This is a genomic window from Emticicia fluvialis, assembly GCF_024793945.1.
GTDB classification, from domain to species: Bacteria; Bacteroidota; Bacteroidia; order Cytophagales; family Spirosomataceae; genus Emticicia; species Emticicia fluvialis.
Map to the genome: position 1 here is coordinate 57672 of NZ_JANUSD010000006.1, position 220758 is coordinate 278429.

At 41.7% G+C, this 220758-nt stretch carries 177 protein-coding genes, 2 pseudogenes and 1 CRISPR repeat array (1 of these 180 cut by a window edge); of the genes and pseudogenes, 100 read left to right on the top strand and 79 right to left on the bottom strand.

Translation table 11 applies throughout. The features are described 5' to 3' along the window. From NZ848_RS08555 to NZ848_RS08565, 3 genes are all read right to left on the bottom strand, one after another. On the bottom strand, positions 1-244 hold the start of the coding sequence (locus tag NZ848_RS08555; RefSeq protein ID WP_259015144.1) for an MBL fold metallo-hydrolase. The gene continues 1178 nt to the left of window position 1, outside the view; 244 of the gene's 1422 nt are visible here — the first part of the coding sequence; its start codon is at positions 242-244; the stop codon falls past the left edge of the window. 226 nt (positions 245-470) lie between these two features. Then, entirely contained in the window at positions 471-1106 is a 636-nt protein-coding gene (locus NZ848_RS08560) for a Crp/Fnr family transcriptional regulator (protein ID WP_253529855.1), read from the bottom strand. Positions 1107-1431: 325 nt separating this feature from the next. Next, complete coding sequence (locus NZ848_RS08565) at positions 1432-2775, bottom strand: flavin monoamine oxidase family protein (protein WP_259015145.1); 1344 nt, start codon at positions 2773-2775, stop codon at positions 1432-1434. 117 nt (positions 2776-2892) lie between these two features. On the opposite strand from NZ848_RS08565, the gene NZ848_RS08570 reads away from it, so the two are divergent. Continuing rightward, a complete protein-coding gene (locus NZ848_RS08570; protein ID WP_259015146.1) occupies positions 2893-3999 on the top strand; it encodes a carboxypeptidase-like regulatory domain-containing protein in 1107 nt (368 codons plus the stop codon). A 423-nt stretch (positions 4000-4422) separates the two neighbouring features. Further along, on the top strand, positions 4423-6513 hold the full coding sequence (gene fusA / locus NZ848_RS08575) for an elongation factor G (RefSeq protein ID WP_253529874.1): 2091 nt from the start codon (positions 4423-4425) through the stop codon (positions 6511-6513). A gap of 139 nt (positions 6514-6652) precedes the next feature. On the opposite strand, the gene NZ848_RS08580 is transcribed toward fusA, so the two are convergent. Then, a complete protein-coding gene (locus NZ848_RS08580; RefSeq protein WP_253529876.1) occupies positions 6653-6958 on the bottom strand; it encodes a DUF1330 domain-containing protein in 306 nt (101 codons plus the stop codon). A gap of 210 nt (positions 6959-7168) precedes the next feature. On the opposite strand from NZ848_RS08580, the gene NZ848_RS08585 reads away from it, so the two are divergent. The 4 genes from NZ848_RS08585 to NZ848_RS08600 all read left to right on the top strand — a co-directional run bounded on the left by NZ848_RS08585 (position 7169) and on the right by NZ848_RS08600 (position 12232). Continuing rightward, a complete protein-coding gene (locus tag NZ848_RS08585; protein WP_259015147.1) occupies positions 7169-7810 on the top strand; it encodes a hypothetical protein in 642 nt (213 codons plus the stop codon). Between the two features lie 370 nt (positions 7811-8180). Next, positions 8181-10754: a TonB-dependent receptor domain-containing protein gene (locus NZ848_RS08590; RefSeq protein ID WP_259015148.1), complete on the top strand. Its 2574-nt coding sequence runs from the start codon at positions 8181-8183 to the stop codon at positions 10752-10754. 90 nt (positions 10755-10844) lie between these two features. After that, complete coding sequence (locus NZ848_RS08595) at positions 10845-11549, top strand: outer membrane lipoprotein-sorting protein (RefSeq protein ID WP_259015149.1); 705 nt, start codon at positions 10845-10847, stop codon at positions 11547-11549. 167 nt (positions 11550-11716) lie between these two features. Next, positions 11717-12232 carry a hypothetical protein gene (locus tag NZ848_RS08600; protein ID WP_259015150.1) on the top strand — a complete coding sequence of 172 codons (516 nt, stop codon included), beginning with the start codon at positions 11717-11719 and terminating at the stop codon, positions 12230-12232. A 32-nt stretch (positions 12233-12264) separates the two neighbouring features. On the opposite strand, the gene NZ848_RS08605 is transcribed toward NZ848_RS08600, so the two are convergent. After that, entirely contained in the window at positions 12265-13329 is a 1065-nt protein-coding gene (locus tag NZ848_RS08605; RefSeq protein WP_259015151.1) for a DUF1080 domain-containing protein, read from the bottom strand. Between the two features lie 126 nt (positions 13330-13455). Between NZ848_RS08605 and NZ848_RS08610 the strand changes: the two genes are divergently transcribed. Further along, a complete protein-coding gene (locus tag NZ848_RS08610; RefSeq protein ID WP_259015152.1) occupies positions 13456-14724 on the top strand; it encodes a hypothetical protein in 1269 nt (422 codons plus the stop codon). Positions 14725-14763: 39 nt separating this feature from the next. Next, positions 14764-15642: a DNA-3-methyladenine glycosylase family protein gene (locus NZ848_RS08615; protein ID WP_259015153.1), complete on the top strand. Its 879-nt coding sequence runs from the start codon at positions 14764-14766 to the stop codon at positions 15640-15642. Positions 15643-15694: 52 nt separating this feature from the next. Here the strand turns inward: NZ848_RS08615 and lon are convergent, their stop codons facing one another. Then, positions 15695-18181, bottom strand: a complete 2487-nt coding sequence (lon, locus tag NZ848_RS08620) for an endopeptidase La (RefSeq protein ID WP_259015154.1) — start codon at positions 18179-18181, stop codon at positions 15695-15697. A 333-nt stretch (positions 18182-18514) separates the two neighbouring features. Between lon and NZ848_RS08625 the strand changes: the two genes are divergently transcribed. The 17 genes and pseudogenes from NZ848_RS08625 (at position 18515) to NZ848_RS08705 (ending at position 40077) form a co-directional block, all read left to right on the top strand. Then, a complete protein-coding gene (locus NZ848_RS08625; RefSeq protein WP_253529915.1) occupies positions 18515-21718 on the top strand; it encodes a glycoside hydrolase family 3 N-terminal domain-containing protein in 3204 nt (1067 codons plus the stop codon). A 38-nt stretch (positions 21719-21756) separates the two neighbouring features. Further along, positions 21757-22569, top strand: coding sequence for an MBL fold metallo-hydrolase (locus NZ848_RS08630; protein WP_259015155.1), 813 nt, complete (start codon positions 21757-21759; stop codon positions 22567-22569). A 65-nt stretch (positions 22570-22634) separates the two neighbouring features. Then, positions 22635-23534 carry an MBL fold metallo-hydrolase gene (locus NZ848_RS08635; protein ID WP_259015156.1) on the top strand — a complete coding sequence of 300 codons (900 nt, stop codon included), beginning with the start codon at positions 22635-22637 and terminating at the stop codon, positions 23532-23534. Positions 23535-23859: 325 nt separating this feature from the next. Next, a complete protein-coding gene (ilvD, locus tag NZ848_RS08640) occupies positions 23860-25539 on the top strand; it encodes a dihydroxy-acid dehydratase (protein ID WP_259015157.1) in 1680 nt (559 codons plus the stop codon). A 105-nt stretch (positions 25540-25644) separates the two neighbouring features. Beyond that, a complete protein-coding gene (gene ilvB, locus NZ848_RS08645) occupies positions 25645-27405 on the top strand; it encodes a biosynthetic-type acetolactate synthase large subunit (protein WP_253529924.1) in 1761 nt (586 codons plus the stop codon). 90 nt (positions 27406-27495) lie between these two features. After that, positions 27496-28035 carry an acetolactate synthase small subunit gene (gene ilvN, locus NZ848_RS08650; RefSeq protein WP_101724340.1) on the top strand — a complete coding sequence of 180 codons (540 nt, stop codon included), beginning with the start codon at positions 27496-27498 and terminating at the stop codon, positions 28033-28035. A 45-nt stretch (positions 28036-28080) separates the two neighbouring features. Then, a complete protein-coding gene (gene ilvC / locus NZ848_RS08655) occupies positions 28081-29124 on the top strand; it encodes a ketol-acid reductoisomerase (RefSeq protein WP_101724341.1) in 1044 nt (347 codons plus the stop codon). A gap of 154 nt (positions 29125-29278) precedes the next feature. Next, on the top strand, positions 29279-30565 hold the full coding sequence (gene ilvA, locus NZ848_RS08660) for a threonine ammonia-lyase (RefSeq protein WP_253529926.1): 1287 nt from the start codon (positions 29279-29281) through the stop codon (positions 30563-30565). Positions 30566-30624: 59 nt separating this feature from the next. Next, positions 30625-32664, top strand: coding sequence for a hypothetical protein (locus tag NZ848_RS08665; RefSeq protein WP_259015158.1), 2040 nt, complete (start codon positions 30625-30627; stop codon positions 32662-32664). Next, positions 32661-33359 carry a WbqC family protein gene (locus NZ848_RS08670; protein WP_259015159.1) on the top strand — a complete coding sequence of 233 codons (699 nt, stop codon included), beginning with the start codon at positions 32661-32663 and terminating at the stop codon, positions 33357-33359. The genes NZ848_RS08665 and NZ848_RS08670 overlap by 4 nt, the downstream gene beginning before the upstream one ends. A gap of 15 nt (positions 33360-33374) precedes the next feature. Continuing rightward, positions 33375-34040, top strand: a complete 666-nt coding sequence (locus NZ848_RS08675) for an acetyltransferase (protein WP_259015160.1) — start codon at positions 33375-33377, stop codon at positions 34038-34040. A gap of 141 nt (positions 34041-34181) precedes the next feature. Further along, on the top strand, positions 34182-35075 hold the full coding sequence (locus NZ848_RS08680) for a class I SAM-dependent methyltransferase (RefSeq protein ID WP_259015161.1): 894 nt from the start codon (positions 34182-34184) through the stop codon (positions 35073-35075). Positions 35076-35125: 50 nt separating this feature from the next. Then, positions 35126-35458 (top strand): annotated as a pseudogene (locus NZ848_RS08685) (endonuclease domain-containing protein); the annotation flags it as partial. A 54-nt stretch (positions 35459-35512) separates the two neighbouring features. Next, complete coding sequence (locus NZ848_RS08690) at positions 35513-36445, top strand: sialidase family protein (RefSeq protein WP_259015287.1); 933 nt, start codon at positions 35513-35515, stop codon at positions 36443-36445. Between the two features lie 91 nt (positions 36446-36536). After that, entirely contained in the window at positions 36537-37343 is an 807-nt protein-coding gene (locus NZ848_RS08695; protein ID WP_259015162.1) for a phytanoyl-CoA dioxygenase family protein, read from the top strand. Between the two features lie 231 nt (positions 37344-37574). Next, positions 37575-37955: an FtsL-like putative cell division protein gene (locus NZ848_RS08700; protein ID WP_143705979.1), complete on the top strand. Its 381-nt coding sequence runs from the start codon at positions 37575-37577 to the stop codon at positions 37953-37955. Positions 37956-37983: 28 nt separating this feature from the next. Continuing rightward, a complete protein-coding gene (locus tag NZ848_RS08705; protein WP_259015163.1) occupies positions 37984-40077 on the top strand; it encodes a penicillin-binding transpeptidase domain-containing protein in 2094 nt (697 codons plus the stop codon). Positions 40078-40097: 20 nt separating this feature from the next. Here NZ848_RS08705 and NZ848_RS08710 read toward each other — a convergent pair whose 3' ends face one another. Next, entirely contained in the window at positions 40098-41081 is a 984-nt protein-coding gene (locus NZ848_RS08710; RefSeq protein ID WP_259015165.1) for a YpdA family putative bacillithiol disulfide reductase, read from the bottom strand. A 241-nt stretch (positions 41082-41322) separates the two neighbouring features. Between NZ848_RS08710 and rseP the strand changes: the two genes are divergently transcribed. Genes rseP through NZ848_RS08725 form a run of 3 tightly spaced genes read left to right on the top strand, consistent with a single transcriptional unit; the run spans position 41323 to position 44191 of the window. Beyond that, entirely contained in the window at positions 41323-42657 is a 1335-nt protein-coding gene (gene rseP / locus NZ848_RS08715) for an RIP metalloprotease RseP (protein ID WP_253529941.1), read from the top strand. Between the two features lie 53 nt (positions 42658-42710). After that, on the top strand, positions 42711-43235 hold the full coding sequence (locus NZ848_RS08720; RefSeq protein WP_253529944.1) for a DUF6702 family protein: 525 nt from the start codon (positions 42711-42713) through the stop codon (positions 43233-43235). Between the two features lie 56 nt (positions 43236-43291). Beyond that, on the top strand, positions 43292-44191 hold the full coding sequence (locus NZ848_RS08725; RefSeq protein WP_253529948.1) for a 3-keto-disaccharide hydrolase: 900 nt from the start codon (positions 43292-43294) through the stop codon (positions 44189-44191). 89 nt (positions 44192-44280) lie between these two features. Here NZ848_RS08725 and NZ848_RS08730 read toward each other — a convergent pair whose 3' ends face one another. Beyond that, positions 44281-44961: a hypothetical protein gene (locus NZ848_RS08730; protein WP_259015166.1), complete on the bottom strand. Its 681-nt coding sequence runs from the start codon at positions 44959-44961 to the stop codon at positions 44281-44283. 565 nt (positions 44962-45526) lie between these two features. Between NZ848_RS08730 and NZ848_RS08735 the strand changes: the two genes are divergently transcribed. Together NZ848_RS08735 and NZ848_RS08740 are read left to right on the top strand one after the other, a co-directional pair. Then, positions 45527-45853, top strand: coding sequence for a hypothetical protein (locus NZ848_RS08735; RefSeq protein WP_259015168.1), 327 nt, complete (start codon positions 45527-45529; stop codon positions 45851-45853). 245 nt (positions 45854-46098) lie between these two features. Next, the gene (locus NZ848_RS08740; RefSeq protein WP_259015169.1) at positions 46099-47343 is read left to right on the top strand and encodes a hypothetical protein; all 1245 of its coding nucleotides are present in this window, start codon (positions 46099-46101) and stop codon (positions 47341-47343) included. A gap of 11 nt (positions 47344-47354) precedes the next feature. On the opposite strand, the gene NZ848_RS08745 is transcribed toward NZ848_RS08740, so the two are convergent. Beyond that, positions 47355-47954 carry a hypothetical protein gene (locus NZ848_RS08745; RefSeq protein ID WP_259015170.1) on the bottom strand — a complete coding sequence of 200 codons (600 nt, stop codon included), beginning with the start codon at positions 47952-47954 and terminating at the stop codon, positions 47355-47357. A gap of 508 nt (positions 47955-48462) precedes the next feature. Between NZ848_RS08745 and NZ848_RS08750 the strand changes: the two genes are divergently transcribed. Next, complete coding sequence (locus NZ848_RS08750; RefSeq protein WP_259015171.1) at positions 48463-49131, top strand: ATP-binding cassette domain-containing protein; 669 nt, start codon at positions 48463-48465, stop codon at positions 49129-49131. Here the strand turns inward: NZ848_RS08750 and NZ848_RS08755 are convergent. Together NZ848_RS08755 and NZ848_RS08760 are read right to left on the bottom strand one after the other, a co-directional pair. Beyond that, on the bottom strand, positions 49128-49817 hold the full coding sequence (locus NZ848_RS08755; protein ID WP_259015172.1) for an SAM-dependent methyltransferase: 690 nt from the start codon (positions 49815-49817) through the stop codon (positions 49128-49130). The genes NZ848_RS08750 and NZ848_RS08755 overlap by 4 nt on opposite strands. Positions 49818-49876: 59 nt before the next feature. Further along, positions 49877-51181, bottom strand: coding sequence for a DUF5690 family protein (locus NZ848_RS08760; RefSeq protein WP_259015173.1), 1305 nt, complete (start codon positions 51179-51181; stop codon positions 49877-49879). Positions 51182-51335: 154 nt separating this feature from the next. Here NZ848_RS08760 and NZ848_RS08765 point away from each other — a divergent pair, with 154 nt between their 5' ends. Beyond that, positions 51336-52319, top strand: a complete 984-nt coding sequence (locus tag NZ848_RS08765) for a pyruvate dehydrogenase complex E1 component subunit beta (RefSeq protein ID WP_253529973.1) — start codon at positions 51336-51338, stop codon at positions 52317-52319. 59 nt (positions 52320-52378) lie between these two features. Here NZ848_RS08765 and NZ848_RS08770 read toward each other — a convergent pair whose 3' ends face one another. The 11 genes from NZ848_RS08770 to NZ848_RS08820 all read right to left on the bottom strand — a co-directional run bounded on the left by NZ848_RS08770 (position 52379) and on the right by NZ848_RS08820 (position 66006). Then, positions 52379-53464, bottom strand: coding sequence for a hypothetical protein (locus NZ848_RS08770; protein ID WP_259015174.1), 1086 nt, complete (start codon positions 53462-53464; stop codon positions 52379-52381). Between the two features lie 85 nt (positions 53465-53549). Further along, on the bottom strand, positions 53550-54353 hold the full coding sequence (locus NZ848_RS08775) for a hypothetical protein (RefSeq protein ID WP_259015175.1): 804 nt from the start codon (positions 54351-54353) through the stop codon (positions 53550-53552). After that, entirely contained in the window at positions 54331-54885 is a 555-nt protein-coding gene (locus NZ848_RS08780; RefSeq protein WP_101724364.1) for an RNA polymerase sigma factor, read from the bottom strand. The genes NZ848_RS08775 and NZ848_RS08780 overlap by 23 nt, the downstream gene beginning before the upstream one ends. A 242-nt stretch (positions 54886-55127) precedes the next feature. Then, complete coding sequence (locus tag NZ848_RS08785) at positions 55128-56087, bottom strand: glycosyl hydrolase family 18 protein (RefSeq protein WP_253529984.1); 960 nt, start codon at positions 56085-56087, stop codon at positions 55128-55130. Between the two features lie 24 nt (positions 56088-56111). Further along, a complete protein-coding gene (locus NZ848_RS08790) occupies positions 56112-58295 on the bottom strand; it encodes an alpha-galactosidase (protein WP_259015176.1) in 2184 nt (727 codons plus the stop codon). Further along, entirely contained in the window at positions 58282-59658 is a 1377-nt protein-coding gene (locus NZ848_RS08795; protein WP_259015177.1) for an alpha-L-fucosidase, read from the bottom strand. Before NZ848_RS08795 ends, NZ848_RS08790 begins: the two co-directional genes overlap by 14 nt. Before the next feature lie 84 nt (positions 59659-59742). Next, positions 59743-60786, bottom strand: coding sequence for an isoaspartyl peptidase/L-asparaginase family protein (locus NZ848_RS08800; RefSeq protein ID WP_259015178.1), 1044 nt, complete (start codon positions 60784-60786; stop codon positions 59743-59745). A 32-nt stretch (positions 60787-60818) separates the two neighbouring features. Then, positions 60819-61736 (bottom strand): metallophosphoesterase, encoded by a 918-nt coding sequence (locus NZ848_RS08805; RefSeq protein WP_259015179.1) that lies wholly within the window; start codon positions 61734-61736, stop codon positions 60819-60821. Between the two features lie 6 nt (positions 61737-61742). After that, positions 61743-63176 (bottom strand): alpha-L-fucosidase, encoded by a 1434-nt coding sequence (locus tag NZ848_RS08810; protein ID WP_259015180.1) that lies wholly within the window; start codon positions 63174-63176, stop codon positions 61743-61745. Positions 63177-63315: 139 nt separating this feature from the next. Beyond that, positions 63316-64734 (bottom strand): glycoside hydrolase family 125 protein, encoded by a 1419-nt coding sequence (locus NZ848_RS08815; protein WP_259015181.1) that lies wholly within the window; start codon positions 64732-64734, stop codon positions 63316-63318. Between the two features lie 36 nt (positions 64735-64770). Then, entirely contained in the window at positions 64771-66006 is a 1236-nt protein-coding gene (locus NZ848_RS08820) for an ROK family protein (RefSeq protein WP_259015182.1), read from the bottom strand. 678 nt (positions 66007-66684) lie between these two features. On the opposite strand from NZ848_RS08820, the gene NZ848_RS08825 reads away from it, so the two are divergent. From NZ848_RS08825 to NZ848_RS08835, 3 genes are all read left to right on the top strand, one after another. Further along, the gene (locus NZ848_RS08825) at positions 66685-70074 is read left to right on the top strand and encodes a SusC/RagA family TonB-linked outer membrane protein (RefSeq protein WP_253530068.1); all 3390 of its coding nucleotides are present in this window, start codon (positions 66685-66687) and stop codon (positions 70072-70074) included. An 18-nt stretch (positions 70075-70092) separates the two neighbouring features. Beyond that, positions 70093-71688, top strand: a complete 1596-nt coding sequence (locus tag NZ848_RS08830) for a SusD/RagB family nutrient-binding outer membrane lipoprotein (protein ID WP_259015183.1) — start codon at positions 70093-70095, stop codon at positions 71686-71688. Positions 71689-71944: 256 nt separating this feature from the next. After that, positions 71945-72757, top strand: a complete 813-nt coding sequence (locus tag NZ848_RS08835; protein ID WP_259015184.1) for a hypothetical protein — start codon at positions 71945-71947, stop codon at positions 72755-72757. Positions 72758-72819: 62 nt separating this feature from the next. Here NZ848_RS08835 and NZ848_RS08840 read toward each other — a convergent pair whose 3' ends face one another. Further along, on the bottom strand, positions 72820-73377 hold the full coding sequence (locus tag NZ848_RS08840) for a CvpA family protein (protein ID WP_259015185.1): 558 nt from the start codon (positions 73375-73377) through the stop codon (positions 72820-72822). A gap of 389 nt (positions 73378-73766) precedes the next feature. On the opposite strand from NZ848_RS08840, the gene NZ848_RS08845 reads away from it, so the two are divergent. Then, a complete protein-coding gene (locus NZ848_RS08845; protein ID WP_253535610.1) occupies positions 73767-74753 on the top strand; it encodes a ribonucleotide-diphosphate reductase subunit beta in 987 nt (328 codons plus the stop codon). 74 nt (positions 74754-74827) lie between these two features. On the opposite strand, the gene NZ848_RS08850 is transcribed toward NZ848_RS08845, so the two are convergent. Then, positions 74828-75952: a glycosyltransferase family 4 protein gene (locus tag NZ848_RS08850; RefSeq protein WP_259015186.1), complete on the bottom strand. Its 1125-nt coding sequence runs from the start codon at positions 75950-75952 to the stop codon at positions 74828-74830. A gap of 98 nt (positions 75953-76050) precedes the next feature. On the opposite strand from NZ848_RS08850, the gene NZ848_RS08855 reads away from it, so the two are divergent. Beyond that, on the top strand, positions 76051-77280 hold the full coding sequence (locus NZ848_RS08855) for a M16 family metallopeptidase (protein ID WP_253530085.1): 1230 nt from the start codon (positions 76051-76053) through the stop codon (positions 77278-77280). A 102-nt stretch (positions 77281-77382) separates the two neighbouring features. Continuing rightward, on the top strand, positions 77383-78465 hold the full coding sequence (locus tag NZ848_RS08860) for an aminotransferase class V-fold PLP-dependent enzyme (protein WP_259015187.1): 1083 nt from the start codon (positions 77383-77385) through the stop codon (positions 78463-78465). Positions 78466-78552: 87 nt separating this feature from the next. Here NZ848_RS08860 and NZ848_RS08865 read toward each other — a convergent pair whose 3' ends face one another. Beyond that, the gene (locus NZ848_RS08865; RefSeq protein ID WP_259015188.1) at positions 78553-78795 is read right to left on the bottom strand and encodes a hypothetical protein; all 243 of its coding nucleotides are present in this window, start codon (positions 78793-78795) and stop codon (positions 78553-78555) included. 64 nt (positions 78796-78859) lie between these two features. Continuing rightward, the gene (locus NZ848_RS08870; protein ID WP_259015189.1) at positions 78860-79612 is read right to left on the bottom strand and encodes a hypothetical protein; all 753 of its coding nucleotides are present in this window, start codon (positions 79610-79612) and stop codon (positions 78860-78862) included. 82 nt (positions 79613-79694) lie between these two features. Here NZ848_RS08870 and NZ848_RS08875 point away from each other — a divergent pair, with 82 nt between their 5' ends. After that, on the top strand, positions 79695-80090 hold the full coding sequence (locus tag NZ848_RS08875; RefSeq protein ID WP_259015190.1) for an iron chaperone: 396 nt from the start codon (positions 79695-79697) through the stop codon (positions 80088-80090). Here the strand turns inward: NZ848_RS08875 and NZ848_RS08880 are convergent. Beyond that, positions 80083-80721, bottom strand: coding sequence for an MBL fold metallo-hydrolase (locus tag NZ848_RS08880; protein WP_259015191.1), 639 nt, complete (start codon positions 80719-80721; stop codon positions 80083-80085). The two genes, NZ848_RS08875 and NZ848_RS08880, sit on opposite strands and share 8 nt — an antisense overlap. Positions 80722-80796: 75 nt before the next feature. After that, entirely contained in the window at positions 80797-82713 is a 1917-nt protein-coding gene (locus NZ848_RS08885) for a YgiQ family radical SAM protein (protein ID WP_259015192.1), read from the bottom strand. 623 nt (positions 82714-83336) lie between these two features. Between NZ848_RS08885 and NZ848_RS08890 the strand changes: the two genes are divergently transcribed. From NZ848_RS08890 to NZ848_RS08990, 21 genes are all read left to right on the top strand, one after another. Continuing rightward, positions 83337-84743 (top strand): Gfo/Idh/MocA family protein, encoded by a 1407-nt coding sequence (locus tag NZ848_RS08890; RefSeq protein WP_259015193.1) that lies wholly within the window; start codon positions 83337-83339, stop codon positions 84741-84743. Between the two features lie 15 nt (positions 84744-84758). Further along, positions 84759-86132, top strand: a complete 1374-nt coding sequence (locus NZ848_RS08895) for a putative oxidoreductase C-terminal domain-containing protein (RefSeq protein ID WP_390890872.1) — start codon at positions 84759-84761, stop codon at positions 86130-86132. An 18-nt stretch (positions 86133-86150) separates the two neighbouring features. Then, positions 86151-87311: a Gfo/Idh/MocA family protein gene (locus tag NZ848_RS08900; protein ID WP_259015194.1), complete on the top strand. Its 1161-nt coding sequence runs from the start codon at positions 86151-86153 to the stop codon at positions 87309-87311. 283 nt (positions 87312-87594) lie between these two features. After that, positions 87595-87948 (top strand): hypothetical protein, encoded by a 354-nt coding sequence (locus tag NZ848_RS08905; protein WP_259015195.1) that lies wholly within the window; start codon positions 87595-87597, stop codon positions 87946-87948. A gap of 258 nt (positions 87949-88206) precedes the next feature. Beyond that, entirely contained in the window at positions 88207-88518 is a 312-nt protein-coding gene (locus tag NZ848_RS08910; RefSeq protein WP_259015289.1) for a sugar-transfer associated ATP-grasp domain-containing protein, read from the top strand. A 95-nt stretch (positions 88519-88613) separates the two neighbouring features. Beyond that, a complete protein-coding gene (locus tag NZ848_RS08915; protein ID WP_259015196.1) occupies positions 88614-89630 on the top strand; it encodes a sugar-transfer associated ATP-grasp domain-containing protein in 1017 nt (338 codons plus the stop codon). A gap of 162 nt (positions 89631-89792) precedes the next feature. After that, a complete protein-coding gene (locus NZ848_RS08920; protein ID WP_259015197.1) occupies positions 89793-90398 on the top strand; it encodes a sugar transferase in 606 nt (201 codons plus the stop codon). A gap of 184 nt (positions 90399-90582) precedes the next feature. Continuing rightward, positions 90583-91224 (top strand): acetyltransferase, encoded by a 642-nt coding sequence (locus tag NZ848_RS08925; RefSeq protein WP_259015198.1) that lies wholly within the window; start codon positions 90583-90585, stop codon positions 91222-91224. A gap of 56 nt (positions 91225-91280) precedes the next feature. Next, positions 91281-92090, top strand: coding sequence for a CRISPR-associated endoribonuclease Cas6 (gene cas6 / locus NZ848_RS08930; protein WP_259015199.1), 810 nt, complete (start codon positions 91281-91283; stop codon positions 92088-92090). Positions 92091-92102: 12 nt separating this feature from the next. Next, the gene (locus NZ848_RS08935; RefSeq protein WP_259015200.1) at positions 92103-93026 is read left to right on the top strand and encodes a helix-turn-helix transcriptional regulator; all 924 of its coding nucleotides are present in this window, start codon (positions 92103-92105) and stop codon (positions 93024-93026) included. Positions 93027-93103: 77 nt separating this feature from the next. Beyond that, complete coding sequence (locus tag NZ848_RS08940; protein ID WP_259015201.1) at positions 93104-95074, top strand: hypothetical protein; 1971 nt, start codon at positions 93104-93106, stop codon at positions 95072-95074. A gap of 24 nt (positions 95075-95098) precedes the next feature. Beyond that, a complete protein-coding gene (locus tag NZ848_RS08945) occupies positions 95099-96010 on the top strand; it encodes a type I CRISPR-associated protein Cas7 (RefSeq protein ID WP_259015202.1) in 912 nt (303 codons plus the stop codon). Between the two features lie 12 nt (positions 96011-96022). Then, positions 96023-96793 (top strand): CRISPR-associated protein Cas5, encoded by a 771-nt coding sequence (gene cas5 / locus NZ848_RS08950; RefSeq protein ID WP_259015203.1) that lies wholly within the window; start codon positions 96023-96025, stop codon positions 96791-96793. Then, entirely contained in the window at positions 96777-99656 is a 2880-nt protein-coding gene (gene cas3 / locus NZ848_RS08955; RefSeq protein WP_259015204.1) for a CRISPR-associated helicase Cas3', read from the top strand. The genes cas5 and cas3 overlap by 17 nt, the downstream gene beginning before the upstream one ends. 8 nt (positions 99657-99664) lie before the next feature. Next, a complete protein-coding gene (gene cas4, locus NZ848_RS08960) occupies positions 99665-100210 on the top strand; it encodes a CRISPR-associated protein Cas4 (protein ID WP_259015205.1) in 546 nt (181 codons plus the stop codon). A 9-nt stretch (positions 100211-100219) separates the two neighbouring features. After that, the gene (cas1b, locus tag NZ848_RS08965) at positions 100220-101224 is read left to right on the top strand and encodes a type I-B CRISPR-associated endonuclease Cas1b (RefSeq protein ID WP_259015206.1); all 1005 of its coding nucleotides are present in this window, start codon (positions 100220-100222) and stop codon (positions 101222-101224) included. 28 nt (positions 101225-101252) lie between these two features. After that, positions 101253-101516 carry a CRISPR-associated endonuclease Cas2 gene (gene cas2 / locus NZ848_RS08970; RefSeq protein WP_101724395.1) on the top strand — a complete coding sequence of 88 codons (264 nt, stop codon included), beginning with the start codon at positions 101253-101255 and terminating at the stop codon, positions 101514-101516. A 192-nt stretch (positions 101517-101708) separates the two neighbouring features. Further along, positions 101709-108089: a CRISPR direct-repeat array (repeat unit 30 nt; unit sequence CCACCAATCGCACCATATAGGAATTGAAAC). A 242-nt stretch (positions 108090-108331) separates the two neighbouring features. Then, the gene (locus NZ848_RS08975; RefSeq protein ID WP_259015207.1) at positions 108332-108850 is read left to right on the top strand and encodes an RNA polymerase sigma factor; all 519 of its coding nucleotides are present in this window, start codon (positions 108332-108334) and stop codon (positions 108848-108850) included. After that, complete coding sequence (locus NZ848_RS08980) at positions 108834-109583, top strand: HEAT repeat domain-containing protein (protein ID WP_259015208.1); 750 nt, start codon at positions 108834-108836, stop codon at positions 109581-109583. The genes NZ848_RS08975 and NZ848_RS08980 overlap by 17 nt, the downstream gene beginning before the upstream one ends. 97 nt (positions 109584-109680) lie before the next feature. Further along, positions 109681-110457 carry a DUF4097 domain-containing protein gene (locus NZ848_RS08985; RefSeq protein ID WP_259015209.1) on the top strand — a complete coding sequence of 259 codons (777 nt, stop codon included), beginning with the start codon at positions 109681-109683 and terminating at the stop codon, positions 110455-110457. 24 nt (positions 110458-110481) lie between these two features. Further along, a complete protein-coding gene (locus NZ848_RS08990; protein ID WP_253530146.1) occupies positions 110482-111186 on the top strand; it encodes a hypothetical protein in 705 nt (234 codons plus the stop codon). A 157-nt stretch (positions 111187-111343) separates the two neighbouring features. On the opposite strand, the gene NZ848_RS08995 is transcribed toward NZ848_RS08990, so the two are convergent. Further along, positions 111344-111712 (bottom strand): T9SS type A sorting domain-containing protein, encoded by a 369-nt coding sequence (locus tag NZ848_RS08995; protein ID WP_253530149.1) that lies wholly within the window; start codon positions 111710-111712, stop codon positions 111344-111346. A gap of 390 nt (positions 111713-112102) precedes the next feature. After that, on the bottom strand, positions 112103-113176 hold the full coding sequence (locus tag NZ848_RS09000; RefSeq protein WP_259015211.1) for an alkaline phosphatase: 1074 nt from the start codon (positions 113174-113176) through the stop codon (positions 112103-112105). Positions 113177-113638: 462 nt separating this feature from the next. On the opposite strand from NZ848_RS09000, the gene NZ848_RS09005 reads away from it, so the two are divergent. Genes NZ848_RS09005 through NZ848_RS09015 form a run of 3 tightly spaced genes read left to right on the top strand, consistent with a single transcriptional unit; the run spans position 113639 to position 116963 of the window. Further along, complete coding sequence (locus tag NZ848_RS09005) at positions 113639-114079, top strand: response regulator (RefSeq protein ID WP_253530154.1); 441 nt, start codon at positions 113639-113641, stop codon at positions 114077-114079. A 37-nt stretch (positions 114080-114116) separates the two neighbouring features. Beyond that, positions 114117-114701, top strand: coding sequence for a biliverdin-producing heme oxygenase (locus tag NZ848_RS09010; protein ID WP_259015212.1), 585 nt, complete (start codon positions 114117-114119; stop codon positions 114699-114701). Between the two features lie 3 nt (positions 114702-114704). Continuing rightward, positions 114705-116963 carry an ATP-binding protein gene (locus NZ848_RS09015; protein ID WP_259015213.1) on the top strand — a complete coding sequence of 753 codons (2259 nt, stop codon included), beginning with the start codon at positions 114705-114707 and terminating at the stop codon, positions 116961-116963. 65 nt (positions 116964-117028) lie between these two features. On the opposite strand, the gene NZ848_RS09020 is transcribed toward NZ848_RS09015, so the two are convergent. Further along, entirely contained in the window at positions 117029-119491 is a 2463-nt protein-coding gene (locus NZ848_RS09020) for an outer membrane beta-barrel family protein (protein WP_259015214.1), read from the bottom strand. 44 nt (positions 119492-119535) lie between these two features. Next, positions 119536-120390, bottom strand: coding sequence for an SMP-30/gluconolactonase/LRE family protein (locus NZ848_RS09025; RefSeq protein WP_101724406.1), 855 nt, complete (start codon positions 120388-120390; stop codon positions 119536-119538). A 371-nt stretch (positions 120391-120761) separates the two neighbouring features. On the opposite strand from NZ848_RS09025, the gene NZ848_RS09030 reads away from it, so the two are divergent. Together NZ848_RS09030 and NZ848_RS09035 are read left to right on the top strand one after the other, a co-directional pair. Beyond that, the gene (locus NZ848_RS09030; protein WP_253530171.1) at positions 120762-121340 is read left to right on the top strand and encodes a hypothetical protein; all 579 of its coding nucleotides are present in this window, start codon (positions 120762-120764) and stop codon (positions 121338-121340) included. A gap of 94 nt (positions 121341-121434) precedes the next feature. Further along, positions 121435-122139: a hypothetical protein gene (locus NZ848_RS09035; protein ID WP_259015215.1), complete on the top strand. Its 705-nt coding sequence runs from the start codon at positions 121435-121437 to the stop codon at positions 122137-122139. Positions 122140-122142: 3 nt separating this feature from the next. Here the strand turns inward: NZ848_RS09035 and NZ848_RS09040 are convergent, their stop codons facing one another. The 8 genes and pseudogenes from NZ848_RS09040 to NZ848_RS09070 form a co-directional block, all read right to left on the bottom strand. Then, the gene (locus NZ848_RS09040; RefSeq protein WP_259015216.1) at positions 122143-123804 is read right to left on the bottom strand and encodes a L,D-transpeptidase family protein; all 1662 of its coding nucleotides are present in this window, start codon (positions 123802-123804) and stop codon (positions 122143-122145) included. Then, complete coding sequence (locus tag NZ848_RS09045; RefSeq protein ID WP_259015217.1) at positions 123791-124474, bottom strand: murein L,D-transpeptidase catalytic domain family protein; 684 nt, start codon at positions 124472-124474, stop codon at positions 123791-123793. The genes NZ848_RS09040 and NZ848_RS09045 overlap by 14 nt, the downstream gene beginning before the upstream one ends. Positions 124475-124829: 355 nt before the next feature. Beyond that, positions 124830-129530, bottom strand: coding sequence for a T9SS type A sorting domain-containing protein (locus NZ848_RS09050; RefSeq protein WP_259015218.1), 4701 nt, complete (start codon positions 129528-129530; stop codon positions 124830-124832). Positions 129531-129545: 15 nt separating this feature from the next. Then, positions 129546-130352: pseudogene (locus tag NZ848_RS21570) on the bottom strand (M43 family zinc metalloprotease); the annotation flags it as partial. A gap of 261 nt (positions 130353-130613) precedes the next feature. Continuing rightward, a complete protein-coding gene (locus tag NZ848_RS09055) occupies positions 130614-131264 on the bottom strand; it encodes a hypothetical protein (protein WP_259015219.1) in 651 nt (216 codons plus the stop codon). 90 nt (positions 131265-131354) lie between these two features. Beyond that, positions 131355-132797: a RagB/SusD family nutrient uptake outer membrane protein gene (locus NZ848_RS09060; RefSeq protein ID WP_259015220.1), complete on the bottom strand. Its 1443-nt coding sequence runs from the start codon at positions 132795-132797 to the stop codon at positions 131355-131357. Between the two features lie 21 nt (positions 132798-132818). Beyond that, complete coding sequence (locus NZ848_RS09065) at positions 132819-135977, bottom strand: SusC/RagA family TonB-linked outer membrane protein (RefSeq protein ID WP_259015221.1); 3159 nt, start codon at positions 135975-135977, stop codon at positions 132819-132821. A 241-nt stretch (positions 135978-136218) separates the two neighbouring features. Next, positions 136219-136509, bottom strand: coding sequence for a YciI family protein (locus NZ848_RS09070; RefSeq protein ID WP_259015222.1), 291 nt, complete (start codon positions 136507-136509; stop codon positions 136219-136221). Between the two features lie 509 nt (positions 136510-137018). Between NZ848_RS09070 and NZ848_RS09075 the strand changes: the two genes are divergently transcribed. Continuing rightward, positions 137019-137450 (top strand): sensor histidine kinase, encoded by a 432-nt coding sequence (locus tag NZ848_RS09075; RefSeq protein WP_259015223.1) that lies wholly within the window; start codon positions 137019-137021, stop codon positions 137448-137450. Positions 137451-137635: 185 nt separating this feature from the next. Here the strand turns inward: NZ848_RS09075 and NZ848_RS09080 are convergent, their stop codons facing one another. Next, the gene (locus tag NZ848_RS09080) at positions 137636-138034 is read right to left on the bottom strand and encodes a hypothetical protein (protein WP_259015224.1); all 399 of its coding nucleotides are present in this window, start codon (positions 138032-138034) and stop codon (positions 137636-137638) included. Between the two features lie 302 nt (positions 138035-138336). Here NZ848_RS09080 and NZ848_RS09085 point away from each other — a divergent pair, with 302 nt between their 5' ends. Both NZ848_RS09085 and NZ848_RS09090 read left to right on the top strand, forming a co-directional pair. Continuing rightward, positions 138337-139068 (top strand): DUF72 domain-containing protein, encoded by a 732-nt coding sequence (locus tag NZ848_RS09085; RefSeq protein ID WP_253530231.1) that lies wholly within the window; start codon positions 138337-138339, stop codon positions 139066-139068. Positions 139069-139224: 156 nt separating this feature from the next. Continuing rightward, positions 139225-139620, top strand: a complete 396-nt coding sequence (locus tag NZ848_RS09090; protein ID WP_259015225.1) for a hypothetical protein — start codon at positions 139225-139227, stop codon at positions 139618-139620. Between the two features lie 36 nt (positions 139621-139656). Here NZ848_RS09090 and NZ848_RS09095 read toward each other — a convergent pair whose 3' ends face one another. Next, the gene (locus tag NZ848_RS09095) at positions 139657-140496 is read right to left on the bottom strand and encodes an oxygenase MpaB family protein (RefSeq protein ID WP_259015226.1); all 840 of its coding nucleotides are present in this window, start codon (positions 140494-140496) and stop codon (positions 139657-139659) included. A 12-nt stretch (positions 140497-140508) separates the two neighbouring features. Beyond that, on the bottom strand, positions 140509-140907 hold the full coding sequence (locus NZ848_RS09100) for a ribosomal maturation YjgA family protein (RefSeq protein ID WP_259015227.1): 399 nt from the start codon (positions 140905-140907) through the stop codon (positions 140509-140511). A gap of 533 nt (positions 140908-141440) precedes the next feature. Here NZ848_RS09100 and NZ848_RS09105 point away from each other — a divergent pair. Next, a complete protein-coding gene (locus NZ848_RS09105; RefSeq protein ID WP_259015228.1) occupies positions 141441-142952 on the top strand; it encodes a reverse transcriptase domain-containing protein in 1512 nt (503 codons plus the stop codon). A gap of 21 nt (positions 142953-142973) precedes the next feature. Here the strand turns inward: NZ848_RS09105 and NZ848_RS09110 are convergent, their stop codons facing one another. Next, positions 142974-143825 (bottom strand): hypothetical protein, encoded by an 852-nt coding sequence (locus NZ848_RS09110; protein WP_259015229.1) that lies wholly within the window; start codon positions 143823-143825, stop codon positions 142974-142976. A 205-nt stretch (positions 143826-144030) separates the two neighbouring features. Here NZ848_RS09110 and NZ848_RS09115 point away from each other — a divergent pair, with 205 nt between their 5' ends. Next, the gene (locus NZ848_RS09115) at positions 144031-147522 is read left to right on the top strand and encodes an amidohydrolase family protein (RefSeq protein WP_259015230.1); all 3492 of its coding nucleotides are present in this window, start codon (positions 144031-144033) and stop codon (positions 147520-147522) included. A gap of 87 nt (positions 147523-147609) precedes the next feature. On the opposite strand, the gene NZ848_RS09120 is transcribed toward NZ848_RS09115, so the two are convergent. Next, positions 147610-148053 (bottom strand): hypothetical protein, encoded by a 444-nt coding sequence (locus NZ848_RS09120; RefSeq protein ID WP_259015231.1) that lies wholly within the window; start codon positions 148051-148053, stop codon positions 147610-147612. A 244-nt stretch (positions 148054-148297) separates the two neighbouring features. Here NZ848_RS09120 and NZ848_RS09125 point away from each other — a divergent pair, with 244 nt between their 5' ends. Then, on the top strand, positions 148298-149206 hold the full coding sequence (locus NZ848_RS09125; protein WP_259015232.1) for an NAD(P)/FAD-dependent oxidoreductase: 909 nt from the start codon (positions 148298-148300) through the stop codon (positions 149204-149206). 151 nt (positions 149207-149357) lie between these two features. Here NZ848_RS09125 and NZ848_RS09130 read toward each other — a convergent pair whose 3' ends face one another. Together NZ848_RS09130 and NZ848_RS09135 are read right to left on the bottom strand one after the other, a co-directional pair. Continuing rightward, entirely contained in the window at positions 149358-149846 is a 489-nt protein-coding gene (locus tag NZ848_RS09130; protein ID WP_259015233.1) for a GNAT family N-acetyltransferase, read from the bottom strand. Between the two features lie 24 nt (positions 149847-149870). Continuing rightward, positions 149871-150788, bottom strand: a complete 918-nt coding sequence (locus tag NZ848_RS09135) for a lytic transglycosylase domain-containing protein (protein WP_259015234.1) — start codon at positions 150786-150788, stop codon at positions 149871-149873. Positions 150789-151064: 276 nt separating this feature from the next. Between NZ848_RS09135 and NZ848_RS09140 the strand changes: the two genes are divergently transcribed. The 3 genes from NZ848_RS09140 to NZ848_RS09150 all read left to right on the top strand — a co-directional run bounded on the left by NZ848_RS09140 (position 151065) and on the right by NZ848_RS09150 (position 153653). Next, a complete protein-coding gene (locus NZ848_RS09140; RefSeq protein WP_259015235.1) occupies positions 151065-151673 on the top strand; it encodes a hypothetical protein in 609 nt (202 codons plus the stop codon). 292 nt (positions 151674-151965) lie between these two features. Then, entirely contained in the window at positions 151966-153147 is a 1182-nt protein-coding gene (locus tag NZ848_RS09145) for a BamA/TamA family outer membrane protein (protein WP_259015236.1), read from the top strand. 110 nt (positions 153148-153257) lie between these two features. Continuing rightward, positions 153258-153653 carry a DUF3592 domain-containing protein gene (locus NZ848_RS09150; RefSeq protein ID WP_101724427.1) on the top strand — a complete coding sequence of 132 codons (396 nt, stop codon included), beginning with the start codon at positions 153258-153260 and terminating at the stop codon, positions 153651-153653. A gap of 29 nt (positions 153654-153682) precedes the next feature. On the opposite strand, the gene NZ848_RS09155 is transcribed toward NZ848_RS09150, so the two are convergent. Beyond that, positions 153683-154138, bottom strand: a complete 456-nt coding sequence (locus NZ848_RS09155; RefSeq protein WP_259015237.1) for a hypothetical protein — start codon at positions 154136-154138, stop codon at positions 153683-153685. A gap of 185 nt (positions 154139-154323) precedes the next feature. On the opposite strand from NZ848_RS09155, the gene NZ848_RS09160 reads away from it, so the two are divergent. Beyond that, entirely contained in the window at positions 154324-154980 is a 657-nt protein-coding gene (locus tag NZ848_RS09160; protein ID WP_259015239.1) for a hypothetical protein, read from the top strand. Between the two features lie 24 nt (positions 154981-155004). Here the strand turns inward: NZ848_RS09160 and NZ848_RS09165 are convergent, their stop codons facing one another. Continuing rightward, a complete protein-coding gene (locus tag NZ848_RS09165; protein WP_259015240.1) occupies positions 155005-155475 on the bottom strand; it encodes a lipocalin family protein in 471 nt (156 codons plus the stop codon). 182 nt (positions 155476-155657) lie between these two features. Here NZ848_RS09165 and NZ848_RS09170 point away from each other — a divergent pair, with 182 nt between their 5' ends. From NZ848_RS09170 to NZ848_RS09185, 4 genes are all read left to right on the top strand, one after another. Then, positions 155658-156179, top strand: coding sequence for an STM3941 family protein (locus tag NZ848_RS09170; RefSeq protein WP_259015241.1), 522 nt, complete (start codon positions 155658-155660; stop codon positions 156177-156179). Positions 156180-156342: 163 nt separating this feature from the next. Next, positions 156343-156825: a GyrI-like domain-containing protein gene (locus NZ848_RS09175; protein WP_259015242.1), complete on the top strand. Its 483-nt coding sequence runs from the start codon at positions 156343-156345 to the stop codon at positions 156823-156825. A 226-nt stretch (positions 156826-157051) separates the two neighbouring features. After that, on the top strand, positions 157052-157447 hold the full coding sequence (locus NZ848_RS09180; RefSeq protein WP_259015243.1) for a hypothetical protein: 396 nt from the start codon (positions 157052-157054) through the stop codon (positions 157445-157447). A gap of 161 nt (positions 157448-157608) precedes the next feature. Beyond that, entirely contained in the window at positions 157609-158532 is a 924-nt protein-coding gene (locus NZ848_RS09185; RefSeq protein WP_259015244.1) for an RDD family protein, read from the top strand. Here NZ848_RS09185 and NZ848_RS09190 read toward each other — a convergent pair. Further along, positions 158529-160592 carry a helix-hairpin-helix domain-containing protein gene (locus NZ848_RS09190; protein ID WP_259015290.1) on the bottom strand — a complete coding sequence of 688 codons (2064 nt, stop codon included), beginning with the start codon at positions 160590-160592 and terminating at the stop codon, positions 158529-158531. The two genes, NZ848_RS09185 and NZ848_RS09190, sit on opposite strands and share 4 nt — an antisense overlap. Positions 160593-160774: 182 nt before the next feature. On the opposite strand from NZ848_RS09190, the gene NZ848_RS09195 reads away from it, so the two are divergent. Continuing rightward, entirely contained in the window at positions 160775-162577 is a 1803-nt protein-coding gene (locus tag NZ848_RS09195) for an alpha-amylase family glycosyl hydrolase (RefSeq protein ID WP_259015245.1), read from the top strand. Positions 162578-162644: 67 nt separating this feature from the next. Then, positions 162645-164342 carry a hypothetical protein gene (locus NZ848_RS09200; RefSeq protein WP_259015246.1) on the top strand — a complete coding sequence of 566 codons (1698 nt, stop codon included), beginning with the start codon at positions 162645-162647 and terminating at the stop codon, positions 164340-164342. 29 nt (positions 164343-164371) lie between these two features. Here the strand turns inward: NZ848_RS09200 and NZ848_RS09205 are convergent, their stop codons facing one another. The 4 genes from NZ848_RS09205 to NZ848_RS09220 form a co-directional block, all read right to left on the bottom strand. Then, positions 164372-165634 carry a hypothetical protein gene (locus tag NZ848_RS09205; protein WP_259015247.1) on the bottom strand — a complete coding sequence of 421 codons (1263 nt, stop codon included), beginning with the start codon at positions 165632-165634 and terminating at the stop codon, positions 164372-164374. A gap of 112 nt (positions 165635-165746) precedes the next feature. After that, positions 165747-166988: a hypothetical protein gene (locus NZ848_RS09210; RefSeq protein WP_259015248.1), complete on the bottom strand. Its 1242-nt coding sequence runs from the start codon at positions 166986-166988 to the stop codon at positions 165747-165749. A 272-nt stretch (positions 166989-167260) separates the two neighbouring features. Next, the gene (locus tag NZ848_RS09215) at positions 167261-169732 is read right to left on the bottom strand and encodes a ribonucleoside-diphosphate reductase subunit alpha (protein WP_253530308.1); all 2472 of its coding nucleotides are present in this window, start codon (positions 169730-169732) and stop codon (positions 167261-167263) included. A 528-nt stretch (positions 169733-170260) separates the two neighbouring features. Next, positions 170261-170932, bottom strand: coding sequence for a thiamine diphosphokinase (locus NZ848_RS09220; protein WP_259015249.1), 672 nt, complete (start codon positions 170930-170932; stop codon positions 170261-170263). A gap of 287 nt (positions 170933-171219) precedes the next feature. Between NZ848_RS09220 and ispE the strand changes: the two genes are divergently transcribed. From ispE to NZ848_RS09240, 4 genes are all read left to right on the top strand, one after another. Then, positions 171220-172038 carry a 4-(cytidine 5'-diphospho)-2-C-methyl-D-erythritol kinase gene (gene ispE / locus NZ848_RS09225; protein ID WP_259015251.1) on the top strand — a complete coding sequence of 273 codons (819 nt, stop codon included), beginning with the start codon at positions 171220-171222 and terminating at the stop codon, positions 172036-172038. Between the two features lie 23 nt (positions 172039-172061). Beyond that, entirely contained in the window at positions 172062-172670 is a 609-nt protein-coding gene (locus NZ848_RS09230) for a cytochrome c oxidase subunit 3 (RefSeq protein ID WP_259015252.1), read from the top strand. Beyond that, positions 172639-173328, top strand: coding sequence for a DNA repair protein RecO (recO, locus tag NZ848_RS09235; RefSeq protein WP_259015254.1), 690 nt, complete (start codon positions 172639-172641; stop codon positions 173326-173328). The genes NZ848_RS09230 and recO overlap by 32 nt, the downstream gene beginning before the upstream one ends. Before the next feature lie 152 nt (positions 173329-173480). Next, on the top strand, positions 173481-173726 hold the full coding sequence (locus tag NZ848_RS09240; RefSeq protein ID WP_101724443.1) for a type B 50S ribosomal protein L31: 246 nt from the start codon (positions 173481-173483) through the stop codon (positions 173724-173726). A 63-nt stretch (positions 173727-173789) separates the two neighbouring features. Here NZ848_RS09240 and NZ848_RS09245 read toward each other — a convergent pair whose 3' ends face one another. Continuing rightward, the gene (locus NZ848_RS09245; RefSeq protein ID WP_259015255.1) at positions 173790-174674 is read right to left on the bottom strand and encodes a DMT family transporter; all 885 of its coding nucleotides are present in this window, start codon (positions 174672-174674) and stop codon (positions 173790-173792) included. A 135-nt stretch (positions 174675-174809) separates the two neighbouring features. Here NZ848_RS09245 and NZ848_RS09250 point away from each other — a divergent pair, with 135 nt between their 5' ends. From NZ848_RS09250 to NZ848_RS09260, 3 genes are all read left to right on the top strand, one after another. Beyond that, on the top strand, positions 174810-175712 hold the full coding sequence (locus NZ848_RS09250) for a TIGR01777 family oxidoreductase (protein WP_259015256.1): 903 nt from the start codon (positions 174810-174812) through the stop codon (positions 175710-175712). 86 nt (positions 175713-175798) lie between these two features. Beyond that, positions 175799-176188 carry an HIT family protein gene (locus tag NZ848_RS09255; RefSeq protein ID WP_259015257.1) on the top strand — a complete coding sequence of 130 codons (390 nt, stop codon included), beginning with the start codon at positions 175799-175801 and terminating at the stop codon, positions 176186-176188. A gap of 4 nt (positions 176189-176192) precedes the next feature. Further along, positions 176193-176477: a hypothetical protein gene (locus NZ848_RS09260; protein ID WP_101724447.1), complete on the top strand. Its 285-nt coding sequence runs from the start codon at positions 176193-176195 to the stop codon at positions 176475-176477. A 34-nt stretch (positions 176478-176511) separates the two neighbouring features. On the opposite strand, the gene NZ848_RS09265 is transcribed toward NZ848_RS09260, so the two are convergent. From NZ848_RS09265 to NZ848_RS09280, 4 genes are all read right to left on the bottom strand, one after another. Continuing rightward, positions 176512-177147: a carbonic anhydrase gene (locus tag NZ848_RS09265; RefSeq protein WP_259015258.1), complete on the bottom strand. Its 636-nt coding sequence runs from the start codon at positions 177145-177147 to the stop codon at positions 176512-176514. Positions 177148-177194: 47 nt separating this feature from the next. Beyond that, positions 177195-178181 (bottom strand): NAD(P)H-dependent glycerol-3-phosphate dehydrogenase, encoded by a 987-nt coding sequence (locus NZ848_RS09270; RefSeq protein WP_259015259.1) that lies wholly within the window; start codon positions 178179-178181, stop codon positions 177195-177197. A 167-nt stretch (positions 178182-178348) separates the two neighbouring features. Continuing rightward, a complete protein-coding gene (locus NZ848_RS09275) occupies positions 178349-179743 on the bottom strand; it encodes an efflux RND transporter periplasmic adaptor subunit (RefSeq protein WP_259015260.1) in 1395 nt (464 codons plus the stop codon). A gap of 63 nt (positions 179744-179806) precedes the next feature. Continuing rightward, positions 179807-181279, bottom strand: a complete 1473-nt coding sequence (locus NZ848_RS09280) for a TolC family protein (protein WP_259015261.1) — start codon at positions 181277-181279, stop codon at positions 179807-179809. Between the two features lie 224 nt (positions 181280-181503). On the opposite strand from NZ848_RS09280, the gene NZ848_RS09285 reads away from it, so the two are divergent. The 3 genes from NZ848_RS09285 to NZ848_RS09295 are packed head-to-tail and all read left to right on the top strand — an operon-like array spanning position 181504 to position 184989. Further along, positions 181504-182277, top strand: a complete 774-nt coding sequence (locus tag NZ848_RS09285; protein WP_259015262.1) for a hypothetical protein — start codon at positions 181504-181506, stop codon at positions 182275-182277. A gap of 26 nt (positions 182278-182303) precedes the next feature. Then, a complete protein-coding gene (gatB, locus tag NZ848_RS09290; RefSeq protein WP_259015263.1) occupies positions 182304-183749 on the top strand; it encodes an Asp-tRNA(Asn)/Glu-tRNA(Gln) amidotransferase subunit GatB in 1446 nt (481 codons plus the stop codon). Between the two features lie 43 nt (positions 183750-183792). Then, positions 183793-184989: a TlpA disulfide reductase family protein gene (locus NZ848_RS09295; protein WP_253530358.1), complete on the top strand. Its 1197-nt coding sequence runs from the start codon at positions 183793-183795 to the stop codon at positions 184987-184989. Positions 184990-185051: 62 nt separating this feature from the next. Here the strand turns inward: NZ848_RS09295 and NZ848_RS09300 are convergent, their stop codons facing one another. After that, positions 185052-186917 (bottom strand): glycogen/starch synthase, encoded by a 1866-nt coding sequence (locus NZ848_RS09300; protein ID WP_259015264.1) that lies wholly within the window; start codon positions 186915-186917, stop codon positions 185052-185054. A 177-nt stretch (positions 186918-187094) separates the two neighbouring features. Here NZ848_RS09300 and NZ848_RS09305 point away from each other — a divergent pair, with 177 nt between their 5' ends. The 3 genes from NZ848_RS09305 to NZ848_RS09315 all read left to right on the top strand — a co-directional run bounded on the left by NZ848_RS09305 (position 187095) and on the right by NZ848_RS09315 (position 189867). Beyond that, the gene (locus tag NZ848_RS09305; RefSeq protein ID WP_259015265.1) at positions 187095-188000 is read left to right on the top strand and encodes a DMT family transporter; all 906 of its coding nucleotides are present in this window, start codon (positions 187095-187097) and stop codon (positions 187998-188000) included. An 88-nt stretch (positions 188001-188088) separates the two neighbouring features. Beyond that, positions 188089-189006, top strand: coding sequence for a hypothetical protein (locus NZ848_RS09310; protein ID WP_259015266.1), 918 nt, complete (start codon positions 188089-188091; stop codon positions 189004-189006). 75 nt (positions 189007-189081) lie between these two features. Beyond that, the gene (locus NZ848_RS09315; protein WP_259015267.1) at positions 189082-189867 is read left to right on the top strand and encodes a hypothetical protein; all 786 of its coding nucleotides are present in this window, start codon (positions 189082-189084) and stop codon (positions 189865-189867) included. Between the two features lie 162 nt (positions 189868-190029). Here NZ848_RS09315 and atpG read toward each other — a convergent pair whose 3' ends face one another. The 3 genes from atpG to NZ848_RS09330 form a co-directional block, all read right to left on the bottom strand. Further along, positions 190030-190914: an ATP synthase F1 subunit gamma gene (gene atpG / locus NZ848_RS09320; RefSeq protein WP_253530372.1), complete on the bottom strand. Its 885-nt coding sequence runs from the start codon at positions 190912-190914 to the stop codon at positions 190030-190032. A 57-nt stretch (positions 190915-190971) separates the two neighbouring features. Continuing rightward, complete coding sequence (gene atpA / locus NZ848_RS09325) at positions 190972-192546, bottom strand: F0F1 ATP synthase subunit alpha (protein WP_253530376.1); 1575 nt, start codon at positions 192544-192546, stop codon at positions 190972-190974. A gap of 337 nt (positions 192547-192883) precedes the next feature. Continuing rightward, entirely contained in the window at positions 192884-194137 is a 1254-nt protein-coding gene (locus NZ848_RS09330) for a PQQ-dependent sugar dehydrogenase (protein WP_390890874.1), read from the bottom strand. A gap of 226 nt (positions 194138-194363) precedes the next feature. On the opposite strand from NZ848_RS09330, the gene NZ848_RS09335 reads away from it, so the two are divergent. Continuing rightward, on the top strand, positions 194364-195365 hold the full coding sequence (locus NZ848_RS09335; RefSeq protein WP_259015269.1) for an SMP-30/gluconolactonase/LRE family protein: 1002 nt from the start codon (positions 194364-194366) through the stop codon (positions 195363-195365). Positions 195366-195403: 38 nt separating this feature from the next. Here NZ848_RS09335 and NZ848_RS09340 read toward each other — a convergent pair whose 3' ends face one another. From NZ848_RS09340 to NZ848_RS09380, 9 genes are all read right to left on the bottom strand, one after another. Continuing rightward, a complete protein-coding gene (locus NZ848_RS09340) occupies positions 195404-196687 on the bottom strand; it encodes a M16 family metallopeptidase (RefSeq protein ID WP_259015270.1) in 1284 nt (427 codons plus the stop codon). A 121-nt stretch (positions 196688-196808) separates the two neighbouring features. Further along, a complete protein-coding gene (gene ftsZ, locus NZ848_RS09345) occupies positions 196809-198101 on the bottom strand; it encodes a cell division protein FtsZ (RefSeq protein WP_259015271.1) in 1293 nt (430 codons plus the stop codon). Positions 198102-198300: 199 nt separating this feature from the next. Continuing rightward, positions 198301-199722 carry a cell division protein FtsA gene (gene ftsA, locus NZ848_RS09350; RefSeq protein ID WP_259015272.1) on the bottom strand — a complete coding sequence of 474 codons (1422 nt, stop codon included), beginning with the start codon at positions 199720-199722 and terminating at the stop codon, positions 198301-198303. 71 nt (positions 199723-199793) lie between these two features. Then, positions 199794-200561 (bottom strand): cell division protein FtsQ/DivIB, encoded by a 768-nt coding sequence (locus NZ848_RS09355; RefSeq protein ID WP_259015273.1) that lies wholly within the window; start codon positions 200559-200561, stop codon positions 199794-199796. 66 nt (positions 200562-200627) lie between these two features. Further along, on the bottom strand, positions 200628-201404 hold the full coding sequence (locus NZ848_RS09360) for a GNAT family N-acetyltransferase (protein WP_259015274.1): 777 nt from the start codon (positions 201402-201404) through the stop codon (positions 200628-200630). Between the two features lie 24 nt (positions 201405-201428). Further along, positions 201429-202529, bottom strand: a complete 1101-nt coding sequence (murG, locus tag NZ848_RS09365) for an undecaprenyldiphospho-muramoylpentapeptide beta-N-acetylglucosaminyltransferase (protein WP_259015275.1) — start codon at positions 202527-202529, stop codon at positions 201429-201431. A gap of 39 nt (positions 202530-202568) precedes the next feature. Continuing rightward, on the bottom strand, positions 202569-203747 hold the full coding sequence (locus tag NZ848_RS09370) for an FtsW/RodA/SpoVE family cell cycle protein (protein WP_101724469.1): 1179 nt from the start codon (positions 203745-203747) through the stop codon (positions 202569-202571). 307 nt (positions 203748-204054) lie between these two features. Beyond that, entirely contained in the window at positions 204055-204384 is a 330-nt protein-coding gene (gene mscL, locus NZ848_RS09375) for a large conductance mechanosensitive channel protein MscL (RefSeq protein ID WP_259015276.1), read from the bottom strand. A gap of 29 nt (positions 204385-204413) precedes the next feature. Then, positions 204414-205412: a DUF3078 domain-containing protein gene (locus tag NZ848_RS09380; RefSeq protein ID WP_253530428.1), complete on the bottom strand. Its 999-nt coding sequence runs from the start codon at positions 205410-205412 to the stop codon at positions 204414-204416. Positions 205413-205764: 352 nt separating this feature from the next. Between NZ848_RS09380 and NZ848_RS09385 the strand changes: the two genes are divergently transcribed. Continuing rightward, positions 205765-206073: an SCP2 sterol-binding domain-containing protein gene (locus NZ848_RS09385; protein ID WP_259015277.1), complete on the top strand. Its 309-nt coding sequence runs from the start codon at positions 205765-205767 to the stop codon at positions 206071-206073. A 52-nt stretch (positions 206074-206125) separates the two neighbouring features. Further along, positions 206126-207916, top strand: a complete 1791-nt coding sequence (locus tag NZ848_RS09390) for an acyl-CoA dehydrogenase (RefSeq protein WP_259015278.1) — start codon at positions 206126-206128, stop codon at positions 207914-207916. A 48-nt stretch (positions 207917-207964) separates the two neighbouring features. Here NZ848_RS09390 and NZ848_RS09395 read toward each other — a convergent pair whose 3' ends face one another. The 5 genes from NZ848_RS09395 to NZ848_RS09415 form a co-directional block, all read right to left on the bottom strand. Further along, positions 207965-208648: a head GIN domain-containing protein gene (locus tag NZ848_RS09395; RefSeq protein ID WP_259015279.1), complete on the bottom strand. Its 684-nt coding sequence runs from the start codon at positions 208646-208648 to the stop codon at positions 207965-207967. 162 nt (positions 208649-208810) lie between these two features. Then, positions 208811-209875, bottom strand: a complete 1065-nt coding sequence (locus NZ848_RS09400) for a hypothetical protein (RefSeq protein WP_259015280.1) — start codon at positions 209873-209875, stop codon at positions 208811-208813. 122 nt (positions 209876-209997) lie between these two features. Next, complete coding sequence (locus NZ848_RS09405; protein ID WP_259015281.1) at positions 209998-211155, bottom strand: MFS transporter; 1158 nt, start codon at positions 211153-211155, stop codon at positions 209998-210000. Positions 211156-211234: 79 nt separating this feature from the next. After that, the gene (locus NZ848_RS09410; protein ID WP_259015282.1) at positions 211235-211624 is read right to left on the bottom strand and encodes a VOC family protein; all 390 of its coding nucleotides are present in this window, start codon (positions 211622-211624) and stop codon (positions 211235-211237) included. Continuing rightward, entirely contained in the window at positions 211621-212283 is a 663-nt protein-coding gene (locus NZ848_RS09415; RefSeq protein ID WP_259015283.1) for an HAD family hydrolase, read from the bottom strand. Before NZ848_RS09415 ends, NZ848_RS09410 begins: the two co-directional genes overlap by 4 nt. Positions 212284-212596: 313 nt before the next feature. Here NZ848_RS09415 and uvrA point away from each other — a divergent pair, with 313 nt between their 5' ends. Beyond that, positions 212597-215485 (top strand): excinuclease ABC subunit UvrA, encoded by a 2889-nt coding sequence (gene uvrA / locus NZ848_RS09420; RefSeq protein ID WP_259015284.1) that lies wholly within the window; start codon positions 212597-212599, stop codon positions 215483-215485. 20 nt (positions 215486-215505) lie between these two features. On the opposite strand, the gene NZ848_RS09425 is transcribed toward uvrA, so the two are convergent. Continuing rightward, complete coding sequence (locus NZ848_RS09425) at positions 215506-215973, bottom strand: MarR family winged helix-turn-helix transcriptional regulator (protein WP_101724478.1); 468 nt, start codon at positions 215971-215973, stop codon at positions 215506-215508. Positions 215974-216221: 248 nt separating this feature from the next. Then, on the bottom strand, positions 216222-217292 hold the full coding sequence (locus NZ848_RS09430; RefSeq protein ID WP_101724479.1) for a branched-chain amino acid aminotransferase: 1071 nt from the start codon (positions 217290-217292) through the stop codon (positions 216222-216224). A 488-nt stretch (positions 217293-217780) separates the two neighbouring features. Between NZ848_RS09430 and NZ848_RS09435 the strand changes: the two genes are divergently transcribed. Both NZ848_RS09435 and NZ848_RS09440 read left to right on the top strand, forming a co-directional pair. After that, entirely contained in the window at positions 217781-218515 is a 735-nt protein-coding gene (locus tag NZ848_RS09435; protein ID WP_259015285.1) for a metallophosphoesterase family protein, read from the top strand. 248 nt (positions 218516-218763) lie between these two features. Continuing rightward, on the top strand, positions 218764-220563 hold the full coding sequence (locus NZ848_RS09440; RefSeq protein WP_259015286.1) for an acyl-CoA dehydrogenase family protein: 1800 nt from the start codon (positions 218764-218766) through the stop codon (positions 220561-220563). Positions 220564-220758 lie beyond the last annotated feature (195 nt).

The window sequence follows — 220758 nt, forward strand, 5'->3', positions numbered from 1 at the left end:
GCTTTGCCGTAGACCCGAATACAATGGTGGCTCCGGTTTTATTGGCCAGTTCAAGATGACCTGATACAAAATCGGCGTGAAAGTGGGTTTCAAAAACATATTTTATCTGGGCATTGTCTTTCATGGCCTTGCTCACATACGTATTACTGTCTCGAAGTGGGTCAATCACTGCGGCCTCACCCGCCGACTCTATGTAATAGGCTGCCTCTGCCAGGCAACCGGTGTACATCTGTTCTATTTTCATTGTTATTGTGTTTAAGTTTAAAATTTTAAGCTGCTACAAATGTATTTGCCCGCCAATTGCTTGTCAGTAACATTTCTCACACTTGTAATACCTTATCTTAAAGCACCTAAAATTATGAAGCTTAAACACTACAATTAATGACGGATGTCATAACGGCACAAAACAAAAAGAACGGAAACCGCCAGAGGCAATTTCCGTTCAGAAAACTTATTCTTTAAACGGTATGTCAGAGTAATTCAATCCTGTTTCTGGACAGCTTTACTTTTCCGAGTTTTTCTAATTGTTTCAGCAGTCTGGACACCACCTCTCTTGACGTGGCCAGTTCATTGGCCAGCTCTTCATGGGTTATCACAAAAACCTTACAATTACAGGCTTTGGCTTTCCGTTTCAGCAGCATCAGCAGGCGGTCGTCCAGCTTATGAAAAGCTATCTGGTCAATGGTGTTCAGCAAATCTTCAAAGCGTCGCTGATAAGTCATAAAAACAAATTGCCTCCAGGAGTTATACCGGGTCATCCATTCTTCTACCTTCTCAACCGGAATGCTGATAAGGGTGGTTTCTTCATCAGTTACGGCAAGTATTTCGCTTTGCCGGTGCCCCAGACAACAGGTAAGAGACATGGCGCATGAGTCCATACCACCCAGGTAGTATAGCAAGGCCTCGCGCCCTTCTTTATCTGGCCTGAGTATTTTTACCGACCCCTTTAATATAATAGGTACAAACCTGATATAGCCGCCGGGCTGCATCAAAACATGCCCTTCTTCCAGTACAACGTAATTTCCAACCAGTGCTAATTCCTGCAACAATTCGTATTCAAATATGCCTGTAAAATTTTCCTGAAGCAATGAGATGCCGGGCTTCATAATAAAAGCTTTTGTTTAAACATCAAAAATAGGTATATGCCTTAAATGCTTATGTAACAAATGTTACATTGTTTTAGTGGCATGCTGAAACCGGAAATTTACTTTTTAAAAATGGATATATTCATAACACACACTTCAGGAGAGAAAAACGAACTAAATTTTACCTTGAAGGTATTGAGTAATCTGACGAAACAAGTGAGCCTGTGATAGATATGGTAGCCATAAATTTATATTTTCAGACAACCACTGTAGGTGCCTCTGACAATTTCCATAAAAACGTTTAAGAAATAAATTTATTCAGGGCATATTATTTAAAAAAAGCACTTTAAAAAGCCAGAATTTCACGTGCAACCCGCTCGCCTGAACGGATGGCGCCGTCAATGTACCCATTCCAGACATCAGCCGTTTCAGTACCAGCCCAATGAATATGGCCTACGGGTTCTCTTAAAGCTTTGCCGACGGAGGTCCAGGCACCGGTAGGCATTAATCCGGCATAACAGCCGCGGGTAAACTCTTCTTCTGCCCAGCTATGATCAAGGTACTGAACAGGTTGCCGGGCCTTCTGCCCGTAAAACCGGGCAAAGGTATTCAGCACAGATGCTTTTCTTTCTTCGGGCGATAGTCTTGCAAAAGCTTTGGCCTGATTCCCCAGCACAAAACCCATCATAATTCCTTTACTGGCATCTTTGGGCGAGTTATCGAAAGTTACTGTCACGTAGCCATCATTAGTAGCCGCCAAACCGTTCAGTCCATCTTCCCGCCAGAAGGGTTTGTCATATATGGCATACGTTTTCCAGACATTGCCCATTGGCATACGCTGGGTAAGCTGCTCTCTGTTAACAGGCATAAGCGGGGCGTACTGTATCCTGCCCGCAAGCATGGGTGGCAATGCCACTATAACTTTTGAAGCCGTCAGCTCAAAGCCATCGCCTTTTACGGTTACCAGTGTGCCATCCTGGCTGATGCTTCTGACGATGCTGTTTAAACGGATGTGTTCCTTAAAAGTATCTGCAAGCCGTAATGCCGGTTGCGCGGCCCCTCCTACCAGTCGTTCTTCCTGCGCCCCGTTCTTTACATTCATCAGCATATCCAAGTCCCCACCTGACCTGGTATAAAACAGCGCGTGCAGCATTGATATTTCGTTGGGGTCAGCCGCCCAGATGGCCTCTGCCGCCAGCTTAAACATAACTTTTGCCGTTTTGAACGACATCTGTTTGTCCATCCAGGCTGCCAGAGTCAGCGAGTCATAATAGTCAGCATTGGGCGTATTCCAGGGGTTTTGCAGGTCTACTGTTTTAGACAGCTTATTCATACGCTTAATGGCCATATCCAGACTTAGAAGCGCGCCTATGGGCAAGGGCGGAATTATCCCTTTATAATATTTCAGTTTATTGTTAAAGTAAAGGGTGCTTTTCCCTTCGTCAAAAGTCGGAAAAGTCTGCACGCCAAACTCCTTTGCCAGGGCATAGATTTTGTCTTGAGTGGGCCCTACCCATGCAGCGCCCAGGTCTACGTAGCTGCCGTCTTCAAAATATTGGGTATGCACCCTGCCGCCTACGCGGTCGCGGGCTTCCAGTAAAATTACTTTTTTTCCGGCTCTGAGCAGTTCGCGGGTAGCGGTTAGCCCGGCATATCCGGCACCGACAACAATGGCATCGTAGGTTTGCATAAGAAGGTTAAAGATTAGGGAATCCTAATTTGAATATTTTTTTGTAAAAAACCAACATCTTTTATGAAAAAACTACTTTGCCTGCATCTACACTACAAAACTTAAAAAACTGAAAGTATGATGCCATCTTTCCAACTCAATGTAGATAATCCATGCCACGAGCGATGGGAATCATTTTTGCCCACCTCCACAGGTGGTTTTTGTGCTTCATGCGCTAAAAATGTAATTGATTTCAGCCAGATGTCTGAAAGCCAGGTGGTGGCTTTTTTCAGAGACCGACAAGCATCATCAGATAACGTCTGCGGGCGTTTTAGAGATGACCAGTTGAAAAAGAATTATAGAATTGAAGATTGGTTTCCTGAATGGAGCGAAGGAGGCAATCAGGTCTTATATGAGATTCCTGTAGCGAATTTACGATCTCATGCGCAAAATCAATTGATTAAATTACCACCCATGCGGTCGGTTAAGGTGGTTCGGAACATAGCCGCCACAATCTTAACTTTCTTAATGATTGAAGACGGAATAGCCCAGAATAAGATTATTTCGGGCAGGGTTATTGATAATGAATCAGGTGAGGCTTTACCTTATGTAAACATCAGAGTAAAAGGAACCGAACAAGGAATTATGACAGACAGCAGCGGCAGTTATCAAATATCAGCTAATGAAAAAGATACACTTATTTTCAGTTTTTTAGGTTACGAAAGTGTGATGAAGCGAGCTAATGAGAATAATAAAAATGACATAACTGCCATGAGTGCCGCAGTAATGGGTTTAGCCGAAGTTAATATTATAAGCTATAGTTCTATGGTGAAAAGAGTGATGGGTGCTGGAATCGTTCGTATCTATTGCAGTTCTGAAATAGCAGCTCCTCTCCCAAAATTTGCCTCAGAAGCAACCGTATGGGGCAATGCTGTTCAAAATGGAGAACTTACATTGGTACCGCAACTGTCAGCATCGCCCGATTCTGCAGGAACATCTTATGAGAGGTCGGTACATGAACAATGGTTACAGCAAAACGGGTTTCAGGAAGTACAAAGCGTTCAAATATATGATAATTCGGGCCGGGTATTTACAGAGAGTTTCTCAAAAGTATCTGACGGCATGGTTCGGGTAGATGTAAGACATGTTCCCCGAGGCTCCTATATTGTCAGAATAGTTTACCGTAACGAAAGGAGTATTGCAGAACATGAGGTTTCAACAGTACGGATTATTATTGAGAGATAAGCCAGGGCCAAATTTATGTGGCACGCCCTAAGATGCAGGCAGGCTTATGGTAGCAAATGACACGGTTAACATGGTAGTATCTTTACCCCCAGATGCAAACCAGAACAACCAATTGCTCTTCAGTTGTGGTTGGCAAGGGTAAACTTTATAAGATTTACTGTCAGGTATCAGAAACTATTTGCCTTTCTTTCCTTGAACCTGAGATTTCAGAATTTGAGTACGCATTTCCTGGCCTAATGTTGTAACCTACTGCCTACAAGCAAGAAATATTCATAAAAAACAAAACCTTTTTGATTTTCTCAAAAAGTATTCATAATTTTGCACCCCGAAATACAATTCTAATATTAGCTTGGAATAAAAGTTTCTCAACAATATTGTCTGATAACCAGACTCTTAAAAACATTTTTTCAAAAATCTAAAAAAATGGCACGCGATTTAAAATTTACAAGAAACATCGGTATTGCTGCCCACATTGACGCAGGTAAAACAACTACCACTGAGCGTATCCTTTATTATGCCGGCGTGAGCCACAAAATCGGTGAGGTACACGATGGAGCTGCTACGATGGACTGGATGGAGCAAGAGCAGGAAAGAGGTATTACCATCACATCAGCTGCAACCACCGTTGGTTGGAATTACAGAGACCAAAAATATCATATCAATATAATTGATACTCCAGGTCACGTTGACTTTACTGTAGAAGTAAACCGTTCACTACGTGTATTAGACGGCTTGGTGTTCTTATTTAGTGCGGTTGACGGTGTTGAGCCTCAATCTGAAACTAACTGGCGTTTGGCCAACAACTACAACGTAGCTCGTTTGGGTTTCGTTAACAAAATGGACCGCTCAGGTGCCGACTTCCTTAACGTGTGTAAGCAAGTAAAAGAGATGTTGGGCAGCAACGCAGTGCCACTTCAATTGCCAATCGGCGCTGAAGATAACTTTAAAGGTGTTGTTGACCTTGTGAACTTCCGCGGTATCGTTTGGAACGAGCATGACAAAGGGATGACTTTCACTGAAGTACCGATTCCTGACGACATGATGGAAGAGGCTACTGAATACCGTGAGAAATTGTTGGAAGCTGTAGCTGAATTTGATGATACTTTGATGGAGAAATACTTCGAAGACCCGAATTCAATTACAGAAGACGAAATTCTTGCAGCGCTTCGCCAGGCAGTTATTGCCATGAAGATTGTTCCGATGCTTTGTGGTTCTTCATTCAAAAACAAGGGTGTACAAACCATGCTTGACTACGTGATGGCCCTGTTGCCTTCACCATTGGATAAAGAAGCCATTAAAGGAACTAACCCTGATACAGGTGCAGAGATTTTCCGTAAACCAACTGAAAGCGATCCTTTCGCGGCTCTTGCCTTCAAAATTGCTACTGACCCTTACGTTGGCCGTCTTTGTTTCATCCGTGCTTATTCGGGTGGTTTAGATGCCGGTTCTTATGTATTGAACAACCGTTCAGGCAATAAAGAGCGTATCTCTCGTATCTTCCAGATGCACGCCAACAAACAAAACTCAATTGAGCGTTTGGGTGCCGGTGACATCGGTGCGGTAGTAGGTTTCAAAGATATTAAAACCGGTGATACACTTTCTGACGAGAAAAACCCAATCGTTCTTGAATCAATGGTATTCCCTGATCCGGTTATCGGGTATGCTATCGAGCCTAAGAAAACAGCCGATCAGGATAACTTCTCTAAAGCAATCACTAAACTGATTGAAGAAGACCCAACTCTACAGGTTGAATCAAACGAAGAAACAGGTCAGACCATCATCCGTGGTATGGGTGAGCTTCACCTTGAAATCATCATCGACCGTATGCGTCGTGAGTTTAAAGTAGAAGTAAACCAGGGTGCACCACAGGTGGCGTACAAAGAAACCATCACCAAGTCTATCGAACACCGTGAGGTTTACAAGAAACAATCGGGTGGTCGTGGTAAATTTGCCGATATCGTATTCGAAATCGGACCACGTACAGACGAGAAAACAGGTCTTGAGTTCGTAAACAACATTGTGGGTGGTATCATTCCAAAAGAGTTTATCCCTGCTATCCAGAAAGGTTTCGAATCAGCTATGTCAAATGGTCCGTTAGCAGGTTTCCCTGTTGACTCAATGAAAGTGCGTTTGTTCCACGGTTCATTCCACGACGTTGACTCTGACTCATTGTCTTTCGAGCTAGCTGCTCGTATGGGCTTCAAAGAAGCTGCTCGTCAGGCTGGCCCTAAATTGCTTGAACCAATCATGGCAGTAGAGGTAGTAACTCCTGACGAATACACAGGTCCTATCACAGGTGACTTGAACCGTCGTCGTGGTGTGATGAGAGGTATGGATACTAAAGCTGGTTCGCAAGTAATCAAAGCTGATGTACCTCTTTCAGAATTGTTCGGTTACGTAACAGACCTTCGTACGATGTCCTCTGGTCGTGCTACAGCTAACTTGACGTTCTCACATTACGAAATCGTTCCGCAAAACATTGCAGATGGCGTAATTGCAAAATCAAAAGCTTAATAATAGCTTTAAGTATATAAAAAACACCTGCTTCGGTTTCGAGGCAGGTGTTTTTGTTTGGTACTCACGGTCATAATCTTTTCAACATCACTCGCCTGTATTTTTACAATTATTTGTTGCGCCTTCTCTTAATTACTCCTTACCCCATTTTAGCCCCCTTAATCATCAGAATGGTTTTAACCGACTCTTCTTTTAAGGGCAAAAATTTCATACGGCCGTCGTCTTTCATAAAGCCCAGTAAGTCGCTTTCATGCTCAAAAGAAACAATATGAATTTCATAGGGTTTCTCTTCTTCACCAGCTATATAGGCGGCTGCATCAGGCCGTATCCGGTACAATAACTTGCCGTTATATTTCTCCATCAAGGGTATGGCAAAATTCTCAAACTCATGAAAAACTTCTTCTTTGCCCTCTTTAATAAAAATAAGCTGAGTAATGTAAATCATACTAAATATTGATTCAGGTTCTATTATCTGATTTTGTTTTAGCCGCAATCGGTAGTCTTGCCAGAAGTAATTTTAATGATGCACCAGACTTGAACCAGATTTGGTATCGGTTTGAACAGGTAACACCTTTTCTTTTCTACAAATTTGCCAAAAAACAATCATGCCATTGGCAAAACTCCATTTTTTATTGTTAATAAAACCAGCCTATTTATGAAAAAGCTACTGACTGTCTTCTTCTTCCTTATGTCTCAAATTGCGTACCCGCAAGGCAATCCACCGAGAGCAGACTTTAAAAATCCATCGCTCTGGCTTATTTACAACAAGCCCACACCGATATGGAAAGATACTTTACAGCTAGACAAAACAGATAACGACGGCATGATGGTGCTTAAAGATTTTGAAATGACCAACGGCACGATTGAATTTGACGTAAAAGGGGCAAACCTCTTACAACAAAGCTTTGTAGGTGTAGCCTTTAATGTGCAGGATAGCCAGACCTATGAACACGTTTATTTCAGACCATTTAATTTCATGAACGCCGACACGGCCCGCCGGAGCAGAGCCGTGCAATATGCCTCACTGCCTGATGCCCCCTGGTTTAAACTGCGAGATGATTTCCCCGGGAAATACGAAAACAAAGTAAAGCCTGTACCAGACCCGGACGACTGGTTTCATGCCAGAGTTGTTGTAGGCCGGCCGTTTATCAGGGTGTATGTCAATAATCATCCTGCTCCCTGCCTTGAAGTGAAGAGTCTGGCCCCTGCAAGGCCGGGCAAAATTGCTATCTGGGCCGGGCCGGCTACACGCGCTGAATTTACAAATCTGGTGGTAACACCAACCGTTAATCATTAATACTAATTCCTATTGGCAAGGATACCAATCAGGGCTTGTTTTCTATACCAACACCAGGTTGGTATTTTCAAAAAATGCCACAGGCGTATAAATACTAACCATACCCGGGGCAATCTTCTACTGCTGCACAAATTCTTACTAGCCCCGTGTATTACTATTTTTAGATATTTTATTACTAATCCGGCATACGTTTTTATACCATTCAGCAGCCTGGCCAACCGCTTGTAAACCTCACAGCAACCACCTGTAATTCAATTAAGACACTCATCGGTTAATATCAAGTATTCATCATCCTAAATGATACACTTATCCATTTTTGGTTTCAGTATTAGCTTTTCTGAACCAACTTTGTAACGTTAAAAACTAAATCATGAAAAAAAGTAATTTACTAATCATTCTAATCGCATCTGTTTTCACCTCATTTACGGCAGCTCAGGCTCAGTTCCCGATGGGCGGGGCACCAGCCACCAAAGCATTGCCGGGTACAGCAGGAGACCAGACACCCAAAGGTAATAGCAAAATTTCGGGTATTGTGGTAGACTCAACTACCAATAAAACTGTTGAATTTGCCAGTGTTGCCCTTCTTGATAAAACCACCGGCAAGCCTGTAGATGGCACCATGGCCGACGAAAAAGGGAAATTTACCCTAAGCAAAGTGGCTGCCGGTTCGTTTAAATTACAAATTACATTTATTGGTTATACTACCAAAGATATCAATGTAACCCTAAGCAAAGGACAAGAACTTGACCTGGGCAACATTCTGATAGCCAGCAGTGCCAAATTGCTGAATGAAGTTACCGTAACCGGCCAGTCTGCCCTGATTGAAGAAAAAGTTGACCGCCTGGTTTATAATGCAGAAAAAGACATTGCAGCCAAAGGCGGCGATGCCTCAGACGTATTGCGTAAAGTACCTTTATTGACAGTAGACCTTGACGGCAACGTTTCGTTGAGAGGTAGCCAGAACATCAGGGTTTTAATTAACAATAAACCCAGCACCATAGTTGCCAGCAGCGTAGCCGATGCCTTGAAGCAAATACCGGCCGACCAGATTAAAACCGTTGAGGTTATCACCAGTCCATCTGCTAAATATGATGCTGAAGGTTCTGGTGGTATTATTAACATCATTACTAAAAAGAACAGCCTGCAAGGTTTAAGCCTGAATATAGATGGCGGCGTTGGTAACAGAGGCTCATTACTTAGCCTGAACGGCAACTACAGAAAAGGTAAAGGCGGCGTAACGCTAGGTGGTTTTGGCCGTGGGATGTATAACACCATTACCAAAACTTCTCTCGACCAGACAAGTATCGTAAACGGAGTTTCTACGCTTACCAAACAAACGGGTGATGGTTCAAGTCACGGGTTGTTTGGCCAGTATAACCTGGGATTCGATTACGACCTGGCCAAAAACCAAAGCCTGACAGCTGGTGTACGTTATGGCGTTCGTAACTTCAGCACGCAACAAGACCTTGTAACCAGGTTATTCCGTAATGGCAGCCTTGACGCCGACGCCAGCTCAAGAAGAGACGTTGACGCAGACAACCTGTCAGGAACAGTTGACATGAACATTGATTACCTGCACACTTATAAAAAACCTCAACAGGAATGGAGTATTTCTACACTTTATAGCCGTAATGACCTTAAAAATAACTTTGACGCCAACCTGATGACCCAAGGCGGAGAGTTATTGAACCGTCAGCGTAATATTAACTCAAATCTGAATCAGGAATTTACCCTGCAAAGTGATTACCAGACCCCAATCAGAAAAAACCAGATGCTTGAATTTGGCGGAAAGGGTATCTTCCGTGAAGTAACCAGCGATTACAAGTTTCTGATTGCAGGGCCAACCGGCAATTTCTCAACTGAAATCAATCAGCCGCAGGGTGCACTTACCTACCACCAGAATATAGCAGCAGCTTATAGCTCATATACTTATACTACCAAAAAACGTTATACCTTTAAAGGTGGTTTGCGCTACGAACACACATTTATAGATGCCAGCACAACAGAAGGCGGGCAGATTGGTGTAGCAGATTACGGAGTATTGGTGCCAAGTGTAAATGCCTCAAAAACCATTAAAGGTACTACCTTTAAGCTGGCTTACAATAAGCGTATTCAACGCCCGGGTTTGCAACAGTTAAACCCGAACTTTAACTCGGCTAACCCTCAGAATATCACTGTGGGTGACCCTACTCTGAAACCAGAGATAACTGACAACTTTGAATTAACATTGAGCAAAAACATTAAGAAAACCTTTGTGAATGCTTCGTTTTTTGGTAGAGTAACCAATAATGCCATATCGCAGGTTCGTATTCCGTCAGATACCCTGCCCGGTGCAATTGTTACTACTTACAAAAATATCGGGCGCCAACATGCGTATGGTTCCAACATTTTTGCTAACGTTGCAGCAACATCGAAAATTAACGTCGGTTTGTTTGCCAATATCATCTACAATACGCTTGAAGGACAAGTATTAGGCATGAACAATGTGTCTGAAACCATAACTAACTCAGGCTGGAATATCAGTGGTGGTGTGTTCTCGCAGGCTACCTTTAAAAACGGATGGGGTGCACAGGCCTTCGGGTTTCTGCAAGGAAACCAGGTTCAATTACAGGGTAACCAGGGTGGATTCGGCTTCTATACCATTGGTATCAAAAAAGACTTTAAAAACAAAAAAGGAAGCCTTGGCCTTGCCGGCGAAAACTTCCTGAACAAAAGTTTCAATATCCGTAGTGAGTTGAAATCGGCGCAGTTCAATCAGGTAAACAATATTTATATGTATAACAGAGGTGTGCGCCTTACATTCAGCTACAAAATTGGTAAAATGACAGTAGATGCACCTAAGAAAAAAGCCCGCTCAGTAAACAACGACGACGTAAAAAGCGATGGCCAAAGCGGCGGACAAACCACAGGTGGCACTACAGGCGGCGGGCAACCAAGACAATAACCAGCCCCTCCGGCTTTAAATCCGGAGGGATTTACAGATAAGCCCCTTAATAAACTAACGAATAAACTTAATTCAAATCGAACAATGAAAATGAACAAACTTTTTGCAACAGCATTTGCAGCTTTGGTTTCAATAAGCAGCTTTGCCCAGACTGTCGATGAAATAGTAGACAAGCACATTTCGGCCCTTGGCGGAGCAGATAAATTGAAATCGGTAAATACCCTTTACATTGAGCGCTCGTTGTCTGTACAAGGCATGGAAATACCAAGCACCAGCACAATGGTAGTAAACAAAGCAGTACGCTCTGAGTCAACCGTGATGGGTAACTCAATGGTTCAGGCTTATGATGGTACTTCAGCCTGGATGGTTCGCCCGACAATGATGGGTGGCACAGGCGAGCCGGAAGATATGCCTGCTGAACAGGCAAAACAATTAAAAGGCCAGCTAGACCCTTTCGGTCCGCTTTTCAATTATAAAGAAAAAGGCAATAAAGTTGAGCTGGTGGGCAAAGAAAAAGTAGACAAAAAAGACAGCTACCATCTGAAAGTAACTTCGGCAACAGGTGATGTGATTGATCAGTATATAGACGCCACCACCTACATGTTGACCAAAACAAAGGCTTCAGCCAATGGTGTGGAAGTGGAAATCAGTTTCTCTGATTACAAAGATGTAGACGGCATTAAGTTTGCCTATTCTATGGACATGGTAAATCAGATGGGTAATCTGGCATTTATAACCAATAAAATCAAGATTAACCCTCCGGTTGATGCAGCGGTTTTCAAAAAACCTAAATGATAGTCATTAGCATTTAATTGAACAAAGAGGCGCGCCTGCAGGCACGCCTCTTCTGTTTTACAGGTACCGGTAAATAATTTTTTTTTGCTACATCAAAAAAAAAAATAAAATTGCAGCACGACTGCTACTATGTATTCAATAAACTAAACCAAGCTGTGACTCACCGAATGAAAAAGACAATCGCTTTTGCCTTATCTGCTATATGCCTGGGCCTGGTTGTTGCTTACTTTATCGGTCTATATCCATTTTTTATTTTCGATAAAAACACCACCTCTCAAGCCTCTATTGTAGCAATCAAAGACGAAAACAAGCCTTTTCAGCAATTTAATTTTCAGGAGGGCAACTACACCGCCTATGTAATTATAAGTGTTACCGACCTCATGAACTCCTGGGCCGGTATACCACGCAACAGGGTATTAAAATCGTCTGACAAACAAATACTAAGCCAGCTGAAAAACTGCGAGTTTATCAGAAATGGCAGCGACTCACTTAAAATTGAAAGCCGTATATATCTGCTAAAAAACGACTCGCTTATTTACCAGAGTGGGCTGGTGCTTGATCAGGACTTTGAGGGAATCCATAATAATGATTCAGGCTGGGCAGAAAGCAAACAAAAAGGGCAGTTACTGCGTATTCTGCGGCAGTTTGAAGCCGAAACAAAGCCGGTAGTATTTTTACAGTAAAAGACCGGGCATGCCAGCCATGCCTTAAACCATTATCTGGCCATATCGGCCAAGCCAGCTACAAAGCCCCAATTCTGATGCTGTTTTCTTCCCATAGCATTAAAACCTTCACCAAAAAAAGAGGCGTCACCCTCAATAATAAATACCAGCTCATTATCACCTTTCTTCAGTTCCAGGGCTGTGCAGTTCTGATAAAGTTCCAGCCTTTCCAACTTAAATCTGGCGTAATTATAAACCTCTTTTCCGTTCAGAAAAACTTTTAGCTTACCGGTAAAATCAAAGTACATCAACTTGGGTTTATCAGCTTCAGAAACTATGTTACATCTGGCAAAAACCGTTCCGTTAGGGTATTCATAATATCTTTTCAGATTCACCATTTCGTCTCTTCTATCATTAATTTTAGTCCAGTTCTTAACTTTCTTTATGTCTGTGTATTCGTAAGTTTTGTCTCTTACCAACTGCTCTGATACAGACCATTCGTAAAGTATTTTTGGTAACTCCTCAATATACACATTGGCAAAGTAGGATTCTCCGAACATACTTCTCAATAAAATACTTCCATTGTCAGTATCAGTATCCAGCAGGCTCACAATCAAATCTGGTTCTTTTTTATAGTTCACAAACACTTTCATAATTCTGCCGCGCACCTCTATAGTGGCATGAAACCACTCCAGCTGAGCAATGGCTGCTTTGGCCTCATAAATCGGATAATGGTACATTACCCAACTTAAGCCCCCATTATAAATAGGCACATACTGAATTGCCTCCTGCGTGCCACCGTAGCCGGGCCTGAAATACAGAAACTGGTAGTTCTGTTCGTTCTTTACATGGAAGCCGATTCCGCCCATTACACGGCTGGCGATATCGAGGTCTATTCTGAAATTTTCATATTTTTTATCCTTTTTAATAATGATAGCCTCATTTTTACCATCTAATTTTATGCAGCTTTTATCTTTATAGGTTTGCTCGGTTAAAATGGCTGGCGTGTTGTTTTCAGAGAACCCCTGCCAGTCTTTAAAAGCGTTCTGTGCCGAAAGACTAAAAGAAAGGCCAATAAAAAAAGTAACAATTAATGATTTGATTCTGAGCATTTTCATGATAATTTGTTTTAAATTTTGAGTAATGATTTGAGGCTGCAATATGCCAGACACCCGGATAATTATCGTTTGCAAGATTGAACTGTTTTACAACTGTTTTGCGATTGTTTTTTAACCCATCTGATTATGAACGACATCAACCCTATCGATAAAGAACTTCTGGATAGGCTAAAGCAACAAATTGAGGAAATGGCAGGGCTCAGCCTGCACGAAAGCCGGGGGCAGAAAGATTATGAGTTTCTTACATTTTTTATTGAAGAGAAATCGGGTGTAAAAATCAGCCTTACCACTATTAAAAGAATCTGGCGCAATGAGTTCAACCGTTTACCGCATTTGTCAACACTTGATGCCCTCAGCAAAATTGCTTACCATAAAGACTGGCTCACACTCAAACTTGACCTGGCCCAAATACTTACAGGCAAAACCGTACCGCCAACTGAAACTTTTATACCCCACCCCGATAAGCCCTTTGAAAAAATCAGACCTCGTTCTACCCATACAAGGCTGTTCGCCATTACTGGCATTATTCTGGTTCTGGCCTTACTGGTGTTTAAAAACAACCTTTTCAAAAATGGTATCCGTGCAGGAGACGTTCAGTTTTCTGCCAAAACCTCTGTTTCTAATACCGTACCTAACACAGTTGTTTTTACTTACAATATCGATTCTGTTAATGCCAGGAAGTTTTATATTCAGCAATCGTGGGATAAAAAACGAAGAGTAGAAATTACCAAAGGCAATTACCAGCAAACGGATATTTATTACCTGCCCGGCTACTACATGGCCAAAATCATTGCAGACGACTCTATCATCAGAGAGATTCCGGTACATATCAAGACCGACAACTGGGTAATAGCGGCACACCAGCCACCGATAGAGAATAAAATACTGCCGGAGGCCGATTGGGTATCAAAAGACATCATCGGCGTAAAGCCCGATGTTTTGGTCAGTAACAAACTAGATACCAAAGAACCCTTTATGCTCACTTTTCATAATAGCCGCGATTTTAATATTGATGGGAACAGATTTGTTTTCAGAACTGATTTCAGAATGGATTCAACAGGCGTAGTTTGCCCGGCAGTGGCCGTGCTGCTTAAAGGAGAATATGAATATATGTATGTTAACCTGGCCCATAAAGGCTGTGAAAGTAACATAAACCTAAGTATCAGTAACCGGAGGTTTGACGGCAAAAAAACAGATTTAACCGCTTTTGGTGCTCAAATGTACCGGTGGCAGCATGTGAGCATAATCAACAGAAACAAATTTGTGAGTATTGCATTAAACAATCAAACGATTTTTGAAACACCCTATAAAAAGCATCTGGGTAAACTCAAAGAAATTGGCTTTATTTTCAGGGGGAATGGCATCATAAAAAATACACAGATTACCAGACTTTAAGCTCGGTCGCTATTTTTAACATTTTCGACAACCTAAATAATGATACATATTACCACGCCCGAAGCATTCAGTTATCAGGAGTTGCTGAGGTTTTTATCGCGTAATGAAAAAGAGTGCCTGCATACCATAAAGGGAGATACTATCTACAAGGTTTTAGACATGGGCAATGAGCTGGTGCTGTTTTCTATTGCATATCACAACGGCCTTGCCGTTCATATCCATACCGAAAAAGCCACGCCAGAAGTGCAGCAGCGCATAAAAAACTATATTGAAAACTGGTTTGACCTGACCGCCGACCTGAACGTTTTTTATAATGCCATACAGGCCGACCCTATAATGCAACAGCTTTGCCAGAAATACTATGGCCTGCGCATGGTAGGTATGCCCGATTTATTCGAGTCGCTGGTTTGGTCGGTTATCGGGCAACAGATCAATCTTAATTTTGCTTACGCGCTTAAGCAAAGGCTGGTACACAACTTTGGTAAAAGTGTAACTTTTGATGGTGACACATTTTATGCACTACCCACACCACAAACACTGGCGGCACTTAAGGTGGAAGACTTCCAGCCATTTCAGTTCAGCAGAAGTAAGGCACAATATATAATAAATATTTCGCAGGCATTTGCAGAGGGTATTCTGGCGCAGGAGAAACTATCCCGGCTAGGGTATGAAGAAATCAAGCAGCAATTAACTGCCATTAAAGGAGTAGGAAACTGGACAGCCAACTACTCCATGATGAAAAGCCTCAGAAGCTACGATGCGTTTCCGGTTGAAGACGTAGGCCTTCATCATGCGGTAAAAAACCAATATAAATTAATGGCCAAACCCACCATTGCCGAATTGCACCAGATGGCTTCCCTGTGGCCGGGCTGGCGTGGTTATGCTACATTTTATTTCTGGCACTCATTGCTGGAATAAAAAATAGCAGCTGCTTCAGGCAACTGCTATTTTTTGTAGTCAATAGTTAGCACTATAAAAGTTCTACCGGCCCAACCTCTTTTTTTTCTTCCGGCAGAATAAACTTCATGGCATTGGCAACTTTGCCGGGCAATAATGCTATTTCCAGCACTTCCTGCACGTAGTCTACGTAATGGAAAGTGAGGCCTTCAGTATATGCGGCACCTACTTCCTCTACATCCTTGCGGTTTTTGTAGCACATTACAATCTCTTTTATACCCGCACGCTTGGCAGCCAGAATTTTCTCTTTTATACCGCCCACAGGCAGTACTTTTCCGCGCAGGGTAATCTCGCCTGTCATCGCCAGATTCGGCTTCAGTTGTCTTTGGGTATAGATAGATGCCATTGAGGTAACCATTGTAATACCTGCAGACGGGCCATCTTTTGGCACAGCCCCCTGTGGCACGTGTACGTGCAAATCGTAATTCTGAAAAATGCGGTAATCAATACCTATTTCATCGGCATGCGATTTAAGGTAAGAAAGCGCCGTAACGGCCGACTCTTTCATCACGTCTCCCAATTGGCCAGACAACGTCAGCTGGCCTTTACCCCTGCTCAGGCTAGACTCTATGAAAAGTATATCTCCACCTACCGATGTCCAGGCCAATCCGGTTACCACACCTGGCAACTCATTGCCTTCATATAAATCCTGGTCAAAAACTGCACCACCCAGTAATTTCTCAACGTGTTCAACTTTTATCAGTTTCGGATACTCCTCCTGCATGGCAATAGATTTGGCAACTTTTCTTATCAAAGTTCCAATCTGCTGTTCAAGACGACGAACCCCAGATTCTCTGGTGTAGCCTTCAATTACCCGTTGAATAGCCTTGTCTTCTATTTTCAGGTCTTTTACCTTTATACCGTGTTGCTCTAACTGCTTAGGCACCAGGTGTTTTTTAGCGATTTCTATTTTCTCCTCAACCGTATAGCCTGAAATCTCAATTATCTCCATGCGGTCTCTTAATGGCGCCTGAATAGTATCTAAAGAATTGGCAGTGGCAATGAACAGCACCTTAGATAAATCATAGTCAACCTCCAGGTAATTGTCTTTGAAGGACGAGTTTTGTTCGGGGTCCAGAACTTCCAGCAGTGCCGAGGAAGGGTCACCTCTGAAATCGCGGGAAACCTTATCTATTTCGTCTAAAACAAATACCGGGTTTGACGATCTGGCTTTTTGCAGATTCTGAATCACCTTGCCCGGCATGGCGCCGATATACGTTTTTCTGTGGCCGCGTATTTCGGCCTCATCATGCAAACCACCCAGCGCCATCCGTATGTAATTACGGCCCAGCGACTTGGCAATTGAGCGCCCCAATGATGTTTTACCAACACCCGGAGGCCCATAAAGGCACAGAATAGGCGCTTTCATATCGCTCCGTAATTTTAATACGGCCAGATACTCAATGATACGCTCTTTTACTTTCTCAAGACCCGAGTGATCGGCATCTAATATTTTTTTAGCCCTTTTCAGGTCAAAATTATCTTTTGTGTATTCTGCCCAGGGCAGCTCAATCATGGTTTCGGCATAGGTTAATGAAACCCCGTATTCCGGCGCCATTGAGTTCATGCGCAGAATCTTGTTCAGTTCTTTATGAAAATGCTCATTGGCCTCTTTAGACCATTTCTTTTTGGCACCTTTGGCACGCAGTTTTTCTACTTCCTGATCAGGCGTTTCCATGCCCAGTTCTTCCTGCAATACCTTTATCTGCTGGCGCAGGTAATATTCCCTTTGTTGCTGGTCAATATCAAGGCTGGCTTTGCTTTGTATATCTCTTTTGATTTCAAGCACCTGAATCTCCTTCATCATGTGTTCCAGCAGTTTGTGCGCCTGCTCGCTACCGTCGTAAGTCTCCAGAAGCAATTGTTTCTCGCTAATCTCTATATTCAGGTTAGAAGACAAAAAGTGCGTCAGGAAACTAGGGCTGTCAATATTACTGATGGCCATCTGCGCATCTTTCGGTATTTCCGGATTCAGGCTCAGAATTTTATAAGCCGCCTCTTTCAGGCTCTGTATCAGGGCTTTTACCTCTTTTTTGCGTACACTCGGAAAATTATCAGCTATATACTTAACCGTAGCGCTTAGGTGTGGTTCGGTCTGGATATAGTTAATAACCTCAAAACGGCGGCGTCCCTGAATAATAACCGTCACATTTCCATCAGGCAGCACAATCATTTTAAGAATGGTTGCAATCGTACCTATTTTATATAAATCTTCGGGTGTAGGTTCGTTGGGCGTATGGCGTATTTGTGCAACTACACCAATGGTTTTATCGGTGCGATAAGCCTTTTTTACCATTTTAATAAATTTGGCCCTTGTAACAGTAACAGGTATAACAATACCCGGAAACAGAACGGTATTTCTAAGCGGAAGAAGCGCTAGTTCGGTTGGAAGATTATTTTCATTCTCCATCACTTCATCCGGTGAAGCGATTTCAATCATTTCCACATTTTCTACGTCTTGGCGTCCCATCATAAGGCTGGAGATTAGTTCACGATTCATGTACCACAAATTTAGGTTCTTCTATAAGGCTTTTTCTTAAAAAAACCCGTTTTATTTAACAGCAAACATTAGTTAATTATCTGGTAAAAACCTGCTGAACACCCTTCTAAAAAACCATTAATGACTCGTATTTATCTGCCAGAATGTCAGAGTGAATGTACAAAACGTTTTGTATAATTAAAATATTTCTGTGCTTTTTTTATTGCTCAAACCAAGTGCCAATTCTATATACATGGCATAGTGGCAGTAAAATCATTAAATATGCTCTGGTTTTTGAAACCATACAGATTTATTGTCTATTTTTGATTTCTGTTCCGACAAAATCTTAAACTCATGAAAAAAGTATTCCTGCTCTGTTTTCTGTTTTTCAGTCTGCTATCTTCCTTTGCTCAAAAAAGCCCCGATTTCCTCAATAACTATAACCAACGCTGGGTAGATTCTGTTTTCGCAACCCTGTCGTTAGACGAAAAAATCGGTCAGTTATTGATGCCGCGGGGAAATACTTCAGGCCAGGGATATAACGTTGAAAAGCTCAGAAAATGGGTACAGGATTACAAAGTGGGCGGTCTGGTTTTCTTTGCTGGCCAGCCAACCACACAGGCTCGCATTGTAAATGAGCTGCAGGGGATGTCTAAAGTACCCATGCTGATAGGAATGGATTTAGAATGGGGACTGGCCATGAGACTGGATAGTACCGTTCGGTTCCCTTATCAGATGACGCTAGGCGCCATCAGAGGTAAAGAAGCAGATATACGCGAGATGGGCGCTGAAATAGCCCGTCAATGCCGCAGAATGGGCGTGCACATCAATTATGCCCCTGTAGTAGATGTCAATAATAACCCCAACAACCCGGTTATCAATTTCCGCTCGTTCGGTGAAAACAAATATGACGTGGCCTCTAAGGCCATTGCCTATATGCAGGGCATGAACAGCGAGCGCATTCTGACGTCGGCCAAGCACTTTCCGGGGCATGGTGATACAGGCGTAGACTCTCACTATGATTTACCCCTGATAAGCCACGACAAAAAACGGCTGGATAATATTGAGCTTTACCCTTACCGTATGCTCATGAACAGCGGCCTCAGCGGTGTCATGACAGCCCACCTGAGTATTCCGGCTTTAGACAGCGCTAAAAATCTGGCGTCTACGCTCTCAAAAAATATTGTTACTGATTTGCTCCGTAATGATTTAAAATTTAAAGGTCTTGTATTTACTGATGCCATGGATATGCAGGGAGCGGTAAAATACTTCCCTAACGGGCAAGCCAATGTAAAAGCCATTCTGGCAGGTAATGATATCCTTGAAACCTTCGAAGATGTGCCGGCAGCCATAGCAGCCATTAAAGCAGCCGTTGCCAATAAGGAAATAACCCAGGAAGAAATTGATTTCAGGGTTAAGAAAATCCTGATGGCTAAATCATGGGTAGGTTTAGATAAATATAAACCAATAGAAATTAATAATCTGATACAAGACCTGAACACCACGAAGTCAGACGTGCTGAACCGTCAGTTTGCCGAAGCAGCCCTTACACTCATAAAAAATGAAGAAAGTGTTTTGCCCGTTAAAGACCTGACAGCCAAAATTGCAGTGGTTTCTGTTGATGCTGTTCAGCCAACGGCTTTTCAGAAAATGGCGGCTAACTATACTACGGTTGATAATTTCAATTTACCGGCCAATGCCACCGATGCCGACATCAGCAAAATGCTGGAGCAAGTCTCAGGATATGACCTCATACTGGTGGGTGTACACCTGAATAATATTCGTCCGGCTGCTAAATATGGTGTTACTGATGCCAATAAAAAGGCTGTAAAAGCCCTGGTAAATACCGGCAAAGCCGTAGTAACGCTCTTTGGCAACCCTTATTCGTTGGATAAATTTGAAGACCTTGACAAGGCTAAAGCCGTTGTAATGGCGTATCAGCTAACCCCCTACATGGAAGAGGCCTCGGCACAAGCCATTTTCGGGGCTATTCCGTTTATTGGTAAGCTGCCTGTAACTGTTAATGAAAATTATCGCCTGGAATCTGGCAAACAAACCCAGTCAATCGGTCGGTTGGCTTATGGTGTACCCGAAATGGTTGGGCTTGACAGTAAGGTTTTCAATGCCCGGATGGACTCGGTAGTAAATCTGGGTCTGAAAGAAAAAGCATACCCCGGTGCGGTACTTGAGGTAGCCAAAGACGGAAGGGTTATTTACCACAAAGCATTTGGATACCATACTTACGAAGCCGCCAAAGCAGGCCTGAATACAGCTAATGAAATGGTTTTAAGCGCCGGTAATAAAAATGATGTGATGGACGAAAAAGTAAAAAGCGCTGCTTCTATACAGGCAGGGGCGGCACAAACCAATGCGGTATCAAACGGCAAGGTAAAATTAACCGACCTGTATGACCTGGCCTCGGTTACCAAAGTAAGTACATCATTACTGGCTGTAATGCAGTTAATGAGCGAAAACAAGTTTGACCTCGACAAAACCTTTAAGGACTACTACACAGAATTTGACAACTCAAATAAGGCAAATCTGCGGTTCAGAGACATGCTTACCCATAAATCAGGCCTGAAAGCCTGGATTCCGTTCTGGATGGACTGCATAGACTCGGTAAAGACCGTAATGAACAGCCCCATATTTAAAGCTAAGTATGCACAGAAATACAAAAGGAAATTTTTAATGAGCAAAAAGAAATACTATGCCATGCTCATGAAAGCCATTAAAGAAGATAAAAATCTGTGGAAAGAAACGCTGTCGCCTGTTACATTGGTTTGGAAAAAGAATACGATTGCTAACGAGCCGTCGGATGATTACACGGTTCAACTGACAGACAGCCTGTGGCTGCACAAAGATTACAGAGAGAAAATTTTCAATGCCATTAAAGATTCGCCTGTTAAACCCGAGCAGGGCTATGTGTATAGCGATTTACATTACTACGCCTACCCGACTTTTATGCCGCGCATAACAGGCATGCCCTGGGAAGACTACCTGAAAAAAACTTACAAACAACTAGGGGCAAACAGCCTTACCTATAATCCGCTGCGCTTTTATCCTAAATCTCAGATTGTACCCAGTGAGCGCGATACTTTATTCAGGCATACACTCATACACGGGCGTGTGCATGATGAAGGCGCCGGTATGCTCAATGGCGTTTCGGGGCACGCAGGTTTGTTTGGCAATGCCAACGACTTAATGAAACTGATGCAGCTTTATCTGCAAAAAGGAACTTACGGCGGCAAGCAGTTTATTAAGCCCGAGGTGGTTGATGAGTGCACCCGTTACCAGTTTCCTGAACTAAAAAACAGAAGAGCAATTGCATTTGACAAAATAGACTTTAACCCTAAGGTGGCCAACGGGCCAACACTGGCAACACCTGAAAGCTATGGTCATTCAGGCTTTACAGGTACTTTCGTTTGGGTAGACCCTAAATATAATTTTGCCTACGTTTTCTTATCAAACCGTGTTTACCCAACCCGTGATAACACGAAGATAAGTACGCTGAACATCAGAACAGCTATTGGCGATGAGATTTACAAAACCGTAAAATAATACAGGTGGAGTAAATTAATGTTTTACTTCTTAGAAAAATGCAATATCTGAAACATAGAAAGTTTGCCGATGTTGAGCTTTTCCGTTTTGGTTATGCTCCTATCGGCAAACCCTGGTTTAATGTGTACTGTTTTGTTTTTGACCACGTATTAATTGATACCGCCCAGGCGCACTGCCGAGAAAAAGTAAAAGCCACATTTAAGGACAAAAGAATTGAAAAAATTTTGCTGACGCATTTTCATGAAGACCACTCAGGTAATGTAGCTGCGCTGGCCATTGAGCATCAGGCTGAGGTATTTGCCCACGCAACAACCCAAGAAAAAATAAAAAAAGGCTTCGGTCTGCATCCTTATGAGAAAGTGCTTTTCGGGCATATTACACCTTATGAAAGCCATATACACCACTTCCCTGCCATTATTGAAACGCCAAACCACCAATTAGTACCTATTTATACACCGGGGCATTCAGACGACCACACGGTTTTTCTTGAACCCAACAAAGGCTGGCTGTTTTCAGGCGACTTGTTTGTGGGTATCCGGATCAGGGTTTTCAGAAAAGGCGAGAAATTCTGGCAGCAGGTAGCGTCTATGAAAAATATACTTCAATACAATTTTGATGTACTTTTTTGTGGGCACCACCCCCGGTTAAAAGATGGTAAACAGCAATTACAGGCCAAATTACAGTATTTTGAAGACTTTGGCGGGCATGCACGCAGCCTGCACCAAAAGGGTTTGCCGGTTAAAGACATCATGCGAACCATGAAACTGCGTGAAAATCATCTGATGCGGCTTTTGCTATCCAACGACGTATCCGTCAGATACATGGTAGAAGCTGCTTTGAAAGACGAATAAGCAGATCAAGCATAACAACCTGTTTAGTAACACATTAGCATACAGAACCTCTAATCTTTAGACCTATGAACCGCAGAAATTTTGTACAAACCACAGGCCTTACTCTTGGGGCATTTGCTCTTTCTGGCAAAGAATTACTGGCCAATATTCTGGCGCAGAATCCGTATAAACTGAAAGATTTACGCGGTGGCGTAGGTGTTTTTACTGAACGCGGTGGCACTATAGCTTATCTGGTTACGCCTAAAGGCCTGGCCGTGGTAGACTCTCAATTCCCTGAGCAGTCGAATCACCTGATTGGTGAGCTGAAAAAAATATCAGAGAAACCAATACAACTGCTTATCAATACCCATCATCATGGCGACCATTCGGGCGGCAACATTGCTTTCAAAGGCATTGCTGAACATGTAGTTGCCCATAGTAATTCACTAAAAAATCAGAAATTAGCCGCAGAAAAGGCCAAAACTGAAGACAAACAGTTATATCCTGACATAACCTTTACCGACACCTGGAAACAAAAAGTTGGTAAAGAGACCATTAAAGCCCATTATTTTGGACCCGGACATACCAATGGCGACAGCATTATACATTTTGAGCAAGCCAATGTGGCTCACATGGGCGATTTGCTTTTTAACCGCCGATACCCTTTTGTAGACCGTGCTGCCGGGGCATCTGTTAAAAGCTGGCTTACCGTGCTTGACAAAACGCTGTCAACTTTTGATAACCAAACGCTTTTTGTTTTCGGCCATGCGTTCGACCCTGAAAAAATAACCGGTAATAAAGAAGACATCAAGGTGTTTCAGGACTACCTGGCAAAGCTATGGAGTTTTGTAGAAGGCGAAGTAAAAGCCGGTAAAACGAAAGAAGAAGTTTTAAAGACCACGGCTATTCCGGGCGTAACCCAAATGCAGGGCGATGGCATCCAGAGAAGCATTCAGGCCACCTACGAAGAGATTGCAGGGGTATAAAAAATCTTTGAATTAGCCTAAAGCTAACTTAGAAAAGTGCAAAAAAATGGAAATTCTGAAATTTTATTTTAAAAAATTTGGAATTAAAAAATCCTTTCGCCTACATTTGTATAGAATACGATTCGCACTTAGCGAATTTTCGCAAATAGAGAAGTTTATTCATGAGCCAACATAGAGTCATTATCGTTCTAATTATTCACCTGCTCGCCTAGCGAGTGTGAAGGAGGACGCATGACCATAGCCTGACGACCTTCTTCACACAGTGAAGAAGGTTTTTTTATGAACAAAATATTATTTAAGACTTAAATCACCCCATTCAATTTCAATGACCACTCTCAATAAATACAGTCGAACGCTAACACAGGAAGTAACAAACCCTGCCGCACAAGCCATGCTATATGCCATTGGCCTTACAGAAGAAGACATGGAAAAACCCCAGATTGGTATAGCCAGTACCGGTTATGAGGGCAACCCCTGTAACATTCACCTGAACGGGCTTTCGGTGCATGTAAAAAAAGGCGTGCAGGAAAACGGAATGGTTGGGCTGATTTTTAATACGATTGGTGTTTCAGACGGAATGACCAACGGAAACGACGGCATGAGTTACTCATTACCCAGCCGCGATATCATTGCCGATTCAATTGAAGACGTGGTGTCGGCTCAATGGTATGATGGTGTAATTGCCGTTGTAGGTTGCGATAAAAACATGCCGGGCGCCATGATGGCCATGGCACGCCTAAACCGCCCTGCCATATTGGTTTATGGCGGCACCGTGAAGTCAGGTTATTACCACGGACAGAAGCTGGACATCGTTTCGGCTTTTGAGGCATTGGGTAAAAAGTTTGCCAATAATATATCTGACGAAGATTATAAAGGCGTTATCCAGAACTCAATTCCGGGCCAGGGTGCCTGTGGTGGTATGTACACAGCCAACACGATGGCGTCATCTATTGAGGCAATGGGCATGAGCTTACCAAACAGCTCATCATACCCGGCCACACACGAAGGCAAAAAGGCAGAATGCCTTGCCATTGGTGCCGCCATGAAAGTGCTTCTTGAAAAACAGATACTACCGCGTGACATCATGACACGCAAGGCATTTGAAAATGCACTTACAGTAGTAATGGCATTAGGTGGTTCTACCAACGCGGTGTTACACTACCTCGCCATTGCCTCTTCGGCAGGTGTAGAATTTACATTAGATGACATTCAGGCCATTTCAGACCGCACACCTTTATTGGGCGACCTGAAACCTTCAGGTAAATATTATATGGAAGACATGCACCCCATTGGTGGTGTGCCGGCAGTAATGAAGTATCTATTACAAAACGGTTTGTTGCACGGCGACTGCATCACCATAACGGGCAAAACCGTTGCCGAAAACCTGCAGGATGTACCAGACCTTGATTTCAGCACACAAAGTATAATTCGCCCGGTTACCAGTCCGCTTAAAGCCACTGGCCACTTACAGATTTTGTACGGAAACCTGGCCGAAAAAGGTGCGGTAGCAAAAATAACCGGAAAAGAAGGCGAAAAATTTGAAGGTATCGCCAAAGTATGTGAGCGTGAAGAAGAAGTAATTGAGTACTTGAGCAAAGGCGAAATAAAAGCAGGGCATGTAGTGGTAATCCGCAATGAAGGCCCGAAAGGCGGGCCGGGTATGCCAGAAATGCTTAAGCCAACCTCAGCAGTAATGGGTGCCGGACTCGGCGATTCAGTAGCCATGATTACCGATGGCCGTTTCTCGGGTGGTACACACGGTTTTGTAGTAGGCCACGTAACACCGGAGGCATTTGATGGCGGCACAATTGCCTTGGTAAAAGATGGCGACAAAATTACTATTGATGCCATTGACAACAAGCTGATTCTGCACGTGTCAGACGAAGAACTGGCCGAACGCAGGGCAGCCTGGCAACCGAAAGAATCAACATTTAAAAGAGGAGTACTTAGAAAATACATCAAAAATGTAAGTTCGGCTAGCGAAGGTTGCGTAACTGACCTGTAACTGACAAAGCCGGTAAACCGGAACAGCGGCTTCAGCAATATTTGCAAAAGATAACCGGCGAAAAGACTTACAACAATATAAGGATACATTAAAAACCACTCTGACATGGGAAATTTATTAGAAGTAGAAGCCAAGCAGGAGGTATTAACTTTACCCCTTGAAGAGCCCCAAAAGAGAGAATATCTTACAGGTGCACAAGCCATGATGGAGTGCCTGCTGGCCGAAGGCGTAGAAACCATTTTCGGATACCCCGGTGGCGCTATTATGCCTACTTATGATGCCCTCTATGACTATATAGACCGTCTTAACCATATACTTGTCCGTCATGAGCAGGGTGCCGGCCATGCCGCGCAGGGTTATGCGCGTGTCAGTGGTCGCCCCGGTATTTGTCTGGTAACATCTGGCCCGGGTGGCACAAACCTGATAACACCCATAGCAGACGCCATTATTGACTGCACCCCATTGGTTTGTATTGTAGGCCAGGTTAAATCTACTTTATTGGGTACAGATGCATTTCAGGAAACTGACATGATTGGCGTAACCACGCCAGTTTGCAAGTGGAATTACCAGATCACCAGCCCTGATGAAGTACCAGAGGTAATGGCCAAAGCATTTTACATTGCCCAGGCTGGCAAGCCCGGCCCGGTTGTGATAGATTTCACCCGCGACGCACAGGCAGGTAAAATGACAGACAAGTTCAGTTACCAAAAGGTAAATAAACTGGTAACGTATCGCCCTCGCATTGTGCCTAAGCAAGAGCAGATTGAAAAAGCCGCCGAGCTGATTAACAAGGCTAAACGCCCCTATATATTGTTTGGCCACGGTGTATTAATTGCTGATGCCGTACAAGAGCTGCTTGAGTTTATTGAAAAAACAGATATGCCTTGCGCCAGCACCTTATTAGGTTTGTCTGCCGTACCGATTGACCACCCCAATTATATGGGCTGGCTGGGTATGCATGGCATGTATGCACCTAATGTAATGACAGACCAGTGCGATGTGTTGATTGCCATCGGGATGCGCTTTGATGACCGCGTAACCGGCGATGCAACAAGGTTTGCCAAACAGGCGCGAATCATTCATATAGAAATAGACCCTTCTGAAATAGAGAAAATAAAGAAAACCGAGGCGCCTGTAGTTGGCGATGCCAAAGAAGCATTGAAAATGCTGATGCCGCTGGTTAAGAGAGGAGAATTTACTGCCTGGAAAAACGAATTCAGGAAACTGGATGCCAGAGAACACCAGAAAGTAACGCTTCGCGATTTGAAAGGTGAAGGTAAGATAAAAATGGCAGAAGTGGTTGCCATGTTGTCTGACAAAACCAAAGGTGAAGCCTGTATTGTGGTAGACGTTGGCCAGCACCAGATGGTAACGGCACGGTATTACCAGTTCCGGAAGCCTAATTCTTATATTGCATCCGGCGGATTAGGTACTATGGGATTTGCTATTCCGGCTTCATTCGGCGCCAAAATGGGAGCGCCTGAACGCGAAGTGGTAGGCATTATTGGCGATGGCTGTTTTCAGATGACCATCCAGGAGCTGGGAACCATTGCGCAAAGCGGGCTGGCAGTTAAAATGATTATCCTGAACAACAATTATCTGGGTATGGTACGCCAATGGCAGCAATTGTTCTTCGACAACCGTTACTCATTCGTTGAATTAAAGAATCCAGATTTCATTACCATAGCCAAAGGATTTGGCATTGAAGGCCATACCTGTGCTGAAAGAGAAAACCTCAGCGAGTCGCTTGACAGGCTACTGCAGTCAGACAAAGCCTATCTGCTGGAGGTATTGGTAGAAAAAGAGGAAAACGTATTCCCGATGGTTCCGGCAGGCACAAGCGTGTCTGAAATACGACTGGAGTAATAGTGAATGGCTAATGACGAATGAGCGAATCAAACCGTTTGTCATTCAAATTATTCGCTAATCCGCTAATTCACTAATTCCTGATTATTAATGACAACATACACTATTTGCGTATTTACCGAAAATAGCATCGGATTACTCAACAAAATCACAATAATTTTTACCAGAAGAAGAATCAACATTGAATCTTTGACTGTTTCTGAAACCGAACGAAAGGGTATCTCACGCTTTACGATTGTCATCAAACATGACAAACGTGAAGAGGTAGAAAAGCTGGTACGCCAGATTCGTAAGGTTGTAGAAGTTTTAGCTGTTTTCGGTTATCTGAATGAAGACATCGTTTACAATGAAATCGCCCTCTTTAAGATTTCAACCCCTATTGATGGCAAGGTAATAGATGTTGAAAACATCAATAAGGTTTATAAGGCCTGGGTAGTTTACTGGGGGCTTGATTACGTTGTGATTGAAAAAACCGGTACAGAAAGAGAAATATTTGATTTCTTCCGGTATATCAAACCACATGGTATTATAGAGTTCGTTCGCTCAGGAAGAGTAGCGGTAGGCAAAACCCCGCAGGGGCTGATTGAATACCTGCCCGAAGAAATTACAGAATGGGAGTATTATTTATAGTAGTATCATATTTTTATCGCATAAACACAAAACAAAAACAATAAAATGGCAAAGTTAAATTTTGGCGGTGTTGAAGAAGAAGTAGTAACCCGCGAAGAGTACCCTCTTGAAAAAGCAAGAGAGTTTTTGAAAAACCAAACCATCGCAGTAATTGGCTACGGAGTGCAGGGGCCTGGTCAGGCAATGAATATGCGTGACAATGGCTTCAACGTAATTGTTGGACAACGCCCCGGCAAAACATACGACAAAGCAGTTGCAGATGGTTGGGTACCGGGCAAAACACTTTTCAACATTGAAGATGCATTGAAAAAAGGTACTGTTATCTGTTTCCTTTTGTCTGATGCAGCTCAAATTCAATTATGGCCAACCGTTAAACAACACCTTAAAAAAGGTAAAACTTTGTACTTCTCTCACGGTTTCGGCATCACTTACAGCAAAAAAACGGGCATCAAACCTCCGAAGAGTGTTGACGTCGTATTGGTTGCCCCTAAAGGCTCTGGTACTTCGCTTCGTCGCCTGTTTGTAGAAGGTAAAGGTTTGAACTCAAGCTTTGCCGTGTATCAGGATGCCTCAGGCCATGCCCGCGAAACAGCCATTGCCATGGGTATCGGTGTAGGTTCAGGATACCTGTTTGAAACTGACTTCTACCGCGAAGTAACTTCTGACCTTACAGGTGAAAGAGGTACTTTGATGGGCGCTATTCAGGGTATCTTTGCGGCTCAGTACGAAGTACTACGTGAAAACGGCCACTCGCCTTCTGAAGCTTTCAACGAAACTGTAGAAGAGTTAACACAATCATTGATGCCATTGGTAGCAGAAAACGGTATGGACTGGATGTACGCCAACTGTTCAACAACTGCTCAACGCGGTGCGCTTGACTGGTGGAAGCCTTTCCGCGATGCCAGCAAACCGGTGTTCAAAAAACTATATAACAGTGTAAAAACACAAAAAGAAGCCGCTCAGTCTATTGAACGTAACTCTCAGCCAGACTACCGTGAAAAACTGGAAGTTGAATTGGCCGAACTACGTGATTCAGAAATGTGGCAGGCAGGCGCTACTGTACGTAGCCTGAGACCTGAAAGAAACTAATTCTTGCATTAAATAGAATTAAATCATTCAATGAGTAGGTATTTTGCCTACTCATTTTATTTTTTATTACATTTGGCAAAAAATTCTTTCGGGTATTTATCTACCGCCCGAATGGGTTCTTATAATTATTTCAGGTTAAAAACAGATTTAACCAATGACCAGCATCAACAAAACAGTGCCAGAAAAACAACTGACTCTTCCGGATATTGACAATATGTATGTAGCAGCCGAAAGGCTGGAAGACGTAGCTACGCACACACCTTTAATGCATAATCTGAATCTGTCTGAACGTTACGGAGCCAATGTGTATCTGAAACGTGAAGATTTACAGGTAGTGCGTTCTTATAAAATCAGGGGCGCTTACAACAAAATGGCCAGCCTGCCAAAAGAGCAACTAGATAAGGGTGTGGTATGCGCCAGCGCGGGTAATCATGCCCAGGGCCTGGCATACGCCTGCCGTAAACTGGGTGTAAAAGGCACCATTTTTATGCCTACCACTACCCCTGCTCAGAAAATAAAGCAGGTAGGTATGTTTGGCAAAGAGTTTGTAAAAATAGAGCTGGTGGGTGATACCTACGACGACGCCTACTTTGCTGCCAAAAACTTTTGTGAAGAGCAGAAAGCCACGTTCATCCATCCGTTTGATGACCTGCAGGTAATTGAAGGACAGGGAACCGTAGGCCTTGAAATATTTAAAGATGCCAATTTCAAGATAGACTACCTCATTTTTGCCATTGGTGGTGGCGGACTGGCCTCAGGGGTTTCTACGGTTTTTAAACAACTGTCGCCACGAACAAAGCTGATAGCGGTTGAACCGGAGGGCTCTCCTACCATGAAAAAATCGTTGGAAGCAGGCCACGTTGTAACACTGGAAGAAATCAATAAATTTGTTGACGGCGCCGCCGTAAAAAGAGCAGGAGACCTGACCTTTGAGGTGTGCAAACAAAACCTTAATCATGAAATTATCCTGATTCCGGAAGGGAAAGTGTGTTCAACCATTCTGGAACTGTATAATGAAGAAGCCATAGTTGCCGAACCCGCAGGTGCTTTGTCGGTTTCAGCCCTTGATTTTCTGAAAGATGAAATCAAAGGCAAAAACGTCGTGTGCATTATAGGAGGTGGTAATAATGATATTACCCGTACTGAAGAAATCAAAGAACGGTCGCTGCTATATGAAGGGCTTAAACATTATTTCATTATCCGTTTTCCTCAGCGCGCCGGTGCGTTTAAAGAATTTCTGAACGATGTACTGGGCCCTACAGACGACATCGTATATTTTGAATACTCGAAGAAAACTTCTCGCGAGCGCGGCCCAGCACTGGTGGGTATAGAGTTGAAACAGAAATCAGACTACCAGCCTTTGATTCAGCGTTTGGAAGAACACAATATACCATTTGAATACATCAATAAAAAGCCTGATTTGTTTGAGTTTTTGATATGACCGTAGGACAAACTGACATAACGTCTTACCTTTGCACCCAACGAAACCACCATTTTTGAATGTATTGGATATTTCTGTTCCTCTTTTTGGGTTTTATATGGCAAATCCATCGAAATTCAGTTTATATCTCTGAAAGCCTGAGTGATTACTCCCTGAAACTGTTTCTTGGGCTGGTGTCGTGCATTATTCCTACTGGCTTTATCTTATCTGAGTTCAATCTTATTAACCAGCCCTGGGCCTGGGGGGTGTCTGTCAATTTGATTGCCCTGTTGTTTTATGTTGTTTTCAGGCAGGTTAGTAATCCGCAGAACTTTACTCTGGCTAAAGGATTCAGCCAGTTAAACAACAAAGCAAAAACTGCGTGGGCAGGTCTTTCGTTTGCAAATAAGATTTCATTTGGCGTACTTTCATTTGCAGCGGTGGCTACGGCAGTTCTTAATCTTGTTATTTTCTTTGTTACCTACCCCAATGAATGGGATAGCATGACAGGCCATCTGGTAAAATGCGCACTTTACCTGCAAAACGGCAACATGAACAGGTTGCAAGGCACCACCTGGACCATCGATTTTTATCCTAATTCTCTGCCAACTTTGCAGATGTTTTTCTTCCATTTGCTAGGCGAAAAAGGATTTAAAGTAATACACTATCTGTCATACTGGATATTTGGCTTGTCAGCTTATGCCCTGGCGTTTAAAATCTCTAAAAACTTTGTTGCTTCTGTTTTTACCGGGTTGGTAACACTTTTATTACCAACGGCATTGATACAGGCCACCACTACCGAATCGGACATCGTACTTACAGCTTATCTGGGTATTCTGGCTTATTGCTTATTTGCATTCAGGCAAAAACCAACACCGCTTAACATACTATTGATCAGCCTGATAGCCGGTGTCTGGATAGGCCATAAAGTTACCTTTCTTTTAATAGCACCTGCTGCCTTTGCAGTGGCAGTTTACACGGTATTAATCAAAAAAGAATTCTATAAGAATATCAATCTGTTTCTGATTAGCTTTATGCTTAGTGTAGGTATATATGCGCTCCCGACAGGATACATCGGCAACATAAAAGAAGTTGGCCGGTTTAGCCTGGGCAGCCTCTCTGCCCCGCCGATAGTGATGAAATGGCATGGGATAGAAGATTACAGCACAAAAGATAAAGTAAAAAACATGGCTCTGAATGCCGGGCGTTACTCTTCTGATTTCCTGAATTTAGATGGCTTGCGCAGCACGCCTGCTGGCAAACGGGTCAATGATGTATTCAGAGTAATACCAGACAAAATGCTTGGCCGGCTGCATCTTGAAGGAGAAAGATTTACTGTAGTATCTTATTTTTCTTTCGACCACCCCATCCGATTCTATATCGAACGCCCTTACTGGGGAATCATCAGTTTTGGTATGGTGCTTCCTGCATTGGTTATTTTACTGTTTAGATTTATAGGCCGTTACCGCGCCATCACCCCGCTTGAGAAAGGCTTAGGAATTTTAGCAATTGCTGCCCTGTTGCATTTTTTATCATTATGTTACTCAGCACCCTACGACCCCATCAAGGCGCGTTATTTTCTAAACATGGCTGTGTGGTGTATGCCCTTACTTGTTGTGTTCTATTTATTTAGCATAAAACGCAAGCTATGGCAGTACTGGCAAGTGGTATGTTGTATTTTAATAGCGGTTTCGGCCATTTGCACCATATTGTATACAAGGATTCATCCGGTATTCGGAGAGAAAAACATCTTCAATATGAGCAGGATGGAACAGCTGACGGTTGCCCGACCAGACATTTATGAAGCCTACCAGAAGTTTGATGAAATAGTACCCAAAGATGCCGTGGTTGCCTTAGGTACGCAGCAGGAGCATGAAGATTTTGAGTATCCGCTATGGGGAAAAGACTTTAAACGCAGGTTAATACCTATACACCCTTTCCGCAGCAGACTGAAACCGATTCCGGCCGAGGCTGAATATCTGTTCTACTCGGAAGGAGTATTGCCATTTGAGGAAGGAGACATTGAATTGAGTAAAAAAGATGAGCACAATGATACACCTGTTAAAGAAAGTTCGTTTTTTCTTAGAAAATTAAAAACTAAAGCCACTGACAAGCCATGACAATCGGAATCATGCAACCTTATATTTTTCCATACATTGGTTATTTTCAGTTAATCAATGCGGTTGATAAATTTATTGTGTATGACGACGTGGCCTATATCAATAAGGGTTGGATTAACCGCAACAATATATTAGTGGCGGGCAAGGCATCACTCTTTACACTGCCCTTGGTTAATGCCAGCCAGAATCGACTCATCAGAGATATAGCAGTTGATAACCTGCAGGCATGGTCAAAGAAATTTCTAAGAACCATCGAGCAATCATACAAAAAAGCGCCTTTTTATAACGAAACATTTGCGATTCTGGCAGAAGTTTTTCAGTCAGAACCGGCAAATATTGCCGAGTTATGCACCAAAAGTCTGAAAACAACCAGCAGTTATTTAGGCATTAAAACCGAATTTGTAGAAAGTTCGGTTGTTTATAACAATCAGCATCTGAAAGCACAGGAGCGGATTCTTGATATCTGCAAGCAGGAAAACGCCGGCCATTACATTAACCCGATTGGAGGAATGGCCATCTACGACAAGCAATTATTTGCTGATAATAAAATCTTACTTAATTTTATCAAGGCAAAGCCGATTCAGTACAATCAGTTTAAAAATGAATTTGTGCCCTGGCTTTCTATGATTGATACCCTGATGTTTTGCCCGGCAGATGCAATTCAGCAATATTTAAAAGAATTTGAGTTGGTTTAAAATAAAAACACCAAAATGGCAAAAGTAGTAGTTTTCGGTACAGAATTAGTGGCAGAACTGGCCCATTATTATCTCACGCATGACTCAGAACATGAGATAGTAGCCTTCACAAAAAACAGAGATTACATAAAAGAAGGTGAAACTACTTTCTGTGGTATTCAGCTGGTAGCATTTGAAGATGTGCCTGCTTTGTTCCCGCCTACAGAATACAAGTTCTTTGCCCCCTTGAGCGAACGTAAAATGAATCAGATCCGGGCTAAAATCTACGGAGAAATAAAAGCACTGGGCTATGATTGTATCTCTTACATCAGCTCTAAAGCCACAGTTCTAACCGACCAGATTGGAGAAAACTGCTTTATACTGGAAGATAACACCATTCAGCCTTTTGTAAAAATAGGCAATAATGTAGTGCTTTGGAGCGGTAACCACATCGGTCATCATGGCGAAATCAGAGACCACGTCTATTTCACTTCCCACGTGGTGTTATCGGGTAGATGTCTGGTCGGAGAATACTCATTCTTTGGTGTCAACGCTACCATCCGCGACGGCTGCACCATAGGCGAAGGAACACTGATAGCCATGGGTGCCAACCTAACCAAAACCAAAACTGAACCTTGGAGTATCTGGAAAGGGAATCCGGCCGTAAAAGCTGAGGTTTCCAGTAAGGATATAAATTTGTAAATACTATTTAGTGCCATTTACTTGTTGGCCTAACTAACAGGTTTTTACAGATAAACCGCCCAATAGAATAAACCGGATAAACATGGTTTTTTCATTAAAAATCTTGAACTTTGACGCTTTAAATCAGAATATACATCGATAATGACTCAATTTTTTGACCAGCTTATTTGCCCGAAAACCAGAACCAGACTTGTTGTATCGGCCGACGGCAAAACCCTTCATAATACCTCTCAGGAAGAACCTATCTCTTATGATATAAACAACATTGTTGATCTGGTTTATCCGAAAGAACTCTTCGAACAAGACCGCAAAGAACAGGTAGCCTATAACGATGCACATTTGCGTTACGACCGTGGGGTTTCCTGGGTTTTTCAATCTTTACATGCCAATGAAGCCGCAACTCGAAAACTGATGATTGGCTTGTTGAAGTTGAAACCCGGCATGAAAGTTCTGGAAGTAGGCGCTGGTACAGGAAAAGATTCAGCCTTTATTATTGATAAAATCACTCCGGGTGGTCATGCCGTTTTATCTGACCTTTCTCCTGCCATGCTTGGTCATGCCAAAGAAAAGTTTGCTGATAAAAAAGATGTTAAAATTGACTATTTCATCGGTAACGGTTCTTATCTACCGTTTGAAGATAACTTCTTTGATGCCGTTTTTCATTTTGGTGGCATCAATACCTTTGCCGAAAGAGCCAAGGCATTTGAAGAGTTTAACCGTGTAGTTAAAATTGGTGGCAGAGTGGTTGTAGGTGACGAAAGCGTAGGTGCCTGGCTGAGAGACCAGAAAACCTATCAGATTCTGATGGATGCTAACCCCATGTTTGCCGACCAGGTGCCATTGCAGGATCTACCTAAAAATGTAAAAGATGTAAAACTGCAATGGATTTTTGGTAATGGGTATTACGTTTTGGAGTTCAAAAAAACCAAAAAAGCCCCAACCGTAAACGTAAACCTACAGATACCGGGTAAAGATATTAAAGATAACTGGAGAATAAGGGCTGAGAGGAATAGGAAGAACACCCCCCGCCCCTAAAGGGGAGTTAAAACAAAAAGCCATCGATATCATTGCACATGAAAGAGAATATGTTTTATGGGGCAGGCAGCATTATCTTTGAAAGGGCAGCAAAGTTAAGAGCGAATTCCACACCAATGGAGGAGCATCTGTGGCATTATCTGTCAAAAAGCCAATTAGGTTTGCGTTTCAAAAGACAGCACCCAATTGGCAATTACATAGCCGATTTTTATTGCCATTCTGTCAAGTTGGTTATTGAAATTGATGGTAGTATTCATAAAACTACTGAACAGAAGTTAATAGATAAAGAAAAGGACGAATTCTATCAATCGGTTGGGATTACCGTGCTAAGAGTTACCAATAAAGTTTTAAGTAATTCCACCGAAGAAATATTAAATAAAATCAAAGGAATGCTAAATACTAAATATTCGAGCACCCCTTTAGGGGCGGGGGGGCATATCTGGCAAAAAAAAGGAGTAATATACAAACCTGACGGAACATTGGCTCATAGCCGTTCGCATGCGCAGGTGCCGTATGCTTATAAACATAATGACTTTTTAAGAGTTTACTTTTCATCAAGAGATGATCACGGCCAATCACGCCCGACATTTATTGATGTAGATTATGATGACCCTACAAAGATTCTCTATGTGCACGACACTTTCGTTCTTGATTTAGGCGGGCCGGGCGAATATGACGAAACCGGAGCCATGCCTTCATGGTTTGTGCCGCAATCCAATGGTGATATCTGGTTATATTATACCGGCTGGAACCGTACCCATAATTCATACCGGCTGTCAATGGGTTTGTCGGTTAGTACTGATGGTGGCATAACGTTCAAGAAAATGTTCCGCGGGCCTATTATGGACCGCTCTATACATAACCCTATCTGGGCAGCACAGCCATCGGTAATGTATGTAAATGGCCGCTGGATGATGTGGTACATTTCTGGTCAGAAGTGCGAGTATATTCACGGGTATCCCGAACCCTATTACGACTGCCGCGTGGCAGTTTCAGATGATGGCATTAAATGGGAACCAACCGGCGATGTGGCCTTGCCTTTTGATGATTTTCTGCATGCCGTTGGCCGCCCGAGTGTATTTTTTGAAGATGGTATTTTTAAAATGTACTACTCTTATCGCCACACCCGCGATTATCGCACAGACCGTAACCAAGGCTATCGCTTAGGCTATGCTGAGTCAAAAGACGGCTTTCAATGGGAACGCAAAGATAATCTGGTAGGTATTCATAAATCTGAAAACCCTGCTGATTTTGACTACCAGATGATAGATTACGCATATTGCTACGAACACAATAACAAAAAATATCTGTTATATAATGGCAATGGTTTCGGGGCTGCAGGTTTTGGCTATGCCGTTCGGGAAAAATAATTATTTACTGATGAGCATCATTTTTGGAGCTTACCCCAGCATCTAATTTTGCCCTGTTGTTTTATTTTTGATGTTTAAAGCGAAGGTTACCATGAAAGAACAATTCAATAAAGAAGGTTATATAATAATCAAGAATTTCTTTAATAAAGAAGAAATAGCACTTATATATACCGAAGCCCGTAAACTCTTTGCCATACAAATAGAAAGAGTATTGGGTAAAAAAGTAGATATCAATAACAAAGATGAGTTTGAGCAGGCCATGTTTGATTTTTTTGAGGCCGATTTCACCACTTTTGTTAATACGGGTAAGCAGGTGCAACATCTGATTTCTCTTCACCGGCTGGGTACTGACCCCAAAATTGTTGATTTGTTAAAGTCAATCGGTTACGACTTCCCAATTATCGGTGTTCGCCCGGCCATGCAGTTCAACAGCCGTTATTTGTCAAAAGGTGGCAGCCACTGGAAACTGGGTGCGCATCAGGACTGGCGCACAGGCCAGGGTTCTCTTGACAGCATAGTGATGTGGTTCCCTTTGGTAGACTGTGGAGAAGCCCTTGGTTCATTGCAAATTTTGCCTGCCAGCCATAAAGATGGTTTGCTGAAAGCAGATACCTCCGGCTATCTGGGTAGTATACAGGAAGACCTGCCCGAAGAACAATATGTACAAACTGAATTTGAAGTAGGCGACCTGCTGGTTTTCTCTGCTTTTCTGGTCCACCGCTCGGGCGAAAACGTTACAAAAAATATTCGCTGGTCGGTTCAGTTGCGTTATAATAACATTGCAGAGGGTACATTCCAGGAGAGAGGCTTCCCGATGCCGTATATCTATAAGCCGGAAGCTGATTTGGTTACGCCGAATTTTCCGGAAAAGCAACATCTGGAAACAGTTTTCGCTTAAAGGCATACAACCGGCGGTAAGATTAATACCGTTTAATCATTTTCAGTGTTATTTTTGAAGAATAACCGCTAAAAATCGTTCTTGAAAAGGAGCGATTTTTTTTATTAATGTCTCCTTTATTCTGATATTAAATTTCATAAAAACCGTTTGCCTATTTCTGAAAATTATCAGATATTTCATACATTTGTTTTACAATCGTGCTTTTATAATAAAACCATAAATTCTACCGGAATGGCAACTAATACTTTTCGCCACCGTCCTGCTCCGTCTGTGCCCAAGGCTGCGCCTAAGGCCGGGCTGTTCGATAATATCAATTCATGGCTTAAAAATCGGCTGCATTTAGGAGACGCGCTTCCTACCGAAACGCTCAAACGTATTGTATGGCTGGGTGCATTGGGTATTTTTTATATCTATATTCAGCATAGCTATGAAGGTTTTATAAAAAAAATTGAGAAGACCCGCCTGGATATGGAAGAAAGACGCGCCGAGTATATATCGCAGAAATCGCGTTACATGTATGCCAGCAAGCAGTCAGAAATTGCCAGGAAACTATCAGACAAAGGTTTGGAAGACAACATAACGCCGCCAAACAAAATAGTAGTAAAAGAATAACAGGCCGATTACAACCATCAATAAAGTCATGTCAGCTAAGCCCTCTATCCGTGAAGAAATTCAATGGCGAGCCAAACTTACGTTTGGTTTGGTATTTGTAATTGGTACATTGATAGCCGCTCAGATATTTGTGGTACAGAATTTCCAGAAAAAAAAATGGATGGATAAAGTTGCCAAAGTGCAACGCAAACCCATGAAAATAAAAGCTACCCGCGGCAATATTTATGCTGCAGATGGCAGTAGCCTTCTGGCCACCTCTGTTCCCCGATACAGGGTAGGTATAGATGTAACCCGCGCCAAGCCCAAATACCTGAACGCCCAGCTTGATTCTCTTACCCATTTAATGGCCGGTTTTTTTCAGGACCGCACCTCAAGGCAGTATCGTGAACTAATAATGAATGCCCGCAAAGGGGGCAAAGTACACTTTGTTGTTTTGGGTGACCGACTGGTAGATTTTACGGAAATGGAAAAAATAAAAAAATTTCCGTTTTTTCGTGAAGGGCCTATGAAAGGCGGTGGCAAGTTTGAGCAACTCAACCGGCGGGTAATGCCTTTTGATGACATGGCCCTGAGGTCTATTGGTAAACTAGACCGCGATACCCAAACCAAAGGAGATTTCGGTATCGAGTTCAGCTTTAATAATTATCTGGCCGGACGAGACGGCGTAGGCCTTTTTCAGCGTTTGGCAGGGGGCGTATGGAAACCGGTTGAAGACTCTCCGGATGTACGTCCGGAATCAGGCCAGGACGTAGTAACTACCATAGACATTAATTTTCAGGACATTGTAGAGAGTTCATTACGCAATCAGGTGATGAGTACCAATGCCAAGTATGGTTCAGCCATTGTAATGGAAGTAGCCACAGGGCAAATCAAGGCCATTACCAACCTATCGCGCAGAAATAAAAACGACCAGACTTATTACACAGAAGACTTTAATTATGCCGTTAAAGGAGGTACCGACCCGGGTTCTACATTTAAACTGGCAACTATGGTGGCCATTCTTGAAAAAAGTCATTTAAACCCCAATGATTTTGGTGCAACCTGCGATGGGTCTGTCAGACATAACAATATTGAACTAACCTGCGACGCCAAACATGGCAGCCAGACGGTGCAACAGATTTTTGAAAATTCTTGTAATGTAGGCATTTATAATCTTGTAAAGCAGCATTTTGGGTTTTCAAGAGCTAATAATTTTGTTGCCTACCTGAGCAGGCTGAAGCTGGATAAACCGGTAGGGTTTCAGTTAAGAGGCGAAACCGACCCGATTATTAAAGACAGTAAAAGCTCAACTTTCAGCTCTACAACAATACCCTGGATGGCCATAGGCTATGAAAGCCGCCTTACCCCCCTGCAAATGCTTACATTTTATAATGCCATTGCTAACGGAGGCAAATGGGTACAACCCTATATAGTAAAAGAAATACGAGAAGCAGACAGAGTTCTTGAACGGTTTGAGGGAAAAAAAGACGGACAGATTTGCTCTGACCGCACGATTAAAATAGTGCACCAGATGATGAAAGGCGTGGTTGAAAACGGAACAGCCCAAAACATTAACACGGGTTTTTGTAAAGTGGCAGGTAAAACAGGTACTTCTCAAAAAAGAGAAAACGGATACGTTAAAGGGCAGTATTATACCGCTTTCATAGGCTTTTTCCCGGCAGACAACCCCAGATACAGCTGTGCTGTGATTATTGACGAGCCACAGGGTATTAACGTTCATGCCCGTGACGTGGCTGCTCCGGTGTTTCGTACTATTGCCGACAAAATTTTCGCCTATGACGTTGCCATGCACCCTCCTAAAAACAAAAATGCGAACGTACAGAAGATAACATCGCACGAGCAAAGCGGATACGCCGAGGATTTCAGAGCAGTAAGCGAGACCCTTGGGCTTGAAAATGTGCCTGCCAGCGCCGGATGGACAAAGGCCGTAAAAAATGGCAGCAACATTACCTGGCGCAAAATCAATGAAAATGAGGACATCCCCAATGTATCGGGCATGACCCTGCGAGACGCCATTTATCTTTTAGAAAACAAAGGCTTTAAAGTACAATATACAGGGTTGGGCAAAGTAGCCGACTATGCCATTATCCAACCAAAGGTGGTGTCATTAATACTTCAGTAATCTATATTAAAAACCCCGGCTTACAAGGCAGGGGTTTTTAATATCTTCTGGATAATTTTCTCAGCATGTATTCTTGAGTTTTCAATGAAAAGGCTGTGGGTGTCCATCCCTCCGCATATTACCCCGGCCAGATACACATTTTTCATATTGGTTTCCATTGTGTCATCATTATACTCAGGTTTCATGATTTCATCTGCCGAAAGGTTAATACCTATTTTTTTCAGAAACGGCAGGTTAGGCTGGTAACCAGTCATAGAAATCACCCAGTCATTCTCAATGGTTACAATTCCATCAGGAGTTCTGATATCTACCTCATACTCACGTATTTCTGCTACCTCTGCATTAAAAAACGCCTTTACTGACCCCTCCTTAATTCTGTTTTCAATATCCGGCTTTGCCCAATACTTTACTCTTTTACCTATCTCATCCTTCCTGATAACCATTGTTACCTCCGCTCCCTTCCTCCAGGTTTCCAAAGCGGCATCAACGGCCGAATTATTAGCACCAATTACCAGCACTTTCTGAAATGCATAAAAATGCGGGTCTTTATAATAATGCGTTACCTTTGGTAACTCTTCGCCTTTTACCCCCAGCTTTTGCGGAATATCGTAAAAACCGGACGCAATAATAATATGCTCGGTTTCATAAGTATTTTTTTTACTGATTACCATGTAAGTGCTTCTGCCTGCACCGGGTACTACCTCCTGCACCTCTTCAAAAAGTTTTATATTCAGCTTTTTATGCGCAGCCACCCGTCTGTAATATTCCAGCGCTTCGCTACGGGTAGGTTTGGCATTGTTTGATACAAATGGCACCTCTCCTATCTCGAGCCGCTCAGAGGTGCTGAAAAAAGTCATGTTTGCCGGATAATTATATAAAGAATTAACCAGACAGCCTTTTTCCAGAATCAGGTACTTCAAACCTGCCTTTTGCGCCTCTAATCCACAAGCCAGCCCAATAGGGCCACCACCAATAATTATTAAATCGTACTGTAAAGGGTTCATGTATGGTAAGCTAAATTTGTATGTACTGTGTATTCTTAACAAAGTTTTAATTAAAAAACGTTCTTTTCAATAATAAGTATGCTATTTTTGAACTTACTTTCGTTAGTACAGGCGGAGCTAATCTGGTCTTTTGGTGTAGCTGGCGATTATGGAACCTATCAACCCGAAATTTACGTTTGCAAAAAAGGATATTTTAAGACCGAATAACCTATATTATCTATAAAAATTATTAAATTTTCTAATGGCAGTTTTAACAATGATCGGGCAACTTTTGCTTGCCTTAACTATTCTGGTCGGATTACATGAATTTGGACACTTCATCTTCGCTCGTATTTTTGGTATTAGAGTAAATAAGTTCTATATATTTTTCGACTTCCTTTTCCCGCTTCCGAATGTGCTCAATTTTGCTTTATGGAAAAAGAAAAAAGGTGACACCGAGTATGGGCTGGGCTGGTTTCCGCTGGGTGGCTATGTAGATATAGCAGGTATGATTGACGAAACCAAAGATGCATCGCAGCTATCGGCTGTACCAGAGCCTTATGAGTTTCGTTCAAAACCGGCATGGCAACGTTTATTTGTTATGTTGGGTGGTATTATTGTTAATATTATTCTGGGTATTCTTATTTTCTGGGGGGTAAAGTACGTTTGGGGAGATGAATACTATTCAAAAGCTGAAGTTAACAAACTGGGTATTTATGCCCACCCGCTTGCACAGGAGATAGGCCTTAAAACCGGCGACAGAATTATTAAAATAAACAATCAGGACTTTACCGATTTCAGCGAGGCACGTGCCGCTTTAATGCAGGAGAACACCTACTTTACAGTTGACAGAGGCGGGGTAATTAAAGAGATTCCGGTTCCGAATGAGCTGATAGATAAAGTTGCCAGTAAGGTGCCTTTTATTGAGCCTATTATGCCGTTTACGGTTGGGCAAATTATGAAAGACTCGCCCGCTGAAAAAGCAGGATTGAAAGAAGGAGACAGAATTGTAAAGCTGGACAGCACCCCTATTACTTTCTTTCAGCAGCTACAGAACGAACTGAAAAAAGTACCCGGCAAAAAAGTGGAGCTAACAGTTGAAAGAAACAAACAACTGGTTAAACTGACCCCAACGGTTTCTAAAGAATCTACGCTTGGGTTCGGAGCCATTTCAGACCTTACAGCCAGCACCCAGAAATACAATTTCGGAGAGGCATTTGGCGAAGGAGCCAGAGAAGCGTTATCGGTTATACCTAATCAGGTAAAAGGCTTTGGCCGTATATTTAAAGGGCATATTTCTGCAGGTAATGCGGTAAGCGGCCCGGTTGGTCTTGCACGTTACTTTGGTGGCTATTGGGACTGGCAAAGATTCTGGGGCCTTACAGGCCTGCTTTCTATGGGGCTGGCATTTATGAACGCCCTACCCATACCTGCTCTTGACGGTGGGCATGTAATTGTATTGTTATACGAAATGATTACCCGCCGTAAGCCGTCTGAAAAGTTTATGGAACGCACGCAACAGGTTGGTACATTCATTCTGCTAACCCTGATGGTGCTTGTACTCTTCAACGATACTTTCAAGGCATTGTTTAAATAAAATCATTCAGCCCGGGCAGGTAAAACTATCCGGGTTTTCTTTCATTTATTCACATGCAGTTTTTAATACACTTCATACTTACACTATCTGTACTGCTGGTTCCTTCAGAACTTCAAAAAAACCGGAAGGCTACTACCCTGCATGCTTTTCATACCTCATTAACCGAAATACAGTACAATGCCAGAGAGAAATCGCTTGAGGTAACTATCCGTATGTTTACCGACGACCTCGAAAGCGCGCTAACCAAACTTAACAATGGCCAAAAAGTTATGATTGGGGGTAAAAACGACAATAGCGATGCCCTGCTGAGCAAATATGTGCAACAACATTTTGCCATTATTAGCCCACAGAAACAGAAAAAAGCCATGCAGTATCTGGGCAAAGAACCCGAAGGCGATGCCACCTGGGTGTATATTGAAATACCCGAAGGGCAAACGCTTAAAGACCACACCATCTATAATGACCTGATGCAGGAGTTATTTGACGACCAGACCAACCTGATTAACTTATTCTACGGCAGCAATAAAAAAACCTTTCTCTTCAACTCAAAAATCAAGAGTGCGGCCATTGAGTTTTGATTTTTAGCATAGACTTTAATACCTTTAAGGAATCAACCTTATCTGTAATAATATCTATGAAAAATCCACTACTACTATTGGTTTTTGCCACCATTTGTCTGGCTGCTACCGCGCAAAAAAATAACCCCAAAAAAGAAGAATGGGAGCAAATGTTTAATGGCAAAGACCTGAACGGTTGGGACATTAAAATTGCAGGCCAACCACTAAACGATAATTACAAGAATACTTTTAGAGTAAAAGAGGGTATTCTTCAGATAGCGTATGACGAATACGAAGCATTTAACGGAAAATACGGCCATCTATACTACAATAAGCCCTATTCTTATTACAAACTTCGTTTTCAGTACCGTTTTGTAGGTAACCAGACCAAAGGCGGTGCCTCATGGAATGTCCGTAACAGCGGTGTAATGTTGCACTCGCAATCAGCAGCCAGTTTGTCTTTCGGACAAGACTTCCCCGTTTCTCTTGAACTACAAATGCTGGGAGGCTTAGGCAAAGGCGTGCGTCATACGGCCAATCTTTGTACGCCAGGCACGCAGGTTTATATAAAAGGCAAACTGAATACCCAACATTGCATTGACTCGTGGTCTAAAACTTATGACGGCGACCAATGGGTTACCATAGAAGCACTGGTACTGGGTGACTCGCTGATACAACACCTGATTGATAATAAAGTTGTTTTTGAATATGAAAGGCCTCAGATTGGCGGAGGCTTTGTAAGCAACGATTATAGCTGGAAAGACGCCCACGTGGATGAGGCCGCGGCTCAGGAATGGATTAAGAAAGATGGAACACCTTTAACCGAAGGGTATATAGCCTTGCAGGCAGAAAGCCACCCTATTGAGTTTAAAAAAGTTGAAATACTAAACCTGAAAGGCTGCATGGACCCAAAGGCCGTCAATTTCAAATCATATTATATCAAAGCTGATAACACTTTGTGTGAGTATAAGAGATAGCAGCTTTAAATTGATATATTGATTAGGGTTTTCTGAAGAGAATTTTCTTTAGAAAACCCACTGAATTTACGCCACTCCAATTGAAACATCTATTTGCCGGTTCCTACAAGGCTTGATTTTTTATCATCTCCTGATGCTTTTCTTAGCTTTCCGTAGTATGTGCTTGTTCTTTCGCTGATTTTATCATTATCAAACCAGATTCGGCCTGTATTGATAGGAATCAAGACTCCATCATCATTACCTTCATCTTTTTCCTTCATATAAAGACTTTCCTGGAAATTTTTAATTTCTTTGTTTACAGTTAACTCCCCTGAGAGAATTTTTAACATGACATAGTCAACACCAGAGGCTGTTCCATAAGTTTCCGAAAAAATAGTAAATTTCTTACCATTACCCGATATGAAGGACCCCAATCCAGAACCATTATCGCTATCTAAATTACTATAATCAATAAATACTGTTTTCCCATCTGAACTTTGGTCATAAAAACTGTAATAATACGCATTAATTATTTTTCCTTTTTTCCACGAGTCTTTAGAGCCATAAGGGCTTAATAATTCCAAAGGCTCCACAACATAATTCCCTTCAATATTTGGAGGAATCCTCCCTTCATTAATAATCATTCCTTTAGAGCGCGCATCATCAATTATTCTCTTAGGCACTATTTTTTGCACTTCCTCCGAAAAACCCACAGTAGGGTCATCTTTTTCTTTGCACGAAATGACAATAATTATGGACAGAGCCATTACAAAAAAAGTAGTTTGTTTCATGTTTAATTTAAGTTTAGTAATCCTACATTATATCTTAATTATAATCTGTAACTGTTGTTGTTTTCTACTCCGAAAAAAGTGTAGAAGTGAGAAACCGTGGCTAACATTATTAAATACCAATAAACAAAGAAAAGTTACATCGACTTATATTACTTTTCTTTGTTTATTCTCAAACATCTCTTGCAGAAAATTAACATTTTTGATTTTGGAAATGGACAAAAAGCTTTAGCTGAATCAACCATAAAGTGCTAGCTGACAAGGATTACATTATTTGGGACAGATCTCAATTTTGTTATCTTTGAGATTACAATAAGTTACCTGTTCAGAATAAAATCATTTTCCTTAATTGCCTTTTTAATATCGGTTAGTACGCAGATTTGTTTAGCTCAAAAGAACTTTACAGAGTTTAAATTAATTACCGTCAGCAGTGATACGCCGACTGCTTATATTGACAACTATGAATGGATTATAAACCCTGGTCAGATTTTGTTCAAGGAAAACCCGGAATAAGCTTGTGTTGTCTATACCCCAGACCAGATTTCCTGATTAATGTCTGATGTAAACAATGAAGATTATCATTCAATCGTTTTTTTGGCTGAGAAACCCATTAGAATCAAAAACAGGATTTTGTACTTCAATCTGCAATAGAATAGAACGAGTGGGAAAAAATTTAAGCCTGTTATCACATTTGAGGAAACTCTTTCTGATGGCAATGTATACTTTCGATAATGGAGAGAACCCTAATTTATTATCAAAAAAGATGGTGAACTCACAGTGCCCATCTTCCATGTTGTTGAAACCAATAATTTTTTACTTGCTGGATTTAGGCATGGTATTAGTTCAGCAACCTACAGAACTGGAATGGCTTACTGCTAAAAAGGAATTAATGTAAATCTTTTGATTAGTTTTATTTATGACATTGGGTACCTTGAAACATTTATAATTTTAATTGTCATATACTAATGCCACTTACGGCGGGTTTATTACGTATAATCAAAAATACCTAAGTATATAATAATCAGGTGTTTAGTTGTTGAAATGTAAAATTTTACGTTTATTCGCTCTATAATATTTCAAGTTATATACTGAAATATTTAAAAATTGCTCAATATCATTGAATACTGGGACGCCAGGGTTATGAAAACTAAACTATTACTAACACTTCAGTTTGTTATTATTGCCGGGATTAGCCTTGCCCAGAGGAATTTTGTTAGGGGTAGGCTGATAACCGCCAAGAACGATACCCTGAGCGGATATATTGATTATAAAGAATGGATTAAGAGCCCCCTTGAGATATTTTTCAAGCGAGAACTGAACCAACCCAGTTTTGTTTACGGCAGCGCAGAACTGAACGGATTTATCATAGATTTTAATCAGGAAACTTACGCTTCATTAAGTTTTTCTATCGAAAAATTCCCCCGTAACGGTAGCAAAGAGGTGTTTCCAAGCCTGGCAGCCTACGCCAACCGCAATAAAAAACTAACGCAAAGAAATGCTTTTGTAAGAGTGCTGGCTTCTGGGAGGGCTACGCTTTATTACTTTGTAGATAAAGACTCTGAAGAACATTTTCTGGTAAAAGTTCATAACAGACTTGAGCCTTTGGTGTACCACATCATAGAAACCGGAAACCAGACAGCCAAATTAAAACAGTATCAGATTCAGCTGGAAGAAATGCTGGCAGACGCCTGCAAAAAGTTGCCCATTATGAATACTGATTACTATGCAAAAGACCTCAAGAACCTGATAGATAGTTATAATGATTGCTTCAGGATTGTTACACAGCCAGAAATGGGTCTCAACAACCATGGAAAATGGGAATATGGCCCAGTAGTGGGTGCCGGATATTCGCAGATTATGCATATTGTTTCAACCTCTGTGCCGCCTAATTATGTTTACGTAAAGGGTAATGGCAATTTAACGCCAGCCGGAGGAGTTTTTCTAAACTACGTTTTCGGGCGTGGCCGTGGCAAATTTGCAATTGTTAATGAGTTACATACATACGCCCTCAAAAGCACAGCTTCCGATGCCGAAAGTCGGTTCCACTATGATATTAGGTATCTGGGGCTTCAGAATCTGTTCAGATATACATTTTATATCGGCAAACCTTCGGTTTATGCACTGGCGGGAATCTCGAACGCAATGATTATTGCCGACAGAAGTGTGATTGAAGATAAAGACAGAGGTCGTACAGACCTCAACAACGCCTTTGACCGCAAAACCGAACAGGGCATAATTGCCGGTATAGGTGTAAGCAATAAGAGGTTGATACTTGAAGGACGTGGCTGCTGGGGTAACGGCTTCTCTGCGCAGGTGCTTAGTTCGGCGCCAACCAATAGATATGAGTTACTGGCCAAATGGAATTTTGGTCATGTACGCCGCTAACTGTCCATTTGTTATACCAGCAAACCGTCGGTCAGGCTCTTCCATTGTAATTTACTGGCGCCTAAAATGCCACCAAAAGCAACAAAGGTATTTCTGATTTTATCTATTAGCCCCACGCCTTCAATATTGGGTTTCTCGTTACGGCCATGCACTTCTGCTTTTAGCTTCATTTCTTTACGTTTCACAATAAAAGTATTGGTGGCGGCGTCATCAAAAAAATGGGCGGTTTCTTCTTTCCCGGCTTTTTTCTGCGGATTAGCCGAAGGCCTTATGGTTATGGAAATAAATTCCTCATGCACGCGCTCATCTTCCACGATATCTTCAATTATTACCCAATCGTACCCCTCGCCAGAAGTGTTCGTAGGGCCGGGTATTTCTATTTTTATATAATCACCAACCATGGGTAAACGGTCTACCGGTTCAGCGCGGGCGTCAATGAGTTTAAACTGCAGATTATCGCTTCCTATCACTTCATGCCAATGGTTCACAGCCAAAAGTCTTTGTTTTGAAATCTGAAATTGTGCCTTTGCCTGCTTTTCAGTTGAAAAACTCTCTTCTGATACGGTATCGTAAGATGTCCCTTCTCTTTGTGTAGGAATGGTGGGTTTCATAAGATGTCTATTTTATGTCTCTGTTTCGGGGTTTGAAATAACTTACCATAGTTACGATAAAAACCTGTGCCAGTGCAGCCTGCGCATTGTTCAGTATCGCCATTTCACTTAAATAATGTTAAATAGTTGCTGATGCCACTGTGTTGACTTTGAGATGGAACCAATATATCCGACTTTAGCAAATGAAACCTAATTTATAAACAAACACCATGCGCAAAGCACAATTACATGCCATCTGGATTTACTATAAGGGTACAAGCCCCTTTACTTTAATGGTTAGCCTGGGGCTTTTATACACTTATTATCAGTTTAAGGATGGCGCTTCACTGTTTGTCTTTTCAAAAATCATTACGCTTGTTTTAACGGCAATTCTACTGAAATTTTATTATAAAACTGATGCGTTTCTGTTTTATGAGAACCTGGGTATTAGACAGAACCAACTTATACTTTTTACCTTGATTTTGGATTGGCTTTTATTTTTGACCTGCCTGTATTTAACTGCATTGATATGACGAAAAATCTACTTGAAGCTGACAGTATTTATCTTGAATTTGGGGCACGCAGCATTCTCTCAGATGTATATGTAAGAGCCGAAACCGGTAAGGTGACTGGTTTTCTGGGCCGTAACGGCTGCGGCAAAAGCAGCCTGATGAGAATTATATTCGGCTCGCTTCGGGGCAATTTTCAATCGGTTCGTATAAACGGCCAGTATAAACGCACACTGTTAACTTCGCCGGGGGCTATCCGGTATCTGCCGCAAAAAGCATTTATACCCAAACATTTAAAAATTGAGCAGGTATGTAATTTGTATGAAGTGAATCTGAAAGATATTATAGAAGATTTTCCAATATTTGATAAATATAGCAAGCAGAAACTGGGGGCTCTTTCCGGTGGAGAAATAAGGCTCTTTGAGACAATGGTTATTCTGAAGTCAGCAGTAGCATTTGTTATGCTTGATGAACCCTTCTCTCATCTAATGCCTCTTCATGTTGAAAAACTGAAAGAAATAATAGCAAAAGAAAAACTTAAAAAAGGGATTATCATTACTGACCATCTATACAGGCATATTATGGATATGAGCGATGATTTATATTTAATAAGAGAAGGAAAAACCTTTCAAATAAATTCACAAGATGACCTGATTCGCCACGGGTATATGCTTGAAAAGGATAGCTAAAGTATCAGAAATATCGTAGGTTTTTTATGCAAATCAGGCTTTTGCTTTTTCCATTCTTTTACCGGCAAAGTTCTAATCAGTTCGTCTTCAGCTGTAATGTTGGCAGCAATGCACAGCAATGTTTCCGCACCCATATTTTGCAGCACGTCATCCAGCATCTGGTTGTTACGGTATGGGGTCTCCATAAATATCTGTGTCTGGCGCTTATTCTTTGCTGTTTGTTCCAGACTTTTAAGGGCTTTCACTTTGGCAGCTTTTTCAATAGGCAGGTATCCATGAAAAGTAAAGCTTTGCCCGTTAAAGCCTGATGCCATCAATGCCAGTAAAATGGAGCTCGGCCCCACTAAAGGCCTGACTTTATAACCCAGCTGATGGGCAAAGCCAACAGCAACAGCGCCGGGGTCGGCAATACCGGGGCAACCGGCCTCGCTTATGATGCCTGCATCAGCTTTTAGTTTTTTCAGTTGAGCCAATGTCTGGTCTTGTGGTGTGTCTTTGTTTAGCTCATGAAACGTAAGCTCCTCTATCACCTTCCCAACCTTCAGGCTACTGATAAACCGCCTGGCAGTACGTATATCCTCAGCAAAGAAAATATCAACCTTTGTAATTACCTCAACTATCTGGGGTGCCAACACACTGGTCTGTGTGTCGGGGGCCAATATGGTCGGAATCAGAAAAATATTCATCTTATGTAACAGGTAATAAAAACTAAAGGCATATCATATATGTATAGACAGGGCAGCCTTTATGGCTTAATTATTTCAGTTTCATCCGGTTTATCAAGAGTCAGAGCCTGATGATATTGATTGAGCCTCCACATAGATAAACCTATTAAAACCACATAAATAACCGAAACGGCATAAGCCAAATAAATAAAGAACTCGTGATAATTGATACTTTTCTGAAAGAAGTTCTTGTAAAAGAGTACCATAATGCTGCCCAGATATGCGTAATAATCGGCAAAGGTAATCATAAAACCCACAGTACCCGAACGTTTGAAGGCCGCAATCATCCGCTCAAAATAAAGACTATTACACATGGCATAGGCCATATACAAGCCAAGCCCCAACAACGTGAGCCAGACAACTGGCGATATTACCCCTTGCTGATAAAGCAAGGTACTTAGCCCGATCAGCGCTCCACCCACAAGCATGAGGCATTGAATAATAACAAAAGCCTTGTAGTTGTTCTGCACCCATCGCATGGCGGCCATCATCAATAACACAGCAATAGCAATGGGTATTTCTGTCTGGGTAAAAATGGCTGAATTATTTCCATAGCCCAAGGTTTTCCATATTTCGGGAGCAAAGTTATCACGAAACTCGCGGAAGGTTGTAAGCAAAATATAAGAAACCACAAAAATGGTAAGGGTCAGTGTAAACTCATTAATAAATGCTTGCCTGTCTGACCTCTGCATTGGCTTTCGTTCCGACCTACTAGCCTTATCTTTCTCGCTGGGCGGTGGTATCTGTCCCATTAGCCATACGCAACAACCAAAAGGCAGCATCATAATGGCGCAAGCCACAAATGGCATCCAGAACTCGCTTACTTCCAGCGTGGCCATAACCCATTTACCAATGCTTTTGGCAAAGCCGGAACCCATAATAAAAGACGCCGTTAGCACGGCCACAAGCAGGTCGGTTACACGCCTGCCTTCCAGAAAACCAAGCATAATACCATACACCATACCTAAAGGCAGGCTGGCCAGAAAAATAAAAAACAGATTGTAAGGCGCCGGAACCCAGGCAAAAAACAGATAACAAACCCACGACAGCAAAATAATGAACATCAGATTACGGGCTCTGCTGGCAGGCGCCATTTCAGACACATATTTGATACCCAAACCTTTAGATACTGCAAAGCCCAAGACCTGAGCCGTAATGATTAGTATTTTATAATGAATGCCAAAGAAATAAAGGTCATCATAAGTAGCGGCAGTGTAGGCGCGCCTGAACGGATAAAAGCACAGATAAGTAAAAAAGGCAGCTATGGAGGTAAATACAGCAAATGCTGTTGAATTAACTGCCAAATATGCTTTAAGTTTGTTCATTTGGTATGAAGTGTAGGGTAAATAAGGAAGCCTTGCTGCCGGTGGCAGAAAAGATTAATTAAATTTTCATAGATGTATGTTCATGCAAATTTGAGAATTCCGAATGAATTACCTAATTTTACATCAAAAAAATAAGCTTTTATTCTAAGCCACAATGAGAGAGATACAATTTAGAGAAGCCCTGCGCGAAGCCCTTTCAGAAGAAATGAGACGTGACGAGAACGTTTTTCTGATGGGTGAAGAAGTAGCCGAATACAACGGTGCATATAAAGTAAGCCAAGGAATGCTGGACGAATTTGGCCCTAAACGTGTGATTGACACTCCTATTGCCGAGCTTGGTTTTGCCGGTATTGGTGTAGGAGCAGCAGCCAACGGTTTACGTCCGGTTATTGAGTTCATGACGTTTAACTTTTCTTTGGTGGCTATTGACCAGATTATTAACTCAGCAGCTAAAATAATGGCCATGTCAGCCGGGCAATATACCTGTCCGATTGTATTTCGTGGGCCAACCGGTAATGCCGGGCAGCTGGGTGCGCAACACTCACAAAACTTTGAAAACTGGTTTGCCAATACGCCCGGTTTAAAAGTGGTTGTACCGCATAGCCCTTATGATGCCAAAGGTTTGTTGAAATCATCTATCAGAGACAACGACCCGGTTATTTTCATGGAGTCGGAGGTGATGTACGGTGATAAAGGTGAAGTACCACAGGAAGAATACCTGATTCCGCTTGGCAAAGCTAATGTGATTCGCGAAGGTTCTGATGTTACCATCGTTTCTTTCGGAAAAATGATTCCGCGTGTGGTTTTACCTGCCATTGCTGAATTGGATAAAGAAGGTATTAAGGCTGAATTGATTGACCTGCGTACAGTAAGACCTATCGATTACGCTACTGTAATTAACTCTGTGAAGAAAACCAACCGTTGCGTGGTAGTAGAAGAAGCATGGCCATTGGCGGCTATTTCGTCAGAAATCACTTATCACTTACAACGTTACGCTTTCGATTACCTGGATGCGCCCGTTATTCGTGTTAATAACATGGATATTCCTTTGCACTATGCACCAACTTTAATTGAAGCTACATTGCCAAACGTAAAACGTACAATTGATGCTGTGAAAAGCGTATTGTACAAAAAATAAGCGTTTGTAAAATATATTATAAAGCAAAAATCTCCGGAGGGGTCTCCGGAGATTTTTCATTACCGGCCTATTCTGATGCCGAAGGTTGTCAGATTCTGAGACCAGTTCATATCAACAGTTTCATAAGGCGGAAACTTACTCCGCGTATTGCGGCTCTGGAAGAAATTATTGACATCTCCCTCGAGAAAAAAAGTAAACGCCTTGTAGCCCAGGTTCAGAATTAAGCCGTAACGATAAGGGTTATCTTTGCTTTTTATAGGGATTTTTACATCCTGCTGGTTAATTGATTTTATCTCAGGGTAAATCTGGCTACCGCCTATTAATCTTCCTATATAAGCTCCGAAACCGAAATGAAAGGTTTTCTGGTTTGAATTACCATAGAAATTAACAGTGGGTATTATCTTGAAATTGATATAAAACAAAGATTGATTGTAAGCCGATTCGGCTTTGGGGCCAGCAGTACCCACCAGGTTATCTATGGTATAATAGTTACCAGCAGGCGACGGCCTGTAAACGGCCACGGTATCAAACCCGGCAACATTGGTATTGCTGGCCCGCAGCAGGTATGAAACCCTGTTATTGATGTCGCGATTCAGGTAATACCAGCTGATATCAAATCCATAATGTAGTAATAGTTCTTTTCTGCCTGTTTGTATAAAACTTTCCTGACGCATGAGCCCAATACTTAAATTTGGCGATGCGAACGTCTTTTGCCTGAATAAATCTGATGTATTTTTGTAGGGATTATACACTGAATTTCCTCTTTGCAGATACCTGGCCGAACTAAAACCAAATGACAGATTCAGATAGGTGTTTCTGGTAAGCCTTTGCCACGGAGTAAGCCCCTCTAACTCTTGCTGGCGGGTGGTTTCTTTGGTATAGGTATTGCCTTCGTAGTCTTGCCTGATACTGCGTCTGACATTAGAGGGCATCTCTTCCAGATCCTGATTCATTTGTCTTACAATGCGGTTCAGGTCATATTTTTCCAGCGCCTTCAGGTCTTCCTGTGTTGCGCCCCACAATACAATCTTTTTTCGCTTGCCTATATTTACCACTATTGAGTCTATAGTTGCACTGTTTATCATTGCAAAGCCATAGGTATCAGTACCTACAACCAACAACAGCAGCAAAAAGAACTTCTTCATGGCAGGTAATACATTAAAGATAAGAAGTAACAGGTGTGTTTATGCAAGCCAGATTCAAAACCCGGTTATTGTCAGTAACAGGCCATTATTTAATGGTGGAATCGGCAGGTATGGATTCATTTTTGAAACTCTGCTTCACAAATGCCCATATCTTATTAGGCTTGTTAGGGTCTGCGGCCTCAGGGGTTTTATCAACCTGCCTGGCAAGGCGTGCCTGGCGGCTTTTTTTCTTCTCTTTTGGCGCAATTACATAATCGTCTTCATCTTCAGGAATCTCCAGTATAGCTATCCTTTCCCGCTTAGTAGGGGCAACTGCCGCAGCAACTTTATCAACAGGCTTATTGGGTCTGAATATAATGGGGGCGTCAAAAATAACAGGGCGTACATAAGCCGGCTCGTTTCTTGATGTTACATTGTTGTAGCTAAACTCCTGCTCGCCGTCTTCAGTAGTTACCAGATTATCAAACGCTTCATTGGTGTTTTCGTTTGGCTCCTGCACAAATGGTTTCACTTCGTTTAAAGACCGGCCATTCTTTTTATGCGCTTTCCGGCCCGTATTCTGCTCTTGTGGCTTATCTTTCAGCGCTACCAAAGCAGATTCATTAAACCGGGCTTTTACTGAAGGCGGTTGTGAAGATTTAGCAGATGGTGTATGACGAGGCTCCATTTTATTGGCCATTATGCTACTTTTGTCTGCAAGCACCCCATAAACTCCGGCAAGGCCAAGCATCACTATTCCTGCTGCAGCGGCTTTCCACCATCCGAAACGCTTCTTAACCTCTTGTTTTTGTTCAATGTGCTGCCACACCCTGCTTTTATCCCAATCGGGGCTAAAGTCAGAATTCTCAAGATTTTCTCTGATTTTACTATAAAAGTTCTCTGTTTGCATGACTTTTATTAGCTATTTGTAATTTCTTTTGCAATAATTTGCGTGCATGGTTCAACTGCGACTTTGAGGTTCCCTCGCTTATCTGCAGTTGCTCTGCAATTTCTTTATGTGTGTAACCTTCAATGGCATACAGGTTAAAAACCGTACGGTACCCATCGGGTAATTCGGCAATCAGCCTGTAAATCTCCTCTGTCGAAATTCTGTCGAGTATATGATCATCAACTGGTACATCCACCGCTTCACTTTCAGGCATCAGATGAAAACTTGCCTGCCGGCGCAGTAGCATTAATGCCTCATTCACCACAATTTTTTTCATCCAGGCCTCAAACGAACGCAGGTTATCGAATCTGAAATGGATAATGCCATCAAAAATCTTCAGAAACGAATCTACCATTAAATCTTCGGCCAGCATTCGCTCACGTACGTAACGGTACGCAATCCGATACAAAAAGCTGCCATAATGCTCAAAAATTTCTTTCTGGGCAGCAGCGTCTTTTTGTCGCAGACGTTCGATTGTAGAGGTTAGAATCAAAGTTTAAACGTGGCTTTTAGTGTTAATGCGTAAAAGTGCCAAAAAGTTGTATCAGCCAATAAAAAAACCTGAAATTAAACAAAAAATAAACCTTATGCAGGAGAAGAGCCGGGTATAAAACCCATCATTGAGTGATTCTGAAAAAAGCAGCAACGGCTTTCGCCGCCTAGAGGAAGAGAATGTAGAAGGTATTACCCTTACCCCTCTCTGATACCGGAGAGAGGGGCATTAAGGGTTATTTTTTATTTACTACGTTGAATCGCTTTCAGCAAAGACGTGTCATCGGTAGTATCAAGCGCTATTTCCCATATCATTACACCTCCACAGCCACGTTTTTTGGCCAGTCTGGTTTTGTTTTCAATGGTGATTGTTCCGTTGTAGAAAGCGCCTTTCCAGTAATCATCGTACGCGCTGGCGCCGTCTTTGATTAAATCGCTATAACCCGGACCATAGTTACCCATACCTTTTTTTGAATAGAAGGGTAGGCCCAACACGGCTTTGTGCGCTGGCAGACCGCGTTCTTTAATCCAGTAGTCAAGACTTTTTACAGCTAATGAGTACGGCGAGTGTGCAATAACATAACTCGGGCCGTAATCAGCGTCATACGCCATCAGATTCAGCCAGTCCATCTTATCAAATGCTGCTTTTTTGATTCCTCCACCCGTTTTGCCATAAGAAATAACGGCTGCGGTAAGTTTCTTGCCTTTTTTATGCAGGGAATCTGCCAGCTCTGAAACCAGACTTACATAATGGTCGGCTGACGGGCTGTCTTCATCCGGATACTCCCAGTCTAAATCTACTCCATCAACACCATAAGTTCTTACAAACTGCAAAACGTTTCTTACAAACGTATGGCGCCCATCGGCGCGCTCGGCCATTTTATGAAAACGGGTGTCGTCTCCGCCCCCATCGCCAATACCCCAGCCCCCAATAGAAATAAACACCGATTTTTTATGCTGATGTGCCACTTTTACCAGGCTTTTCAGCGACTCAGGATTACCCAGTGGCAACAGGGTATCTCCGGTTTTAGCCGGAATGGCAAACGAATAATTGATATGCGTAAGCAGGTGCATGGGCAATTTTTCAGCCGGGATGGAAGGCGTGTAATAACCTACCACCTTAAATTCTTTGTTTTGTGCAGATGCAGCATGTGCCACTACTGAAAGCATCAGTAACGATAATAACCACGATTTAACTTTCATTTTTCTTTGGATTTGGTTTTGCATTTATTCAATTACCAGCCAGGTGTAACCCTCAGCCGGTAGCTGAACTGTTATTTCAATAGAATAATCACGGTTTAATAGATAAGCAGTTGTTTTGCCGTTTTGTTCTCTTACTTTAGCTACTCTGGTTAAGCCCGAAAAATAGAGCGGCAGCTTAATTCTACGGCTGATGTTTTCTTTTAGAGGATTATACAGCATAACCAGGCCTTTGGTTGCCAAAGCAGGATTCACGTGCATGATACCGTCCCAGTCGCGGCCGTCCGGGCGCCGCAGATGTATGATGTCAGAATTAAGGATATCTCTGTATTTTTTATACCATTTAATGGTTTCAGTTACCACTTTTTTTGTTTCCGGGGTATCATATAACCGAGGGCCACGATAGCACGCCTGTATGCCTGCTCCGTAATACTGCATCATGAGTTGTTTGTAGTCTTTCAGATGCTCGCTCAGAGGCTCCAATACTGCTTCGGCTCCGCCACCCTGGTATTTGGTGAGCGGCACAAAACCCCAGCCCATTGAAGGAGTTTTATCCCAGGTGCCATCAAAAATATTCTGGCGGTTCAGTATTTTCTGTTGCTCTCTTGACAGCGAAAAGTTAACCTCTCTGTAACCCAGCGCAATTTTGTGTGAGCCATCCATAAAATACCAGTCGGGCGCGTTAATATAAACACCACGGGCATTGAGCCATTGATAAAACTCTTTTTGCATTTGCATCTGTACCCATTGCGAATCATCTAAACCTTTGTGGCCGGGGTGGCTGGTAGAAGCGCACACATCGCCCGGATACGGGCCGTCATGTTCCAGCAGGTCAAATCCGGTTTCGCTGATAAACTTTTTCAGGCTTTTGATATAATTGATTCCCCACTCACTGGCCAGACAAGGCGCATGGCCAAAGAAAGCGCCTTTATCAGGCAAACCCGTTACGGGGTCTATTACGTCGTTCGCATCATCAATCCGCCTGCTGCTGAATAATGAATAGCCACCGAGTTTAATTCCTTTACTGTGCGCGTAGTCGGCCAGTTCTTTAAACTTCCGGATGTTCGCATCTGATGCGTCTTCCATATTCAGGCCGCTGCCAAAGCTCAGTATCACCATTTCGTAGCCGGTTTCGGCACATTGGTCAATTACACCTTTCACGGTGGCAGGGTCTGTGCTGATGAGGTGCATAAAGATGGGGTTCTGGGTTGTCCAGGGTGCAATGGCTCTATACATTTTCCGGCGGGCCAAACCGTTTCTTTCCCTGTCGTAGCTGTCAAGAAGCAGTTCATACGTGCGGATGGATTTATAGCTTGCTCCGGATGCCAGGTCTATACCTACGCCTAAAGTCGGATACACCTCTACCACACAAGGGGTTTCGAAATTGTAATTCACCTGCGATGTATAGGTACTGTCTATCTTCCAATGTGTGGCCTGGTCTGAAAGCTCATAGCGCATGGCATTGTTGTAAGCATAGTTGTTTTCTATGTATAGCTTTTGCGGTTTTTTCATCTTCTCAGGCTTACCTACTACCGCCGATTCTTCTTCTGGTGTGGCCAGAACCTCATTTACAACCTGTGCCAGCCTGAATGCCCCCTTCGATTGATTACTGATAGTAACCCATTTACTAAGCAGCGGGATACCGTCAAAAACTTCATAATGCACTGCTACCTCGATACCTTTCAACTCTGGCAAACCAGACTGAAAGAACAGCATAAGGCTCTTACCTTTGGGTTGCTTTGGGTTGGCTGTCCATGTAGTGGGTTTCCAGTCAAAATGAGGTTTTACGTCTCCTGTTTCATAACGCACAAATTTGAAGTCGTCCGGCCCGGCTGTTAACCCTGGTATCCACTCTTCCAACAGATATGCGTGTTCTTTTTGCCCGTATAGTCCACCTACATTAAAGGTCTTGCCATTGATAACCACCCGTGCCTCGGGTCTCACCGAACGCACAAATTGTTCGTTGGTTGAAAGGTTTTTGAAACTGACGGTGGCTGCGTTTGGGCTAATTTTTATCCGGCGGCTAATCAATCCGTTCGTAATTTCAAGCATCTGTCCGTTCTGCAAAACATTCACTTCACTTTTTTGCATAAAAGGACGCACCAGCCAATCTTGATTGGGGGTCTGGGCGAATGTCTGGCTGACAGCCAACAGACCAATAAAAAGCAGATTGTTGAGGGTCTTACGGTGGCGCATATTATTTATGGGCATTAGTTAGTTCATAAGTCCAGGCATACTGGCACGGAATAGTATTAGGGTTTAACTGCGGAGCAACTATGGTAAGCACTTTGTTTTTGTATGTAAACTTAATATCGCCGTTAAAACCCAGCAATTTTACTTTGCTTGGTTTTTCTATATTTTCAATTATGATGTTATCCTGCCATTTGCTGCTAATGGCATAGATATTAGCAGCTTTTTGGGTGAAATGCATCTTTGAATCTTTTGCATAGGCGGGGGCTTTGTCCCATTTGCGCGAGCCATAAATGGCTTCTCCGTTTACCTTCATCCAGTCGCCTATTTCTTTTAATCGTTGCTGCATAATAACCGGAATCCTGCCGTCGGCTGTCGGCCCTATGTTAAGCAGAAAATTTCCTCCGCGCGCAACAATATCTACCAGTTGGTGCACCAGTTGCTCGCCTGTCTGGTAAACTTCCAGGTTTTCATTGCGGTTATAGCCGAAAGATTCTCCAATACCACGGCATTCTTCCCAGGGTCTGGCAAATCCATTGGTCGGCAAATTGTCAGTGCCGCCATGACCGTACTCAGACGTATAAAAACTGCCATGTTTACTCTTTGTATCATTACCCCAGCGGTCGTTAACAACCACACTGCTTTTTACGGGCGAATCATTATAAAGCCAGGCCAGAAACTCTTCGCTTTGCCAGGTTTTGGCAGGGTGGTCCCATTCTCCGTCTGTCCAAAGAATATCGGGCTGATATCTGGTTACGAGGTCTTTCATTTGTGGAATCATCCGTTCGTTTACATACTTGTTTACATCGCTTTTATAAACCGGATTAAACCATTCGTATAAAGAATAATAATAGCCCATGTGCAGATTTCTGGCCTTTACTGCCTTAGATAAATCTCCGGCCAGGTCCCGGTGCGGGCCCACATCAACGGCATTCCAGTTCCAAGACTGGGCACTGGGCCAGAGCGTAAAACCCTCGTGGTGCTTTGAGGTAAGGACTACATATCTGGCACCGGCCTGCTCAAATATCCTGGCCCAATCTTCAGGTTTAAACATTTCTGCTTTAAACTGCTGCACGAAGTCCTGGTACGAAGCCTTGCCGTAGTTTTTTTCATGAAACGCTACAAACTCTTTATGAATTTTAAGATTAGGCGCGAAGAGGCGCTGCCAATACCATTCGGCGTAGCCACTGCCAAAACCGTCGGCATTAGAATTGGTTGCCCAGGCAGGAACAGAGTAGATTCCCCAGTGAATAAAGATTCCGAACTTGGCATCCTGAAACCATTCTGGCGTGGGGCGCTGGTCGAGGCTATTCCAGTTGGGCTGATACTGGGCGTATGTTTGCAGACCTACCAGTGTTGTTAGTATTAGAAGGTATTTTTTCATGTTTATAGGTTGAATAAAGGCGTGCCGCGGTTTGATGCCGCAACACGCCTGAGTACCTGAATTAACAGGTTATTATTTTATTCATTACTTAGGAAAATGGCTCTTTGCCATAAATACCTTGCCGCCGTCGTCGGCCAGCGTAACGGAATAACTGAAACCATGCTGAATAGAATAGGCACCGTATTCGCCCTGTTTATTAATGGCAATAAAACCTACCTGAAAGCCTTTGGCTTTTTCAGGGTTGATTTTTACAATACGCTCTACGGCTATTTTGCAGGCCTCTTCAGGCGTTTTGCCCAGGCGCATCATTTCAACCACGAGGTGGGTACCGGCAACTCTGATTACCTCTTCTCCCTGGCCAGATGAAGTGGCAGCACCGACTTCGTTATCCACAAACAAACCGGCACCAATAATGGGGGAGTCTCCTACCCTTCCGTGCAGTTTAAATGCCATACCGCTGGTTGTACAGGCACCTGAAAGGTTACCTGAGGCATCCATGGCAATGGTACCCATGGTATCGTGGTTGGCGGTACCGTCTTCAAAATAACTTGGGGCAAACGGGCCGCTACCATTTTTACGGGCTTTAATCTGCTGTTGTTCTATATTGATAACAGGTTTGTATTCAGACTTCTTCAACCATTCCTTGTAGGTCTTTTCAGCATCCGGCGATAACTTATCAGGCTCTTTTTTGAAACCATTTTCTAAGGCAAACTGTAAGGCGCCGTCGCCTACCAACATTACATGCGGGGTAGTTTCCATCAGTTTGCGGGCTACCGAAATAGGGTGTTTGATGTGCTGCAAAAATGCTACTGAACCGCAGTTGGCTTTTTCGTCCATAATACAGGCATCAAGTGTTATTTTCCCGTCACGGTCAGGATTCCCCCCCAGCCCTACACAACAATTAATGGTATCTTCGATTGAATTGGCTGCTACCTCTACGGCATCAAGCGCGCGGCCGTTCTTTTTCAACACTTTCCAGGCCTCGGCGTTTACGGCCAGGCCGCTGTCCCAGGTGGAAACCACAATGGGTTTGCCGGCTATGGTTTTTGTGTTAGAAAATGCCCTGCTTGCCGACAGGAATGGTAAGCTAAAAGCCGACCAGCGTATAAATTTTCTTCTCGATTGCATTATTTTGTTAGTATTAGGTTATTGAGCTTCTTTTAATATTTCACAAATGTACGATCAACGGTGCCGTTATCATAAAAATCAAGTACGGCATAGGCAGGCTCGAAGTCTCTGAAAGAACCTTTCCACCAATTACCTGAAACCGCCCCGTTATTATAATGCGATACCCCCTGATAGCTAAGCGCCTCCTGCATGTGCAAATGCCCGCTTAAACAAACCTTTACGTTTGGATAATTTCTGAACAGGTTCACTAATGCATGCGCATCGGTATGAATTAAATAGTGCGGTTGCTGCAGGTCGCCGTTTTCGGGCACTTTATCAAAAAACAAACTGGCTGCCGCTGATAAAATGGGTATATGAGAGGCCACACAAATATGCTGCTGTGCCGGGGTAGTGTCGAGCTCTGCCTTTAGCCATTCCAGCTGCTCAGGGTCAATCTGACCCATAAAGCCGCCCTGTGGATAAAGCTGGGTAGAGTCTAGCATAATGAATTTCCAGCCTTTTTTTGTAAATGTGTAATACCGTTTGGGCATCCGGAACTCTTCTACAACCCATTGTTTACCATAGAGGTTGTCGCCTTTTAAATCTGCTGTTTTATTAAACCATCCCCATATATCATGATTACCGATGAGATGTTTAACTTCCAACCTGTTGTTTTCTTTCAATAACTTGCTGAAAAGGTTGAACTGTTGGCGGGTACCTTGTTTGGTGTTTTCAAGTGCGTCTAATATGGCATCACCGCCATTGATTATAAAATCCGGCCTGGGAGTCAGCATATTCGCACTTTGATAAGCTCTGGCCATGCCGGCTTCTGCCTCGCGAATGGGTGAAACATGCACATCTGACAGGTAGGCTACCCTGAATGCCTTTTTACGGGCAGATGCTGCGTTTGGTTCAACTCCGATCATGGTTCCTGCAATTGCACTATTTTTCAGAAATCGGCGGCGGTTCATATCCTGTTATCTGTTAATTTTCAACGCCCATGCATAGCTGTTACCTGCGGATTTTCTGGCTTTTTCCGGAATCTCAACTACTATTTTACCATCCTTTGCCATCCATTTTATTTTCTCCTTGCTGCCCAATAAACTTACGGTTGCCGTTTTGGCCAATGTAAGTTTACTGATTTCAATACTGGCAGGAAGCGTTTCGCCTTCATCAGCCCTATAAATGGCATAAGTAGTATTGCCATTATGCGTAAACACCAGTTTGTTTTGTTTACCCAGTTCGTTGTCACCTCTTGTATTATAAATGGCTTCCCCATTTACCTGCATCCACTTACCAATTTCTTCCAGACGCTGATACGCCTCTGCATGGAAATCTCCCTCAGGGCCCGGCGCAATATTTAAAAGCAAGTTACCATTTTTTGATACTACGTCGGTCAGAATATGAATTAATTTTCTGGCCGGTTTAAAGTTCTCTTTTGGTATATAACTCCATGAATCGCCCATGGTCATACAGGTCTCCCAGGGTATTGGCATGTAATGGTCCGGAATCTGCTGCTCAGGCGTTACGTAGTTTTCAAATTCGCCACTTACGGTTCTGTCTACTACCAGCAAACCCGGCTGATGGCTTCTTGCCATTCCGGCAATGCGCGGCATATCGATGTCCTGGTCGAAAGGAATGGTTCTCTGCCATGAAACTGTGGAATCGATAGTACTGAACGGACGTACCCAACCCCCATCAAGCCAGAGGATATCCATCTTGCCGTAATCGGTCATCAATTCTTCAATCTGGTTGTAGGTAAATTGCTTGAAAGCCTTCCATTTTTCAGGATATCTGGCCGGATGGTACGACGGATTACGGTCTTTCGGTGGGAAATATGACCACCAGTAATCGTTAGAGTGCCAGTCTGGCTTAGAGAAATAGGCACCAATCATGAAGTCGTCTTTACGGAAAGCCGCAAAAACCTCTTTGGCAATGTTGCTCTTCGGGTTAGAGGCAAAAGGTGTATTAGTAATTTTATAATCGCTTTGTTTGGTGTCAAACATCGCAAAACCATCGTGATGTTTGGTGGTAAAAACCAAGTATTTCATACCTGCATTTTTAGCTGCGGCAGCCCATTTGTCAGGATTAAACTGAATGGGATTGAAAGACTTCGGCAGGTCTTCGTATGCTTTTTTGTACTCATACCAGTTGTCTTTGAAAGGGCCTTTGCGTTCGCACCAGCCTTCGTCTTCAGGGCAAAGACTCCAGCTTTCTACAATACCCCATTTGCTATAAGTGCCCCAGTGCATCATTAAGCCAAACTTTACATTCTGCCACTGGTTTAGTTTTTCTTTTACTTTGGGGTCGGTGGGTACAACATATTTATCATGATTCTGCTCTGAGTGTTGCTGAGCAGAAAGTGTGTGCGCCAAAACGGCAATGATAAGTGTGACTAGCGTTTTTTTCATTTTACTTATAGTGAGAAAAGAAAGTTTAGAGCTGCAAAGGAATTGGCACTTTCTGAGTCTTGTTTTCTTATTCTCTTGTTTATCAATAATAATTACTGGTTATGGTTTATACAGCCCCAACGAACGAAACACCGTTTCGTTATACGTTTAATAAATGTGGCCGTTCGCGTTCAATTTTCAGAATCAGCTCTCCAAAAAGCGTGTTGGCCCATGCAAACCATTTACGTGTAAACTGAGAGGCATTGTCTTTATCGAAAGACTCATGCATAAAACCTGTGCCTGCATGGGTGGTTTTCAGGTAATACAACTGGGACTTTATCTCCTGCTCGCTGGTGGATGTCATGGCACGCATAATGATGCTCATGGGCCAAATCTGATTAACCAATGTATGCGGGCTTCCGATTCCCTCGGCAGCTTTGCCCTTAAAGAAATACGGGTTGCTGTCGCTCAGCACGAAACGTCTGGTGTTCTGGTACACCGGGTCGGTAGCTTTTACAGCCCCCAGATACGGCAGGCTCAACAGGTTGGGCACGTTGGCATCGTCTTGTAACAGGCAGTTACCAAAACCGTCTACCTCCATGGCATATACTGGCCCGTAGATTGGATGTTTGATGACAGCATATTTTTTAATAGCTGTTTCAACCTGATTGGCAAGCGCCTTACATTCTGTTGCAAAGGCGGTATTATTCAGTACTTTCTCTGATATTTCGGCCAGCTGACGGAAAGAAACAACCGCGAACAGATTGGACGGAATCAGGAACGGATACTGGGTGGCATCGTCGGAAGGACGGAAAATACTGTGAATCAGCCCGTTTGGTTTGGTATTATTACCATAGCCATTACCAGGTACAGTATCTGTAGACCAGGAGGTGGTACGACCAAAACGGTAAGGCCCCCTGTCGGTAAAGCGTTGTTGCACTTTGCAGGTGGCAATAATCAGTCTGGCTGCCTGAAGCCATCTGGCATCAAAAATACTGGTATCGCCAGAGGTTTTCCAGTAATGATAGGCCAGCCGAACAGTGTAGCACAGAGAGTCCAGCTCCCATTTCCGTTCATGCAACTCAGGTTTCATGTCTGTGTGGTCGGAGTACCACTCCGACTTACCCGGCCCGTCGTTAAACGCATTGGCATAAGGGTCAATGAGTATACACTCGGTCTGGCGGTTAATTACCCCCGCTATCAGGTCTTTCAGGCGGGCATCCTGCTTGATTAAAGGCAGGTAAGGCCATACCTGCGCCGAGCTGTCGCGCAGCCACATGGCATGAATGTCACCCGTAATTACAAACGTATCGGGTCTGCCGTTTTTGGTTTTGAAAATAACCGTAGTATCAAGCGTATTGGGGAAACAGTTTTCAAACAACCAGGCCAGTTCAGGGTCTTTTACAGACTTTTTTATGCGCTCAATAGTGGCCTCAATGGCCGGGCTGGTAAAGTTTCTTTTGTTGGGCGCGACCCTCACAGTAGGGAAACCAGCGGCAAAGGCATTGGTACCTGCCAGCAGGCCTATGCCAGCCAAAGAGGTAGTTTTAATAAAATCTCTTCTATTCTGATGCTGCATTTAACAAATAGGTTAAAAATTAAATTAGGGCTGGCCTTAAGCGGTTTTCAGCAGGTTTTCAACCACGTAGGTATGCACCCCATATATTTTGGCGTTTTCGCCCAGTTGAGAAATCTCAATTCTTAAATCTTCCTTGAAGTCGGTTAAGCAATACTTATTAATGGCGTGTTCTATCGGGTTTACTATGAGTTTCTGCGCTTTAGACAGCACGCCGTCAATAATAATAATCTGAGGATTAAACAAATGCACGGCTATAGACAAACCCTTGCCCAGTTCTAAGCCTATGTTGTGTATAATGTCAATAGCAAAGGCGTCGCCCTGTTGGGCAGCCTCAATTACCATTTCAAGATTAATGTCTTCAATTTTGTCTTTATATTCACCCAATTTAGACACTTTACCTTGTCTTAGGCCGTCTTTGATGTTTTTAAGCAATGACGAGGCCGAGGTTATGGTATCAAGACAGCCAACTTTTCCACAGGTGCAAAGCACACCATCAGGATTCACCTGAATATGCCCCAACTCTCCGGCAAAACCAGAGGCGCCGTCAAATATTTCACCGTTTACTACTACGCCCAGGCCTATGCCCCAGTCAACATTGATAGACAACACATGATGCTTGCCTTTGGCCAGCCCGAATCGATACTCGCCAAATGCATTGGCTTTAGAATCGTTCAATACGTAGGCTGGTAACCTGAAATGCTCCTCAATTGATTTGGCCAGCGATTTATTCTCGCTGTTAAGGCTTTTATAGGTGTAGTTGATACCCGTATTTTTATTGACCAGCCCCGGGATAGAAACCCCGATAGCAATCAGTTTTTTACCTTTGGTAATTTTCTGCTCTATTACGTTGTCTACCAACGAAAAAAGTGTCTCCAGAAAGATGGGATTGTTTTTTAGCTGTAAATCAAAAACCTGTGTAAAAATGACCTGATTACGGAGGTTAAGCAGAAAAACCTTGGTGTCGTGCGTGTTGATGTCTAGCACCAGAACAAACTTCTCTTTGGGATTTATGCCGTATATAGCCGGCCGGCGGCCCTGCTTTGACATCCCAAATCCTGTTTCAATAATCCACTTTTCTTCAACCAGTTCTTCAATAAGTGCAGTAATTGACGGAATACTGATGTGTAATGAGTGAGAAAGCTCTGCTATGGTATTGGTTTCGTTGAGATACAGCTCAGAGATGATGCCCTTTTTCTGTCTGTTTTTTTTGATATCGATGACCGATTCTCTACTGGTCACTTCAAGATCGTTATCGAGAGATACTTCTGACATTGTTTATAATAATTTAATGAGGTTAGGCTCATAACAAACAGGCAGGCGCTTTAAAGAGGGCTCCGGTTATGATTTTATATTTTCGTATAGGGTGAATTTTAAAAAACAGTAAGCAATTTATTAAAAAAATAGCAAGACTTTTTCTTGAATCAGGCTTTTTTGCAAATCAGGCCTAAATATCATATAAAATTTAATAAGACTTCATATATTTTTAAAAAAATTTAATAATTAGTTTTTATTAATCAATTTTTATTTATGTTTGTAACCACATTTAAGATTTTTTTAAAAATCTGTTCGCATCAAAAAGTATCACTATATCAATTTTATATTGATTTTTTTGAACCGCATTCTTAATCCACCATATACGTTTTGCTTTTTATCTCCTGTTTTCGCTACCCGTAAAACGGAGTATTTTAAGACCATTACTATAAGAATGTTTAACCTTAAATCGTCAGAGTATAGCTAAAAATTAACTAAATCTAGCCTATCTATGGAAGCAAAGTATATAGTAGGACACCCTCATAAAAACGTTTGCTTGTTTTGCCACCCGGCAAATTAACAGCACGTTGCCTGAGTGGTCATTTTCCTGTTATGCTTCAATGCCGATTCTGAAAATGCACCATTCAGCTGATTTTACCGATTTTCAAAGCAATCATTTTTAACCCAAGTCAAATTTATATGAGAAATTTTTTACCAAAGTTGGTGGTAATACTTTTGATGGGCTTCAGCCTGCCGGTATTAGCCCAGACCATTACAGGTAAGGTAACAACAAACGGAGAGCCGCTGCCCGGCGTTTCTGTAGCCGTTAAGGGCGCCCCTAACGGAACTATTACTGACACAGAAGGTAAATACACCCTTACTGTGCCTAATCTGAAAAGCACTATTGTTGCTTCTTTTATTGGTTTTACAACGCAGAACATTGACATTAACGGACGCTCAATTATTGACATTGAGATGGTTGAAGATGCCAAACAACTTAACGAGGTAGTTGTAACGGCATTGGGTATTAAGAGAGAATCAAAATCTATTGGTTACTCGGCCCAGAAGGTGGCATCGAAAGACCTGGTACAGGCTGCCCCGCCAGATATCGCATCTGGTTTGATGGGTAAAGCTGCCGGTCTGAACATCTCTCAACCAAACGGTGTGCAGGGTAGCTCTCAGAGAATCGTTATCCGTGGTAATAACAGTATCCTGGGCAGCAACCAGCCTTTGATCGTTATTGACGGTATACAGGTACAAAACGACCCCGTTGGCGGTACGCAAGGTAAAAGTGGTGACGTAACCAGCCCTAAAGACTGGGGTTCGTTCCTGAACTTTGTAAACTCTGACGAGGTAGAAGATATCACCGTCCTGAAAGGCGCCAACGCAGCTGCACTATACGGTGCACGTGGCGCTAACGGGGTTATTATGATAACCAGCAAAAAAGGTGGTAAAAGAGAAGGTTTTGGTTTAGACTATAATTTCTCGTCGCTATCAACAACGGCTTACCGTTTTCAGGATGTACAAAACGAGTACGGTTATGGTGGGGCATCTGCCCTTTGGTCGGCAACGCAACCATTCCCAACAACCTCAAAAGGCGAATTGCGCTACCCTGGTAACTACCCTTGGGATGCACAGGACGTAAACAATAACTACCGCAGTGGTGGCCCTATTCCGGGTGGGTATTCATCTTGGGATATTTTCAGCTGGTATGGCCCGGCTTCATCATGGGGACATAAACTGGATGGCACTGAGCTTATCTGGTGGGACGGCGCTAAACGCAAATGGGCTCCACAACCAGACAACCGAAAAGCTTACTTTAACACCGGTAACACTACTACGCATAACTTGTCGTTCAGCGGTGGCGGAGACTACGGAACTTTGAGAGTGGGTTTGACCAGATTAGACAACAAAGCTATTGTGCCGAACAGCAACTATGACCAGACCAATGTAAACCTGGGTTCGTCATTAAACATTTCGAAAAAAGTTAAAGCTGAAATCACTACCAGCTACACGAACTATAACCGTCTGAACACGCCTGAGTCTGCCAACGATAACGGTTGGTCAAACTTTATGATTCACGGTATGTCACGCGATTACATCCCGTTAGAGTTTGACACTTACAAACTACCAAACGGAAGCAAAAACATTTTTGACCAGACTTCTCCATTCAAATATTATCCTTACAACAACAATGCGTTTAAGGATATGTTCTGGAAATTCTACGAAAACAACCAGAGATTATCACGTAATCAGTTGTTAGGTTCAATCCGTTTATCGGCAGACATCACGCCTTGGTTGAACATCGCCGGTCGTACGTCGTTAAACAACTCAACTACCAGCATCGAAAGCAAAAATACGCCTGTTGATGTTGCGGGTATTCAGGGAGCTTATGGCATGGAAAACATCAACAATACCGACCTGAACTTTGAGGCATTCACAACCTTACATAAAGACGGTTTGTTTGGCTCTAAATTTAACGGTAGCTTGTTAATTGGTAACTCGGCTCTTCGTAGCAGAAGCCACGGTGTAAATACCTGGAACGCCGGTAACTTTGACGTACCGTTTAAATATTACCTGAACAACAACCTTGATAAAACCAAAATCACAACCGGTGAAACCCGTTATGATTTAAACCTGAACTCGTTGTTTGGTATTGCAGACCTTTCTTACAACAACTACCTGTTCTTGCAATTAACAGGCCGTAACGACTGGTCGTCTACCCTTCCGATTGCTACTTCGTCATACTTCTTCCCATCAGGAAGCTTGAGCTTTGTGTTTACTGAAGCAATTGACGCCTTTAAAAATCAGAACTTACTAAGCTACGGTAAACTGAAAGTATCATTGGCCGAGAGTGCTAACGGTACTAATCCTTACCTGACACAGTACACTTATAATACCTCTACCATTACCAACACTATTAATGGTACAGCCGCAACTTCTTTTGGCGGTCTTCCGGTTCGTAGTTTGCAAACTACGTTGCCTCCGGCTGGCTTATTGCAACCACAAAGAAACAAATCATTTGAAATTGGTACTGAGTTAGGCTTCCTGGGCGGTAAATTAAGCATGGAACTGACTTACTACCAGACAAGAGCAACCAGCCAGATTCTGAGCTCATCGCTGGCAACTTCTTCAGGTGCTACTGCAGTAACATTTAATACAGGAGAATTGGCTAATAAAGGTTTCGAGTTTATTGTAAGAGCTACACCTGTTAACTCTGGTTCATTCAGATGGGATCTTGCTTTGAACGGTGCACATAACCAGAACAAGGTTATTTCATTGGCTGACGGTATTGAGCGTTATCCGATTGCTGACCTTTGGGGAACTAACGGCGCCCTGATGTATGTAAAAGCAGGTGAAAACTATGGCACAATTTACGGATATGACTATACGTACCTGAATGGCCAGAAAGTGGTTAAACCAGTGGTTGACAAAACAACCGGTAAAGTAGTTGGTACCCAATATGTAACCACTGCCGACCCAGTTGCTATTGGTAACACCACTCCGAAACTGACAGGTGGTTTAACTAACAACTTCCGTTATAAAAACTTCAGCTTGTATATCCTGACCGACTTCAAACTGGGTGGTGATATTTACTCGGCAGACTACGGTGCTTCAGTTGGTCATGGTTTGTCGCCAAGCACATTAACAGAAAGAAACGGTGGTGGTTTACCATATACCTATCCTGATGGTAGCACAGCTAACCACGGTGTAATTCTTGAAGGCGTATTTGCCGACGGAACCAAAAATACAGACGTGGTACATTATATGTATAAATATGCAGGACAATACATGGGGTGGTCTAACGTAAAAATGCCAAGAAGCAACCTGGTTTTCGAAAACTCATGGGCCAAACTTCGTGAGGTAAACCTTACTTACTCTATCCCGTCAGCCATTGTAAAACGTACTAAATTCCTTCAGGGGCTTGATGTATCGTTTGTTGGCCGTAACCTGTTCTATTTATTCACAACCTTGCCTGACAGAATGAATCCTGAGGCTATTAACGGTATTGGCAACGCCCAAGGTTTCCAATGGTCGCAATTCCCGGGCACTCGTGATTTAGGTATCTCATTAAAAGCAAGGTTATAATCCATTAAACACAGAATCATGAAATATCTATCAAAAATATTTATAGTAACCTTACTGATTACGGCAGTATCATGTAAGAATGATTTTGAGGAAATAAACGCTCCGTGGGACAAACCCAACAGCGCCTCAACGCCAGAGATGTTCAATGCGGTAATCAGTTCACTGCCATTGACAGCCGGAGAACAATCGGTTATGAATGCCTGGTTGTACCCTATTACACAGCAGGCCGCCATTACTTCTGGTTCTTACCCATACGACAACGCCAAAAATGATGTTTGGCAGAACTACTACTATACCCTTGGTAACGTAAGAGTAATTGAAGACAGAATTGCTAAAAGTGCAGACCCTGCCTCAATGAACAACGTGTCGGCCATGCTTAAAACCATTATGGCTTACAAGTCGTTTAAACTGACAAACTACTACGGTGCAGTACCTTACAAAGAGGCCGGATATGCTGCTTTGGCAGCCGATAAAGGCGTGGGTGTGTATAAAACAAAATACAATACCCAACAGGAGATATACACAGATATTCTGACAAACCTGAAATGGGCAGTTGATAACCTGAAAACCGATGCCTCTCAGTATTCGTTGGGTAGCTATGAAACACTTTTCAAAGGAGACATCAGTAAATGGATCCGGTTTGCCAATAGCCTGCGCTTGTATATAGCTGCTACTATTTACAACAAAGATCAGGCTTTAGCAACTGCTCATATTACAGACGCGCTAACCAAACCTTTGCTTGGCGACACTGAAAACGTAGGAATCTGGCCAGCTGACCTGAACCTTTCTCTACAATGGCGTGAGTGGTCTTTTTCTGCTAACTGCTACTTAAGAATGGGTTCAACTATGTGGAGCCTGATGTCTGCTAATGATAATAAAGACGGTAGTGGTATATTTGACCCACGTGCCCGTATATTTTATGAACCAAACAACGCAGGCGAGTGGGCTGCATACCCGCAAAACCCGGTTTCAGGCGTAACAGCTACAGAAGGTGGTACTCCTTATGACAAAAAACGTTACACAGCCTGGAGCGATAAAGGCGCCAGCAACCTGTATTCGCCGGTTAATTTGTATTTCGAGCAGGATTTAACCACAATCCCTGAACTTATTCTTACAGCAGCGCAGGTGCGTTTTATCAAAGCCGAAATTTACAACAGAGGTATGGGTGTTGCAGCCAACGCTGCCACTGCCAAAGCAGAATATGAGGCGGGTATAAAGGCATCGGTAAATATGTGGAAAGGCATTGCGTTTAAATCGCCGGTTTGGACAGTAGCAAAACCTTCATCTGCTACAGCTACCGATGCAGAAATCAGCACTTTGCTGTCGAGCCCGGTAGTGGCTTACGCTGCAGACCAGGCTACTGCCTTGAAACAGATATATGCCCAGCTATGGATTGACCAGTTCAGACAACCATTTGATGCCTGGACATTGAAAAGAAGAACAGGAGATAAAACGCCGGTTTCAACTTCAAATACACAGTATTACACTGGTAACTTCGGTACTTACCAACGTTTTGTGTATCCGGACGACGAAATCACCTACAATGCAGACAACTTTAAAGCAGCTGCAGGCGGAACAAACCTGAACAGCACAAAATTGTGGATAACACAATAATTTGCACAAATATTTTATTATATTTGAACGAATAATTCAAAAATATTAAGTAGAATTGTTTCATCATAGTTTTTACAGAAAAGGCCCTCAATCGAGGGCTTTTTTCTTTTCAGGAGGTTTTTATCTTGAAAATTAAGAATCAGCAAAGCTTCTTGAAAACTTCACATAGAATCATAACACTTAGCTATGGCGGGTTGATTTTTTATTTTATTTTCGCGCATTGTTTTTTGTGACTAAACCAACCAATCACTATTATATGAAATCCTTCCTTTTTAAGACTATTGTCTTTTTGAAAAAGCCAAGTATCATCTATCGTTTTCTAGCTATTCCTGTTGCATTTTATGCCATTTTTTCAATCGCCATTCCGGACATCCAATTCAATATGGCAAGCGGCAAGACGGTAGAAATGTCATTTGACCAGCTAATCAAAACGCCAAAATCAGAATTGCCCCGCTATTTAAAAATTAAAGATGCCGTTGTACCATCAGGGACTTACGTTTATGAAAGAAGCAAAAAGAGAGGCACTCTCAGAGGCATTTATTATCCGGTTTATCCAGAGCAGAAACAGAGTATTAAAATCAGTGGCGCAAAAGTGGATAGCCTTCTCAAAGCAGCAAATGTTAAATCTTCATCACTTCAAAATGAGGCCGACAGCAGTGTTTCTATTCCATTAATGCATGATTACAGCAGCACAGAGGCCAAACTTGTGATTCATGATACGCATGTACAGGAAAGTGATATAGATGATAGCACAGGCCATTATTTTGATTCTCCGACTTTTTCTATCGAAGGCCGCAATAGTGGAGATGCCATACCTGATGATATAAAAAGTTTATTTACCGAAGATGGTATCAAGATTAGTAATGATGCCATATTGTTGAAAAAAGGTGAAACAGTTATGAAAACGTCATCGGCAATAATTCTAAGCGTTGTTGCCTTGATTATTGGCGTATTGGGTATCCTTACCTTTTTCCCTACAAATGTGCTTGCCAATTGGGCTGGGGTAAGTATTGTTTCAGAACCTGCCAAAAATGAAGGTGAGGCATCATCTCCTGAAAACAAAGCTTAATTATTTACCTGGCATTTTACAAAAAAAGCACCCGCGCAGGTGCTTTTTTTGTAAAACAGACTTCACTTTGCCTCTCCCTCATCTTCCACAATATCCTTATGCTCCTCCGCCAGTTGTTTGATAAGATTCCCTCCGGCCGGAATCCAGTCTGAAACTTTTGAAATAACCGATGGCGCCACTTTAGTGATGACCGGAAAAGTAACCGATTCCTGCGTAAGATGTGGAGGCAGTTTTATGTCAATAGCATTGAGCAACCACAAGAAAACACTGATACCAAATACCCAGGTAAATATGCCGACTATTGCCCCGGCGAAGCCATCAATGGTACCCAGAATAGTAAACCGGAGCGCCCGGCTGAGCATCCAACCCAGCTTATTGATTAAGAATATGGTAGGAAAGAAAATAATAGCAAAACTCAGATAAGGCAAAAATCGGTTAGCCGTGTTTTCGCCAATGGCGGGGGCCAGCCAGTTCATGCCTATACCCAGAAACTTAAAGCCCAACACAAGGGCTGCAATAAAAGCCAGAACACCAATAATTTCTATAAACAGGCCCTTTACATAGCCCTTATAGGCACCAAACAGAATGGGTACTATGAAAATCAGGTCAAGCACGTTCATGTTCTAAAACAGGGTTATCAGGAATAATACGTAAAACTCCTGAAAAAATTTCTTTCCAGTTCCGGAGTTATACAAAGGTAAAATTTTTAAGCACAAAAAAGCGCTTATCAGACATAGAAAACCGCCTCAAAAAAGTCGATTGGCAGATTCAGAAAACTACTCTAATTATCATAAAAAGACAGGTATAACACAAAAAATCAGGAATAATTCCCTTAAATACACCAAATTTCAGCCTCTAAAATTTATCCTGATATTTTTCTCTTGATTATCAATATCTTAAAAACTATTTAGATAAATTCTAAAAACAATTATTGCAAACTGTGGTATTAATCTGTAAGTTTGACTACACTTTCATGAAAACAATTGGAGTAACCTTAAATTATACTAAGATGACTGACGAGCAATTATTAGAAGTAGAACCCCTGCTCATTGAGGATAAAACAAGATTTGTCCTTTTCCCGATAAAGCATAACGATATATGGGAGTTTTATAAAAAACATGAGGCATCTTTCTGGACAGCAGAAGAAATAGACCTTTCGCCAGACCAGAAAGACTGGGAAAATCTCAATGATGGGGAGCGTCATTTTATATCACACGTACTGGCTTTCTTTGCCGCATCAGACGGTATAGTTAATGAAAACCTGGCGGTTAACTTTATATCACGCGTTCAGTTTGCCGAGGCCAAATGTTTTTACGGTTTCCAGATTATGATGGAAAACATCCACTCTGAAACCTACTCGCTTCTGATTGACACCTACATAAAAGACCCCGTAGAGCGTGATAAAATGCTCAATGCCATAGACCATATACCTTGTGTAAAGAAAAAAGCCGACTGGGCTTTGCGCTGGATAGACAACGGCAATTTTATTGAACGCCTGCTGGCCTTTGCAGTGGTTGAAGGCATCTTCTTCTCTGGCTCGTTCTGTTCTATTTTCTGGTTAAAAAAACGCGGTTTAATGCCCGGCCTTACTTTCTCTAACGAGTTAATATCGCGTGATGAAGGTCTGCACCGTGATTTCGCCTGTCTGCTTTATACCCGTTATATTAAAAACCAGTTGCCTGCCGAAACCGTTTATTCACTGATTAAAGACGCGGTGGCAATTGAGAAAGAATTTGTAACCGATGCCCTGCCGGTTTCGCTAATTGGTATGAATGCCGAGTTAATGTGCCAGTATATTGAATTTGTGGCCGACCACCTGTTGGTGTCGTTGGGTCTGGAGAAAATATACAACACAGGCAATCCTTTCGACTTCATGGATATGATTTCGTTGCAAGGAAAAACCAATTTCTTCGAAAAACGTGTGGGCGAATATCAGAAAGCCGGCGTTATGTCGCAGAAAGAGCAGATGTCGTTCTCGCTTGACGAAGAGTTTTAATCAAGAAAAACATTTTGTTACATAGTTTGGTAATCTATAGGGGCAAAAGATGTTTTGCTCCTATTTTTTTAAAATTAAAGACGCTGGTAAAGCTCAGCGAGCCGGGCAGCTATAGGCTTGCCTGCAAATTGCTTAATGTGCTCCTCTCCTGCTTCAACCAGTTTGTGCTGCAAGGTTTTATTGCTTAGCACTTCCTGCATTTTTTTTGCTATGTCGGCTGCATCAAGCGGGTTAGCATAAAGTGCTCCCGCTCCCCCGGCTTCTTCAAGGCAAGAGCCTATTGCTGCCACCACCGGCACCCCGCTGCTCAGGGCTTCAATGATGGGGATACCAAAGCCCTCAAACAATGAAGGGTACACAAACAGACTACAACCCTGATACAAAGCGGGCAAATCGTCCATCGGCACTCCACTCAGAAACCTGACAGACTGAATACGGTTTTGCTGTACGTATTTCTTCAGTTCGTCCAGATATGCCGATACTCCCCCTACCAGCACCAATTCATACGCTTCGGTATTAAAGGCTTCAAATGCCTGTATAAGCCTTAGCTGGTTTTTCCGTTCGGTAAAAGATGCCACACATAGTATGTAATCCTTCGTAATACCATACTTTTTTTTAACCTGCGCCAGCGTAGCCTTGTCTGTTATTGGCTGGCCAAACTGAGGTTGAAACCCCTGGTATATAACGGTTATCTTATCGGCCGGGGTGCCATAAAACTCTATGATATCACGTTTGGTTTGCTCACTTACAGCCACAATGGCATCGGCGTTCTGGCAGGCATATCTGAATTTCCGCTGATAAAAAAACCTATCAACGGCGGGGTATTGCTCAGGATACCGCAGGAATATCAGATCATGGATAGTCACTACTGATTTTATACCGGCTTTGCCCAGACCATACGGAATCTCATTACTCAGGCCATGAAAAACCTCAATTTTATCAGTCTGTAAATCTTTAGTAATAAATCTGCTCCGCCACAAGGCGCTGGGCAGGTAGGCGTACGCCGCAGGAAGCTTAATACTTAATTGATTTTTGAATGGCATCCGGGCATCAGGCCAGGTTGCTTTCTGCTTGGGTGTGTAAGCATAGTAGGCGTGTTGGGGGGCGTGTTCCAGCAAAGACTCCATAATAAACCTGCTGTAATTGCCTAAACCCGTGTAGTTATTAAAAGCCCGCTTGGCATCAAAACCTATTCTCATTGAACTATCTTTGCATTAAATTTGTAAGTGAATATTAGGTCATACTTTTAAGAGACCTCCTTTTTACACCATTCAATATTTTTTTCCCTTAGGGGTTTATGGAATATCAAATCTATACTTTACCCAATGGTATTCGTATTGCACATCGTCAGGTACCACACACACAGATTGTGCACTGCGGCCTGATGCTCGACATGGGTAGCCGTGATGAAAAACCCAATCAGGTGGGTCTGGCCCACTTCTGGGAACACATGGCGTTCAAAGGTACAAAAAAGCGCAAATCTTATCATATAATTAATCGCCTGGAATCGGTAGGAGGCGAACTGAATGCCTACACCACCAAAGAGAAAATCTGTTTCTACGCGTCGGTGCTGGATAATCACTTCGAAAAATCGGTTGAATTACTGGCCGATATAACTTTTCATTCTACGTTCCCTGAAAACCAGATTGAAAAAGAACGCGGGGTGATACTGGAAGAGATGTCGATGTATCAGGATTCCCCCGAAGATGCCATCCAGGACGATTTCGATGGGATTGTATTTGCCAATCACCAGTTGGGCGCTAATATTCTGGGCACGCAAGACAGTGTAAAATCGTTTACACGCAAAAGCCTGCAGCAGTTTATAACAGAGAACATGGATACCGACCGGATAGTTTTTTCGGTTGTTGGCAATATATCGTTCAAAAAGGTGGTTCAGATTACCGAAAAGTATCTGAAAGAAATACCTGCCCGCAAGAGTGAAATCAGACGCGAGCCTCCGGAGTCTTATCTGCCGCAACAGGTAACACTTACCAAAAGCATAACGCAGGCACACTGCGCCATTGGCCGCCCCGCCTATGCGTTGAAAGACGAGCGCCGGCTACCATTTTTTATGCTGGTGAATCTCTTTGGCGGCCCTGGTATGAACTCACGCCTGAACATGACATTGCGTGAGAAATATGGATTGGTATATGGCATTGAAGCTAATTATTCGCCCTTTATAGATACCGGTTTTCTGGGAATATACTTTGCAACCGACAAGGCTAATCTGGAGAAGGCGAAGTCGCTCATCAGAAAAGAAATGCAATTGCTGAAAGACAAACCGTTGGGCAAGTTGCAACTACACACAGCCAAAGAACAACTGATGGGCCAGATGGCAATGGCCGAAGAAAGCAACCAGAGTTATATGTTAATGATGGCCAAGAGTATTCTGGACCTCGGCAGGGTAGAATCGTTAGAAAGCATATTCAATGCCATAAAGAAAATTGAAGCCCATGACCTGCAAAGTGTTACGCAGGAAATGTTTGATGAAAACCAGCTGAGTTACCTTACGTTTCTGCCTGAATAAAAACATAGCAAGAAAGAATTATACTTTTCGAAGCATTTTGAGAAGGCCGGACGAGCCTTTAACCGACTTTTTTTACTTTTGATAAATGAAAATTCTGGTGCGATGAAAAATATATATTTTACTGCCGGCCCGGCCGAATTATATCCCCGATTTGAGGAGTTTCTAAAACAAGCGGTTGAAGAGCAAATCGGCTCTATTTCGCATAGAAGTGGCCAATTCAGGAAAATATATCAGCATTGCGTCGAGAATCTCCGGGTTTTAATGAATATCCCCGAAACATCAGGCATCTTCTTTACAGGGTCTGCCTCTGAGGTATGGGAACGTATCCTGCTCAACATGGTAGAACACGAAAGTTTCCATCTGGTGAACGGTTCATTCTCTGATAAGTTCTACAAATATGCCGGAAGCCTGAATAAATTTGCACACAAACAGGAAAAACCCATTGGTGAGGGCTTTAGCTATGCCGAAGTAGAAGTACCGGAATATGCCGAACTGATTTGCACCACCCAGAACGAAACCAGCACAGGCGTGCAAATGCGTGAGGCTGATATTCATAAACTGAAACGCAGCCACCAGAAGAAATTCATAGCGGTTGACATGGTGTCGTCTGCCCCGATTCCTGAACTGGATTTGTCTTTAATTGATACTGCCTTCTTTTCTGTACAAAAGGCCTTTGGTCTGCCTGCGGGCTTGGGCGTGTGGATTGCCAACGAGAAATGCCTTGAAAAGTCTAAAAAACTGGCAAAACTGGAAGGCCTGCACATTGGTGCGCACCATACCCTGCCAGCGCTGTGGAAAAACTACGAGACTTTTGAAACCCCTGCCACACCCAATGTACTGGGTATTTATCTGCTCGGCAAAGTAGCGGAAGATATGAACAGGATCGGGATTGATAACATCAGAAAAGAAACTGACGAAAAAGCCCGTAAAATATATAAGTATCTGGAAACCAGCAGCCTTTGCAGCATAGCTGTTCAGAACCCCGAACATCGCTCAAGAACCGTGATAGTAGCCAATACCACCAAGCCGTCGAAAGTGATTATGGATGCCTTGAAAGCAAAAGACATGATTATCGGAAGCGGATATGGCCCTAATAAAGATACCCAGATAAGAATCTCAAACTTCCCTTCAAACACACCTGAACAGGTAGATAATCTATTGAAAGAGTTGAAGAATCTGGAGTAGGGGTATATCTATTGAGTGATTTAGTGAATGAGCGATTTAGTGATTGTTTCGTTTAAATCTGATTAAATTCACTCAATTACTCCGATTCTATCCCCCTTTCAAAACTTGTTCATCAGAAATGCCTGCAATCAGGATGATGATGGTTATTGCACCTTCCCATATCACGTATTTCTCAAACAACAAACAACCCGCTGCCACCACGGGTGAGATTTTAATTGCCCAGGCAAGCGGTAAACCCAGCCCACCAAATCCCTGTTGATTGAGGTACAGGTTCCCGAAATCATTCACCCCGCCATTAAATATAGACGGAATACTATGCATCAGCAGCATAATGGCTACAGTTGTGCGGAGTAAGAATGTGTGTTGAGTTTCATTTTAACAAGGGCTATAGAAGTTATGGAAAATGTTCTATATGTGCTTTAATAAAGTTATAAAGAGTCTCAATTAATTGCTTCTCGTTCTCAAAGTAATATTTTTCATTTGCCTTAAATACAGAATCCTCTTTCACTTTGTTGCAAGCCAAAATAAACCCATCTTCTCGGTTCTTGTATTTCTCATAAAAATACTGCTTTCTCTTTTTACACATCCTTATGGAATTGGCAATTTCAGTAAGTAAAAGCGTCTTCTCTATTTGCTCTATTATAGTATCCGTATGAAATTCTATTGCGTAATCAAAGCCTTCATAACTTTTATATGAAAGCCATTCGGCTATTGCCCCAAAGCAAAACTGATAAGGATTGAGAAACTTTAGTAATTCAAAGTTAAACCATCCATGCACCGTTAGTTCTTGGTCTTTATCATTACTTAATTCTATTTCTCTTTTTATTATATCAAGCACTAAACTGATGGTATCTTCTTTGTCTTTGTTGGGAATCCTCAGAATCAATTCAGTGTTACTATATACTTTTCGCTCTATTTCAATACGTGCGTTCTCAATATCAAATTCGTTTACAGACAGACTCTCCAAAGCCACTTCTCTTGATACGCCTGTTTTCTCCGCTAGAATCGCAGTATATTCTTCTTTTATCAGATGCTCTGCTATTTCAATATTCCAATTTACTTTTTCAAGGACTTCCAGTGCATAAGCTATCCCAACCTGGATTCTCTCTCTTAAGGCTTTAATACTATCTGAATTACTAATATTCATTTCTTTTAAAGATATGCTTATACAATCTTACCAAAAAATCTTTATTTTTGGCTTATACCATAAACCTATTAATTTCACGACCATGATAAACCAGGAAGCCAAAAACATCGACGAATTCATTAGCTGGTTCCCGCCTGAAGTACAGAAAATATTGCAGAATATACGGAATCTGGTGCATGAGCTTGCACCTGAGGCCACCGAGGCCATTAAATATGCCATGCCTACATTTGTGCTCAATGGTAATCTGGTGCACTTTGCGGCTTTCAAAAATCATATCGGCTTCTACCCTGCACCTACGGGTACAGCGGCTTTTAAAGAAGACCTGGCACCCTATAAAACAGGCAAGGGTTCAATCCAATTTCAGTTGAATGAACCCATACCTTATGATTTAATACGTAAAATCGTGTTGTTCAGAGTAGAAGAAAACCGGAAGAAGGCCAAACCGGCCAAAAAGAAAACAAGCGCACCTGCTAGTTAAGAAACGGATTAGAACGGCGCTCCTGCCCTATGGTGGTAGAAGCGTTATGCCCGGGATATACCGTGTAATCGTCGCCCAGTGTCAGGAATTTATTTCTGATGCTATTCATGAGGTCGGAGTAGCTGGACATCGGGAAATCATATCGCCCGATACTACCCTTGAAAAGCACATCACCGCCAATTACAAACTTTTGGGTATGGTTTACAAAAGCCAGATGCCCCGGTGCATGGCCCGGCACAAATAATATCTCCAGCGTTGAGTTACCGAATTTTATCACATCTCCCTCATCAATAAACCCATCTTCCTGCACGGGTTCATAGCCGGGTATGCCCCATACTTTACAACGGTTTTCTACATCGCGCAGCACCGGCACTTCATTTTTATGCATGAGCATTTTTACGCCAAATTTACGTTTCACAAAAGCACTGCCAAACACGTGGTCAAGGTGAGTATGGGTCTGCAACAGGTGTTTTACCGTCAGTTGGTTATCAGCAATAAAATCGGCCAGTTCTTCTTTCTCATATTGCGCCAGACAACCCGGGTCAATAATAACGGCCTCTTTGGTTTCATCCCACAGAACATAGGTATTCTCTGCCAGAGGCGAAAAAGTAAAATAATGAATATGAATCATCGGTTTTTGTAAATTTAGGGCTAAAGTTTGGAAGAAAATGAATGATTAATAAGGCTTTTACCTACCAGGCTTTAACTATCTGAATTTCTTGAAACTTTTCTTTTTTTCTTTGGCAGGTGGCTGCGCGTTATTGCTTTGTACCTTTTTCTTCGGGTTTGAAAGTAGGCGCTCGGCTAAATCAGGGCGATTGAGCTTGAAGAGACGGCTACGGATCCAGTTCTTAAACTCCGGTTTATACCAGAAAAAGAAGCGGTTTTGTGCCAGTTTTTCTTCTTTGGTTTTGGCTGTTTTAATGGGTTGCAGGGTATACGGGTGCACTCCGGAATAATAGATAACCTCGGCCACTGTCATAGGTGTAGGCGTAAAGTCTTGTACCTGCTCCAGCTGAAAACCCAGATCTTTGGTTTCAGCAGCCAGATTTGCCATATCGGCTTCTTCACAACCGGGGTGCGACGAAATAAAGTACGGTATCAGCGGTTGTTTCAGTCCGTGTTTATCCTGTATGTTATCGTATTTCTGCTTGAATTTCCTGAAATATTTAAAAGACGGCTTCCGCATTACACGCAGCGTATCATCAGAAGTATGCTCCGGCGCTACTTTCAGTCGACCCGAAACGTGGCGGGTTACCAGTTGCTCCATGTAAGCATCATGGTTGCCATCCTGATTATTCTTGTTAAAATCATCTACCAGTAAATCATAGCGGATACCCGAACCCACAAAGGCCTTCTTTACGTCCGGGTGCGCATCAACTTTCTGGTAAATCTGAGTCAACGGTTTGTGCGAAGTATCCAGATTAGAGCAGATAACCGGATGAATACAGCTTGGCGCCTGGCAACGGGCACAGATAGATTCATCTTTGCCCTTCATGCGGTACATATTGGCCGATGGCCCGCCTAAGTCGGAAATGTATCCTTTAAACTCAGGATGCTGAACAATCTGGTCTACCTCTTTCATGATTGACTCCTCGCTTCTGGAAGCGATAAACTTACCCTGATGTGCTGAAATGGTGCAGAAGCTACAACCCCCGAAACAGCCCCGGTGCATGTTTATCGAGAACTTAATCATCTCATAGGCCGGAATCGGCCCGCGCTTTTTGTATTTAGGGTGAGGCAACCGAGTATAAGGCAAATCAAACGACTGGTCAATTTCCTTTTCGTCCATTATTTTGAACGGCGGGTTAATAACCAATGTTTGCGCACCAACCTTTTGAATAATGCGGTTGGCCTGCCATTTGTTCGACTCCACCTCCACAATCTTGAAATTGGCAGCGTATTTCAGCTTATCGGCCAGGCACACCTCGTGGCTTGCCAGTTCAACGGTGTTCCAGCCTCTGTCGTCAGGTAGGGCCTCAGCAGTATCCTGCATATAAGCCACCTGATTAATATTTTTGATGGTGTTCAAAGGAACACCCTTTTTAACCAGTTTCAGTATTTCGCGCAGGGGTTGCTCTCCCATGCCATACACCAGTAAATCTGCCCCTGAATCGGCCAGAATAGTAGGCATCAGTTTGTCTTGCCAGTAATCGTAATGGGTAACCCGCCGCAGTGAAGCCTCAATCCCCCCAATCAGCACAGGTACATCCGGATACAGCTCTTTCAGTATTTTAGTATAAACCGTAGTGGCATAATCAGGGCGATACCCTGCCTCACCCCCCGGTGTATAAGAATCGTTTGACCGCAAACGTTTATTGGCTGTATAGTGATTCACCATCGAGTCCATACAACCGGCCGTTACACCAAAGAAATATTTAGGTCTGCCGTATTTTTTAAAATCACGTAAATCGTCTTTCCAGTTCGGCTGAGCAATAATGGCCGTTCTGAAACCCTCGCTCTCAATAATACGCCCGATAACAGCCGTACCAAAGGCAGGGTGGTCTACATAGGCATCGCCCGAAACGAGTATTACATCTACCTCGTCCCAGCCTCTTTTCTCCACTTCTTTCAAGGTAAGCGGCAGCCAATCTGTTATGGGTCTTTCTGGTCTTATTATCATACTACAAAATTAGGGCTTTTTACGAGAAACACGGCATTTTATTGTTATATCGGCCACAAACGCATAAAAAACCAACAAAAAGCGAATACTTAACAACAATACCAGGCCTTAGGTTTCAAAGAAGAAAAATTATACTTTTTCAATAAAGTGCCTGGTGGTATTTCCGGTTGGCAATTACGGGTATTTTTTTACGGAATGGAGACAAACAAAAACCGGATGATTTTTTTGCGCATTTAAACACGTACCGGAAACGTTCCCGAAAACGAAACCGATATATTTTATTAAAATTGTTTCAGAATGTCTTTGTTTAATACAAATTTTACATTAATATTCTACTGATTATTATCTGGCTGAAGTATTTTTGATGAAGCAACCCCAACACCTAAAAGCCGCTTCTTTTGTACTTTTTATAGAATTACCTAAACCCTAAATACACCAGCTCCGGTACTTATTCCACAAATAAACTTACGGCACTATCGTGAAACAATTAACTATGGAAGGGGAATTTTAAAGTGTGCGGCTGTGAGCCTGGCAATGCCCTTTCGGGGCTATAGCTGGCAAAACAGCCGCAACCATCCCTGTTTCTTTTGATACCTCTATTCAACATAAACATACAGCGTGAAATGAACAACGATTCAAAAAATGATATTTCAAGAAGAAAGTTCCTCGAGCTCGGCAGTAAGGGCCTAATGGCAACAGGGGCAATGGCTTTTGGCGTACCAACCATTGTACCGGCCTCGGTTTTTGGTAAAAACGCACCCAGCAACCGCATTAATGTGGGTGCCATTGGTGTGGGCCGGATATCGCACGGGCACGACATGCCGGGTGTTTGGAAACATGAAAACGCACAGATTATGGCCGTTTGCGACCTTGACAGCAACCGGGTTGATGCGGCACAGAAACTGGTAAATGGCTATTATACCAAAAAGACCGGAAAAGACTTTAACGGGGTGAAAGGCTATGGCGATTATAGAGAATTACTGGGTAACAAAGATATTGATGCCGTTATTGTAAGTACGCCCGACCACTGGCATGCGCCTATTGTTATACATGCGGTAGAAGCCGGCAAAGATGTGTACTGCCAGAAACCGGCGTCACTTACCATAGCTGAAGGACGAATGATGGCCGATGCCGTAAAAAGAACAGGCCGCATTGTGCAGATTGGCAGCCAGCAACGGTCTACTTCTCAATTCAGATATGCGGTAGAGTTGGTAAGAAACGGAAGAATAGGTACATTGCAAAGAGTTTTTGTGGGTTTACCGGGAGACCCTTCGGGCAATGAAGAGCCTGAGATGCCGATACCTAAAAACCTAAACTACGATATGTGGCTGGGTACCACGCCGGAAGTGTACTATACTGAAAAGCGGGTACACCCGCAGGTAGGTTTCGACCGCCCGGGCTGGTTGCGTTGCGAGCAGTTTGGCGCCGGAATGATAACCGGTTGGGGCGCGCACCATATTGATATAGCTCATTGGGGTATGAATACCGAACTTTCGGGCCCTATTGAAATATGGGGCAAGGCCGATTTCCCAACCAGCGGTTTATGGAATGTACATGGCATTTTTACGACCCATGCCATGTATGAAAACGGAGTGGAGATGATTATCAGCAATGAGATTCCGAACGGCATACGTTTTGAAGGAACAGACGGCTGGATTTTTGTATCACGCGGAGACGGGGCGGTAACCTCAAGCGACCCGATAGCCAAACAAAATGCTACCAAGAAACTGGATGCCAGCGACCCTAAAATAATAACGTCTGAAATAGGGGCAAACGAGATACACATGACCATAAGCCCCGACCACCACGGCAACTGGCTGGAAAGCATTGCCAGCCGGAAAGACCCGATTGCTCCGGCCGAAATAGGGCATCGTTCATGCACCGCATGTTTATTGCACCATGCAGCCATGAAACTGAAAAGGAAGCTATATTGGGATCCCAAAACAGAACGTTTTAAAAACGATAAAGAGGCAAACGCATTACTTGCTCGCCCGCAAAGAAGTGCTTATGCCATTAAAGTCCGTAAATAACCCTAAGAATATCTGATGAGAAAAAAACACTTGATAACAGGATTTGCTTTAGCGCTTGGTATGTTATTCATTAAAGAAGCATCTGCCCAGTCTTCAAAAGAAATTAAACTGATAACCCTGGACCCCGGCCATTTTCACGCTGCATTGGTTCAGAAAAATATGTATCCGGAAGTAAGCCCCGAAGTACATGTTTATGCCCCTGCCGGAACTGACCTTGATTTCCACCTGCAACGCATACAGGGCTACAATACACGTAAGGATAACCCGACTCAATGGCAGGAGAAAGTATATACCGGCAATGATTACCTTGAGAAAATGCTGGCCGATAAGGCCGGAAACGTAGTAGTAATAGCTGGCAATAACCGTATCAAGGCCGATTACCTTCAGAAGTCAGTCAATGCAGGTTTCAATGTACTGGCCGATAAGCCGATGATTATCAACGGTGGTGATTTCGAGCAATTGAAACAAACATTTGCCGCTGCTGCCCAAAAGAACGTTTTGTTGTATGATATCATGACCGAGCGTTACGAGATTTCAACCATGCTTCAGCGTGAGTTCTCTATGTTACCAGGGGCATTTGGCAAGCTGGAAAAAGGAACCCCCGATAACCCTGCCGTAACCAAAGAGAGTGTGCATCATTTTTATAAGTATGTATCCGGCAGTGTGCTTACCCGTCCGGCCTGGTTTATGGATATTGCCCAGCAGGGAGAAGGCATTGTTGACGTAAATACGCACCTGGTAGACCTTATCCAGTGGGAATGCTTCCCGAATCAGGTTATTGATTATAAAAAAGACATCAGAATTAACGATGCCCGCCACTGGACAACCGATATGACTCTGAGCCAGTTTAAGGCCATTACCAAGTTATCAGGTTTCCCTGACTACCTGAAAAAAGATGTGGTAAAAGACACCCTGCTGAAAGTATTCTGTAACGGTGAAATCAACTATCAGCTGAAAGGAGTACATGCCAAAGCATCGGTTATATGGGCGTATCAGGCGCCGGAGGGTGGCGGAGACACCCATTATTCTATCATGCGTGGCACGAAGGCCAATCTGATAATCAGACAGGGAGCAGAGCAAAACTACAAGCCAACACTGTACATTGAGCCGGTAACAAAGGCAGCCAATTACGAAACTGAATTAATGAAAGCTTTAGCGGTGGTTCAGAAACAGTTTCCGGGTGTTAGCCTCAAGAAAATCGCCAAAGGCTGGGAGGTTGAAATACCAGAGAGATACAAAGAAGGTCACGAAGCGCATTTTGGTCGTGTAACCGAAAAATACCTTGAGTTTCTGAAACAAGGCAAGCTGCCTGCCTGGGAAGTACCCAACATGCTTGCCAAATATTACACCACTACGCAAGCCCTGAAAGTGGCAACCAAAACCCGATAAAACTAACCTGATTAAACTATGGAGAACAACCCCAATAACCGACGTAAATTTTTAAAGGATAGTCTGGCAAGTACAGCAGGTCTTGTGCTTTCGTCGAGCCTTGTGAACGAAATTGCTGCAAAGTCTGCCACAGTTGAAGCACCTTATATACACCGAAATCTTGAACCCAGCATTCGTTTTTCGGTAATCGGCCTTAACCATGGCCATATTTATGGCATGACAGAGGCCATTATTCGTGGAGGCGGGCAGCTTGTCTCTGTTTACGCAAAAGAACCTGATTTACTGGCGGCTTATGTAAAAAGATACCCGGACGTAAAACAAGCTGGCAGTGAGAAGGAAGTTTTGGAAGATAAATCAACACAGTTGATATTGAGCGCTGCCATAGCCAGCGAACGGGCACCGATAGGCATCAAAGCCATGCAACATGGTAAAGATTTTATGGCTGATAAACCCGGTATAACCAGCCTTGAGCAATTGGCCCTGGTAAGAAAAGTGCAAAAAGAAACCAGACGCATCTATTCTATTATGTTTAGTGAGCGTTTCGAAAACCGTGCAACGGTTAAAGCAGGCGAACTGATAAAAACCGGCGCCATTGGCAAGGTTGTGCAAACCATTGGGCTTGGGCCACATAGAATGAATACTAAAACCCGCCCTGAGTGGTTTTTCGACAAGAATAAATTCGGGGGCATCATTACCGATATTGCCTCTCATCAGTTTGATCAGTTTTTGTTTTTCACAGGTTCTACCAAAGGCGAGATTGTGAGCTCTCAGACAGGTAATCTGAACCACCCTGAATTTCCGTTATTCGAAGATTTCGGCGATGCCATGGTAAAAGGTAACGGAGGCACAGGATACATTAGAGTAGACTGGTTTACGCCTGACGGACTAAAAACATGGGGCGATGGCCGATTGACGATTCTTGGGACGGAAGGGTATATTGAAATACGTAAGAATATAGATATTGCCATTAAAGACAAAGGCAATAACCTGTATCTGGTAAACAATCAGAAAACCGAGTACATCGATTGCAGCAATGACCCCCTGCCATTTGGCAGCCAGCTGGTAAACGATATTGTAAACAGAACCGAAACCGCTATGACCCAGGACCATTGTTTTTTAGCGACGGAGTTGTCATTGAAAGCGCAGAAGTTTGCTAAGAGGTTGACATTTGCGAAATAAGCAGCCTGAAAATTGCTATTAAATTACTTCGGGTAAGCATTTATAAACTTTAGTCATTGTTACTCAGACTTTATTGATGGGTAGCAATGGCTAATTTTAGTTATAACAGGTATGAAAATAAGGAAGGCCGCTCAAAGTACAATTTCCTTTTAAATTCTGGTAAATAAGAAAAAACTTGTGGCACAATAATTTAGTATTCGGGAAATTTGCTGATATTGAATAACCTTATTCAATACCTGAATATTAAAGATTAAAAAAGTTATAAACCTAAACCCGTTGACCTATGTTTACCCGGAAAACCCTAAAAATTGCAGCTATTGTTGCCATTATTGTTTGTATTCTAGGCATTTTGTTAAGCTTGCTGGTAGCCTTAACTGTTGACAAAATGGCTTTTCTTCAAGTACTGTCCTGGCTGATTCTAGCCTATGCAAGTTATTGCGCAATGAAACTAACAGGCTACGATATTTACGAAGAAGATTTAATAAAAATCGGGTGGAGTATTTATGCACTATTTGTAATTTTTGTTTTGTTTCTTTTTATCGGCTTATCTCTGGGGCCAATTATTGCATTAGTAATAACTGCCCGTTTACATTTCCAGAAAACAAGTATTGAATCATGGATAAAGGATAATTCTTAATATCTAAACCTTCCTTTAATTATAAAATACCTTCTGATAAACCCGGAAACGTGCGTCTGTACCGGGTTTATTAACTATTTAGTGGTTCTTGCCTTACTCTTCTACAATTGTTTTTATGAAAATTGTCCGCTTGCCAAAACACAAACTATTGACGGCGTAGATACCCGCATTTACCCTAAATCGCTCTACGGTAAAGGTTACAACCTTTTTTGAATCATTGATAGAGCAGAAATAAACCCTGGCAAGGGTTAAAGACCCATTTCAAACAAAAACTTACCACAGGCACCCTGTACAAATGCACCTATAAGCGGCAGTAAAATACTTTTCTGGCATGAAACCCTGACAATGGCAAAAAAAGCTGCGCTCAAAATTCCATCGGTACGAACCATAGGTTGGGACATCGTCTTAACCCCAAACGACCCTACAATTATTGAGGGCAACGACAACTGGGGCAAAACCACTGTAGAGCTAGTAACAGGAGAAGAACTGCAAAAAAAACCAGTCCGCAAGTGGCAAAAAAAACCTTTACCCAACGCTAGTGGACTTACCCTAAATCCAAAAAGTGCTTAAAATACTTTTCTAATTTATAGAATTTTGTAATTTTAATTTTAAAAGTACTATTTGTAGGACTTTTAGATAATTATTCGAAAAATAAGCCATAGCTAATGCATATTAAATACTTAGCCTATAATATAATTAAAACTGATTTTAGAGAACTTCATAACCTTGTAAAAAAACTAAGCGCAGAGAGGGGTCTTTCAATAACCGATATTTATAAGGATATAGCCGTATGCCTTTTTAAATACAACACCAAGCTCCTGGATTATTTTTATCTGGGTTTGTTTAATGAAGATACAAGACGCCCGGACTTCACCGATGTTTGGCACCTGCACCAGTTTCATCAAAAGTTTAATACAAAAGACTGCTCTGTTTTTCAAGACAAAGTAAAGTTCAGAGCGCGATTCAAAAACTATTTTACTTACCCTTATCGGGTTGTAACGTCAGAAAAAAATATTGACGACTTACTGCTATGGGCAGGCAAGAACCAATTCTACAAGATTGTAACCAAAATACCATTAGGTAACTCAGGTAAGCAGGTTAAAGTTTTAGATTTAACTTTTGCTGGCAATGAAGTAACCGTTGACGGTATAGATGCCCACAAGGCACTTCTTAAACTTTATAAGGAAGGATATATTCTTTTTGAATCATTCGTAGACCAGCACCCTGTTCTGAAAAACATTAACCCCATATCTGTCAACACAATCCGGATTGTAACATTTGTTAACGACCAGGCATTTGTTGAAGTATGGGTTGCTATTATACGCTTTGGCTGGAACACCCCCATAGATAATTTCAGCAATGGCGGGCTTAGCTCTAATATAAATCTTGAAACGGGTGAGATTGATAACCTGGCCAAAGTAAGAGACCCTTTTACAAAAGAAAGGTATGCAAATCATCCGGTTACAGGCAACGCTATTACAGGAGTGAAAGTCCCTTTCTGGAAAGAAACCATTGAGATGGTAAAAAAAGCCGCCCTTGAAGTACCAGGCGTTAGAACCGTAGGCTGGGACATTGCCATGACCCCAACCGGCCCTACACTTATTGAAGGCAATGACAACTGGGGAATTTATGAGGCCATATCAGAAGAGCCCGTCGGTAACAGGATTCGAGGCTTGCTTTGAAATGATACCTCTGCCAGGTCAGTTCTGCATTTAAACCATATAGCCATACTTTCATTGTTTATCCAATATCAGTCTGATACCTGAAGTTGTATTCCATTCTTCTGAGTGATTCAAAAAACAAAATCTTTTTATTCAACTGAAATCAACATTTAGTTTTAATAGATGTACAGGTTTTTTATTAAACACTTTCTGGACCTCCTTATTTCTGCGCTTGGCATTATCGTTTTAAGCCCTGTGCTAATAGTGGTAACGATAGGCCTGTTTATAGCCAATCAGGGAAACCCATTTTTTTTACAGCCCCGCCCCGGCAAAAATGGCAAGGTATTCAGTATTATTAAATTCAGGTCTATGAACAATAAAAAAGATATACACGGCAACTTGCTTTCTGATGCCGAGCGACTGACAAAAATGGGCGCTTTTATACGAAAAAATTCAATAGACGAAATCCCCCAGCTAATCAATGTATTAAAAGGAGATATGAGCTTAATTGGCCCGAGACCCCTCCGAACCTATTATATGCCCTTATATAATGATACCCAGAAGCGCCGCCATGATGTACGCCCGGGTATTACGGGTTGGGCACAGGTAAATGGCAGAAATGACATCTCATGGACTGCCAAGTTTGAAATGGATGTTTATTATGTTGACCACCTGAGCCTTGCGCTGGATGCCAGAATTGCATACCTGACATTAAAGAAGGTACTCTTAAAAGAAGGCGTTAGTAAGCAGGGATACGCCACCACGGTTCCGTTTAATGGGCATAATTAAAAAATTACAATAAGTGTATTAAAGAAATTGAATATAGCTTTCACTAATCGATGGCTTAGTAAAAAGGAAACCAGATTAGGCAGCTGTCTGGAAATTGAAGAAACACAGTATTGAGATAATCCACCATTATTATAAATGCCATAAACAGGCAAGCAAAAACGAATAAATACTTTACTAAAGGATAATGAATTATAAAGCTTTAATTATTGGCGCCGGAACCTACGGACAGGTTTATTGTGAGTATCTAAAAGAAGAATATGAAGTAATTGGGTTTGTTGACGATAATACAGAGCTCATCGGGAAGAATTTCTGTGGGGTGCCAGTAATCGGTGATTTTGATTATATAACCAGCAACATTGACAATTCAGTTCATATTTTCGTTCCGATTGGGCATAATCAAACCAGAGTAGCCCTGATAAAAAAACTGGAAGCCGCCGGCTATAGTCTGCCGTCATTCATTCATAAAAGTTCACAGATTCATGAATCTGTCGCAATCGGAAAAACAGTATATGCCCTACCAGATTGCAACATTATGCCGTTTTCTACCATTGAAGACTACGTAATGATCAGCATGGGTGTAAACATAGCACATCATACTATTTTAGGCCAGGGTAGTTTTTATTCGCAGGGAACAAACATTGGGGCGGGCATAACCGTGAGTCAAAACACGTTCTGCGGGCAGGGGTGTACTTTGTCTACCGGTGTTCATTCTGTGGGCCAGAACGTTCTTATAGGCTCAGGAGCTGTAATCATAAAAGACGTGCCGGATAACGCCGTGGTAGTGGGTAACCCGGGGCGAATAATCAGATACAATAATCCGGATTAAGGATTGGTCAATTCGCATTTTTTTGTTATCATTGCTCCGCAGAACAACAAATTGCTATGAGATTTAAACTTACCTTAAAGCCCACTAACCCGGGGCAAAAGCTTACACTTAATTATAACCATCCTTTTTCAAGCTGGATATACACCCGCATCAAAGAATCTGATGCCTCCTATGCCGCCTTTCTGCATCAGAAAGGCTATCGCACTCAGGATTCTACCAAAACCTTTAAACATTTTACGTTTTCAAAGTTTGTTGTACCTCACAAAGCCAAAGCAATTGAGAAGGGCGACGACTTTATGCTGTTATCTGACCAACCCATTTATATTACCGTTTCTTTCTTCATTGATAAAGCCGCCGAAGACTTCATTATTGGCCTCTTTAACAATCAGCAAATCAGCATTTATAACAAAAAATACCAGGCCGATTTCATCATATCTTCAGTTGAATCGTTACCTGCGCCAGCTTTTGCCAATGTACCCCTGCGCTTTAAAGCCGCCTCGCCAATGGTGATAGCCGAAAAACGCGCCGACGGTACCGACGAATACCTACCCCCTACTGACCCCCGGTTTGCCAGATACTTAGTACAGAACCTGTTCGATAAATATGAGTCGGTACACGGCAAAAGTATAGACGTAGATACCGCCACGCTTGATATGCTAATCAGAATTAAGCTCATTGATACCGAAAAGATGCGTTCTAAGCTCATCTGGATTAAGCAAGACCGCAACGACGAAACTAAAATTAAAGGCTACGAAAATTTTAGTTTTGATTTAACCGCCCCTGCCGGAATAATAGAAGCAGGATTTTACGGTGGCATAGGTAAATACACCTCGGCGGCAGGCATGGGGTTTCTGGAAATTGTATAAAACAACAAGCTGATGAATGTCTTCCACGACAATAGCCCTAAAAACCGGCTATTAGGGATCCTGAAAAATCTTTTGGAGCAACCGTGCCATTATACCATTAAAATGCTGGCCGCCCGGTATAATGTGAGCCAATCTATCATCAAAAAAGATTTTGATGAGCTAAAAAACGCATGGTTTACATTAAAGTATGACAAACAATACCGATACTACCTGGTCTCGGACAAATCGCTGGAACACCTTGAAGACGTGCTGTTTTTTACCGGACCAGAGAAAGAGTTTCTGCTTGAAGCACTCACCAAAGCCAACGCTACCGACAAACGGCTTGAGAAAATAAGGTATAAGCTGGAGCGCATTTATGACGTATCAAAACTGGGCAGCAGTTTGTTTTCAAGAACTTTTCTTGATAAGGCCAATCTGCTTGAACAAGCCCGAAAACAAAAACGCGTAACGACACTACTTAACTACCGCTCGACCATGAGCAGCCAGGTAAGCAACCGTGTGGTTGAGCCATTTCATATAAGCACCAAAGAAGACATACTGCATGCCTATGACCTGGAAAGGAAAGAGATACGCCATTTCAGGATTTCGAGAATTGAGCGAGTAGAACTGCAAACTGAAAACTGGCAACACGAGACCTTGCACCATGTAGCGGCAACAGACCCCTTCAGAATAGTCAGCGACCAGCAGGTATATATACACTTAAAACTAAAGACCGGCGCAGTGAACGAACTGATAGATAAATTTCCGGTTTCGCAGGCGTATATACAGCCAAGCAGCACAGAGAAAGACATCTACCATTTTGAGTGCAAAGTAAATGCAGAGTTTAAGGGAATCAGCAACTTCATTTTGGGTCACTCAGAATACATAGTTGAGATTGTTGAGCCTGAATCACTCATTGAACATATTAATAAGAAGGTGCAGGGGATAAAGTTTTAGGGGTAGGGTGGATAATGACCTAGGTAGGAGTTTAAGTTTGAAACGTAAAAACATGAAATAGTCAAATACAAAAATATATGATAAAAGAACTAATCAACTTCACAAATAACATAAATGAAGATTTTCTAAAACTGGGTGTTACACCCAGAGAGGGCTTACATATATTATTAACGCTCAATTTTACAGACAATACAGGACATATCGACCTGCAGCATTACGAATACTCAATTTATTCAAAAAAGATGCGAGAAGAAACTGAATTACTTTCAAGATGTAAGTTTCTGTCACAGAGTGCCTGGTGCATTGACACCAATAAATGCTTTGATTTACCAACCAAAGCCATTCATTCATGTTCACCTTATTTAGTGGCATTTAAACGAGAGCACTTGGAAGGGGGAGAAAAGCACAAAAACAATCAGACCTTAAAAAAGAAACAGATTTATGAACGTTGGGGTGATTATTTTGCTAAGGCAGAATTGCTTTTCAAAGATGAAGAAAGCAAGCAGGAGAACAGGATTTTTCAATATTTTTTTAAAAATGGAGATTATAAAATCCTACTCGACGAAATAACGAAAAAAAACTCAATCGAATATGAACGGTTGACAAATATGCGTTCAGAATTGGAAAAACAATTAAAGGACTTAAAAGATAATTTACAAAAGGAAGAAATAAAAAGTAAGATAAAAGATATCGATAATCAATTACTCAGTGTAAAACCATTGGAGGATAGTGATTATATTTTGTTTTACATTGATAAGCCTCTTGAAGAATACAAAAAAGCCCATCAAAAGTATTTGGCTGACAAATTATTCAACACAGACAAGTACAATACTCCGCCTGATGAAGAAGGAAGAATTTTCGGAACAAGCAATTTCATGAATGGCTATAACAGCAGTATGCCATTTCTTACACATCAGACAGCAAGTTTTGAAATTACCGGCCGAATTTCAGACATCGAAGCAAAACTACTGTATGATTTTGAACAAATTCTACCAAGAAAAACACTTCCCAATCCTTTACCACTCTTTATTTATGAAGACGAATTACAAAAAAGGGTAATTAGCTTCTTCAAAGAAACCGGCTTCAAATTAAGTTATAAAGAACTAGTTGAGCAATTGTGGGAAAACCATAAAAATGACTTTGCTAATTACTACCTGCTTACTTGGCAAAACACTAAAGATGGGATTGTTTTTCAAGATTTCGACTTCGTAAGCCAATTCGAATATGAGTTTGATGCACAAATTGAAAATTTGTTTGAAATACAGGAAAAGGGAGGTAAATCTTACATGCATTATCCTGCCATAAAAACCATTTTTCAATTAGAGTATATGGTATTTAAGCCTCTTCTGCAAAGCAAATATTTAAAATTGGATTATTTCAACGATTTAAAGAAAGAAGATTATGAAGGCTTGGAGAACACATTTCAGACTTATGTTAAATATCGCAAAGCTGTTTATGATTTCATTTATAAATCAAAGCGAAAGGGCATTAATCATCATATTTTTTCTGATATGGTTTTTAGCCATATCAAAGATGACATAAAACAAAATAACGGGTACAGTATTAAAGAAAAACTTAATATTTGGTTCAGCTTGTTTGAAATTTTTAAATATAATAATAATCAAAATGCAACAACAATGGCAAGTAAATTAAAACACTATCAAGAATTTGTTGCTCAACTTTCTTTGGGACAAGCAAATACTTCTACAGCAACCGATGCAGATTTCGCATTTGCCGCAGGGCAAGTAATAGACTATGTATTGAATAAGAGTAAATCCGACGATAAGAGCTATCAATTATTAGAGCCGTATTTGCAGCAGGCCAAATGTCAGGAGTTTAAGCGTGCGATAGCAAACGACATAGCTCGATACAAACATGCTATCTCCGACAATGAGCAAAGATTTAAGGCAGTTTGTGACTTTGTGCTTACTTATGAAACAAATGCAAATATGAAAGAATTTACTCCTGAAATACTTGCAGGCGTATTCTCCAAATGTCAATTTTTTACCAAAAAGGAATCAATTGAACCAATAATAGAAAATAACTAATAAACTTATAATAACTTAAGCAATATGGGCAATTCATTTAAAAACCGTGTATTTGGCTGTGCCATTATTAAATCTATTAATTCTAATTACAACGCTGATTTTTCACACCAGCCAAGAACACTTCCTAACGGAATTGTTTATGCAACTGATAAAGTGCTTAAATATTCCATTAGGAATTACTGGAAGAAAGTACAAAATGAACCAGTATTTTATTCTAAGTCTCTGACTGAAGACATGTCTCCACGCACTCTTGACGAAACATTAGAGTTACACTTTGGCAAGATAGAAGACAAAGGAAATGCTCTAAGATTAAAGGTTTTGAAAAACCTTCTGTCTTGTATTGATGTACGCGTTTTTGGTGGGACTTATGCAGGAAAAACCAACCTCTCTATTCATGGCGCATGCCAGATAACACATGGAGTAAATCGATTTGCAGAAAATGTTATTTACTCTGAACAAATTATGTCGCCATTTAGAAACCCAAGCGAAAAAAACAATGAAAGCACCATGACTACCCTCGGCACACAATCAAAACTGCAAGAAGGCCATTATGTGCATCATTTTTCTGTAAACCCTAAAAACATTGAAGAGGATGTGAATAGAGCTGGGATTGACGGCTTATCTGAATCTGATATAAATAAGTTGAAAGAGGCTCTTCGAAATGGTGTCACTTATTATGATTCAGCTGCAAAAGCGGGCACAGAAAACGAACTATTGTTATGGGTTCAATTAAAATCAGATTCAAAAATCGTATTACCCTCATTTGTAGAGCTAGTTGAAGTAAAAGATGACAGAACCATTGATTTGAGTTTGATTTCAGAGCTTTTGGCTAAGGATTATATCCATTCTGAAATTGAGAAAATAGAACTCTATTACAATAAAGGTATAACCAAATTAGCTAATGTACCGATTGGTGCTATTGAAATGGATTTATAATAACCTACTTCTATGGAAAGATTGATTTCTATTGACTTAAAAAGTGAATTCGGGTTTTTCAGAAAACCCGATGCCAATAATACTGTAAATCTATCTTACAATATTGTACACAAACCAGCGATACTCGGCATTTTCGGAGCTATTATTGGTTTGGATGGTTACAAAGAGAAAGGTAAGATGCCTCAGTATTATGAATTGCTAAAAGATATAAAATTGGGTATAGAACCACTTTCACATGAAAAAGGAAGTTATCAGAAAACCGTAATTAAGTATTCTAATACTGTTGGCTATGCAAATAATGGTTCAACATACCTAACCGAGGAAGCAACTCTTATCAAACCTGCCTACAGGGTCTATGCGCTGCTGAACCTGACTAATACACATCATAAGTATTTATTTGAATGTCTTAAGGATGGTATCGCTGAATACATCCCCTATTTTGGTAAAAATGAGTTTTCAGCATGGTGGGAGAAAGAGAGTTTCAAAGATTATTCCTTCCAGAAAATTGAAGAACAAACAGAAGATATTAAAATCAAAACTATGTTTCTGAAGAAGGATGTAATCAAAGACCATAAGTCTACTCCTATTTTTGATTTTAGTTCATTCTTTGAGAACGAAACACCATTTATGTACTTTGAAAGATTACCGTACGACTTTGACACCACCTTATTTCAATATCTATTAGGAGATTTTGTTTTTTCAACATTTCATTTAAGAAAATCATTCGTAATTGAACATCTGTTTTACCTTAATCAAATGCAATGTTATGTACAACTCTTATGAAACAGTTGCTTCAATTATAAAGACAATACCTCCAATTGAAACCTTTTTAATTGATGCTGAACTATATTATGCTCATGTGTCGCCCAAAAACTATGTAAAGCAAAGAACACCCGAAACTTTAAAAGAGCATATAGAGCTTGTTCAACAAAAGTTTGAATTATTGGTTGAAAAACATCATTTAGACGGCATAATTGATAATCTAATAAATGAATTTCTAAAAGATCAAAAAATTACAGACACAAACGAAATTGGGCTATTTATAAAAAGGTTATTCGTTAATGTAATTATCTTTCACGACTTCGGAAAGATAAACGAAAACTTTCAGGCGAATCCAGACAAAATGAATAACCCCTATTTTAAGGGAAAAGAGAAACTCAATAGCCCAATTTCTACACATCATTCAAGCCTTGGTGCATATTTATTTATAGTAAAGCAAATTACCGACGCACAAGTATCTGTTGACAGGCAATATCATTCAACAATTATGTTAGCTATTCTTATGTTTTCCTATTGTATTTTTAAGCATCATGGAAAATATTTGAATGATGAATATAAGGATAAAATTTCTTTCTCTGTTGATGAGGTTAATTGTATGAAACAATATGTGTCTCACTATCAATTTGATATTCCTTTAAAAAATTATGAGATTCTTCCCTTACATCTGACCAAGGCATTCAATGAGCTAGAATCCTATAATTTTTTCAATTCATTTGCACTCTATTCTCTAATCAGGCTTAATTTCTCATTATTGACAGCCTCTGATTATTTAGCTTCCAGCCAATACATGACAGGAATTGAAATATCCGATATGGGTGTATTAAGTTCCAATAGGATCAACCAGTTATTTGACTTTGTAAGCTCTAGCGATGTTTTAAAAAGTGATCAAGAGAAAAAAAATTACAATAAAGAAACTTATAAAAAGATAAATACCGGATATATCTCGCCAAACCCAACTGAACAAAGCAACAAAAACCTTAATGCTTTAAGGCAAGCTATGGCAATAGAGGTTATTGAAAACATAAGAGCTAACAGTTTAAAGAATTTGTTTTATATAGAAGCCCCCACAGGCGGTGGCAAGACCAATTTATCAATACTCGCCACAATTGAACTTCTTCACAATAGTAAAGGCAGGATAAATAAAGTATTTTATGTTTTCCCATTTACCACACTTATAACACAAACATATAGTTCAATAAAAGAAACGCTGGGTTTAAATGAAAATGAGATTGTTCAATTACATTCAAAGGCAGGTTACAAGCAAAAAGAACATGTAAAATTTGGTATTCCTGCGCCAGAACAACATATAGATACCAAACAGCTAGAAGAAGAGAAAGATGGTATTTATAGCAACGAAAAAGAAAATTATATTGATAATCTATTTGTTAACTATCCGTTTTGTTTACTGTCTCATGTTAAGTTTTTCGACCTGCTTAAAACTAATGAAAAAGAAGGCAATTATTTGCTCCACCGCTTGGCAAATTCAGTTGTAGTCATTGATGAATTACAATCTTATGACCCCACTCACTGGGACAAAATCATTTATTTTGTTCACACCTATGCAAAATTGTATAATATTAAATTCATATTAATGTCAGCAACCCTACCCAAATTGGGCAACCTCGAGTTAATAAAGAAAGATTTTCCTGATGAGTTTGTTTACCTATTACCAACAGCAAAGCAAGATTACTTTTTGAATCCAAATTTCAGCGAAAGAATTAAGTTTAATTTCGATTTACTAGAACGCACTGAAATATCACTTGATGAAATAGCACAAATACTCCACACAAAGTCAAAAGAATACTCCCAACTAGACTTTGGAGAAGCAAAGCCGTTCAACAGTGTTTATTGCATAATAGAATTTATATTCAAAAAATCAGCCACAAACTTCTATCAAATTATTACAGAACTAAATCAACATGAATCTCTCTTTGACGAAATATTGGTATTATCAGGAACAATTCTTGAACATAGAAGAAAAGAGATTATTAATTTTCTTAAGAATCCTGCCAATCGTAAGAAAAGAATACTTCTAATTACTACTCAGGTTGTTGAAGCCGGAGTGGATATTGACATGGACCTAGGCTTTAAGGACAAGTCTATGATTGACAGTGAAGAACAACTAGCAGGTAGAATTAACAGAAATGTGAACAAAAAGGAATGTACACTTCATCTTTTTAATTTCAACCAAGAACGGATTATTTACGGGCAGGATAAAAGATATCAAGAGATGAAGAAATTAAAAATTGATGATTATAAGCGAATCCTGCGAGAAAAAGATTTCGATTTCTTGTATAATACCATTTTCACCAGAATTGACATAACTCATAATTCCGATAAATTAAGTATAGACAATCATCAAAATCAACTTAAACATTATCAGCCTAAAATAAAAAACCTGAAATTTCAATCAGTACACAATGATTTCAAATTAATTGAGCAGGAAAATATCTCGTGCTTTGTTCCAGTATCAATTCCAATCTATGTTCAAGGTGTAACTCCAAGTGCAAATGACAGCGTTTTCTCTAAAGGTGAATTAGAATTTCTGGAAGAAAACTCAGTTATACCTACTGCAAATATGGAAATTGATGGTGAAGAAGTTTTTGATTTATATCTTTCAATTATTAAAAACAAAAAGGAATTTATTCAACAGAAAATTGCAGAAAAGACTTTACAAGGTATTATGTCAAAATTCATTTTTTCTTTATTTGCAAGTAAAAATATTGAAAACCAGATTGTGCATTATTCCGACGAAGTTAAGAGTGAATATGGGTATAAGTATCTTGTATTTTGGCGCGAATTTTATGATATAAAATTTGGATTGGATACAAAGCGATTTTCAAGTAGCGAAACTCAATTTTTATAAAGAACATTGTGACTATCACCGCCACTTTAGTAAATATACTTAACATTTGCCACAGAGAACTCTGGCTACACGCCAACGGCATCCGGATGGAACATACCTCTGAGATAGTTGCTGAGGGTAGGCTCATAGGGCAGGAAAGCTACCCCCAACGTGCCGAACGATACACCGAAATTGAGGTGTCGGCGCAATTCCCCCACCCTGCTCACCAGTTAATATCGCTGGCAGCAAAAATAGATTTCTTTGACCCCTCAACGGGTGTGGTGCATGAAATAAAAAAATCAAACGCAAAAGAGCACGCCCACGTAGCGCAGGTGCAGTTTTATTTATATGTGTTGCGGCTTAACGGTATCCGGGCTGACTACGGGCTGCTTGAGTACCCAAAACTTCGTATAACTGAAAAAGTAAGCCTTTCGGCATCTGACCAACAACAACTGGAAGCGCTCATTATAAAAACCCATGAAATTGCTACCCTGAGCCATTGCCCCGACAGGCTGCCTGTCAGTAAATGTAAGTCTTGCAGTTTCTTTGAATTTTGCTGGGTTGGAGAAGAATAAACCTGTATCATGAAAAAAACATACTATTTGTTTAATCCGGGCAGGATGTCGCGCCGCGACAATACGCTTAGTTTTACCCCCATCGACAAAAATAACGTGGAAGGGCAAACGCGTTACATTCCCATCGAAACCGTAGATAACATCTATTGTTTTGGTAGCCTCGATGCCAACTCTGCTTTGTATAATTTCCTGGGCAAAAACCATGTATCTGTTCATTTTTTCGATTATTATGAGCATTACACAGGCTCCTTTATGTCGAAAGATTATCTGCTTGCCGGCAAAATGCAGATAGACCAGACGAAGCACTACAGTTCTGACAAAAAACGACTTATAATTGCCCGTAAAATTATTGACGGTGCGGCGTTTAATATGCTCAAAAATCTGAATTATTATGCCAACCGGGGCCGGAATCTGGCAGAGGCCATTAACCGTATCAACAGCTATACCGTACTTATACCCAGTGCCACAAAAATTGATGAACTGATGGGCATTGAAGGGAATATCAGGCAGGCATATTACTCGGGCTTTGATGAGATAATCAACGATTTTGAAATGGGGAACCGCACAAAACAGCCACCAACCAACGAGATTAACACCTTGATTTCGTTCGGCAACATGCTATGCTATACGGCTTGCCTGAGCCAGATCTATCATACACAACTAAACCCCACTATCAGTTTTTTGCATGAACCCGGCTACCGGAGGTATTCTTTGGCATTAGACCTGGCCGAGATTTTTAAACCTATATTGATTGACAGGCTCATATTTACGGTTCTGAACAAACATCAGATAAAAGCTGGCGATTTCAGAAAAGAGCTAAATGCCTGTGTTATGAAAGACTCGGCGCGGAAAACATTTGTGCAAGCCTTTGAAGAAAAACTAAAAGAGACTTTCAGGCACCGGAAACTGAGCCGCAATGTATCATACAAGCAGTTAATAAAGCTAGAGTGCTACAAGCTACAAAAACATATTTTGGGTATAGAAGAATATAAACCATTCAGGATGCTGTGGTGACCCATTAACGGAAAAATAATAAACTGCTATGTATGTGATTCTTGTTTATGACATAGGCGAAAAGCGGGTCGGCAAAATGCTTAAGTTTTGCCGGAAGTACCTGAACTGGATTCAGAATTCGGTGTTTGAAGGGGAAATAACTGAAGTAAAGCTGAAGGAAATGCTGATAGGCGCAAAGAAGATAATGAATGAAGAAACCGACAGTATTATTATTTTTAAGAGCCGGGAAGAAAGGTGGCTCGACAAAGAAATTATAGGTATTGAAAGGATGACAACCGATAACTTTCTGTAGGGGGGTGTCGTCGGTGCCTATAAAAACAGTTCATTGACATACTGAAAAATTAACACTCAGCGGGCAACTTGCTGATTATCAATGGTCGTCGATGTACAGGCAAAATCCTATCATTATACATCGACGACTTTTTCATTGATTTTTCCATCCAAAAACCCTATTTTTACATCATCTGAGCCGTTTTTTCAACGGCCACCAATCGCACCATATAGGAATTGAAACCGTCAACCAGCGAAACCGTTTGCTTTTCTTTCGGGCCACCAATCGCACCATATAGGAATTGAAACTCCTATTGTTTTAAATCGAAGACCCTTTTTAGAACAACCACCAATCGCACCATATAGGAATTGAAACGATACTTTCCCTTTCTGCCTTAAATCAGACCCTTTACCACCAATCGCACCATATAGGAATTGAAACGAACTTTAGAAATATCCAGCTCTTCATACATCAGCTTCCACCAATCGCACCATATAGGAATTGAAACCCAACAGTCTTACATTAATAAGCAGCTCAAAACACTCCACCAATCGCACCATATAGGAATTGAAACTAGCCAAGCGGGTTGTCGGTTGTCATCTCACCCTTCACCACCAATCGCACCATATAGGAATTGAAACATGCTTTTGATGCTAAAACGCTGACTACTGACCTCCACCAATCGCACCATATAGGAATTGAAACTTAATTATTTCAATCGGTGCTGGCTGCTTGGCAAAGAACCACCAATCGCACCATATAGGAATTGAAACATTGAATAATCATCCGCAGTCCACATCTCCTTTACCGCCACCAATCGCACCATATAGGAATTGAAACTTAAAAAATCGTAATGATGTTTTTCCACAGTAGCAGACCACCAATCGCACCATATAGGAATTGAAACATGACGGATATTATCCAGGCACCAAAAGTTGTACCCCACCAATCGCACCATATAGGAATTGAAACATGGCCAAATCAAAAATGCTCTGGTATTCAGTAATTCCACCAATCGCACCATATAGGAATTGAAACTGACCATACTCCTCCTTGAAAATTTGGCTGTATCTCCACCAATCGCACCATATAGGAATTGAAACAAACGCGGCAGCCAACATTCCAAATCCTCTCCAGACACCACCAATCGCACCATATAGGAATTGAAACATTTCTCTGATGTACGGCTTTTTAATTTCTTTATCAGCCACCAATCGCACCATATAGGAATTGAAACGTAGATGACGAAATAAAATACAGAAAATTAATTCAGGCCACCAATCGCACCATATAGGAATTGAAACTTTACACCAAGCTGATAAAAAATAAAATCAACCTGCTCCACCAATCGCACCATATAGGAATTGAAACCCGGCTTCGTCGTAGAACTCCTTAATCTGGCGCCAGGCCACCAATCGCACCATATAGGAATTGAAACTCGGCCAGGCTATTAGCACACTGGCATTGTTCTGTTCCACCAATCGCACCATATAGGAATTGAAACTTAATAGGTTGTACCATGCCGTATGTAAAGACTCACCACCAATCGCACTATATAGGAATTGAAACAGCAAAGTTTCTGCATTCCATTCATCTTCACCGGTGCCACCAATCGCACCATATAGGAATTGAAACTTAATGGCCTGGTGCCGGTTCTTATCGGCAGCGGCCACCACCAATCGCACCATATAGGAATTGAAACAAGCAAATTCTTCCGGATAATTATTCGCTCCTATATCCACCAATCGCACCATATAGGAATTGAAACTCTGGAGGCTACTGCGTATGATAACTTGAAGTTCTTCCACCAATCGCACCATATAGGAATTGAAACACACAATTGGACGTCGCTCACTTTTCTTGATGTAAAGTCCACCAATCGCACCATATAGGAATTGAAACACACAATTGGACGTCGCTCACTTTTCTTGATGTAAAGTCCACCAATCGCACCATATAGGAATTGAAACCAAAGATGACAAACCTGTTTTTTATAAAGCCTACTTTCCACCAATCGCACCATATAGGAATTGAAACAAATTTGGCGTTAGTTTTATCCCCTGTTCAGCATACCACCAATCGCACCATATAGGAATTGAAACATTGCGTATTTTATTGCTCTGTCAATTTTTTGCTCTCCACCAATCGCACCATATAGGAATTGAAACTTTGCAGGGAAGAAGATTATCCGTTATTTGATTTAATCCACCAATCGCACCATATAGGAATTGAAACTTAAAAAGCTGTTTGCCCCCTTTCCATTCTACATTCCACCAATCGCACCATATAGGAATTGAAACGCTAAATACTTCTTTTGGATAGCGAAATCTATTGATCCACCAATCGCACCATATAGGAATTGAAACCTTATAAAATGCAGGTGGCCAAGCTCAACGAGCTCCCACCAATCGCACCATATAGGAATTGAAACAAACAACACTTTGAGGCGTTTATAAATCAAAAATACACCACCAATCGCACCATATAGGAATTGAAACAACGGCAAAGAGCGGGTTACTATTATCTTTTCTACCCACCAATCGCACCATATAGGAATTGAAACCATTTAAAATAAGATGCTCTCAGTTATATAAGATTACCACCAATCGCACCATATAGGAATTGAAACTTTGGATTAACAAGAATCTTTTTTTTCAAACTTGAGTCCACCAATCGCACCATATAGGAATTGAAACTCGGTAATGCAGGGGTGAATATTATCGGGTTGCTTGCCCACCAATCGCACCATATAGGAATTGAAACTCGGGAACATTAAGCGTTGGCACAACTGCCCCATCTGCCACCAATCGCACCATATAGGAATTGAAACCGGTAAGGATGGAATGCTTTTGAGTTGTGGCAGGCTCCACCAATCGCACCATATAGGAATTGAAACTTAGTTTTAGTTTTTTTATCTTAACAACAATCAATCCACCAATCGCACCATATAGGAATTGAAACTTTGGATTAACAAGAATCTTTTTTTTCAAACTTGAGTCCACCAATCGCACCATATAGGAATTGAAACTAGCCATGTTTTGCCGAAACTTGTCTTCTTTCATCCCACCAATCGCACCATATAGGAATTGAAACTCGACAAACAGAGAATAAACAGAATCCGCAATGTCCCACCAATCGCACCATATAGGAATTGAAACTGACTTTTTCTTGTCTGTACCCAATCACCTATTTTCCACCAATCGCACCATATAGGAATTGAAACTCACATAACCGACCTCATAGAGATAATCCATTTGTACCACCAATCGCACCATATAGGAATTGAAACTGAATTAAAGGAAATGGAAAAGATTCATGGTAAAATCCACCAATCGCACCATATAGGAATTGAAACCCGAGAATCCTGTTTAATTTTAATGCGCCTGTGTGACCACCAATCGCACCATATAGGAATTGAAACTCTAAAATGATGCTTTTTAATGTAGTATGGCCAGTATCCACCAATCGCACCATATAGGAATTGAAACAACAAAAGATTAATTTTTACCCACGTTGAACCGTTCCCACCAATCGCACCATATAGGAATTGAAACATTAAATTCGGCAATGATACTTGCTGCAAACTCCGTCCACCAATCGCACCATATAGGAATTGAAACATACTTATTTTATAGCTAATAAGCAATTTTTAGGCACCACCAATCGCACCATATAGGAATTGAAACTTATTTAATCGAAATGTGGAGAGCAGTATTATTAGGCCCACCAATCGCACCATATAGGAATTGAAACGTTTAGGCTAGATGGTAGTTTGCTGACCGAAAAGGAGCCACCAATCGCACCATATAGGAATTGAAACTAGCTTGCCGACCAAATATCTGAAACACTCGGTGGTCCACCAATCGCACCATATAGGAATTGAAACTTTTTAGTTTTTTCCTGTGGAATGACAATAAATGCCCCACCAATCGCACCATATAGGAATTGAAACGCCAGAAACGCAAGCATATCAACCCCGGAGTGCTTACCACCAATCGCACCATATAGGAATTGAAACAGTTTTAGCAGAAGTTAATAAGCCTGGGGCTGTTTTTCCACCAATCGCACCATATAGGAATTGAAACAACATCGCCCTTTTTGGCAATTAGCGGCTGTAAACGCCACCAATCGCACCATATAGGAATTGAAACCCGTCTGAATGTACAGTAACGGACTGGTCGTACACATCCACCAATCGCACCATATAGGAATTGAAACGCGGCAGTTCTGCTAGTTCTAAATCCGGCTGAGTACCACCAATCGCACCATATAGGAATTGAAACATATTGGCTCCGAATATGCCAATGCAGCTACTGGGCCACCAATCGCACCATATAGGAATTGAAACAAAGAAAAATATCAGGAAATTGAAAACCGAATTAAGCCCACCAATCGCACCATATAGGAATTGAAACTTGGTCGACCTAGGATTTTGTAAATCATTAATCATTCCCACCAATCGCACCATATAGGAATTGAAACTTAATTAATCTCAATTGAGATGAAAGAGACTATTAGTCCACCAATCGCACCATATAGGAATTGAAACGCAGGGAGTTAGTTTTCTATTCAATCCCAACCTATTTCCACCAATCGCACCATATAGGAATTGAAACTCGTTTTGCATAATCCTATTATACTTTAATTCGCCCCACCAATCGCACCATATAGGAATTGAAACTCGCTATACTCCTTAATCTGCGTTCTGGTAGATGCCCACCAATCGCACCATATAGGAATTGAAACACGCCAAACGAATGGGGTATGTCAGATAATGGTTTGCCACCAATCGCACCATATAGGAATTGAAACTCAAGGTTGCTCAAACTGCCCTCGCCCAGCTGTGGCCACCAATCGCACCATATAGGAATTGAAACTTTTATTTTGGTTTTAGATTAAGCTACGTTTGATCCACCAATCGCACCATATAGGAATTGAAACTCTGCCGCAACTTTCACAACCGTAGTAACAGTAACACCACCAATCGCACCATATAGGAATTGAAACTTGTTGTATTTAGTTGAAAAACCTTAGAGCTCAGGGAACCACCAATCGCACCATATAGGAATTGAAACAACCATTTTGAGGTGCTGCCACCATAGGCTTTACACCACCAATCGCACCATATAGGAATTGAAACAAAACAGGCGAAGTACTATCTGCACGCATTGAGTACCACCAATCGCACCATATAGGAATTGAAACATACCAAAGCACATTTCGCATGAATGTATTATGACACCACCAATCGCACCATATAGGAATTGAAACAAAACAGGCGAAGTACTATCTGCACGCATTGAGTACCACCAATCGCACCATATAGGAATTGAAACATACCAAAGCACATTTCGCATGAATGTATTATGACACCACCAATCGCACCATATAGGAATTGAAACCCTGTCAATTGTTTTGTTTTATGTTAATTAACTATACCACCAATCGCACCATATAGGAATTGAAACTGGGTTGAGGCGTGTAGCAACAATCCTGAAATTCTGCCCCACCAATCGCACCATATAGGAATTGAAACTTCTCAGATGGAATGCCTTTGAATTTTACAAAAAACCACCAATCGCACCATATAGGAATTGAAACTCATTATAAAAAGGGTCCTTAACCTGATTAGCTAAGCCACCAATCGCACCATATAGGAATTGAAACATTTCCTGCCCTATGTGTCCCCGCGCTCCGTTGCCCCACCAATCGCACCATATAGGAATTGAAACTCGCGTTTGGGCGCAAGCCTTTGCACTGTTTCAGCCACCAATCGCACCATATAGGAATTGAAACTGGAAAAAACATTGAGCAAATAGCAAACAAAAAAGGCCCACCAATCGCACCATATAGGAATTGAAACTTCCTCTGTGTCTCTTTTTGTTCAATTAGAATTGTCCACCAATCGCACCATATAGGAATTGAAACAGAAATTGTAACAGATAAAGAAGTTGGACCTTGAGTACCACCAATCGCACCATATAGGAATTGAAACAGCATTTGATTGGGGCGAAGACGGAACGGTAGAAATCTACCAATCGCACCATATAGGAATTGAAACCCAGTAACCCTACTTTTGCGGGGTTAACTATCACACCACCAATCGCACCATATAGGAATTGAAACCCGGATTTTAGATTCTCCTGTGTTTCTTCCTCTATTACCACCAATCGCACCATATAGGAATTGAAACTATTAAACAAAACTTTTAAAATGAAAACAATAAAAAACCACCAATTGCACCATATAGGAATTGAAACTGCACTCCATTAATAGGATTTTCAATTCCGTTTCTTACCACCAATCGCACCATATAGGAATTGAAATAGATGTATCCGTCGATGGTTAAGAGCGCAAAAAGGGTCCACCAATCGCACCATATAGGAATTGAAATATTAAATACCCGCTCGCAAAGCAGGTTTATTTAGGAGCCACCAATCGCACCATATAGGAATTGAAATTTTGGAACCTTCACAGGTAAAAGCATCGAATGGAATGCCACCAATCGCACCATATAGGAATTGAAACATTCCGCCTGCGACATCTGCGCCCTCACAGCATTTTCCACCAATCGCACCATATAGGAATTGAAATACGAGAATCAAAAATAGAATTTCTGGAATGACTTTACCTTTGCTGCATTTGTGTCCATAAAATAAATCATTATCATTAAACTATAATTTATATATCCTTAGCCACTATTTTTCCTGCTTTCTTTCTATTCATTCACTAAATTGCTTTCTGTATTCTTCAGTTTTATAGCTTACGCTGATATCAATCAAAAAAAATTAAATATTCTGTAATGTTTCGTTAGGTGGGTCGTCTATGTTATTGAAATGGATTTAAAAGTATTTACACAATCGGTTCTTCAACACCAGGCACGCTTATACAGAGTGGCCAAACTCTACCTCAAGAACGCTGAGGAAGCCGAAGACACCGTGCAGGAAGTATTTTTGAAACTGTGGGACAAACGACAACAGCTTGAGACGTACCAGAGTGTGGAAGCGCTGGCAGTACAGATGACCAAGAACCTTTGCCTTGACAAACTGAAGTCGTATGCCTACAACCACACGCAAACTGGTTTAGAGACCATTGATATGGGCGAAATTGCCTACACACCTTATGAACAGGTGGAGTTAACCGATAGTAATGAATTATTAAAGAAGATTATTGACGCCTTGCCTGAAATTCAGAAAACGGTTTTGCATCTGCGCGATGTGGAAGAGTTTTCATTTGAAGACATTGAGCAGGTTACAGGCCTGACCGTCAACAATATCAGAGTTATTTTATCAAGAGCCCGGAAGAGTGTCAGAGACAGTTATTTAAAAGTGAACAATTATGCATCAGGAAATTGAAAAATTATTGGAGAAGTACTACGAGGGAGAAACGTCGCTACAGGAAGAAAAGTATATCAAAGATTTTTTCAGTAAAAGCGATGTGCCACCCCATTTGCAACACCATGTGGCCGAATTTGGGTATTACCAAAAGGCAGCGGAAGAGCAACCCTCTGTGCAAATAAAAACTCAGGTATTAAACACCATACAAAAGCGCGGAAGGGTGGTGCAGTTTGGCACCGTCAGCAGAAGAATAGCCGCCGGCATTGCCTTGTTAATTGGCGGGTTTACCGCCGGATACTATTTCAATAACAGTCGCCCGGATATACTGATTGTTGAAAGCACACCGGAATCAAACCTGAAAAAAACCTTACAGTTTGAACAGGTGAAACTGACGTCGGCCAGTGACAGGATTGATGCCGTACACCAAAGCCTTGAGCTGAAAGAGCTTGACCAGGAGCTGATACAGTTGTTAATCAATACCCTGAATTTCGACGACAACGTAAACGTACGTTTAGCTGCCTGCCAGGCACTGGCTCGCTTTGGAGATGAACCCATGGTGCGAGAAGGGCTCATTCAGTCGCTCAAAATACAAACCGACCCAAATATTCAGATTACACTTATTGAGCTGCTGGTAATAATGAAAGAGAAACGCGCATCAACTACCCTTGAGCAAATCTCTAAAGACAAAGCAGCATTGGATATTGTACGTCTGAAAGCACAGGAAGGCGCAGCCAGATTAATAACCTTATAAACAATTAACGACAAACGGATTTTCGAAGAAATGTAAGGCCTTATTCAGAGATTATCCCATTTTTAATCAATTCAGAATTATCTAAAAGCAAATTACAATGAAAAAACACATGTTCATATTCGCCTGTCTTTTTCTGACAGCCATTTATACCCAGGCGCAGGAATACAAACACAAACTTGCCAATAACGGCAGCAGCAAAATAGCCATAGAGCTGGATGCCGACAACCTGAAGATTGAAGGCCATGCCGGTGATGAGGTGATTATCAGAGGCGGAAGTACTGAAATACTACCCGAACAAGCCAAGGGTTTAAAAGCCTTGTATAATACAAACGTTGATAATACCGGTATCGGCCTTTCTGTTACGTCAGAAGGCGGAATATTAAAGATTGAAAAAGCATCGAGAAAGTCGGCTAAATACACAATTCTAATCCCGAATAAGGCCAGCCTGATTTACACACAGATTAACTGGCAAGGCTCTTGGATAGCCATCAACAATGTAGAAGGAGACCTGGAAATGAAAACCAACAATGCCGATATGAAACTGAATAACGTTACAGGGCCTATTGTAGCCAGCAGTATCAGTGGCAATTTCACGGCTGTTTTCAAAAACGTGAACCAATCAAAACCATGTGCTATTTCTCTGGTGAGCGGCGAGATTGACCTTACGCTGCCCTCTACCACAAAAGCTTCGGTATTGGTAAAATCGGTAACAGGTGAGGTTTACAGCGACCTTGACATGAACCTGAAACCGGGTAAAGATGGTTTGCCAAAAGTGAGTGGCGGCCACAATATTGCAGGCACCCTGAATGGCGGCGGTGTGAACCTGAATCTGAATTCGGTAAGCGGCAATATTTACCTACGCAAGCAAAAATAACAACCTTTGTCCTATATAAAAATTATGAAAAAGCTATTAATATTACTTATGCTGGCATTTAGCCAGTACAGCGGCTACGCACAAAAAATAAAACTAATTGAAAAGCACCTGCCTTTTTCTGCCGCTCAATCGGTTAATCTTAATCTCAGATTTGCCGATGACATTCAGGTAAAATACTGGGATAAAGCCGAGGTTTACGTAAAAATTGCTGTAGAAATAAACTCAGGTAAGCTGAATGATGCGTTGACGGTAAGCAGCAACAGTACAACAAACGAGATAAGTCTGAAAACCGACTTTAACAATGCGCTGCTTGAGGACGGGAATGTAGAAGACTGCCCCGATAGCAAAGCCCACCAATCATCATGGAACCGCAACGGCAAAAACTATTATGTGTGCAGTAAAATAAACTATGAGGTTTATCTGCCTAAGCAAGCCGAACTAGAGCTGGAAACGATAAGCGGAAACATCTGGATTAACTCTGTTTACAGCTCCATAAAAGCCAAGAGCATCAGCGGGTTTGTTGATGTAAGCTGGCCGAAAGGCAAAGGTGGAACCCTTGGCATGAAAACCGTTACCGGCGAAGTTTACTCTGACCTGAAAATTGATTTCACCAGCAAAAGACAAAAGAACCCTTTAGTTGGGTATCCGCTTGAAGGCACCGTAAATGGTGGCGGCCCCAAAGTAACGTTAGAGTCTATCAGTAATAATTTATATGTAAGAAGTAAATAATAAGTTGTTGGTCCGGTGGTTTAACCTGCTCATCACAGGATTTGAATCACCGGATTTTTTTATCCAATAACCAGCCACCCCAACACAATGGCTTATATTGAACCATGCCCGACAATCCTGTAAGGGGCTTATCAGGCATGGTTTTAACCACTATTCTTCAATTCTTCAGAACTGCCACGCGTGACACCTGGCTTTCAATGTTAAAATCGTAGATTAATTTCTCATTTCCGGCAGACACCGCCAGGGTATAAGCGCCGTCGTCAAGATGCTCTACATTCAGCACCAATGGTTTATTAGTCTGGCTAAGCTCCTGATAAAACACTTCACCCTTAGCGTTATAAATTTCAATGCTTGCGGTATTTTTTGTTACATCATCAAAAAGTACTTTCAGACGAAGATTGCTCATATCTAAAACACTGATTTTTGATTCGGTTTTTGTGTCTTTGGCAACCGGAGTTTCTGCTTTTGCATAGCTAAAGCTGCTGATAACTAAACCCAGGGCAAGAATAAAAAATGACTTTCTCATGATACATAAAATTTAAAATGTTGAACCGTTTTTTTCTTTGATGAGTCAAATATACAGGTCATTTTTATAGCAGAAATGCAGAATAGATAAACCCGGAACCTAAGATGATGAAAGCTGAGAAGGACTTGATATAGGCACATATCGACAAAAAACTGGCAATTTTGGGCTTACAAGGGCATACATCGTCATAATTCAGGTTTTTATCTACCTGCATCACCATTTGTTCCACATCATAAAAGAGGCATTAAACCTTTAAGATTACCGGGGGAGAGTTCAGCACAATCAGAAATGGCTGCCCATGCTGTTTAAATCAGGTAGGTTATGTAAGCAGCGGTGTAAAACTTAAAAACAAGCCCCATAAAAAATATTATTCTATGGGGCCCTTACCAGTTATTTGAAATTGAATGCTTTTTTCAACTTAACAAAAATATCGTTGTTCTTATAAAACCCTGCAAACATTTCAGCGCCTTTGCCGTAAGCAAAAACCGGAATCATCACAGCTGTATGCCCACCGGTAGTAAACTTGCCCTCCACTTTACCGTCTTTAGAAAGGCCGTTCAAAGAAAAGCCACCAGTTTCGTGGTCGGCCGTAATTATTACCAGGGTATTACCGTCTTTATCCGCAAAATCAAAGGCCTCGCCAATGGCTTTGTCAAAATCAAGCATTTCGTTCACAATATACTGGGTGTCATTTGCGTGGCCGCCCCAATCTATCTGAGACCCCTCTACCATCAGGAAAAAACCCTTTTTGTTTTGTTTCAGAATATTCAGTGCCGTTTGGGTAGACACCAGCAACTGGTCTCCCCTGCCCTCCGATATCTTCACCGGGTCGCCTTCTGCAATCAGCCCGGCCAGTTTACCGCTTTTTACTTTGGCCACCTCATCAATTGACTGCGCAACCTGATAATTTTTGCTTTTCAGTTCATCAAGCAGGTTTCTTCCGTCTTTTCTCTGATTAAAATACTTGCGACCACCCCCAATAAACAGGTCAATATCTGTTTTAAGGAAATCAGCCGCTATTTCTTCCGACATCTTTCTTGAAGGCTGATGCGCAATAAATGAAGACGGCGTAGCATCTACAATGGCACATGTAGCCACCAGGCCGGTAGCCAGCCCTTTCTGCTCGGCAATTTCAAGAATGGTAGGCAACGGATTCTTATCTGCATCTACCCCAATTGCGCCGTTATAGGTCTTCTGCCCGGTAGAAAACGCAGTGGCACCAGCGGCTGAATCGGTAATAAAATTATCGGCCGAATGGTTCTTATGAAAACCAATTACCTTACTGCGCTCAATGTTAAGCGGGCCTTTAGCCGAAACAATGCCCGAGTAAATCTGGGCGGTACCCATGCCGTCACCAATCAGAAAAATAATGTTTTTTGGATACTGATTTTTCTGTGCTTCAACTGTAAACGACCCTATTGTTGCCAAAACAGCAAACACGCTCAACCACAATGTTTTTTTCATTAAAATGCTTTTTTTTATTAATACCCCGGCCTGCCCTTAAAAGACCATTGTGCACCTGATGCTACACCCAAAGACAGGGTATTAAAATGTGAATAATTATAAAACGAGGGCACAAAAAACGGAAAGAACCACTAAATAACAGACCAACATTTGTTATGATTTTATTAAGAAAAATACAATCCACACAAGAACAAGCCTGTTTTTGGCGTTTATAGAGATAAAAACGTATATATATCCACCAAAATTTTTATCTACTAAATGTGCCATTTGCGTGGCATATTAGCCGTCCACCTCTCCATTTTTGATTAAATCTCCTAAATAATTATGTTTTTTGTTTACATTTTAGGAAATTTGAACAGCTGCATACGATGAGACACAAAGTATTTACTAACCGAATTTTATTATATCCTGAGGCTTATCTGAAGAGTTAAATTTACTCTGATGTCTCTTAAATGCGAACACATGAAAACTAAGAATTATAGGATTTTCTACACTGATGACGACCTTGACGATAAAGAAATTTTTAAAGAAATAATCAACGAAATACATCCCGATTTTTTGATTGAGTTTCAGAGTGACGGGATAGAGTTGCTATCGATGCTGAAAGAAACCCAGGCCAAGCCGGACATACTTTTTCTTGACCTGAATATGCCTTATGCCGATGGCTTTGAGGTATTGAGTGAAATACGACAAGACTCATCGCATAAAAATCTTCCTGTGGTGATACTCTCTACATCAAACGATACCAGTTCTATTGCCAAAGCAAAAGAATCTGGGGCTACTCTGTATGTTTGCAAGCCTGATTCTTATACCAAACTCAAGAATATTCTTGCCGAGCTATTGAGTTTAAACTGGAACAGCTATTTAGAATCGCAGCCTGTGAAAGAATTTGTTTATTGCTGAACAAATATCTTTTCTCTGACAATTGCCTGAGGAATACATGACCCACTACGATAGCATTTTAAGCAAACTCAGGTCTGAGACCGGGGTTCTGCATACTGAATTAGAAAAAACTGCTCTTTCAAAAGCCCTGCTTGAAGAAAACGTTTCAATGGAAAACTACCTGCTCTATCTTCAAAAAATGAGGAGTGTGGTTGATTTTTACGAAAATTGCGTTTTCCCGGTTTTGATTGATACACTTGCTGATTTGCCACGCAGACGAAGACTTGAAATGATTGACCATGATTTGAACCGGTTATCGGCAAAGCCAATAGAACAGGATGTTTTTAATATACAGAATGCAGGTGGGCATCCGCCCGTTCCGTACGCCTTAGGCTGTATGTATGTAATGGAAGGCTCAACACTGGGTGGCAGAATCATTCTTAAGCATATTGAAAAACACTTAGGGCTTTTGCCATCTGGCGGCGCTTCTTTTTTTGAAGGCTATGGCGCCGAAACGGGGCAATTGTGGAAGTCGTTTTTAACAACATTACAGACTTATTCATTACAAAATGATGCTGATGCCGCTATCGTTGCCGGAGCAACTGATACCTTCAGGTCAATAAAAAATCATTTGGAGTCTTAACAGATGGCATTGAAAGATATAGTTAACCGCGAGCTTGTTAACCTTACCAATTGCGAACAAGAGCCTATTCATATACCGGGCAGTATTCAGCCTCATGGTTTTTTAGTAGCCACAGACACCAACGGGGTAATCAGATATTGCAGTGCCAATATCCATGAATTTACCCCGTTCAAAGCCGAAAACCTGCTTCAACAACCTATTGAAGTGCTTATCGGAGCCGACCAGCTTTCGCAGTTCAGGCACTACCTTACTGAGCTCCAGCGCACATCGGCGGCGCCTCATATTCTTGGTATAGGAAACACTCAGTTTCAATGTATGGTACATCAGGCAGAAAATACCTTTTTGTGTGAATTTGAGCCGGTTTCGGAGCATATCCCACGCGTATCGGCAGTTTATGACCAGGCCATTAACTTTGCACGGTACATGAGCCAGGCCATGACCCTGCAACAGCTTTGCCATAGCGTAGCTACAGAAATACGGGCATTAACCGGATATGACCGCGTAATGGTATATCGTTTCGATAAACAATATAACGGCGAAATATTTGCAGAAAGCAAAGTTGATGAACACGAGCCTTTTCTGGGTTTGCATTATCCGCACACGGATATTCCTGTTCAGGCGCGGCAGCTATACATCAGAAACCTGATGCGCCTGATAGTAGATGTTAATTACACCCCTGTACCGATACTTACTAAAGAAAACAGCAGCAACAAAGACCTGGACCTCAGCTGCTCAACATTGCGCAGCGTATCGCCTATTCATGTGCAGTACCTGAAAAACATTGGTGTAAGCGCCACACTAACTATTTCTCTTTTGCACGAGGGCAAGCTGTGGGGGCTTATTGCCTGCCATCATTACTCGGCCAAGTATCTTGACCATTACACCCGCATTACAGCGCAGTTGCAGGGGCATTTTCTAACATCACAGATTCAGGTTCGGGAAATGGCCGAAGGTTACGCCGTGGCGGCCAGAATAAACACCTCTTTAGAGACTTTACTGAACAAAACATTTGTACCCGAAAGAGCCTCTTTACAAGCATTGGTAAATCAGCCTCAGATACTTGAAATATGCCATGCCGCAGGCGTAGCGGTGATACTGAACAATGTTGTATACAAAGCAGGAAAAACACCTGACGACCCGGTAATTCTGCAAATTGCAGAGCTGGCCAGACAAAAAGCAGCAAACGGCATTTTTAACACCTCGGCACTTTCTGAAGATTTTCCTGAAGCCTTAGAATGGTGTTCGGTGGCCTCTGGTATATTGTATTACCAGCTGGGGGTAGTGCATAATGAAGCCATAGTCTGGTTCAGACCAGAAAGCCTTCAGACTATTAACTGGAGCGGAGACCCTGAAAAAGCCATAATGAAAGATGTAAACGGGCTGTCGCCAAGAAAATCATTTGAAAAATACCAGCAGATTGTAAAATGCCGCTCTTACGACTGGACTCAGACAGAGCTGACCGCCGCCGCTACTTTTTCATATTCTATTCAGAAACTTATTACACTTATTCTGCTTACTGAAGAAGAAGCCCGCCAAAGAGAATTGACCAGACAACTGGAGGCATCGAACCTTGAATTGGAAAATATCAGTTGGATAAGCACTCATGATTTAAAAGAACCGCTGCGTAAAATACAATTGTTTTCGTCGCGCTTGTTGAACATTGACAAGAACCTATCGGCTGATATGAGTGCTACACTCCAAAAAATGAATGCTTCTGCTAACAAAATGCAGAAACTTATTTCAGATATCACTAATTATTCCAGAATCAGGCATTCTGAAACAACACTCGAAAAAATTGACTTAACTGCCCTGATTGATAAAGTAAAACAAGAGCTTGCAGAAGATATTGAAGAAAAAAACGCCAGCGTTGTTGCAGTTAATTTAGCTTTCATAGAAGGCATACCCGTTATTGTGCATCAGTTGTTCAGCAACCTGATTGGTAATTCTATGAAGTTTATCAAAGATGGCGTATGGCCGAAAATAGTAATTAAGCAAGAGCAGGAGCCAGTAAAATCACCGGAACCTGACGACACAAAACTATACTACAAAATTACTGTTGCTGACAATGGCATAGGCTTTGAAAACGAATTCAGCGATAAGATATTCAAGATATTTACACGCCTACATTCGGCAGATAAATATCAGGGCACAGGTATAGGGCTTGCCTTGTGTAAGAAAATCATGCAGTTGCACAATGGATATATCTATGCAGAAAGCGGAGAAAATCAGGGAGCTGTGTTTACACTTTATTTTCCTGTTTGACTACCGTGCCACGCTCTCTTTATGACGAGGATAAGCGTGGCACGGTTGAATTAATTCTCTATCTATTAAAATTCTCCGTCAGCAGGCTCTTTTGTTTTCTTCTTAGCCTGATGCAGACGATAGTTAAAAGTCAGGTTCACTTGTCTCAAGCGCCCTTGTCCGCGGCTTTCAGTAATAAAGTTAGGCCCTTCGGTAATAGAACGATAAATTCTTGAATTGAAAACGTCGCTCACATTCAAAGTCAATGTGGCATTGTTTTTCATGATGTCTTTACTTACCGCCAAATCCATCACGGCAATGGCTTTTCTTCTTCCCTGTGGGGTTTGTTGTGGTGCTTCGTAATTACCACGTATCTGGAAATCGGTATTATTCCAGAAAGTAAAGCGTGAGGTCATACGCGTAAACCAGCTGTAAGTATCACTTTTAAGGCTGGCATCAAAATTAGCCCCGTTTGTAATAGCCCTGAAAAAATTAAAACTGCCATCCATTTTCCACCATTTATAGGGCGTTAAAGAGGCAGTAAACTCATAGCCGAACGAGTTTTCGGTAGCCAGGTTCTCAGGCCTTGTAAATGAATTGCCGGCATCGTCTACTTTCCTGATGCGCACTATCTTGCCATCGGTATATCTGTAATACAAAGACGAGCTGATAGACCCGTTCTCGAAATACTTGATATGACCCAACTCATACACATCCGTAAATTCCGGATTCAAATCAGGATTACCGCTCCAGAAGTTACGGCTGTCGCTAAAAGTTGAGAAAGGGCTCAGGTCATTATAAGTCGGGCGACGGATACGTCGGCTATAGCTAATCTGCATAGAGTTTTGTTTCGGAAACTCATAAGTAACATGCACACTCGGAAACAGGTTATTGTACTTACGCGGGTTTACTTCATTGGTTTTTCTGAGTGTGGTGGTCACATTTGTCCACTCTGCCCGAACACCTGCCTGATACGAAAACTTGCTCACTTTGTTACTAATAATACCATAAGCCGCATTGATGTTCTCTTCATAGAGGAAATCGTTTGTAAAACCTGCAATCGGGAACCAGACGTTGTTCTCACCTCTTTGTGTCAGCGAGAAATCGTTGGTCATATCGCGCGAGCTGCTTCTGGCACCCAATTCAAATTTGCCCTCTTTGGCAAACGGATGCGTATAATCTGCCTGAAACAACAACTGTTTTTCGGTTTCATAATTCAGCGAACGTTGCAATATAGCCGGTATGTCAGAAGCACTGCCATCTGGTTTGTAGGTCTGCTGGTTATAGTACTGGTCAGAGTCCTCCCAGTTATCCAGGTACCTCACGTCTGCCGTCAGTTCATGGCCTTTTCTGGCAAACTTGCGTCTGTAAGTAAGGGCATATTCTGCGTTTGGCTCCGTCTCAGTTTCATCCTGCGTACGGTTAGTAATACCCGTAGGGTTATTCACATTGTTCAGGAAATCACGGTAGCGGATGTCTGAAAAACGTTTTCCCTTGCTTATTCTCCACAGGTACGAGCCCGTCAATGTATTGTTATCATTAAAGAAATAATCAATACCTGCACGGGCACTGTTATTCTCACCTTTCAGTTTGTTGGTTGAGTTTTGCTGGGTTATGAGCGTTGAATCGCCCTGATAAAACTCCTGATAAAGCGAGTTTCTGCCCGGAGTATTGCGGTACGAAGCCGTATAATTAACAAAGAAGTTCAGGTTTTTACGACGATAGTTGACATTAGCCGCCAGACCCAGATTGGTAGGGTGTCCGGCAATTACATCAAACGAACCGTTAAAGCCTTCCTTGCGCTCTTTTTTAAGAATAATGTTAATGATACCCCCCATCCCTTCGGCCTCATAGCGTGCCGATGGATTGGTAATAATCTCTATTCTTTCAATGCTGCTGCCCTGTAACTGCTGCAAACCACTTCCACCTTTAATACTCACCAGGCCCGATGGCTTACCATCTACCAGAATCCTGACGTTGTTACTGCCTCTCAGGCTCACGTTTCCATCAATATCAACCGATAATGAAGGAATATTGGTCAGGATATCTACAGCTGTACCACCGGCGTTGGCCAGGTCTTTACCCACATTGAAAATACGTTTATCTAGCGACATCTCCATTGAGCTTTTCTCGGCGCGCACCTCTACTTCATTCAATACATTACTGGAGGTGGCTACTTTCAGGATTCCTAAATCATGCGAAGGTTTATCGGGTGATAATGAAAAAGGCACCGTTTTGGTAGCCTTGTATCCAATAAACTCCAGCAGTGCATAATATGTACCAGATGGTGCATCAATAGAAAAAGCACCGGCATCGTCTGTAATATTACCGGTAACAAAAGAGCTGTCGGGCAATTTATACAGCCGCACACTGGCAAAGGCAAGGGGTGCGTTAGACTGCGCATCTACTATTTTACCTTTCAGTTTAAATTTCCCTGCATTCTGGGCTAAAGATTTTTCGGCTCCTAAAAAGCTAATCAATAAAACAACAATAAATGATAACGATTTTGCGATTGAAAGTAAAGATTTGTATTTGATGATAATGTTCATTTCCGGATTGATAGATAGGATATAAGGCTGAAATCTGTTGTGGGTTAATTTACTTTATAAGCTACTACCTTGTTTTTAAGAAAAGTAGGCACAACCAGTAGTTTTTTGCTGGCAATATATTCAAAATCGGCAGTGTTCATTGGTTTTTCAATGGTATCTAGTAAAAGGTTTGTTTTGCCCTGGGGTGTTACATGCCAGATACGGCCTCTCCACTCACTAACAAAATAGCCTTTCTTACCATCAGACTCTATGCCGTCAATGCCGCTTTTCTCGGTACCCATTCCTTCAGCAAATTTGCTTAGCTCTTTAGTCTTGGTATCATAGGCATACAAAATACCTTCGCCATTGCCTATCAAGAGCTGGCCATTATCATAAAACAATCCGTTCGGATTTTTAAGCAGGCCGCCATCCAGTATTTTTTCAAGTTTACCATTCTGTAGTTTCCAAACCCTGTTGGCGCGCATATCGGTCACATACAAAGTTTTGTTCTTTTCATCAATCGTAATATCATTCAGCATTTTGGCTTCCGGCACATCATATTTATTAATTACCTTTCCGCTTGCCAGGTCAATTTCAACCACTGCATAAAAACCGGCCGCATATAGTTTGTTATCAATAATGCCCATGCCTTTAATGGCATTGAGCCCCCCGGTAACAACTTTTTGTTGTATTTTGCCATCCAGACCTATTTTAGCAATAAAGCTTTCCTGATTTTCGGGAACCGATTTTCCATTAATGCAAGAGACATACAAGACATTCTTTCTGGCGTCGTATAGCACCGACTCCGGCGTTGTGAGTGTAGTATCAGTTTCCCATACCTGTGTTAAGGTCGGGGTTTGAGCAAAGGCTGTCAGGCTAAGCGCACAGCAAAGCCAAAATGAAGCAAGTAAGATTTTCATTAGTAAAAAAGGTTAAATAGATTTTATTCAGGCTGAATGAATGTGAATATTACAAATTATTAAGGGCATTGACAAACAACCTATTCATAAAATAGACTTCCTATTCTATTAAATCGACAAAGTCATTCCAAAATCAGGCAGAATGCCCGGCGCTGCCTCTATTTATATGCCTCAATTGCTTGCCCAGGTTAGTTGGGCGCTTATCAGCAACAGGTTATGCCTTCCCTCTGGCTTTCCTGCAATAAAAGCAACTTGCTTATCAATAAAGCCTAGGGGTGCTTCCACATTTTGAGTATCATCTTTCACAACATTCAATACAATCGTAAATGGCATATAATTTTTGCTATTGGCCTTACAAAAAACACAATTTTATGATAGACCAGGAAAACAGCTTTTACAGTCAGAATGACGAACAAGCAATAGAACCGAATAATGCGCAACCAGAAAAAACCTGGGATGTGCCACCCATGGAACCCGAACGTTCGGCGCAGCAGCAACAAGACACTATTGATGAGCGGCTGGCCGATGTGGCAGATACCAACGAAAGCACAGATAGCCCGCCGTTAAGAAGCGAAATGGACCCTCCGAGGGCTCCTGATATTATCCCTGATCAATCGCCGGATGAAATAAATTACCCCGGTAAGCAGGATATCCCTAGAGTTGAGCAACCAAAATTCTTTGGTTCTTCTATCAGTTCTTCGTCGTCTATCGGCAATGAAGATGACAGACCCGAAAAAGGCGATGAGGCTCAGGAATTACAGTTAAAAGAAGAAGAAGAACGAAAAGAGAAAATTAAAGACCGGGAATCAGATTTGCGCGAGGCAGTGGAAGGACGTGAAGAAAGCATCAGGAAGTCGGAAGATGGAAACATAAGCGATAACCGTGGATACAACGAGATTCGTGAAAACTCTCCGGTAGGTAATGACCGCGATAAGGAGTTTTTGAATTAAGTTTGCAATAGTACCGAAAAGGCCTTGAATTGTTAATTCAGGGCTTTTTCAGTATATTTAGCGCGCTTATTCTAAAAACGTGCTAATTTCAAACATGAAAAGACATTTACTTCTGCTTTCTGTTTTTATAGTTTCAGGCTGTGGTGTAATTAGTACAACCCCAAAAAAGGTTTTGGTAGATGGCATTTACAAACAAAAAAGAGAGAGCCTGACCAGAAAAGTTTATGTAAATATAGAAGACGAGACGCTCCGCATTCATCCTTTAAGCGTGGCCGCGAATAAAACTACCTTTGATACCCTCAACCCTGAGGAGGTATTCACTGTAGAAATAAACAAGGCCGGCATCAGAAAAAGCGCCTTTACAGGCAATAGCTTTGATATTGATTTTCTGACCATTCCCATAAAATATCGATTTGCCCGCCAAAGTGTGCCTGCGCAACTAAATGCTAATATTAATGGTGCAGTTTATCTGGGTTACCGAATAGACAAATATGTTGTGAGCTATAAGCCAGATTTGCTCGGGCACTCATTTAGGTATATCACTCATTATGGATTCTCGTGGGGTATTTTTAATGGCCTGGGTAACACCGCCATGACCCCCACAAATACGTTTCCGGCAATTGACCAGGAGTACGATGGCATTGTATGGAATAAAGGCATTGCCGGGATTTTTGCAATCAATAATTTTACATTAGGGGTATCAGCAGGTATAGACAATTTGTTAGACAAAAATAAAAAGGCCTGGATTTATCAATCCAGACCCTGGTTTGGCATTGCTATAGGCCTTAATCTGAACTAGAGCTTACTCCCCGAATATCTCCCCTGCCAGTTTTTCATCCAGGCCGTATAAATCATTGCGGAAATTTATTTTCCCGGCAGTATCAACCCAGGCTGTAAAATAAACTATGTAAACCGGCATTGGTGGTTTTAGCTTTATTCCAGTTTCCTTATCGGTTTTCAGTATATCGTCAACCTTGGTTTCGTTCCATTCTGCATTATTTCTCAGCAGGTAAAGCGCCAGCTTTTTAGGGTCAGATAACCGGATGCAACCATGGCTAAAAGCCCGGTTTGACGCACCAAAAAGCCCCTTCGATGGCGTATCATGCAAATAAATATTGAAGCTGTTCGGAAACAAAAACTTCATCTTACCTAAAGAGTTGCTTCTTCCTGGTTTTTGTCTGAATGCATAAGGTACATTTTTTGTAAACGAATTCCAGTTAACACTCGACGGGTCAATTACCTTATTACCTGATAATACTTCCATATTATTTCTGGTCAGATACGATGTTCCTCTTTTCAGTTGTGGTAAAATTTCATTGCGTACAATACTCTGCGGTATATTCCAATAAGGATTCAGGACTATCTGCGACATATTTCCTTTGAAAATACTAGTTTGAGACGCCGTTTTACCTACAACCACGTTCATGGTCCAGACCTGCTTACCATTCTCAAACACGTGCAGCATGTATTCGGGTATATTTATCAGCAAGTGATTTTTTTCCAGTTCAACCGGCACCCATCTCAGGCGTTCCATATTAAGCATTATCTGCCTTATCCGGTACTCAATCGGCCTGTTCAGTTCTTTTAATGTAGCTACATCAATTTTACCAGTTGCTTTTAAGCCCATCCGTTGCTGGAAACTCGCCACGGCATTAACCAGAGAATCGGTAAAAATCAGACTGGTATCTTTTATACTGAAGTCGCCCGTTAAATAAAGACTTTGCTTTACTGCCAGCAGGCTTGAATCGGTGTTTCCCTTAAGCAACAACTTTTTATTGGTTGCTATCCTGGGCAAGCCACCCTGGCGCTCAATATTTCTATAGATGCGAAGTTTATCTTTAAGCCTGGTGTAGTATTCATTAACAGGCTCTTTTACATGCTCTCCTTTATTAACAGATACAAGGGAGTCGAGCAGTAACTGGTAATCTTTCTTTTTACGTGGTATGAACCACTCCAGATCAAGCGGATTTTTGGCTATACCACCATAAACTTTTTCGGCATACTCAAAAAAAGTAGTGGTCATTAATAACTCAAGCCTTTGTACATCTTTGGTTCGGCTTAAAAAACCCTTTTCGTCGTTTTCGGCATCATCAATGAGCATATCCAGTTCATGATTCTGAAAACTGGTATCGGCAAAATCATAAGCATAATTCTTAAGCTGATTATGGAAGTTAAGGGCGGCATGATTCATACCCTTTTTGCTAAACCAGGCCGACTGGTAGTTACGGCGTGCATAAAACTCGTTTACCTCTTCTCTGATGGTATCTTTTACGGCAAAACCGCTGAAGAATGTATTAACAACCGAGCTGTCGAGCAGTATATCTGTGAAGTTCTTTGTTGAATAAACGGTGGAGTCCTGCAATGCACCTCTCCGGAATTTTTTCCCTTTTTTGCAGCCACCAAGACTAACAATAACCAATAAAACAAGACCAAAAAAAACAGCAGAGTTTCTAATTTTGAGCATACTGAGCGGATGTGTTTTCACGATGAATGTATAGCAAACTGCCATCGGCTATCACCGGAGCTACCTGGGGTACCAGCTCATTGGGCAGTGCGGGGCATCCAAAACTCCTACCTAATCTACCAAACCGCTTCACAAAGTTTGTACTTACGTAATCAGCGCCATGTATGATTATCTCACGACGACGGGCGTTATCATTAATACCTTTCTGTAAACCTGCCAGCAATAAAGCCATACCATGCTTGGGGCTACGGATAATCTGCCCAACCATGTAGAATCCGAGACTGCTTTTGTGCGACTCCATAGTATTAGAAAAAAACTGTGCCACATTATCGCCTGATTTCTGCCCGTGTGCTACCAACGAAGAAAAAAGTAACTTTTTTTGCACCAGGTCTATCACAAAGAAGCGCTCCCGGGTAGAGGGCAAATTAAAGTCAATTATAGTAATGATAGATTTTGAGGGGTGGTATTTCTCATACCCGGCAATTGATTTCTGAAATGCATCAAAGCTCACTATACCAGCCAGATTACATTGATTGTATAATGTCATTACTACATTATTTGTAGTTGCCAGACTACCCTCGGTTGTTGTTCTGCTGCCTGTTTCATGGGCTGCAGGTATTGTAAAATTGAGTATTACCAGTAAATAAATGAGGTGCAAGAAATTAAACATAGGCTTATTATAAGTTATTGCAATTACTTTAACGCCATTTATGCCAAAATCATTTCATGCAAACCCATAAAATTGAGAATTGAAATTCCCCAATTTGGGGAATTCAGTCCAGCTACGTTTATTTATAAAACGTGGAAAAAGTATATACGAAGCCCAATGTTAGAATTAAGCAAAACTGCCCATTTTAGCTATAAATCAGCATTTTTATTGTTATATTAGCTTTCATTCGGCTTTAAAATTTCAGGTTTTTATTTCACATCATAACTCAGTTTTAATTTTCTGGTAAAAAAAATCAAAAAAACCGAAAAGCCTTACAAAAATGAGGCCAGCAAACCAGAGTTATGATGGTAAATGATCATTTCACTACCTTACGGACAAACTGCCTTCCATAGGCTGAAATTCTTAAATAATAGATACCACTCGGATATTCGGTTAAATCAAGAGGCATATAACCTCTTACATAACTTTTTCTTTTTAACTCTCTACCCCTTGAATCAGTAATTACAACTTCCGCATTCTTTTTTAAGAGTGCTCTATCCATATATAATCCGGTATTGGGTTCATAAGGATTCGGGAACACCTTTACCAAACTTTCTATTTCTTCGGGCTGATGAACCACATAAGTTGCTTTGCCTTTAAAAGTACCCTCTCCGCAAGCGTTACTTGCAGACGTAATGAATATATCTTCTGACTTCATGGGTATGTAGTTCAAATAAACACTGTTAACTGTTATTCCTGCCTGTGCCATTCCATTAGAAAGCTTGAACGACCATGGCAAATCTCCACTATGCGATATATTAAAATCTACGGTGTCGCCAGCCATCACAGAATCATACCCATAAATTTCTACTACTGGTTTACTTTTTATTGAAATAGGTATTGCAGAACCTACAATCACCGGATTGCTCCCTATTACCCGAATGTACTGAGTTCCAGTAGCAATTCCGTCAGGAATGATTATAAATAAACTATCACCTTCAACGGTTGTTGGAATTTCCTTAAAAGTGCCATTTATCTGCCCTGAGGTTTCAACTTTAAAAATATTACCCGGCTGAAAAACTCCGTTACTTATTAAGAACGGAACATAGATCTTCAGATTTTTACATATCACTTGAGCAGGAGGCGCCTTAGTAGTAATAACGGGCAAAGGTAAGACTTTCAACTCAACTACCCCTGATGCTTTACCGTTACCGCAGCCATTATACAAGCTATCAATAGAATAGCGTGTAGTTCTCAGGTGTGTTTCTTTATCTATATAAAATGGATTCTGAGTTATATTAGTATACATTGAACGGTCAGATAACAGGATGTTATATGGACCTTCTCCTGAAAAGTCAACTCTTAAACTTACTTTCGATTTTTCGTATACTGTTCTGGTCTCGCTACTGATAACTGCAGTACTTATCGGCTTAATCGAAAACGATTCGCTTAGCTGCGTTTCGAAATATGGGCTGGTTGAAACAATCTGCAAATTGTATCCATCAACTGTCGGTAAATCTGTTGGTATATTAAAAACCAGATTATTTTCATCTGCAAGATAGGCTGTTATCTCTTTATTGATTTTTCTGCTGTTATTGGTTAGTTTTACTATGAACTTATTCTTCTCACGGAACGAACCGTCTTTCTTAACAGATAAATTTGCAACAGAACCTATACAAAAAGCTGAAGGCTGAACAAAAGTTAACCTGCTCGCTCTTGGTTGAAGAACCTTCACTGTAGCAGAACCACCTACCTGGCCCATACAGCCATAATACTCTACTGATTTAACTGTATAAGTAGTAGTAGTTGCCGGTGAAACTTTGAAGATTTGAATGCCCTGGCTAGTCAGTACCATCGTGCCGTCAGACAACCCAACATTTCCAAAATCCGGGCCTGAAAAATCCAGTTTAATAGATGCCTGTTCTCCCGGAAGAATTTCACTATAGCCTGAAATGGAAGCAATGGGGGTTTGAGCTATAATCAGTGAGGATGAAGCAGGACTTTCAAAATAGGGATTAGATGAAATTACTTTTACTTTATAACCAAAACCACTAATGTTATCAGGCAAATTAACTATCATCTCATTGGTTTTTGAAAAACCTAATACAGCAACAAATTTATCATTACCATCATACAGATGACTGGTGAAATAGTTATTTTCACCAAAAACGCCTTTTGGTTTAAAACTCAGTTTGATTGAAGAACTTCTATTGGCGCATTTTTGAATATACCAATCGCTTAATGCAACACTTTCTACAGAAGCCTTTGTGCCTGCAGGTTCCAGAACTTTAACATTTACCGTACCAGTTATTTTGCCATCTCCACAGGCGCTGTTAATCAGGCGGTCTAACTTAAAAGCATAATCTCCAGGCCTGTTAACCGGAAACATTAATTCTCCAGGTATATTTAATGACAATTTGTTATAGTAAACTCCCCAAGTGCCAACAGTGTTATTAACGGCAACAAATGTCCAGTCACCACCGCCATCAACAGTTGCAGCCATAGACATTTTATTACCTAAAAGTATAGTCTGGCTGCCACTTAAAATTCCATTAGGAATATCATTTATTCTAAAAGCTCTGCTAAAAACACCCTCAAAATAAGGTTCTGTTGCAATAATCCGGATTTTGTAGTTCATACCGATTGCCAGGTCTGATGGGAATTTAATCCTTATCGGACTGCTTTTACTTTGGCCTATATAACCTATGAAATTACCAAATGAATTGTAGAGCCCTACCCTGAAAACATTATTCTCAGGGAAATCACCTGTGGCGGTAAAGTATATATCTTGTTCTGTCGTTTTACATAAAATATCTGATATATTATTTACTGATGCCGAATATTGTGGGGCATCATCAGATATATATATGGTGTAATCTTCGGTTTCACCTCCATCTACTCTCATACAAGGGTTATCAGGCAGATTCTCACTTTTGTAACTTCTTACTCTCATCCGCGTGATACCCTTTTTTGCATTTTCCGGAACCTTAAAATTTTCACTTATCGAAAACGCTGCGTTTGATACGATAATTTCATTTTTATCAAACTTCCCATTCTGGTCATAGTCAATCCACATAATAAGGTTGTATCCCCATGCCCAATAAGAATATTCAGTTCCCTCATCGCTATTGGTAAGGTCAAAAGTATAAGTATTACCTGGCTTCAGATGGGCAACCATACCCGTGTTATCGGTATATCTGTCTTTGCCAATTTTCATTTCATAACTATTGAGAAGCATCTTACCATTTAAATCTGAAATTCTCACTCTTGCTATTTTCCCATAAGCATTATATCCAGATGTTACCATTGGCATGCAATATTTTTCGGCCCCATACTGAATAGTGCTTACAGCTTGCCCGTATGCTGCCCCAACTCCACAAGCATTGCTTACTAAAGTTAGTTTATAGACACTGCTATTCTGAACGGTAACCGGCAAAACCTCAGGGCTCTGATTAAGTGTATATTCAGACTCTTGTCCACCGGACGACAACTTAATTGTCCAGGGCCCCCCACCGGTTAATTTTACAGGAAAACTACCAGAAACTCCTTTATTACCAGCTACAGCCCCTTCAAGATAGGCAGTAGGCTTTCTTTTAATACTAAACTGGTTTGAGCCGCTGCCAATATATCTGCCATCTTTACTTATTATCCTTAGTCGGTATTCATCACCTTCAGTTATGTCATTTGGAATAATTGCCTCTAAAGGACTTGCAGTGCCACCAGTAGGAATATTTTTGAAATTCAAACCCGTTTTATCTGATAGCTGAACAATATAACCATTATCATTCCTCAGGCTGGAGTCCACCTTGAAAGGAACTTTTACGATTTCTCCGGCGCACACCGAAGCAAAGCTAACAAGTTCGGTAGTAATCAGGTAATTCACTTTCACATCTGCATTTCCAAAAACTTCTCCATTAGAACAGCTGTTATTAGTCACAGATTTTAATGCATAGGTACGCGTTTCTGTTGGTGAAACTGCCCACAAAAACTCATTTGATGCGCTTGATATTGTCTCTCCTTCTTTTGTTGTTAAAGTAAACGGAGGTGTGCCTGTAAACTGAATTTTAAGATTTGCTATCTTGCCATTATCTATTACATAGTTACCTGCCAGACTGGCTGTTACTTTCTCCGAAATTGTGAAGCTTTGCGTTATATATTCTATAGCCGGGCTGGATGAAATAACTTTAACTTTATAATTGCTACCGCCAGGCAAATTTTTATCAACCGGCACTTCCAATACATTGATAGAATTAGGAAACAGACCTATATCCTTAAAATTAATACCATTTTTATCAGAAAGCTGCACTTTAAAGGTATTCCAGGCATCAAATAATCCGTCTGCTTTCAATCCTAATTTAATGGTAGTGCCAGCACAAATACTCTGCCCATTCAGGTTTTCAATAATAAAGCTTTTAGCTATTGGTTTTTGGTGAATATTAATATCTACCTGCCCGATAGCAGTACCTTGCCCACAACTATTATATACACTTGTAACCTTTAGTACCTCAGTCCTTGAAGCAACCATCTCAATAGTTGGAGGGATAATCGTAGTGCTAGAATAACCATTATTATTGCTCAATACATATATTAACTGCCCTCCTGTTGCTTTCAATGGAATTTTAAGAATTTCACCCTGAAATACATTGTAACTTCCGGACAGCTCAATAGAAGGCAACTTTGTAACATAAAAAAAAGCATTTGATAACGTACTGTGTAGTACAGGGCTGCTTGAAACAATCTGGATCCGATAAAGAGTAGAAGTAAGAGGTGTTTCTGCAGGAATTTTGCAACCAATCATGGTTCCGGTTCCTTTGCCAACTTCAACAGAATAAGTGCCGTTTTCTGCTATCAGAAAAACTTTATATTCATTATCGGTATTAAAACTACCGGTGGCACTATAAGTAACACTAAAAGGTTTTTCAACACATATCTGATTATAAGAATTTTGCTTTATCCCGTCAATATAAATATCACCCGCTATAATTACATTAGAGTTTACCCCTTTACAATCAATACTATATGCCTGTGATCTATCAGAATCCTGTATCATTCTGATAAGCAGCCCGGTTTTCACCATTGAGCGCTGGCCTGGTGTAAAGAAGTTTCCACAACCGCGATAATATGACATCAGGTTACCTATCTGAGGAGAATAGCCTTCACCATTGGCATCTAAATTTGTAGAAGTAAACTGGCAATTCTGAATACTGTAAGTTCCTCTACCGTAAGGGTCTGCGGGTGTATCACAAATTAAGTCTCCGGTATATGCACAATTGCTTTTTTCACCTCTTGTAACCAATTCCGCGTTCGCTTCATATCCGGAGCCCTGAAAAGTATGCATTAAACCAAAATAATGGCCCATTTCGTGAGGCAGAATTTTGGTAATCAAATCGGCCAGATTACTATATGCGCAAAAAATACGGTTTGTAGTTTTATTTGATGACGGGAAATAGGCGTAACCACCCAGGCCGGCATCAGCAAATTTCTTAACCAAATAAACATTGATTGCATTGCTAACATCATATTTCTTACAAAACGCAGGCTCATCGTTGGTATTGAAAGTATAGTATTTATCATCTCTGATATTATCGATTTCCCCACACTGATAAAACTGTATGTTGGCGCCTATAAAATGTGCATTAAGTGAGTCTATTAATTCCTTGATTTTTACATCAGGAACCTCGATTGCACCATTTGACATACTTAATAAGTGTATTTTAAGCGCTACATGAGTCACTGTTTCTACAGCCTGGCGAGCCTTTACAGATTCAACCGAATGATACTTCTGAAGAAAAAGCCTCCTTTCTTCCTGTGTAGGCTCTTGTGCGCGGCACCATGTGGCTTGGCCTTCTGCTTTAAAAAAGGAAAATAATAGCAGCAAAAAACAAAACAGATTTTTCATTAAAGGGTGGTACTTAAGTTAGATTTACGTTCTTAAAAGATGGCTTATTGAGACCGAAATATGAGCTTTCTGCAGAGCATTCAGGTATCACAGCATTACGGCTCCAAATTAGCAAAAGTTCAGAAGATACGTATAATCATTATCTTAAATTTTGCATACATTAAGGGTTCAATTATAACTTTGAATGCCATGCCTTTTTGGGATATAAAAAAAGGTGCATGTTTAAAAAAAACAAGCACCTTCAGTACAGTTAAGTGTCGATTACAAACTATTATAGTAATCAAATATGCGTATTAAATCGGCGTCTTCTTTTGTACCCAATTTTTCCTTTTTTATGTATATCTCTACCTCTCCTGCCTTGTCGCCAAATAAGGCTATAATAGATTTTTTATCTGTTTTTATCTTTGTGAGTTTTGCGAGTTCCCCAATATAGTAGCTGGTGTTATTCAAGATATTTCTCTGCACAGTAGCTGAGCCGTACGGCTTCTCGTCAATTATAGACTTTTGGTTTTTCTTCCATAAAGTAATTTTTCCGGTCAATAGTTTTTCATAAAAAACACCGTCCGGGCTTCTTTCAAAATTATAAACGTCGGCTCCCTTTTTTACAGTAAATGCTGCCACAGGCTGGCTAAATGCTTTGCTTTGCCCGTCCGCGCCTCTAAAAATAACCATATTGGCAACCTGATCGAACATCATGCTTAAATTCTCAAACTTTTTACCTGATGCCATGGTAACAGTGCCGATTTCCCATGTATCCAATAAAAAAGGAGATCCCTTTATATTAGTATACGGTTGTCCGGTAAGGGGCGTGCCCCCTATCACATCGGCCGAGATAGCAATCTGCGCGTGAGCATTAGTAGCTAGCCAGGCAAAACCAAAACTTACAATCAATAGCTTTCCAAGTTGTTTCATTGTTCTAAAAAATTAAATTTATATAAAAAAATGGGTTGTCTTAGTAGAACCAGACAACCCATTACAAATATAAAAAAAACCTTCAATAAATTAATTACCTATACCAGGGTTTGTCTGGATTTCAGTCAAAGGAATACCAAAGATGTATCTTGGGTCAGATGGCTGAATTAAAGCACCAGCACCAAAAGAGTTAATTGGTTGACCTCTTCTCAGAATATCTACTGTTCTGAAACCTTCAGCAAACAACTCAATACGTCTTTCAGTCAGAATTGCAGTAATCAAATCTGCTTTTGAAGGTGAACCAAAATCGTAAGTAGCATCAGAACGACGGTGTACTGCTGTCAACAAAGCCAAGGCACGTGTTTGACTACCGGCTTCTGCCTCAGCTTCGGCAAGATTTAACAAAACCTCTGCATAGCGAATACTTGGTACAAAATCGATATATGGAGATACACCGCTGAATTTAGTACTTGACGGGAATGCAGCAACTGAAGTAGTTGGTACCATCAGTTTCGCTTTACGATCATCAGAAGCTCTGAATTGTGCATTAGCATAGATACCCGTTGGACCCGTATTAATAAAATACTCAACGTTACCTGCATTGAAATAATACCCTAACTGGTTTTGTCCTCCCGGACCGTTTGTTTCAGCCATCGGGAATGAGAAAATAGACTCAACTGAAGTGTATGGAGCTCTGAAAACAGAAACTACATCTGCTTGCAATTCATGAGCAACTCTGTTGGCTGATTTGAAAGGAGCAACAGCCGAAACAATTTTGTTGGCTTCTGTAATTACACCTGCGTAGTCTTTCTTTGCTAACAATACACGGGTTTTTAAAGCAATTGCGGTGTTTTTGTGTGCTCTGGTTGTACGAAGCAAAGGGGTAGTGTAGTTATCTGGCAATTCATTTTCTGCCTCGTTCAGGTCTTTCAACACTTGCTCATAAATTTGTGCAACAGTGCTTCTAGGCAAATTATTATTGGCAGAAGTAACTTCACCCTTTAATCTTAGTGGAAGACCTGGTGATGCACCGTTATCTAATGCATACGGTTTAGCAAAAAGCTGCACTAAAGAAAAATAAGTTAGTGCTCTAATAAATTTTGCCTCGCCTCTGTAATTGGCAGCCAAAGTCGTACTCACTGCATTTGGATTGGCTGCTATACCTTCCAAAAACAAGTTGGCTCGGTTGATAGTCAGGTATCCCTGCACCCAGAAGTTAGCTATGTAAGTATCTGAAGGGTCCTGATTACCCTGATACGTAGAGTATCCGGTAACAGAGTTAGTAGTACGGTTTACAAATTCTTCAGCGCGGATATCGTTATAAATCAAATAACGACCACCGAAAAGCGCACCACTCTTTGCTGAAGCATACAATCCTGTTATCTGCGATTCAACACGGGCAGGAGTACTGAAAACAGTCGCATCAGACAAGCTCAGTTCCGGAACAGCGTTCAGAAAATCTTCTTTACAAGAAGAAAGACTAAGCGTTAATGCCAATGATAAGAATCCTATTTTTTTATTTAATATTTTCATAAAATCAATGTCATTTAGAAATTAGAAACTTAAGTTAAGACCAAGCGTAAATTGTCTGCCTTGTGGAATTGAGTTACGCTCAATACCCATTGCATTATTAGAATCTCCGTTAGTTGAGATTTCAGGGTCAACACCGGTATACTTGGTTAGTAAGAAGGCGTTATTTACCTGCGCATACACTCTCATAGAAGTAATACCTGTTTTACCAAATGTACTAGGTACACGATAACCCAAAGTAGCTGTTTGCAAACGTAAGAAGTCTCCTTTCTCAACATTTTCAGAAATCAGGAATGATGAGCCGTTTGAAATGTTGTCTCCGTAGATTGCTTTGGGAATATTCGTGATATCACCAGGGTTTTTCCAAGAAGTTAATACTTCTACAGAGTTATTCCAAACACGTTGGTCTCTCAAACCGGCTTTGCTACCGTTATAGATGTAATTCCCACCAGAGAATGTAAAGTTCAATCCTAAATCAAATCCTTTATACTTCATAGTATTATTAAATCCACCATACCAGGTTGGCATTGTTCCTCCTAATATCACTTGTTGTGACGATGGAGACACAGTTGCTGAACCATCAGAAACTAAAGTCCATGCTGTTGCACCGCCAAGGTGATTGTATTGCACTTCTTTGCCGTCACGTGTAACGAAAATACGACGACCATTATCAGAGTTAACTCCATGAGTTACTACACCATAAATCTGACCCGCTGAATATCCAACCTTCGTGATATTTGTAGCTTCCAAACCAGAGGTATTAGTCAGGATTGGCGTGTTATCATCAACCATGCTCGTAACCATATTTTTATTGGTAGAGAAGTTAATGTTGGTTGACCAAGTAAAACCACCTTTATTAATAGGCACTGCATTGATTGAAAACTCCCAACCCTTGTTGTACATTGAACCAACGTTGGCAAGAATTGTATTACCAGGGATACCTTTTGAAGGTGCCTGCGGAACATCAAGAATCAAATTGTTGATGTCTTTGTTATACCAGTTAGCCTCTAAAGTGATACGGTCATTCAGGAAGCTAACATCTATACCAATGTTAGTTTGTGCACTTGTTTCCCATTTCAGGTCTTTGTTACCAGCCTGGTTAAATGCCAATGTAGCAGAGGAACCATATAAGCCAGAACCAAATGTAGAATATGAACCGTAAGCATTGTTTAAGTTACCGTTACCAACTTTACCCCAGCTTCCTTTCAAACGTAATGAAGAAAGCGTGTTACCAAAACCAAGAGATTTAAAGAATTCTTCTTCAGAAATTGTCCAACCTACAGACACCCCTCCGAAATCACCCCAACGGTTTTGAGCAGCCAAAGCAGAGTTACCATCACGGCGGTAGTTACCGCTAACAAAATATTTACCTGCATAGCTATAGCTAACACTACCTAAATAGGCTTCAAAAGCCACTTGCGAAATACCATTACCTGCAGCAAGGTTCGTAGTGTAGTTACCCTGGAAATCCTGGAAGAAGAAGTCAGCCAAAGTCTGACGTTGTGCGCCCCAACTTGTATTTCTTCTTTTTTGAACATCTGAACCAGCCACGATAGTGATATTGTGCTTCTCAGCAAAGGTTTTCATGTACTGCAAGGTATTAATCCAGTTCCAGTTGTCACCACGTACAGTTTGGTTATATGCATCACCTTGTGCAGCCCAACCGTCACCATTAAAGGGGTTCCAGAAACGGATGTTTTCTGTATTTCTGAAGTCCCAAGAGTAAGTAGTTTTATAGGTAAGGCCATCATATAGCTTCACTTCTGCACCCAGATTAGCAATTACGCGGCTAGTTTCAGAGGTGTTTTTATCTAAATCTCTCAATACGGCTGCATTAGGGAACTGCGCAGGTAACAAGTTATTTTTACGACCTACTGTATTGTTTTCAAGGTTATAAGAACCATCTGCATTATAAGCAGGCAGGTTTGGCACTTGAGCCACTGCTATACGACCCAACCCAGATGTAGCAAATGCACCACCAGTGTACGAACCACTGTTAGGTGATTTGTTCATACTATTGGTATAGTTTATGTTTGCCGATAACTTCAACCAGTTAGTGGCCTGATGATCCATATTTAAACGACCTGAACGACGCTGAAAGTTATTGGCCCTTAGGAAACCATCCTGATCTGAGAAACCTGCAGAGAAGTAATAAGTAGTTTTTTCTGAGCCACCCTGAACTGTAAGGTTATGGTTTTGAGAAAATCCGGTTCTATAAACTTCTTTATACCAGTCAGTATCAATTAAGTTGCCATTGGCATCATAATTAGGAAGGAATGAGCGATTCTGAGCATCGCGTTGAGAAGCATTTATGGCATTGGGGTTGTTAGCTAATGCATTAGCAATTGCCATGTTTTTATGGTCCATGTACTGCTGTGCATTGAGTACATCTGGTAAACGTACTGCATTGCTTACACCAGCCCAGCTATCAATACTTACTTTGGTTTTGCCTGCTTTACCACGTTTGGTGGTAATCAATAATACCCCTGCTGCAGCACGAGAACCATAGATGGCAGCAGAGGCTGCATCTTTTAATATATCTATAGACTCAATATCAGCGGGGTTAATGTCTCCCAAAGGGTTGTTTGTACTTGCGTTACCAGATACGTCACCTGTAGCGATAGGTATACCGTCAATTACAACCAATGGAAAAGAGCTCAATGAAAGTGAGCTAAGACCACGAACACGGATAACCGGTGGGTTGTTTAGCAAACCGTTTGGCTGAACAATGTTTACTCCGGATGCCTGACCAGTTAAACCTTGAGAGAAACTTTGAACAGGACGTTCAGCAATCTGAGTCGCTTTAACTGTAGATGCCGCACCGGTAAACTCAGTTTTCTTCTGAGTACCATAACCAACAACCACAACCTCATTCAGTTGTTTGTTGTCTGCAACTAACTGAACATCAACGATTGAGCGTGTTCCAACCGCAATCTCTTGTGTTAATGTACCAATAAAACTAAAAATTAATGTTGCATTACCTGACACCGTTACTTTGTACACTCCTGATGCATCAGTCTGAGTTCCTTGTTTTGAACCCTTTACCGAAACACTCACACCAGGCAATGGTGACCCATCTTCTGAGGCCGTTACTTTTCCAGAAACAGTTCTCTCTTGCGCAGACACCTGCCAACCGGTTAAGATAATCCCCAGCATTAAGAGAAGTAGAAATTGTTTTCTCATGTGATTGAAGGTTTGTTTAGTTTGTTTAAAAATTCTAAAGACACACTTAAAAAGTGGATGGTAAAATTATTAAAAAGCGATTAAAAAAAAAATGACATTAAATTTTGATTAAAAAAACCAGCAGCAAATAAACGACTTTGTTGTACTTTTTTTAGTTATTTAACAGAAAATGCAGTAATAAACGGCAAAATTGGCAAACTTAATATTTTATTAAAATTTAAAATTTCAGGAATTCAGATGGTCAGACATCTGCTACTCTGAATGGCTTTATCTCTATTGATTGCCAGACATTTTGCTGAATGTATGGCTCATTGAGGTACCAGTTCTGAAGAGCTGCTTCATCTTCAAACTGAACTATCATTACTGAGCCTGTCATTTTCCCTGATTCATCAAGTATAGCCCCACCCAAAATGAAGTGATTATTGGCTTTTAGGTCCCGGGCTCCTGCCAGGTGTGAGGGGCGGGCCGCCATACGGCGTTCTAAGGCCTGGGAATCCGTTCCATCAATAGCGATGATGACATATTGATTCATTAAACTACAATTTAGTTTAGAAAATTCCTTTAAGCGTTGCCAGAAGAACTTGTTAGTAATACTTTTTTCATTTGCCTGGCATTCTGTAAAACTTGCTGGTTTCAGTCATTAAATGTAGGCCAACAAATTATTACAATTACCGGATTCAATAATACGAACGTATTATTGAATCAATTCGCTGTGTTGATTGTACAAAGAATGTCTATAAATTTTAAAATTTAATTTCAGCCAATGAGCAGTCATGCATAAAACTGGCTGTAAATATAGCCTGCCAAATAATCTTTACTCGTTTTTGCATGTGGTTCTACACAGGTAAATTACCTGCGCGCCCATATTTATGGCAGGGTTAAACCGCCTGATAAAAAAAAGCCCAATTTATGATACGTAAAACGAGGCTTGCCCTGATTATTTACGTAATTTGTTGAACTTATTACGTTAAAAAAGTACCTGTCTGATGAACAAATTTAAAATTTGAGCTTCAACTTTCTTATTATATGCCGCCATCCACTTTGACTTGTTTACTTGTTGATGATGATCAGGATGACCAGGAAATCTTTTATCTGGCACTAGAAGATTCAGGCCTTAATATGAAATGCCTGCTTAGTAACTCTCTTAAATTTACCACAACAGACCCCCAGATAAATATTACCTCTCATAAGCTCAGTTTTGCCGAAGTAAACTCGGTTATTGAACTGAATGCTAATAAAAGCTATTTCCTGATTGAAATTCACGATAACGGCATTGGCTTTGAGCAACAATATGCCAAGCAGATATTTACTATTTTTCAGAGGCTCAACGACAAACAATCTTATGCAGGCACAGGTATTGGTCTGGCACTTTGCAAAAAAATAGTTGAAAACCATAAAGGGCACCTGTCAGCAACCAGTGAGCCGGGCAAGGGAGCAACTTTTCATATTTACCTGCCGGCATCAGCAGCTTAAGTTTTTTGAACAAAAGAATCCGAACATAAAAAACAGTGAAAATGGCAACGCTACTATTAATATTTGCCTGAACATACCAAAGGTGATGAAACACAAGCCGATTAACAGAGTAAAAATCTGCTTATCTAAAACGCTTTTGTGTTTCATCACCCTCAGGCAACTTATTTAAAGAATATGGCTAACTATTACAAACGATTGGGGTCTCTGTCCATATCTCCGTTACGGTTGTCCATATCCTTTTCTATTTCACGGTTTTCAGAGTAATCGGCGTTTCTGTTTACACCCTCGCGGTCTTGTTCACGGTCTCGGCCTTGTTCGTTCTGGTCTTTATTCCACTGGTCTGACTGCCCCTGCTGACCGCCGGAAGTATTACTTTGTTGGCCCTGCTGGCTGGTATTTCTGTTTCCTGATTGTTGGTTGGAATCACGATTGCCGGATTGCTGACCCTGATTCAAGCCTTCCTGGCCTTGCTGGCCCTGATTCTGGCTTGATTGTTGGCCTTGTTGAGCGGTATCTCTGTTACCAGATTGTTGTGTAGACGGGTTTCTTTCGTCTTCTCTCGGATTATTCTGTGAACTTGTCATAATTGTAATAAGTTAAAGGATAAAATAAATAATTTAACATTATTTCTTAAAAAAATTCTATACCAAACCCATTAAACTCAAAAATGCAGGCATATTCTGTTTTTCCGAGGTTTAAATTTCTCAGCATCAACACAGTTGGGAAAATTAATAGGCAACGATTAGCGATTTCCTGGCCATTTGAGAGGCAATTTCTCCGTTTAATAAAATCGTCAGCCGAAATACCCCTGAATAATGGATGTCTGGCTTAAATTTTTACGAATTTTATACAGCATCAAGAAGTTTTTTCCAGAAAAGACATGTACATGAATCATTTTATTGGTTGTTCAGGCTTTTCCAATAAAGACTGGAAAGGTCAATTCTACCCGGATAGTCTGCAGTCGAAAGACTATCTGGCTGTCTATGCTGAAAATTTCAACTCGGTGGAAATTAATTCTTCATTCTACAGAAAACCCACCACCAAAACTTTAAACAATTGGTACGACCAGACACCCGACGGCTTTGTTTTTTTTGTTAAAGCACCCCAGGCAATAACGCACATTAACCAGATGAATGGTGTGAATACCGAGATTGCCGATTTCTGTAAGCACATCAGTAATAGCCTGAGAGAAAAACTCGGTGGATTTCTGTTTCAGTTTCCGCCTTCTTTTCTGTGTACCAAAGAGAATATCAATCATATCATTGAAGGCCTTAATCACCGGTACCTGAATGTGGTGGAGTTCAGACACAAAAGCTGGTGGAATAACCAGGTTTATGACTTACTGGCCGAGCAAGGCGTTGTTTTCTGTGGTGTAAGTATCCCCAAAGATATACCCGAAGAGGTAATCAGTAACCACCCTACCGCCTTGTATTACCGGCTGCATGGCAAACCGGAATTGTTTAAATCGGAGTATAGCGAAGAAACATTGCAGGAATTGGCCGAAAACATAAAAAAAAGCCAGAAAAACACCTACGTGTACTTTAATAATACGTGGGGGCTGGCCGCTATTAATAATGCCCGATACCTGCAAAAGTTGTTGGCATCTGACCATATCTGATTACTTTGGCCTATATCAGCAGAAATAGAAAATCTGAAAACAAGAATGACCGGATACTTTTAAGCACTTCAGGGGCGAGACTACACCTTAATTGTAGGTTAATAAAGGCATAAAGCATAAATTGCAGCAGAATAATAATCTTTATTTGCTACGGTTATGAAAACAACAAAAGCTGCTGCCCTGCGAACCTTACTTACGCTGTTTCCGCTCATTATTGCGTTTCATGTATCCGTAATGGCAGATGTAATTCCGTACACTATTGTATGGGCAGGGAGAATCCATTCTACTCAGGAAATGTATGTTTTTGAGGTGGTGTCTATCGTTATCAATCTGCTGTTTATAACGGTGCTACTGCTGAAAGCACAATATGTAAAAAACAACGTACCCGACCGGCTGCTTAATAACATTCTCTGGCTGTTTCTAATACTTTTTTCGGTCAATACCATTGGTAACCTGATGGCCAAAACTTCATTTGAGAAGTACGTTTTTACGCCCATTACCCTGCTTTCGGCCATACTTATCTGGCTGGTTGTAAGAAAAGAAAAAGCCTGACGCTTAAACAACTACACCCCGCCTACCAGATGCGGTTTACATGCCCTGCAGTTTTTTATTGGCGTGATAAACTCTTGCATGGCTGATATTACCCGTTTTTGGCTTAGCCTTTGCTAAAGCCCCGTTGTTTAAAGCATGTATCTGCTCGCTGTACTCAGCCGGTAGAAGGATATGCTTCACAAGCCCATCAACTTTGAGTTTGCGGCTCAATAAATACAGATTCAGCAGTATTTTTCCCTTTGCCGAACTGCCGAAGTGCAACAGCTCAGACACCCGTGCCGGAACCACCAGTTTCTGACACTCCAGCAAAATACGGTAACGAGTACCGCCCAGATGTTTTTTATATTGTTTAAAAAGGTCTGCCGTGTAATGCCCGTTCACTAAGTCTGCCTGTAGATGCGCCTCGCGAGAGTGTTGCCAAGCGGTATAATCTTCCGGCAGGTCTTTCAGGTCCATCCGTAAACCCACCTCCGAAAAAACATTGAAAACCTCTTCTTTTTCTTCCAGGCTCAGTTTTCTTTCCAACAATTCATAAGCTACCACCGCATAATCAATCAGCATGTACAGCACATCTCTGTAGGCCCAGTCGGGGATGCGCGCGCCGCGACTCTGTTCAACGCCCTGATGGATACTGCTTATCTGGTCAATGGTTTTGATGGCGCTTTCTCTTTCTGCAAAGACAATCATCTGTGCATAGCGGACGGTTGAGAACAATCGGCCCATAGGGTCAGACGGAATCTTGCCTGTAAAATACAGCCAGTCTACCGCTTTGTTCAGGGCAAATTCTGCCGCCGAGCCGGCAAAGATGAACAGAATCACATCTGAGTTGCCCCATATTTTTCTAACTATCGAGTGCTTGTCAACAAAATCATTCATAACCGTTTCAATTTAAAAGCCCTTTTTTTGTGGATACGCCCCTGCTTTTGTTCTCTGGTACTCTACCCAAATAATTGTGAGTACACCCAGCGTGTAGGCCAGAATATCATACCACGAAAAGCTGCTGCCCAAAGCAACTGCCACAATTCTGTGCTTCTCCCAACCCATGCGATGCACAAAATGGAAATACTGCGATGCCTCAACGAGATAAGAGAACAGCAGCACCGCCACCGACGCCGTCACAAAATGGGTGTTCCAGAACGTAAAAACGAAACAGTAAACCAGAAACACCACCAGATAGTCTCCCACAAAGGGCCTCACGAACGAATCATGCACATAGACGGCTATCATTACCTCAATAACGAAGAAAACAACCGCCAACAATCCATATTTAGGTCTGAAAGTAAACATCAGCTAATGATTAAAAGTACTTTGTTTTACAAAGTTAATGATTATTTTTTGGAATTTGGAGTGGGTGGGGGGGTATTTTTTGAAGTCGGGGGATAAATAAATCGAAAAGAATAAGAAAAGTAAGCACATATTTTCGGATATATGTGATATTGATGGACTCTTAAAAAACATTCCGAACAACAACTCCAATTCTACTTTGCGAAAATCAGTTTTTTTGATAAATTTGTCATATTGGTAGTAATATAGCTCCGCATACTGTGTTTGCTTATAAAATTCTTGCATATGACACTCGATATGTAAAGTTACTTATGACAATTTGGTTCCGTACATGGCTGAATATTTCTTCACCATTGAGGAGCAAGATTGCAAAGTGAATAATTGTGTTGCTGAATGTAAGCTTAATAACTTCCATAAGTATAACATGATTTATGAACCCAAAAGGCACGCTGACCCAGTCAGCTTAAAACGCTTACAGTACGCATCTTTACAAAGATAAAGGATAGTGCCCATAGGCTATATACTACCAATGCTTTATGACTGATAAAAGAAAAAAAAACTGGCTTCGATTACGAAGCTATTTGCACTTCTCAAAAAGATTTGATTCTAGCCAGGACAAAAGAAAAGCTTCAAAGTACTTTATTAATAATTATGTTAAAAATGAAGATAATATATGTAAGCATTCATTTTCCCCGCTTCTTCATTACAAAGTGAGAGAAAGTCGTTTTAGAAGACCGTATAATGATTATCACACTGCAAAGATTCAATATCGGGAGTATGACAAAAAGGATAGACCTATATATTTCTGCAATCATTTAGATGCTCAGGTATTTGCTTTTTACGCTAATAAACTTTCTGATGCTCTAGAGAAGGAATATGAAAAAGATAACTTCTTAAATCAATCAATTATTGGCTATCGAAGAATTCCTTACAATCAGAATCGTGGGAAATCAACCATTGATTTTGCGAAGGAAGTTTTTAAATATATAAAAGATAGTGTAGATACTAATATAGTTGTAGCTTGTTTGGACATAAAGAGCTTTTTTGATAATTTAAGTCATAAGAACCTTAAAACATCTTGGTACAACTTAACTAACCCAGATAAAAATACGCTAAAAAAAGACGATTACAAGGTTTTCAAGGCTATAACAAAAGCACACTTCATTGATTTAGAAGAGATTTTACCTCTATTACCAAGTTTTGATATAAAGAATAAAAACTATATAAGAAAATCCAAAAAAGACAGATTAATTTATCACTTTTCGGAGTTAAGACAAATCATTTCTGAACATCCTTATATAATAAAAAAATACAATTGTACTTCGCCCAAAATCGGCATACCTCAAGGAACGCCTATAAGTGCAACACTATCAAATTTATATTTTTTAGAAGCGGACAAAAAGATATGCAATTTAATTTATCCAATTAATGGCATTTACAGAAGGTATTCCGATGATATTCTTATTGTTTGTAAACGTGAACATTGGGATTCAGTATATGACGCACTGAATAATACAATAAGGGATTTAGCTTTAGAAATTAATAAAAAAAAGAACCAAATAACATATTTTAATAGAACAAATATTACTTCAGATTGGCAAATTGAGTATTTTCAAAATGGATATAAATTAGAAAAAAATTTGTCATACTTAGGATTCACTTTTGATGGGAAAAATATTAAAATTAAGAATAGTAGCTTATCAAAGTATTATAGATCTGTAAAAAGGCTAATACGAAGATCTGTTCATTTTGCAAAACAAAGAAAATTTTTTAATGAAAAAAATCAAGCATCAAAAGATGAATGGATTTATAAAAGAAGAATCTATAAATCCAAAAGCTATTTAGGTGCAAAAAGGAGGAGAACAAACGTAATGTATTGGGGTAACTTCATTACATATGTTAAAAATGTATCTAACATTATGGAGGATAAAACCATTTTAAAACAAGTTAAAAATCATTGGAGAATAATAAATGATAGTATTAAAATGTATGAAGAAAAATACGACTTAAAAAGGCAATCTACCTCCCCAAAAAACAAATCTCAGTAAATATCAATATACTATTAGTATTTATTGAGATGATAAATTATCCGCTAATTGATATCCATTATTTGTCAATCTAAACACTTCACCTTTATACCCTAAATCTTTAATCAACATGTTTTCTATTAATTCATTCAAAGCTGATTCCCACAAAGCTTCCTCTCTTGCTGTTCCATTCCTTGTGAAACTTCTTCTGTTTGTTTGAATATTTAAACCATCCAAGGAGCGAGTCTTTATAACCGTCCCATTGGGATCCTTTGATGCTTCAATTAATAATTCTTTAGCATGGCTTGATAACAAATTTACCAAATCTGTTCCATTATACTCTTCAAAATCAAGCGATTGGTCTACAACCTCGTACCCCTTAAAGTTATTAATATCATTAATTTTCATTGAAAGATGGCGGCTGAATTTATTTCTAAAATCCAATAAAGAGTCAAATGATTGAATCACTCCTTTCTTTTGATATACTTTCTTTAGCTTCGTTAGAGCCTTATATTGTTTAGAATCAATACTATTGGGGATAACAGGTTTATCTGAAAAATATAGCATCGTTGGCTTACCAGAATTTATATGCTTTTCTATTTCTTCAACACTTCCACTTAGTGCTTTTCCTGTTGGAGTGCCTATTCTTGTCCAAAATATACCTATTAGTAAATCAGCATTTTCGAGAAGTTGTTTATTTATCACTTCTTGTGGATGTTCTCCCATTGTGGGTATAGCATTACTTTCCCATCTTATTGGCATTAAAACAATCTTTCTTACAGTTGAATTAACATTATTCCAATCTAATATTATTTCTGTTGCAGCATCTCTTTCTTCCATAACATCACTTGGAGAAGCAAGCATAACATTATAAACATTCGCTGAATATGCCATATTGTTTTTTTATTTATTGATTGGAGCATTAATTAACGCAAATCTAACAATTTTACTTATATGTTAGCTGTTCATATTTCAAACTATATATATTGATTAATATGGGCTACTAATTGTTTTGTATTTTTCCACCCCTCCCCCACCCAAATCCCCAAATTTTTTAATATTTTTACCAAAAAACACTTCTTAAAAAAACATCTTCTTCATGAAACCTACTATTACTTTTAAGTCGGCACTGATGGGCGTCTGCATCGGTTGCTGCGTGGTGGCGGGTGTCTTTGCTTCTAAAGGCCGTGTGTACTCGCGGTTTTTGCATGCGCTGAACGACACCACCAAACCTACCAAAGACACTATTAAGTATATACGTTACAAAGATTTGCCGCTTAAAGCCACACGTAAACTGAAAACCACTACTACCGAAGGCACCTGGCTGTCGGTCGATGTAAGCCCCGACGGCAAAACCATTGCTTTCGATGTCATGGGCGATTTATTCACCATTCCGTTTGGCGGGGGCAAGGCCACCAATGTTACCAAAGGTCTTGCGTTTGATACCCACCCGCGCTATAGTCCGGACGGCAAAAAGCTGTTGTTCATTTCAGACCGCACAGGGTCAGACAACGTGTGGTACATCGACTTTGAGAAAAAAGACACCATACAGGTTACCAAAGACCGCGACCAGAACTATACCTCTGCCGACTGGACACCCGACGGCAAATACATAGTGTTTTCGAAAGGCCGTATGAATGTGCAACTCTGGATGGTGCATCACGAAAGTGGCGGTGGTGTACAATTGATTGACCAACCCACGAACCTGAAAACCATTGATGCAGCCGTAGGGCATGACGGCCGTTATATTTACTTCTCGCAACGCAGCGGTGCCTGGAACTACAACGCCATGATGCCGCAGTATCAGATAGGCGTGTATGACCGTGATAACGCCAAACGCACCACCATTACATCCAGATACGGCTCGGCCTTTACGCCAACGCTTTCCGGCGACGGCAAATGGCTGGTTTATGGCACACGCTTTGAAGACAAAACAGGATTGGTGTTGAGAAACCTGGATAACGGCGACGAAAAATGGCTGGCCTACCCGATTCAACGCGACGACCAGGAGTCTATCGCAACCATGGGTGTATTGCCGGGCATGGCGTTTACGCCAGACAATAAAGCTGTTGTGGCATCGTATGGCGGTAAAATATACAAAATAAGCATTGATGGTTCTGCTCCGGTGGCTATTCCGTTCAGTGTAGATATGGAAATAGAAATGGGGCCTCAGCTGGAGTTCAAATATCCGGTTTCAGACAGCAGCCATGCGCTCATTACGCAGATACGCGATGCGGTGGCCTCTCCTGACGGTAAAAAACTGGCCTTCACTGCCTTGAATCGCCTGTATGTAGCCGATTATCCGAACGGTACCCCTCGCCTGATAACCACAAACGATTTCACCGAAGCCCAACCGGCGTGGTCGACCGATGGTAAAAGTCTGGTGTTTACTACCTGGGCGCCTGAGGGAGGCCACTTGTATAAAGTAAACGCAGAAGGCACGCCGAATCTGCAAAGGCTGACACAAAACCCTGCCCTTTATGCACAACCCGTTTGGACACCTAAAAACGACCGTATAGTGTTTATCCGTACGCGCCTGCAAACGTTTAAATCATCAATCGGGCCAGGAGCCAACGGTTCAGAAGACGAAATCTGCTGGATAGATGCCAACGGTGGCCCTGTAACGGTTATCGACAAAGCCCGCGATCGCTCCGCGCCTCACTTTGTAAGCAAAACCACCGACCGCATTTATTTCAGTGCAGGCGACGGTGCGCTGCAGTCTATTAAATGGGATGGAACCGACGAAAAAACACACTTGAAAGTAACGGGCATAACTACCTACGGCATGAGCATCGAAGGCGAAGACTTTGCCCATAACTGTATGCTGTCTGAAAAAGCGATGCAGGCTATGGAGGTAAACCGTCCTTCTCCGGCATCACAAATCATTATGGCGCCTGATGGCGAACAGGCACTGGCGCAAATAAACAATGAGATTTACACAATGACCGTACCGCAGACAGGTAAGACTGTGAGTATTTCGGTGGCAGATGCAGGCTCGGCGCAATTTCCGGCTAAAAAGCTGACAGAATTGGGCGGAGAGTTTCCCTCGTGGTCGAGCGATTCTAAAAAAGTGCACTGGTCGCTGGGTCGTTACCACGTGGTTTACGATTTAGAAAAAGCCAGAAATTTTGACGATAGCGTAAAAGTTGCCAAAAAAGCAGAAGAAAAACGAAAGGCGGATTCGTTGAAAATTGTAAAAACTGACACGGTGAAGATAAAAACCGACAGCGTGAAAGTAAAAGATGCCAAAAAGGCCACAGCAAAAAAAGAGGAGCCGAAATACAAACCGCAGGAAACAGAAATAAAAATCTATTTCAAGCGTGATTTACCAACCGGAACTGTGCTGCTGAAAGGTGCCCGAATCATTACCATGAAAGGCACCGAAGTGATAGAAAACGGCGATATATTGATTGAAAACAACCGGATAAAGGAAATAGGCAAAAGCGGAAGCATTAAGGGAGCAGGAAAAGCCAAGGTGATAGATGTGAAGGGCAAAACCATTACGCCGGGCTTTGTGGATACGCACGCTCACATGTGGCCACAATGGGGAATACAGAAGAATCAGGTTTGGATTTATGCTGCTAACCTGGCTTATGGTGTTACCACCACCCGTGACCCACAAACAGCCACTACTGACGTATTTACCTATGGCGACATGGTGGAATCGGGCAAAATTCCAGGACCTAGAATCTACTCTACGGGTCCCGGGGTTGGCTTCTGGGCTTATAATATCAAGGATTCTACCGGAGCCATTAATGCTTTGAAACAATACAGCAAGTATTATGATACGAAGTACATCAAGATGTACCTGACCGGTAACCGCCAGGCTCGCCAGTGGATTATCAAAGCTGCCAAAGACCAGAAATTAATGCCTACAACCGAGGGTGGTCTGAATTACAAACTGAACATGACCAACCTGCTGGATGGGTATCCGGGTCATGAGCATGCTATTCCGGTTTATCCGTTGTATAATGATGTTATCAAAAGTATTTCGTTTTCTCAAATGGCCGTTACCCCTACGCTTTTGGTAGCTTATGGCGGTCCGTTTGCAGAGATTTACTATTTTGAAACCGAGAACCCCTACCACGACAAAAAGATGCAGTATTTTATGCCTTATGAAGAGCTGGCAGAAAAAACGCGTAGAGTAAGTGGCTGGTTTCTGCCGGAAGAACACGTGTTCCAGAAACATGCCAAATCGATGAAATCGATGGTTGAAGCTGGTTCATTGGCAGGTATCGGTAGTCACGGTGAGTTTCAGGGGCTGGGTTATCACTGGGAGTTGTGGTCGATGCAAAGCGGTGGCATGAAGAACCATGATGCCCTGCGTGTAGCCACTATTCTGGGAGCCAAAGCGCTAGGTCTTGACCAGGATTTAGGTAGTATTGAAAAAGGTAAACTAGCCGATTTATTGATTATGGATAAGAATCCGCTGGAAAACATACGTCATTCAAACACGCTGAAAATGGTTATCAAAAATGGCCGCGTGTATGATGCCGGTACTTTAGATGAGGTTTACCCGACCCAAAAGAAACTGCCTCGCACCGAGTGGAATTATGAGAAACCTGCGAATACTACGGGGTTGAATGAGTAGCCCCCAGCCCCTAAAGGGGAGTTTAACAAAAAATGACTGCCTTTACGGCAGTCATTTTTTGTTTTAGATATTCGTATTCAATTTACCTCATTTTAAATAGGACATTCTCAACAGATTGGTAGCTTCCTTGGCGTTTTCGGCGCAGGCCGTACAGAAGGTGCCTCTGCCTTCGGTCGGGGCTTCATATAGCCAATGAAAGGTTTTGGCATATTTGCCGTCGAGGCTGGCTACTCTTAATGTGTTGTTTTTTCGCGGTATTACATACAATAATAAGTTGTTCGGGAATAATACCTTGAAAGCTTTTTCACCATTTAATATACCAACGCCTTCATACTTCAACTTCATGGCTTTAATGTCTCCTTCGGGTGTTTTGTATGAATACTTAATGTCACTTACCTCATTGGCATTAACCCAAAAGGCATAAACTTCAAAGTCTTTAGCGCTGAACTCTCTATAAGCAAAATTGGCAACTCGCTGCCCGTTAACCGCAACGGGCAATACTAATAATAAATAAATCAATAGTCTGTACATGGGTTCTATGGTTTGTGTTTCTGCACAGACTAAAAACTCTATGCCAGTCTTTGCTATTACTTGGCTTGTTGCTTTTTCAGTACCAACACAACTTATTTGCCTTATTAAAATCAGCTTTGTTCAAGCTAAATGGCATATAAGCGGAATCGGATAAGCTAAAACCTACAACTTCCCGAACTTTTATTTTTGCAACAATGTTGCATATTAAAGTTTGATTATTATTCGCTAAACAACACACAAAACTATGAAAAGCAATAATTACTATGATGTCGTTATCATCGGCGGCAGCTATGCAGGTCTGTCGGCAGCCATGAGTTTAGGCCGTGCCTTAAGAAATGTACTGGTTATAGATTCAGGCCTGCCATGCAACAGACAAACGCCGCATTCGCATAACTTTCTGACACAGGATGGCCGAAAACCACAAGAGATTGCCGATATGGCCTTGGCGCAAATCCACCAGTACAAAACCGTCCGGTTCCATAAAGGTCTGGCTATCAATGCTACACAAACGGAGAATATTTTTGTTGTGGAAACAGAAAACGGAGAAACTTTTTCGGCTCGGAAACTCATCTTTGCCACAGGCATAAAAGATACCATGCCTGCTATAAAAGGTTTTGCCGAATGCTGGGGTATCTCGGTTATCCATTGTCCGTACTGCCATGGATATGAGGTTCGGCAACAAAAAACCGGCATCTTAGCCAATGGTGAAGGTGCGCTTCATTATGCCCGGCTGATTAACCAATGGACGAGCGACCTCACTCTTTTTACCAATGGGGCATCCACACTTACAGAAGAGCAAACAGCCAAACTTACCAAACACAATATTGCTATTAAAGAAACGCCCGTCTCCGAAATTATCCATACCAACGGGCAGCTTGAAGCACTGGCTTTTGAAGATGGTACACTTACCGGCCTAAGCGCCATTTATTACAGACCTGCATTTGTACAACATTGCCCCTTACCCGAAAAACTGGGTTGTGAATTGAACGAACACGGTCTCATAAAAATCAGCGGGTTTCAGAAAACCAATTTGCCGGGTGTTTTTGCCTGCGGCGACAACTCACATTCAGGCCGTTCGGTAGCAATGGCCGTATCTTCCGGCTCGATGACCGGAGCATTTGTCAATCATGAATTAATAGAAGAAGACTTTTAAGCCCACAGGCAGGTTTATTGGTGTGAAATGGTTTATTAAGCGTAGATTCACTTTTTCAGCATAAATCTGCTTTTCAAGCAATGAATTAGCAGCTTTTGGTGATTGAGCTTGTGCGAGTGATGCGCACCAGCTCAAACCCCCTTTTGGCTTACTATGGCGTTTCCGGATCTGATTCTACACCTCTGGGCAGGCGCATCTCCAGCAAATGGCCTTTAAACCCTGCTTTTTCGTAAGCCCTTTTGGCAATGAGGTTATCATCATATACTTCAAGGCGAATCTCCGATACATTTTGACGGGCTGCCCATTGCCTCAGGTAGTGCAGAACAGCCTTGTTGATACCCATACCTCTGAATTCAGGCTTTACATACATAAACCCCAGGTAGGCATATATTTCATGGTCAAGATAGTCTTTTGCCTCTTTCAAGAGCGCATAGCCAGACCCGGCCACTTCATTATCTACCTCTGCCACCACCACTTCTGCAGTAGGCAATTCGATGAGCTGCTTTAAGTCATAATAATGTATTTCACCCTTTTTCAGGGTCGGGTCAAATGGGCGTTCCGTTTTTACAATTCCCTGCTCAAATTCCAGAAGCAAATCAATCTCTTCCAATCTGGCCGGTCTTACAGTTATGTTACTCATTTTCTTTAATCTTCTTAAATGCGTTTATTGTTTCTTCGGAATCATGATTTTATACCCCTGCCCGGGTTTAACTTCCAGCATTACATTCATCCATTTATTCTGCTCATAATATTTATCTGTCTTTGCGGCCCCGGGGTTATATACCAGCCAGGGGTTATAATACTTAAGCGTTTTATAGTTAATCTTATATTTTTGGGCAAGTTCTATCAGATTTACATCTTCTTTTATTTCAACAACTTCCAACATTTCAGGAGCGGGACTCTTACTCACTTCATAACCATAAGCAGCCGGATTCTCACAGATTATCTTCAAAGCCAGTATTCTGAACACGTAATCGTTGGTTTCCAGGGTCAGGTGCAAATCATAATAAGACTGCACCCCTTGTGCTTTCTGGGTATTCATAATGCTGGTTCGCCCTGAATTATAGGCGGCGGCAGTGAGGGTCCAGTTATTAAAAGTTTTGTTCAGGTTATTCAGAAAATTACAAGCCGCCTGTGTCGAAAGTTCCAGGTCCCGTCGCTGGTCAACAAATCTTGACACCTCTAATTTATATTCCTTAGCAGTAGTATCTCTGAACTGCCAGAACCCGGCGGCCTTGCCCGAATTGGCGTAGGGCCACAGCTCACTTTCAATTACTGCCAGATAGAAGAAATCGTCCGGCACTTTATTCTTTCTCAGAATACCCATAATACGTTCTTTATAAAGCCCCGCTCTTTGCAATATAGCCAGTGTAGAAGAGTGCTTGTACATGTTTTTGGTTAGCTCCAGCTGTAGTTGCTCATAAACAATAGGGTTATCCAGTGGCACCTTCTCAGTGGCAAAGTCTATTGTAGCCGGAACAGGTGGCAAAGAGATTTTCTGCGCCACTGCCTGCGCCTGCACAGTTCTGAACCCAAACTGGCAAATCAGCAGGCAAATACATACTATTTTTACCTTGTTCATGATAATTGGGTAAGGCTATTGTTCATTTTCTATTATACCAATTGTTGATAGCGGGGGCGCAATAATCTATTTTCTAAAACTGCACCAAATGCTTTTTAACTGACCTTTAATTCTAATTTAAAACCAGTTTTAGGCCGCCTGCTTTACTTTGTTGCATCAAAACAAAGAAACGAAAACGCAAAAAAGTAAACCAGTTAATATAAGATTTTATGACAGCAACTGTATCTGCTCTATTTTAATTAAATCATTATATTATTCTAAAACTCAAATAAGACAATGAAAAAGAACATCATTCTGGCTGGAATCATGGCTCTTCCATTTTTCACCCATGCGCAATCGCTTTCTTCTAACACAATGTTAGTTAATAATTCGGTAACTACTGAATTGGCTATTCCAAAAAATGGAATATTTATCAATGCAGAAGAGTTTCAGAACGGAATGCCGGAATTAGGTTTCGACAAAAAATCAAAACAAAATCATATTCATGAATTTGACAACAAGGTTTTCCTGACCGAAAATACCGAAAAAGCCAGCTTCCCTAAATCGGCTATCTGGGGTTTCCGTAAAAACAATCAGGACTACCGCACTTTCCAGAACACCGACTACGCCGTTGCGTATGCACCAAAAGGCTTGCCAATTTTATTTTACACACTCGGAGAAGTAACCGGTGAAGGAAATATTAAAGACGACATCAACACCACCTATTACTTTAGCCGTAACAGTCAGTCGGCTATTTATCCACTCACACTGGCCAATGTAAAAGAAGTTTTTTCAGACCAGCTTAGCTTTGTAAAAGCCCTGGACGGCTCCGGCTTGTCAGACGACAAACCTATTCATGAAATCAGTAAAGTGCTGGCAGCATACGTGCGTAACAATGTAAATTAGACAAAACAGAAGGGTAAAACCTTTTAAATATATAAATGCTTTAAGGTAGGAATCGCTAAAGGTCAGGAAAAAGAATGATGGGTAGCCTTGCAAAAAAAGATAGGGCAAATACCAAAGGCCCGGTCTATTGACAAGGTTGCTCATCATTAAAAAACTAAAGATTGACCGATAAATCAAAAACTTTCACAAAAATGGTGGTATCTGACCACCATTTTTTGTTTTAAATTGTTTCAGTATAATCACAACCGGTTAAGTTGCCTTGTTAGAATTATACCCGGCACCTGCCTTAAGCATGAGACAACGAACAGTTTTTTTTATTCTATTCTATTTAACACCATTTGTTTTGCTGGCACAGATACCCTACTCTCAGCAAAAAGATGCCAGCGACGTGTTGCGCGAGATATTCCATATAAAAAAGCCAAGAAAGAGCGACTCAACCTCACTAAAAGAAGGTGGCAGGGTAATTGCCATACTCCCTACCCCCGGCTATGCACCGCAAAGTGGTTTTTTTGCGCAGGTAGTTTCTAATGTGGCCATAAGAAATACCAATGCTAACGTATCTATTCTTAATCTGGTAGCAACCTTTACAGAGTTCAGGCAGTCAATATTTCAGTACACAACCAGTTATTTTACCAAAGACAACCGATTTTATTTCTCTAACGATTGGCGATGGATGGACTACCCGCAGGCCACCTACGGGCTTGGAATGAACACAACGAGGCAGAACAAAACAGAGATGAATTTCAGGTACCTGAGATTATACCAGACCCTGATGCGCAGCATCGGGAAAAACCGGTATATAGGTATCGGTTATCAGTACGATTACCACTGGCATATTGAAAGCTACGCACAAGGCACCCGTGTAGAAGAAATTAGTGGTTACAGCAGGGGGGTTAACGGTAAATCGGTTTCTTCAGGCCCTACTATAGCGTTTCTGTACGATAGCCGTACAAATGCCATGAGTGCCACCCAAGGTTTGTATACCAATGTGGTGTTCAGGCAAAACCTGAAAAGCCTGGGCAGTAATACCAATTACCAGTCATTACTGTTAGATGCCCGTAAGTACTTTGATTTGACAGGTAATACGAATCATATACTGGCTCTGTGGTCTTATAATATGTTTACACATGGCAATGTACCCTATCTTGATATGCCAAGCACAGGCTGGGACACAAACGTAAATATGGGCCGCGGGTTTATTCAGGGGCGTTTCAGGGGTAAAAACCTGATGTATTTAGAAGCTGAGTACCGGTTTACTCTAACGCGAAGCCATTTCATAGGTGGCGTTTTGTTTTCTAATATACAGACAGTAAGCGAGATTACCGACAACCGTTTCCGGAAGGCGATTCCGGCCATTGGCACAGGGCTGCGGATACGGATAAATAAGTTCTCAAAGGCCAACCTCGCTATTGATTTTGCTGTGGGAGGAGATGGTTCACGCAATATTTACTTCAATTTTGGCGAAGTTTTCTGATATCATTAAAATATTTATAAAAATAGTAAAAATATTTATAAAATAATTATGACTATTCAAAGTAATAATTATATTTGCCCAAGAATTACTGAACTTTAACCCATGTGACTATGTATTTAGATGTTATCGCCATTACGGGCGTATTTGGCATTCTACCATTGATTGCCGTTGTCGTAATTTTGGGCAGAGCCTACTGGTCATATCAACTATTGATCAAAAAAGGCTTAAAAACAGAAGGTGAGATTATTGACTATGAAGAGTACTCAGACGGTAAAGGGAAAAAGTCCTTTTTTCCTATTATCAGGTTCAAAACTTATCATGGGCAGGAAATCCACCAGCGAACCTCATATGGCCTTAACGCCAGAAACTTTATCGACAAAGGCTCGATTGTCGAAGTAGTGTATTCAGCGAGCAACCCGAACCGTTTTATGTTAAATAAATACAGCCCTCTAAAAACCGAGGAACCTGCATTTTTAGGTTTTATTGTAGGCTTTGGAATGAATTAACAGATGTAAAACCGGAAGATATATATCTTTCAGTTTCTATAAAACATTACCCAAACGGCAATAACAGCCGCAACCAGGATAACAATTTTAGCCCAGGCAGGAAGCCATACCCTGCCCGGGCTTTTTTCGTCATCGCCGGGCTCATCATCTTCATCTGCTATTATGGGCCGGTGCTTCTCCTGCATATAATCGAGATACGCCAGATAAGACCTGAATTGCTCATACCAGGCTATGGTTTCAGGTGTGAGGCTGACAGGCTCGCTGTAAGCATCTGAAAGACTATTGCCATGTATATTTACTATTTTTTTACTGACAAGTATATACAACAGATTCCTGAACTGCTGCTCATTCATGCCGGGTAATTCAGAAAATAGCTCCCGGCAAAGTTCATTATAAGCGGGCACCCCGGTAAAATCTGCTTGCTTTCTTACCTGCCTATCAAATAATACATTGATGATTCTGTCAATCTGCTGATTGGTTGTCATGAACAATGCCGTTTTGGTTGTTGTCAAATATACATTTTGTGTTACTTTCTGTCAATTGTAACCACCTGTTTTTTATGGTCTGCTCTTGTAAAATCAACAAAATTAACGGCAAAATTATGTATATTGGCCGGGGCTTTCAATACAACGCTTAAGGATAAACCCGTATTAAAGAAAATCATTCATTCATGAATTGCTTAATTAACCCTTACAAAGGCCAATTTCTGGCTTTTTTGATGCTTGTGCTAGGCGTCTCTGCCTGCCAGACCATCGGCAAAAAGGTAAAATATTACGCTACCGAAATAACCCTTAAAAACGGCGCAGTGCTGAAAGGCAGTACTTCGCCCATTGCCGGAGACAACTTCAGCTTTAAGGATGCCCAAACCAGCAGTAACTCTATCATTCAAAGTAAAGCTGTTCAGTCAATTATCAAACAGACACCCGACGGGCCTAAAGAATATGCGCAGTTTACCATAATAAATAACAAAAAACGAGGTAAGGTGGAAAACGTTTTGGCGGCGTATGAAGTAAAGGGAGAAGTGAGCCTGATTGCCCATGAAACCAAAGAGCATGTACGAAAAACAAAAGACGTAAACAACCGGATGACCTTTGTAGAAGAAACAGAATTAATAAAACGCCTGTATCTGAAAAAACAAACCGAACCCGGTGCAGAGGTGCCTGCCGGTAACAAAAAAACACAGGTGGAAGAATTTAATGAACTTGCAGTTAATTATTTTGCCGATGCACCCGCCCTTATGGCCAAAATTGGCGGCCCGGGCTATGAAGTAAAAGACATAAAAAAAATAGTAGCTGAATATAACCAGATTAAAGCGAAGAAAAATTGAGGGGTAGCCTGATTCTGATTTAAACTACTTCATCCTAACGTATTTTTCAATGTTTAGCCTTTCAATGTTTGCACTTTCTACTTTTTCAATGCCTTTCTGAACCAGTGTGTCGTTCTTGATTTCAATGGTAAAACTGAAATGGTGCCCCTCCCACTTGCGGGCATTACAATACTCAAGGCTTTCGGTGTAGGTGTTCTCTTTCAGGGTATATGTACCACCACCCGCCGTGAAAACGGCCGTTGTTGAGTCCTTACCACCTTTCAAATCGTGCTGAATAAAAGCAAAATGGGTATCGTTTATAATCTTGATAAAAGAAACCCCTTGGTTGTAATCAGTTACGGTTGTGTCTCCTTTGTCTACCAGTGTACCGCTTAGCAGTTTCCAGGTACCAACAATGGCTGGCGCCTTATTTGTATCGGTTTGTTTGGTACAGGCAAGTAAAACCGCAGCTACCACCATAGAAGCAATTACTTTTTTGAAATAGAGGGTTCTCATACGTTGTAAGGTTATTAAGGTTGAATACGAAAACTAAGGGTTTTCAGGCACTCATCCAAATTTATCGGCCTAATTGCCTTCTCCATAACAGACACTACCAGAATTTTACATGAGTTTGGGTTACATATTTGCGTAATCGAACCATATATTCTAATTTTAGCCTATTACCTTAAACCAAGATTATGAAAACAACCGGCGACCGCATTGAAATTCATCTGAACAAACAACGTCTTATTTTCCTATTAATCAGTGCGCTGGCCTTTTTTGCCGTCGGCATCTGGTTTGTTGCTAACCCCGGATTCTTCAAAAAAGGCATGGTAGGTAACCCTGCTGTAATATCTGGCATAGGCATGCTAACCATAGTTGTTTTTGGCCTCAGCAGCTTTGTGCTTGGCAAAAAAATGATTGACCAACAACCGGGAGTAATTATTGACAAGAGCGGCATTACTGATAATTCGAGCGGCATTGCTGCCGGGCATATTCCATGGAAAGACATCAAAGAGATTAAACCTGCTAAGCTATTTAATAAGAAATTTGTAAACATTGTACTAAAAAAGCCCATCAGTAAAAACAATGGCGCAAAGAAAAAAGGCAAGAAAGACGACGACATAGTCGTGAGCATTTCTAACAATACACTGCAATGCAGTTTTGAAGAGCTTGAAAACTCGCTGAAAAGTGCCTTTGAAAAATACAAAGTCGGTTAATTTAAAACAGACGATTCAATGCCCTAATCATAACATCTACACCAATGCAAGTGGGTTGAACAAAGTGTGAGCGGTACGCTCAGGAAACAAAAACTGGCCGACACACCAAAATTGAGTTAAACTGAATAAAAATGGTTCACTAGCAGTTATAAAAATGCAATTGATGCCGCAACCAAGAATAGAAACGCTAGCAAAAAAGAAGCTGGTTGGCAAACACCTGTCTATGTCTTTTGCCGACAACAAAACGGCAGATCTATGGCGCAGTTTTATGCCCTACCGAAACGAGATTCAGCATAGCGTAAGTACTGACTTGTTCTCTTTACAGGTATATCCACCAGTATTCTTTGATGCTTTTAATCCGGAAGCGTTGTTTGAAAAATGGGCTGCGGTTGAGGTAAGCGACGCGTCTTTTGTTCCGGCCGGTATGGAAGTAATGATTCTTGAAGACGGTTTATATGCCGTATTTACTCATAGAGGGTCCAGCCATGATACCAGCACCTTTCAGTATATTTTCAATACCTGGTTACCTCATTCGGCTTATGTTCTGGACAACCGACCGCATTTTGAATTGCTGGGCGCCAGATACAAAAACGCCAACCCTGAATCGGAGGAAGAATTCTGGATACCTGTTCAATTAAAAAGTTAATTCAGTTATCAGAATCCCTGTCCAGGCAAAATTCTTCTACCCCTATAAACTACAGGTAGTTTAAAAAATCAAGCCTTTGTATAAGCCTCATTAAGGCAAATTTCGTATGAAATTATACAATTCGCTCAGACCACCTCTTTCCGAAAGAGTGGAAATAATTTCACAGTTGATTATGGAATAAGGTTTTTCAGAAATAAATCTGAAAACTATCTTAAACCGTATCAGCATGGAGCTTTACGAACAAATCATCCGGCTTTTTGTATTAGCCATTCCTATTGCCTGTGTGGCTTGGACAGTTACGCATGAAGAGATTTTTAGAGAACCCCGCGAATACTGCAAAAATCAGAGCCAGGCAGGGAAAACCATTCTGCAAAGAAAATTCTTTTATGTATTCACCTGCGAATACTGCTTCAGTTTTTATGTAACTATTCTTTTCGTTATCGTTACCAATTACCAATTGCTCTTTACCGACTGGCGAGGTTATATAATAGCCGTTTTTTCATTGGTCTGGATTGCCAACATTTATATGAGCTTGTTTTTTAATATCAGAATCGGCATCAAAAAAGACGGACTTGAAGCCAAAGTAAAAAAAAAAGAACTGGACGAAATCAGTAAAAGTTAAAAAGCTGAGATTACACGAGGTATGTTTTTTCTATGCTTAATGCCATGGTATTGATAATGTATATACCTGCTAAAAACAACCGGAAAATAAAAAACCTGGCAGTTCTTTGATTAGTACTAAAAAGTTAATACAATTGCGGTATACTCTAAACCGTTGCTGCTATGTTATTGAAAAAGAAAAGTTTCATTATTCTCCTTACTATAGTTTTTGTAATACTGCCTATTCTTTTATTATTGCTTAACATTTATACTGTTACTGCTGACCCACAAAGTATATTTACAATAGTGAAATATTTAAAACACGAATTTTTGCCATTTTATGATATTATGGATGATGAAGTAAATATTAAATATAGTTTAAGTACACTCTTTTATAACACTAAAATAGGTAATCATTTCATCTTTCTTTTTATACCCCTTTTAACTACAGTTGGTATATTGAGATTTCAAAAAACGGGTTCTTTAAGAATTTTACAAGGCTTATTGATAATCATTTTTTTCGAGAGAATACATGCTTTAATATCTTTGGTTGTTGCATTTATAAGAATGTCTGAATATACCCCTTCTTTTATTTATATTACTGTCACTGTAGTAAGTTTGCTTGCAAGCATATTCTCCCTTAACTATATTCGTACGAAGCTAAGCGTTACAATTGCTTCAGATGCTGAAGAATTAGTTGAGCAAAATGTATCTGAAAGATTTTTAAATATGATTATTGATCAGATTGTTATCACCTTCCTCGCCTTTGTCAGCACTTATTGGATAGTTTTAGCCAAGTTTGAGTATAGTAATGTGTCTGATTGGAAGTTTATAATTTATTTCCAAATATGCTATTCACTGCAGTTCTTCCTATATTATTTCATAGTTGAAGGATGTTTTAAAACAACGGTAGGTAAGGTGCTTACGAAGTCTACGATTGTAAACGCTGACGGGGAGTTTATATCGATGGGCAATGCCTTTATAAGAACCCTATGCCGATACATCCCTTTTGAACCTTTCTCTTTTTTGATAGGCAGCCGCGGATGGCATGATTCTGTAAGTAGCACAAGTGTTGTTAAATCATTCTATAAAAATGATGCAGACTAAAAACTGTATCTTAACTGTAATTGAACATCTGATTTGTGATTACCCGGTATTGCATCGTTTCCACTGCCGATGCCTGTCTGATTATGCAGTTGTGTACGGGCATATCTGAGCCAAACGTCTAGGTGCCTGTTCAGATTATACCGTGCAGTGAGATACGTTCGAATGCCTTTACCGTAATAGGCAGGGAAAGAAACGGCATAAAGAACGGTGTTTTCAAAGGCATAAATGCGCGAATCGTAATCGTCAGTGGCAAAGTAGGCAATACGGCCGCTCAGGTTTAATTTTTTTATAGAACCCTCAAAATCCTGCATGAGCGCATAACCTATAGATTTCGCACGTCCTTCATACTGAAAGCTGTTTACCTGCGCTCGTGTTCGCAATCTGAATGACCGATTTACAGAATAATCCAGATTACCCAAAATATTCTCTCTTATGGTATTTACCACAATATCAGTCGGGGTGGTATTATCCGGCAGGTTTTTGCCTTTGTGTTCAGCATGATACTGCGCATAAACCAATACCTTTTTGTTGATTTGCCAGGCAGCTCTCAACAGGTAATCGTACCCATTTGATGGCGCATCAACCAGATACCTTAACCAGGGAAATTTGAAGCGGTCATAAAACCCACTGAAAGTAAGCGATTGGGTGGGCGCATACTTCAAACCCATGTAAATACCCTGCTCGTTGATATTCCGGCTTCCTTCTGCCAGTGCATTGGCATAAAAGCTATGGAAATCCCTGTCATAATGCCTCAAATGTATGGCCCATTCAACCTGCCTGCTTAATGCGGCTATCCAACCACCGGTAAGGCCTTTGCCCCCGCTGCTGCTTTGGGCGGCTTCACCAAAAAAATTGAAATTCTGCCAGGTATAAGTAAAGTTGGCACCTGCTACGGTATTTTCTTTACCTGTAAACTCAAACTTATTATATAGTCTTGGCCTTCGCAACAGCACAGCATCAAACCGGGTGTGCAGTACTGTGGCGCCTATGTATCCGTTAGTAAATCTGAAGGTGCCATTGAAACCAATATTCTGCTCCGTTAGTTGGTTTTTCCGTGCCAGTTCAGTTTCGGTACGATGATACCCCGAAGTAAGTACCGAGCTAAAGTATTCTTCCGTTTCTCCATCTGCCACATCAACGCTTGCATCACGCCTGTTGTAAGCGTAAAAAGCAGTAAGGTCTGTTTTTCCGAGCTGATAAGTGGCTGCAGCGCCTCTCAGATTGCCCCCTTCTAATAAAGAGCTATACGGCCTTATACCCATATTGCTACGCCGTATGGTAGTTACGGCTTCGCTTCCTTTACCAAGAAAAAAACCGGCACCTGCTACCAGCCCCTGCCCGAACTGCACCTGATAATCGCCCAAAACCAGGTTTTTCAGTTTGCCTTTATTTTTTAACTGCAGATGAAAACTGTAAAAATCCAGGTAATTGCGCTCTCCCGCATCTTTCTCGGCAACAAAGCCTAACTGAAAATCTTTAGGGCTACTGAGGCGATATCGCACATATAACTGCTGCGGTGTCCCCGCATAATTGTTTGCGGTAAATCCCTTGCTTTTTTCCAGGGTTTGTGCGCTTCTTAAAACCAGATAATGATCATTTGCCCGGTTTATGCTTGGTAATTGGCTACCTGATTTCGGTCTTACGTCTACAAAAGGCAACAATTGCTGAATAGTAGGTAAATCAAAACCTTTAACGGCCTGTAGTTCATATAAACTCAGAAACGGGCCAAATGCCGCACGATGCGCCAGAAGGTTCTTAATTTGGGTAACTGATAAAAGGTACAAAGAAGCCAGGTCTTCATAGGTAGCCGTATTAAGGTCTATCGGATTCTGGTATAACTGATAAAGCTGTTCGTATAGGTCTTCATAGGGTATGTTCTCCTGTTGCATCGGGAACAGCCTCTGCGTGAACTCATCCAGATTAATTTCAGGCCGTGGGGGTGTCTGTGCCTGGGTGCAGTATACACCAGACAGTATGAAAAAAATGAACGCCGGAAGCTTTTTCGAAAACCAGGCGATGGGAATCGAAATTTTTTCGCAGCAAATATCAAGAAGTGTCACAAGCAATGCCAGAGCTTAGGTTTGTTTTATAATAGCCGTTTATGCAGCAATCAAATATAAACATTTATTTTTTATTGCTCGGCGGCACAAGAGTTATTGTGGATGATTTTACTCAAAAACCTGAAAAATATGATGGCATAGGTTTTTCATATATATAAGGAATAATAACTCTACTTAAAAATATGCACAACATAGAAAAACAAACCGAAATTTACATCAATGAGATGGGTTCTACCCCCCATCAACATGGCGTTTTCTTCAGGGTTTGGGCTCCGCATGCCGACTATGTGTCGGTCGTTGGAAATTTTAACGACTGGAACGAAGGGGCAAACCCGCTCATAGCCGGTGAGAACGGCTGTTGGGGTGTAAACGTAGAACATGCGAAAGAAGGAGACCAATACAAATTTTTTATTAAGAATGGCGAGTTGAATCTTTACAAAAATGACCCCTACGCCAGGCAGGTAACCAGTTCGGTAGGGAATTCGATAGTTTATAATCCGAAAAAATATAATTGGGAGAATGTTAATTACCAGATTCCGTCATGGAACAATCTGGTAATATATGAATTACATATCGGCACATTTAACCGCAGTAATGCCGATACCGTTGGCACTTTTCATGATGCTATCAGAAAACTGCCCTATTTGCAAAAACTGGGCATAAACGCAGTAGAAATAATGCCTCCGTTCGAATTCGCAGGGGGGCTGTCGTGGGGGTATAACCCGGCGCATCCTTTTGCTATTGAAACCGAATACGGCGGCCCGGTAGCATTTAAAGATTTTATAAAAGAAGCGCATAAATTGGGCATTGCAGTTATTCTTGATGTAGTATATAACCACTTTGGCCCTTCAGACCTTGACTTGTGGCAGTTTGACGGCTGGCAGGAAAACGGCAAAGGGGGAATCTATTTTTATAACGACTGGCGGTCGACAACCCCCTGGGGTGACACCCGCCCCGACTACGGCCGCCCCGAGGTTGGCCACTATATAAAAGACAATGCCCTGATGTGGCTGGATGATTATAAAGTAGATGGCCTGAGAATGGACATGGTACCGTATATAAGAAACGTACATGCCGACGGGAACCCCGCACATGATTTGCAGGAGGGAGTGAACATGATTAAATGGATTAATAACGATATTCATGAGAGATACCCCAATGCCCTGGTAATAGCCGAAGATATGCACGGGCATGATTTCATAACAGACCAGGTGCAGTCTGGCGGGTTGGGATATGGCGCACAATGGGATGCCGATTTTGTGCACCCGCTAAGGAATGTGCTGACACAGGCCTCTGACGAGTACATTGACATGAATCTGCTTTGCTCGGCACTTTTAAACAGGTATAGTAATGATGCCATGCGAAGAGTTATTTTTACGGAGTCGCATGACGAAGTTGCCAACGGTAAATCAAGGGTAGCGGAAGAGGTTGAACCCGGTAATGCAACCGGTTGGTATGCACGCAAAAAGGCTACTTTGGGAGCGGTGCTTGTGCTTACCTCGCCTGGTATCCCGATGATATTTCAAGGCCAGACACTACAGGAAGGCAGTTGGTTTCAGGATACTGACCCACTGGATTGGGGTCGTTTGGATGAGGTTTCGGGGATATCCAATATGTATAAAGATTTGATACACCTGCGCCGTAATCTGACTGGTGTAACCGCCGGGCTAATGGGCCAGCATACCGAACTTCTGGCTTGTGACCATGACGCCAAGCTGTTGGCATTTCAGAGATGGCAAAACGGCGGAAGTAAAGATTCTACTGTTGTAATACTCAACTTCTCACATCAGGCAAGAGAGAATTACCAGGTTCGTTTACCTGCAGAGGGTAAATGGGTAGTACGCTTTAATGGCGATGCCGAAGTTTATGGTGCAGACTTTGCCCATACCCATTGCACAGAGACCGAGGCAGTTCTTAAAGAAGATGCCTTTATAGCTGAAATTTCAATTGGGCCATACAGTGCCCTGGTTCTTTCGCAAGACTAAATTCACGCTAAACAGAAGGGCTGTATTGCTAGCGATACAGCCCTTCTGTTTTTAATCAACCACTGCTATGACAATCAAACATCGATGGCAAAGAATTATAATCGGAATAATAATCGGCATTTTAGTTTTACTGCTTCTGCTGACCATCGGTGGTTACTTCTTTTTGAAACCTTTGGTTACTGACCGTGTCAGCAAAGGTGTATTGAGAGCCTCAGACGGGCTGTATCAGCTTTCGTTTTCTGATATACAATATAATCCGGGTATGGGCGAAATTGTGATTAAAAACGCAAATTTAAGGCCTGACACCAATGTCTACAAAAGACTGCACGCAATTAAAAAAGCGCCAGATAACCTGATGCTGATTGAAGTACCTACCATAAAGCTGACGGGGGTGAATCTGTTGCAGGTGGTTTTTCAACGAATATTAGATATAAATACAATACACGTTCACGCGCCCACCATTCAGGTGCTTTACAAAGGCCTGAAATATAATTTGCCGCCGGATTCAACCAAACAAAAGACGCCTTACCAGTTAATATCGAAGTTTGTAAAATCATTACACATTAAACGTGTAACACTAACGAATGTGGATTTTACCTACGAAAACCGGCAGAATGCAAAGCCGAAAAAAAGTACGGTTAAAAATCTTGATGTTGAGATTACGAATATACTGGTGGATTCTGCATCTGACAGGCCCTCAAAAAAAGTTTTATACGCCGACGACTACACATTTAACATTAAAGCAGCTGAATTACCAACCAAAAATCATTTTAATACCCACGCTTTTAAAAACATTGTTTTTTCGCTTAAAAACAGATTTTTAACTATTGAAGAATATCACCTTAAACCGCGTGCCAGCAAAATGGCTTATGCTAAAATGTCTGGCGGGCGCAACCACACGGAGGTAATATTAAATAATATTGTAATAGAAGACATCCGGCCGGAGATGCTGTTCCCGGATACTAAACTTTATGCAGGTTCAGTACGTATTAATAAGGGGCTTGTGCAGATATTTAAGAACAAGGCTCACCCGGTGCTGGAACGCGACAAAACGGGCGAATACCCGCATCAGCTGCTGAAAAAGCTGGATTTACCCCTAAACATTGACACCGTTTTTATCAATAACACCAAGGTTGATTACTCTGAATATGACCCGGAGGTAAAACTGACCGGCTTCATAAGCTTTAACCGGATTAATGGCAAGATTACCAATGTTACAAACGACAGCCTGCCACTGGCAAAAGACCCGGTTATGCGGGCACAGTTTTATAGCTACTTCATGAATCGTGGCAGCCTTGATGTGGCATTTACTTTTAATATTCCTTCAAAAAAGGGAGATTTCACCTGTCAGGGTCAGCTGGGCAATTTTGAGGGTACTTCTATCAATAACATTACGGTAGCGCTTACCAAGGTAAGTGTGCAGTCGTTGAAGATAAACAAATATGTTTTCAGACTGAAAGCGGATGATTACCGCGTAACCGGCACAGGCACCTTACATTACGAAAACCTGAAAGCAACCATATTGAAAGTAAATAAAGATACAGTAGAAAAAAAACCGAGATTCCGGCTCTTTAAAAAGCGTGCGCTGCCTACCTTTCTGGTCAATAATCTGGTGTTAAAAGACGCTAACCCCCGCAAGAATAATCAACTAAAAACAGGCACTATCAATTACAAGCGCCCGCGGACCAAATCTTTCTTTGGCGCTATCTGGGGTGGTTTGTCTCAATCGCTTTTTCAGAGCGTTACGGGTACTGTGAAGGATTAAGATACCCAATAGCATACATTTACCGACGGTTACTTCTTATTGGCACTGTTATAGAGCAGGTAGGTAAGGTTTAGCTGAAAACTAAGTTTTTCTGCGTATATATCATCAATGAGTAGCTTTGAATTTTTGTAATAAAATATAGATACCTGTTCTCTTTTACCTTTTGGAAGCACTTTCACATTAGCTGAAAGTAGAAAGTTTTTCCACTTCATTCCTGCTTCTCCTACTGCATATACGCTAAGCCTGCTACCTGAAACAGATTTTATATCAGGATAAGAAACGAGCGTTTTAGCATTGATACCTATGCCAACAATTGGTTTAAAGGCGTATCGGCTGCGAAATTCATGCCTGACTTTTGGTAAAAAATTCAGGTAATAAAGGCTGGATGAAAAGTGATTAGCATCACTCTTAATGACTTCACGATTAAGATAGACTTCCATTACAAAACTTTCTCTGTGAAAGTTCCTTATGGATGAAACAGTGGCATTAATCCCGACCAGCAAGTTCGGCACACTGGTTCTTGTTTCGAAATATTGATTTACATTGTAATTCTGAATGAATATATTTCTATCATTTGCCAAACCCGCCATTAATCCAAAAGCAAAACCAGCTTTATCTTTTTTCTTCTTCACATAACAGGTATAATTACAGCCGATACACTCATTGAACTCAATAAATTTATCCATCAGGTCCTCAAGTGAAAATTCTATGCTTCTGGTTTTTATCGTCTTTCCACATTGGCTGAAAAGTTCTTCCAGCTGCTTTTGAAAGACTTTATTGTTAAGCAAATAGGTTTTCTTGTTTCTATTCTCGTCTAATAAATACTGTAAAAAGAAATGATTTATTAACTCTGTTATTTTCTGGCCTTCTTTATAAAAGAAGTGGTTTTTGTTATTAGAATCTCTTACCGACAACAAACTATAATCTGACTTCAATAAAACTAAAAAAGCTAACAAGGTATCCTTCCTGATATGTAAATTGCGATCGTAGAGCAATTCGTTCTTCAAGACTGGCGTAACATCTAAATCAACTCTTCCTACCAGGTAGCTTTCTTTTCCTGATATTCCAAAGGCTACCAGTTCACTGATATGATAAATCTCCTCGGGCCCATCTGCATTTTTAAAATTGATGCTTACCGGGTTAACCGCCCAGTTCAGGTCATCAATTTTACCTTTCAAGGTGTCAGTCTGGTTTTTTAAAATAATGAAGCCATCTACATAGTTTTTCTGCGAGAAAGCATAAGAAGAAATTAGAACAAGTATAAGAAGGGTGGTGGTCTTGATAGAGTACATTTGCTTTATTTAGTTACAGCTATTTCAAAAAGTATGCATACGAACAAATTATGAAATTTCAGATTAATAACAATGACGTTCCAAATAATTATTTTGCCTGAGAAGGCCTAAGCTATCTTTTCTTCTTAGCGCTGTTATAAAGCAGATAGGTAAGTTGAAGCTGAAAGTTAACGCGTTGGTAACTGATTACATCTAGTACTTCGGCAACTTTAGTATAGACAATTTTTACATCTTCATTTTTGTGCATTGGCTTTACCTTAATACGAGCCGCAATAAGAAAATTATTTAATTTAACCCCACCTTCACCTATCAGGAACAAATTTATCTTGTTACCCATGTAAGATTTATCTTCCATCCGAGAAACCATATACTTAAAATTAACCCCGGCTCCTACAAAGGGTTTCATGATGGCATGGCTTATAAACTGATGTCTGACAAGCGGAACGAAATTTAGATAGGTAAAAGTTGCAGAATAGTTGTTAGTTTCGTTTTTGATGCTTTCCTGGTTAATAAATGCCTCAATTAAGAGAATATTTCTATTCAGATTTCTTCTTGATGAAATAGAAAAATTCAGGCCATATAGCAAGGATGGTGCTTTAGTTTTTGCTTCAAAATAATTGCGCTCATAGTAATCATTGTGTGAGAAAAAGTTCCTTTCGCTGGAAATACCGGCCATCAATCCAATTGTTAAAACAGCTTTATCCGCCTTTTTCTTAACATAACAGGTGTAGGTACAACCTATACATTCACTAAACTCAATAAACTTATCGGTCAAGGCCTGTATTTCAAATTCTGTGTTATTAACCTGAATTTTCCTGCTACATTGATTAAACAATAACTCTAACTGCTTCTGATATAGCTTGTTATTAAACTCATATACTTTTTCGCCTCTCTTTTGCAAAAACTTATGATTAATCAGCTCAGTTATCTTCTGATGATCTTTGTAGAAAAAATGCTCTTTGCTGGTTTCATCTTTTAAATATAACAGGCTATAATCTGCCTTTAACAAAACAAGAAAAGGGAGCAGCGTATCTTTTTTCACTATCAGGTTACGATCCTGGAGTAAAGCAGTACTTTCGAAAGGCGTAATGTCCAGATCCGCTTTTTCAACTATATAACTTTCTTTTTCAAATAATCCAAAAGCCTTCAGCTGGCTGATGCTATAAGATTCTTCTATGTTTTGAACATTTTTAAAATTGATGCTTACCGGGTTAACCGCCCAGTTCAGGTCATCAATTTTACCTTTCAAGGTGTCGGTCTGGTTTTTTAAAATAATGAAGCCATCTACATAGTTTTTCTGCGAGAAAGCAGACAAAGAGATACAAACAAAAAGCAATGCTTGCAGGATTTTCATAAAGCGTGTTCAGTGGTTTTATATTTTAGGCCAACAGGAAAAGTTAGTATATACGTAACTGGCTCCAATTTAATAAAAAACTGAATCAGACCGAATATAAGCTGCAAATAATAATTTTATGGTAATCTGTGTAGGCTATACACATTGACTAATCACAATGACAGCGTATAACAGTTTACGGTATACCTGTTATAAACAGCCCGGCACAAAAAAAACCACCTTTTGCAAGGTGGTTTTCACTGAATAATTAAGAAAGAAAGAAGTCGGAATCCTTATGAGCCACACATTTCGCACCCTTCAGGGTTATCAAGCGAGCATTGCATAGCAGCGTATTGATAGTCTCCGTCACCACTAAAAGTAGAGGCGGCAGCAGCTTTAGCCGTTTGTTCTTCGGCATATTTAGCATAATCCAGAGGTTTTTCCTCTACGGTTGTAACGGCCGGTACTACCTCTGCAATGGCTTGTCTGTCTACTGTAAATTTAACAGCATCAGCAGCAGCCTTGGTGCGTAAGTAATACATACCGGTTTTCAGACCTGCTTTCCATGCATAGAAGTGCATAGAGGTAAGCTTACCGAAATTGGCGTTTTCCATAAAGATATTCAACGACTGACTCTGGCAGATAAATGCTCCGCGGTCGGCCGCCATATCAATAATGGTTTTTTGCTTGATTTCCCACGCAGTTTTGTAGATTTCCTTCAAATTTTGTGGAATTTCGGCTATTGCCTGTACAGAACCGTTAGCTGCAATCAATTTGTTTTTCATGGTATCGTTCCACAAGCCGATTTTCACCAGGTCTTTCAGCAAATGCTTGTTTACTACCACAAACTCACCCGATAGTACACGACGGGTATAAATGTTTGACGTGTAGGGCTCAAAACATTCGTTGTTACCCAATATCTGGCTGGTTGATGCCGTTGGCATCGGAGCTACCAATAATGAGTTACGCACACCGTTTTGCTTCACTTGTTCACGAAGCACTTCCCAGTTCCAGCGACCTGACGTTGGTGTAACACCCCACATGTCGAACTGGAAGATACCTTGCGAAATCGGAGATCCCTCCCATGTAGCATAAGGTCCTTCTTTAATGGCCAATTCCATCGATGCCTCCATGGCAGCAAAGTATATCGTCTCGAAAATGTCTTTGTTTAACTGACGGGCCTCGTCAGACTCAAACGGCATTCTTAAGGTGATAAACGCATCAGCAAGACCCTGTACACCCAAACCTATAGGACGGTGGCGAAGGTTACTTTTTTCTGCTTCCGGAACAGGATAGTAATTAATATCTATAACTTTATTCAGGTTACGGGTAATTACTTTCGTAACCTCATATAATTTCTCGTGGTCAAATTTCAGGAAGCCTGTTACCGTGTCTTTCACTATATATTTCGGCAAGGCTATAGAGGCCAGGTTACATACAGCTACTTCGTCAGGCGATGTATACTCGATAATCTCGGTACACAGGTTTGAAGATTTGATGGTACCCAGGTTTTTCTGGTTCGATTTCTTATTGGCTGCATCTTTGTATAGCATGTAAGGCGTACCGGTTTCTACCTGCGACTCCATGATGGCAAACCATAGATCCTGTGCTTTGATAGTCTTGCGGGCGCGGCCTTCAAGCTCATATTTCTCGTACAACTTCTCAAACTCTTCGCCGTAGCATTCTGACAGACCCGGCGCCTCATGAGGACAGAACAACGACCAGGTGTCGTTGGCCTCTACGCGTTTCATGAAGAGGTCAGATATCCATAGTGCATAGAACAAGTCACGTGCACGCAACTCTTCTTTGCCGTGGTTTTTCTTCAGGTCAAGGAAATCAAAGACATCAGCATGCCAGGGTTCCAGATAAATAGCAAATGAACCTTTGCGCTTGCCACCTCCCTGGTCTACATAACGGGCGGTGTCGTTAAAAACACGCAACATAGGCACAATACCGTTAGATGTACCGTTGGTGCCTTTAATGTAAGAACCAGTGGCGCGTACGTCATGTATAGCCAGACCAATACCACCGGCCGATTGTGATATCTGCGCAGTTTGGCGCAGGGTATCATAAATACCTGTGATACTGTCTTCTTTCATGGTTAACAGGAAGCATGAAGACAGCTGTGGCTTAGGCGTACCCGCATTAAATAAGGTTGGAGTAGCATGCGTAAACCAGCGCTCAGACAGCAACTCGTAAGTTTCAAGTACTCTATCAATATCATCTCCATGAATACCCACCGATACACGCATCAGCATGTGTTGCGGGCGTTCAACAATCTTACCGTTTAGTTTAAGCAGGTATGATTTCTCAAGGGTTTTATATCCGAAATAATCATATCCGAAATCACGATCATAAATAATGGCAGAATCAAGCGTTGCCGCGTGTTTCTGAATCACTTTCCAGGTGTCTTTGGCAATCAGAGATGCATTCTGCCCGGTCTTTGGGTCTACGTACTGATACAACATTTTCATGGTACCAGAAAAAGACTTCAAGGTATTTTTATGAAGGTTAGAAATAGCAATCCGTGCAGCCAGAATGGCGTAATCGGGGTGCTTTGTGGTCATCGAAGCGGCAGTTTCTGCGGCAAGGTTATCCAGTTCAGAGGTATTAACACCATCATAGATACCGGCTACAACTTTCATGGCTACTTCAACGGGTTGGACAAATGCCGGCTCAAGGCCATAGCACAAACGCTCGATACGAGCAGTGATTTTGTCGAACTTTACCGACTCTCGGCGGCCGTCTCGTTTAATTACATACATAAGGTCGTCTCTGTAAGGGGTTTGGATTCAAAAAAAACAATTCTGACCAAGCACAAACGGCCCAGACACGTTTAAAAATTACAGCATTATAACGTTTTTCAGTTATCTTGGCCGCCTGTTTTTGCAGGCTTGCGGCCTTGAAACCTCAAAGCAGCCAGACTATATTTACAGATTGCAAAAGTTGTACCAGTACTCAAACAAAAAGTTTTGAGTATGTAAAATTAACAAAATCCGCAGGCTTGCGAAAACCTAATATCTATACCTTATTTAGCAAAAGCAAAAAAGCGCAATATTAAGAAAATGTTAAGACCTAATAATCAATCAGTTAGTTTTCGAAGAAATCGAAAAAGTCAAACTCAAAAAGTTTTCCACAATGTTTTGCACAAAAATGGACGTATTTTTTCTTGACTTTTCCCGCGTAATTTATATGCAGTATTTAGGTTCAAAGCTACATTAACAAATGTAAAATTTCTATTTTCAGAAAAAAAGAAAAATTCTGAAAAATTATCCACATCATACAAAAGACGCCTAATCGCGGCATTCCATCAACAATAAATCGCCCGTTTCATAAGAAATACGCACCAGGCCGTCTTCTGCGGCCTCATTACTGCTACCTGCTCTATAGCCCAATACAAGCGCTTCATTATCAAGCTTATACAACAGGTTTTCGGTTCGTACACCTTCTGCTGTTCCGATAGGTATCAAAGATATGGCAGTGCCTTTTGAAAACCATTTCTCAAAAACACCGGGGGCGGGCAGCAGCGGGTAAATTACAGAGTAATCGTCAATCATCACTATCTGAAGTTTACTTTTGTAACGCACCAGGTTGGTCATATTAGTGATGGAATGATCTGCCCTGCGCCCTGTTGCCCACACCACATTAGCGGCGGGGAATCCACGAGTTATCAACATCTCAAAAGCCTTGTCGAGATCTGTTTTTTCCTGGTCAGGCGTATGAATAATTTCAATCGGATACTGAATCCTTTCAATTTCTTCCAGGTCAAGGTCTTTATCAAAATCCCCCATCAGCACATCAACCTTGATACCGAGCTCCAGCACTCTGTGAATGGCCTGGTCCAGTACAACCACAAACGGGCTCCACTCAAGCAATTGGCCAAGCAATTCAAAACTACAAGCTTCGCCGTTGGCAATAATCAGAGCAGGCTCCTGTTTTTCTCTAACAATGTGATGAGACGACATTCAAACAAACAGATTTTAAACTAGGTAAAGGTTTAACCCATTACCGGTGGCAGAAGTTCTCTGTTTTGGGTAAATAATTTTTCCACGCAGGGTTTCTGCCCTTCAGGTGCAAACACCAGCGCATAACAGTTTACATTATTCAATTATCCGGAGGGCGCCGCTCTTCAGAGAATCGTTCAATACAACAACGTAGCGCCTGCCTACCGGCACCAAGTTGAAATGATAAATCCGCACTGAATTGCTACAATTCTGAACAACGCTGCTAACTTTGAATTTTATTTCTGAAGATGCTTAGTTTTCCAAATGCCAAAATAAACATAGGGTTAAATATTGTAGAAAAAAGACCCGATGGATTCCACAATATAGAATCCGTTTTTTATCCTGTTAACTGGTGCGATGCCCTGGAGATTATTCCGGCTGAAGAGCTTCGGTTCGAAAGTTCAGGACTGCCGATTCCAGGCGACCAGTCTAACAACCTGTGCCTGAAAGCCTGGCATTTGCTATGCAGCAGCCAGCCTGTACTGGCTGGTAAGGCAGCGGCCTTTCATTTGCACAAGGTTATACCGATGGGAGCCGGCCTGGGAGGGGGCTCAGCAGACGGTGCTTTTGCCCTTAAAATTCTGAACGAAATTTTCAGCCTTGGGCTATCTACTGCAGGTTTACAGCATTTTGCACGGCAGTTGGGCTCAGACTGTGCATTCTTTATTGAAAACCGCCCTGTTTATTGTTTTCATAAAGGAGATGAATTTGAAGAATTTTCGCTAAATTTAAAGGGTAAATACATTGTAGTTGTGAACCCGGCCATTCATATCTCAACGGCCGAAGCCTACAGTGGCGTAATACCCCAAAAGCCGGGGGTCTCATTAAAAGAGGCCTTGATGCAACCCATAAGCACCTGGGAGGGTCTTATAAAAAACGATTTTGAAAAGAAACTGTCAGAAAAGTATCCGGCCATTGCCGACACCAAAAAAACGCTGTATCAGCAAGGCGCCTTATATGCCTCTATGACCGGCTCAGGCTCAACGGTTTACGGTATTTTTGAGACAGAAAAAGATTTGAAGGCTCAATTCCCGAATTTTGCCGTGTGGCAGGGATTTCTCGACTGATAGTTAGCCCAAACCAAAGAAAAATGCTGAAACAACTCACAAAACGCCGTGAACCCTTTGCATTCATGCTGTATCTGTTCATAGTTAGCAGTGGTTTACTGTTTTTCTTCATTATTCTGGTTTTTATTTCTAAAGAAGCCGCCAGTGGAGTGGTTCCCTTAAAAATACCAGGGGTTTTCTGGGGTAGCACGGCCATCATTCTGGTCAGCAGTTCTACGCTTCACTGGGCTAATAAGGCTTTCAGAGAAGAGCGTTTCAGGAGCTACCGGCTCAATATAAGCCTCACGCTGGCGTGTAGCGTAATTTTTCTTATTTTACAGGGCCTGGGCTGGAAACAGATGCTTGAAAGAGGCATTACCATGAGCAACAATACAGGGGGTATGTTTATTTACATACTCTCCGGCCTGCATCTGGTTCATGCCTTGGGTGGTATCGTTGCGCTGGGTTTTGCCAACCGCGACGCCTTCAAACGGCTGGATTACGTGGAGTCTTATGTATACAGCGTAAACCCGCCTAATCAGTTAAAACTTAAATTAATCAGTATCTACTGGCATTTTATTGATATACTCTGGATACTCCTGTTTCTTTTCTTATTGTATCATGCTGCACAAAACCCGGGGAATAGTCATTAATTATATACGTTACCGCGAAACGTCGATTATAGCCAAAATTTATACCGAAAAGTTTGGTGTGCAGTCGTACATAGAAAACGGAGTGCGCAGCAGCAAAGGCAAAAACAGAATTGCGCTTTTTCAACCGCTTACGCTGCTCGATTTAGTGCTGTATCATGACGATAAAAAGGAGATTCACCGCATTTCAGAAATCCGTTCAGGTTTTCCGTTTAAGACTCTGCCGTACGATGTCTACAAATCGAGCATCGGTATGTTCTTAAACGAGGTGCTTAACAAGACCCTGAAAGAAACCAGCGAGAACCCGGCACTGTTTGATTTTCTTTATCATTCGCTCATTTTTCTGGATGAAACCGAGCAGCACTTCGAAAATTTCCACCTCATATTTTTGTTAAAGTTCTCTTTCTTCCTGGGTTTTTCTCCGCAGGATGCCGATGAGATTCTGATGCAGTTAAGAGATGCAAACATGATGATTCCGTTTGATTCAGACTACAAAGCACTGCTGAACGAACTGATAATGGCCGATTACCAGACACCCGTACTCATGAGCCGGGCGGCTCGCAACTATGTACTGGAAGCGATCATTCTGTTCTATAAGCTGCATGTTGAAGACTTCGGCGAAATAAAATCGTTTCAGGTTCTGCGCGAGGTATTAAGCTAGCTTTTGCAATGGGCTTATGCTTAAGCACATAGTAGAGTGTATGAACAAAAAGAAAATTCAATATTTTTTAAATATACTTTGTTTTCTTTTTAAATATTTCTAATTTTGCAACCCGTTTTAGCGAATTTTAGAAGTTCAATATCAATAAATCAATGAAAAAAGATATTCATCCAAATTATAGACCAGTTGTTTTCTGGGATTTGTCGTCAGATTACAAATTTTTAACACGCTCATGTGTTAATACCAAAGAAAGCATCGTTTGGGAAGATGGTAACGAATACCCTGTTTACAAAGTAGAGGTTAGTTCTAACTCGCACCCATTCTACACTGGTAAAAACGTATTGCTTGATACAGCCGGACGTGTTGATAAATTCAACAAACGTTACGGTAAAAAATAATTTCCGGATTATTTTACGGAAAAGGTCTTTCAGCGTGCTGGAAGACCTTTTTTGTTTTACCGCTTAATGCGGCTTTTTTCTCAGAAACGGATGCAGCACTACTGAAAGCAGAATCAAAACGCCGCCTATATAAAAACCGGTGGTCATACGCTCTTTCTCTCCAAAAATAATGTAGGCAAGCAGAATGCCATAGATGGGCTCCATGTTAATAGACAGATTAAGCGTAAACGCCGAAATCTTCTTTAGTAATTTCAACATTTCATTGTACGGATACACCGTACACACCAGCCCCAGTATGGCAATCCATATCCAGTCTGTTGGGCTGGGTATCAGTTGGAAGTGCGTATCCGGTACAGTAAACATAATAAGGGGTATCAGCACCCAAGAGGCAACAAAGGCGCCTGTCATCTCATAAAAAGTAATGGTTTGTGAGTCGTACTTTCTGGTTAACTGTGCATTCAAAACAGAAAAGACAGTTGCCAGAAAAGCGCCGATTATACCAATAATAATGCCCGTCAGGTGGCGGTATTCAAACGTAAAAACAAAGTACATACCCATAACTACCAGCACACCAAGCAGCACCTCTACCCAGCTGATTTTGGTTTTATTGACGAGCGGCTCCAGTATACTGGTAAAAAACGATGTTACTGAAAACGTAACCAGACTTATGGCAATGGTAGAGGCCCTGGCCGAGCCAAAGAAGCACATCCAGTGAAGGGCTATAATACCCCCTACCCCTAAAAGCGGCAGGCTGTCTTTCAATGGTATCAGAATATTTCTTTTCTGAAAACGAGCCAGTAGAAACATGCCCAGCGAAGCCAGAAAGGTGCGATAAAATACTACCCCTAACGCAGAGACATCAGTGAGCCTGCCCAGAATGGCCGTAAAGCCCAGAATAACAACAATCAGGTGAAGTTTAAGGTAGTCTTTTGGCTGGGGATGAGTCATTTTTTAGGTTCTGGTATAACAACAAGACTGTTTATGGTGCTGAAAAACTGTCAAAGTTAATGAAATATGCCTTTAAAAATTAAACAATTTGATGGTTTTTGCTGTTGAAAGGACATAAACTAACCAACTGAACCAGTGAAAATTTTAATAACAGGTGGTACCGGACTTATTGGCCGAAGGCTGACATTACTGCTGCAAAAAAAAGGGCATCAGGTTGTTTATCTGAGCCGTAAAAAAGAGAATATCAAAGACGTAATAGTTTATAAATGGGATATATCAGCCGGATACATTGAGCCGGAAGCCCTTGAAAATATTGACTACATTGTTCATCTGGCCGGGGCAGGCATTGCAGACAAACGCTGGACGGAGGAAAGAAAACAAGAAATTATTGATTCGCGCATTGAACCTATTGTGCTGCTCAAAAAACATCTGCAAGAAAAAAACATTAGCATAAAAGGATTTATTTCGGCCTCGGGCATCAGTTGTTATGGCACCGATACCGGTGAAACCCGGCTGGATGAGCATAGCCTTTTCGGAGATGATTTTCTGGCCTACTGTTGTGAGTTATGGGAAGAAGAAACCCGAAACTTTACCCCGGCCAGGCGCACGGCAAGTATAAGAACAGGTGTGGTATTGAGCCGGGAAGGCGGCGCTTTACCTAAAATGATGTTGCCCGTTAAGTGGGGTGTTGGCTCGCCCTTTGGCGACGGCAGGCAGTGGATGTCATGGATACACATTGATGACATCTGCCAACTATACCTGCAATGTATTGAAGATGAAAACATCACCGGGCCTTTTAATGCGGTGGCTCCTGCTCCGATACGTAATGCAGCTTTTGTTGCAACCGCAGCAAAAGTCTTAAAACGCCCTTTTTGGGCGCCTGCTGTACCTGCTTTTGTGCTTAAATTACTTCTGGGTGAAATGTCTGCCGTATTACTGGGGGGCAATTATATCATTAACAAAAGAATGGCAGAGGAGTTGTCATTTAATTATCAATATCCGGAGCTTGAGACGGCTTTGCAGGACTTACTGAAATAAACGGTAACATTAACCTAATTTTGTTTTCTTCTGAAAGTCAATCCTTCAAAATTTGTTACCTTGCGCACAAATTTATTCAGACCATTATGCCTTCTATCTTTTCGAAAATAGTTGCGGGAGAAATTCCCTCTCACAAAATAGCTGAAACCGACCAGTATCTGGCATTTCTTGATGCTTTTCCGTGTGCAACTGGCCACACACTGGTGATTCCTAAAAAAGAAATAGATTATCTGTTCGACCTCGACGATGAGTTATACACAGGCCTTATGCAATTTGCCAGACAGATAGAACCTGCCATCAGAAAAGCAGTGCCATGCAAGCGGATTGGCGTAGCGGTTATAGGCCTGGAAGTACCCCACGCGCACGTGCATCTGGTACCTATGAACAGCATGAGCGACATGAACTTTAATCATAAATTAAAAATATCACCAGAAGAACTGGCCGCTATTGCTGCTAAAATCAGAAGTTTCTTATAAATATATGGAAATAGCCTACGCAGTGGTTATCTGCATTATTCCCCTTTATCTGAGCATCAGGTGTATCTATCTGGCAAGGAAGAGTCCAAGAGTTTCTGATTTCATGAAGAGCATCATTACAGCTATTCTCATGGGTATTATACTTGTGTCTATCAGTGTAACCGTCCATCATTTCATGACAGAGGGGATATCTGAGGCAACGAACATGAGTATGGGGGTATTAACCACCGTGCAGGGTATTATATCAGGCGTGGTTTTTATGGTTACCCGATTGATGAGCAAGGCCTGAACCTGAAAGGCTCATTTACAGGCGCCTTTCGGGTTTAATCGCCCAGATAATATATTTCCTGTATTCCTTTTAGAAGTTTCACAAAATCAAGCTTCAGATCCTTCAAAAGCCCGGTTCTTATATCAAACACCCAGCCGTGCACGGTAGGGTAACCTTTTTTAAGATATTGCTGCTGCACACTGGCCAGTTTTATTACATTAATACACTGCTCCTGTACATTTAATTCAACCAGCCTGTCATAACGTTCTGGGACATTCTTAATGGCGTTCAGCTCTTCTTTATGCAGCCTGTACACGTCTCTTATATTCCTGAGCCAGGGGTTCAGTAATCCCATATCAACGGGCTGCATGGCTGCTTTTACACCCCCACAATTATAGTGGCCGCATACAATAATATGCTTTACTTCCAGCGACCGCACGGCATATTCAATCACCGACATCACGTTTAAATCTGTTGCATTTACCAGATTAGCTATATTTCTGTGCACAAAAACCTCACCCGGCCCGGCGCCCATCAGGTCTTCGGCCGTAACGCGGCTGTCGCTGCAACCAATATACAGGTAATCGGGTCGCTGTTCTTTTGCCAGATTTTCAAAAAAAGACTGATTACCGCCCTTTTTCTCTTTCAACCACGCCAGGTTGTTTTCAAAAACTTGTTCATAAGTTGGCATATAGTGTCATTCAACAGGTGTCAGGTAAAACAAACCACACAGGCTTATTATTTCAGACGGGCTTTTAATTCCTCAAACTCCTTCCGAAGCGGAGCTTGCTGGTATAATATCTTATAGGTAAATTCAGTAACCGGAATATCCAGCCTGTAATCCTGCAGCATTTCGTAAATGCTTCTGGTAGCATAATAGCCCTCGGCCACCATGTTCATTTCCAGTTGGGCTGCCTGCACGCTGTATCCGCGGCCAATCATATTACCAAAAGTACGGTTACGGCTGAACTGAGAATAGGCAGTAACCAGTAAATCCCCCAGATAGGCCGATGCACTCAGGTCGCGTTCCATAGGGTTTATGGCTTGTACCACGCGGCTTATTTCCTGCATGGCATTGGCCACCATCACAGCCTGAAAATTATCTCCGCCACCCAGGCCATGTGTTATTCCGCAGGCCAGCGCTACTATATTTTTCATAACGGCAGCATACTCTACCCCATATAAATCGCCCAGGGCAGAGGCACTCACAAAACGGCAACGCAGTAAATCAGCAAAATCGCTGGCCAGGTTTAGGTTAGGAGATGCAATGGTCAGATACGAATGTTTCTCTAATGCTACCTCCTCTGCGTGGCAGGGGCCGGCTATTACGCCAATATTCTCTGCCGGCACCTCATAAGTTTCTTCAAACCAGTCGGTTACAAGCTGGTTTGTGGCCGGAATCATTCCTTTAATTGCCGATATAACCTTTTTACCATTCAGGTGGCTTTTATTGATATTCTTGAGGGCATCTGTCAGGAAAGCCGCCGGAACCGCGAGCACTACCCATTCTGTATCGCGCAATGCCTCTTTCAGGTTGGTATAAGGCTTTACTTTAGACGGGTGGATTTCAATACTGCTGAGGTAATGCGGATTATGATGCAGGCGCTTGATATGCTCTGCATCTTCGCTGTTTCGCATCCACCACTTTATATATACGTTGCTCTCGCTCAGAATCTTTATGATAGCCGTAGCCCAACTTCCGCCACCAATTACTGTTATTTTCATATTTTTTAACTAACCAGATGATGCAGCTGCCAAACTATAGACTATTCTTTAACGTGTTTGCTGCAATAAAGTTTAAGATGCTAAATAAACCAAAAGGCCTGAAAAAACAAAGAGACTACCCACGGGCAGCCTCTTTGCAGAATGGTTAATGTTATACTCAAAGGTACTTATTCTTTCTTCTTCCCTTTGTCTTCCACTTTTTTTCCGACCAAATCACCGTCTTTCAGTTTTTTCGACACGGCAATAAATGGCCCAGATACTATAGACTCTCCTTCTTTCAGGCCTTCTTTTATTTCTATGGTTCCGGCTACAGTATCAGTAATACCGGTTTTTACCTCACGTGTTTTCACTTTGTTGTCGGCGCCTAACACAAAAACAACTTCTTTTGGCTGCTCTTTTTTCTTAGCCTTGGCTGGCTCATTGGTATTACCTTCACTGTCAGGGCCTTGCTGGTCTTTCTTCTCTTCATTGTTGGCGTCGCGGGTAGTAACGGCAGCAATAGGTACACTCAGAACCTTTTCTTTTTTCTCGGTTATGATATCAACAGTGGCTGTCATTCCGGGTTTGAATGGGTACACCTTCCTGGCTTTTCTGTCTACCAAATCGCGGTAAGACTCTGGCAGAATTCTGATTCTCACTTCAAATTCAGTTACAGCATCAGTAGCGCTAGACGCAGCCGCCAGTGTACCACCAGCCCCATTAGCGGTGTTGGCTATCTCTGTTACAATGCCTTTGAATTTCTTACCGGTTAGTGCGTATGAGTCTACGTCAATATTGGCCGTATCGCCCAGGCTTACTCTTACAATATCGTTTTCGTTTACGTTTATTCTTACCTCCATGTTATTCAGGTTGGCAATACGTAGCATCTCTGTACCGGCCATCTGCGAGGTACCCACCACGCGTTCGCCCAGCTCTACACCTAGTTTAGATACTATGCCATTCATAGGTGCGTAGATACTTGTTTTACGCAGGTTTTCAGAGGCGTCTTTTAAACCTGCTTCGGCACTTCTGATATTGTAGGTAGAGGCCTCCAGATTGGCCTTAGAAGCAGTTACATCCTGTTTAGCTACTTTAAGGTTGGTTTCTGCAATCTCAAGGTCGGCGGCCGAAATCACTTTTTCTTCATAGAGTTTTTTCTGACGGTTATACTCAGCCTGGGTTCTGATCAGTCTTGCTTCTGCCTGGGCAATGGCCGATTTGGCCTGCTCTGCACTGGCTCTTGACTGGTTCACTACGGCTTCAGCACGCTGAGTAATAGAGATATAGTTTTCGGGCTGAACCTTCAGTAAAAGCTGTCCTTTCTTTACAGAGTCTCCTTCTTTTACATACAAACCGATAATCTCGCCGGGTACGTCAGGTGTAATTTTCACTTCAACCTCGGGCTGGATTTTACCAGATGCCGAAACTGTTTCAATAATATCTGTTTTTCCTACTTTCACCAATTCAACTTCGGTAAGTTTTTCTTTACCTATCCAGCCGGCCGACTTTGCAATCAGTAGAAATATTACAAGCAGGGCTACTACACCGCCCAGAATCAACCAGATTCTATTTGATTTTTTCATTGAGAAAATAAATTTGTAAACAATTAGTAATAAGGTAAGTATGCAAACTTCTAAGTGAGTGACTTAGAAATTAAGTGGTTTATTCTGATAATAATCTAAAATCTTGATTCTGAAAATGTAATCATATTTAGCCTGAATCTGGTTGGCTCTGGCGCGGTCCAGGTTGGTCTTTGAAATACTGTAATCAAGTGAGTTTAATGAGCCAACGTTAAATCTGGCTTCTGATGCCCTGAAGGCTTCTTCAAGCGCTCGTACCTGATTGCCCAAAGCTGAAAACTTCTTGGCCGAATTGCTCATGTTTACATAAGCCGTTTCAATATCCTGACGCAGGCGCAGGCGTACATTATCAGCCTGTACTTCTGCCTGTTTCTGCTGAATCACCGCGCCTGTGGTACGGAATTTGGCATTGTAACCGTTAAAGATTGGTACTCTTACGCTTAAACCAATTGATGTATTAACGTTGCTTCTGATCTGGCGCAGATAACCGATTTTCTCGGTGGTGGTGGTTGTACTGGGTATTTGGGCAAAAACGTCATACCTTGTATTTCCAATATCTACATAGCCTGCACGTTGCTCAATAATACTTGGTGTTACAATTAATTTCTCGGCAGCGGTGGTAGAGTTGGTGTTGGCGTTGGCAAAAGCCGTAACAACCGGGTATCTGAGTCCCCTGGCAATATCAACAGCTTTCTGGGCGGCTTTCACGCGCATATCTGCCGCCTGTACATCTGCCAGAAAACTCTGCGCTATTTCATATACTTCAGATGAAGAATTAGGATATGGCTGAATATTGGGGTTGGGCACTTCTATCCTAACCACGTCAATGTTCCTTTCCATAGCCGTATTCAAAAGTTGTTTCAGGGTCAGCTTTGCCGATAAAATTGCGTTTTCTGCATTTACCACCTGCACTTCGTCATTGGCCAGCTGGGCCTGGATGTCGAACAGATTGGTTTCCGGAACAGAGCCCGCATTTACCAGTTTCTGGGTGCGTTCCAGTTGTATTCTTGATACCTCTACCTGTCTTTGGGCTATGGCCAGCAGGTCTTCCTGCGACAGCACGTTCAGGTAAGCTACCACTACGTTGAGGGTAATCTGGTTTTTCATGGCCTGCAAATCAAGTCTGGCCACTTCCATGTTGGTCTGGTTTAAAGCAATGTTGTTTCGGGTCTGAAAACCGTCAAAAACCGTAACACCACTTGAAAGCCCGAAACCGTTTGACCCCACCGTATTGGTAATGATACCATTGGTGTAAGGGTTAATGTTACGGCCAGTAAAAAGGTTAAGGTTGGCGGTTCCGTTCAGGTTGGGGTATCTGGCCCACTTAGACTGGTCGAGGGCGTTCATGCTGCTCTCAACAGCAAGCCCGCTTTGCCTGATAGAAAGGTTGTTTTTCAGAGCTACGTCAACGGCCTCCTGTAATCCGATTTTCTCAGATTCGGCCCTGCCGCCGCTGGTAGCTAAAGCCTGCGGTTGTTGTGCCTGAACAAAAGTATTAACGAGTAATAGCGTAGGTAATAAAATACTTGAAAATTTCATGAGGAAAATTTTTTTCATTTCGATGAACCTGTTCGATGAAACTTATAGGGCTTTATACGAGTTTTGGTATGACAATCTTACGAAACATTAGTATTAGGTTGCCACAAGAAATGGATAAACGGTTTTATTGAAGTTTAGAGTAAGTTCTTTAGGGTTTGAACTTCTTGAAAAATAGACTTAAGTTTGAACTGTATTTCGTTTTTAGTAAAATCATTGCTTTGCAAATGAGCCACCAAACATCAAAAGATTTCCTCAAACTGTTGAAAAACCCAGACTTTATTGACGGGATTTACAATTATTGCGATAGCTGGTGTGAGCGCTGCGGCTTTACAGAAAAATGCATGAATTTTGCCATGCGAAAATACAAAACCCCGGCCCATGATGACACCGGCGACAGCCTCACGGATGTTTTCAGGCAAACAACTGATCTAATAAAGCAGGTTATTGAAGACAAAGGCCTGAACTGGGAAGAGGTAGTAAACCAGGCCGATGCACAGCCACCAACCCGCGACCCACACCAGGAAGCCGACAAACACCGCAACGTAATAAACGCCCGCGAATATACCCGCCTGTATGGGTCTTTCCTGAGAGAAGAGCAGGGTTTTATGAAAGGCAAAGGCGCTGAATTTCAGAACGAATTGAACAAAGGGGCGTTGTCGGTTGAAGAAGCCGAAGAGGCGTTGTCGCAAATTGAAGATGCCTTTGAGGTAATCAACTGGTATCAAAGCCTGATTTATATAAAAATCAGAAATGCCTGCCAGTTGTTTTTTGAAGAAAACCTGAGCGACTTTATGACAGACTTCTATAATGGCAAGGCCAAACTAACGCTCATCAGTATTGACCGCAGTATTGCTGCCTGGCTGGTTTTGCAGGTGCATTTCCCGGAAAAAGTAAATAAAATTACTGAAATATTGCTTCAGCTGGAAAAACTACGCCAATATATAGAGAAAGATTTCCCTAATGCTCGTAAATTTGTGAGACCAGGCTTCGACAAATAACAGCCTTCATATTTTAACCACTTTTCATGCAATACGAAATCGTTATAGGACTAGAAGTTCATTGCCAGCTTTCAACCGAAAGCAAAATTTTTGCTTCTGACTCTAACCGCTTTGGCAGCGAGCCAAACACCAATATAAGTGTTATTACATTGGGGCATCCTGGTGTATTACCAAAACTGAACAAAAAAGCTGTTGAGTACGCCATAAGAATGGGTCTTGCCTGCGGCTGTGAAATAACCCGCAATAACTATTTCGACCGAAAGAATTATTTTTACCCCGATCTGCCGAAAGGTTATCAGGTATCGCAGGATAAATTCCCTATCTGCAAAGGTGGTGGGGTAACCGTGAGGCTGAAAGACGGTAAACAATACAAAGAGCGGTTTCTTGAACTGCACCACATACATCTGGAAGAAGACGCCGGGAAGTCGGTACATGAAGGCGACAGCGAATATACCCGACTGGACTACAACCGTGCGGGTACCCCGTTGATAGAGATAGTGTCTGAACCCTGCATGAAAAGCGCCGAAGAAGCAGGTGCGTATCTGACAGAAATTCGTAAGATGGTGCGTTATCTGGATATATGCGACGGTAACATGGAAGAAGGGTCCATGCGTGCCGACCTTAATATTTCTATCCGACCCGTTGGAACAGAAAAACTGGGTACCAAAGTAGAGGTAAAAAACATGAACTCTATACGTAACCTGCAACGAGCCGTAGAATTTGAGTTTAAGAGGCAGGTAAGAATGCTGGAAACCGGAGAAACCATTATTCAGGAAACACGGATGTTTGATGCCGACACCGGTGAAACCTACGGTATGCGGGTAAAAGAAACAATGAACGACTACCGGTATTTCCCTGAGCCTGACCTTGCGCCTATCCATATATCTGAGGCCTGGCTTGATAAGATCAAGAACCAGATGCCTGCTCTTCCGCATCAGTTATTCAAACAATTTACACAGGAATATGGCCTGCCTGATGAACACGCCGCAGTACTGACCGACAATAAAGATACGGCTGGGTACTTTCTGGAAACAGCCAGGTTTACAAAAAACCACAGGGCTATTGCCAACTGGCTTACTTCTACTATAAAAGGCTACCTGAACGACAAAGGCATTGAAATTAACCAGCTGGTTTTGAAACCAACTCAGCTGGCAGAACTTATTGCCCTGGTTGATGACAACAAAATCAGCAGTTCAACTGCCGCTCAGAAGCTCTTTCCGTTGTTGCTCGATAACCCCGCAGAAACAGCGCTGGCACTGGCAGAAGCCAATAATTTGATTCAGCAAAGCAATACAGATACCTTACAGGCGTTAATCAACGAGGTTCTGTCTGCTTATCCAGACAAAGTGAAAGAGTTTAAAAGCGGTAAAAAAGGCTTGTTGGGTATGTTTGTGGGTGAGGTAATGAAGAAATCGAAAGGTACGGCAGACCCTAAATTGACCAACCAGTTACTGATGGACGCTCTGAAATAGTCTTCAAGGCCATTATTCTTTAAAAATCTGTACATTAACTTATATGAAACAATCTATTTTTGCTATATTTTTTCTGGCCTTTGGGTGGTCGTGCCAGTCGCAGCCCCAAAACAAGACTGCCGAAACCCCTGCAAAAGCTACAACAGGTAAACCATTTAGCATAAAAGGTAAAGTTACAAACGCGGTGTCGGGCAAGGCGTATCTTGAAAGAATGAACGACAGAAATATTGCCCTGAAAATAGATTCGGTGAATATTGCAGCCGACCGGACTTTTGCTTTTAAAGGTATGTTGCCAGAACCGGGTATTTATCAGGTAAATATTGCTAACCAGCAGGTAATTGGTTTGATTCTGGATGGCGGCGAAGAAATAAGCCTGGTGGCTGACGGTATGAGTACGCCTGACAAGGCGGCGTCTTACAGCATTGAGGGTTCTACAAACATGAAGAAGTTCAATCAGATTCTGGCAGAAGCACAGAATTTCAGAAAAACGCAGTTGAATCTGAACGACCAGTTTGAAGCCGTTTCAAAGAAACGCGACGAAAAGAAAAAGAAAGAATTACAAACACAATACGTAACAGCCGAAGAGGCCTATTTTAATACAATTAAACCTATGATTGCCGAATTAGGCACCTCATTGGCTGGTATTATTGCGGTAAATAATTTTCTGAACCCTGAGAAAGACTTTGAGATTTTTGCCAACACGGCTGCTCAGTTGGAAAAAGAAGGTAAAAATTACTTTTTTGCCAAAATTTTTATTCAGGACGTAAAGCGTAGAAGTGCTGGCTCGGTAGGCGCTGATGCGCCTGATTTCAGCCTGCTTGATAAAGACGGCAAAACCGTTAAGTTGTCAGACCTGAAAGGCAAAGTTGTTATTCTTGATTTCTGGGCAACCTGGTGCGGGCCTTGTATTATGTCGTTTCCGGGCATGAAACAGGTGCAGGAGAAATATAAAAACAACACCGACGTGCAGTTTCTGTTTGTGAATACATTTGAACGCATGGAGCCAAGCCAGGTGAAAGGGTCGGTAGTTAACTTCATGAGCCAGAGAGGCTACGGGTCTTTCCCGGTTGTTTTTGATGCCGAGGGCGACGTAGCCGGTGACTATGGCGTAAATGGTATACCAGCCAAATTCTGTATTGATAAACAAGGGAAAATCAAGTTTAAAAGTACAGGTTTTCTTGGCTCCAGTGACCTCGTAGTACAAGAAATGATAAAATGGATAGACGAAGCTGTTAAGTAAAAGCAACAGCAAAACTGTTATAAACAGAAAGGGGAAGATTCTGCAAATCTTCCCCTTTCTGTTTATAGCCTGGTAACACCTTTACGTTTAAGTGCCAGGTCATGAGCGGTGTCGTAATAGGACCGAAGATTGGTCCAGTCAAATATCTCAGAGATATTCTCTACTCTGTTACGCTGCATAATGCGGTCGCGGCGATTCATGGTTACGAAATTAAACATGATATCTGCCAGTTGGTCAGCCGCATCGTCATAGGCTTTAGTCCGGCGGTTTACCACATATACCCCAACACTTTCATAATCTCTCATTAACTGAATCATGAAATCACCGAAGCCGGATAAATCGCTCGTTACCGTCGGAATACCCCTCACGACGCATTCAAGTGGTGTATAACCCCAGGGCTCATAATAGCTCGGGAAAACCCCCAGATGGCAGCCACGTACAAACTGGCTGTATTCCATACCAAAAAGCGGATTGGTAGGAGAAATAAAATCAGGGTGATATACAAATTTTACACGGTCTTGCTGATGATTCTGCAGGTTTGTGAATTTCAGATAATCGGTAACCTCGTCTTCCTGCTTTAACAAATGTGTAACCGTATGTGGCAACTTCTTCGTTCTCCAGGTCTGTATGGTCCGTCTTAATCTCAGTCGCCAGTATTCATCAACAAAATCGTTCAGGTCTGGCAGATTAGGGTTCTCGTTAGCAGCAGAGGCATGAAAAAGGTTCTCGCCCACCTGCTTTTCAATGGCCTCGCAGGTTTCTCTGATTTCTTCCATTACGGCTCTTGACTGCAACACTTCAGGATTAATAGAATAAACCGGATTTTTAGTAATGATAAACATAACCACGGTTGTATCAACCCCAGACTGAACCAACTTAAAGTTTAGCCTTTTAAGCGCTTCAAGGGTTATGTCATAGCCCTTGTTTCTGAACTCATAACGCCCCGAAGTAAAGAAGTACAAAGTATTGTCGAGGTCCCAGCTATAACTCTGAAAAAAGTGCCCCATTACAAACTGGTGTATTTTCTCTTTGTATTTCAGATGTAGATTCTGAAACTCATGGGTGGCTGCAAAACGGGTAACATTCAGCCCATTGGGCAGAATCAGGTCGCAGCTTCTGCCAAAAAACACCTCGCATTCTTTGGCTGTTACATCGCTAACGGTTGTAAGCACATGGCTTTTCTGTGCAGCCAGCCGCTCTATTTTGGCCTGTGCATGTATACCGTAGTGATGTGCCTCATGCTCCCAGTTATAGTAAGGCAACCGCTCATAGAAGTTCGGCTCGTTTCCGGCAATATAGCGCCCCAGCATTGTGGCATGGGTAGTAAACACGGTAGACACCGGCACGTTGTCTGTCCTTATATCTATAAGGGCTGTTGCCACCATCCATTCATGAAAGTGCGCCACGATATCATTTTTATGGCCGTAGGCTTCGCCAAATTCGGTCAGAAATACCTTAATCATTTCGCCGAGGGCAATCACCTGGTCAACCAGAGGCTCGGCATTTATGGTAGAAATCTGGTGCCTGTTCCAGATATTATGCTTTAAATCGTTGGCTTTATATAAAAGGTTCTTGAAATCAAGCAGAACAATTTTGGGTTTTCCGGTTACCAGCCAGCGTCCATAATGCGCCTCAAAACCCAGTTCACGCATTCTTTTAACTGTCTTACCAAAATATGATTCATCAAGGTCATCAATAGGCTCAAATTCAACTACCGCCGTATTCTGAAAATACGGTCCTATTAAACAATAATTTTCTCCCCATTCTTCCACCATAGATGGCACCTTAGAACGGATTACCGTATAAATCCCACCTACCTGATTACATACCTCCCAGGCAATTTCTATCAATAATGGTTTTTTCTGCTCACGTGGTTGAATACTAACTGTTTCTTCTGACTCTTTTCTTAGTTTTTTGGACGTTACCATGTGGGTTATTTATTTAATCAATTCCGAACAGGTGAATTATGCAATAATTTTTAATAATTACAATAAATTGTTTAACTTTTCAAATATGCTTGAACTAAAAACAGAATCAGTACGTAAAAATGAAAAGCAAAACTATCATTTTTACCATTTGAGATGTCATAAGACAGGTTATTTTTTATGTCAGACCGCACAAAGTATCTGATTGGCGCGTTAATGGTTTTTGGAGCGGCTTTCGGCTTTGCCCTTAAGGGCATTTTTATTAAATCTGCTTATCGCTATGGTATCGATTCCATTTCGCTTCTTGCTCTCAGATTTCTGTTTTCTGCCCCGTTTTATCTGGTAACTATTTTTCGTACGCGCGTTACAGAAGTGGCACACCCGGTTATACCTCTTAAAATTTGGTGCCAGGTGGTTCTCATAGGCTTTACCGGCTATTATGTGTCTGCCTATGTTAATTTTCTTGGTCTTGAATACATCTCTGCCAGCCTTGAGCGTATCCTGCTTTTTATTTATCCTACCTTTGTTTTATTGATTAACTCATTTCTGGTTAAAAGAAAAGTAAACCGCCTGCAATGGCTGGCATTGCTCATTACCTATGCAGGTATAATAGTGGCGTTTACCAGGCATTTTCAGGCACATCAGCAAAAAAACATAGCATTGGGGGCATTTCTGGTTATTCTGAGTGGTCTTACGTACTCGTTCTATTTAGTAGGTAGCGACAAGCTGATTGGAAAACTGGGCACCGCACGCTTTACCTCCTGGGCCATGCTATCTGCGCTGGTACCCACTCTTATACACAGCTATATTTACAACGGCCTTGATATATTCGGTTTTCCGGCACCGGTTTATCTGATTTCCATATCTATGGCTATTTTTTCAACTGTACTACCCACATTTTTGTTTTCGGCGGGTATCAAACGGGTTGGTTCCGGCAACGCCTCAATTATAGCCAGCATAGGGCCTATCTTTACCATTATACTGGCCACTGCTTTTCTGAATGAACCCGTCTGGCTTGAACAGATAATAGGTACGGCACTGGTGCTGGCAGGGGTTTTTCTGATAAGCTGGAAAGGCGAAAAGTAAAACCCGGGGTATTTGCTGATAATTATTTTATAGAGATTCGTCAATTTATTTCTTAAGTTTGACGCTCGTTCATGCAAAACTATTGATTATGAAAATTTCGTGCTTTGTGTTGGCAATTCTGGTGCTTCTTCAATCATGCAACAAAGAAAAAACAGATTCACAACAACCTTATGACGACATTAATTTCAGAACCTACTGGAATCCGGGCACTGCTGAAATCAACAGCTATGCTTTGCAGGAAGCCCAATTCGGTAACCTGAATAATGGCGAGGCGATTATGGTTTTCAGCACCGAAGATTTCAGAAAAGACAAGCACGTAAAGCTGGAAACAGAAGATAAAGAGAAAGCAGTAAAAGTACTGAAACTCAACTTTATTAAGAGATTTGTTACGGGTATTCATGATTTCTCTTTATACACATCGGTATTTACGCCTGTACAAACCCAGGAGTACCCTTCTACACTTAAGGTTTCTAACACTAATCAGGACTGGAGCGGGCAAACTTTTCTACAACTCAATTTTCGCCAGAACGGTTATCAGGTTTTGGGTAAATCGTATTTTGATGAAGAAATAGAAGATGATTATCATATAGACAAAGCAGTGCTGGAAGACGAACTCTGGACGCGCGTACGCATGAACCCCCTGAAACAATTACCGGTTGGTAAAGTTATTCTGGTGCCGGGTTTATCTTCACTGCGGCTGCGACGCGAAAAACCGGCACCAGCCATTGCCGATGTTACGCTGCAACCTTACAGGGGCGACTCAACCTTCAGGGGTGATTCTTTGTACGCCTATAAGGTAAAGTATGTTGAAAGTAAAAGAAGCATCAGCATTATTTTTGAGAAGAATTTCCCGCATAAAATTGCGGGCTGGGAAGAGAGCTACCTAGCTAACAACAAGGTGCTTACCAGCAGAGGTATTCTGAAGGGCTCCATTCAGAACCCATTCTGGCAGAAAAACATGCCATCTGACACCGTATATAGAAAAAAGTTAAATTTGAAGTATTGATTTCATACTTTTGTTTTGTATTTTTCGTTCAAGGTTCTGAATTATGAAGATATCCTGGAACAAAACCCCATTTTGATGAAAAAGCCTCCGGTTACTTATTACTTGCTTACTTTTCTGTTTTTAGTTCCTTCTCTTTTTTCCTGCGGAGATAAAGAAACCCAAAAAACTGATAATCAAACCAATAGCCCCATTGTACATACCCTGATTTTTATTGATAAAACGGCAAGTGTAGACGTAAAAAAAGCCTTTGTGGCACAAAAGTATCAACAGACACTTACGTCTATTATTGAGCAGAATTTCAGAAAAGCAGGCGATACCTTTGAGATTTATTATATACACGAAAACACATCGAAAGGCCGCACTTTGTCTCTTACCTGCCGCACTGAAATGGAAGACACAGAAGGTGTAAATGCCACTGATATGGAGGCCATCAAGACAGCCTACGACTTGTCAATCCGTAAAGAAAGAAACTTTGTTATTCAGCAATCTTTAAACAGGTTGATAACACAGAATGATAACGCGTCAAATCTGGAAACCAATATTACTGCCAGCATACCGGTTATTGCGCGCCTGGCCGAAAGCCCGGGTATTACGAAAGTGTATTACCTGAGCGATATGGTAGAGAGCGTAAAGAATGGCAGGGATTTTCAGGTGAGCCCGCCTAAAGATGAAGCACAGGCCGAAGAATGGGCCAAAGTTGATGCTGAAAAGCTAAAAAACTACCAGCTGAACGGACCTGACATTTCAATGATTCTGCCGTTTGAGCCTACCAGTTCTTCTAAAGAGAATAACCCCACCGTTACTTACTACTGGCAAAAGCTGTTTGAACAACTGGGCGTAATGAATGTAACTGAAATGTAATAACCTACCATTAGCGCCTGTAATGGCAATTACTATAATATTGGTTAAATGCTGGGTTTCTACGGCCTAAAAGTTTATAACAGCTAACCAGGCATGCAATAAAACAAAAAATGGCGAGCCGTCTGGCTCACCATTTTCATTTGTATATCTGCTTATATTAAATTAATCTCCTTTCAAAGCTTCGGCACCACCCACAATCTCCAGAATCTCTTTGGTAATTGCGGCCTGACGGCTACGGTTGTACTCAATTTTCAAAGAGCGCAACAACTCGTTGGCATTGTCTGTTGCTTTGTCCATGGCTGTCATACGAGCGCCATGCTCTGATGCGTTCGATTCCAACACAGCCTTAAATAACTGCATTTTAATGGCCTTTGGTATCAGTTCCAAAACAATCTCTTCTTCTGAAGGCTCAAAAATGTAATCAATCTTGCTGGCTGCTGATTCATCAGCTTTTTTATCAACCAACGGAAGCATCTGTTCAACTCTGATGATTTGCGTAGCAACGTTTTTAAACTCGTTATAAACAAGCTCCACAACATCGTACTTCCCTTCTTCAAAGGCTGTCATGATTGATTCTGCAGCTGAACGTGCATGCGCAAAATTCAGGTTCTGGAAGATAGTCATGAATGATTCGTTCACTTTATAACTGCGACGAGCCAGTGCTTCACCACCTTTTTTACCCAGTGCCAGAATCTCAACATTACCTTTAGCTGCCTGAGAAGCATACTTTTCATTAATAACAGCCAAAGCTGCTTTAATGATATTTGAATTAAATGCACCACAGAGACCTCTGTCTGATGTAACCAGAACAACCAGAACTTTCTCTACCGCACGTACACTGGTATAAGGGCTGGTAGCGCCTACTTCAGTATTGGCTGATACGGTAGCAATCAGTTCGTTAAGCTTGGTAGCATACGGACGCATCTGAAGGATAGCATCTTGCGCTCTGCGTAACTTAGCTGCAGACACCATTTTCATGGCTTTTGTAATCTGCGTCGTTGAGTTTACCGAGACAATTCTATTTCTTACTTCTTTTAATGAAGGCATCTTTCTAAAAAATTAAGAATGAAGAGAGAGAGAGAACCCGCTCTTCATTCTATATTATTATGCATATTTTTCAGCTAATTCTTTACCAACTTTCTTGATGGTATCGGCGGCGTCATCCAGCTTTCCGGCTGCAAGCGCTTTCAAAACCTCAGGATTCTGTGCTTTCAACAGGGTAACAAACTCATCTTCGTATTCTTTTACTCTGTTTACCGGAACTTTGTCTAACACACCATTGATCGAAGCATAGATGATAGCCACCTGCTCAGCAACCGGCGATGGAGAGAACTGCCCTTGTTTCAGGATTTCCTGGTTACGACGGCCACGTTCGATAGTCAATTTGGTAGCGGCGTCAAGGTCTGAACCAAACTTGGCGAAAGCTTCCAACTCGCGGAACTGCGCCTGGTCTAGTTTCAGGGTACCTGCTACTTTTTTCATTGATTTGATCTGAGCATTACCACCCACGCGTGATACCGAGATACCTACGTTGATAGCAGGACGGATACCGGCGTTGAAAAGGTTTGACTCAAGGAATATCTGACCGTCGGTAATTGAAATTACGTTGGTAGGGATATAAGCAGACACGTCGCCGGCCTGTGTTTCAATAATTGGAAGCGCAGTTAATGAACCACCACCTTTCACTTTACCTTTCAATGACGGAGGCAGGTCGTTCATATCTTGCGCAATTGAATCATTGGCATTGATTTTAGCGGCACGCTCCAGCAAACGGCTGTGAAGATAGAAAACGTCTCCAGGATAAGCCTCACGTCCCGGAGGGCGACGAAGCAACAATGACACCTCGCGGTAAGCAACAGCTTGTTTCGACAAGTCATCATACACAACCAATGCCGGACGACCGGTGTCACGGAAATACTCACCAATAGCGGCACCGGTAAACGGCGCAAAGAACTGCATTGGAGATGGGTCTGAAGCACCGGCAGCTACTACTACTGTGTAATCCATGGCGCCGTATTTACGAAGTGTTTGCTCAACCGCTTTGATGGTTGATGCTTTCTGGCCGCAAGCTACATAAATACAGAATACAGGTTCGCCTTTGTCATAAAACTCTTTCTGGTTAATGATGGCATCAATACAAACCGCGGTTTTTCCGGTCTGACGGTCACCAATTACCAACTCACGTTGTCCGCGTCCAATCGGAATCATCGCATCAATCGCTTTGATACCAGTTTGAAGCGGCTCAGTTACAGGCTGACGATAGATAACACCGGGGGCTTTACGCTCCAAAGGCATTTCAAAAGTTTCACCCTGAATCGGGCCGTTACCATCAATTGGTTCAGCCAATGTATTTACAACACGCCCAATAATACCGTCACCTACTTTCACTGACGCGATTTCGCCGGTACGTTTAACGGTTGCACCTTCTTTAATTCCTGTTGCGTCTCCTAAAAGTACTGCTCCTACGTTATCTTCTTCAAGGTTAAGTGCTAGTGCTTTTAAACCGTTTTCAAAAGCCAACAATTCACCGGCCTGTACTTTTGATAAACCATATATACGTGCCACACCGTCTCCGATTTGTAGCACTGTACCTACTTCTTCGAGTTCCGCTTCGGTTTTTGAACCTGCTAGTTGTTCACGCAGAATAGCCGAAACTTCATCTGGTCTAACTGATGCCATATTTATTTTGATGAGTTTTTAAATGTAGATCCGAAAATAGGTAGTACACCTTCATTTTTCGGGTGCAAAAGTACTACACAATTTTCACAATTCCGATGTTTTTGGCAAAAAAAGACAAAAAAGGTAGGACTATTTTTAGAAAACCACCTAAAAGGCCTCTGCAAGCCCCAATTTGCCCGCTTTTACTGCCTGCAGGCATCTGTTTTTATACTGGTTTTTAGCTCAAAAAACAACATAAAACGGTGGTTTTCACGAGCTTAGCCAGGTAAGCATATTATTTTGAAAAGCTAAGGGTATGTCTTTAAACATACCCTCAACTGTAAAACTCCTGAGAGGCCTATTTGGCCCCCTTATAACTAATTTTATAGATGGTTCCGCCAAGGTCGTCAGATACATAAATTGAGCCGTCAGGGCCTTGAGCCAGTCCGCAGGGGCGGTGTTGTACCGGGCCGGTTGGTTTAGCCAGGTCTATACCGGCAAAGTTATCGGCAAAAATCTCCCAGGGGCCAGAAGGCTTGCCATTCTTGAAAGGCACAAAAGCCACCATATACCCTTTTTTCAATTCAGGCGACTGGCCGTGGAAAGCAACAAATGCTCCGTTTTTATACTTAGCCGGAAACGCATTGCCCGTGTAAAACAACAATCCGTTGGGGCCCAGGTGGGCAGGAAACGCAGCAGCAGGATTAATGGCTTTTTCGCCACCGGTCTTTTTGCCGTCGCCGCCGTATTCAGGGCACAGGATTTTCTTTTTCTGAAACTGGTCATAATACACATAAGGCCAGCCGGCATCTGCACCTTCATGTAACTCATACATGGTTTCGGCAGGTAACTTGGTACTCATTTCAGGCGTATAATAATTCGGGAAAGCCTCATGAAACTGGCCCCTGCCGTGCATCATCACAAACAATTTATTGGTTTTGGTGTTCCAGTCAAGCCCTACAACGTTTTTCAGCCCTGTGGCATATCTTACACCATCACTATAAGTCTGGTTAAGTTTATTAGTCTTGAAACGCCAGACTCCGCCAACCGAATCAAGCAATGCACAAGGATAAACACCCTTGTTGGTGCCTTTTTCTTTACAGGTTTCATCTGGTGACCCAACAGAGACATAAATATTACCGTTGTTATCCAGTGCAATGGCTTTGGCTTCGTCGCGGCCTTTGGCAACCAGCCCGGTTACAATCTGTTCCGGGTTATCAATATTAGTAATTTCTCCGTTGGCATCCAGCTGATAACGATACACTCCGGTGTTAGACGAAGAATACAGGTAGTTGTCTTTAATAACAATACCTGTGCCTTTATAATCTAGCAGGTTTTTCCGGGCATCCAGCTTGCCGTCAGCATCGGAGTCGTATAAATAAACAAGACCTTTGCCATCTTTCAGTTTAGAAAGTTTGGCATAAACGCCACCTTTGCTGTTAACAGCCATATGACGGGTAGCGCCGAGGTCGTTACCTAATACAGAAACAGAAAATCCGGCGGGCACTTTAATGGCCGGTGCGGGGGTTTCATCAAAAACAAAGGCAGAAAGTAGAGCCACTCCTGCCACAGTCGTGAGCCATGAGTGAATCCGTGAAATTTTACGCATGATTGAAAGTTTAGATTTTGGTTATGAATTGAATAGGGCCCGTAGCCATCAGACGGCAAATATATAAGTATGCCGATGATTCTTTGTTAATGTTTAATTTATTTTAACTCAATAATCTGATTATGAATAAAGCAGCGAGCGTTCTTGAATCAATCTTTCTTGTGCGGTTTGGTTAGACTTTGCAAAAATTCAATTAAATTCGTTTATCAACCTGTAACTATAGCTTCCTATGAAAACCGTATTACTATTTGCCCTTTTAATAATGATGAACAACCTGACAACAGCGCAACAAAAAACATTGGGAAAGGTGAACCGCCTTGACCCAGCCATTAATAATCTGATAGATAAAGATGCAAAAATTGAGATTCTGAGCGAAGGATACGACTGGGCTGAAGGCCCGGCCTGGGTTAAAGATGGCAATTATCTGTTGTTTTCTGATGTACCCGCCAACACGGTTTATCAATGGAAAGAAGGAGCAGGTGCCAGGCCTTTTCTGAAACCGTCTGGCTATACCGGGCTTGGGGTATATAGTGATGAACCCGGCAGCAATGGCTTAATTATTAATAAAGATGGCATGCTGGTTTCTTGCGAACACGGCGACCGCCGTATCTCAGTAATGCCGCTTAGCATAGGCGGCAAACGCACACTGGCCGATAACTACGCGGGTAAGCGTTTCAACAGCCCGAATGATATTGTGCAGAAATCAAACGGCGATTATTATTTTACCGACCCTCCGTATGGTTTGATGAAGAAAGAAAATGACCCGACCCGGGAAACGGAGCTATTCGGCGTTTACAGAAAAGGAACCGACGGGAAAGTTACTTTAATAATAAAAGACCTTACACGCCCTAACGGCCTGGCTTTTTCGCCGGATGAAAAGACTTTGTATGTGGCACAGTCAGACCCTGACAGAGCCTACCTAATGGCCTACCCTGTGCTGGCCGACGGGAAAGTGGGTAAAGGTAAAATTCTGTTTGATACCACCCCTATGGTAAAAGAAGGGTTTCAGGGTTTACCTGACGGACTGAAAATTGATAAAAAAGGGAATATATTCACCACCGGCCCCGGTGGTATTTTGATACTGACGCCGGAAGGAAAGTTGCTGGGCCGCATTGAAACCGGGGTACCCACAGCCAATTGTGCCTGGGGTAATGATGGTTCAACGCTCTATATAACGGCCGATATGTATTTATTGCGGATACAAACCAAAACGGTTGGGGTTGGGTTTTAAAAACAAGGGGCAGGTCTCTCTGCCCTGCCCCTTATCATTTATTTCCCCCCTACTACTACTTCAAATAAATTTTCGGGTTTAAAATAGGTATTGGCCATTTCAAGTACATCCATTGGTGTAACGGCACGTACTTTCTGAATATAATTATCGTAGAAATCGGCTGGTAAATCGTCCAGTATAATTATTTTCTGCCTGTCGGCTATTTCAAAAGGTGTGTTTAACGACCCCACAAAAGACCCAATCATGTAATTTTTGGCGGTTTCAAGCTCTTCTTCTTCTACCGGCACCGTTTGCAGCAGGTTTATTTCCTTTAATATTTCGTCTAAAGTCTGCTGCGTAAATTCTTTCTTTACATCGGTACCCATTACCAGATAACCGCCTTCTTTCTGAGGTACCAGCCCTGACGAAATACCATAGGTAAAGCCTTTTTCTTCGCGGATATTTTTCATGAGTCTGCTGCCAAAATAACCGCCGAAAACAGTATTGGTAACCATAAACTTGAAATAATCAGGGTGGGTACGGCCAAATAACTTTTTGCCCAGGCGAATGGATGACTGCAGGTTTTCGGAGCGTTCAACCAATATGCTTTCGGGATGTGTAATGTCGGCACTGGTATCAATCAAATGCTGATGCTGCTGAAATTCAACCGGGGTTTTGCCCAGGTATCTGTTCAGGGCCTGCACTTCTTCATTACCAAACTTGCCAGATATAAATATTTTAAAACCTTTGCCCTTTATATGCTTTTCATAAAAATCTGTAACATCGTTTCTGGTGATATCATCTATCAACGCAAGCGTAAGCGATTTCCCGTAGGGGTGATTAACGCCGTAAATCTGCTCTCTGAACACCTGACCGGCTACATAAGAGCTTTTTTCGAGGTTAATTTTCAGATTCTGTGAGGTAATATTTTTTTGTACCTGCAATTCACTTTCAGGAATTACAGAATCTGTAATCATTTCAAGTAAAAGCGGCAGAAGTTCGGGTAAATGTCTGGTAAGGCCATGTACGGTTATTGTGAGTCTTTCTACGGCCTGGCTTATTTCAAGAAATGCGCCGAAGGAATCAAAATGCTCGCTTATTCCGGTTGCAGTATGCTTTGATGTACCTTCTGAAAGCATTTTTGCTGCAAAGAACGACTCCCCGGTTTTATTCTCAAATCTGCTGCCGGCATCAAAAATTAATTCCAGACGCATTACCGGTTGTTCGCCGGCTTTAATCATGTAAACTGGTATCTGGTTATCGAGCAGTGTTTTTTCAGCTTTCGGGATACTTACCTGTTCTATAGTTTGTGAGGGCGGAGCAATTGTTCGGTCTAATATCATTGATTTATGGGTATAATCTTAACAGTTGTATACAGAAAAAGTAAAACAAATAATGATTCGGGCAGGAATAACATCATTCGTTTTACTTTAACAAACTTTAATATAAATAGATAACAAAAAATTATCTGCTTGATTCCATCATGCCCAACAAATAATCAAGGTCATACTCAAGAACTTTACCACTTTGCCGCAGTTTTTTCACATCCTGTAGTTCAATTCCGTTACGGACATAAGTAGGTGTGCTTAAAGCCGGATTCCGGTATCCCTCTCTCATAAAACGCTGAATCATGTTTTTAATTCGTTCACTGTCATCCGTTTTCTGATGCTCAGCCACAGCTGAAACCGCGTTTTTTGTCCTGACAGCCTCTCCGGTTTTCCGCTCCCCGTTTTTGTCTTTCACTTCTGGTTCCTGCGGCTCATTTTCAATTCCCAAATCAAAGCCGGCAGCTACAATTGTTACCCTAACTTTAGACTTCAGGTTTTCGTCAATAGCAAAACCATGCTTGAAAAGCCTTGCCTTGGTCTGAATCTGGCTTTCAATAAACTTGGTAACCAGTGTCTGGTCTGAGAGCTTGATTTTATGCTCGGTGCTATAGGCAATACTTACCAGTACTCTTTGTGCCCCACCTATACCGTTGCTCTCAAGCAATGGTGACGAAAGCGCCGATTTAATGGCATCTTCGGCCCGTCTTTCTCCCTCTGCCTCTGCTGTACCCATTACAGCCTGACCCGCATTACCTAAAACTTTTTTCACATCGGCAAAGTCAAGGTTTATAATACCCGGCCGTGTAATAAGCTCTGCAATACTTTTTACGCCATTGGCCAGCACATCATCAGCCTTAGCGTAGGCTTCTTCTATATCCATATCGCCGTACTGTTGTTCAAGACGCTCATTCTTGATAATCAGTACGGTATCACTGCAATTTTTAAGTTCTTCAATTCCGGCACGCGCCTGCACAATTTTGTCTTCTCCTTCAAAAGTAAAAGGGTCTGTAACAACGGCAACGGTAAGCAGGCCCATCTCTTTGGCAATGCGCGCTATTACAGGGGCTGCACCTGTACCGGTACCGCCACCCATACCCGCAGTGATGAAAACCATCTCTGTAGGCGCTTTTAATACTTCCCGAATCACTTTTTCGCTTTCTTCAGCAGCCTTTTTACCCATTGCCGCTTCAGTACCGGCACCTAACCCCTTGGTTAGTTCTATGCCAATCTGCAACCTGTGGATACCCGACGGAGCCGATTCAAGCGCCTGCAAATCTGTATTACAAATAACCAGACCAATATCAGTTACACCCAGCCTGTGCATGTGTTTAACGGCATTACAGCCGGCACCACCCACACCAATTACCTTAATGATGTTCTTGAATTTGTTTTTACTTGTAACGATTTCGAAGTCTGGTTCTGGCGACATAATAAGAAAGAATTTATGTAGATTAGGAAAGTATTTTTCAAAGAAATATAAATACTAAGGCAATTGCTTTTGGAAAACAGTTGCTTTAATGTACATCTCTGCCAAATATGGTATCGGTGCGTTTAGCCATTGGCTACAAAGGGCTTTAAATGCCTGATACCAGAAAATATCTGCTCTTTATAAATAATATAATTGAATACTAGTTTGTATAATTTTTGTCGTCTCCCAAGTCATGCTTACCAGCTGATGAGACTTTCTTTTTTAACCAGCCAAAGAGACCTCCTCCTGTGGGTTCGTCATCCTGTGGCTCTTCTCTTTTTCCGCTATTACGACTCACCGAAGGTGTATCGACGCCATTCATGTAACCGCTTTGTGACTGGCTCTCAGGCAAATCACCCCATATAACCTCTTGCGGTACACGTTCATCGAGCGGCAAAAAGCCTGATAGCACCAGGCCAACAACAGTGGCATACTTGGGGTCGGTGATTTTACTTATCGCACTTTCTCCTATGTTTCTGATAGTGTTGCCTACGCGGATGTTCATGCCATTGGTTACCTGAGCAAACACATCTTTTATCATGGCAATATTAGAGGTACCTCCGGTTAGCACTACACCGCTAATCAACTGCCCATCATAACCCGAATGCATGATCTCGGCCATTACCATGGTGGCTATTTCTTTCAGACGCTCTTCAATGATGATACTCACATTTTGCGCCACAATTTCTTTATCTGGCAGCCCCTCAATACCCGGAATCTTAATTATCTCATTTTTTCCTACCTCATTAGGTGGCACTGCCCCCATAATAAGTTTCAGTTTTTCGGCGTGGTCTGGCAGAATCTGAAAGGCCTTTACCAAATCGTTGGTAATGCTTTTACCGGCAAACGGTATTACGGCAATGTGGCGTAGGCCACTCTCCTGAAAAATAGCAATCTCGGTTGTGTCGCCACCGATGTTAACCACTACCACACCCAGTTTACGGTCAATATCACTTAACACGGCCATTGCATCGGCCAGGGGTGTAAACAGTGTATGAACTATTTTAAGCGGAATAAATCTGCGGTTGTTCTGTACTTTTACACCCACGCTTTCGATGGTCCGCCGTAAGGCCAGATGCGGGTCATTGGGTGTAGAAACCAAAAAGAAATTGCCACCCAGTATAATGCCAAAACGGCCTACAGGATTATCAGGCACAGTGGTTTTGTCAACTAAAAACTCCTGAGGGAATGTATGGATGATGACGTTACCTGCCGTTGGCCGGAACGATTTCCGGATATCAACTGCTAATCTTTCTATTTCTTCTTTGCGTATGGTACTTCGGCTGTCATTACGTGTAATTGAACTCTGATGTGACCGCCCCTCTACGTTTTCGCCGGATATATTGACAATTACGTTGTTAATATTGATATCGGCCTTGTCAGACAAAACTGTCAGTATACGGTCTATGTCTTTTGCTGTAAACTCAAGATTTACAACCGTGCCATTAGAGACACGACCCCTTTGGGTAGGTTCTTCCACGATGTCAAGAATCTTCACTTTCTCAACACCATCCATTATTCCTGCAACGGCACAAATTTTTGTGCTGCCAATATCAATACCTACTATTACGCCTTTACTCATTTCATTAGTTTTTAGGACATCATTCACTGCTCTTTGCCTTGTGAACGTATTTTCAATGCCGTTTTCATGCATTATTTACAAACCAGTTGCCCGTCATATTTTACACTTACCCGTGTAAATTTATCCCATCCCTGCACAGGCAATATCTGCTTATAGAATATCTTTAGTCTGTTTATTCTGTTCTGAATATTCTCTGGCGCGCCAAACTCAATGGTGTGGTTTCCTAAAAGTGGCACAATACTGATATTACCGGCCTGGTCTATATCCAGCTGGGTAAACTGGGCTTTCAAGAAACTGTCTTCATTAATTAAATTAATAAAGCTCATCAACTTTTGCTGACGTTTTTGCTTTAAACTTGGCAAATTTCGGAAATATTCGCCCGAAAGCAATACAATTCTTGCGGAATATCTTTCAGAGAGCGGGAAAAAGCTGCCCTCATTATCTACATATACATCTTCACGGCCGTCAGAACCAAGAATACGGGCAATGGGTATGTGCTGCTCAATATCAATGTTCAGGTTTCCCTCAATACCTCTAAAAACCTGACAACTCTTGATTTGTTTATTCTTTAAGACTCTTTTTTCAATCTCCTGTAAATCTATCTCCTTAAAAAGCTTACCCTTTAGTTGGTCGGTACCGTAATTGGTAGCCAGTTCTTCAACTTCGTGTCTGTCAATAAAAAACTGATCGTCGGCGTTTTTGATTTTAACTTCTATTTTCTTGCAGCGGTCTGTTGAAAAAGTATTGCTTGAAAACACAATAAGCGCAACAACCGCTATGATGGCAACACCTGCCATTAGCCACCGGCCGATTTTCATTATGTTTAATTTCTTTTCCATTTCAGGCTGTACTTAAAAATAAGGTTTGCATTGTCGTAGAATCAGTGCTGAGCTGATTCCGGCACTTTAAAGGTTTTTAAGAAACGTATTTCTATCCGGCATTAACTTAAACTGGTCGGCTTCTTTGGCCTCCAGATCAGTTTTGCATAGTTCCTTAAGGCGCTCCACATCTTTGCTCCACTGGTAGCCGTTAAAATAAGACAGGCCCTTGTGGTCTCTTATTTTATACAAAGCCGAATGCTTGTAGGCAGTGCCCAGATACACATATTTAAGGCCGTTATCTTTTGCCCATCTGATAGCCCGCCACATCATCCATTTGCCTAAAGAGTGGGTACGCATGTATTCGGTATCAAAAAATGCAAACCAGTAATGCAGAAAACCGTCACCCATAGCGCCCAGTATAAAGCCTAAGAACTTACCCTCTGAGGTAAATCTAAGGATATGCGTTCCTGTCTCTCTTGATAATATATACTGCCAGCGTTCAAGGCTCATGTTGTCGTCACCGATTCGCTGCGAAATATAGGCCTGGCAAAAATCAGTAAAGGCGGGGTCGTCCAGGTTAAAGTCTTCTTTTCTGATAACTTCCAACTCTACTCTAAGAGGCTCCACCAGCCTGTTGACCCTGCGGTTTTCTGAGGTATCATCAAAGTTTTCAAGCTCAACTCTCAGGCTTCGGGCCAGATAAAATATATCTCCTTCAATACTCAGATCACCGGTATAGGGTAAAAAACCTTTTTCATAAATTCCGGCCAGCTCTTCCTGTGTTTCTTTCAGGCAATAAATGGCGTAGTCGAAAGTATAATTAGAGTAATCAACTCTGTTTTCAGAAAAGAAAATTTTCATAGGGTGATGGTGTGTCCGGTAATTTTAAATCAAAGCCAGAACTTCTTCTGCTATTTCCTGCCCTGCGTTGGGCTTTCCTAAAGTTTTTATGTTTCTGCTTAATTCGTTCATGGTTTTGGAGTCATCGGCCAGAGCTATCACCTGATCAACCAGTTTTTCTCTCGCCTCTGCATCTTTTACCCACCAGGCGGCATTTGCATTTACCAGGTTTAGCGCATTATGTGTCTGGTGGTCTTCGGCAGCAGCCGGAAACGGCACCAGTATTGACGGCTTGGCCGTAAGACATAACTCAGAAACCGACAAGGCTCCTGCGCGAGACACCACGAGGTCGGCCGCTGCATAGGCCAGATCCATTTCATAAATAAAGTCTGACACATACACACGGCTGGTCTGTAAGGCATCTACTGCCGCCCTGGCTTTATCAATAAACAATTTACCTGTTTGCCAGATAATCTGTAAATCATTTGAAATCAAATCGTTCAACCCCGCCAGTATTGATTCATTAATGGTTCTGGCACCCTGGCTGCCCCCAATAATGAGTAATACCTTCCTGTCGTCGTTCAACTTGAAATGCGCCAGCGCCTGTTGGCGTTTAGAGGCTGTTTCGAGTATATCTTTTCTGACAGGGTTACCTGTAAGCACAATTTTTTCTTCCGGAAAAAACCGCTCCATGCCCGGATACGCCACGCATATCTTTCTGGCTTTTTTAGCCAGGTTTTTATTGGTTACTCCTGCAAATGAATTCTGTTCCTGAATCAACGTTGGCACGTTCAGAAAATTGGCCATTATCAAAGTTGGGCCGCTTGCATAACCCCCCACGCCAATAGCGGCATCGGGCTTAAAGTCTTTTATTATCTGATAGGTTTTCCATAAGCTGCGAAGCAGCTTAAACGGTAAACCCAGATTGGCCAGCATATTTGAACGGTTAATGCCGGCAATGGGAAGCCCAATAATTTTGTAGCCTGCTTTGGGTACCTTTTCCATTTCCATTTTTCCTTCGGCGCCTACAAACAAGATTTCAATGCCCGGGTCTTTGGCTTTCAACTCATTGGCAATTGCCACCGCAGGGTAGATATGCCCCCCTGTGCCGCCACCAGAAATAATTATTTTTGCGCCTTTGCTCATCCGGAAAATAGCTGTAAATGGTTAGGTTAATACAATAAATCAGGCCACTACTTTGCCCTCGTCGTGTTCGCCCTTGGTAACACTCAACACAATACCAATGGCTACTGATGTAAATAAAATGGAGGTACCTCCCATGCTCATCAGAGGTAATGTCTGCCCGGTTACCGGGCCTAGCCCCACATTAATAAACATGTGTACAAATGCCTGAAAAACAATGCTGAACGTTAGGCCAACACATAAAAGCCCGCCAAATGCCCTGTTGGTGTATTCTACATTCTTGAGGCCTCTGTACAATAGCCATAGATACATAAACATAACAAGCACTGCCCCTACAAGACCGTACTCCTCTACTACAATAGCATATATATAGTCAGAAAAAGCATCCGGCAGGTAGTTTCTCTGAAAACTCTTACCCGGGCCAATACCCACTGTTCCACCCCGGGCAATGGCTATCATGGCCTGGTCTCTCTGGTAAGTATCGTCTCTGTCGGGGCTACCGATTATTTTGTCGTTATTTAAATCTACTTTGGCAAAAGCTTCAATACGCTCTAAAACCACCTGACCACGGCCAAAATCAATTCCTTTGTTATAAAGAAAAATACTAATGCTCAGCACTATTACAATTGCACTGATTACAAAAGTGGCCATCCGGAAAAGATAACGGCCCGGTACACGACCCACCCACATAATAATGAAACAGGTAATGCCCAGAATAACCGCCGTTGAAAAGTTGGTTACTGCCAGCATACCACATAACAGGCCGCACCAGAAAATAAGACCCAACAGCGTTTTGGGATTATACTCCACATTTTGCCTTCGGGCCAGCATGGCAGCAAGATTGGTGATAAGCACCAACCGAACCAGATCTGACGACTGAAAAGACACCCCAAAGATGTTTATCCAGCGTTTGGTGCCCCCAACGGTAGTTCCGAAAAAATACGTATACAACAAAATGATGGGTGTAACCCAGAGCAAAAGTCTTGAAATAACTGCGAAATTGGTATAGTTTATGCGATGCATGAACCAGATAACCATAATTCCCAGCACCAAATGACCCGTATGCGAGAGCAGGTAACTTTCGGTGTTACCGCCGGCACGTTTATAGGCAAGAGCTGAGCTGGCGCTATAAACCACCAGCATACTGAATAACGATAGCACGGCAATAATAAACCATATTTGCCAGTCGCCACGCAGTTTATCTTTTAACCACGTTTCCATGAAATAACAGAGCGGGTATCCGCAGGATTATAAGGTAAAGCACAAATTAAATTTCGGTAAGGCTATTATAAGCCTAAACTAAAATTCGATAACAAATGTAATTTATTTAGGATTGAAAGAAAAACAAAAATTTTAAATTTTATTAAGGGGCATTTCCGGTGGTTTTTGATACAGATAATACTTTTAATATGCCTGCCAGGCTCAATAGCTGATTGAAAAAACAAGGATATACAGGCCTGTATAAAAACCAAAAGCTATTCATCATGCCCCCGGTTAAAGGCTGGAAAAAAGCTAACAATGCAGAAGATTATTTCGGCTCGGTTAACTTCAGTTTATTGGCTGCTTTTACAATCAGGAATAGCACCCAGGCTATAATAAAGAAATTGATAACCACACTCAAGAAATTACCGTAATTGATAACAATGGCGGGAATCTGCTGACCGGCGGCATCAATAGTGGCTTTTTTAAGCACTATGCCCCCTGTAATACCACCACTGGTAAAAACATTGACGATAGGCATAATGATATCTTCAACCAAAGAGGTAGTAATTTTGCCAAAGGCTGCACCAATCACAACTCCAATGGCCAGGTCAAGTACATTGCCTTTGGCAATAAAAGTTCTAAATTCTTGAAACATAATTTTCAGGCGTTTATAAAGTTAAAAATTTACAGTTTAAATAATAACCCGGCAGCAAAGGCCTGGCTTATCTGAAATTTATCTATCTGGTCTTTATCATATATGGCCAGCATCGTGAAATTCAGATTCAGGTATCTGTTTACCTTGGCTGTGGCAATAAGGTTAATGTTATGGTCGATAGTGTTTTTATTGGGCAACAATTTTCTGGTTACATAGGCCTGAAAGGCTTGATAACGGCACTTAAGATTAACGTTTTTTATAATATCTTTATCCAATGAGGCCACCATCTGAAAGCCCATCTCGGTAAGCACTTTTTTACCCGGAGCAATACCGTAGGCATCAGTAGATTTGTTAAACTCAGTAAAATCAGTATAAATTTTATCGTTTAGCACAAATGTATGGCGTAAGGTTGCACCCCCTAACTGCACTAAAAAGTAACTTACCGGCTTGTACTCAACCCCGAAGCCTTCTGACAAATAACCGGGAGCCAGAAACCCTGAAATCGTTCGTCTCTGCTCAGTAGGCAGGCCGTCGTCCTGATACACCACGCCTTTGGCAAACTGTGTTAAGAAGTTGACTGTCCCAAACCAGTTTATTTTAGGATTTAACTTATGCGAATACTTGGTTTCCATAAAAAGACGATCAATACTTTTGGCCGGTCTCTGGCCTCTGTTATTGACAGTTCCCAGTTGAAACTGAACCTCGCCTGTAAAAGCTCCCTTATTTTTGTAATATTCAGACCTGTTATTAAACAATGCACCGATGCTCCAGTTATTGGTACCCCCACCCTGCCAGTTGTTAAATGACGCCTGACTAAAATTGATACCAAATTGCGCATTTCGCGGTTTCCAGAAACCAATTTTTAGCGAATCTGCCCTGTTTTTTGCTTCTCTCAGTAACTGTTTTTTGTCTTTTATAGTCAGCGTATCATTCGCATTAAAAGCAAGGCTATCATTTTTTATTTTACTTTGCCCTGCCACCTGATAAACCCAAAAAATACAGGCAAATATGGCTATTACTCTTTTCATTTATTCTTTGGTTTTTCAATTAAACGCCATTTGCTTTCAGCGGTATATGTAACGGCAAAAGCAAATAAGCTATCATCTGCAATTATTGGGCAGGCATTTGCCAGAACTAACTACGGGGTTCAGGAGGCTTATCTTAATACGGCTTCCTCAAGATAATTAAACACCTGAAAACGACCGGAAATCTGTTTTTTGACCAATAAAATTGTTGCCAATTTGATTGTATCAAGTTTCAAATATTTCAAGTCTTTTTCAAAAAATCAAATTTTTGACAAAAAAATTAGTATGCTTGCATAATATCAGTCTAATTTTATTAACTTTCGACTTTCTATTTTTACCTAAAAAATACAAGACAATGACCGCAAAAGAATATTTACAAAACACAACAGCCAAGTTAAACGAGTCTGAAATTGAAGATGTAAACACAACTTTGCATTTTGATTTTGGCAGCGAAACCTACACCATGAACGTAGCAGCCGGCAAAGCAGAGTTAAAAGAGGGCTTTGAAGGAACCGCAGAATGTGTGATTAAGGCCAATGAAGCAGACTTTGTGAAAATTGCAACCGGCGATATGAACCCGATGATGGCAATGATGATGGGGAAACTGAAAATATCTAACCCGGGCGCCATGATGAAATATGCCAAAATGCTAGGCCTGATGTAACCGGCTGTGTGCTTTTTATTTCAGCATCTTAAAACTTTTCAATGAGCGTATCATGGCAAAGAATTTCTTCAGTAAAAGAAACGTGAATTTTCTACTTTATGAAGTACATGACGTAGAGTCACTGACAGGGCATAGCTATTTTGCAGACCACAACAGGGAAACCTTCGATATGACCATCGACACGGCCACTCAGATAGCCGAAAACCTGATGTTTCCGTTTCTGAAAGAGGTTGATAAAAACCAGCCGGAGCTAAAAGATGGCCAGGTGCAGGTGCATCCCTCTATCAGAAATTACCTGAAAGCAGTAGGGGAATCTGGTATTATCGGCGCAGACTTCGATTACGAAAACGGAGGCGCCCAAATGCCGGTAACTATCACAAGCACAGTAGGATACATTCTGATGTCGGCCAATAACGGTATGATGTATACAGGCCTTACCGCCGGTGGTGCAAGGCTAATTGCCAGCTTCGGCTCTGATGAACTGAAAAAGCAGTATATAGAAAACATGATTACCGGCAAATGGCAGGGAACCATGTGCCTTACCGAGCCACAGGCGGGTAGTTCGCTCTCTGACATTACCTCTTCTGCCGAGCCTCTGGAAAATGGCGCTTACAAAATAAGAGGGCAAAAGGTTTTTATTTCTGCCGGAGACCATGATGCAACCGAAAACATTATACATCTGTTTCTGGCCCGTATTAAAGGCGCGCCAAAGGGCACCAAAGGAATATCTTTATTTGTAGTACCCAAATACAGGCTGGATGGCACCGATAATGATGTTACCTCTATGGGTATTTATCATAAATTGGGCCAAAAAGGAGTACCCGCCATGCACTTAGGCTTTGGCGACAGAAACGACGATTGTATCGGGTATCTGGTAGGTGAACCCAACAAAGGGTTGTCTTATATGTTTCAGATGATGAATGAAGCACGTATAGGCGTGGGCCTTACCGGGGTTTCTATTACTTCTGCTGCTTATTATGCTGCCCTAGAGTATGCACACGAAAGGCCACAAAGCCGCAGGTTAAACGCCAAAACCGCATTAGACACACCACAGGTACCGATAATTCAGCACCCTGACGTGAAACGGATGCTGCTATTCCAGAAATCGGTAGTAGAAGGAGGCTTGTCTTTGTTGCTGGAAACCTCTAAGTATTTCGACCTGTCGGAAGCAAGTGATGACCCTGAAGAAAAAGAGAACGCTCACCTGATGGTTGAGTTGCTGACACCGATTGCCAAGACTTTCCCATGTGAATACGGTGTGTTGTCTATCAGCAATGCGGTTCAATGCTTTGGCGGATATGGCTTTACTGAGGATTTCCCGGTTGAACAATACTACCGTGATATCCGCATTACGCCTATCTATGAAGGTACAACCGGGATACAGTCGCAGGATTTACTGGGTAGAAAAATAATGCTGGCGGGCGGAAAACCCCTGCAACTGCTTGCTGCTGAAATAGGCAAAACAATTGAAACAGCCAACCAATACGATGGCTTAATAAAATATGCTCAGCTGCTTACAGAAAGCACCGGGCAATTATCGAAGGTAACAAAACATCTGTTGGGTATTGCAGGCACCGGTGATATTGAAAGATTCTTGTCTGATGCCACACTTTATATGGAGCTTTTCAGCCTGAATGTAATTGCATGGCAATGGCTGAAACAAGGCGTTGTGGCGCAGCAAAAACTATTGACAGGCACCAATGATGCCGACTTCTACGAAAGTAAAATTCATACCATGAAATATTTCTTTCATTATGAACTACCCAAAACACAAGGGCTGGCAACACGCCTTACAGATACGGAAGTACTGACGATACTGACAGAAAAAGAAATAGTAATGTAACAACCGGGGGGACTGCTAAGGCGTCCCCCCGATGCTTTTAATACCGAATCAATTTGCCGATTTTACTGTTCCTGCACCTGAAGTATTGGCAACAACAGAGGTAGCGCCGCCTTTGTACCGCACACTGCTTGCTCCGCTGGCTTCTGCTACTATTCTACTGGTAACATATACTTTGGCTCCACTTGAACCCGAGGCATCAATTGTAGCCGTAGATACCTTAAAGTCATAAGCATTGACGCTTGAAGCGCCTGATACATCGGCAGTGAGCTTCTGTCCATCGCCAACAATAGCAACACTTGAAGCGCCTGAACAATCAAGGGCTAAATTTTTTGCATCAATATCAAAGGTAGCGCTCGAAGCGCCCGACAAATCAATACCAAAAGATTCGCTGCTGAAACCCGATACTTTTGCTTTGCTGGCACCTGAAAAACTGACAGCCACCAGTTTGGGCATGGTTATGTTGATGTGCACTTCCTTGCGGTTTTTCCAGCCAGACCAGTTAGACGGATAGCCAATCCGGAGTTCACCGTTTGATACTTTCACAACCAGGTCTTCCAAATCCTGCTCACGTCCTGAAGTTTCTATCTTGTAATTGTTAGACTGCGTAACCGTAATAATAAAGGCGTTGCCCATATCGAGTTTATCGAAACCACTTAAACTGAATGAACGCTTAGATTCCTGTGCGGTAGCAGCAGTTGCAATGAATAGTAGTAAAATGAATAGCTTTTTCATGATTTTGTATTTGTTATTGTATCTATATCCATAAGATGAAAAAAAACTTTAAACGTTGCATAGCAGGGCTTAAATTTTTGCATTTATTTATTTGAATAATTTCAAAAACAAAAAAGCTGCCCAGAACAGGCAGCTTTTTCAATATCAATACTTAACCGGTTGTTACTTGTTTAATATCATTTTCTGATACAAAGGCTTTTTTGAGTCTCCACGCACTACTCTCACTGTCAGCTCAGTTGCAGGCAGGTGTTCAGGCAATACATACGCTTTACGTAAGTCTTTTACGGTTCCTGTTTTTTGCAGCACCCTGGTGCCATCCTGGTTGACGACATCAACTGTTATCAGTTCAGTTTCATTCATTCCTGATAATTTCAGGAAAAACTCACCGTCAGTAGGGTTCGGATACACCCCGATAGCCGGTTGGATATTACGACTTTTAGCTCTGGTGAAAAGCGTACCACTGGCGAGGTCAGTGGTTGCAGAGAGACTGGCATCTTCACTAAATGACCAGGTGCCTTTATCAAGAAACGCTATTCCGTCTAAATCAGAACCATTGGCTAAAGATATTTTTGCTGAACCTCTGCCCGATTCAGATTTCAGTGTCCAGTATTCATTCTGGTTGATAGCGTCAACATTTTCTGAAACCTTCTCAGAAATAGTCAAGGGGCTTCTGTAAAGGTACGATGCCGTTAAGGTCTGATTGCTATGATTACCCGCTACCCTGAAAGAGCGATAATTGCTGCCGTCTCCCAGCGGAAATTCAAAAGATTCACTACCTTCTTTACTGATTACACCTTTGATATGAGAAAAATCCGAGGCTCCGTCATATCTGCTGCCAGCACTGAATATCAGCGGACTCTGCAAAGAAGATTCAATCACCCCTCTACGGAAAGACAACGCACCGTCAACCCGCAAGGGGGCTTCCAGCTTTAAATCGTTATCGAGCAATAACTGCCCGAAAGACACTTCTTTAGGACTTCTCAGAACCTGCATACTGTTACCGTCGAAAACAACTGTTCCGTTCGATTTCAGCAAACTCAGGTTATCAAAATTCTTCTGAAAATGTATCTTACCGTTGTTAGTGATTTTCCCGTCGTTTACTACATCAGTATTAAAGCTCACAACGGCACCTTCGCTCACAAAGAGTTCAGCACCATTATTATACACTTGCGCCTGTATTTGCGTAGCCATCAGGCATACGCCAAAAGAGTAGATAATTTTCTTCATAACAACACCCTTTTAATTTTACACGCTAAATGTAAATAATATTCATTAGAAGAAAAAGAATTTAATGCAAATTCTATTAATTGGTTTAAAAAATAAAGGCTGGCAGTATCCTGAAAAACAAATCAGTAAAGCTTTACTTTATTAACCAGCAATACCCACACCAAAGCCAGAGAGGCAATCAGAGCAAAAGCAAAAGGCAGGCTTATGCTTTCAGAAACAAAGCCTATCAGAACCGGCCCGGCCAGAAATCCGGCCATGCTAAAGGTATTCATGGTTGCCAAACCCGCACCTTTGGCCATGCCGGGTACCCTTGCCGAGCTGCCGTAAAGAATAGGCGCCCCGCATGAAACCCCTGCCCCCACTAAGGCAAAACCTAAAATGGCCGTGGCTGTGTAGGGCAACAGAATAGATATAATAATACCGGCGGCAGCAATAATACCACCTATTTTAAGCACCTGATTTCCGCCATAACGCGGAATAAGGGCATCGCCGGCAAAACGACCCAGTGACATACAAAGTGAGTATCCGGCCAGCCCCCAGCCAATAAAGTAATCTTGTGTTTGTACTACATCGCGCATATAAACGGCTGTCCAGTCGGCCATGGTACCTTCGGTAATATTGGTACACAGGCTTATCAGTATCATCAATAGTAAGGCGCCTTTCGGAAAAACAAATTTTGCGCCTTCGCCAGCTTGTATCTTTTCTTCATGAATACTCATAACCGTGGGCCGGATAAAAAATGCAAGACCTATAAAGCAGACGGTTATCAGCCACATATGGTAAGTTGGGGGTATTTTCATACCCTGTGTAAAACTTGCTAGAATAGAGCCCAGCATTAGCCCGGCACTAAACATACCATGGCAGGTAGACATGATGTTGATGCTATATTGATGCTCGAGACTGGTAACACAGGTGTTCATGGCCACATTGGTGGTAGAAATGCTGATACCCACCAGAAACAAACTAAAGGCTACCAGCGGCAGGTAGTTCATGGTTACAGGCATGGCATACACCACCGACATAAAAATCAGACCGGCAATGGTGGTGTTTCTCATACCAAAACGGTTAATGAGAATCGTAGTAAAGGGGTTCATACCTGCGGCACCCAGAGGCATAAAAAGCAGCAGTAAGCCCAGTTGGGCATCATCTAATGCATATTTTTGCTTTACAAACGGAATAAGCGTAGCCCAACTGCCAAACAACATACCCATGGCTGTAAAAACCATGGCAACAGCCAGACTCTGGCGATGAAAGAAAAATGTTGATAAATGCTTAAACATAAAATAAGAGAGCCAACAGGATGTATTTTAAACAATACCGACCTGATGGCTGATAATACAATTCAATTACAAAATATTTTTATGCCGTAATTTCTATACGGTTCTTTTCAGGGTCCAGAATCACACTTTCATAGTAGCCGTCGCCTGTCCATCGGGGTTCTCCAACAACCTCAAAACCAGCTTTTCTGAATAGCTCCGTCATTTCATCAACTTTTGCTTTGCTCCCTACCGAAAAAGCCAGGTGCGTAAGACCCATAAACTGTTTATGGCCATTATTTGTGGTATCGGTTATACCGGGCATCTGCATCAGCTCAAGCCTTGCGCCTGAATCAAAAGCAATAAAGTATGACTCATAGTTTTTCTTCTCATTTCTATACTTCTCATTGGCTACCCCACCGAAATAAGTAACGTAAAACTCGCGCATCAAATCCAGGTTTCTTACCCAAACAGCCCCGTGCTCAATTGTCATAGCTCAAAAAATGATTTAATATGCTGGTAAGTCAGCCCTCTGTAATCTGCAATGTAGTGGGTGCAAACCGGTAATTCTTCCTTTTTAGAGGTTGTTAAAACCCCAATAACTTTGGCACCGGCAGCTTTACCGGCCGTAACGCCTGAATGCGAATCTTCAAAAACAAGACAGTTTTCAGGCAGTATACCCAGATTAGCCGCCGATTTTATATAAACCTCAGGGTGGGGCTTATGATGGGTTACATCTGCACTAGATAACAGCGACTGCATTTTATCTGCCAATGGCAGTTTGTTTAAAATCATTTCAAGGTTCTCGACAGGCGCAGAGGTGGCAATACCCGTTTTGATGCCATTGGCTTTAAGGTCGTCAATAAAATCCAGAAGGCCCTCAATAGCAACTACTTCTGGTTCATAGAGTTGTCTGAACAGCGCCTCCTTCTCAAACTCCATCAGGTTAAACTCGTCGCCAGTTACCTCTCTTTTAAGAAAGTATTTCAGAATATAGCTGTTGCTTTTGCCATACATGTGGGCTATAAATTCTTCTTCTGTGGCCTCAATATCATATTTTTTCAAGAATGCCTTCCAGGCCAGCGAATGGTGAGGGTTGGTGTGGCAAATAACCCCGTCCATATCAAAAATTACTGCAAATGGTGTTTCCAATAGTAGATATCTGATTTTTAACGCAAAATTACGGCTTTTGCATGGCGTTTACCAGTTATTTATTTGCTAATTCTGATGCCTGATTGACCAGCCGGCCATCAACAAAAAGAATACCGTCAAAGCAAGCCCTGAAACATATTTAAAAGCCTGATTTCAAGAAATTGACGGGCCAAATTATTAGTATTGCAGAAAAGAACTATCTCTTTAATTATTTGGTTACATGATTTGAGACTTTTCTCTCTTAATGAAAGATTTACCAATTCCAACAATATAAATACCCGAATCTGTACGAAGGACACCGGGCTTTTTCTGCATGGACAATTCTGCGCTTAATTTAATAAAATACCCCGATGTTGATGCCCTTGACCCTAAGCAATTCATCATCATTAAAGGAGCCAAAGTAAATAATTTAAAAAATATTGATGTTGCCATTCCGCGCAACAAACTGGTGGTGGTAACGGGGCTTTCAGGCAGTGGAAAATCGTCTCTGGCGTTTGATACCCTCTTTGCCGAAGGCCAGCGTATGTATGTAGAGAGTCTCAGCTCTTATGCACGCCAGTTTCTGGGCCGTATGGAAAAACCCGAGGTAGAGTACATCAAAGGTGTTTCGCCGGCTATTGCCATAGAACAGAAGGTAGCCACCAAAAACCCGCGCTCTACTGTGGGTACTACCACCGAAATCTACGACTACCTGAAGCTCTTGTTTGCCCGCATTGGCATTACCTATTCGCCGGTTTCAGGCAAAGAGGTAAAAAAAGATACGGTAACTGATGTTGTGAATTTTATTCTGTCAAAAGAAGAAAGAACCAGAGTAATGGTACTGACCCCGCTGAAAATAAAAGACAACCGGAATGTAAAAAAAGAACTTGACCTGCTGCTTCAGAAAGGATACACCCGTGTGCTGGTTGACGGAGAAATAAAACAGATTGAAGAAATAGTTGAAGGAACCGAGATAATAGACGAAAAACAGCATAACATTGAAATTCTGATAGACCGGAACGTGGTAAAATATGATGAAGATACGCAGTTCCGTTTCTCAGATTCTATACAAACTGCTTTTTTTGAAGGAGAAGGCGAATGTATTGTCGATGTAATTGGCCAGGGGAAACAGACTTTCTCTGACAGGTTTGAGTTAGATGGCATAGCCTTTGAAGAACCAAGCGTTAATCTATTTACTTTTAATAATCCGTATGGCGCCTGTAAGCGCTGCGAGGGATTCGGGAAAATTCTGGGTTTAGACCCTGACCTGGTGATTCCGGATAAAAATCTTTCGGTATTTGAAGGAGCCATTGCTCCCTGGAGGACCGAACGCATGAGCGAGTGGGTAGCGCCTTTACTCAAAAATGGCATCCGTTTCGACTTCCCCATTCACAGGGCTTATAAAGACCTTACCCAGGAGCAAAAAGACCTGCTCTGGACAGGTAATTCTTATTTTGAAGGCCTGGATGCATTCTTTCGGGATATAGAAAGCCAGGTACACAAGGTTCAGTACCGGGTAATGCTTTCACGCTATCGGGGGCGTACCGATTGCCCTGAATGCCGGGGCTCGCGACTGCGTAAAGATGCAGCTTATGTAAAAGTAGGTGGCGCTTCTATTACCGACCTTGTACTGATGCCGATATCAGATGTATCACAATTCTTTAATAATCTTGAGCTGCCTGATTATCAGCAAGGCATAGCCAAAAGAATACTGATTGAAATTAACAGCCGTCTGGATTTTATGGAACGGGTTGGTTTAGGATACCTGACACTCAACCGATTAACCTCCAGTCTGTCAGGCGGCGAGTTTCAACGTATTAAACTGGCCACCTCTCTGGGTAGTGCTCTGGTTGGTTCAATGTACATTTTAGATGAGCCAAGCATCGGCCTGCACCCGAGAGATACGCGCCGTTTGGTAAGTGTGCTGGAATCATTAAGAGATTTAGGTAACACCGTAGTTGTGGTAGAGCATGAGGAAGAGGTAATGCTGGCAGCTGATGAGATAATTGACATTGGCCCCGAAGCAGGAACCCTGGGCGGTAACCTGATGTTTCAGGGGAATTGGGAAGATATTATGCGGTTGAAAACAACCCCACCCCTAACCCTCCGCGACGGCGGCCGCCCCAACAGTGGGGAGGGAGCCGTAAGTCACACCATCCGCTTCCTGACAGGTGAAGACCATGTGCCTGTGCCACAGAAAAGAAGAAAGCCAGCCGACTTTATTGAACTAAAAGGTGCCAGAGAGAATAATTTAAAAGAGGTAGATGTAAAATTTCCGCTAGGTACACTTACCGTGGTAACGGGTGTGAGTGGTTCGGGAAAATCTACACTGGTTCGCAAAATTCTTTTCCCGGCCATTGCCAGGCTAAAAGGAGAATACAGCGAAGAAGCCGGAAAATACAGCGAGTTGATTGGCTCTCTCGACAGAATTACGCAGATTGAAATGGTTGACCAGAACCCAATCGGTAAATCGTCGCGTTCTAACCCTGTTACCTATATTAAGGCCTACGATGCTATCAGGCAGTTGATGTCAGACCAGCCCCTGTCTAAAGCCCGCGACTACAAACCGGCTTTCTTCTCATTCAACGTTGATGGCGGCCGTTGTGAGGCATGCCAGGGAGAAGGAGAACAAACCATAGAGATGCAGTTTATGGCTGATGTACGCCTGAAATGCGAAAGTTGCGGTGGCAAGCGCTTCAAACAGGAGATTCTGGAAGTGAAATATAAAGATAAAGACATTGCCGATATACTGGCCATGACGGTGGATGAGGCTCTTGAGTTTTTCAGGGAAAGTGACCCGAAACTGGCCGAGAAACTACAGCCTTTGCAGGATGTGGGCTTGGGTTACATTGGTTTGGGGCAGTCGTCAAGCACTTTGTCGGGTGGTGAGGCACAAAGGGTTAAACTGGCATTCTTCTTAAGCAAAGGCAATGCCGATAAAGGTAAAACCTTGTTTGTGTTTGATGAACCAACAACCGGGCTACATTTTCATGACATCAAGAAGCTGCTGAAAGCCATTAATGCCTTGGTTGACCAGGGAGACTCGGTTATTATTATTGAACACAACATGGAAATCATTAAGTCGGCCGACTGGATAATTGACTTAGGCCCTGAAGGCGGAGAAAAAGGTGGTTACCTGACTTTTGAAGGCACCCCAGAAGATATGGTAAAGCTGGAAAATAACTATACAGCTGAGTTCCTGAAAGATAAGATAGAGGTCTGAACTAAGTTCAGACCTCTATCTTAATGCATTATTTCAAATATAATATTGTCTTTTACCTTGCTGTTTTCTTCATCAACCAAAGCATTAATATCTTTAATTACCTCAAAAAAAACAGCCAGTTTTTCAGCAGGGATAGTCTCCTGAATCTTCTTGTTGAAGATAATCACTCCTTCGCGGGCAAAATTCCTCTTTTTCTTCCCTTCTTCTGTCAGGTACACCTTTACAAATCGCTTGTCGTCGGCATCTGTTTCTCTGTAGATCCAGCCTTTTTCTTCAAGGGTTTTCAGCATGCGCGTCAGACTTCTGGGCTCCATCCCTATCGACGGCCCAATTTTAGTTGCCGGCGTACCTTTCTCTGAATCAATATTAAGCAAGACATACCCAATGGCCATGGTAATATCATATTGCCCTGCATAAGTATTATACATACGCGAAATGGCATGCCAGGCCCATTTAATGTAAAAATCAATAGTCTTTTCCTTCCTCATTGGTGTTTTTTGCTTCGGGTAACCACAAATGTAGAAAAAAATCAGTATGCAGGCATACTGTTCGGAAAATTATTTTGAGAAACAGAAACCTTCTTCTTTTTTAATTGATATACAATATTTCTAAAATGTAAATTTTGTTTTCTTTCGTGCCTGCATTCTTCATAAATACCTACGTATCTTTGAGTTATGAAAAAAAAAGCGACCGGTTGCCCGGTCGCCCATATCATACATTAAGTAATTTGCTATAATCAACCATTTACTTTCCAAACCCAGCCAAAAGTATCTTCTACTTTACCTGTGCGTAAATCATTCAAAGCATTTTTCAGTTTAGAAGAAACCGACGATTCGGTTATGGCAGGTAAATCGTAATCTTCACCATTGTAGCCAATAGCTGCAAACGGAGAAACCACAACTGCTGTACCGGCGCCAAAAACTTCGGTTACCTTACCGCTTTTTATACCGGAAATCACCTCATCTACAGATACCTTTCTTTCTTCAACTTCAATATTCATCGATTTCGCCAATTGCAACAGCGAATCGCGGGTGATACCTTTCAGAATTGTGCTGCTTACGGCAGGGGTTACCAGTTTGCCATCAATCACAAACATCACGTTCATCGTGCCTGACTCCTCAAAATACTTGTGTTCAATGGCATCTGTCCATAACAATTGGGTATAGCCTTGCTCCTGCGCCAACTTGGCCGGATACAAAGAGGCTGCGTAGTTACCTGCACATTTGGCATAACCCACACCACCCGGAGCGGCACGGATAAACTCGGTCTCTACTTTCACTTTTGGCGGTGTAGAGTAGTATTTACCGGCAGGGCTCATAATAATCATGAACCGGTAGCTCTGAGAAGGGCGAACACCCAGGTAAACATCACTAGAGAACATAAACGGACGTAGGTACAAAGAGTTATCTTCACCTTTAGGAACCCAGGCCGCATCTAAACGCAACAACTCTTCCAACCCGCCTACAAATATATCTTCAGGTACCTGAGCCATGCACATACGTTCTGCCGAAATATTGAAACGTTTCCAGTTTTCCTGCGGACGGAACATCAAAACTTCGTCATTATCATTCTTGAAAGCCTTCATACCTTCAAAAATGGCTTGTCCGTAATGCAGCACTGCAAGCGCCGGATTATAGCTGATATCGCCATAAGGTAAAATTTTTGGTGTCTGCCACGCGCCGTTTATATAGTCGGCTACGAGCATGTGGTCTGTAAAGAGTGAGCCAAACTGAATATTATTGGGGTCAAGCTGATGTATCCTGCTTTCAGCTACTGTGGTCACGTCGAAGTTTAATGTCTCTGTCATGGTAAACCTTTTTTAATAACTCAAATAAAATTTCTTTTGCGAAGCAACAAAGAATATACCACATTGTCAAGGAAAAATGCAAAAATAGTTGTTAAGACAAGTTTTCTTTTCCAGATACCCCTTTAAGTAGTTTTGTCTGATAATAAAAACTCATATTCTGGCGCAATTAAAAGCTGCCGGCAAAGCTTTAAAGCTATACGTACTACCCATACAACCGGCATATACGCACAGCTGAAAAAATGAGGGATCTTCATTAAAACCATTCTTACAAAACGTACACTCTTAAACCCGGGCAAATGGCAAAACAGGTGGTAATAAAAGGCATTAAATGTCATAAGTTTACCAGGGATTTTGCCTGTTATGCTTTTTTCAGTTTTCTTTGCCAACTGCCCTGATATGAACTAATTCAAGTGTCTGACTGAAACAATCTTTTAATTGAATGGTTCTTAATTGTTAAACGGGTGCAACCTTTCTGCAGATTGAGTACTATGAAACCACGTACACTAGTTGTTGGCGATATACATGGCGGGCTGAAAGCATTAAAGCAGGTGATGGAACGTGCCGCTGTGAGTAAAGATGATACCCTCGTATTTCTGGGTGACTATGTAGATGGCTGGAGCGAGTCGGCACAGGTGATACAGTTTCTGATAGAGCTTAACGAAACCCGGAATTGCGTTTTTGTGAAGGGGAATCATGATGTTTGGTGCGAAGAGTGGCTGCGCGAAAAAGAATGGGATAAAGTTTGGGGCTTTCACGGTGGTTTTCTGACAGTGAAAAGCTATGAATCAATAAATGATGCAGAACGGCTGGAACATCTGAATTTTTTTGAACGCATGAAGATGTATCATATCGACGAAAACAACCGCCTATTTATACACGCCGGGTTTACTTCTATGCACGGGCCGATGCAGGAGTTCCACCCATCTAATTTTAACTGGGACAGAACCCTTTGGGAAATGGCGCTGACGATGGATAAGCACATCAGGAGAGATTCAAAACTGTTTCCAAAAAGGCTTTTGATATTTGATGAAATATACATTGGGCATACCCCTACCCTGAACTATGACACAACCGTACCTATGAACGGCTGCAATGTTTGGAACATAGACACCGGGGCGGCGTTCTGGGGTAGCCTTAGTATATTAGATGCCGACACCAAGCAATTCTGGCAAAGTGACCCCCTGCCCCAATTATACCCCAACGAAAAAGGAAGGAACAGATAATAACTTTACTGGCACACTACTGATTTGCCTGTAGACCTGTTCTGCTCCTACAAAAGCAACAAATACACTGCCCGGTAAAACATCGGCCCTCTATACCTCTTTTAGCAGTAACAAAACCTTAACGGGACCGGTTAAAAAAAACTAATAGTATGCTTGCATAATATTTTCAAAAAATATTATCTTTGTAACAGTATGCGCGCATAACAATGGCCTGCATTTTCAAAAGACGAATTTCAACTCATAATACTATGTTAGCAACTGAAAATAAAGCATCAATTAAAGGAGGAGAATTCCTGATAAAAGATGTGGAAGCACATCAGATTTTTATTCCGGAAGAGTTTTCAGAAGAACAAAAATTGATTGCCGACACCTGTCGCGATTTCTTGCGTACAGAAATCCACCCACGGCTGAACGAAATTGACAATGCCAAGTCGCCGGAGCTTATGTCATCTCTCATGACCAAAGCGGGTGAATTGGGTTTGTTGGGTACTGCCGTGCCGGAAGAATACGGCGGGTTTGGCATGAGTTTTAATACCTCAATGCTGGTAGCAGAAGCACTGGGGCAAGGCCACTCGTTTTCAGTTGCGCAGTCGGCCCATACAGGTATTGGTACCTTACCTATAGTATATTACGGAAACGAAGAACAAAAAGCTAAATATCTCCCGTTACTAGCTACAGGCGAATGGAAAGCCGCTTATTGCTTAACAGAGCCGGATTCAGGGTCTGATGCCAACTCTGGCAAAACCAAAGCAGCTTTGTCGGCAGATGGCAAACACTATATCATTAACGGACAAAAGATGTGGATAACCAACGGCGGTTTCGCCGATTTATTCATTGTCTTTGCCAAAATTGATGATGACAAAAACCTGACGGCATTCATTATTGAGAAATCGTTCGGTGGTATTACCATGAACGAACCAGAGCACAAGCTGGGCATTAAAGGCTCAGACACCCGCCAGATTTTCTTTAACGATTGCCATGTACCTGTTGAAAACATGTTGTCGTCTCGCGGTAATGGTTTCAAAATAGCAGTAAACATACTCAACGTTGGGCGTATTAAACTGGGCATAGCCGTAATAGGCGGGTCTAAAGGCTCTCTTGGCCATGCTATTAACTACGCCAACGAGCGCAAGCAATTTGGTGTTTCTATTGCCACATTTGGCGCTATTAAATATAAACTGGCCGAAATGGCTACACGCATTTTTGCCTCGGAGTCTGCCAACTACAGAGCCGGACAAAACATTGACGACTCCATAGAAGACCTGAAAGCCCAGGGCTTAACAGATGCCGAAGCCAAGCTGAAAGCACTGGAGCAGTTCTCTATTGAGTGTGCTATTATGAAAGTGCACAGCTCTGAAGTGCTGGATTATACCGTTGACGAAAGCCTGCAGGTGTATGGCGGTATGGGTTATTCGGCCGATGCACCTATGGAGCGAGCTTACAGAGATGCGCGTATCAACCGGATTTTTGAAGGCACCAACGAAATCAACCGTATGTTGATTATTGACATGCTTTTGAAACGTGCGTTGAAAGGCGAGATAGACCTGATGACCCCCGCAATGGCCGTTGCCAAAGAAATTATGTCTGTGCCTGATTTTGGTGGCGCCGACGACGAAAGCGTATTTGCCGTTGAAAAGAAAGTGTTGAAAAACCTGAAAAAAGCAGCGCTGATGGTAGCAGGTGCAGCCGTGCAAAAATTCATGATGTCGTTGTCTGAAGAACAGGAAATACTAATGAACCTGGCAGATATGGCCATTGAAATTTATGTGGCTGAGTCAATATTGTTAAGAGTTGAGAAATTGATTGGCGTTAAAGGAGAAGCTAACGTGGCACTGCAAAAAGATATGGCTCTTATTTATCTGCACGAAGCCGTAAACAAAGTAAACATTGCAGGCAAAGAAGCCATTGCGTCTTTTGCTGAAGCCGATGAGCTGCGAGTAATGCTGATGGGTCTGAAACGATTTACCAAGATTGAACCATTTAACCTCAAAGCTGCGCGCCGCAGAGTGGCCGAAGCCATGATTGAGGAGAATAAATATATTTTTTAAAGCTCAAATAATCAATAACTAAGAACCAACAAACCGTCTTCCGCTTGGAGGACGGTTTTTTATTTGCCACTATGTCCCGTCCTGAAATAGCGATACACAAAAAAAGTATCAAAAATGGAAGGACAAAACAGTTATGTCAAACGTACCCAAAAAGACTATTCATTATCTTTTAAGTTACAGATAGTTCAGGAAATT

What these genes read in the sequence shown, in the direction of transcription:
- NZ848_RS08770 (WP_259015174.1), bottom strand. Translation starts at nt 53,464, where the DNA reads ATGAAGAAGTTCTTTTTGCTGCTGTTGTTGGTTGTAGGTACTGATACC.
- NZ848_RS09090 (WP_259015225.1), top strand. Translation starts at nt 139,225, where the DNA reads ATGAAAACAACAAAAGCTGCTGCCCTGCGAACCTTACTTACGCTGTTT.
- mscL (WP_259015276.1), bottom strand. Translation starts at nt 204,384, where the DNA reads ATGTTTCAAGAATTTAGAACTTTTATTGCCAAAGGCAATGTACTTGAC.
- cas3 (WP_259015204.1), top strand. Translation starts at nt 96,777, where the DNA reads ATGTACAACTCTTATGAAACAGTTGCTTCAATTATAAAGACAATACCT.
- ilvD (WP_259015157.1), top strand. Translation starts at nt 23,860, where the DNA reads ATGACCACTCTCAATAAATACAGTCGAACGCTAACACAGGAAGTAACA.
- NZ848_RS09100 (WP_259015227.1), bottom strand. Translation starts at nt 140,907, where the DNA reads ATGTTTACTTTCAGACCTAAATATGGATTGTTGGCGGTTGTTTTCTTC.
- NZ848_RS09125 (WP_259015232.1), top strand. Translation starts at nt 148,298, where the DNA reads ATGAAAAGCAATAATTACTATGATGTCGTTATCATCGGCGGCAGCTAT.
- atpA (WP_253530376.1), bottom strand. Translation starts at nt 192,546, where the DNA reads ATGGCATCAGTTAGACCAGATGAAGTTTCGGCTATTCTGCGTGAACAA.
- NZ848_RS08855 (WP_253530085.1), top strand. Translation starts at nt 76,051, where the DNA reads ATGGAATATCAAATCTATACTTTACCCAATGGTATTCGTATTGCACAT.
- NZ848_RS09095 (WP_259015226.1), bottom strand. Translation starts at nt 140,496, where the DNA reads ATGAATGATTTTGTTGACAAGCACTCGATAGTTAGAAAAATATGGGGC.
- NZ848_RS08880 (WP_259015191.1), bottom strand. Translation starts at nt 80,721, where the DNA reads ATGATTCATATTCATTATTTTACTTTTTCGCCTCTGGCAGAGAATACC.
- rseP (WP_253529941.1), top strand. Translation starts at nt 41,323, where the DNA reads ATGGCAGTTTTAACAATGATCGGGCAACTTTTGCTTGCCTTAACTATT.
- NZ848_RS09220 (WP_259015249.1), bottom strand. Translation starts at nt 170,932, where the DNA reads ATGTCGTCTCATCACATTGTTAGAGAAAAACAGGAGCCTGCTCTGATT.
- NZ848_RS09260 (WP_101724447.1), top strand. Translation starts at nt 176,193, where the DNA reads ATGGAAATAGCCTACGCAGTGGTTATCTGCATTATTCCCCTTTATCTG.
- NZ848_RS09360 (WP_259015274.1), bottom strand. Translation starts at nt 201,404, where the DNA reads ATGAAAATTTTCTTTTCTGAAAACAGAGTTGATTACTCTAATTATACT.
- NZ848_RS09025 (WP_101724406.1), bottom strand. Translation starts at nt 120,390, where the DNA reads ATGAAAATCTTACTTGCTTCATTTTGGCTTTGCTGTGCGCTTAGCCTG.
- NZ848_RS09160 (WP_259015239.1), top strand. Translation starts at nt 154,324, where the DNA reads ATGAATTGCTTAATTAACCCTTACAAAGGCCAATTTCTGGCTTTTTTG.
- NZ848_RS08585 (WP_259015147.1), top strand. Translation starts at nt 7,169, where the DNA reads ATGAAAAAGCTACTGACTGTCTTCTTCTTCCTTATGTCTCAAATTGCG.
- NZ848_RS09155 (WP_259015237.1), bottom strand. Translation starts at nt 154,138, where the DNA reads ATGACAACCAATCAGCAGATTGACAGAATCATCAATGTATTATTTGAT.
- NZ848_RS08745 (WP_259015170.1), bottom strand. Translation starts at nt 47,954, where the DNA reads ATGAAACCCACCATTCCTACACAAAGAGAAGGGACATCTTACGATACC.
- NZ848_RS08600 (WP_259015150.1), top strand. Translation starts at nt 11,717, where the DNA reads ATGAAAAAGACAATCGCTTTTGCCTTATCTGCTATATGCCTGGGCCTG.
- NZ848_RS08810 (WP_259015180.1), bottom strand. Translation starts at nt 63,176, where the DNA reads ATGAAAAAAACGCTAGTCACACTTATCATTGCCGTTTTGGCGCACACA.
- ilvC (WP_101724341.1), top strand. Translation starts at nt 28,081, where the DNA reads ATGGCAAAGTTAAATTTTGGCGGTGTTGAAGAAGAAGTAGTAACCCGC.
- NZ848_RS09380 (WP_253530428.1), bottom strand. Translation starts at nt 205,412, where the DNA reads ATGAAAAGAGTAATAGCCATATTTGCCTGTATTTTTTGGGTTTATCAG.
- NZ848_RS08675 (WP_259015160.1), top strand. Translation starts at nt 33,375, where the DNA reads ATGGCAAAAGTAGTAGTTTTCGGTACAGAATTAGTGGCAGAACTGGCC.
- NZ848_RS08915 (WP_259015196.1), top strand. Translation starts at nt 88,614, where the DNA reads ATGCATATTAAATACTTAGCCTATAATATAATTAAAACTGATTTTAGA.
- ilvB (WP_253529924.1), top strand. Translation starts at nt 25,645, where the DNA reads ATGGGAAATTTATTAGAAGTAGAAGCCAAGCAGGAGGTATTAACTTTA.
- NZ848_RS08695 (WP_259015162.1), top strand. Translation starts at nt 36,537, where the DNA reads ATGAAAGAACAATTCAATAAAGAAGGTTATATAATAATCAAGAATTTC.
- NZ848_RS09200 (WP_259015246.1), top strand. Translation starts at nt 162,645, where the DNA reads ATGACAATCAAACATCGATGGCAAAGAATTATAATCGGAATAATAATC.
- NZ848_RS08820 (WP_259015182.1), bottom strand. Translation starts at nt 66,006, where the DNA reads ATGTCAGAAGTATCTCTCGATAACGATCTTGAAGTGACCAGTAGAGAA.
- NZ848_RS08795 (WP_259015177.1), bottom strand. Translation starts at nt 59,658, where the DNA reads ATGAAAAAATACCTTCTAATACTAACAACACTGGTAGGTCTGCAAACA.
- ispE (WP_259015251.1), top strand. Translation starts at nt 171,220, where the DNA reads ATGCTTAGTTTTCCAAATGCCAAAATAAACATAGGGTTAAATATTGTA.
- NZ848_RS09105 (WP_259015228.1), top strand. Translation starts at nt 141,441, where the DNA reads ATGACTGATAAAAGAAAAAAAAACTGGCTTCGATTACGAAGCTATTTG.
- NZ848_RS08885 (WP_259015192.1), bottom strand. Translation starts at nt 82,713, where the DNA reads ATGATAATAAGACCAGAAAGACCCATAACAGATTGGCTGCCGCTTACC.
- NZ848_RS09270 (WP_259015259.1), bottom strand. Translation starts at nt 178,181, where the DNA reads ATGAAAATAACAGTAATTGGTGGCGGAAGTTGGGCTACGGCTATCATA.
- NZ848_RS08920 (WP_259015197.1), top strand. Translation starts at nt 89,793, where the DNA reads ATGTACAGGTTTTTTATTAAACACTTTCTGGACCTCCTTATTTCTGCG.
- NZ848_RS09335 (WP_259015269.1), top strand. Translation starts at nt 194,364, where the DNA reads ATGAAAACCGTATTACTATTTGCCCTTTTAATAATGATGAACAACCTG.
- NZ848_RS09435 (WP_259015285.1), top strand. Translation starts at nt 217,781, where the DNA reads ATGAAACCACGTACACTAGTTGTTGGCGATATACATGGCGGGCTGAAA.
- NZ848_RS08680 (WP_259015161.1), top strand. Translation starts at nt 34,182, where the DNA reads ATGACTCAATTTTTTGACCAGCTTATTTGCCCGAAAACCAGAACCAGA.
- NZ848_RS09240 (WP_101724443.1), top strand. Translation starts at nt 173,481, where the DNA reads ATGAAAAAAGATATTCATCCAAATTATAGACCAGTTGTTTTCTGGGAT.
- NZ848_RS08570 (WP_259015146.1), top strand. Translation starts at nt 2,893, where the DNA reads ATGATGCCATCTTTCCAACTCAATGTAGATAATCCATGCCACGAGCGA.
- NZ848_RS08980 (WP_259015208.1), top strand. Translation starts at nt 108,834, where the DNA reads ATGCATCAGGAAATTGAAAAATTATTGGAGAAGTACTACGAGGGAGAA.
- NZ848_RS08725 (WP_253529948.1), top strand. Translation starts at nt 43,292, where the DNA reads ATGAAAAATCCACTACTACTATTGGTTTTTGCCACCATTTGTCTGGCT.
- NZ848_RS09010 (WP_259015212.1), top strand. Translation starts at nt 114,117, where the DNA reads ATGACCCACTACGATAGCATTTTAAGCAAACTCAGGTCTGAGACCGGG.
- NZ848_RS09140 (WP_259015235.1), top strand. Translation starts at nt 151,065, where the DNA reads ATGAAAAAGAACATCATTCTGGCTGGAATCATGGCTCTTCCATTTTTC.
- NZ848_RS09175 (WP_259015242.1), top strand. Translation starts at nt 156,343, where the DNA reads ATGCCGCAACCAAGAATAGAAACGCTAGCAAAAAAGAAGCTGGTTGGC.
- NZ848_RS09045 (WP_259015217.1), bottom strand. Translation starts at nt 124,474, where the DNA reads ATGTTTAATTTCTTGCACCTCATTTATTTACTGGTAATACTCAATTTT.
- NZ848_RS08800 (WP_259015178.1), bottom strand. Translation starts at nt 60,786, where the DNA reads ATGCAATCGAGAAGAAAATTTATACGCTGGTCGGCTTTTAGCTTACCA.
- NZ848_RS08615 (WP_259015153.1), top strand. Translation starts at nt 14,764, where the DNA reads ATGATACATATTACCACGCCCGAAGCATTCAGTTATCAGGAGTTGCTG.
- NZ848_RS08905 (WP_259015195.1), top strand. Translation starts at nt 87,595, where the DNA reads ATGTTTACCCGGAAAACCCTAAAAATTGCAGCTATTGTTGCCATTATT.
- NZ848_RS08760 (WP_259015173.1), bottom strand. Translation starts at nt 51,181, where the DNA reads ATGAACAAACTTAAAGCATATTTGGCAGTTAATTCAACAGCATTTGCT.
- NZ848_RS08720 (WP_253529944.1), top strand. Translation starts at nt 42,711, where the DNA reads ATGCAGTTTTTAATACACTTCATACTTACACTATCTGTACTGCTGGTT.
- cas1b (WP_259015206.1), top strand. Translation starts at nt 100,220, where the DNA reads ATGAAAAAAACATACTATTTGTTTAATCCGGGCAGGATGTCGCGCCGC.
- NZ848_RS09265 (WP_259015258.1), bottom strand. Translation starts at nt 177,147, where the DNA reads ATGCCAACTTATGAACAAGTTTTTGAAAACAACCTGGCGTGGTTGAAA.
- NZ848_RS08890 (WP_259015193.1), top strand. Translation starts at nt 83,337, where the DNA reads ATGAACAACGATTCAAAAAATGATATTTCAAGAAGAAAGTTCCTCGAG.
- NZ848_RS08895 (WP_390890872.1), top strand. Translation starts at nt 84,759, where the DNA reads ATGAGAAAAAAACACTTGATAACAGGATTTGCTTTAGCGCTTGGTATG.
- recO (WP_259015254.1), top strand. Translation starts at nt 172,639, where the DNA reads ATGCTGCACAAAACCCGGGGAATAGTCATTAATTATATACGTTACCGC.
- NZ848_RS09215 (WP_253530308.1), bottom strand. Translation starts at nt 169,732, where the DNA reads ATGTATGTAATTAAACGAGACGGCCGCCGAGAGTCGGTAAAGTTCGAC.
- NZ848_RS09050 (WP_259015218.1), bottom strand. Translation starts at nt 129,530, where the DNA reads ATGGTGAAAACCGGGCTGCTTATCAGAATGATACAGGATTCTGATAGA.
- ftsA (WP_259015272.1), bottom strand. Translation starts at nt 199,722, where the DNA reads ATGAGTAAAGGCGTAATAGTAGGTATTGATATTGGCAGCACAAAAATT.
- NZ848_RS09245 (WP_259015255.1), bottom strand. Translation starts at nt 174,674, where the DNA reads ATGACTCATCCCCAGCCAAAAGACTACCTTAAACTTCACCTGATTGTT.
- NZ848_RS08990 (WP_253530146.1), top strand. Translation starts at nt 110,482, where the DNA reads ATGAAAAAGCTATTAATATTACTTATGCTGGCATTTAGCCAGTACAGC.
- uvrA (WP_259015284.1), top strand. Translation starts at nt 212,597, where the DNA reads ATGGACAATTCTGCGCTTAATTTAATAAAATACCCCGATGTTGATGCC.
- NZ848_RS08735 (WP_259015168.1), top strand. Translation starts at nt 45,527, where the DNA reads ATGAAGATTATCATTCAATCGTTTTTTTGGCTGAGAAACCCATTAGAA.
- NZ848_RS09000 (WP_259015211.1), bottom strand. Translation starts at nt 113,176, where the DNA reads ATGAAAAAAACATTGTGGTTGAGCGTGTTTGCTGTTTTGGCAACAATA.
- NZ848_RS08975 (WP_259015207.1), top strand. Translation starts at nt 108,332, where the DNA reads ATGGATTTAAAAGTATTTACACAATCGGTTCTTCAACACCAGGCACGC.
- NZ848_RS08845 (WP_253535610.1), top strand. Translation starts at nt 73,767, where the DNA reads ATGACTGACGAGCAATTATTAGAAGTAGAACCCCTGCTCATTGAGGAT.
- NZ848_RS09195 (WP_259015245.1), top strand. Translation starts at nt 160,775, where the DNA reads ATGCACAACATAGAAAAACAAACCGAAATTTACATCAATGAGATGGGT.
- NZ848_RS08815 (WP_259015181.1), bottom strand. Translation starts at nt 64,734, where the DNA reads ATGCAGCATCAGAATAGAAGAGATTTTATTAAAACTACCTCTTTGGCT.
- NZ848_RS08700 (WP_143705979.1), top strand. Translation starts at nt 37,575, where the DNA reads ATGGCAACTAATACTTTTCGCCACCGTCCTGCTCCGTCTGTGCCCAAG.
- NZ848_RS08865 (WP_259015188.1), bottom strand. Translation starts at nt 78,795, where the DNA reads ATGCTGCTGATGCATAGTATTCCGTCTATATTTAATGGCGGGGTGAAT.
- NZ848_RS09170 (WP_259015241.1), top strand. Translation starts at nt 155,658, where the DNA reads ATGAAAACAACCGGCGACCGCATTGAAATTCATCTGAACAAACAACGT.
- NZ848_RS08805 (WP_259015179.1), bottom strand. Translation starts at nt 61,736, where the DNA reads ATGAACCGCCGCCGATTTCTGAAAAATAGTGCAATTGCAGGAACCATG.
- NZ848_RS09015 (WP_259015213.1), top strand. Translation starts at nt 114,705, where the DNA reads ATGGCATTGAAAGATATAGTTAACCGCGAGCTTGTTAACCTTACCAAT.
- NZ848_RS08595 (WP_259015149.1), top strand. Translation starts at nt 10,845, where the DNA reads ATGAACAAACTTTTTGCAACAGCATTTGCAGCTTTGGTTTCAATAAGC.
- NZ848_RS08565 (WP_259015145.1), bottom strand. Translation starts at nt 2,775, where the DNA reads ATGCAAACCTACGATGCCATTGTTGTCGGTGCCGGATATGCCGGGCTA.
- NZ848_RS08875 (WP_259015190.1), top strand. Translation starts at nt 79,695, where the DNA reads ATGATAAACCAGGAAGCCAAAAACATCGACGAATTCATTAGCTGGTTC.
- NZ848_RS09030 (WP_253530171.1), top strand. Translation starts at nt 120,762, where the DNA reads ATGATAGACCAGGAAAACAGCTTTTACAGTCAGAATGACGAACAAGCA.
- NZ848_RS08750 (WP_259015171.1), top strand. Translation starts at nt 48,463, where the DNA reads ATGACGAAAAATCTACTTGAAGCTGACAGTATTTATCTTGAATTTGGG.
- NZ848_RS09055 (WP_259015219.1), bottom strand. Translation starts at nt 131,264, where the DNA reads ATGAAACAACTTGGAAAGCTATTGATTGTAAGTTTTGGTTTTGCCTGG.
- NZ848_RS09395 (WP_259015279.1), bottom strand. Translation starts at nt 208,648, where the DNA reads ATGAAAAAGCTATTCATTTTACTACTATTCATTGCAACTGCTGCTACC.
- NZ848_RS09130 (WP_259015233.1), bottom strand. Translation starts at nt 149,846, where the DNA reads ATGAGTAACATAACTGTAAGACCGGCCAGATTGGAAGAGATTGATTTG.
- NZ848_RS08825 (WP_253530068.1), top strand. Translation starts at nt 66,685, where the DNA reads ATGAGAAATTTTTTACCAAAGTTGGTGGTAATACTTTTGATGGGCTTC.
- NZ848_RS08580 (WP_253529876.1), bottom strand. Translation starts at nt 6,958, where the DNA reads ATGATTTACATTACTCAGCTTATTTTTATTAAAGAGGGCAAAGAAGAA.
- NZ848_RS08630 (WP_259015155.1), top strand. Translation starts at nt 21,757, where the DNA reads ATGCAATATCTGAAACATAGAAAGTTTGCCGATGTTGAGCTTTTCCGT.
- NZ848_RS09370 (WP_101724469.1), bottom strand. Translation starts at nt 203,747, where the DNA reads ATGGAAACGTGGTTAAAAGATAAACTGCGTGGCGACTGGCAAATATGG.
- NZ848_RS09275 (WP_259015260.1), bottom strand. Translation starts at nt 179,743, where the DNA reads ATGAAAAAATCAAATAGAATCTGGTTGATTCTGGGCGGTGTAGTAGCC.
- NZ848_RS09035 (WP_259015215.1), top strand. Translation starts at nt 121,435, where the DNA reads ATGAAAAGACATTTACTTCTGCTTTCTGTTTTTATAGTTTCAGGCTGT.
- NZ848_RS08765 (WP_253529973.1), top strand. Translation starts at nt 51,336, where the DNA reads ATGAGAGAGATACAATTTAGAGAAGCCCTGCGCGAAGCCCTTTCAGAA.
- NZ848_RS09180 (WP_259015243.1), top strand. Translation starts at nt 157,052, where the DNA reads ATGGAGCTTTACGAACAAATCATCCGGCTTTTTGTATTAGCCATTCCT.
- atpG (WP_253530372.1), bottom strand. Translation starts at nt 190,914, where the DNA reads ATGCCTTCATTAAAAGAAGTAAGAAATAGAATTGTCTCGGTAAACTCA.
- NZ848_RS09430 (WP_101724479.1), bottom strand. Translation starts at nt 217,292, where the DNA reads ATGACAGAGACATTAAACTTCGACGTGACCACAGTAGCTGAAAGCAGG.
- NZ848_RS09410 (WP_259015282.1), bottom strand. Translation starts at nt 211,624, where the DNA reads ATGACAATTGAGCACGGGGCTGTTTGGGTAAGAAACCTGGATTTGATG.
- NZ848_RS09060 (WP_259015220.1), bottom strand. Translation starts at nt 132,797, where the DNA reads ATGAAAATATTAAATAAAAAAATAGGATTCTTATCATTGGCATTAACG.
- NZ848_RS09070 (WP_259015222.1), bottom strand. Translation starts at nt 136,509, where the DNA reads ATGAATCAATATGTCATCATCGCTATTGATGGAACGGATTCCCAGGCC.
- NZ848_RS09205 (WP_259015247.1), bottom strand. Translation starts at nt 165,634, where the DNA reads ATGTACTCTATCAAGACCACCACCCTTCTTATACTTGTTCTAATTTCT.
- cas2 (WP_101724395.1), top strand. Translation starts at nt 101,253, where the DNA reads ATGTATGTGATTCTTGTTTATGACATAGGCGAAAAGCGGGTCGGCAAA.
- NZ848_RS08850 (WP_259015186.1), bottom strand. Translation starts at nt 75,952, where the DNA reads ATGAGAATAGGTTTTGATGCCAAGCGGGCTTTTAATAACTACACGGGT.
- cas5 (WP_259015203.1), top strand. Translation starts at nt 96,023, where the DNA reads ATGGAAAGATTGATTTCTATTGACTTAAAAAGTGAATTCGGGTTTTTC.
- NZ848_RS09115 (WP_259015230.1), top strand. Translation starts at nt 144,031, where the DNA reads ATGAAACCTACTATTACTTTTAAGTCGGCACTGATGGGCGTCTGCATC.
- NZ848_RS08560 (WP_253529855.1), bottom strand. Translation starts at nt 1,106, where the DNA reads ATGAAGCCCGGCATCTCATTGCTTCAGGAAAATTTTACAGGCATATTT.
- NZ848_RS09305 (WP_259015265.1), top strand. Translation starts at nt 187,095, where the DNA reads ATGTCAGACCGCACAAAGTATCTGATTGGCGCGTTAATGGTTTTTGGA.
- NZ848_RS08900 (WP_259015194.1), top strand. Translation starts at nt 86,151, where the DNA reads ATGGAGAACAACCCCAATAACCGACGTAAATTTTTAAAGGATAGTCTG.
- NZ848_RS09230 (WP_259015252.1), top strand. Translation starts at nt 172,062, where the DNA reads ATGCTGAAACAACTCACAAAACGCCGTGAACCCTTTGCATTCATGCTG.
- cas6 (WP_259015199.1), top strand. Translation starts at nt 91,281, where the DNA reads ATGAGATTTAAACTTACCTTAAAGCCCACTAACCCGGGGCAAAAGCTT.
- NZ848_RS09300 (WP_259015264.1), bottom strand. Translation starts at nt 186,917, where the DNA reads ATGGTAACGTCCAAAAAACTAAGAAAAGAGTCAGAAGAAACAGTTAGT.
- NZ848_RS09150 (WP_101724427.1), top strand. Translation starts at nt 153,258, where the DNA reads ATGTATTTAGATGTTATCGCCATTACGGGCGTATTTGGCATTCTACCA.
- NZ848_RS08995 (WP_253530149.1), bottom strand. Translation starts at nt 111,712, where the DNA reads ATGAGAAAGTCATTTTTTATTCTTGCCCTGGGTTTAGTTATCAGCAGC.
- NZ848_RS08835 (WP_259015184.1), top strand. Translation starts at nt 71,945, where the DNA reads ATGAAATCCTTCCTTTTTAAGACTATTGTCTTTTTGAAAAAGCCAAGT.
- NZ848_RS09005 (WP_253530154.1), top strand. Translation starts at nt 113,639, where the DNA reads ATGAAAACTAAGAATTATAGGATTTTCTACACTGATGACGACCTTGAC.
- NZ848_RS08830 (WP_259015183.1), top strand. Translation starts at nt 70,093, where the DNA reads ATGAAATATCTATCAAAAATATTTATAGTAACCTTACTGATTACGGCA.
- NZ848_RS09065 (WP_259015221.1), bottom strand. Translation starts at nt 135,977, where the DNA reads ATGAGAAAACAATTTCTACTTCTCTTAATGCTGGGGATTATCTTAACC.
- NZ848_RS09340 (WP_259015270.1), bottom strand. Translation starts at nt 196,687, where the DNA reads ATGATATTAGACCGAACAATTGCTCCGCCCTCACAAACTATAGAACAG.
- NZ848_RS08610 (WP_259015152.1), top strand. Translation starts at nt 13,456, where the DNA reads ATGAACGACATCAACCCTATCGATAAAGAACTTCTGGATAGGCTAAAG.
- NZ848_RS08705 (WP_259015163.1), top strand. Translation starts at nt 37,984, where the DNA reads ATGTCAGCTAAGCCCTCTATCCGTGAAGAAATTCAATGGCGAGCCAAA.
- lon (WP_259015154.1), bottom strand. Translation starts at nt 18,181, where the DNA reads ATGAATCGTGAACTAATCTCCAGCCTTATGATGGGACGCCAAGACGTA.
- NZ848_RS09385 (WP_259015277.1), top strand. Translation starts at nt 205,765, where the DNA reads ATGACCGCAAAAGAATATTTACAAAACACAACAGCCAAGTTAAACGAG.
- NZ848_RS09120 (WP_259015231.1), bottom strand. Translation starts at nt 148,053, where the DNA reads ATGTACAGACTATTGATTTATTTATTATTAGTATTGCCCGTTGCGGTT.
- NZ848_RS09210 (WP_259015248.1), bottom strand. Translation starts at nt 166,988, where the DNA reads ATGAAAATCCTGCAAGCATTGCTTTTTGTTTGTATCTCTTTGTCTGCT.
- NZ848_RS08625 (WP_253529915.1), top strand. Translation starts at nt 18,515, where the DNA reads ATGAAAAAAGTATTCCTGCTCTGTTTTCTGTTTTTCAGTCTGCTATCT.
- NZ848_RS09405 (WP_259015281.1), bottom strand. Translation starts at nt 211,155, where the DNA reads ATGTTTAAGCATTTATCAACATTTTTCTTTCATCGCCAGAGTCTGGCT.
- NZ848_RS09355 (WP_259015273.1), bottom strand. Translation starts at nt 200,561, where the DNA reads ATGGAAAAGAAATTAAACATAATGAAAATCGGCCGGTGGCTAATGGCA.
- NZ848_RS09185 (WP_259015244.1), top strand. Translation starts at nt 157,609, where the DNA reads ATGTTATTGAAAAAGAAAAGTTTCATTATTCTCCTTACTATAGTTTTT.
- NZ848_RS08710 (WP_259015165.1), bottom strand. Translation starts at nt 41,081, where the DNA reads ATGAACCCTTTACAGTACGATTTAATAATTATTGGTGGTGGCCCTATT.
- NZ848_RS09110 (WP_259015229.1), bottom strand. Translation starts at nt 143,825, where the DNA reads ATGGCATATTCAGCGAATGTTTATAATGTTATGCTTGCTTCTCCAAGT.
- NZ848_RS09400 (WP_259015280.1), bottom strand. Translation starts at nt 209,875, where the DNA reads ATGAAGAAAATTATCTACTCTTTTGGCGTATGCCTGATGGCTACGCAA.
- NZ848_RS08945 (WP_259015202.1), top strand. Translation starts at nt 95,099, where the DNA reads ATGGGCAATTCATTTAAAAACCGTGTATTTGGCTGTGCCATTATTAAA.
- NZ848_RS08935 (WP_259015200.1), top strand. Translation starts at nt 92,103, where the DNA reads ATGAATGTCTTCCACGACAATAGCCCTAAAAACCGGCTATTAGGGATC.
- NZ848_RS09390 (WP_259015278.1), top strand. Translation starts at nt 206,126, where the DNA reads ATGGCAAAGAATTTCTTCAGTAAAAGAAACGTGAATTTTCTACTTTAT.
- NZ848_RS09315 (WP_259015267.1), top strand. Translation starts at nt 189,082, where the DNA reads ATGAAAAAGCCTCCGGTTACTTATTACTTGCTTACTTTTCTGTTTTTA.
- NZ848_RS09255 (WP_259015257.1), top strand. Translation starts at nt 175,799, where the DNA reads ATGCCTTCTATCTTTTCGAAAATAGTTGCGGGAGAAATTCCCTCTCAC.
- NZ848_RS08730 (WP_259015166.1), bottom strand. Translation starts at nt 44,961, where the DNA reads ATGAAACAAACTACTTTTTTTGTAATGGCTCTGTCCATAATTATTGTC.
- NZ848_RS09080 (WP_259015224.1), bottom strand. Translation starts at nt 138,034, where the DNA reads ATGACAAGTTCACAGAATAATCCGAGAGAAGACGAAAGAAACCCGTCT.
- NZ848_RS09425 (WP_101724478.1), bottom strand. Translation starts at nt 215,973, where the DNA reads ATGAGGAAGGAAAAGACTATTGATTTTTACATTAAATGGGCCTGGCAT.
- NZ848_RS08860 (WP_259015187.1), top strand. Translation starts at nt 77,383, where the DNA reads ATGAAAAATATATATTTTACTGCCGGCCCGGCCGAATTATATCCCCGA.
- NZ848_RS09165 (WP_259015240.1), bottom strand. Translation starts at nt 155,475, where the DNA reads ATGAGAACCCTCTATTTCAAAAAAGTAATTGCTTCTATGGTGGTAGCT.
- NZ848_RS09020 (WP_259015214.1), bottom strand. Translation starts at nt 119,491, where the DNA reads ATGAACATTATCATCAAATACAAATCTTTACTTTCAATCGCAAAATCG.
- NZ848_RS08740 (WP_259015169.1), top strand. Translation starts at nt 46,099, where the DNA reads ATGAAAACTAAACTATTACTAACACTTCAGTTTGTTATTATTGCCGGG.
- NZ848_RS08785 (WP_253529984.1), bottom strand. Translation starts at nt 56,087, where the DNA reads ATGAAAGTTAAATCGTGGTTATTATCGTTACTGATGCTTTCAGTAGTG.
- NZ848_RS08940 (WP_259015201.1), top strand. Translation starts at nt 93,104, where the DNA reads ATGATAAAAGAACTAATCAACTTCACAAATAACATAAATGAAGATTTT.
- NZ848_RS08605 (WP_259015151.1), bottom strand. Translation starts at nt 13,329, where the DNA reads ATGAAAATGCTCAGAATCAAATCATTAATTGTTACTTTTTTTATTGGC.
- NZ848_RS09310 (WP_259015266.1), top strand. Translation starts at nt 188,089, where the DNA reads ATGAAAATTTCGTGCTTTGTGTTGGCAATTCTGGTGCTTCTTCAATCA.
- NZ848_RS09295 (WP_253530358.1), top strand. Translation starts at nt 183,793, where the DNA reads ATGAAACAATCTATTTTTGCTATATTTTTTCTGGCCTTTGGGTGGTCG.
- murG (WP_259015275.1), bottom strand. Translation starts at nt 202,529, where the DNA reads ATGAGCAAAGGCGCAAAAATAATTATTTCTGGTGGCGGCACAGGGGGG.
- NZ848_RS09285 (WP_259015262.1), top strand. Translation starts at nt 181,504, where the DNA reads ATGAGCCACCAAACATCAAAAGATTTCCTCAAACTGTTGAAAAACCCA.
- NZ848_RS08790 (WP_259015176.1), bottom strand. Translation starts at nt 58,295, where the DNA reads ATGCCCATAAATAATATGCGCCACCGTAAGACCCTCAACAATCTGCTT.
- NZ848_RS08870 (WP_259015189.1), bottom strand. Translation starts at nt 79,612, where the DNA reads ATGAATATTAGTAATTCAGATAGTATTAAAGCCTTAAGAGAGAGAATC.
- NZ848_RS08590 (WP_259015148.1), top strand. Translation starts at nt 8,181, where the DNA reads ATGAAAAAAAGTAATTTACTAATCATTCTAATCGCATCTGTTTTCACC.
- NZ848_RS08775 (WP_259015175.1), bottom strand. Translation starts at nt 54,353, where the DNA reads ATGCAAACAGAGAACTTTTATAGTAAAATCAGAGAAAATCTTGAGAAT.
- NZ848_RS09135 (WP_259015234.1), bottom strand. Translation starts at nt 150,788, where the DNA reads ATGAACAAGGTAAAAATAGTATGTATTTGCCTGCTGATTTGCCAGTTT.
- NZ848_RS09085 (WP_253530231.1), top strand. Translation starts at nt 138,337, where the DNA reads ATGAATCATTTTATTGGTTGTTCAGGCTTTTCCAATAAAGACTGGAAA.
- NZ848_RS08840 (WP_259015185.1), bottom strand. Translation starts at nt 73,377, where the DNA reads ATGAACGTGCTTGACCTGATTTTCATAGTACCCATTCTGTTTGGTGCC.
- NZ848_RS08925 (WP_259015198.1), top strand. Translation starts at nt 90,583, where the DNA reads ATGAATTATAAAGCTTTAATTATTGGCGCCGGAACCTACGGACAGGTT.
- NZ848_RS09040 (WP_259015216.1), bottom strand. Translation starts at nt 123,804, where the DNA reads ATGCTCAAAATTAGAAACTCTGCTGTTTTTTTTGGTCTTGTTTTATTG.
- NZ848_RS09280 (WP_259015261.1), bottom strand. Translation starts at nt 181,279, where the DNA reads ATGAAATTTTCAAGTATTTTATTACCTACGCTATTACTCGTTAATACT.
- NZ848_RS08670 (WP_259015159.1), top strand. Translation starts at nt 32,661, where the DNA reads ATGACAATCGGAATCATGCAACCTTATATTTTTCCATACATTGGTTAT.
- NZ848_RS09145 (WP_259015236.1), top strand. Translation starts at nt 151,966, where the DNA reads ATGAGACAACGAACAGTTTTTTTTATTCTATTCTATTTAACACCATTT.
- ilvA (WP_253529926.1), top strand. Translation starts at nt 29,279, where the DNA reads ATGACCAGCATCAACAAAACAGTGCCAGAAAAACAACTGACTCTTCCG.
- NZ848_RS08985 (WP_259015209.1), top strand. Translation starts at nt 109,681, where the DNA reads ATGAAAAAACACATGTTCATATTCGCCTGTCTTTTTCTGACAGCCATT.
- NZ848_RS08755 (WP_259015172.1), bottom strand. Translation starts at nt 49,817, where the DNA reads ATGAATATTTTTCTGATTCCGACCATATTGGCCCCCGACACACAGACC.
- NZ848_RS09440 (WP_259015286.1), top strand. Translation starts at nt 218,764, where the DNA reads ATGTTAGCAACTGAAAATAAAGCATCAATTAAAGGAGGAGAATTCCTG.
- gatB (WP_259015263.1), top strand. Translation starts at nt 182,304, where the DNA reads ATGCAATACGAAATCGTTATAGGACTAGAAGTTCATTGCCAGCTTTCA.
- fusA (WP_253529874.1), top strand. Translation starts at nt 4,423, where the DNA reads ATGGCACGCGATTTAAAATTTACAAGAAACATCGGTATTGCTGCCCAC.
- NZ848_RS08665 (WP_259015158.1), top strand. Translation starts at nt 30,625, where the DNA reads ATGTATTGGATATTTCTGTTCCTCTTTTTGGGTTTTATATGGCAAATC.
- ftsZ (WP_259015271.1), bottom strand. Translation starts at nt 198,101, where the DNA reads ATGTCGCCAGAACCAGACTTCGAAATCGTTACAAGTAAAAACAAATTC.
- ilvN (WP_101724340.1), top strand. Translation starts at nt 27,496, where the DNA reads ATGACAACATACACTATTTGCGTATTTACCGAAAATAGCATCGGATTA.
- NZ848_RS08635 (WP_259015156.1), top strand. Translation starts at nt 22,635, where the DNA reads ATGAACCGCAGAAATTTTGTACAAACCACAGGCCTTACTCTTGGGGCA.